Source organism: Serratia sp. root2, assembly GCF_031931805.1.
Lineage (GTDB): Bacteria > Pseudomonadota > Gammaproteobacteria > Enterobacterales > Enterobacteriaceae > Serratia > Serratia inhibens.
In genome coordinates, this window is the sequence record NZ_JAUJXB010000001.1 from 1140501 (window position 1) to 1371186 (window position 230686).

General features: G+C 55.3%; 155 protein-coding genes and 1 pseudogene (2 of these 156 only partly in view). 67 read left to right on the plus strand and 89 right to left on the minus strand.

Features of this window, described 5'->3' with window-relative positions; translation table 11 throughout:
- Together QZQ97_RS05335 and QZQ97_RS05340 are read left to right on the plus strand one after the other, a co-directional pair.
- A protein-coding gene (locus QZQ97_RS05335) for a family 2A encapsulin nanocompartment shell protein (protein WP_311992570.1) crosses the window boundary here: on the plus strand, positions 1-399 show its 3' end. It extends 534 nt beyond the left edge of the window; only the last 399 of its 933 coding nucleotides appear in the window; the start codon falls outside the window, past its left edge; its stop codon occupies positions 397-399.
- Positions 374-2203, plus strand: a complete 1830-nt coding sequence (locus QZQ97_RS05340) for a family 2A encapsulin nanocompartment cargo protein cysteine desulfurase (protein WP_311992571.1) — start codon at positions 374-376, stop codon at positions 2201-2203. Before QZQ97_RS05335 ends, QZQ97_RS05340 begins: the two co-directional genes overlap by 26 nt.
- Positions 2204-2629: 426 nt before the next feature.
- Here QZQ97_RS05340 and QZQ97_RS05345 read toward each other — a convergent pair whose 3' ends face one another.
- From QZQ97_RS05345 to QZQ97_RS05375, 7 genes are read right to left on the minus strand one after another with little or no spacing between them, the layout of a single operon-like run.
- The gene (locus QZQ97_RS05345; protein WP_311992572.1) at positions 2630-3580 is read right to left on the minus strand and encodes a sulfonate ABC transporter substrate-binding protein; all 951 of its coding nucleotides are present in this window, start codon (positions 3578-3580) and stop codon (positions 2630-2632) included.
- A gap of 23 nt (positions 3581-3603) precedes the next feature.
- On the minus strand, positions 3604-4257 hold the full coding sequence (locus QZQ97_RS05350) for a methionine ABC transporter permease (protein WP_013812980.1): 654 nt from the start codon (positions 4255-4257) through the stop codon (positions 3604-3606).
- Entirely contained in the window at positions 4241-5332 is a 1092-nt protein-coding gene (locus tag QZQ97_RS05355; protein ID WP_311992573.1) for a methionine ABC transporter ATP-binding protein, read from the minus strand. Before QZQ97_RS05355 ends, QZQ97_RS05350 begins: the two co-directional genes overlap by 17 nt.
- A gap of 3 nt (positions 5333-5335) precedes the next feature.
- Positions 5336-6148, minus strand: a complete 813-nt coding sequence (locus QZQ97_RS05360) for a MetQ/NlpA family ABC transporter substrate-binding protein (protein ID WP_311992574.1) — start codon at positions 6146-6148, stop codon at positions 5336-5338.
- A 32-nt stretch (positions 6149-6180) separates the two neighbouring features.
- Entirely contained in the window at positions 6181-7551 is a 1371-nt protein-coding gene (locus QZQ97_RS05365; protein ID WP_311992575.1) for an LLM class flavin-dependent oxidoreductase, read from the minus strand.
- Entirely contained in the window at positions 7551-8756 is a 1206-nt protein-coding gene (locus QZQ97_RS05370; protein ID WP_311992576.1) for an SfnB family sulfur acquisition oxidoreductase, read from the minus strand. The genes QZQ97_RS05365 and QZQ97_RS05370 overlap by 1 nt, the downstream gene beginning before the upstream one ends.
- An 11-nt stretch (positions 8757-8767) precedes the next feature.
- Positions 8768-10006, minus strand: coding sequence for an SfnB family sulfur acquisition oxidoreductase (locus QZQ97_RS05375; RefSeq protein ID WP_311992577.1), 1239 nt, complete (start codon positions 10004-10006; stop codon positions 8768-8770).
- A 600-nt stretch (positions 10007-10606) separates the two neighbouring features.
- On the opposite strand from QZQ97_RS05375, the gene QZQ97_RS05380 reads away from it, so the two are divergent.
- Positions 10607-11476, plus strand: a complete 870-nt coding sequence (locus QZQ97_RS05380; RefSeq protein WP_311992578.1) for a LysR family transcriptional regulator — start codon at positions 10607-10609, stop codon at positions 11474-11476.
- Between the two features lie 8 nt (positions 11477-11484).
- Here the strand turns inward: QZQ97_RS05380 and QZQ97_RS05385 are convergent, their stop codons facing one another.
- On the minus strand, positions 11485-12390 hold the full coding sequence (locus QZQ97_RS05385; RefSeq protein ID WP_311992579.1) for a DMT family transporter: 906 nt from the start codon (positions 12388-12390) through the stop codon (positions 11485-11487).
- 129 nt (positions 12391-12519) lie between these two features.
- Between QZQ97_RS05385 and QZQ97_RS05390 the strand changes: the two genes are divergently transcribed.
- Entirely contained in the window at positions 12520-13089 is a 570-nt protein-coding gene (locus tag QZQ97_RS05390; protein WP_311992580.1) for a helix-turn-helix domain-containing protein, read from the plus strand.
- 32 nt (positions 13090-13121) lie between these two features.
- Here QZQ97_RS05390 and QZQ97_RS05395 read toward each other — a convergent pair whose 3' ends face one another.
- A complete protein-coding gene (locus tag QZQ97_RS05395) occupies positions 13122-14516 on the minus strand; it encodes an aminotransferase-like domain-containing protein (protein ID WP_311992581.1) in 1395 nt (464 codons plus the stop codon).
- Positions 14517-14813: 297 nt separating this feature from the next.
- Here QZQ97_RS05395 and QZQ97_RS05400 point away from each other — a divergent pair, with 297 nt between their 5' ends.
- Positions 14814-16013 carry a benzoate/H(+) symporter BenE family transporter gene (locus QZQ97_RS05400; protein WP_311992582.1) on the plus strand — a complete coding sequence of 400 codons (1200 nt, stop codon included), beginning with the start codon at positions 14814-14816 and terminating at the stop codon, positions 16011-16013.
- Positions 16014-16102: 89 nt separating this feature from the next.
- Here QZQ97_RS05400 and QZQ97_RS05405 read toward each other — a convergent pair whose 3' ends face one another.
- A complete protein-coding gene (locus QZQ97_RS05405; RefSeq protein ID WP_311992583.1) occupies positions 16103-16963 on the minus strand; it encodes a LysR substrate-binding domain-containing protein in 861 nt (286 codons plus the stop codon).
- Positions 16964-17110: 147 nt separating this feature from the next.
- Between QZQ97_RS05405 and QZQ97_RS05410 the strand changes: the two genes are divergently transcribed.
- Entirely contained in the window at positions 17111-18247 is a 1137-nt protein-coding gene (locus QZQ97_RS05410; protein WP_311992584.1) for an agmatine deiminase family protein, read from the plus strand.
- Positions 18248-18306: 59 nt separating this feature from the next.
- On the opposite strand, the gene QZQ97_RS05415 is transcribed toward QZQ97_RS05410, so the two are convergent.
- Positions 18307-19356, minus strand: a complete 1050-nt coding sequence (locus tag QZQ97_RS05415) for a type II asparaginase (RefSeq protein WP_311992585.1) — start codon at positions 19354-19356, stop codon at positions 18307-18309.
- 154 nt (positions 19357-19510) lie between these two features.
- On the minus strand, positions 19511-20179 hold the full coding sequence (locus tag QZQ97_RS05420) for a TetR/AcrR family transcriptional regulator (RefSeq protein WP_311992586.1): 669 nt from the start codon (positions 20177-20179) through the stop codon (positions 19511-19513).
- Between the two features lie 82 nt (positions 20180-20261).
- On the opposite strand from QZQ97_RS05420, the gene QZQ97_RS05425 reads away from it, so the two are divergent.
- The 5 genes from QZQ97_RS05425 (at position 20262) to QZQ97_RS05445 (ending at position 28242) form a co-directional block, all read left to right on the plus strand.
- Positions 20262-21776 (plus strand): MDR family MFS transporter, encoded by a 1515-nt coding sequence (locus QZQ97_RS05425; RefSeq protein WP_311992587.1) that lies wholly within the window; start codon positions 20262-20264, stop codon positions 21774-21776.
- A gap of 125 nt (positions 21777-21901) precedes the next feature.
- Positions 21902-23056 (plus strand): efflux RND transporter periplasmic adaptor subunit, encoded by a 1155-nt coding sequence (locus QZQ97_RS05430; protein ID WP_311992588.1) that lies wholly within the window; start codon positions 21902-21904, stop codon positions 23054-23056.
- Positions 23057-23058: 2 nt separating this feature from the next.
- A complete protein-coding gene (locus tag QZQ97_RS05435) occupies positions 23059-26229 on the plus strand; it encodes an efflux RND transporter permease subunit (protein WP_311992589.1) in 3171 nt (1056 codons plus the stop codon).
- A 1-nt stretch (position 26230) separates the two neighbouring features.
- Complete coding sequence (locus QZQ97_RS05440) at positions 26231-27685, plus strand: efflux transporter outer membrane subunit (RefSeq protein WP_311992590.1); 1455 nt, start codon at positions 26231-26233, stop codon at positions 27683-27685.
- Positions 27686-27864: 179 nt separating this feature from the next.
- Complete coding sequence (locus QZQ97_RS05445) at positions 27865-28242, plus strand: DUF1493 family protein (RefSeq protein ID WP_311992591.1); 378 nt, start codon at positions 27865-27867, stop codon at positions 28240-28242.
- 211 nt (positions 28243-28453) lie between these two features.
- Here the strand turns inward: QZQ97_RS05445 and QZQ97_RS05450 are convergent, their stop codons facing one another.
- Positions 28454-29023 carry a DJ-1/PfpI family protein gene (locus QZQ97_RS05450; RefSeq protein ID WP_004944657.1) on the minus strand — a complete coding sequence of 190 codons (570 nt, stop codon included), beginning with the start codon at positions 29021-29023 and terminating at the stop codon, positions 28454-28456.
- 368 nt (positions 29024-29391) lie between these two features.
- On the opposite strand from QZQ97_RS05450, the gene QZQ97_RS05455 reads away from it, so the two are divergent.
- The gene (locus tag QZQ97_RS05455) at positions 29392-30174 is read left to right on the plus strand and encodes an SDR family NAD(P)-dependent oxidoreductase (protein WP_311992592.1); all 783 of its coding nucleotides are present in this window, start codon (positions 29392-29394) and stop codon (positions 30172-30174) included.
- A gap of 157 nt (positions 30175-30331) precedes the next feature.
- Positions 30332-31360 carry an NADP-dependent oxidoreductase gene (locus tag QZQ97_RS05460; protein ID WP_311992593.1) on the plus strand — a complete coding sequence of 343 codons (1029 nt, stop codon included), beginning with the start codon at positions 30332-30334 and terminating at the stop codon, positions 31358-31360.
- 135 nt (positions 31361-31495) lie between these two features.
- On the opposite strand, the gene QZQ97_RS05465 is transcribed toward QZQ97_RS05460, so the two are convergent.
- Positions 31496-32770 (minus strand): Glu/Leu/Phe/Val family dehydrogenase, encoded by a 1275-nt coding sequence (locus tag QZQ97_RS05465; protein WP_311992594.1) that lies wholly within the window; start codon positions 32768-32770, stop codon positions 31496-31498.
- A gap of 694 nt (positions 32771-33464) precedes the next feature.
- Here QZQ97_RS05465 and QZQ97_RS05470 point away from each other — a divergent pair.
- Positions 33465-34097, plus strand: a complete 633-nt coding sequence (locus QZQ97_RS05470) for a helix-turn-helix transcriptional regulator (RefSeq protein ID WP_311992595.1) — start codon at positions 33465-33467, stop codon at positions 34095-34097.
- A gap of 52 nt (positions 34098-34149) precedes the next feature.
- Here QZQ97_RS05470 and QZQ97_RS05475 read toward each other — a convergent pair whose 3' ends face one another.
- The 4 genes from QZQ97_RS05475 to QZQ97_RS05490 all read right to left on the minus strand — a co-directional run bounded on the left by QZQ97_RS05475 (position 34150) and on the right by QZQ97_RS05490 (position 38482).
- A complete protein-coding gene (locus tag QZQ97_RS05475; RefSeq protein ID WP_311992596.1) occupies positions 34150-35646 on the minus strand; it encodes a serralysin family metalloprotease in 1497 nt (498 codons plus the stop codon).
- Between the two features lie 269 nt (positions 35647-35915).
- Positions 35916-36155: a hypothetical protein gene (locus QZQ97_RS05480; protein ID WP_311992597.1), complete on the minus strand. Its 240-nt coding sequence runs from the start codon at positions 36153-36155 to the stop codon at positions 35916-35918.
- Between the two features lie 47 nt (positions 36156-36202).
- A complete protein-coding gene (locus tag QZQ97_RS05485; RefSeq protein WP_311992598.1) occupies positions 36203-37150 on the minus strand; it encodes a LysR family transcriptional regulator in 948 nt (315 codons plus the stop codon).
- Positions 37151-37591: 441 nt separating this feature from the next.
- On the minus strand, positions 37592-38482 hold the full coding sequence (locus QZQ97_RS05490; protein WP_311992599.1) for a LysR family transcriptional regulator: 891 nt from the start codon (positions 38480-38482) through the stop codon (positions 37592-37594).
- Between the two features lie 305 nt (positions 38483-38787).
- Here QZQ97_RS05490 and QZQ97_RS05495 point away from each other — a divergent pair, with 305 nt between their 5' ends.
- From QZQ97_RS05495 to QZQ97_RS05510, 4 genes are all read left to right on the plus strand, one after another.
- Positions 38788-39816, plus strand: coding sequence for an alpha/beta hydrolase (locus tag QZQ97_RS05495; protein WP_311992600.1), 1029 nt, complete (start codon positions 38788-38790; stop codon positions 39814-39816).
- A gap of 108 nt (positions 39817-39924) precedes the next feature.
- The gene (locus QZQ97_RS05500) at positions 39925-40398 is read left to right on the plus strand and encodes a cyclophilin-like fold protein (RefSeq protein WP_311992601.1); all 474 of its coding nucleotides are present in this window, start codon (positions 39925-39927) and stop codon (positions 40396-40398) included.
- A 92-nt stretch (positions 40399-40490) separates the two neighbouring features.
- On the plus strand, positions 40491-41681 hold the full coding sequence (locus QZQ97_RS05505; protein WP_311992602.1) for an MFS transporter: 1191 nt from the start codon (positions 40491-40493) through the stop codon (positions 41679-41681).
- A gap of 68 nt (positions 41682-41749) precedes the next feature.
- Complete coding sequence (locus QZQ97_RS05510; RefSeq protein ID WP_311992603.1) at positions 41750-42703, plus strand: bifunctional helix-turn-helix transcriptional regulator/GNAT family N-acetyltransferase; 954 nt, start codon at positions 41750-41752, stop codon at positions 42701-42703.
- Here QZQ97_RS05510 and QZQ97_RS05515 read toward each other — a convergent pair.
- Positions 42684-43052 carry a winged helix-turn-helix transcriptional regulator gene (locus QZQ97_RS05515; RefSeq protein ID WP_311992604.1) on the minus strand — a complete coding sequence of 123 codons (369 nt, stop codon included), beginning with the start codon at positions 43050-43052 and terminating at the stop codon, positions 42684-42686. The genes QZQ97_RS05510 and QZQ97_RS05515 overlap by 20 nt on opposite strands.
- Positions 43053-43157: 105 nt before the next feature.
- Here QZQ97_RS05515 and QZQ97_RS05520 point away from each other — a divergent pair, with 105 nt between their 5' ends.
- On the plus strand, positions 43158-43712 hold the full coding sequence (locus QZQ97_RS05520) for an NAD(P)H-dependent oxidoreductase (RefSeq protein WP_311992605.1): 555 nt from the start codon (positions 43158-43160) through the stop codon (positions 43710-43712).
- Positions 43713-43755: 43 nt separating this feature from the next.
- On the opposite strand, the gene QZQ97_RS05525 is transcribed toward QZQ97_RS05520, so the two are convergent.
- The gene (locus QZQ97_RS05525) at positions 43756-44541 is read right to left on the minus strand and encodes an NAD(P)H-dependent oxidoreductase (protein WP_311992606.1); all 786 of its coding nucleotides are present in this window, start codon (positions 44539-44541) and stop codon (positions 43756-43758) included.
- Positions 44542-44625: 84 nt separating this feature from the next.
- Here QZQ97_RS05525 and QZQ97_RS05530 point away from each other — a divergent pair, with 84 nt between their 5' ends.
- Positions 44626-45522 (plus strand): LysR family transcriptional regulator, encoded by an 897-nt coding sequence (locus QZQ97_RS05530; RefSeq protein ID WP_311992607.1) that lies wholly within the window; start codon positions 44626-44628, stop codon positions 45520-45522.
- A gap of 134 nt (positions 45523-45656) precedes the next feature.
- On the opposite strand, the gene QZQ97_RS05535 is transcribed toward QZQ97_RS05530, so the two are convergent.
- From QZQ97_RS05535 to QZQ97_RS05545, 3 genes are all read right to left on the minus strand, one after another.
- The gene (locus QZQ97_RS05535; protein ID WP_311992608.1) at positions 45657-46598 is read right to left on the minus strand and encodes a sugar phosphate isomerase/epimerase family protein; all 942 of its coding nucleotides are present in this window, start codon (positions 46596-46598) and stop codon (positions 45657-45659) included.
- A gap of 10 nt (positions 46599-46608) precedes the next feature.
- Positions 46609-47787 carry a Gfo/Idh/MocA family protein gene (locus QZQ97_RS05540; protein ID WP_311992609.1) on the minus strand — a complete coding sequence of 393 codons (1179 nt, stop codon included), beginning with the start codon at positions 47785-47787 and terminating at the stop codon, positions 46609-46611.
- Positions 47788-47869: 82 nt separating this feature from the next.
- Complete coding sequence (locus tag QZQ97_RS05545) at positions 47870-48793, minus strand: substrate-binding domain-containing protein (protein WP_311992610.1); 924 nt, start codon at positions 48791-48793, stop codon at positions 47870-47872.
- A gap of 345 nt (positions 48794-49138) precedes the next feature.
- Here QZQ97_RS05545 and QZQ97_RS05550 point away from each other — a divergent pair, with 345 nt between their 5' ends.
- The 3 genes from QZQ97_RS05550 (at position 49139) to QZQ97_RS05560 (ending at position 52028) form a co-directional block, all read left to right on the plus strand.
- Positions 49139-50152 carry a LacI family DNA-binding transcriptional regulator gene (locus QZQ97_RS05550; RefSeq protein ID WP_311993873.1) on the plus strand — a complete coding sequence of 338 codons (1014 nt, stop codon included), beginning with the start codon at positions 49139-49141 and terminating at the stop codon, positions 50150-50152.
- Between the two features lie 120 nt (positions 50153-50272).
- A complete protein-coding gene (locus tag QZQ97_RS05555) occupies positions 50273-51226 on the plus strand; it encodes a 2-hydroxyacid dehydrogenase (RefSeq protein ID WP_311992611.1) in 954 nt (317 codons plus the stop codon).
- 94 nt (positions 51227-51320) lie between these two features.
- A complete protein-coding gene (locus QZQ97_RS05560; protein WP_311993874.1) occupies positions 51321-52028 on the plus strand; it encodes a GNAT family N-acetyltransferase in 708 nt (235 codons plus the stop codon).
- Between the two features lie 170 nt (positions 52029-52198).
- On the opposite strand, the gene QZQ97_RS05565 is transcribed toward QZQ97_RS05560, so the two are convergent.
- On the minus strand, positions 52199-52330 hold the full coding sequence (locus tag QZQ97_RS05565; RefSeq protein WP_311992612.1) for a hypothetical protein: 132 nt from the start codon (positions 52328-52330) through the stop codon (positions 52199-52201).
- A gap of 556 nt (positions 52331-52886) precedes the next feature.
- On the opposite strand from QZQ97_RS05565, the gene QZQ97_RS05570 reads away from it, so the two are divergent.
- From QZQ97_RS05570 to QZQ97_RS05580, 3 genes are all read left to right on the plus strand, one after another.
- Positions 52887-53483, plus strand: coding sequence for a hypothetical protein (locus QZQ97_RS05570; RefSeq protein WP_311992613.1), 597 nt, complete (start codon positions 52887-52889; stop codon positions 53481-53483).
- Between the two features lie 67 nt (positions 53484-53550).
- Positions 53551-53949 (plus strand): hypothetical protein, encoded by a 399-nt coding sequence (locus tag QZQ97_RS05575; protein ID WP_311992614.1) that lies wholly within the window; start codon positions 53551-53553, stop codon positions 53947-53949.
- 142 nt (positions 53950-54091) lie between these two features.
- Positions 54092-54700, plus strand: a complete 609-nt coding sequence (locus QZQ97_RS05580; RefSeq protein ID WP_311992615.1) for a class I SAM-dependent DNA methyltransferase — start codon at positions 54092-54094, stop codon at positions 54698-54700.
- Positions 54701-55212: 512 nt separating this feature from the next.
- Here the strand turns inward: QZQ97_RS05580 and fabD (QZQ97_RS05585) are convergent.
- The 14 genes from fabD (QZQ97_RS05585) to QZQ97_RS05650 form a co-directional block, all read right to left on the minus strand.
- Positions 55213-56352, minus strand: a complete 1140-nt coding sequence (gene fabD, locus QZQ97_RS05585) for an ACP S-malonyltransferase (protein ID WP_311992616.1) — start codon at positions 56350-56352, stop codon at positions 55213-55215.
- 44 nt (positions 56353-56396) lie between these two features.
- Positions 56397-58271, minus strand: a complete 1875-nt coding sequence (gene fabD / locus QZQ97_RS05590; protein WP_311992617.1) for an ACP S-malonyltransferase — start codon at positions 58269-58271, stop codon at positions 56397-56399.
- 18 nt (positions 58272-58289) lie between these two features.
- Positions 58290-59738 carry a PfaD family polyunsaturated fatty acid/polyketide biosynthesis protein gene (locus QZQ97_RS05595; protein ID WP_311992618.1) on the minus strand — a complete coding sequence of 483 codons (1449 nt, stop codon included), beginning with the start codon at positions 59736-59738 and terminating at the stop codon, positions 58290-58292.
- A gap of 40 nt (positions 59739-59778) precedes the next feature.
- Positions 59779-60609, minus strand: a complete 831-nt coding sequence (locus QZQ97_RS05600; RefSeq protein WP_311992619.1) for a hypothetical protein — start codon at positions 60607-60609, stop codon at positions 59779-59781.
- Between the two features lie 69 nt (positions 60610-60678).
- Positions 60679-76782 carry an SDR family NAD(P)-dependent oxidoreductase gene (locus tag QZQ97_RS05605; RefSeq protein ID WP_311992620.1) on the minus strand — a complete coding sequence of 5368 codons (16104 nt, stop codon included), beginning with the start codon at positions 76780-76782 and terminating at the stop codon, positions 60679-60681.
- On the minus strand, positions 76775-83560 hold the full coding sequence (locus QZQ97_RS05610; RefSeq protein WP_311992621.1) for a type I polyketide synthase: 6786 nt from the start codon (positions 83558-83560) through the stop codon (positions 76775-76777). The genes QZQ97_RS05605 and QZQ97_RS05610 overlap by 8 nt, the downstream gene beginning before the upstream one ends.
- A 123-nt stretch (positions 83561-83683) precedes the next feature.
- Entirely contained in the window at positions 83684-84043 is a 360-nt protein-coding gene (locus QZQ97_RS05615) for a hypothetical protein (protein ID WP_062790739.1), read from the minus strand.
- A complete protein-coding gene (locus QZQ97_RS05620; protein WP_004944602.1) occupies positions 84040-85209 on the minus strand; it encodes a cupin-like domain-containing protein in 1170 nt (389 codons plus the stop codon). Before QZQ97_RS05620 ends, QZQ97_RS05615 begins: the two co-directional genes overlap by 4 nt.
- 24 nt (positions 85210-85233) lie before the next feature.
- Positions 85234-85503 carry an acyl carrier protein gene (locus QZQ97_RS05625; protein WP_041416949.1) on the minus strand — a complete coding sequence of 90 codons (270 nt, stop codon included), beginning with the start codon at positions 85501-85503 and terminating at the stop codon, positions 85234-85236.
- Between the two features lie 44 nt (positions 85504-85547).
- Positions 85548-105377: an SDR family NAD(P)-dependent oxidoreductase gene (locus tag QZQ97_RS05630; protein WP_311992622.1), complete on the minus strand. Its 19830-nt coding sequence runs from the start codon at positions 105375-105377 to the stop codon at positions 85548-85550.
- Positions 105370-106503 carry a MupA/Atu3671 family FMN-dependent luciferase-like monooxygenase gene (locus QZQ97_RS05635; RefSeq protein WP_311992623.1) on the minus strand — a complete coding sequence of 378 codons (1134 nt, stop codon included), beginning with the start codon at positions 106501-106503 and terminating at the stop codon, positions 105370-105372. The genes QZQ97_RS05630 and QZQ97_RS05635 overlap by 8 nt, the downstream gene beginning before the upstream one ends.
- Positions 106500-113714 carry a beta-ketoacyl synthase N-terminal-like domain-containing protein gene (locus QZQ97_RS05640; RefSeq protein WP_311992624.1) on the minus strand — a complete coding sequence of 2405 codons (7215 nt, stop codon included), beginning with the start codon at positions 113712-113714 and terminating at the stop codon, positions 106500-106502. The genes QZQ97_RS05635 and QZQ97_RS05640 overlap by 4 nt, the downstream gene beginning before the upstream one ends.
- A 5-nt stretch (positions 113715-113719) precedes the next feature.
- On the minus strand, positions 113720-115024 hold the full coding sequence (locus tag QZQ97_RS05645; protein WP_311992625.1) for a flavin-containing monooxygenase: 1305 nt from the start codon (positions 115022-115024) through the stop codon (positions 113720-113722).
- A gap of 74 nt (positions 115025-115098) precedes the next feature.
- Positions 115099-126087, minus strand: a complete 10989-nt coding sequence (locus QZQ97_RS05650; protein ID WP_311992626.1) for an FkbM family methyltransferase — start codon at positions 126085-126087, stop codon at positions 115099-115101.
- Between the two features lie 976 nt (positions 126088-127063).
- Between QZQ97_RS05650 and QZQ97_RS05655 the strand changes: the two genes are divergently transcribed.
- The 5 genes from QZQ97_RS05655 to QZQ97_RS05675 all read left to right on the plus strand — a co-directional run bounded on the left by QZQ97_RS05655 (position 127064) and on the right by QZQ97_RS05675 (position 131472).
- Positions 127064-127315, plus strand: coding sequence for an acyl carrier protein (locus QZQ97_RS05655; protein WP_062870850.1), 252 nt, complete (start codon positions 127064-127066; stop codon positions 127313-127315).
- Positions 127316-127384: 69 nt separating this feature from the next.
- Positions 127385-128638 carry a beta-ketoacyl synthase N-terminal-like domain-containing protein gene (locus QZQ97_RS05660; protein WP_073999804.1) on the plus strand — a complete coding sequence of 418 codons (1254 nt, stop codon included), beginning with the start codon at positions 127385-127387 and terminating at the stop codon, positions 128636-128638.
- The gene (locus tag QZQ97_RS05665; protein ID WP_311992627.1) at positions 128580-129941 is read left to right on the plus strand and encodes a hydroxymethylglutaryl-CoA synthase family protein; all 1362 of its coding nucleotides are present in this window, start codon (positions 128580-128582) and stop codon (positions 129939-129941) included. Before QZQ97_RS05660 ends, QZQ97_RS05665 begins: the two co-directional genes overlap by 59 nt.
- A gap of 2 nt (positions 129942-129943) precedes the next feature.
- The gene (locus QZQ97_RS05670) at positions 129944-130720 is read left to right on the plus strand and encodes an enoyl-CoA hydratase/isomerase (protein ID WP_235601822.1); all 777 of its coding nucleotides are present in this window, start codon (positions 129944-129946) and stop codon (positions 130718-130720) included.
- Between the two features lie 2 nt (positions 130721-130722).
- On the plus strand, positions 130723-131472 hold the full coding sequence (locus QZQ97_RS05675) for a polyketide synthase (RefSeq protein WP_062870846.1): 750 nt from the start codon (positions 130723-130725) through the stop codon (positions 131470-131472).
- A 36-nt stretch (positions 131473-131508) separates the two neighbouring features.
- On the opposite strand, the gene QZQ97_RS05680 is transcribed toward QZQ97_RS05675, so the two are convergent.
- From QZQ97_RS05680 to QZQ97_RS05690, 3 genes are all read right to left on the minus strand, one after another.
- Entirely contained in the window at positions 131509-132114 is a 606-nt protein-coding gene (locus QZQ97_RS05680; protein ID WP_311992628.1) for a LysE family translocator, read from the minus strand.
- 439 nt (positions 132115-132553) lie between these two features.
- A complete protein-coding gene (locus tag QZQ97_RS05685) occupies positions 132554-133411 on the minus strand; it encodes an alpha/beta fold hydrolase (RefSeq protein ID WP_311992629.1) in 858 nt (285 codons plus the stop codon).
- A 631-nt stretch (positions 133412-134042) separates the two neighbouring features.
- On the minus strand, positions 134043-134894 hold the full coding sequence (locus QZQ97_RS05690; RefSeq protein ID WP_311992630.1) for an SDR family oxidoreductase: 852 nt from the start codon (positions 134892-134894) through the stop codon (positions 134043-134045).
- Between the two features lie 126 nt (positions 134895-135020).
- On the opposite strand from QZQ97_RS05690, the gene QZQ97_RS05695 reads away from it, so the two are divergent.
- On the plus strand, positions 135021-135416 hold the full coding sequence (locus tag QZQ97_RS05695) for a winged helix-turn-helix transcriptional regulator (protein ID WP_311992631.1): 396 nt from the start codon (positions 135021-135023) through the stop codon (positions 135414-135416).
- A gap of 118 nt (positions 135417-135534) precedes the next feature.
- Here QZQ97_RS05695 and QZQ97_RS05700 read toward each other — a convergent pair whose 3' ends face one another.
- Positions 135535-135831, minus strand: a complete 297-nt coding sequence (locus QZQ97_RS05700) for a YciI family protein (RefSeq protein ID WP_311992632.1) — start codon at positions 135829-135831, stop codon at positions 135535-135537.
- 59 nt (positions 135832-135890) lie between these two features.
- Positions 135891-136694: an SDR family NAD(P)-dependent oxidoreductase gene (locus tag QZQ97_RS05705; protein ID WP_311992633.1), complete on the minus strand. Its 804-nt coding sequence runs from the start codon at positions 136692-136694 to the stop codon at positions 135891-135893.
- 226 nt (positions 136695-136920) lie between these two features.
- On the opposite strand from QZQ97_RS05705, the gene QZQ97_RS05710 reads away from it, so the two are divergent.
- Entirely contained in the window at positions 136921-137358 is a 438-nt protein-coding gene (locus tag QZQ97_RS05710) for a winged helix-turn-helix transcriptional regulator (protein WP_311992634.1), read from the plus strand.
- Between the two features lie 59 nt (positions 137359-137417).
- Positions 137418-138473, plus strand: coding sequence for an NAD(P)/FAD-dependent oxidoreductase (locus tag QZQ97_RS05715; RefSeq protein ID WP_311992635.1), 1056 nt, complete (start codon positions 137418-137420; stop codon positions 138471-138473).
- A gap of 53 nt (positions 138474-138526) precedes the next feature.
- On the opposite strand, the gene QZQ97_RS05720 is transcribed toward QZQ97_RS05715, so the two are convergent.
- The 5 genes from QZQ97_RS05720 to QZQ97_RS05740 form a co-directional block, all read right to left on the minus strand.
- Positions 138527-139909, minus strand: a complete 1383-nt coding sequence (locus QZQ97_RS05720; protein ID WP_311992636.1) for a carbohydrate porin — start codon at positions 139907-139909, stop codon at positions 138527-138529.
- Between the two features lie 219 nt (positions 139910-140128).
- Positions 140129-140434 carry a PTS lactose/cellobiose transporter subunit IIA gene (locus tag QZQ97_RS05725; protein ID WP_311993875.1) on the minus strand — a complete coding sequence of 102 codons (306 nt, stop codon included), beginning with the start codon at positions 140432-140434 and terminating at the stop codon, positions 140129-140131.
- On the minus strand, positions 140427-141830 hold the full coding sequence (locus QZQ97_RS05730) for a glycoside hydrolase family 1 protein (RefSeq protein WP_311992637.1): 1404 nt from the start codon (positions 141828-141830) through the stop codon (positions 140427-140429). Before QZQ97_RS05730 ends, QZQ97_RS05725 begins: the two co-directional genes overlap by 8 nt.
- 20 nt (positions 141831-141850) lie before the next feature.
- The gene (locus tag QZQ97_RS05735; protein WP_311992638.1) at positions 141851-143179 is read right to left on the minus strand and encodes a PTS sugar transporter subunit IIC; all 1329 of its coding nucleotides are present in this window, start codon (positions 143177-143179) and stop codon (positions 141851-141853) included.
- 12 nt (positions 143180-143191) lie between these two features.
- Entirely contained in the window at positions 143192-143506 is a 315-nt protein-coding gene (locus QZQ97_RS05740) for a PTS sugar transporter subunit IIB (RefSeq protein WP_311992639.1), read from the minus strand.
- A 297-nt stretch (positions 143507-143803) separates the two neighbouring features.
- Here QZQ97_RS05740 and QZQ97_RS05745 point away from each other — a divergent pair, with 297 nt between their 5' ends.
- The gene (locus QZQ97_RS05745) at positions 143804-144757 is read left to right on the plus strand and encodes a LacI family DNA-binding transcriptional regulator (protein ID WP_311992640.1); all 954 of its coding nucleotides are present in this window, start codon (positions 143804-143806) and stop codon (positions 144755-144757) included.
- 75 nt (positions 144758-144832) lie between these two features.
- Here QZQ97_RS05745 and QZQ97_RS05750 read toward each other — a convergent pair whose 3' ends face one another.
- Both QZQ97_RS05750 and bamA read right to left on the minus strand, forming a co-directional pair.
- On the minus strand, positions 144833-146038 hold the full coding sequence (locus QZQ97_RS05750) for an aldose 1-epimerase family protein (RefSeq protein ID WP_311992641.1): 1206 nt from the start codon (positions 146036-146038) through the stop codon (positions 144833-144835).
- 324 nt (positions 146039-146362) lie between these two features.
- A complete protein-coding gene (gene bamA, locus QZQ97_RS05755) occupies positions 146363-148807 on the minus strand; it encodes an outer membrane protein assembly factor BamA (RefSeq protein ID WP_311992642.1) in 2445 nt (814 codons plus the stop codon).
- 370 nt (positions 148808-149177) lie between these two features.
- Between bamA and QZQ97_RS05760 the strand changes: the two genes are divergently transcribed.
- The gene (locus QZQ97_RS05760; protein ID WP_311992643.1) at positions 149178-149930 is read left to right on the plus strand and encodes a MipA/OmpV family protein; all 753 of its coding nucleotides are present in this window, start codon (positions 149178-149180) and stop codon (positions 149928-149930) included.
- Between the two features lie 54 nt (positions 149931-149984).
- On the opposite strand, the gene QZQ97_RS05765 is transcribed toward QZQ97_RS05760, so the two are convergent.
- Entirely contained in the window at positions 149985-150383 is a 399-nt protein-coding gene (locus tag QZQ97_RS05765; RefSeq protein WP_311992644.1) for a nuclear transport factor 2 family protein, read from the minus strand.
- Positions 150384-150402: 19 nt separating this feature from the next.
- The gene (locus QZQ97_RS05770) at positions 150403-150843 is read right to left on the minus strand and encodes a MerR family DNA-binding transcriptional regulator (protein ID WP_311992645.1); all 441 of its coding nucleotides are present in this window, start codon (positions 150841-150843) and stop codon (positions 150403-150405) included.
- A 71-nt stretch (positions 150844-150914) separates the two neighbouring features.
- Here QZQ97_RS05770 and QZQ97_RS05775 point away from each other — a divergent pair, with 71 nt between their 5' ends.
- A complete protein-coding gene (locus tag QZQ97_RS05775; protein WP_311992646.1) occupies positions 150915-152138 on the plus strand; it encodes an NADH:flavin oxidoreductase/NADH oxidase family protein in 1224 nt (407 codons plus the stop codon).
- Positions 152139-152252: 114 nt separating this feature from the next.
- Here the strand turns inward: QZQ97_RS05775 and QZQ97_RS05780 are convergent, their stop codons facing one another.
- The 5 genes from QZQ97_RS05780 to QZQ97_RS05800 form a co-directional block, all read right to left on the minus strand.
- A complete protein-coding gene (locus QZQ97_RS05780; RefSeq protein WP_311992647.1) occupies positions 152253-157352 on the minus strand; it encodes an RHS repeat domain-containing protein in 5100 nt (1699 codons plus the stop codon).
- Between the two features lie 117 nt (positions 157353-157469).
- Positions 157470-157922 (minus strand): hypothetical protein, encoded by a 453-nt coding sequence (locus QZQ97_RS05785; RefSeq protein WP_311992648.1) that lies wholly within the window; start codon positions 157920-157922, stop codon positions 157470-157472.
- A gap of 44 nt (positions 157923-157966) precedes the next feature.
- On the minus strand, positions 157967-158371 hold the full coding sequence (locus tag QZQ97_RS05790) for a fucose-binding lectin II (protein WP_311992649.1): 405 nt from the start codon (positions 158369-158371) through the stop codon (positions 157967-157969).
- A gap of 12 nt (positions 158372-158383) precedes the next feature.
- On the minus strand, positions 158384-158785 hold the full coding sequence (locus QZQ97_RS05795; protein WP_311992650.1) for a hypothetical protein: 402 nt from the start codon (positions 158783-158785) through the stop codon (positions 158384-158386).
- Positions 158782-160347 carry a hypothetical protein gene (locus tag QZQ97_RS05800; protein WP_311992651.1) on the minus strand — a complete coding sequence of 522 codons (1566 nt, stop codon included), beginning with the start codon at positions 160345-160347 and terminating at the stop codon, positions 158782-158784. The genes QZQ97_RS05795 and QZQ97_RS05800 overlap by 4 nt, the downstream gene beginning before the upstream one ends.
- 661 nt (positions 160348-161008) lie before the next feature.
- Here QZQ97_RS05800 and QZQ97_RS05805 point away from each other — a divergent pair.
- The 4 genes and pseudogenes from QZQ97_RS05805 to QZQ97_RS24540 form a co-directional block, all read left to right on the plus strand.
- Complete coding sequence (locus QZQ97_RS05805; RefSeq protein WP_311992652.1) at positions 161009-162394, plus strand: diaminobutyrate--2-oxoglutarate transaminase; 1386 nt, start codon at positions 161009-161011, stop codon at positions 162392-162394.
- A 19-nt stretch (positions 162395-162413) separates the two neighbouring features.
- A complete protein-coding gene (locus tag QZQ97_RS05810) occupies positions 162414-163886 on the plus strand; it encodes a pyridoxal phosphate-dependent decarboxylase family protein (RefSeq protein WP_311992653.1) in 1473 nt (490 codons plus the stop codon).
- Positions 163887-164135: 249 nt separating this feature from the next.
- Positions 164136-165068 carry a LysR family transcriptional regulator gene (locus QZQ97_RS05815; protein WP_311992654.1) on the plus strand — a complete coding sequence of 311 codons (933 nt, stop codon included), beginning with the start codon at positions 164136-164138 and terminating at the stop codon, positions 165066-165068.
- A gap of 339 nt (positions 165069-165407) precedes the next feature.
- Positions 165408-165488: pseudogene (locus tag QZQ97_RS24540) on the plus strand (arylsulfatase regulator); the annotation flags it as partial.
- Positions 165489-165603: 115 nt separating this feature from the next.
- Here QZQ97_RS24540 and QZQ97_RS05820 read toward each other — a convergent pair.
- Positions 165604-166269 carry a hypothetical protein gene (locus QZQ97_RS05820; protein ID WP_311992655.1) on the minus strand — a complete coding sequence of 222 codons (666 nt, stop codon included), beginning with the start codon at positions 166267-166269 and terminating at the stop codon, positions 165604-165606.
- Positions 166270-167044: 775 nt separating this feature from the next.
- Here QZQ97_RS05820 and QZQ97_RS05825 point away from each other — a divergent pair.
- The 8 genes from QZQ97_RS05825 (at position 167045) to QZQ97_RS05860 (ending at position 176396) form a co-directional block, all read left to right on the plus strand.
- Positions 167045-168094, plus strand: a complete 1050-nt coding sequence (locus QZQ97_RS05825; RefSeq protein WP_311992656.1) for a dipeptidase — start codon at positions 167045-167047, stop codon at positions 168092-168094.
- 121 nt (positions 168095-168215) lie between these two features.
- Complete coding sequence (pqqA, locus tag QZQ97_RS05830) at positions 168216-168293, plus strand: pyrroloquinoline quinone precursor peptide PqqA (RefSeq protein WP_004937827.1); 78 nt, start codon at positions 168216-168218, stop codon at positions 168291-168293.
- Between the two features lie 61 nt (positions 168294-168354).
- Entirely contained in the window at positions 168355-169266 is a 912-nt protein-coding gene (gene pqqB / locus QZQ97_RS05835; protein WP_311992657.1) for a pyrroloquinoline quinone biosynthesis protein PqqB, read from the plus strand.
- A 9-nt stretch (positions 169267-169275) separates the two neighbouring features.
- The gene (pqqC, locus tag QZQ97_RS05840; RefSeq protein WP_311992658.1) at positions 169276-170031 is read left to right on the plus strand and encodes a pyrroloquinoline-quinone synthase PqqC; all 756 of its coding nucleotides are present in this window, start codon (positions 169276-169278) and stop codon (positions 170029-170031) included.
- Positions 170031-170309 (plus strand): pyrroloquinoline quinone biosynthesis peptide chaperone PqqD, encoded by a 279-nt coding sequence (pqqD, locus tag QZQ97_RS05845; RefSeq protein WP_311992659.1) that lies wholly within the window; start codon positions 170031-170033, stop codon positions 170307-170309. Before pqqC ends, pqqD begins: the two co-directional genes overlap by 1 nt.
- A complete protein-coding gene (gene pqqE / locus QZQ97_RS05850) occupies positions 170302-171441 on the plus strand; it encodes a pyrroloquinoline quinone biosynthesis protein PqqE (RefSeq protein WP_442995086.1) in 1140 nt (379 codons plus the stop codon). Before pqqD ends, pqqE begins: the two co-directional genes overlap by 8 nt.
- A 3-nt stretch (positions 171442-171444) precedes the next feature.
- Complete coding sequence (gene pqqF / locus QZQ97_RS05855; protein ID WP_311992660.1) at positions 171445-173775, plus strand: pyrroloquinoline quinone biosynthesis protein PqqF; 2331 nt, start codon at positions 171445-171447, stop codon at positions 173773-173775.
- A 185-nt stretch (positions 173776-173960) separates the two neighbouring features.
- Complete coding sequence (locus QZQ97_RS05860) at positions 173961-176396, plus strand: glucose/quinate/shikimate family membrane-bound PQQ-dependent dehydrogenase (RefSeq protein ID WP_311992661.1); 2436 nt, start codon at positions 173961-173963, stop codon at positions 176394-176396.
- Between the two features lie 76 nt (positions 176397-176472).
- Here the strand turns inward: QZQ97_RS05860 and QZQ97_RS05865 are convergent, their stop codons facing one another.
- Genes QZQ97_RS05865 through QZQ97_RS05875 form a run of 3 tightly spaced genes read right to left on the minus strand, consistent with a single transcriptional unit; the run spans position 176473 to position 180106 of the window.
- The gene (locus QZQ97_RS05865) at positions 176473-177390 is read right to left on the minus strand and encodes a LysR family transcriptional regulator (RefSeq protein WP_311992662.1); all 918 of its coding nucleotides are present in this window, start codon (positions 177388-177390) and stop codon (positions 176473-176475) included.
- Positions 177391-177414: 24 nt separating this feature from the next.
- A complete protein-coding gene (locus QZQ97_RS05870) occupies positions 177415-178971 on the minus strand; it encodes an MFS transporter (protein WP_311992663.1) in 1557 nt (518 codons plus the stop codon).
- Positions 178964-180106 carry an HlyD family efflux transporter periplasmic adaptor subunit gene (locus tag QZQ97_RS05875; protein ID WP_311992664.1) on the minus strand — a complete coding sequence of 381 codons (1143 nt, stop codon included), beginning with the start codon at positions 180104-180106 and terminating at the stop codon, positions 178964-178966. Before QZQ97_RS05875 ends, QZQ97_RS05870 begins: the two co-directional genes overlap by 8 nt.
- Before the next feature lie 434 nt (positions 180107-180540).
- Here QZQ97_RS05875 and QZQ97_RS05880 point away from each other — a divergent pair, with 434 nt between their 5' ends.
- Both QZQ97_RS05880 and QZQ97_RS05885 read left to right on the plus strand, forming a co-directional pair.
- Positions 180541-182640: a putative bifunctional diguanylate cyclase/phosphodiesterase gene (locus QZQ97_RS05880; RefSeq protein WP_311992665.1), complete on the plus strand. Its 2100-nt coding sequence runs from the start codon at positions 180541-180543 to the stop codon at positions 182638-182640.
- 152 nt (positions 182641-182792) lie between these two features.
- Positions 182793-183716: an ABC transporter substrate-binding protein gene (locus QZQ97_RS05885; RefSeq protein ID WP_311992666.1), complete on the plus strand. Its 924-nt coding sequence runs from the start codon at positions 182793-182795 to the stop codon at positions 183714-183716.
- Positions 183717-183801: 85 nt separating this feature from the next.
- Here QZQ97_RS05885 and QZQ97_RS05890 read toward each other — a convergent pair whose 3' ends face one another.
- Complete coding sequence (locus QZQ97_RS05890) at positions 183802-185610, minus strand: sigma-54-dependent Fis family transcriptional regulator (protein ID WP_311992668.1); 1809 nt, start codon at positions 185608-185610, stop codon at positions 183802-183804.
- 276 nt (positions 185611-185886) lie between these two features.
- Here QZQ97_RS05890 and exaC point away from each other — a divergent pair, with 276 nt between their 5' ends.
- Together exaC and adhP are read left to right on the plus strand one after the other, a co-directional pair.
- On the plus strand, positions 185887-187407 hold the full coding sequence (gene exaC, locus QZQ97_RS05895) for an acetaldehyde dehydrogenase ExaC (protein WP_311992669.1): 1521 nt from the start codon (positions 185887-185889) through the stop codon (positions 187405-187407).
- A gap of 46 nt (positions 187408-187453) precedes the next feature.
- Positions 187454-188479 (plus strand): alcohol dehydrogenase AdhP, encoded by a 1026-nt coding sequence (adhP, locus tag QZQ97_RS05900; RefSeq protein WP_311992670.1) that lies wholly within the window; start codon positions 187454-187456, stop codon positions 188477-188479.
- A 9-nt stretch (positions 188480-188488) separates the two neighbouring features.
- Here adhP and QZQ97_RS05905 read toward each other — a convergent pair whose 3' ends face one another.
- The 6 genes from QZQ97_RS05905 to QZQ97_RS05930 all read right to left on the minus strand — a co-directional run bounded on the left by QZQ97_RS05905 (position 188489) and on the right by QZQ97_RS05930 (position 194310).
- Entirely contained in the window at positions 188489-189517 is a 1029-nt protein-coding gene (locus tag QZQ97_RS05905; protein WP_311992671.1) for a zinc-binding metallopeptidase family protein, read from the minus strand.
- Positions 189518-189613: 96 nt separating this feature from the next.
- Positions 189614-189820 carry a hypothetical protein gene (locus QZQ97_RS05910; RefSeq protein WP_311992672.1) on the minus strand — a complete coding sequence of 69 codons (207 nt, stop codon included), beginning with the start codon at positions 189818-189820 and terminating at the stop codon, positions 189614-189616.
- A gap of 41 nt (positions 189821-189861) precedes the next feature.
- Positions 189862-189960, minus strand: coding sequence for a YoaK family small membrane protein (locus QZQ97_RS05915; RefSeq protein WP_311992673.1), 99 nt, complete (start codon positions 189958-189960; stop codon positions 189862-189864).
- 356 nt (positions 189961-190316) lie between these two features.
- On the minus strand, positions 190317-192071 hold the full coding sequence (locus tag QZQ97_RS05920; protein WP_311992674.1) for an ATP-binding cassette domain-containing protein: 1755 nt from the start codon (positions 192069-192071) through the stop codon (positions 190317-190319).
- A 236-nt stretch (positions 192072-192307) separates the two neighbouring features.
- The gene (locus tag QZQ97_RS05925; RefSeq protein WP_311992675.1) at positions 192308-193087 is read right to left on the minus strand and encodes a Fic family protein; all 780 of its coding nucleotides are present in this window, start codon (positions 193085-193087) and stop codon (positions 192308-192310) included.
- 119 nt (positions 193088-193206) lie between these two features.
- Positions 193207-194310 carry a succinylglutamate desuccinylase/aspartoacylase family protein gene (locus QZQ97_RS05930; protein ID WP_311992676.1) on the minus strand — a complete coding sequence of 368 codons (1104 nt, stop codon included), beginning with the start codon at positions 194308-194310 and terminating at the stop codon, positions 193207-193209.
- A gap of 14 nt (positions 194311-194324) precedes the next feature.
- Here QZQ97_RS05930 and QZQ97_RS05935 point away from each other — a divergent pair, with 14 nt between their 5' ends.
- The gene (locus QZQ97_RS05935) at positions 194325-194780 is read left to right on the plus strand and encodes an Lrp/AsnC family transcriptional regulator (RefSeq protein ID WP_311992677.1); all 456 of its coding nucleotides are present in this window, start codon (positions 194325-194327) and stop codon (positions 194778-194780) included.
- Between the two features lie 6 nt (positions 194781-194786).
- Here QZQ97_RS05935 and QZQ97_RS05940 read toward each other — a convergent pair whose 3' ends face one another.
- The 5 genes from QZQ97_RS05940 to QZQ97_RS05960 form a co-directional block, all read right to left on the minus strand.
- Positions 194787-195509, minus strand: coding sequence for an ABC transporter permease (locus tag QZQ97_RS05940; RefSeq protein WP_311992678.1), 723 nt, complete (start codon positions 195507-195509; stop codon positions 194787-194789).
- Complete coding sequence (locus tag QZQ97_RS05945; RefSeq protein WP_004944436.1) at positions 195509-196201, minus strand: ABC transporter permease; 693 nt, start codon at positions 196199-196201, stop codon at positions 195509-195511. The genes QZQ97_RS05940 and QZQ97_RS05945 overlap by 1 nt, the downstream gene beginning before the upstream one ends.
- Before the next feature lie 55 nt (positions 196202-196256).
- A complete protein-coding gene (locus tag QZQ97_RS05950) occupies positions 196257-197030 on the minus strand; it encodes an ABC transporter substrate-binding protein (RefSeq protein ID WP_004944430.1) in 774 nt (257 codons plus the stop codon).
- Between the two features lie 27 nt (positions 197031-197057).
- Complete coding sequence (locus QZQ97_RS05955; RefSeq protein WP_311992679.1) at positions 197058-197819, minus strand: dimethylarginine dimethylaminohydrolase family protein; 762 nt, start codon at positions 197817-197819, stop codon at positions 197058-197060.
- A gap of 160 nt (positions 197820-197979) precedes the next feature.
- The gene (locus QZQ97_RS05960) at positions 197980-198918 is read right to left on the minus strand and encodes a LysR family transcriptional regulator (protein ID WP_311992680.1); all 939 of its coding nucleotides are present in this window, start codon (positions 198916-198918) and stop codon (positions 197980-197982) included.
- A 96-nt stretch (positions 198919-199014) separates the two neighbouring features.
- Here QZQ97_RS05960 and QZQ97_RS05965 point away from each other — a divergent pair, with 96 nt between their 5' ends.
- Complete coding sequence (locus QZQ97_RS05965) at positions 199015-200229, plus strand: MFS transporter (RefSeq protein ID WP_311992681.1); 1215 nt, start codon at positions 199015-199017, stop codon at positions 200227-200229.
- A gap of 34 nt (positions 200230-200263) precedes the next feature.
- Here QZQ97_RS05965 and QZQ97_RS05970 read toward each other — a convergent pair whose 3' ends face one another.
- The 3 genes from QZQ97_RS05970 to QZQ97_RS05980 all read right to left on the minus strand — a co-directional run bounded on the left by QZQ97_RS05970 (position 200264) and on the right by QZQ97_RS05980 (position 203076).
- The gene (locus QZQ97_RS05970; protein WP_311992682.1) at positions 200264-201187 is read right to left on the minus strand and encodes a substrate-binding domain-containing protein; all 924 of its coding nucleotides are present in this window, start codon (positions 201185-201187) and stop codon (positions 200264-200266) included.
- Between the two features lie 93 nt (positions 201188-201280).
- A complete protein-coding gene (locus tag QZQ97_RS05975) occupies positions 201281-202060 on the minus strand; it encodes a TIM barrel protein (RefSeq protein WP_311992683.1) in 780 nt (259 codons plus the stop codon).
- Positions 202060-203076, minus strand: coding sequence for a Gfo/Idh/MocA family oxidoreductase (locus tag QZQ97_RS05980; protein ID WP_311992684.1), 1017 nt, complete (start codon positions 203074-203076; stop codon positions 202060-202062). The genes QZQ97_RS05975 and QZQ97_RS05980 overlap by 1 nt, the downstream gene beginning before the upstream one ends.
- 195 nt (positions 203077-203271) lie before the next feature.
- On the opposite strand from QZQ97_RS05980, the gene QZQ97_RS05985 reads away from it, so the two are divergent.
- Positions 203272-205242: a sigma-54-dependent Fis family transcriptional regulator gene (locus tag QZQ97_RS05985; protein WP_311992685.1), complete on the plus strand. Its 1971-nt coding sequence runs from the start codon at positions 203272-203274 to the stop codon at positions 205240-205242.
- 54 nt (positions 205243-205296) lie between these two features.
- Complete coding sequence (locus QZQ97_RS05990; protein ID WP_062870812.1) at positions 205297-205590, plus strand: SelT/SelW/SelH family protein; 294 nt, start codon at positions 205297-205299, stop codon at positions 205588-205590.
- On the opposite strand, the gene QZQ97_RS05995 is transcribed toward QZQ97_RS05990, so the two are convergent.
- The 3 genes from QZQ97_RS05995 to QZQ97_RS06005 all read right to left on the minus strand — a co-directional run bounded on the left by QZQ97_RS05995 (position 205587) and on the right by QZQ97_RS06005 (position 210651).
- Positions 205587-206405, minus strand: coding sequence for a heme/hemin ABC transporter substrate-binding protein (locus QZQ97_RS05995; RefSeq protein WP_311992686.1), 819 nt, complete (start codon positions 206403-206405; stop codon positions 205587-205589). The genes QZQ97_RS05990 and QZQ97_RS05995 overlap by 4 nt on opposite strands.
- Positions 206406-206511: 106 nt before the next feature.
- Positions 206512-208869, minus strand: a complete 2358-nt coding sequence (locus QZQ97_RS06000) for a TonB-dependent receptor domain-containing protein (RefSeq protein ID WP_311992687.1) — start codon at positions 208867-208869, stop codon at positions 206512-206514.
- 321 nt (positions 208870-209190) lie between these two features.
- The gene (locus QZQ97_RS06005) at positions 209191-210651 is read right to left on the minus strand and encodes a serralysin family metalloprotease (RefSeq protein WP_311992688.1); all 1461 of its coding nucleotides are present in this window, start codon (positions 210649-210651) and stop codon (positions 209191-209193) included.
- 311 nt (positions 210652-210962) lie between these two features.
- Between QZQ97_RS06005 and QZQ97_RS06010 the strand changes: the two genes are divergently transcribed.
- The 4 genes from QZQ97_RS06010 to QZQ97_RS06025 all read left to right on the plus strand — a co-directional run bounded on the left by QZQ97_RS06010 (position 210963) and on the right by QZQ97_RS06025 (position 213264).
- A complete protein-coding gene (locus QZQ97_RS06010) occupies positions 210963-211457 on the plus strand; it encodes a TIGR00645 family protein (RefSeq protein ID WP_311993877.1) in 495 nt (164 codons plus the stop codon).
- 259 nt (positions 211458-211716) lie between these two features.
- Positions 211717-212172, plus strand: coding sequence for a 3-hydroxyacyl-ACP dehydratase FabZ (gene fabZ / locus QZQ97_RS06015; protein WP_311992689.1), 456 nt, complete (start codon positions 211717-211719; stop codon positions 212170-212172).
- A 37-nt stretch (positions 212173-212209) separates the two neighbouring features.
- Positions 212210-212998, plus strand: coding sequence for a spermidine synthase (locus QZQ97_RS06020; RefSeq protein WP_311992690.1), 789 nt, complete (start codon positions 212210-212212; stop codon positions 212996-212998).
- Between the two features lie 71 nt (positions 212999-213069).
- Positions 213070-213264, plus strand: a complete 195-nt coding sequence (locus QZQ97_RS06025) for a ribbon-helix-helix protein, CopG family (protein ID WP_006318355.1) — start codon at positions 213070-213072, stop codon at positions 213262-213264.
- Positions 213265-213316: 52 nt separating this feature from the next.
- Here the strand turns inward: QZQ97_RS06025 and QZQ97_RS06030 are convergent, their stop codons facing one another.
- Positions 213317-214531 carry an MFS transporter gene (locus tag QZQ97_RS06030; protein ID WP_311992691.1) on the minus strand — a complete coding sequence of 405 codons (1215 nt, stop codon included), beginning with the start codon at positions 214529-214531 and terminating at the stop codon, positions 213317-213319.
- Between the two features lie 197 nt (positions 214532-214728).
- Here QZQ97_RS06030 and QZQ97_RS06035 point away from each other — a divergent pair, with 197 nt between their 5' ends.
- Complete coding sequence (locus QZQ97_RS06035; RefSeq protein ID WP_311992692.1) at positions 214729-215343, plus strand: TetR/AcrR family transcriptional regulator; 615 nt, start codon at positions 214729-214731, stop codon at positions 215341-215343.
- A 32-nt stretch (positions 215344-215375) separates the two neighbouring features.
- Here QZQ97_RS06035 and QZQ97_RS06040 read toward each other — a convergent pair whose 3' ends face one another.
- On the minus strand, positions 215376-216449 hold the full coding sequence (locus QZQ97_RS06040) for a LacI family DNA-binding transcriptional regulator (RefSeq protein WP_311992693.1): 1074 nt from the start codon (positions 216447-216449) through the stop codon (positions 215376-215378).
- A 267-nt stretch (positions 216450-216716) separates the two neighbouring features.
- Here QZQ97_RS06040 and QZQ97_RS06045 point away from each other — a divergent pair, with 267 nt between their 5' ends.
- Complete coding sequence (locus QZQ97_RS06045) at positions 216717-217982, plus strand: maltoporin (RefSeq protein WP_311992694.1); 1266 nt, start codon at positions 216717-216719, stop codon at positions 217980-217982.
- Between the two features lie 145 nt (positions 217983-218127).
- On the opposite strand, the gene QZQ97_RS06050 is transcribed toward QZQ97_RS06045, so the two are convergent.
- The 6 genes from QZQ97_RS06050 to QZQ97_RS06075 all read right to left on the minus strand — a co-directional run bounded on the left by QZQ97_RS06050 (position 218128) and on the right by QZQ97_RS06075 (position 225284).
- Positions 218128-218448: a PTS transporter subunit EIIB gene (locus QZQ97_RS06050; protein WP_311992695.1), complete on the minus strand. Its 321-nt coding sequence runs from the start codon at positions 218446-218448 to the stop codon at positions 218128-218130.
- A 69-nt stretch (positions 218449-218517) separates the two neighbouring features.
- Positions 218518-220578 carry a beta-galactosidase gene (locus QZQ97_RS06055; RefSeq protein WP_311993878.1) on the minus strand — a complete coding sequence of 687 codons (2061 nt, stop codon included), beginning with the start codon at positions 220576-220578 and terminating at the stop codon, positions 218518-218520.
- Positions 220579-220629: 51 nt separating this feature from the next.
- On the minus strand, positions 220630-221835 hold the full coding sequence (locus tag QZQ97_RS06060) for a glycoside hydrolase family 53 protein (RefSeq protein WP_311992696.1): 1206 nt from the start codon (positions 221833-221835) through the stop codon (positions 220630-220632).
- Positions 221836-221839: 4 nt separating this feature from the next.
- Entirely contained in the window at positions 221840-222691 is an 852-nt protein-coding gene (locus tag QZQ97_RS06065) for a sugar ABC transporter permease (protein WP_311993879.1), read from the minus strand.
- 4 nt (positions 222692-222695) lie between these two features.
- Complete coding sequence (locus QZQ97_RS06070; protein ID WP_442995104.1) at positions 222696-224003, minus strand: carbohydrate ABC transporter permease; 1308 nt, start codon at positions 224001-224003, stop codon at positions 222696-222698.
- A 45-nt stretch (positions 224004-224048) separates the two neighbouring features.
- Positions 224049-225284, minus strand: coding sequence for an extracellular solute-binding protein (locus tag QZQ97_RS06075; RefSeq protein WP_311992697.1), 1236 nt, complete (start codon positions 225282-225284; stop codon positions 224049-224051).
- 365 nt (positions 225285-225649) lie between these two features.
- On the opposite strand from QZQ97_RS06075, the gene QZQ97_RS06080 reads away from it, so the two are divergent.
- On the plus strand, positions 225650-226756 hold the full coding sequence (locus QZQ97_RS06080) for an ABC transporter ATP-binding protein (protein ID WP_311992698.1): 1107 nt from the start codon (positions 225650-225652) through the stop codon (positions 226754-226756).
- Between the two features lie 198 nt (positions 226757-226954).
- On the opposite strand, the gene QZQ97_RS06085 is transcribed toward QZQ97_RS06080, so the two are convergent.
- Together QZQ97_RS06085 and QZQ97_RS06090 are read right to left on the minus strand one after the other, a co-directional pair.
- Entirely contained in the window at positions 226955-227308 is a 354-nt protein-coding gene (locus QZQ97_RS06085; RefSeq protein ID WP_311993881.1) for an MmcQ/YjbR family DNA-binding protein, read from the minus strand.
- An 82-nt stretch (positions 227309-227390) separates the two neighbouring features.
- The gene (locus tag QZQ97_RS06090; RefSeq protein WP_311992699.1) at positions 227391-228266 is read right to left on the minus strand and encodes a LysR family transcriptional regulator; all 876 of its coding nucleotides are present in this window, start codon (positions 228264-228266) and stop codon (positions 227391-227393) included.
- A gap of 102 nt (positions 228267-228368) precedes the next feature.
- Between QZQ97_RS06090 and QZQ97_RS06095 the strand changes: the two genes are divergently transcribed.
- The 3 genes from QZQ97_RS06095 to QZQ97_RS06105 all read left to right on the plus strand — a co-directional run.
- The gene (locus tag QZQ97_RS06095; protein WP_311992700.1) at positions 228369-229304 is read left to right on the plus strand and encodes an NADP-dependent oxidoreductase; all 936 of its coding nucleotides are present in this window, start codon (positions 228369-228371) and stop codon (positions 229302-229304) included.
- Between the two features lie 27 nt (positions 229305-229331).
- Positions 229332-230201, plus strand: coding sequence for an NmrA/HSCARG family protein (locus QZQ97_RS06100; RefSeq protein WP_311992701.1), 870 nt, complete (start codon positions 229332-229334; stop codon positions 230199-230201).
- A gap of 357 nt (positions 230202-230558) precedes the next feature.
- A protein-coding gene (locus QZQ97_RS06105; RefSeq protein ID WP_311993882.1) for a hypothetical protein crosses the window boundary here: on the plus strand, positions 230559-230686 show its 5' portion. Its footprint extends 469 nt past the window's final position; only the first 128 of its 597 coding nucleotides appear in the window; its start codon is at positions 230559-230561; its stop codon lies beyond the right edge, outside the window.

Below are 230686 nucleotides of genomic sequence, written 5' to 3' on the forward strand. Positions count from 1 at the left end.
GCCCATCCGTTAGCCATCGCCGCCTTTGGCCGCGAGTGCACCCGCCGTGGCGTGCCGCCGCCAACCGTCAGTCTGTTCGGTTCGCAGTTTCTCACCTGGCGTGGCTTGCCGCTGATCCCATCGGATAAGCTGCCCATCGACGAAGAAGGCAAAACCAAGATTATCCTGCTGCGTACCGGGGAAAAACGTCAGGGCGTCATTGGCCTTTACCAGCCGGGCGTCGCCGGTGAGCAAAGCCCAGGGCTGTCGGTGCGCTTTATGGGGATTAACCGCAATGCGATAGCCTCCTACCTGATCTCCCTTTACTGCTCATTGGCGGTTCTGACTGAAGATGCCGTTGCCGTTTTAGACGATGTTGATGTGAGCAAATATCATGACTATCCAGACAGTTACAAGTAGTTCATTGCCTCACGAGGCGCAGCCGCCAGCCGGTTTGCCGGACGTTAACGCGCTGGCTAACCTGGCTAATCAGATCTTCAGTGCCTTGCCTGGGCGTGAGGCCGGTGCCGGGCTGCAACCGGCCGCAGGCAGCGAACGCGCCACGACGGTGTTGTCACAGACCTCTACGCCGGTTCTAGAGCCGGCACTGGCTACTGATGGCCTGGAGGCGCAAACGTTGTCCGGTTGGCAGCAGGGCGCAGAGCGGCAGGCCTTTCTGGCTCCGCCAACGCTGCCTCAGCCGCGGGATCCGGCGGCGACGGCGGGGTTCTATTTTCTGAGCGAAAATCAGGCCCGTGAAAAAGGCTTGCCGCCGGATACCGGGCTGGACGGCCTGGCGAACCAGGCGCTGACCGGTCAGGATCATCTTAGCGACCAACCTTTTGCAGGAGCGGTCAACGGCGGGTTGGAGTCGGTTATCGGATCGCTGTTTCCTGCCGTTACGGCACCGGTTAGCGGCGTAGCGCAAGATGCGACCAGCGGGCAGTATTATTTCCTGGAGCACGGGCAGCCTCGGCGAGAAACGGCGCCGCAGCAACGGCCGCGCAGCAGTTTTGATGTGCATGCCGTACGCCGCGACTTTCCCATTCTTTCGGAACGGGTTAACGGCAAACCTCTGGTGTGGTTGGATAACGCCGCCACCACCCATAAACCGCAGGTGGTTATCGATCGGCTGGCGTATTTCTACGCCCATGAAAACTCGAATATCCACCGTGCGGCGCATGAGCTGGCCGCTAGGGCAACGGATGCCTATGAAGGGGCCAGAAACAGCGTCGCCCGTTTTCTGGGAGCCAAATCATCGGCGGAAATTATCTTTACCCGAGGCGCAACGGAAGCCATTAACCTGATTGCCAATACCTTTGGCCGCCAACACATCGGCGAGGGCGATGAAATCGTGGTTTCGCAGTTGGAACACCACGCCAACATCGTGCCCTGGCAGCAGCTTGCCGCCAGCGTGGGGGCCAAAATTCGGGTGATCCCGGTTGATGACAGCGGACAGATTCTGCTGGATGAATACCGCAAACTCTTGTCGCCGCGTACCCGTTTGGTGTCGATCACCCAGGTATCCAATGCGCTGGGCACGGTGACGCCGGTCGAGCAGGTGATTGCGCTGGCTCATCAGGCCGGCGCGCGGGTGTTGGTGGATGGCGCACAGGCGGTATCGCACCTGAAGGTTAACGTGCAGGCGCTGGATGCGGATTTTTACGTGTTCTCCGGCCACAAGGTGTTTGGCCCAACCGGCATCGGCGCGGTGTACGGCAAGGCGGAGCTGCTGGAAACCCTGCCGCCGTGGCAGGGTGGCGGCAATATGATTGCCGATGTCACCTTTGAGAAAACGCTGTACCAGCCGGCACCGGCCAGGTTTGAAGCCGGCACCGGCAACATTGCCGACGCGGTGGGATTGGGGGCGGCGTTGGACTACGTCGAACGCCTGGGGCTCGATAACATCAACCGTTACGAGCATGAATTGCTGGAGTATGCCACCGGGCAGTTGATCCGTATTCCCGGCCTGCGCCTGATTGGCACCGCAGCCAACAAGGCCAGCGTGCTGTCGTTTGTGCTGAGCGGCTACCGTACCGAAGAAGTGGGCAACGCGCTTAACCGTGGAGGCATTGCGGTGCGTTCCGGCCATCACTGTGCCCAACCGATCCTGCGGCGCTTTGGCGTCGAAGCGACGGTACGGCCATCGCTGGCGTTTTACAATACCTACGAGGAAGTGGATCTTTTGGCGGCCACCTTGCGCAAACTGGTAAAAGGGCGCTGAATAGCTGCGTTTAATACCGCGACACCCCAAGCTTGATACGGATGGGGAGCATGCAGGTTAGCCGACCGTTGAGCGCATAGACGCGCGATACGAGCCTCCATGGACGGATTCACGGCGTGTCGGCGCTCTGCATGCTCTTCACCTGCAGCACTATTAGGCCAAGACGCGATAACCCACCCGGCGCAGAGCACTCTGCGCCGGGTTTTTTATGCCCTCAGAGGGCCAATACCACAAAAAGAAAAGCCGCACATAAGTGCGGCCAAAAATAAGTTCGCGACGAACGAAACAAGGACAAAAACTCCGGTAGACAGGCCCTGAAAGAAAATGCTTCCAGAGACATATCCTGATAATAATGAAAATATCGCCGCAGGTTAAATGCCGAATATCGCTTTGCTTAGCTGAATTAATACAAAGGTATTCAGCAGGTTACTTATCTTCAGACCAGCGTGCGGCGCTGACGTCCACCTTGACCGGCAGCAGGCCAATCGCGGTGAACTTGTCGGCTAATTGCTGCTGTTCGGCAAATACCGCCGGCGTCATGCGTTGACTGCCGAACGGCATGCGGGCGAGGGCTCTGGCCCAAATTGGCTGCGCCAACCCGGTGCTTTGCGACAGGATCTTCGCCGCTTCGTCCTGATGGGCATTGGCCCAGGCACTCAGTTCACTTAGCTGGTCGATCACCAATTTGGCGCTGTCCGGGTAGGTTTCGGCAAAGTGGCGGCTGGCGAGATAGAAGGTATAGTGCGGCACCAGACCTTCGGCATCCTTCAGCAGGCGGGCGTTGGCGTGGGTTTCCACCTCGGCGTAGTAAGGGTCCCAAATCACCCAGGCGTCTACGCTGCCGCGTTGGAAGGCGGCGCGGGCGTCACTCGGCGGCAAATACACCGGCGTCACGTCTTTGTAGCTCAGCCCGGCCTGTTCAAGCGCGCTGATCAACAGATAGTTGACGTCGGAGCCTTTGTTCAGCGCAACGCGTTTGCCTTTGAGGTCGGCAACGGTTTTGATCGGCGAATCCTGCGGCACCACGATGGCTTCGGTTTTCGGGCTGGCCGGCGAATGCCCCAGATAAATCAAATCGGCTTTGGCAGCCTGAGCAAAGGCCGGTGGCGCATCGCCGGTCGCCGCAAGATCAATGCTGCCGACGTTCAGCCCTTCGAGCATTTGCGGCCCGGCGGGAAACTCAATCCAGTGCACGTTGATGCCCTGGGGCGTCAGGGTTTTCTCCAGCGTACCGCGATATTTCAGCAGGGCGAAGATATTGGCTTTCTGGTAACCAATGGTGATTTGCTGCGGTTTTTCCTGCGCCGCAACGGTCGGCAGGGCGAATGTCCCCAACAGCAGCGAAGCGGCGATCAGCGAGGCTTTCAGTTTTTTCATTACGCATATCCAGTCAGTAAGGGTTAATGACGGTGGTTTAATCGGCGCGAAAGCCGATCGCCAAAAAATTGCAGCAGGGTCACCAGCGCCACCAACACCACGATGACGGTGAGCATCACCTGGGTGTCAAAACGCTGGTACCCATAACGGTAAGCCAGGTCACCCAGGCCGCCCGCGCCTATGGCACCTGCCATCGCAGAGGCGTTAATCATGGTCACCAGGGTGATGGTAAAGCCGCTGACAATGCCGGGCATGGCTTCCGGCAGCAGCACATGGCGAATGATATGCCCACGGCGGCAACCCATTGCCTGCGCCGCTTCAACCAGGCCGTGATCCACCTCTCTCAGACTGACTTCGGCGATACGCGCGAAAAACGGCATGGCGGCGATGGTCAGTGGCACCACCGCGGCCCATACGCCATAAGAGGTGCCGACAATCATGCGGGTGAAGGGGATCAGCGCCACCATCAGGATCAGAAAGGGGATCGAGCGGAACAGGTTCACCAACCAGCCGAGCACCCGCTGAACGCCAACCTGTTCATACAATCCGCCGCGTTCGCTGACCACCAACAAGATCGCCAGCGGTAATCCCAGCACCAGCGCCAACAGGGAAGAAACGCCCACCATCAGCAACGTATCGAGAAATCCGGCCCACAGCCGTTCAAGCAACAGTGACATAGCCCAGGACCTCCACGCTGTCGGCCAGCGCCTGCGGAATGGTTCGATTATTCGGTGACGGCGTCACGGTTAACAACAGATAACCGATGGCGTGCCCCTGAATATGCTCAATGGCGCTTTCCACCAGCGTCACGCTGCCCTGAAAAGCCGCCAGTATGTGGTTTAACTCCAGCGATGCACCTTGGCCGCGGTAGCGTAGCCGGATCAATTGCGGTGCATCCGGCGTGGGGGGCGTGGCGGCGATCCGCCCAACCCATTCCTCCGGCAAGCGATCGTGTGCAGGGGTCAGCAGGATGCGGGTCGTTTCCTGCTGCGGGTTGCCGTACACCTGCCACACCGGGCCGCATTCGATAATCTCCCCCCGCTCCAGCACCGCCACGCGGTGGCAGATATCATGGATCACCTCCATTTCATGGGTAATCAGCACGATGGTGATGTTGAACTCACGGTTGATGCGCTGTAACAGCGCCAGAATGGCGCGGGTGGTTTCCGGATCGAGCGCGGAGGTGGCTTCATCGCACAACAGCAATTCGGGGTTATGCACCAGCGCCCTGGCGATGCCGACCCGCTGTTTTTGCCCGCCGGAAAGCTGCGCCGGATAGGCGTCCGGGTAGTCGCTCAGCCCGACCAGCTCCAGCAATGCGTCCACTCTGCTGCGCCGCTCGGCGACGGGCACGCCCGCCACCCGCAACGGCAACTCGATATTCTGCCGGACGGTTTTGGCCGACAGCAGGTTGAAGTGCTGGAAAATCATGCCGGTGCGCCGTCGGTAGGCCACCAGTTGATCTTCATTCAATTGGCCAATATCGACGCCATCGACCTCCACGCTGCCGCCACTGGGGCGTTCCAGCCGGTTGATGGTGCGGATCAGGGACGACTTGCCGGCGCCGCTGCGGCCGATAATGCCGAATATCTCCCCACGGCGAATGTCCAGGGAGATCGCCTTCAGCGCCTCGGTCAGTTGGCCGGGGTAACGCTTGCTGAGCCGGGTAAAGCGCAGGTGGGTGTCATCATGGCGGCGCACCACCTCGTCGGCGACGAGGGCGCCAGGGTTAGGCAAAGTCAGGCTGGACATACACTACTGACTCCAGCCCGGCTGATACAGCTTGCCGTAGAAACTGTCGAGTTTGGCGCGCACGACCGGCGAATGCTGGTAAACGTCGACAAACTTGCGCAGGCGCGGGTCGTCCTGATGGCCATCGCGGACCACGAACTGGATCACGTACTCCGGGTTTTCCAGACCGTCGAACAGCAGGGCGCTGTTGGGATCGACGGTGCCGGACAGCCGCAGGTAGTGCGGATAGCCCTGCGCCAGGTCAACTTCCTCCAGCGTGCGAGCCAGTTGCACCGCTTCCACTTCGATAATTTTGATGTGTTTGGGGTTACTGACGATGTCTGCCTGGGTTGCCTGCAGGCCGGACCCCGGTTTGAGCTTAATCAGCCCGGCCTTTTGCAACAGCAACAGGCCGCGGCCACCGTTAATCACGTCGTTGGCGATCGCCACTTTGGCGCCCTCCGGCAGATCGGCGATGCTTTGGTATTTTTTGGAGTACAGCCCGACGTTATTGATGATCGCCGGAGCATAGGCCACCAGGTGGAAATTGCCTTCTTTATTGGCGTTGTGCAGGAACGGCAGGTGCTGGAACAGGTTGACGTCGATATCGCCGTTTTCCAGGCTGACGTTCGGCGCGGTCCAGTCGCTGAATTCGATGATGTCGACCTTCAGCCCCTGTTTGCGAGCCTCTGCCGCCGCCACCTCGAGCGGCGGGGCGAAGGCGGCGGTGGTGCCGACTTTCAGCGCACCGCTGTAATCATTGGCCGCAGCCGCCGTGCCTGAGAGTGCCAGCAGCGCCGAAAACAGCAGTGTTTTTGTCCGAGAGGGCATTGTCATAGGGGTGCTCCTTCAAAAGAAAAAGTAAGGGTTCAAACGGGTAAAGCCGCGCCCGGACGCCAGCCGGCCGCCGGATGGCTGTGCGGCAAGCGGTCCTGCTGCCGAAACAGCTTTTGCCGCAGGCTGCCGGCGCGGTAGGCGGTTTTGTAGCGGCCACGCGCTTGCAACTCCGGCACCACCAGATCGATAAAATCGCGGTAGCTGCCGGGGTTAACGATGCGCGTCAGGTTAAACCCGTCGATATCGGCCTGATCCACCCATTGCAGCAATGCATCCGCCACCTGTTGCGGATCGCCCACCACCAACGGATAACGCCCGCCCATGGCGTGCTGCTCCAGCAGTCGGCGGCGGGTCCAGCCGCGGTAGGTTTGGGTTACCGACTCAATGGCCTGCGTCGGCCCGGCCTGGATTGGGTCGTCCAGACCAAAGCGTGAAAGATCGATGCCGGTCGAGCTGGAAAAATGCGCCAGACCGGCTTCGGGGCTGGCGTAACGCAGATATTCACGGTACTTGTCCTGCGCCTCGGCGGCGGTTGGCGCAACGATAACGCCGACCCCCATAAACACTTTCAAATCCTGTCGCTGACGGCCGGCCGCTACCGCTGCGGTACGCAGTTTGTCCACCTGCGCTTTCATTACTTCCGGGGTAGCGTGATTAACGAAGGTGCACTCCGCGTGACGGGCGGCAAACTGAATACCGCGTGCCGAGCTGCCGGCCTGGAACAGCAGCGGGGTGCGCTGCGGCGAAGGCGAAGACAGGTGATAACCCTCAACCTGATAAAATTCGCCGCGATGGATAACCTTGTGGATCTTCTGCGCATCGGCGTAAATCCGTCGTTGGCGGTCGGCCAACACGGCGTCGTCTTCCCAACTCCCTTCCCATAACTGATAGGCGACGTCGAGAAACTCATCGGCCTGATCGTAACGGCGATCGTGACCGATCTGTTCGTTCAACCCCATCGCACGCGCGGCGCTGTCCAGATAGCCGGTGACGATATTCCAGCCGATGCGGCCCTGGGTCAGATGGTCCAGCGTCGACAAGCGACGGGCAAAGGGATAGGGCGCTTCGTAACTCAGGTTGGCGGTGATGCCGAAGCCCAGATGTTGGGTCACCCCGGCCATCGCCGACACCAGCAGCAACGGATCGTTAACCGGCAGCTGTATCGACTCGCGGGCGGTCAGGGCGATGTTTTGCTGATAGACATCGTAAACGCCGAGGATATCGGCGATAAACAACCCGTCGAACAGCCCACGCTCCAGCAACTGCGCCAGCTCGGTCCAGTAGCTGAGCTGGTTGAACTCGGTGGAGCGATCCTGCGGATGGGTCCACATGCCGTGATGAATATGGCCGACGCAGTTCATGTTGAAGGCGTTCAGCAGGACCTCTTTGGCGGTGGTGCTCATTACAGAGTCCCCCGGCGCGGCGGCAGCACCCCGTTGAGCACGTAATTGCCGATCGCCGGGTATTTCCAGCGCACCGGGTCGTGCAAGGTGTGGGTTCGGGCGTTGCGCCAGTGGCGATCGAGGTTATATTCCTGCAGCGTGGCACGGCTTCCGGCCAGCTCAAACAACAGATTGCCGGCGGCCAACGCGACCTCGGTGGTCCAGGCACGCGCCGTGGCGACCTCAATCGAGGCTTGCGCGACCGAGGGGGCATCGCTGTGACGCTGAGCGGCATCGATGGCTTCACCGGCCACCGCCAGCAGGGCGTCACCGGCCTGAATGCGGGCGGAAATTTTGCCGATGCGGTCCAGCGTCAGCGGGTCCTCGCTGGCGTGTTCGACGCCGGCATCAATCCACGGGCGCGAACGGCTGCGAACAAATTGCAGCATGTCCTGCCACGCGGCTTTGGCGATGCCCTGATCGATGGCGGCGTGCATGATCTGCGCCAGCGGGCCAACCGGCGTCGGCCGTTCAAACGCCGTCTGGAAGGGCACGATATCCTCTTCATCGACCGGGCACTGTTCCAGCGTCACGCTGCCGCTGCCGGTGGTGCGCTGACCAAATCCGGACCAATCGTCGGTGATGCTCAGGCCAGGCGTATTGCGCGGCAAAAACACCAACTGTTCTTTACCGTCTTCACCCCGCGCGGCGGTCGGGATGCGCCCGGCGTACAACGCGCCGGTAGCGTAAAACTTTTGGCCGGAGAGCTGCCATTGGCCTTCATGCCTTGCCAGCGAGGTGCTGCGGTGGTGGGCGGCCTTGCTGGCAAACTCCGCCAGCGCATTGCCGAAATGCACACCGTCCAGCGCTTCCTGGTACAGCCGACGTTGCTGCTGCGGCGAACCGTTCACCCGCAGCACTTCCAGTGCGTAATAGTGGTTTTGCGGCACCTGGCCGATCGACGCATCGCCCTGGCTGAGAATGGCGATGACCTGCGCCAGCACGCGGTTCGACAACGCCGGGCCGCCAAATTCCTGCGGCACGGTAATCGCGCCGAGTCCAGAGGCGAACAGGTCCGCCAGTTCGGCGACCGGCAATCGCCGTTGGCTGTCACGCTCGGCGGCGGACGGGCTGAATTGCTCCGCCAGCCGGTGTGCGGTCTCCAGCGCCTGCTCGGGGCTGGTAATGCGTTGCGCCACGCGTTGAGGGGCTACCTGGGTGGTCATGTTCCGCTCCTTTAAATCCACGAATGGCGCGCCGGAAAGCGGCCGTTGAGGTAGTACTCGCCAATGGCGTGGTATTTCCAGCGCACCGGATCGTGCAACGTGTGGGTGCGTGCGTTGCGCCAGTGACGATCGAGGCCGTGCTCCGCCAGCGTGGCGCGGCTACCGGACCATTCGAACAGCTTTTCGCTGGCCGCCAACGCTACTTCCGTGGTCAGCACCTTGGCTTCGGCGACCGCGATCGAGGCCGCTGCGGCGCTCTCGGCGGTTACCGGCCAGCGGTCAACCTCATCCAATGTTCGCGCCGCACGGCGCAACAGGGCGTTCGCCGCGCTCAGCTCGATGCTGAGCCGGCCGACGTCGGCCAGAATGTAGGGATCGTCAGCGTTGCGTTCGACGCCGGCGTCGATCCAGGGGCGAGAACGCTCTCGAATAAACTGGGTGGCCTCGTCCAGCGCGCCCTGCGCAATGCCGGCATCGATGGCGGCCTGAATCAGTTGGGAAACGGCGCCCTGAATCGTCGGCTTTTCTGCCAGCGGCAGCAGCGGGATCACATTGGCCGGATCGACCAGGACCTCGCGCAGGCGCACCGTGCCGCTGGCGGTAGTGCGCTGCCCCATGCCGGACCAGTCGTCGACGATCTCCAGGCCTGTCGCCGGCTGGGGGATCAACGCCAGTACCGGCTGCTGCCGATCGTCGAGTGCCTTGGCGGCAACGATATGGGCGAACAGCGCGCCGGTGGAGTAAAATTTGTCGCCGGTGAAGCGCAGACCGTCTGCGGTGTGCCGCAAGCGGCTCTGCATATCCAACGTGTGCTTGCTGTTTTTCTCCGGGCCACCGTTGCCGATGCGCTGGCCGGCCAGCACCGCCGCGAAAATACGCCGCTTTTGTTCTTCGCTGCCGGCGTCACGGATTAACTGAATCAGGCCGAAATGGTTTTGCGGAATTTGCCCCAGCGCCGGATCGACGGCGGAAATCAGGCGAAATACCTCCGCCAGCGTGGTAAAGGACAGTTCCGGTCCGCCGTATTCACGCGGGATGGAAATGCCACCGAGGCCAGACTGGGTAAACAACGTCAGCTGTTGCAACGGATAGCGTCGTTGGCGGTCACGCAGTTGGGCTTCTGGCGCGGCGGCCACGGCGACTTGTCGTGCTGCATCCAGCGCCTGTTGGTCGTCAACAATCCTGTGGGTCCGTTCTTCTGCGGGAGGGAAATTGGCCGCATCCGGCGCAGGCAAAACAGAAACAACCATAACGATGTCCTCAATACGGGAGACGGCAGTAAATAGCGCGCTGCCGCGGGCGTAGCGCGATGAAATATAATTAAAATTTAAGTTGTTACAACGGGTGGGGTACGAAGTGATAATAATAATTTGCAGGTTGCGGTGTAAAGCAAAGGCTTATTATAAATAGTCCATTGCTTAGCGATTAATTAGCTTTGCGATAGGCGGGTGATGATTTCCCCGTTCCGATAACGAATATGAGCGGGTAAAAGGGCTCTACCCGCGTAACCCGTGACGCACAGCTCATTCCAGTAGCTGAAACGGATGCGCTGTTTCAGCCGGTTATTCCACACATAACGCGTCATCGTTAATTCCTCCTCCGTGTCTGATGAATAGAGGTAACAGCTATTTCAAAACGGGTCGAATACGTTATTTAGCTTAGCTTTTGAGGTTTCCGGGATAATACTTTCACCGCCGTCAGGATTTCTGCAAAAAAACGCCATAAAGGCTTTCGGTTACGCATAAGGGGCCGGCCGGATTACAAAGGCGGTCCGCAAGGATACACTCAGCGATGCCGGTTCCTCATGTGGGGGATCGGTATCGGGCATTTTGCAGAAGGGGTATTTCGTGGTGGGCAAGCTTAATTTGGACCAGCTTCAGACCTTTGCTTCGGTGGTCAGGCAAGGGAGTTTTTCCGCCGCGGGGGACGTGCTGGGGCTGACACAGCCCGCCGTCAGTTTGCAGATCCGGCAGTTGGAACAACGGCTGCAAGTTCGTCTGCTGGAGCGGGTAGCCAGGCGCGTGCGGCCGACGTCCGCCGGTGAGGCGCTCCTGGAACACATCAACCACATCAATACGGCGGTGGATAATGCGCTGAGCGACATGGCCAGCCACGCGCAGGAGATTGCCGGCACCGTGACCCTTGGCACCGGCGCCACGGCCTGCATCCATCTGCTGCCGACGCTGCTGCGTGAGTTGAAACAGACGTACCCCTTGTTGAACGTCGGGGTACGCACCGGCAACACCGATGACATGCTGAAAGCGGTGGAAGAAAACCGCATCGATATCGCACTGGTGACCTTTCCGGCCAATGGCCGCAGTTTGCAGCTGACGCCGCTGTTGCAGGACGAGTTTGCCGTCATTTTCCCTGCGGATTCCCCCGATTTGCCGGCTACGTATACCCCGCAAACCCTGAGTGCGCTTCCATGGGTGGCTTTTGAATCAGGCAGCAGCACCCGCCGCCTGATTGATGGCTGGTTTCTGAGCGCGGGGGTTAAACCCGAGCCGGTGATGGAACTGGGCAGCATCGAGGCGATCAAAGAAATGGTTGCCGCCGGGCTTGGGTACAGCATTGTGCCGCGCATGGCGCTGCCCGGTACAGGGGGCGAGTCTCTTACGCCCGCGCTTGAGCGCACTTTGGGCATTGCGCTGCGTCAGGATAAGCCGTTGAACAGGGCACTGCAAAAGGTGATCGCCAGCCTGCACGCAGTGAAAAAATAACCGGCCGGTTACTGCCCCTCCGCCGCGCGGGCGGTTTTGCCCGCGCGTATCATTCGCCAGCCAAAGTTCATGCCCGCGGCGGCAATCAGGATGCCGGCGGCGCCCAATAGCTGCATCAGGCTGAGGCGGTGCCCGAATACGGCCCAATCGACGATGATCGCCACCAGCGGATAGATGAATGACAACGCGCCAACCAGGGTGGTGGGGATTTTCTGGATTGCGCTATACAGCAGTGAGGACATCAACCCGGTATGCACCAGGCCGATAGTCGCCAGCAGCAACCAGGCATTGACCGTTGACGGCAGGTGGGCGAGGCCGGCGAACGGTGCCAGCACGACTACCCCGACGCTGAGCTGGATCAACACGATCAAATGCGGCGGTACGGTTTTTAGCCCTTTGACGATCGCCGCCGCCACCGCATACATAAACGCGGCGCCCAACGCCAACAGCACGCCGATAAAGTAATCCGACCCTGAACCGTTAGCGTCTGGGCGGCCGGTAATAATCAGCAGCATGCCGCCAAAGGCCAACAGCAGCCAACCCAGTTTATTCGCCGTCAGTTTTTCGCCAAAGAACAGCACGCCCAGCCCGACCAGCATAAAGGGCTGAACGTGGTAGGTAACCGTAGCTACGGCGATAGAGGCATAGGAATAAGCGCCGAACAGCAGCGTCCAATTGAGCACCAGCGCCATGCCGCCCAGCACCGCCATGGCGGCCTGACGGCGGGTCAGCATACCTTTCTTCAGCAGGCCGAGCAGGGCGCAGGCGATCAACATCGCCAGGGCGCCAAACGCGCAGCGCCAGAAAACCACCGTCGTCGCCGGTTGCCCCAGAGCGATCACCGGCCAGCCGACGGTGCCGGAGATCACCATCGCCAGGGTCATCTGTACTACGCCGCGGGTGTTTACCTTCATTTGCCTTCTCCCTGATTGAGTGCCGTGCTTGCCGCCATCGACGAACACCATTAAAATGAACGATTGAACATTATGATGAACAGCGCGCACCCGTTCGTCAAGTCGAACAAATGAATGTTATGGTGAACAATGAACGATAATACCTTCAACATCGGCACGCCCATCGGCCTGCTTTCGGCCGCCATTCGCCGTGAACGGGAGCGGTTGGGGCTGTCGGTTACCGAACTGGCGCGCCGCGCCGGCATCGCAAAATCGACGCTTTCGCAATTGGAAACCGGCAGCGGTAACCCGAGCCTGGAAACCTTGTGGTCGCTGGCGATGGCCCTTGACGTGCCGGTCAGCCGATTAATCTCTCAACCGCGTCAGCATGTGCAGGTGATCCGCGCCAACGAAGGGGTCACCACGGTTTCCGAACAGGCCAACTATGCCGCTACGTTGCTGGCAACCTGTCCACCGGGGGCACAGCGCGATATTTACCGTTTGCGCGTTCAGCCGGGCGAGGCGCGGATTTCACGCCCCCATATGCCGGGGACCATTGAGCACGTGATTATCAGCAGCGGCAGAGCGCGAATCGGGCCGACGGAGCAGGCGGTGGAATTGAGTGCGGGGGATTACATCAGTTACTCCGCCGATCGGGAGCACATTTTTGAAGCCCTGGAGGCGGATACCACGGCGGTGATGCTGATTGAACAAGGCTAACCCGGCGCGGTAAAGCGCACCGGGCCAGGGGATCAGTAATACAGGCGAGGTTCCGAAGATTCGATCATGCTGCGCAGCTTGGTCAGGGCAAATTTCAATTCGCTGCGGCTGGTTGGCGACATCAGCACGATGCGCACGGCACGCGTGTGGCCGCTGCGTTCGGCCATGAATTGCGTGCCGCTGGAGATATTCACCCCCTGGGCGCGCGCCAGATTGGCGAATTCATCGCTGGTCCAGGGCTCTGGCAGGTTGACCCAAATGTGGTAGCCATAGGGTTGCGAAGCGACCTCAAGCCCTTGAAAAACGTCTGCGGCGATGGCCTGGCGCGCCGCCGCTTCTTGCCTCTGGGTTTGCAGCATTTCAGCCCCAATGCCGGAGGTAATGATATTGCTGGCCAGCTGCGCGATAAGCGGGGAAGGCATCCAGATGCTGGTTCGCACCATCGATGTCAGTCGCGACAGGGTTTCCGCCGGCGCATGCAGATAACCGATGCGCAACGCCGGTGAGATGCTTTTCGACAGGCTGGTCAGGTATACCGAGCGTTCAGGGGCAAACGACGACAACGCCGCGACCGGCTCTGCGGTGAGAAAACCGTAAATATCGTCGTCGAGAATATAAAAGTCGAACTCGCGAGCAATCTGTGCGATTTCGGCCCGTCTGGCGTTCGACATCACCACCGTGGTGGGGTTTTGGCAGCTCGCCACGCAGATCAGCATCGCCGGTTTTTCCTGGCGGCACAGTGCTCTCAGCGAGTCGGGCGTGATGCCCTCGCTATCCATTTCGACCCCGCGCAGCCGCCGCCCATTGCCGTGTACCAGCGAGATAATGCCCGGATAACACAACGCTTCGCACAGGATAAGGTCCTGGTGCGCCGTCAGTGCGTTGATGGCGACCAGCAAACCGTGCTGAGCGCCGGCGGTCAACACCACTTGTTGCCAGTGCACGTCAGGCAAAAAGCGTCGCAGCCAACTGGCGCCGGCATCGCGATGCGCCGGATGCCCGCCTTCCGGCGAATAGTCGAGCGCCAACCCCAGTTCAGGGCTGGCGACCAGATGCTCGAGCGCCGTGCGGATCCCCTGTTCCTGAGCCCGCACCTCCGGTTTGATCACCGACAGATCGATATGATCCCGCCGGGCGGAAGATGAAGGGCTGAATGGCGGCAGGCGCGCGCTTTCCATGACCCTTTCAGGCGTGGCCAGCACAAAGGTCCCGCGGCCCACTTCTCCCTGAACCAGACCGCGCCGCGCTGCTTCTTCATAGGCACGATTAACGGTGCCCGGCGTAACGGCCAGCGTTTGCGCCAGCTCTTTCAGCGTCGGCAAACGTGAACCGGCAGGCAGCACGCCGTTGTTGATGTCATTTTGCAGCGCATCTGCAATCAGCAAATACACCGGGGCATTTTTCTCACTGAAGCGCGGTGTCCACATAGACCCTCTGTATGCTTTGAATGGCGTCCCCCACCGGCTTTCGGCTCCTGCAGTGTGGCAGCAGGGCGGGGATAAGACGATTACAGTATAAGCCAGCCATTAAATTGATGTAATAAGTATTAACACAGAAAGAATTACACGGATACAATCGACTTAAATTGATTCGATTCAATTGGTGTTATCGAGGGTCAAGTGTTTAATTGTGACGTGGCAACTTGTTGTTTTTAATTTAATTTACCGAGTAATTTTCTTTTTGGCTTATTACATCGATTTAATCGATGTGCATTGATAGGGGTAATGATGGACAGATTGCGACAGGATTTTTCTCTTTCGGCGGTAGTGGCGGGGGCCATCGCGGTGATAGTGTCTTACGCCGGCCCGTTGATCATCGTGTTTCAGGCCGCCAGTGCAGCGCACTTGCCCACGGAGGTGATCTCCTCCTGGATTTGGGCCATCTCCATCGGCAGCGGCATCACCGGGCTGATTTTAAGTTGGCGCCTGCGGGTACCGGTGATCACCGCCTGGTCAACCCCCGGCGCGGCGCTGTTGGTGGGGTTATTGCCTGGGGTGACGATCAACGAAGCGGTGGGGGCCTATATCCTTTCCTCGCTCATTATCGCCGTCATCGGTCTGTCCGGCGCCTTCGATAAACTGATCGGTAAATTACCGCGTTCGATCGCCGCCGCCATGCTGGCCGGCATTTTATTCCATTTCGGCGCCGAGTTGTTTGTGTCCATTCAACTGCAACCGACGCTGGTCATGACCATGTTCGTAACCTATCTGCTGTTTAAACGGCTGCTGCCACGCTATGCCATCGTCGCCGTGCTGTTTGCCGGCGGTACAGTGGCGGGAATGAGCGGAATGTTGCACAGCGGAGATATTGTCGTCAGCGTCGCACACCCGGTCCTGATTACCCCGGCCTGGAGCTGGCACGCCATCATTAATATCGCACTGCCGCTTACCCTGGTAACGCTGACCGGTCAGTACGTGCCCGGCATGGCGGTATTGCGCTCATCCGGCTACACCACACCGGCCCGGCCGATCGTCTCGATGACCGCGATTGCCTCGGTGTTACTGGCGCCCTTTGGTTCGCACGGAGTGAATCTGGCGGCCATCACCGCCGCGATTTGTACCAGCGAAGAGGCGCACCGGGAGAAAAGCAAACGCTACGTCGCCGGTGTGGCCTGCGGAATTTTCTACATTGTAATGGGGATTTTCGGCGCGACGTTGGCCTCGGTGTTCACCGCATTGCCCAAAGAACTGATCGTCTCCCTGGCCGGGCTGGCGCTGTTTGGCGCAATCAGCACCGGGTTGACCGGTGCAATGGCCGACGAAAAGCAACGGGAAGCGGCGTTAATCACCTTTTTGGTCACCGCATCCGGCATGAACTTTTTAGGCATGGCGTCGGTATTCTGGGGTTTGATCTTCGGGCTGGCTGCCCATTTCTCCCTGACTCTGCTGTCTGGCCGCCGGCCGCTGTTGGTCGGCGCCAAATAGGGCAGAATGAACGTCAACCTCCCATAATCAATGGCCGGCCTGTTCTCGCGACAAGGCCGGCCATTCCATTTCTCCCTCTCTTCCAGACGTTAGTCTTGCGGCAATACGCCGAGCAACCATTGACAAAAATGCCGGGTGAATGGGTTGTTCTCGCTGTCGCGATGGATGAGCCATGACCAGTTGGGGCCGCGCACGCTCTGATCCGTCAAGGGTTGCAGTATGCCTTCGGCAAGTGCCTGCTGCGCAAGCAATTGGCTGACAAGGGCTATGCCCAGTCCGCTGCGGGCCGCATCCAATAGCAACCCGGGATCCGAGAAGTTCAACCCATGACTTTGCTGGCCGACATTGACGCCGCCCTGCAGGGACCAGTGGCTCCAGTCCATTTCGCGTTCGCCATGCAGCGTGGCGCGCTGTTCTTTTTGCAGCTTCAACAGGTCAGGGTGGCAAACCGGGGAGAGGCGATCCTGATGTAACACTTTATGGCTGCATTCGATTTGTGCGCTGAGATCGTCGCGGATCGCCAGATCCACGGTTTCGGCCGCCATATCCGGTGGTTCAAAGGTGGTGAACAGCCAAAGGTCGATCTCCGGGTGCAGGCGATTGAAGCTTTTTAGGCGCGGTAACAGCCAGTGGCGGGCAAACGCCGGCGTGGTGTTAACCACCAGTTGGTTGGGCTTGCGGTACTGATCCAGGCGGCGGATGCCGACAGACAATTGTTGCAGCATGACCTGCGCGGTGCTGTAAAGATCATGGCCGGCATCGGTGAGGTTGACGCTGCGACCTGTTCGGAAAAATAGCGGCTGCTCCAGGAATGATTCCAGGCTACGAATTTGCTGGCTGATAGCAGATTGAGTGAGATGCAGTTCATCGGCAGCCTTGTGGAAACTGCCCAGCCGCGCAGCGGCTTCAAAACCGCGCAAAGCGTTCAGGGGGGGCCAGTGTTTTAACATGATTGATAAGCTTGTCTAATCAGGTGTCTGCTGAATATATCGTTTGTTCTCGGGGTTTTGAATCACTAATCTCTATTTTATCGGGAAATAACCCATTTTATTGAACACAATTACTTAACTTGTCTGACAATGTCGGGGAGATAAACAATGTCGACACGCCGTGAATTTATTAAGCAGACATCACTGATAGCCGGTATGAGCCTGGCGGCATCCCTTGGGCTGGCATTGCCCGGCCATGCGGCACAGGGCGTCGACGGCGAAAACTGGCGCATGCCGGATGAAGCTGAAAAACAGCAACGGGCGTTTATCGCTTTCGGTGCCCAGCAGGCGATTTGGGGCGATTTCACCACGGACGTACAAGATGCGTTGGGGCGGATCGCCCGTGCGATTGCCGATTTTCAGCCGTTGACGGTGTTTTGTCGTGCGAGCGAGCGTCGCCTGGCGGAGGAAAAATGTGGCAGCCACAACGTCACCTTCGTCCTCACCGCGCTGGATGATATCTGGATGCGCGATATTGGCGCTAATTTCGTCATTAACGGCGCAGGTGGGCTGGGCGCAGTGGATTTCAATTTCAACGGTTGGGGCAATAAGCAACGGCACGCCGATGATGCGCGTCTCGCGGCCTTCGAAGCCAATCATTACAGTGTCACGAATTTACGGCGTAGCAGGTTGACCGGAGAGGGGGGCGGTATAGAAGTTGATGGGCATGGCACCGGCATCATGACTGAAAGCAGCTGGTTCAACGGCAATCGCAACCCTGGCTGGAGCCGCGACCGCGTCGAGCAAGAGTTGAAAGCGATGCTTGGCCTGAGGAAAATCATCTGGCTACCGGGGATTAAAGGCAAGGATATCACCGATGCTCACGTCGATTTTTACGCTCGCTTCGTCAACCCGGGCGTGGTGCTGGCCAATCTGGATACCGATCCTGGCTCTTACGACAATAAGGTTACACAGACCCATTTGGCTATTCTCAAAAAGGCGACAGATGCCGACGGCCGAAAATTGCAGGTGCACACCCTCTCGCCGCCGTTGCAGCCACGCCGCAGCCGCTTCAGCAAAGGCAATCCTGATTTTGCCGCAGGGTATATCAATTACTTTGTCATTAACGGTGCGGTTATCGCACCCGAGTTTGGCGATGCACAAGCCGATGGCGAGGCGTTCAGGCTGTTATCGAGCCTCTATCCGGAACGTGAAATAGTGCAGCTGAATATCGACGCCATCGCAGCCGGTGGCGGCGGTATCCACTGCGTTACCAGCCAAATGCCTGAGCATGAAAGAAGCTGACGCGGGAGGATTCGAACGCCCTCAGAGCCCGCCGAGCGGCTCTGAGGGAACAGAACGGGTCAATAGGTATGGAAATAGTCCTGGATCACCTGCGGGTTATGGGTTTTGGTCAGCGCCAACATCAGCAGAATGCGTGATTTAGCCGGGTTGAGCGAGTCGGAAACCAGGCCGGGCTGACCGCTATCTTCCGGGACGATACCGCTGCCGGTGCGGCTGGCGCGAACGACCAGCACGCCGGCTTTTTCCGCTTTTTTGATCCCGGCCGAGCTGCGCACCGACACCGAACCGGCACCGGTGCCGGCATAAACAATCCCGTCTACCTTGTGCTCAATGGCTGCGTCATACATGTATTCGGGATCGTCCTGATAGCCGTAAATAATGTCGACTTTCGGCAGCGCGCTGACATTGCGCACGTCAAACACCGAACGGGTGGTATGAACTTTATCCACCCGGGTTTCAAAGTAAGGTTTGCCGCCGACAATCACCCCCAAATAGCCTTCCTCCGGCGCCTTGAACGTGTCCAGCGTGGTGGCGTTGGTTTTGGTGCTGAAGCGGGCGGAACCAATGCGATCGTTCAGCACCACCATGACGCCCCGGCCTGCTGCCTGTTTATCGGCGGCAACGGTCACCGCATCCAGCAGATTCATCGGGCCATCGGCGCTGATGGCGGTCGCCGGGCGCATGGCAGCGGTGAACACCACCGGCTTGTTGCTTTTTACCGTCAGGTTAAGGAAGTAGGGCGATTCGTCCAGCGTGTCGGTGCCGTGGGTGATCACCACGCCGGCGACGTCATCCCGTGCCAGCAGTTCGTTGACGCGTTTTGACAGCTTGAGCAGGATCTCGCTGGTCATGTTTTCACTGCCGATATTGGCAATCTGTTCGCCGTCGACCCGGGCGACTTTCTGCATTTCCGGCACTGCGGCGATCAAAGTCTCAACGCCCAACGCCCCGGCTTTGTAGCCGGTGGTTTGGGTATTGGAAGCTGCCGAGCCGGCAATGGTGCCGCCGGTGGCCAAAATAACGATGTGCGGTAACTCACCGGCTGCGGTCGCCGCGTTGGCGCAACCTAAGGTCAATAAAACAAATGCCACTCTAATTATTTGAAACATAGCGCTACCCCTGATTAAAAAGCCAAATTAGGCGGAGTAGCCAAAGCAAAAAGGGTGCCAGTTGAGCGACTGGCGCAAATAGCGGGACAGCGAGCAGGTCAACGTCGGTATTGCACCCGGTGCGGGAGCGGCCCGCACCAGAATGGATCTCTTTTCAGCGTTGCGGCCCCAGGCCGTGGGTGAGCAGCGTAATAGCATGGCGGGCAATATCTTCGGCGCGCAGCGGGTTGAGGGCGTTATCACGCTGCCATTTTGACGCGGTGGCCAGCGGCAGCAGCGTCATGCCAAACAGGGTGACAATCAGCAGGGATGGCTCCAGATCGGCATGCAGTTTGCCTTCCGCCTGCCAACGAACGATGGACTGCATCGCCGTTTTGCGTTGCTTGTCGCCGAAGCGCTCGTCCATCCGCTGCTTCAATACGCCGCTGTCGCTCATCACCTCGCGCAACCACAGCGGGGCGAACCACGGATGCGCAATGGAGATATCGATAAACCGCTGCGCCAACTCGGTGAATGCCGCTAGCGGATCGTCCTCGTTGGCGTCGAAAACGTCGCCGGCGGCAATTCTCACCGGCAGGAAACGCTCGTCAATCAGCACATCGAGCAGTTGTTCGCGGTTGTGAAAGTAGTAGTGCAACATCGCCGGGGTAACGCCGGCCTCGCGGGCAATGGCGTTCAACGAGGTATCGGCAATGCCCTGGCGGGCGAATAAATTCAACGCAGTATCGAGCAGATGTTCCCGTTTCTCTGCCCCGTTGGCAGCGCCGCTGGGCCGGCCAGGGCGGCGTGGAGAGGCGGTTTTTTTAACGTTTTGTGCTGTCATCGCGGCGAGATCCATTGACCGGAGAAAAGAATAACTCATATATTAATTACTCAGTTAATTAATTACAAGTGGACTCACTCGAATGGGCATTGATAACACGGCAGGCAACGAAGATAACGGCAGGGCGTCTGAACAGGCGCCCTCGATCCGTTTGCTGTTCTCCGCACTGCTGCTGGTGATGCTGCTGGCGGCGCTCGATCAGACCATCGTCTCGACCGCGTTGCCGACCATCGTCGGCGAGTTCGGCGGGTTGGAGAATTTGTCTTGGGTCGTGACGGCCTATCTGCTGGCTTCGACCATCGTGGTGCCGCTGTATGGCAAGTTCGGCGATCTGTTCGGCCGCAAGATCGTACTGCAAATCGCCATCGTGGTGTTTTTGCTCGGTTCGGTGTTGTGCGGGTTGGCGCAGAACATGACGCAATTGATCCTGATGCGAGCGTTGCAAGGGCTGGGTGGCGGCGGTTTATTGGTGGTGACCATGGCGGTGGTGGGCGACGTGATCCCGCCGGCCGATCGCGGGCGCTATCAGGGGTTGTTCGGCGGGGTGTTTGGCCTGGCAACGGTGATCGGGCCGCTGATCGGCGGGCTGTTGGTGCAGCATTTCTCCTGGCGCTGGATCTTCTACATCAACCTGCCGCTGGGGCTTTTCGCCCTGTCGGTGATCGGCGCGGTATTCCAGTCGCGGGTCAACCGGGTTAAACACGAAATCGACTATCTGGGGGCGGCTTATCTCGCCTCGGCGCTGACCTGCATCATCCTTTTTACCAGCCAGGGCGGTACTGTCATGGCCTGGTCGGACGGCCAGCTGTGGTGCATTCTGGCCTTCGGGTTGGTGTCGCTGGGCGGGTTTATCTACGAAGAGCGGCTGGCGAGCGAGCCGATCATTCCGCTGGGGCTGTTTCGTAATCGCACCTTTGTGTTGTGCAGCCTGATCGGTTTTATCATCGGCATGTCGCTGTTTGGGTCGGTGACCTTCCTGCCGTTGTATTTGCAGGTGGTGAAAGACTCGACGCCTTCGCAGGCCGGGATGCAGCTGTTGCCGCTGATGGGCGGCATCATGATCAGCTCGATCGTCAGCGGCAGGCTGATCAGCAAAAGGGGCAAATACCGCATATTCCCGATTATCGGCACCCTGTGCGCGTTGGCAGGCATGATCCTGCTCGGCACGCTGACAAATTCGACGCCGGTGCACCAGCTGTATCTCTATATCAGCCTGCTGGGGCTGGGATTGGGCATGGTGATGCAGGTGATGATTTTGGCGGCGCAAAACAGCGTAGAGCCGCAGCACATGGGGGTCGCTACCTCCAGCGCTACGTTGTTCCGCTCGATTGGCGGTTCGATCGGCGTGGCGGTGTTTGGCGCGATTTTTACCAACGTGCTGCACAGCCGCCTGGCGGTATTGTTGCCGGAGGATGCGCAATTGCCGCGTTCTCTGGGTGCGGCGGCGGTACACCATTTACCGGCGGCCTTGCAGCAAGACTATCTGCAGGCTTTCGGCGGGGCGATCCACTCGGTGTACCAGATTGCCGCCTGGGTGATGGTGCTGGCCTTTGTGCTGACCTGGCTGCTGAAAGACGTGCCGCTACGGCAAAAATAGGGTTTGCCGCGGCGTTTCTCATGCTTTGCGAAGGACTTTTACCGAATCCTTACGTAACCCTGTCAGACTAAAAATACCAGAGTCTATATATTGAGAATAAACGTTCTCAATAGGATAGATATTCGATGCAGAGGAAAAAGATTTTTCTTGTCAGCCTGGCGCTAATGTTGGCCGCCTGTGATGGCAAATCCGGTGGTGCGCCCATGGGAGCGGGCGGCACGCCGGAGGTTGGGGTGGTGACGTTGCACGGCCAACCGGTCACGCTGAGCAGCGATTTGAGCGGCAGGGTGAACGCCACCATGACGTCGGACGTTCGTCCACAGGTTGACGGCATTATCAAACAGCGTCTGTTTACCGAAGGGGCCGAGGTAAAAGCCGGCCAGGTACTGTATCAAATCGATCCCGCCACTTATCAGGCCAGTTATAACCAGGCTGCCGCACAGTTGAAAAGCGCGCAGGCGACGGTGAAATCCAGCCGCCTGAAAGCACAACGTTACGCGGCGCTGGTGAAAGAGAATGGCGTCTCCAAACAGGATGCGGACGATGCGATGGCGACCTATCTGGAGGCGGTCGCCTCCGTCGACCAGTATCAGGCAGCGCTGGAAACCACCAAAATTAATCTCGCTTATACCCAGGTGCGCGCGCCTATTTCCGGCCGCATCGGTATTTCCTCGGTGACGCCGGGCGCGCTGGTTACCGCCAGCCAGACCGATGCGCTGGCCACCATCCGCGCGCTGGATCCCATCTATGTCGATCTCACGCAGTCCAGCAGCCAACTGCTCAGGTTGCGCAAACTGCAGGCGTCCTTAAAACGTGACGATGTCACACCGGTCGCCATCAAACTTGAAGACGGCACGCCTTATAAGCATGACGGCAAACTGGAACTGACGGAAGTGTCGGTGGATGAGTCTACCGGCTCCGTTACGCTGCGCGCCGTATTCCCTAACCCGGAGCATGAATTGCTGCCGGGCATGTACGTTCACGCCAGGGTAGATAATGGCGTCGATCCCAAAGGCATTCTGGCGCCTCAGCAGGGCATCACCCGCAATGCCAAAGGTGAAGCCACTGCGCTGGTGGTCAATGCGCAAAACAAGGTTGAACAGCGCACGGTCACCACCGAACGGGTCATCGGCAGCAACTGGCTGGTCAGTAAAGGGCTGAGCGACGGCGATCGCCTGATCGTAGAAGGCACCAATAAGGTGGCCGCCGGGGTCGACGTTAAAGCCGTTGAAGTGCAAAAGCAGACGGCGACCGGCACGGCTAACGGTGGGGAGCAGTAATCATGGCGCAGTTCTTTATTCGGCGGCCGGTGTTTGCCTGGGTGATCGCGATCATCATCATGCTGTGTGGCCTGATGTCGATCAACTCGCTGCCCATTTCGCAATACCCGGACGTCTCCCCACCGCAGATCGCCATTTCGGCTACCTATCCGGGCGCTGATGCGGAAACCCTGGAAAACAGCGTGACGCAGGTCATTGAGCAACAGCTCACCGGCCTGGACGGCCTGCTGTATTTCTCGTCGACCAGCAGTTCCGACGGTTCGGTGAGCATCAGCGTGACCTTCGATCAAGGTACCGATCCGGACATCGCCCAGGTGCAGGTGCAGAACAAGGTGCAGCAGGCGGAAAGTCGCTTGCCGTCTGAGGTCACCTCGCAAGGGGTAACGGTCAAGAAATCGCAGAGCAGCTTTTTGCTGATCGTCGGTCTGTACGATGAGACCGACAAGGCGACGATGGCCGATATCTCCGACTATCTGGTCAGTAATCTGCAAGACCCGTTGTCGCGCATTAACGGCGTGGGCGACGTGCAGGTGTTTGGTTCGGAATACGCCATGCGTATCTGGCTGAACCCGACCAGGCTGGCGTCCTATTCGCTGATGCCGTCCGATGTGGAGACGGCGATTGAGGCGCAGAATACCCAGGTTTCTGCGGGTAAGGTCGGCGATCTTCCGGCCGGTGCCGACCAGCAACTGACCGCCACGGTCAAGGCGCAATCGCGGCTGCAAACGCCGGAACAATTTCGCAATATTATTCTGAAAAGCGACAGCAGCGGGGCTCTGGTGCGCCTGGGCGACGTAGCGCGGGTTGAACTGGGCAATGAGGATTACTCTTCCAGTGCTCGCCTGAACGGCCACCCGGCGGCGGGCATTGCGGTCAAGCTGGCCGCAGGGGCCAATGCGCTCAACACTGCCAAACTGGTCAAGGCCAAGGTGGCGGAATACCAGTCGTCCATGCCTGACGGCTACAAGGTCGCGTACCCGAAAGACAGTACCGACTTTATCAACATCTCGATTGAAGAAGTGGTGAAGACGCTGTTCGAAGCGGTGGTGCTGGTGGTGATCGTGATGTTCATCTTCCTGCAGAACCTGCGTACGACGCTGATCCCGACCATTACCGTGCCGGTGGTGCTGCTCGGCACCTTTGGCGTGCTGGCGGTGTTTGGTTATTCGATCAACACCCTGACGCTGTTTGGCATGGTGCTGGCCATCGGGCTATTGGTCGATGATGCCATCGTGGTGGTGGAGAACGTCGAGCGCGTGATGCGCGAAGAGAAACTGCCGCCGCGCGAAGCGACGGAAAAGTCGATGAAAGAGATCACCGGCGCATTGGTGGGTATTGCGATGGTACTGTCTGCGGTGTTCCTGCCGATGGCGTTCTTCGGCGGGTCCACCGGGGTTATCTATCGCCAATTCTCCGTCACTATCGTCTCTTCCATGGCGCTTTCGGTGCTTCTGGCGCTGACGTTGGCACCGGCGCTGTGCGCCACCTTGCTGAAACCCGCCCATGAGGAACTGACCGACAAAGGCCTGCTGGGCAAATTCAACCGGGGTTATAACCGGCTGCAGGCGAAGTATGCCGACAAAGTCGGCATGGTGATCCACCGCCCCATGCGCTATCTGCTGATGTACGGTCTGTTACTGATAGCGGCCGCCGTCATGTATATGCGTCTGCCTACCGGCTTCCTGCCCAACGAGGATCAGGGGATGGTGATGGTGCAGTATACGCTGCCGGCCGGCGCTACCGACGCCCGTACCTCGGTGGTCAGCGACGAGGTGAAGGATTACTTCCTGAACAATGAGAAAGCCAACGTCAATACCATCTTTACCATCAACGGTTTTGGCTTTAGCGGCAGCGGCCAGAACGCCGGCATGGCCTTCGTCAGCCTCAAGGACTGGAGCCTGCGCAGCGGCAGCGAGAACACCGCTGATGCGATTGCCAAACGCGCCATGGGGCACTTTGCCAGTATCCGCGATGCTCAGGTGTTTTCGATGAGCCCGCCGTCGATCGACGGGTTTGGCCAGTCCAACGGGTTCACCTTCGAGTTGCAGGCCAAAGGCGCAACGACCCGCGCGGAATTGCAGGCGATGCGTGATCAAATTGTTGCCGCCGCCGGTAAAAATTCTGGCCTGATCGCCGTGCGCGCCAACACCTTGCCGGACACCCCGCAGCTGCAGGTGGATATCGATAATGACAAGCTGCAAGCGTTGGGTCTGAGCGCCGGCGATGTCAGCAGCACCCTCACCAGTTCTTTCGGCAGCACCTATGTTAACGACTTTATCGACCGCAACCGGGTGAAGAAAGTCTATATGCAGGGGGATGTGGCGTTCCGTTCAAAACCGGAGGATCTGGATAAGTGGTTTGTGCGCGGCAGCTCAACCAGCACCGGTTCAGGCACGACCACGACCAGCATGACACCGTTCTCGGCCTTTGCCTCATCCCGCTGGATCTACGGGCCGGAAAACCTGTCGCGTTATAACGGGCTTTCGTCGTTCGAAATCACCGGCGAAGGCGCTCCGGGCACCAGTTCGGGCACCGCGATGGATGAAATGGAAAAACTGGCGGCGAAGTTCTCCGCGGGCAGCAGCTACTCTTGGAGCGGGCTTTCTTATCAGGAGCGCCTGACCAGCGGCCAGGCGGGATCCTTGTATGCCATCGCGCTCTTAGTGGTGTTCCTGTGCCTGGCGGCGTTGTACGAGAGCTGGTCGATCCCATTCGCGGTCATGATGGTGGTGCCGATGGGCGTGGTGGGTTCGCTGTTGGCAGTCACGCTGCGCGGTCTGGAAAACGACATCTACTTCCAGGTGGCGCTGTTGACCATTATTGGCCTGTCTGCGAAGAACGCCATTCTGATCGTGGAGTTTGCCGAAGAGAAGTACCAGCACGGAGAAACGCTGATCGCCTCGGCGGTCGAAGCATCCCGTATGCGCTTGCGACCCATCCTGATGACATCGCTGGCGTTTACCGCCGGGGTGTTGCCGCTGGCGATCTCCACCGGTGCCGGCGCCAACAGCCGAATAGCCATTGGCACCGGGATTATCGGCGGCACCCTTACCGCAACGCTATTGGCAATCTTCTTTGTTCCTTTGTTCTACGTTTTGGTACGCCGGGTATTTGCACGTAAACCGGTCGTCGCCAAACAGGTAGAAACTACCGCGCCACAGGCAGGAGAATAATGTGCTGCAACGTTTGATAACCCTGACATTCCCCCTGTTACTGGCAGGCTGTATTTCTCTGGATCCGGACTACCAGCGGCCACAGGCGCCGGTACCGGCAAACCTGCCGCAAGGTGCCGCCTATGCCACGCCGAGCGGTAAGCTTTCGCTGAGCTACCCGGATATCCCGTGGCGCGATTATGTGGTGGATGCGCTGCTGCGGCAGGTGGTGACGATGGGGCTGAGCAGCAGCCGTGACCTGCGCGAAGCGATCGCCAACATTGAATCGGCACGCGCGTTATACGGTGAACAGCGTTCCGAACTGTTCCCAACCATCAACGCAGGGGTGGATGGCACGCGCTCACGCTCCTTGACCGGCAACGGCAATGCGACCGCGATCAGCCAAAGTTACGAAGCCAGCGCCAGCACCAGTTCATTTGAGCTGGATCTGTTCGGTAAAAACCGCAGCCTGTCGCGCTCAAAATTCGAGACCTATCTGGCGGAGTCAGAGGCGGCAAAAAGTACGCGCCTGACGCTGATCGCCGATATCGTCACCGACTGGGTGAACGTGGCGGCGGAACGCAGCCTGTTGACGGCCGCCAAAGACACGATGGAAAGCGCCAGGCTGTCGCTGGAAGTGACGCGTAAAAACCAGCAAAACGGCATTTTGTCGATGGTGGATGTGGCTTCGGCGGACACGGTTTATCAGCAGGCGCGTTCAGACGTCGCCAGCTACACCACCAGCGTCGCACAGGCGAAAAACGCGCTGGATCTGGTGGTGGGGCAAAGCGTGCCCGAAAGCCTGTTGCCGAGCGGGATCGAGGGGCTGTCCGGTATCATGAAAGACATGCCGGCCAATGTGTCGTCGCAGGTGCTGCTGAACCGGCCGGACGTACTGGAAGCCGAGCATAATCTGAAGTCGGCCAACGCCAGCATCGGCTCCGCGCGCGCGGCGTTCTTCCCGTCGATCAGCCTGACCGCCAGCGGCGGCGTGGGCAGCGGGGAGCTGTCGTCGCTGTTCAGCAAGGGCGCCGGCGTCTGGTCCTTTGCGCCGAGCATCAGCCTGCCGATCTTCACCGGCGGCTATAACACCTCGCAGCTCAACTACACCAAGGCGCAAAAGGATCTGTACGTCGCCACCTATGAAAAAGCGGTGCAGACGGCGTTCCAGGAAACTGCCGATGCGCTGGCGCGCAAAGGCACCATTGGGGAGCAACTGGCGGCGCAAACCGGCTACGTGGCCGCCTCGCGGGAATATTATCGCCTGGCCGAACTGCGTTATCGCCACGGCGTGGATACCTACCTGAACATGCTGGACGCGCAGCGGACGCTGTACACCGCTCGCCAATCGTTGATCAGCGCGCAGCAAACCGAGTACCAGAACCTGATTACGCTGTATAAGGTACTGGGGGGCGGCATTACGGCGGAGAAGCAGGGGGATAGCGTGGTCGCCAATAGCGCGACCCTGACCCGTTAAATTTCTTCGCAGTCAATAAACCGATTACGCAGGGGGTGTTATCACCCTGCGTTTTTATATTTATCCGGCAAGAGAAATGTAAAGAAAGGGAAAATAACCCCGACCCGCAGAACTCGATACAATAAGAAAGGTCAGAGAAATATCGCATCTTTCCCGCAGCCAAATATATTGAGGTTGAAATGGACAGTGATATTCAGCAACAAGTAATTTCCGTTATCGACAGATATAACGCGCCCGGTTTTCTTAAAAAGGGCATTGCCGTCACTCTGAATACCGAGATAAACAAAGAGCTTAGCCTGACCTTGCCGATGTCGGAGACGCTGATGCACGGCTACTTCGATACCTTCGACATAGACAACAGCAGTTATAATCACGAGCTGTATTTTCGGCAGGAGTCAAAGTCGGGAATATTATTCTCCGGGTCGTCTCGCCGCATGAATAACTGGGATCTGGAGATGGAAAGGATCCGGCCGCTGTATGTTTACATGCTGGTACGATCCGCCCGGGCTAAACGCTGGCTTTATGATATCCATTTTCTGATTGAGCAATTAAAATGATGCGAAACCGATGCAAACAACATAACGCATTATTTTCTGTTGCCAGACGCTAAATTAACGCCGCCGGGAAATAGAACTTCTTATGAATACCCTATGGCTTTCACGTTGCAGCGCGCTGCGGTTTGGAGGGCGAGAGTATGGAGGCAGCATCAGAATGATGCCTTGTGTTGTTGGCCCGCATGTCCGATTGCGGGCCATTTTTATACCGGGATTATTGCTCCAATACCTCGGCAAATTTCGCCAGCCACTGCGGATGCGCCGGCCAGGCCGGGGCGGTCACCAGATTGCCGTCAACGTGAGCCTGATCGATACCAATATCCGCATAATGGCCCCCGGCTAACTGCACCTCAGGAGCGCAAGCCGGGTAGGCGCTGCAGGTTCTGCCTTTCAACACGTTGGCGGCTGCCAGCAGTTGCGGGCCGTGACAGACGGCGGCTATCGGTTTGCGTGCGGCGTCAAAAGCCTGCACCAACTTGATCACCTGTGGATTCAGGCGTAAATATTCGGGCGCTCTGCCGCCGGGGATCAACAGGGCGTCATAATCCTCCTCTCGTGCGGCGGCAAAATCGGCATTCAGGATAAAGCGGTGGCCGGGTTTTTCACTGTAGGTCTGCGCACCGTCAAAATCATGGATAGCCGTCATGATGTAGTCGCCTTTGACTTTATCGGGGCAGACGGCATCCACCTGGTGACCAATCATCTGCAATGCCTGAAACGGCACCATGGTTTCATAATCTTCGGCATAGTCGCCGACCAGCATCAGGATCTTTTTCTTGCTCATGGGGAGATTCTCCGGAGGGGGAAAGGATCCCTAACATATAGCTTATAGGGGCAGGGAGCGCGAACCCGTGTCAGGCTTTTTGATACCGCCGTGATTCAGGGGATAGCCCCCTTATTCGGTTCTCTCGGGCCTGTTTTTTCGACACTTTATTGAATTGAGTCCCCCCGCAAAAACAGGCCATCAGCACATATAGATGATGGTTATCATTAAATAAATTGACTTCTTAGATTATGATCATCATGATTGCTGACGGCGGCGCAGTGGGGTACTCCGATTATCCGCCACTCGAATAATGCCGTTGGCGACAGCATGCCAATACACGCCGTACAGCCGGTATCTCTTTAATTATCAATGTGGAAACTAAACTTATGACAACATCTACAGTCCTCATTACAGGCGCTTCTACCGGTATTGGCGCCGTTTACGCCGAGCGCTTCGCGCGCCGCGGCCACGACCTTGTGCTGGTCGCTCGCGACAAGGCAAAGCTTGATACCCTTGCCGATCGTTTGCAAAAAGAACACGGCATTACCGTCGATGTACTGCCTGCCGACCTGACCCAATCCAGCGATTTGACCAAGGTAGAAACACGCCTTCGCGAGGATACTCAGATAGGCATTCTTATCAATAACGCGGGCATCGCGCAGTCCGGCAATTTTATCGAGCAGACGCCAGACTCGATAGAGCAACTCATCGCACTCAACACGACCGCACTGACGCGCCTTTCCTGCGCGGTGGCACCACGGTTTGCGCAAGCGGGTGAAGGTTCGATCGTCAACATCAGCTCGGTAGTGGGGTTGGCACCGGAATTTGCCATGTCTGTCTATGGCGCAACCAAGGCTTTCGTCCTGTTCTTGTCTCAGGGCATGAATATTGAGCTGTCGCCGAAGGGGGTTTATGTTCAGGCCGTACTGCCTGCCGGAACCTATACGGAAATCTGGGAGCGTGCCGGCATCGACCTCAACACATTGCCCAAAATGATGGAGGTGGGGGAGCTGGTCGACGCCGCGCTGGTCGGCTTTGATCGCCGTGAACTCGTCACCATCCCGCCGCTGCACAACGCAGCACGCTGGGATGCGCTCGATACCGCGCGCCAGGCTCTGTTGTCTGACATAAAGCAAGATGAAGCCGCAGAACGGTATAAGGCCGTCTAGCAAAATAACCACTCTCTGCAGATCAATATCAAACGGCCTTGTCGGGTGTTCTGCAGAGAGTTAATCCGTTCCACTGCGGGTTCAAGGCGAAATAACGCCTCATGAAGGTGAAGTGAATGCATTTATCAGCAAACGTAACGCGGAGAATAAATAACAGATGAAAAATAAAACGATGAAAGCACTCACCTTCAAACGTTATGGCAAATCGCCTGAGATAGATTTCACCGAGGTGGCTTGCCCTGCGCTGAAAGCCGATGAAATCCTGGTTAAAGTCTATGCCGTCGGCCTGAACCCGGTCGACAACATGATCCCAACCGGAGCATTTAAAGCCGTACTCTCTTTCCAGCTTCCTGCCACCCTGGGTAGCGATTTGTCGGGGGGCGTCACCGAGGTTGGCAGTCGCGTGACGCGCTTCAAGCCCGGCGATGCCGTCTTCGCCAGCATTTTCGATCAGGGTACGGGGTCTCTCGCCGAATTTGCCGCAGTACCCGAAAGCGCGGCGGCAATGAAACCGGCAAATCTGGACTTCGTGCAGGCGGCGTCGCTGCCGATGGTCGCACTCACCTCCTGGCAGGCATTGAAAGAGCGCGCCAGACTTCAGCCGGGCCAAAAGGTGTTCATCCCCGCAGGCTCCGGCGGTATTGGCACCTTTGCGATACAGTTGGCAAAATATCTTGGTGCAACGGTGGGAACGACCACCAGTACGGGCAACGTGGAATGGGTGAGCAGCCTTGGTGCAGACGAGGTGGTTGACTACAAGCAGCAAGACTTCGAAAAAGTGTTAAGTGGCTACGATGTGGTTCTTGGCACCATCAGGGGCGATTCCCTTGAAAAATCCGTCAGTATCCTCAAGCCTGGCGGCAGTATCGTCTCTCTCATCGGCCCCCTGGATGTGGCGTTCGCCCAGGCCCGGCGGCTAAACGTCTTTTTGAGGCTGGTCTTCGGGTTAATGAGCCGCAAGATAATGCGACTGTCGAAAAAACGAGACGTTACCTACTCATTTCTCTTCGTTCGTCCTGAGGGGAATCAGCTCACCGAGATCGGCAAACTCCTGGAAAACGAGCGTATCAGGCCTGTGATCGACAAGGTATTTCTTTTTGAGGAAGCAAAGAATGCGCTTGCCTACCTCGCTCAGGGGCGGGCGAAAGGCAAAGTGGTCATCAAAATGAATGAATCTACCCAGTGAGCAACCCGGGAAAGGTAATGAGCAGGGAAATATCCGCGTTATTGCCGATGACCGGCACTTAAAAAGGCTTTGCGCTAAAGGGAAATATCCCGGCCCGCAAAGCAGGCCGGGCAGTACAGAACATTAACTCAGGTATTAACCTGGGTAAATGCCACGCTCTTTACGTGCGGTAAGGATACGCTCACAGGCGACGATATAAGCCGCTGTACGCAGGCTGCACGTTTTCTCTTCGGCCTTGTTCCAGACGTGAACCATAGCGTCGGTCATGATCTTGTCCATACGCTCGTTGATTTCGCTCTCGCTCCAGAAGTAGCTGGCCATATCCTGCACCCATTCGAAGTAACTGACGGTCACGCCGCCGGCGTTACAGATAACGTCAGGCACTACGGTAATGTTGCGTGAACGCAGCACGTCGTCCGCATCCGGATAGGTTGGGCCGTTAGCGCCTTCCAGTACCAGCTTGGCGCTCAGGATTTCTGCGCGCTGGCGGGTTATCTGGCCTTCCAGCGCCGCAGGGATCAGGATATCCATGTCAACCGACCAGAAGGCTTCGCTTTCAATCTCTTTGGCGCCAGGGAAGCCCGCGATCTGCTTGTTCTTGGTCTGCCATTCGGTCAGCGCGGCCAGGTCGATGCCTTCCGGGTTGAACAGGGTGGCCGAGTGGTCCTGAATCACCACTACGCGGGCACCGACGCCAACGAACAGACGAGCGGCTTCGCTGCCCACGTTACCAAAGCCCTGCACCGCGACTTTAGCGCCTTCAATTTCAACACCAAGACGCTTGGCCACTTCGCTGCCGGTGACGAACACGCCGCGGCCGGTGGCTTTTTCACGGCCCAGAGAACCGCCGAGGTGAATAGGCTTGCCGGTGACCACGCCAGTGATAGTGGTGCCGTGGTTCATGGAATAGGTATCCATCATCCAGGCCATGACTTTCGAGTTGGTGCCGACGTCCGGCGCAGGAATATCTTTCTGCGGCCCGATGATAAAACCGATTTCGCTGGTGTAGCGGCGGGTCAGTCGCTCCAGCTCGCCTTCAGACAGTTTGAAAGGATCGACGCGGATACCGCCTTTGGCACCGCCGTACGGCAGGTTGACCGCCGCACATTTGATGGTCATCCATGCTGACAACGCCATGACTTCATCGAGATCAACATCCGGATGGTAACGGATGCCGCCTTTGCCCGGGCCGCGCGACAGGTTGTGCTGAACGCGGAAACCTTCGAAGTGGCGGATAGAACCGTCGTCCATCTGCAATGGGATGTCGACAATCAGCGCACGCTTGGGATGACGGAGGGTATCAACCCAACGAGACAGGTCACCGAGGTAAGGTGCAACGCGGTCGATTTGTTGCAAGTAGGTGGCCCAGGCCGTTGTGCTGCTTTCTGAAGCGTAGGATAGCTTTTCCATAACCAACCTTTTTTTATCTAGGTATTTATTTTGTTTAACCGTGGATTACTAAGTGCATAACACTTTTGCGACGCTAAATTTACCATTAAACCTGCCGGTTGTTAGCCCCCCTTGATCGGGCTGCAGGCCGGTTCCCAATGGGTTTTGATGGGTAAAAATGAATAGTTAATTACTTTTGTCGGGAGGTTACGTGGGGTATTCATGCTTTATGCACAAAAAACGCATAAATTTTGCCTTTATCTATTTGTCAGAAGCTTGAATGTGATCAAAAAGTTTCATTTTATTTAAGCATCGTGTTGACAATGCCGTTTCCTGACGGCCGCGGGGAATTCCTGTTAAAACGGCCTGATATCGCGTTTTTATTAAACGAAATCGGCTTCAACTGGCTGATATATTGAAAATCTTATGCCATTAACAAATTGCATACGCAAAATGTGGGCAACAGCGCAGTTCGAAATGTCGTTTTATGATGAGCGGCAATATTCACTTTCCGTTAACAAAATGGCGGGTGGCAATTTTGCCGCTTCTGGCTCCAAATGTTCTATCAACGCAGCGGCGAATCGAGGAGCAAGCAGCTGCAGGACGGCCGCTCTCCCGCTCGGCATTCCACGGCAAGTAAGGTATGCTAAGCGGCTGTCCAGATGATGAAAATCGGCCAATATCATCATGCTTATCGCTACGGAGAAACAGCCCGGTGCTGAAACCCACGTCTCAACTTGAATTATTGCAGTCGGTCGCCGACGGTATCGCAGCCCTGTTTTTCCCTAACGTGGAAGTGGTGATACACGATCTGTCGACCAACAAAGTCGTCTACCTCGCCAATAACCTGTCGAAACGCAAACCGGGTGACGATGCCGGCCTGGACGATTTTGATATCAACAGCGGCGCGCCGGTCACCGGTCCTTACGAAAAGCTCAATTGGGATGGCAAAAAAATGCGCTCGGTGAGCATTCCCGCCCGCGATGAACAGGGTAATCCGAGCTATCTGCTGTGCGTTAACCTGAGCACCGGCATGTTTGAGGACGCCAGAAACGCGCTGGACATGTTCTTGTCGGTGACGCGTTTGCAACCGCAACCGCAGCAGCTGTTCAAGGATGACTGGCAAGAGAAGATCAATACCTTCCTGCATGAGTGGCTCCGCCTTCAGAGCACGTCGCTGGCTTCATTGAGCCGTGAGCAAAAAAAGCAATTGGTGATCGATCTCTACAATGAAGGCGCATTCAAGGCCAAAAGCGCCGCCGATTATATCGCCAACGTATTATCCCTTGGCCGCGCAACGGTCTACAAGTATCTGAAAGAGCTAAAAAAAGGCGAGGGTGCCCCCTGAGAAGCCCTCGCCGAAAAAGCGGGAGGATCCCCGCTTATGCCTCAGTAAAGGGTTAAACGATAAAATCCGTGTTGGCGTTAGCCTGGCCGACGATCTTGAGCAGGAAATCCGGTTGCCAGCCGGTGTTGTCTGCATCGTGACCGCGCAGATCCAATGCCAGAACGCTGTTGCCGCTATTGAGGGTTAAGGTCGCTTCGTGGGCCTCGCCAGTGAACGCCTTGACGAAGTTGATTTCACCGGCAAACGCGCTCAAATCAATTTTGTCGACGCCGGTGGTGAAGTCCTTGATCCAGTCTGGCGTTTTGACGGTGGAATTCGAGGCGGCGGCATAAGCGAAGGTGTCTTTGCCTGCTCCACCCCATAAGGTATCCGCACCTGCACCGCCAAAGATAAAGTCGTTGCCGGCGCCCCCTTTCAACTGGTTGTTCAGTGTATTACCGACCAGAATATCGTTACCACTGCCGCCGATGGCGTTCTCAATGCGGGTGCCCTGAGTAATGGACACATTGCCCTTCAGCCCGCCAACGTCAGAAAACGCGCCCTCGTTAAGGTTAATGCGTTGGTTGCCGGCAAAGCCGGAAAAATCGAAGGTGTCATTGCCACCGGTGTCCCAGGCACTGAAAATCAGTTTGCTGTTGCTGTCGGTGGCCGACAGATAACCGCGCCCGGTATTCGAATGGAAGCCATAAACGGTGCTCGTGTTAAACGCCGTGGTGTTGGCACCGTACAGGTATTGCATACCGGCAATATCATCCATCAACGGGGCTGACGCGTAATAGCCTTTGAAGTCGCCGATAGTGGGGTTGGACGCCGGGCTAACCTCGGAGAAATAGCTCATTATGGAAAACTGGTTGGTGTCTTCCGCGTAGGCTGCGTCATTTCGATAGGTGGGAGCGCCGCCGTTATAGCTTCCCGGGTGATCAAGCCCCAGCGCATGGCCAATTTCATGGGTAAAAACCTGTGCGCCGTAACCCCCGCCTGAGGCAGGATCGCGGTTTTCTGGCAGATCAAGAACCCATACCTGGCCTGACATGTCTTTGCCCCAATCGTCGAGGATAGGTTGGTTATTTTCTAACGTATGCGGATACAACGCATAGTTAGAGTCATCATCTTTAACCTGAGTAAAATTGCCGAATTTGATCTGCGCATTTTGGCTTTGAGAAGCGGGCAATTCCTTAAATTTCAGGTTGGCGACATCGGCCCAGGCTTGCAGTGATGCTTTGGCAAACGCCCTTTGCGTAGCGTCCAACCCGCTTAACCCGCCATCACCATAGCCATTTTGATCATGCTCACTCCAGGTCGGGAAGGCAAAAGTGACCGTTGCGCCTTTGCCTGTCGCCTCCTGGCCTGTGCCATTCCAGGTTAGCAATGGGCGAGCCAGGTTGATCCCTGCCGACTCGGCGCTCTGAGACGCTTTACCATTCAGGGTAAAACTACCGCGCTCCTGATAATGCCAGAAGAGATCGATACTTTTATAAACGGATGGATCATTGCCGTCAGCCAAAACGGACTTATCATATTGGCTATAGATGTAGTTTTTCCCACTCATTGATTGCTGCCCCTCATTTTACCTACTGTTACGGTTTGTTCGGCCACCTGTGCCTTCGCTAATGCCACGATGAACGAGGATATATCGCTGGTGGGGAAAAAGGGCGAAAGGATACGCCAAAATAAATCGATAATGCTATTACATGTGATTGAATCACTTTTATAATCCAGAAAATCTAGTCATGACTCTTTGTGCTGTACACTCTTCCGAGGGAAAAAGTAACTTTCCAAACAGGAAGTAATTGTTTTGAAGAAAATAAAAACAAATGGTTATTCAGATGGCGCCATTCCAACCATTTCAATCGCAACGCGGTACAGTTTCCTGGTGTAATCACAGGATTGCGCTTCTATTTCCTCCACTAAATAGGCCAATACGCCTGATTTGTTGACGGTTTTTTTTCCTGCGGCGATATGGGAAAAGCATTTATCCAATATTGCATAGACTTCTGCATTGATATCTTCCACGTTGCCGGTAAGGCCAAAAATTTTGATGTCTATACCTTGCTTCATTGCTGTTTCTCTCGATGTCGTTGCGTTAACAAAGTGCAGATCTATTTTTAATCATCAAGATGATTATCTGGGGGAAGGGCGGCCTGTAAGTGAGTTTTTATAAAATCTACGCAGCTACGGATGAGATGCGTTTTTTTCTCCTGGCTCTTGATGACCGCGATGATATCGGCAGATTGCCGGTAATGCGGTAAAACCCTGACCAATACCCCAGAGGCCAATTCCGGGGCTGCCCCCCAGAGCGGCAGCATGGCGATACCGTGATTTTTAATCGCCCAGGTTTTGACTACGTCGCTGTGACTGGCGGACAGCGTACCGCTCACTTTAACTTTTTTTTCTGTCCCGTCGTGGCTGTCCGCAAGCCTCCACAGTCCCATACTTTCCTCGCGAGGGCGGTACAGGATACAGTTATGATTGCTGAGATCGTCAAGCTCCGCAGGGGTGCCGTGGCGTTTGAGATAGAGCGGCGAGGCGCAAAGCACACGAAAGCTGGTGGCTATTTTGTAAGCTACAAGGTGTGGCTCTTTCACGCTGCCAATACGGATATCGATATCAATATCGTCTGCAATCAAATCGTTCTGTTGATTGGTCAGATCCAGCCATATGTTTAAGCCGGGGTTTTGCCGCTCCATTAAAGACAATACCGGTGCCAGATGGTTTTGGCCCAAATAAGTATTACAGCTGATCCTCACATTACCGCTGGCCACGTCCTGCAAGGCATTTATGCCAAAAATGGCATCTTCAACGTCGCCAAGAATATCTTTAACTTTACTAAAAAAGAATTCACCGCTTTTACTCAGCATCACCTGGCGGGTAGTACGAACAAAAAGCTTGGTATCCAGAGCTTTTTCAAGCGAATGGATACATTTAGTTACGTATCCAGGTGTAATACCCATTTCCTGAGCTGCCCGGTTGAAGCTAAGCCATTTGGCTACAAGGAAAAACAAGTTTAAATCCCATAACGATATTTGTTTGGGTAAGGTTTTAAGTACGGACATGCAGGCATTCTCATGTAAAATATACGGATATCCCCATCATAAATATCAGGCTGCGATCAATGGGTGATAGACTGCACTTAAATAAGTAAAGTAATCACAAAAATGAGCATTTCCGTGACTGTGCGCAGTTTACCTGAAAAACATCAGCTGTAAATTCCGACCTTTGTCGATGAGTAAATTTCACATTGAGCATTGCTTGCAGGAAACTCATATAACCACATACTATAAACTTATAATTAAATAAATATTCATTGTTTGAAGTTTAAGTCTTCTCCTATTTATTTTTGCCAAAAAAATAAAATAAGAAGGGCGTAGCCAGGAAATTATTTCCCTATGGGAATTTCTCTCTTTACCAAAAAACGATCTGGCTTTAGGGGAAACTTTCCCGGTATCTTCCCGCCAGTTCTGGCGGGGATAACGAAGGTCAACTTCTGCGAGTGGCTAAAGAGTCTTGCGGTAATTTTCCTTCAGGATGTCGACCAGTGCCATAAAGGCCGGCGAACCGTGGCGGCGATGAGGATAATAAAGATGATACCCCTGAAAATACGGGCACCATTCAGAGAGAATTTCTGTCAGTTGCCCGCTCTGGAGATAAGGGGCGACCAAGTAATCGGGTAGGTAAGCAATGCCGATACCCGCCAGCACGGCGTCCAACTGATGCAGGGTGCTGTTTGCCGTGAATTGCCCCTTAACTTTTACGCTGAACTGACGTTTGCCTTTTTCAAATTCCCAGGCATAAACGCCGCTGGTGATTGAATGGCGGATATTAATGCAGTTATGCCGGATAAGATCGTTAGGGCTTTGCGGGGCGGCATATTGCTGGAAATAAACGGGTGTAGCCACCACGCATAATCGCCAGTCCCGGCTGATCCTTACCGCCACCATGTCCTTGTCAATAGACTCGCCCAGGCGTATACCCGCATCAAAGCGCTCCTGGACGATATTGGTAAAGCCGTAATCGATACCGATTTCAATATTAATCTCAGGGTATTTCTTTAGAAAATCTGCCAGCACAGGTCGAATAAGGTACTGAACGGAATCATCGGCACCGGTGAGGCGAATCGTCCCGGTCGGTGTGTTCCTCATCGCCCCCAACTTTTCCAATTCATCGTTTATCTGCTCGAATAAGGGCCCCAGGTTACGCATAAGCATTTCGCCTTCTTCGGTGGGGGCCACGCTGCGGGTGGTTCGGGTCAGCAAGCGATACCCCAGTTTTGCCTCCAGCGTTTTAATCGTGTGGCTCAGGGCCGAAGGGGTAACGCCAATCTCCGCCGCCGCTTTGGTAAAGCTCTGCAATCTGGCAATGCACAGAAACGCCTTTAGATCATCCACTTTGCTTCTCCTCTGGGGCTGGGTTCAGGCGTTGATTGGGCGGGTGCCTGAGTGTGTATCATCTTACCCAAATGCAGGATGAGGGAAAACCATTGATGAATTTTTCTCACAAAAGCGTAAAGATTTTTGGCATTAATTGTTCTAATCATTGTTGCTATATTGACTGCGTCGACAGGCCCTTTACATAAGCTTGAAATGAGGCGTTTAAATAAATGACCTGCGTTCAGGTTTGAGTTTTTATTTCCCGATTTATTTAAACCAACACCGAAGAAATTAACTTCACTATTTCAATCGAGAGTAATCAGATGAAGAAAATAGCTTTATCACTGGCCCTGCTGGTCAGTTCATTCACCTCTATGGCAGCCGATATGTCTAACGGCGCAAATAATTTTTACCGGAGCGATAGAGTAACGACGCAAAAGGTCACCTTTAACAATCAATTCAAAATGAAGATTGCAGGGAACCTTTACATGCCCAAAAATCGGAAGCAGGGCGCCCACTATCCTGCCATAGTCATTGGCCACCCGATGGGGGCGGTGAAGGAACAGAGTTCGAACCTTTATGCGCAGAAACTCGCTGAACAAGGGTTTGTCACGCTGGCTATCGATCAGTCCTTTTGGGGGGAAAGTGACGGGCAACCCCGCAACGTCGTTGCGCCAGACCTTTACGCAGAGGCGTTCAGCGCAGCCGTTGACTATCTGAGAACCCAACCCGGGGTAGACAAAGAGCAGATTGGCGTGCTGGGCATTTGCGGTAGCGGCAGCTTCGTCATCAGCGCCGCGAAAATCGACTCACGCATTAAAGCCGTTGCGACGGTCAGTATGTATGATATGGGCGCGGCAGCGCGCAATGGGCTCAAGCATTCGCAAACGCTGGAGCAGAGAAAGCAGATGATCGCCGCGGCATCCGAACAACGTGATGTGGAGTTCGCGGGCGGAAAAACCGAATACGTCAGTGGTACCGTGCATGAATTGACAGCGGACACCCCAGCTATCCAGCGCGAGTTCTATGACTATTACCGGACGCCGCGTGGCGAATTCACCCCTAAAGGTTCGTCGCCGGCGCTGACTACTCACCCAACGCTGACCAGCGTCGTCAAGTTCCTGAACTTCTATCCGTTCAACGACATTGAGACGATCTCTCCTCGCCCGATGCTGTTCATCACGGGTTCTGAAGCTCATTCGCGTGAGTTCAGCGAAGAGGCCTATAAACTGGCCGGCCAGCCTAAAGAATTGGTCATCGTACCAGGTGCCGGCCATGTGGATCTCTACGACCGAACCGACCTGATCCCGTTCGCCAAGCTGGCTTCCTTCTTCCACGGCAATCTGAAGTAAGCGTTTCGTCTGCGCAATATATAAGGCCGCACACACCAATGCGGCCTTCAACCTGAGTTTATTTCACGGGTAACAGCGTGGAGAAGACGTCGACTAAAAGGACAGGCCATGGAAAAAATCTCTGTGCGGATTGCACTGCTCTTTATGCTGTCGACAGTCGGCACACTACAAGCGGCTCAGGTCAGCTCCGATAACCAAAAGGAGGCTGCGACCAGGCAGGTAAAAATGCATGATATTCGATTAGTCATAGGTTCCACCTCTCTGACGGCAACGCTTGAGGATAATCCGACGGCGCGGAGTTTCGTCAAGCTGCTGCCACTCACCTTAACGCTGAAAGACTACGGTGATGCGGAGAAAATCAGTGGCTCGCTGCCACATCGCCTTTCGCAAGACGCGGCCCCCGAGTCTGATGCCGGCGCCACCGGGGATATTGCTTATTATGCCCCGTGGGGAAACATTGCTTTTTACCGAGGTCCGGGACCTGAAGCCGCAGGGGTTATCAAAATTGGCAAAATCACTTCAGGCATCGAGGCCCTTAACCGACCGGGGATCATGCACGTAACAATCTCCCTTGGGAATTGAATCTGATGTGTATTTGACTGCGTTCATTCATCTTCATTGCCCATAATATGCCCCTGGCGTTTAACGGGGATATTTTCATTTCGGAGTAACCCATGACCACCTCAACCCGATCCTCGTCAAGAAGCTCTCTGGCGAGTGCTGTCGGTTCCATGGCGTTGTGCGTAGCACTACTGATCGCCTCAGAGTTTATGCCTGTCAGCCTGCTGACGCCTATCGCCGGCGATTTGCATGCCACACAGGGCATGGCCGGGCAGGCAATTTCCATCTCAGGTTTGTTCGCAGTGTTGGCCAGCTTGTTTATCGGCCCGATAGCAGGCCGCTTTGATCGCCGTTATGTATTGATGAGCATGACGGTGCTTATGCTGCTGTCACTGATTCTGATCGCTCTGGCACCCAGCTTTTCCTTGTTAATGGTCGCCCGCGCACTGCTGGGTTTGGCCGTGGGCGGTTTCTGGTCGTTGGCTACCGCCACGGTGATCCGCCTGGTTCCTGCGCACCGGGTGCCCAAAGCGCTTGGCACCATTTACATGGGTAACGCGGTTGCCACCGCCTTCGCGGCACCGATTGGCGCCTATTTGGGTGGGCTCGTCGGATGGCGTTGGGTGTTTGCGGGCCTGGTTCCTCTGGTTTTGATCAACCTCGTCTGGCAGGCGAAAAGCCTGCCGTCGATGCCGCCGCAGGCCACCATCCCGGTCACACGTCTGTTCGGTTTGCTCAAACGCCGCTATGTCGCCATAGGTATGCTTGCGGTCATGCTGACCTTTGCCGGAGCCTTTGCCGCATTCACCTATTTCCGCCCCTTTCTGGAAGGCGCGACCGGTGTCGACTCAAACAAACTCTCCTTGCTGTTGTTGGGCTTGGGGGGCGCAGGTTTTGTCGGCACGCATTTCGCCAGCGCCATGCTGCAGCGCAATCATCTGTATCGGCTGCTGGTTTGGTTGCCGGTCTGCCTGGCGGTGGTGACTCTCGGCATGGTCGGTGCGGGCCATGTATTGGCAGGCGTCGCGGTGATGATGGTCGGATGGGGCATGTTGAACGCGGCCATTCCGGTGTGCTGGTCGACCTGGCTTGCCAGAGAGATTAATGACGAACCGGAGAGCGGCGGTGGCCTGATGGTGGCGTCCATTCAGTTAGCCATCATGCTGGGCGGGGCGTTCGGCGGGCACTTGCTGGACTCCATTGGCGTGGACGCCCCCTTGATCGGCGGTGCAGTTTTACTGATGCTGGCGGCATGGGTGATAGGAGACGGACACCGCCTGCAACGGCCAGAGCAGGGGTCTTGATTGGTACTATTGAATTTATGGCTTCCTCTGATATAGTTGTAATATACAACCATATCAGAGAGCCTATTATGCCAATCGCCGAAAGCCGCCTGTATTTACACCCCATCAGGGATGCCTCACGCCACCTGGTGCGTGAGCTGGGTTTTATGGGCAACACCCTGGCGGGGACTGACTTGCCGCCTTCCGCCGTGCATGCGTTGATCGAAATAGGCGATCGGCAGGTTGATACCGCCGCGCAGCTGTGTGCGGTGCTCAATCTGGAAAAATCCAGCGTCAGTCGTATGCTGAACAAGTTAATCAAGGCGGGAGAACTGGCTACGCAACCCAGCGAGCGTGACGCGCGAGAGAAAATTCTGCGGCTGACGGAACAAGGGCGGCAAACCTTGGCGGGGATTAATCGTTTTGCCGAACGGCAGGTGCTGAATGCGCTGGACACTCTGCCGGCGACGGCCAGCGCCGGCATTGCCGCCGGTTTGCAAACCTATGCTGACGCATTGCGCGCTCACCGGGCCGGTGAGACAGCGCCGGTACCGGAGACAGAGATTGTCAGCGGCTACCGACCTGGTTTTGTCGCCAGAACGCTGGAAATGCATATGCAGTATTATTCGCGGGCGGTGGGATTCGGTGCCTTTTTTGAATCTAAAGTGGGTATGGCGCTGGCCGATCTCGCCGGGCGCCTGTCTCACCCGCTGAACGAAACCTGGTCCGCACTCAGCAGCGGCCGAATTGTCGGCTCTGTTTCCATCGACGGCGAATCACTGGGCGATAACCGCGCTCATCTGCGCGCCTTTATCATTGACGACAGCCTGCGCGGCAGCGGTGTGGGCCGGAAATTGCTGAACCGGGCGGTAGCTTTTTGCGATAAACGCGGGTTCCGTGAAACGCACCTGTGGACGTTCAAAGGGTTGGATGCGGCCCGGCATCTGTATGAAAGCGTCGGCTTTGTCCTTGCAGAAGAGCAGCCGGGCGAGCAGTGGGGCCAACCGATGACCGAACAATTATTTATTCGTCCGCAGGGCTGAGCGCTTCAGCGCGGTGAGTTTCCCCCCAGGCACACATCATATCTATGACCGGGATCAGCGTGCGGCCTCGCTCCGAGAGGCTGTATTCGACCTTGGGCGGGATCTGCGGGTATTCCTTTCTGACGACGATGCCGTCTCTTTCCAGCTCCTTTAACGTCGAACTTAGCGTTTTATAAGAGATGGTGCCGATGCAGCGCTGCAATTCATTGAAGCGTAATACCGGCTTATATTGCGCCAGCCAGTACATGATAATCATTTTGTATTTCCCGCTGATCACCGACAGCGTATAGCCATATCCGGTCTGTTCCAGGTCGATGCCCGTTGGGCTGCAGATATCTTCAACGTTCATTTGATACTTTCCTAAAGGTTAGTATATGTAGTCAGTGTGCGTATTTTACATTAAGAAAGCATAGCATATGATGCCCCGGTGAACTCATTGAAAGGGGAAGTCTGAATGAAAACGCTGGTGGTAGTCGCGCATCCCGATATCGAAAACTCGATGATAAATAAAACCTGGCTGAATGAACTGAGGAAATATCCCGATCTTTATACTATTCATGAGTTGTATAAAGTCTATCCAGACTGGCGATTCGATGTCGAAAAAGAGCAGCAACTGATTGAGCAACATGAAAAAATCGTGCTGCAGTTTCCGGTATTCTGGTTCAGTTCGCCGCCGCTCCTGAAGAAGTGGCTGGATGATGTGCTGACCTATGGCTGGGCCTATGGTTCGAGCAGTGGTTATAAGATGAAAGATCGCAAGATTGCGCTGGCCGTCACGGCGGGGATTAGCGAGAAGGGTTACTCGCAGGAGGGCAGATATAAGTACTCCCTGGATGAAATTTTGCGGCCTTTTGAAATCACGATTAACTATGTGCGGGCAAAATACGGTTCATTCCATGCGTTCTACGGCAAGGAAAATACCCCGGACGCCGAAGTTGAACCCTTAAATCATCATGATATTGAACGCAGCGCGTCAGAGTATCGAACCTTTATCGCCAATCTGAACTAGCCCTGCACCGCGCGCGCCGTATTAAATGACGCGCGCGGTAGAGTTATTGATTATCGCTGCTATGCACAGTGAACCCCGAACGACCTGGCGCGATATGCTCTTTCAGGGACAGCTCGGGGATATGGTATTCCCCGGCATTTTGCCGCCGGAACGGAATAGGCGGGGTATCCTGCAGGTTGTCCAAACGTTGCCCGAGTGCCTCGCAGGCTGCGGCAAACCGCACTGGGTCTATCTTGTCGGTTCGATAGAGCACGAACGGCGGCAGGACGTCAAAACCGGGATAATGCAAAATCCCATGCTGGATCGGGAATAAAATGTCATCCATAGGTCCGTTGATCCCGCGCGGGCCGTAATGCGTTTCCCAACCACCGGCGGTGACCATCAGCATGGCGCGTTTTCCGGCCAGCGTACCCTCACCATAGCGATCGCCCCAGTGGGTATCGGAATGTTCCCCCACGCCATAGGCAAAACCGTAGGCGTACACCCGTTCCACCCAGCCTTTGAGGATCGCCGGCATCGAGAACCACCACAGCGGGAATTGCAGGATCACCGTATCAGCCCACAGCAGCTTTTGCTGTTCGCGTTCAATGTCTTTGCTTTGCAGCCCATCGGCAAATGCACGTTGGGAATCGCGTGCAGGATCGAACCGCTCGCCCGTTTGTGTTGCCGTGCTGTCATCCGCGTCGAGCACGGCTTTCCACTGCATGGCGTAAAGGTCGGATACCTGAACGCTATGCCCGGCATCTTCCAGCCGCTTGATTGAAAAATCCCTCAGCGAACCGTTCAGTGACTGCGGTTCTGGGTGTGCGTAAACGAGAAGAACATTCATGGTAGACCTCCGTTGCAAGATAAAAGCAGGGTAGGTTTTTGTCAGGTATAGTAGAAATGAATTTCCAATATTCCAGGTATTACCATGACTAATCTCAGACGACTGGACCTCAATTTGCTGGTGACGCTGGATGCCTTGCTCGCCGAACATAATGTGACGCGAGCGGCGGAGCGCCTTAATTTCTCGCAGCCCTCGGTTAGCGTGCATCTCGCCAAGCTGAGGGATATTTTTGGCGACCCGCTGTTGCTGCCGGGGCCACGAGGCATGCGGCCTACCGCACGGGCCGAGGCGCTGCGCGAACCTTTGCGGCAAGCGCTTGAGGCGCTGGAGCAAGCCGTGGCGCCCGCCAGTCCTTTTGATCCCGCCAGTGCCGGCAATACCTGGCGGGTGGCCGCCTCCGACTATGGTGAGTCGACCATCGTCTTACCCGCCTTGATTGGCCTGCGTTCTTTGGCTCCGGGCACCCGCTTGGCGGTGTTCGAAGCCGTGCCCGCTCGCCTCGCCCGGCAGGCGGAGCAAGGGGAAATTGATCTTGCTTTTCATACTCATGAAGGGGCGCCAGAGAATCTGCGGCGGCGCACCCTGTTTAGCGAACGTTACGTCCTGGCAGGCCGCGCCGGTCATCCTCAACTGGCGGTAACCCCTACGCTGGAACAGTTCTGCCGGCTGGAGCACGTGGTAGTATCGCCGGACGGCGGGGGATTTTTCGGCAATACGGACAGCGTATTATCAGAGGCCGGCCTGCAGCGCCGGGTGGTGCTCTCGGTTCCCCATTTCCTGTTTATCATGTCTGTTCTGGCCAGCTCCGATCTGGTGGCTATGCTGCCTTGGCGGCTGGTGCGCAATAACCGGGCGCTACAGGTGGTTGAAGCACCCATCGAGGTCCCCGGATTCGAAATGGCCATGCTGTGGCATGAACGGTCGCACCGCGATCCGGCGCATCAATGGCTGCGTGAGCATATCGTCGCGGCAGTGAGCTAATGGATGCCAGCCAGCTTCTGGGATAATTCACTAAATCTAACTTTGAATATCAATAGCGCGTTGATATCAAAAAATAGCAGTGGCTACATAAAGCAAACAGATATGCCGCCACTGCTCTTTATCAAGCATGGTGTTTATTTGCTGATAGTTTGTTGCAGGGCAAGAATGGACGAGGTTACGCCCGCGTCCACCGACATGGTTAAATCTTCCATTTCAAGTGATACCCAGTCGTTGTAACCCATCATGCGCACGACGGAGAAGAACTCTTTCCACCATTGCAGATCCTGCCCACAACCGACGGCTACGTAGTTCCAGGCCCGGTTGGCAACATCTTCCACCGGCTTGGTTTCCAGTAACCCGTTAACACCAACCAGTCCACGTTCCAGCCTGACATCCTTACCATGCACGTGATGGATGGCAGGGCCGAGGGCACGCGCCGCCGCGATGGGATCCGCCCCCATCCAGATCAGGTGACTGGGGTCGAGGTTCAGACCCACCATCGGGCCGACGGCATCACGTAGCCGGAACAGCGTTTCTGGGTTCCAGACCAGCATTGAGCTGAAGTTCTCCAACGCAAATCGTTCGACACCGCTTTCCTTTGCCCGGCGTACAAGCCCTTGCCAATAGGGGATAGCCACCTCATTCCATTGGTAATCCAGGCAGTTTTTCAGCGTAGGTGGCCAACTGACGGTATAAGTGATCCAATTCGGGATCGTATCATGAGGACTCGCCGGCGGCAGACCGCTCATCATAACAATCTTTTTTACGCCCAGCAGACCGGCAAGTTCCAGCGCTTTATCGGTGTCGCTTTTATGACGCTGCCCCAGTTCGCCAGGGTCGAGGGGATTGCCGGAAACATTAAGTGCAGCAATCTCCATGCCGCGACTGGCCAATGCCTGGAGCAGATACTGGCGTTTGGTAGGGTTGGTCAACAGTTCGTCGGTCTGCATATGCGGGGCGGAAGACCATCCCCCGGTAGTCATCTCGACACCGTGCACACCCAGCTCCAGCAACCTGTCCAGCATTTGCTCAAAGGGCAGATGGCCAAGGCTGTCGGTACAGAATGAAAGTCTCATGGTTATTTCCTTATTCGTAGTTAACCCAGGTGGCGCCGTTATCGGCAGAACGAACACAGTTTTCAATCCAACGCACGCCTTCCAGCCCGGCGTTGATGTTCGGATAGATCAGCGAATCCAGCGTTTGCCGGTCGCCACGCTGGCTGGCGCTGATGGCGATAGCGAATTTGAGGTAGATGTTGGCCCAGGATTCTGCCAGACCCTCGGTATGAAGAGCGCCGAGTCTTTCATCAGCCAGCGCGCTTTCATCCAGATACGGCATGCCATGATGCAGCGTTTGGTTGGGTTGCCCCTGGACCTCGTATTTCAATTCGCCGGGGTTGTAATCGCTCCATTCCAGGCTGGCCCGCGACCCCACGATGCGAATGCTTTGGCTGTCCATTGAACCTGCATTGATAGACGATGCCCACATGCGGCCGACGGCTCCGTTTTCATAATGCATAAGCACCATGGCATTATCTTCAAGAGGGGCGCGGGAGGGGATGAAACTCTGCCGATCACATAACAGGGATTTGATTTTCATCTCGGGCAAAACCAGTTGCGAAATGTAAAAGGTGTGGGTGGAAATATCGCCCAGCACAAAAGATGGGCCGGCAATTTTGGGGTCAATACGCCATTTCTGCGCGTCGCTGAACTTGTCCGCACTTTCGTTCGAGCTGAAACCATGGGTGTACTGCAGCTCAACCATGCGCACGTCGCCAATGTCGCCTTTGGCGATCATTGCCCGCATCTGCATCAGCAAAGGGTGGCCGGAGAACCCGTAGGTAACCCCGACGATGAGTCCTTTTTCTTCCGCCAACGCTTTGATTTCTTTCGCTTCCACAGTGGTGAAGAACAATGGTTTTTCACAGATAACGTGGATGCCGGCATTCAGTGCCGCCCGGGCAATTTCATAATGGGTTCCATTGGGAGTTGCAATGGTCACTACCTCAATACCATCGATTCTTTTGGCTTCTTCTGTCAGCAGTTGCTGGTAGTTGTCATAACAGCGTTCGGAAGGCACACCCAGATTGATACCAAAATCACGCCCGCGTGCCGCGTCAATGTCGAAAGCGCAGGCAACAAGTTGATAGGCGGTGTTATCGCGTAGAGCGCCTGAACGATGCTTGTAACCGACCTGGCTGAGGCGGCCACCGCCGACCATGGCCCAACGCAAGGGGCGGGTAATACTTTTTTCACCGTTTAACATATTGATTCCTCAAATTATCATTACTGCACCCGGGTGCAGTTCGGGTTAAAAAACGGATGTTTGATGGTCTTTGGTACAGGAGTTATTTCTGACTAATCTGTGCGAATTTTTGGAAATTTTCTTTGGTGACGATCTCGTAAGGTACCCAGTTATACGCCTCTGTTTTTTCGTGATCCAACATAGCCCTTGTCACTTTCACAGCACCTGTCGCCTGGGCTTTGGCATCCTGGAAAATGGTGACGGCCATTTCACCATTCTTGATAAATTGCAGGCCGTCGGGCGTACCATCAATACCGGCAACCAGAACACCGGTCTTTTTGGCCTGCTTTAGCGCCATGATTGCGCCAATGGCCATTTCATCGTTATTGGCGGCAATAGCGTCAATAGGCAGGCCGTTTAATAACCAACCGGACACCACATCAACAGCCTCATTGCGCTGCCATTTTGCCGTTTGCTTTTCCACCACTTTCATTTCCTGGTATTTGGCGATAACAGCTTCCGCAGCCCGGGTTCTCTCGCGTGTTTCTTCGTTGGATAGGGCGCCCATAAGTATTGCCACATTGCCTCGGTAGTTCATTTTTTTCGCCAGCGCTTCCATCTGGAGGGTGCCGCTTAATGCAGCATCCGAACCCACGTAAGCCGTTGCGCCTTCCAGCTTCACTTCCGGTTTACGGTTTACAAATATCAAGGGAATATTGGCGCGTCTGGCGGCGACGATCATCGACTTAACGCCTTGTGTATCTACAGGGTTAAGAATGATGGCATCGACTCCTTGATTGATTAGGTCGTCGACTTGCTGCACCTGTAAAGCCACATCGCCTTTGGCATCAGAAAACTGTCCTTTCAGTTTCTGCGCTTCCAGCTCCTGGGCCATTTGAGTCCGTAATATCGAAATAAAATTTAAATCGAAATTAGCCAGAGCTACGCCGACCTGGTTGGTTTTTGCTTGAGCGGTACAAACCAACATCGAGCTCAATAACATCAACAGCAGTCTTGTTTTTTTCATCTTAGTATCCTGTAAGGGAAGGTTGTTGTTATGGCAAAGCACAGTGAATGGCGCAGTCGCGTTCTGTTTTTTACCCATTCCTGCACCCGGGTGCAATTAGGGGTAAAAAAAAGCTGCGAATATCTTAGAGCCATCCTGAACGGTGAGTTAAATTTCATACAGAGTCAAAATTTGGTCAATAGAGCAAAAGCGGAAAGGGCGCAGTTTGTCACAAAACCGTTACTTTTTGCACCCGATTGCAATTTCTATTTGCAATCGGGTGCAAAAATAAAAACAATCGAGAAAGCCATGCTCAAATGCAGGATGCACCTTTCAACCTTCGGATACAGGTATATGACAAAAACAGTGATAAAACGCCATAAAGCCACCGCCAGCGACGTTGCCCAAAAGGCGGGGGTATCGAAATGGACGGTATCGCGCGCTTTCATCCCCGGCGCTTCCATTTCGGAGCAGGCGCGTGAACGCGTATTGGCTGCGGCCTCAGAACTGGGCTATCGGCCCAATCTCCTGGCACGCAGTTTGTCTCAAAAAAAGACCCACATTATTGGGGTGGCAATTGATGAGTTGAAAAACCCGCATTCGATGATGATGCTCGATGTGGTGACGAAACAACTACAAGCCCGGGGGTATATGGCACTTTTGCTTAATATTACCGCTGGGGAGAACTACCGGGCGGCAATGTCCTTGGCCGACCAGTTGCAGGTAGATGGCATCTTGTTTCTGGGCACATCTCTGACGGAAGAATGGTCTGCGATCGCGAAAGACTTGCATCAGATCCCCTTGGTGCAAGTGTGCCGCAACACCGAAGGGAAACACATTGATATTGTTAACATTGACGGTTATCAGGCTGGTAGAGAGATCGCCAACCTGTTGATCGCTCAAGGGCATCAGCGATTTGGCTACATGAAAGGACCTGACACCCTAAGCAGCCATTTGCTGCGAATGGAAGGATATCGAGACACTCTGGTGGCTGCGGGTCTGCACCTGGATCAGGTATTAACCGCCGGACATTATGATCGGCAATGCAGCTTTCAGCTGATGACCGATTACATGCATTCAACCCCAATTAACGAGCAGGTCGATGCGCTATTTTGTGAAAACGATGTCCTCGCGTTGGGAGCTCTCGAAGCCTTAAGGCAAGGTCCGTTAACCGCAATCGCCGTAGTGGGTTTTGACGATATCGACGAGGCCAGCGCGCCAAGCTGGGCGTTGACCAGTTACAGCCAGCGGCTTGATCGTCTTATCGCGGAAGCGCTGAATCGCCTTATCGATGAACGCGTCACGCCAGAAGGTGAGTGGCGTCAGGGAGAATTGCGCATAAGGGCGTCACACCTGAAAAAAGGGCTTACGCCAAGCTAAGGGTGGCCATTCATCACAGCGAACCGAGGCGCAGATTCGTAATCAGCACTTTCCGACTTAAGGTCCGCGCACCGGCGCGGTATTCTGGCGATAGCCTTTCTTGCCGCCGGAACCTTTTCTATGAAACGCCATCTTCTGATACTGGTTGAACTTGCGCGCGAACATCATGCCCGGCTTGAACTGGCGGGTTTTACTGTCCATGCCGTCAGCTCGGTTGCGGAATGGATTGCGCAAAAACCAAGGGTCGATGTGCAGGCTGTGCTGACCAACGGTTCCATTGGGCTCAGTGCAGACGACATATCCGCGCTGCCGGCGCTTGAAATTATCTGTGCACTCGGTGCGGGCTACGAAAATATCGATCTCGCTACCGCGCAGGTGCGGGGTATTGTCGTGACGCATGGCCCCGGCACCAATGATGCTTCGGTTGCCGACCATGCGATAACGCTGCTGATGGCCATTGCCCGTGGGATCCCTCAGGCCGATGCAGCCGTTCGCCGGGGGGAATGGAAGCAAGCACGGCAACCGCGCCCGATGGTTTTCGGCAAAAAACTGGGGATCCTCGGCCTCGGAAACATCGGCATGCAGATTGCCCAGCGCGGGGCCAGGGGCTTTGAGATGCCCGTGGCTTACCACAACCGCCAGCCGCGTAACGATACGCCTTATGGCTATTGTACAAGCCCGGTTGCCCTGGCCGAATGGGCTGATTTTATGGTGATCGCAACCCCCGGCGGCAGGCAAACCAGCCACATTGTTAACGCGGAGGTGCTTGATGCTCTGGGTCCAAACGGCTTTCTGATCAACATTGCGCGTGGTAGCGTGGTGGATACACCGGCGCTTATCCGCGCCCTTCAACATCAACGTATCGCCGGTGCGGCTCTTGATGTGGTAGAGGGTGAACCCAATGTGCCGCCGGAACTTGCGCAGCTAACCAACGTTATTTTAACGCCGCATATCGCCGGGCGCTCTCCCGAAGCTATTGCTGCAACGGTCCAGTTGGTTATTGATAATCTGTGTGCACATTTCCTGGCCGAACCGCTGTTCACGCAGGTGATTTCAGGTGACAATGTCACTTAATGAGGGCCAGACGTGTTAATTTGCAGTATCTAAACGACCTATTTTGGCGAAATCTGCCGGCCCAAAATCGCTGAAAAAACAAAAGGTGAACGTGTTGAATACAAATATTTATGGTCAGCCAGTTGGCTTTTCCTTGCCTGAGTGGCAGCCGGTATCTCTCCCGGACCATAGCCCGCTTAACGGCCAATACTGTAATCTCTCGCCCCTTGAGATAAGCCACTGCGAGGGTCTATTCCATGCATTTTCTATGGCAGAGGATGACAGAGACTGGACCTGGCTTGCCGCCGAAAGGCCGGCCTGTCTAGAGGAAATGATGTCTTGGCTTAAGAATAAAATCGAAGACAGTAACCTTGTTTCATGGGTCGTGACGGACATAAAAAGTGCAGCCCCGGTTGGGGTTGTCTGCTTTAGCTGTATGGATACGGTTAACGGTGCGCTGGAAATAGGGCATGTTACTTGGTCACCGCTTATGCAAAGAACTGCCATGGGAACTGAGGCCATTTACTTGTTGCTGCATAACGCCTTTTCTCTGGGTTATCGCCGGGTTGTATGGCGTTGTGATTCACTGAATGAGGCTTCAAGGAAGGCAGCCGAGAGAATGGGGTTCATATTTGAAGGGAGATTTCGTCAAGCCATGACCCGTAAACAGCGTAACCGTGATACCGACTGGTTGTCTGTTATAGATACTGAATGGCCGGTCATTGAGAAGTCTCTAGTTGGCTGGCTTTCACCTGAAAATTTCACTGAAGACGGCGTACAGAAGCTGAGGCTTGAGACGTTTTTTCTAAGCAACAAGCCTTGAAGACGCGCCCTTAGACAGCACAATCCACATTCCGACTGGCTTTGAATGTTGGATTGAAAGTCATCGATAGTTATCTGGAGCTGTGCCATTTTGACTGACATGGTTTTAGTTAAAACCGGCAGGGTCTGGGACCTTACCGGTTGAAGAGGTTATTGCACAAAATAAAGGTTTTATTCACCTGTTTTATGATCATGTTCTTTTAAGCCAGGATGCTTAGGCTTATTTTCTGGCGTTACTCGTTGTCGTTTATCTTCTTTTCCGGTCGATTTAGCTATCGGTTTTGGCCCAGGTTTGATTCCCATAACATCTCCGTTACACATAAATGCCTAAAGAGGAGGGTGATAGCTTCGCTGAGACTATCAAAAAGGTAATGGGGGTAACCTAAAGCTAATTCAATTAGTATTTTGGCTGAACATTGAAGTTCGTCACATTATCGGAATATTGTTACAAATTAATGGGGCTAATCTACGTATGGGTTCTTATACCTACCCGAAGTTGAAATGTCACCCTTAGTTACTACGTTCAAATGTCGTGTTCTAAATCTAAAGTAAGCCTAAATGATCGGCACACAATGTTCTATGCTGTATAATCGCATATGCTGCTAAAGTGGCCTTGTTGGTTAACGGATTACAGCACCATTTGGGGTGAAAAATAATTAGGTGCCAGAGTATGGTGTTGGATGGAATAGAAGATCTGATGATCGTATCAGTTATTAGGAAAATATGGAAGCTATCTATATGTGAACAACCGTAGCCTCTGAGAGGCTACGGATTCATTTATAAGAGTTGGGTGAAGGGCATGAACTGAGCTCGTTACCTTAGCATGAGTTAAGAAAAATTTCCTTTTAAAGGTGAAGCAATGAAATGTGCATTAATTTATGACTTTGATGGGACATTAGCGGAAGGTGATTGTGCTCAACATGGGTTAATGCCTGCATTGGGCATTGATGATGTTGCCGATTTCTGGAGTTTAGTGAAGCAGCGAGCAAAGAATGATGACGGGGATGAAATACTGTCTTATTTAGGACTTCTTGCAGAGAAAGCAAATTCTATTAATTCAGATGAACTAAGCTCAAGCAATCTCATTAAGCATGGAGCAGCTATACCTTTATTTCCCGGAGTTGAAGATTGGTTCAAGAGAATCAATTCTTACGCTAAGCAGCATGGCTTGGAACTATACCATTATATAATTTCGAGCGGCTTGGATGCAATGATCAGAGGAACATCAATAGGTAATGAGTTTCGAAAAATCTATGCTTGCAAATATCATTACTCTGCAGATGGGAATAGAGCCACTTGGCCAGGGCAAGCAATAAATTACACTACAAAAACTCAATTTTTATTTAGAATAAACAAAGGGATTGATAATTCGTGGGACAACTCTGCTGTAAATAAATTCATTGAACCAGCATTACGCGAAATGCTTTGTATGATGAAGGCAGTCAACTGGATGTAACCGTTAAAGGTTTATTGCAGTTATTCAAACGGAAAAGCTAATCTTAACAAGAATAGATGGTGGATATATGAAAAAAACAATCATGTTGTTAGGGTTGGTTTTTTGCAACCAGCTCCAAGCAGCCCCGACTGCTGATTTTACGGCAAGTAAGATATGTAAGGCAGCTATAAGTACAATCATGGGTCGTGATCCAAAAATCATTAAAGTAAAAATGCTTAAATCCGGTGATTTTGAACTTAGTTATAAACGACCTACAGATGGTTCGCTATGGGGTTTCGGTTGCAAGTTGACAGGCGATAATCAAATAATGTGGCGTTCTGGAGCAGAGCCGAATAATCGGAATTACATAGGACGCTGGCGTACGGACCCGGCAGATGGTGAAATAACGTATTCGCTCACCGCTGATAAGTTAACTATTAATGATTCAATGGGTAGCAGCAAGAGTTTTTCTAAAACGGATCTTTAAGAAAAGCAGAATCTTAGCGTTCGCCAGTTCAAAAATTGGTTGTTGAGTATGATTTTACCGGTAAATATTGACGCATTCTGTAAGGCAGAGAATGCCAATCTTTCTCAGATTTCACGTAGCGCGATCAAAAAGAAGAGGGCAAATGACGCATTCTGCGGCCGCGAAGATCATCACCTTATACGAACAGCATGCTGAAACCTGGAAAAGGTTGCGGACAACCGATCTGTTTGAACGGCCATGGCTGGACAGATTCCTGAACCTGGTACCGGCAAATGCAAGGCTCCTGGATATCGGTTGTGGTAATGGAACGCCGATCGCTGAATATTTCATTCGACAAGGTTTTGCCGTGCTGGGAATTGATAGCTCAGGATCGATGATCGACTCATGCTTGAAGACATTTCCGCATCAGCAGTGGCGAGTGATAGATATGCGAGAATTGGCACTGGATGAAACCTTTGGTGGGCTGATTGCCTGGGACAGTTTTTTTCATCTTACTCGTAATGACCAACGTCAGATGTTCAAAGTCTTCCGCAAGCATGCTGGCAGCAAAGCAGCATTGATGTTTACCAGTGGCACAAGTGATGGCGAAGCGATTGGCACATTTGAAGGTGAGCCATTATATCATTCAAGCCTGGCGCCGGCAGAGTATCGGCAGTTGCTGCATGAAAATGGCTTTCGCGTTGTGAAGATGGTTTTCGAAGATCCTGAATGCGGTGGACGAACAGTATGGCTAGCGCAAAGCACGATCTGAAGCAGGATGTGGATAAGGTCATGATAAAGGCCAAAACCTCAGAATCTACGTATCCTTATCTAGGTGCGCATAATGTATATTATGTTAAATAGCATGCATGAGTTCATTGTTCATGATTGTCTTCCCCATCACGATAGATCAGACAAGTAGATTTTTGTTCATGTGCGTTATGTTCTCAGGGCTAACTCGTGTGCCTGGTCACAGTCGCCAGTGAATACTAATAGATGTGCCGACCTGTTTGTCCCTTCTCTATCCATGGCGACTCTACCTGCACACAGTTTTTCGAAAATGAAACGGTTTGATGAATAGCCACTCAGGATCGCTGGTATCGAACGTCCAACTTGCTTGGATTAAAACCCCTGCTTTTTTTGATCGCGCTACGTGAAATATGAAAGCATTCGGCTCTTTTGCTACCCACAGATTTGCTCAAAACGCACCAAAAAACGGCCTGTTTTGTGCGTGGCATGTTCATGGCGGCCGTTTCGCGTAAACGTTGCCGCCATGTCGTGTCGTCAAACCGGCTTTAGCTCATCGAGTTCAAAGTAACCGTTATAACCTTTCAGGTAGATTGCCGCACGATGTTGGAACAGCAACAAAGCCTCGGTTCGGGTTTCCGCTTCTGCGTTCAAAATAGTGGAATGCACCCTTTGCCCGATCGTGAACCGGCTATTCCATTGAGCAATTTTCTCGGCAGGCGCCAGCGTAGTAGCGCTGTGTTTAACCCTGTCAATCGCATCGGCGACTTCCTTGATGGCGTCATTTCCGTGACGTTGTAACCTAATTGCCTGCAACTCGTCTTCTGTCGTTTCTGCTTTGATTTTTTCGACCAGGCCACTGACCACTTCGCTGTGGCCCAGCTCGGTAAATTCAGGTGTACCCAGGCTCATCAGATATTGAATGCTTGCGGTCCAGCGCACCGGGCTGGCGATTTGTTGCGCCAGGCAGGTTAACAGCGTGTCATCTTCATAGGGCCGTGCCGTTGTATTGGCAATGACAGGGATCTTCAATGCTGAGAACTGAAAATTTTGCAGGTAACTTTCAAATTTATCCATTGAGTCCCGCATCAACCTGGAATGAAAAGCACCGCTGGTATTCAGAGGAACACACCGCATTCCGCTCTGCTCAAATTCAGTTAACGCTTTTGTGACATCGTCACGCCGACCGGAAATTACAATCTGCGAGGGAGTATTAAAGTTTGCTAAATCAATGGTATCCAGTTTTCTCTCAGTCAAGAATGCCCGCAGTTTCGCTTCACTTACCCCGAGCACCGCAGCCATGCCGCCGCCCGCCGCCTGCGCCATTAATTCGCCGCGTTTCTTCACCAGCTTCAAGCCGGTGGCGAAATCAAAGCACTCTGCGGCCAGCAACGCATTGAACTCCCCCAGGCTATGCCCTAAAACAAAATCCGGTTGGATACCGGTCTCTTGCCGTTTCTTGTAATAAGACAATGCATTAACTACATAAATGGCAGGCTGAGTGTATTGGGTCTTATTAAGCTCGCCATCAGGGTCATCAAGACAAAGGCGCTCGATAGAATAGCCTAATATATCGTCGGCAATACGGGTTAAATTAGGGAACTGACTGAACAGTTCTCGCCCCATTCCTGGCTGCTGGGAGCCCTGTCCCGGGAACATATAAACTCGAATTGGCATAGTCGTACACTCCTTCTCATTGAATCTTTTAGCCACCACCCCTGTTACGCCTTCACCTGCGATAACAGAGTTTCAAGCGATGTCATCCCGTCACTGAACGGGTTTAAGACATAACCGTGTCGACCGGTAAAATCCTGCGAATACTTTAAAAAGTTGGACAAGCTGCCAGTGGCGGAGGCATCAATAAAAAAGTGGTCGCTCATGGTGGAAAATACTGAATCGACCAGGGTGGAAAACTCGACCTTGTCTCGGATGACTTGCCATAAATAACCCTGGGCATCAGCTTGTTGCATCGCGCCGACGGGACGCCCCAGTACCGAGGAATAAACGGGCATCGTTGGCGCGAAACATGGCGTTTTATCCAGTAATTTTTGGTATGAGGGTTTGATCGCATCGATCGAAGCTGAATGGAATGCATACCTGACCGGCAGCGACAAGGACAAAATATCTTGTTCCGTCAGCTTCTGTATCGCACTGGCGACAGCGCTCTGTTCGCCCGAGATGAAGAAGTTTTTGCCGAAATTAACACCGGCCAGCGTGCAGCGAGAAAAGACATCTGCGGTGCGATGAAAAATGTCCGGCGAAGCAAACACGACGGCCAATCCTCCTGCCGGCACATGTTGCTCCAGCAAATTCGCCTGTTCAACGACCAGCCGAAGCGCATCGTCCAGCCGGAGCATCCCGGCGACCACGGCGGCGATGTATTCCCCCAAACTGTGGCCGGCCACTGCGGCGGGTTGGATGCCCCTGGCTATCAACATCTGAGTCAGGCTGTACCCAAAGCAAAACAGCGCCGGGTGGGTATAGCGGATATCGTCAAACTCAGCTGCGGCATCACGTTCGCTATAGAGTTGTTCCAGCAGGTTCACCCCGCTGAGCATATAAACCTTGTGGCAAAGGCGATCCATCGTCTGGCGAAAATGGCCGTCGGAATGATAAAAAGCCCGCCCCATCTGATAGTACTGGCTCCCCTGGCCCGCGAACATAAAAACGAACTTGGGCGGCGTAGCCGGCGGAGAACCCTTGGGGTACGCCTGCCGCGTTGTGGCTTCTTGAGGTTGTGCAATCGGCATTGGCGCTTCGGTAATGCGTTGGTGCAGTTTCGTTAACACATCGCCGGGGCCCACTTCGGCAAAGTCATCACAGCCTTGCGCCAGCAACCAGGAGATAGACTCATACCAGCGAACCGGGCTGGATATTTGCCGGGTCAGCAGCGTCTGATAATCCGTGCCGGGATAAGCCCGGGCCGTAACATTTGACAGAACGGGAATCGATAAAGGCTGGAAAGTAAACTGCGTCAGGTAATCGGCGAACTCCCTTTCGATATCCGACATCAACCGTGAATGGAACGCCGCGCTGACATTTAATTGAACAAAGCGTGCGCCAGCCTCGAGAAAACGAGGCTCTAACGCCAGCACTTCATCATAAGCGCCGGATATGATGCATTGCTGAAGGGAGTTGATATTGGCGATGTCAACGTGCTGAAAACCGCTTTCGGCCAGGATGCGTTCAATATCAGCGACATTGATTTCCAGCACGGCGGCCATAGCCCCCTTGGGGGCAAGGCTCATCAGTTGCCCGCGCTTTTGCACCAGCTTAAGTCCGGTAATAAAGTCAAAAGCGCCGGCGGCAAACAGCGCGTTATATTCTCCCAGGCTGTGCCCGGCCAGGATATCCGGCGGCGCGGCGCCGCGCGCTTTGCGCTCCAGGTAGCTGAGTGCATTTACGGTATAGAGCGCCGGTTGGGTGTACTGTGTCTGGTTTAAAACGCGCTGCGGATCCTTGATGCAAAGTTCGGCAATGTCATACCCGAGAGCCTGACTGGCTTGCGTCACCAGCTCAGGAAATTGTTCGAAGAGGCCATAACCCATCGTGCGATACTGCGATCCCTGACCGGGAAAGGTATAGACTGTTTTCATAAATTCTGCGCCATCCGCTTAAGAATATGAGTAAGAAGGTGAAACATCGCTTTTGAGCAAACTGATCTTTGCCGACAGCATCGAGGCGGCTTCCTGCATCAATATTTCCCCGATTTCATCCACGTGGCGGTTACGCCAGTCTTCATAAGCGGAGCCTTTTACCCATTGATTGAAGGCGCCCAACGCCGGCCCGCAATGCACCTGGTAGTCAACCTTGTTTTCCGGATCGCCGGCTAGCGCCAACCGCGAGCTGTAAGCAAAATACCAGCGGAAGACAGCCACCATTTTACGCCGCGGCTGCCCTTCTATCTTTTCCAGCATTTCTGGGCGGCGAGCTTGATAATATTGCTTCACGTCTTCCCAGACGGCGGATAGCGGCCGTTTAAAATACTTACCTTCAAGCTGATTTTTTATCGCCAGCGGCAGCTCATCCAACGAATTATATTGCTGATAAAGCTGGTAAAGCTTATTGGCGCGAGCGGGGAAAAACACGCCACGCCTAAGCACTTGCACTTTGGCGCCCTGCTCAAACATATCGCCGGCCGGTGCATAGTCGGTATCCTGAATATTGATGTGTTGCAGCATGTCTTTCACTTCGTCACTGGTCGCCGCCTCTACCGAGCACTGATTCACCGAACCGGTGATGATAAAATCAGCCCCCAGCATAAAGGCCGCCATCACGGCTTCCGGCGTGCCGATGCCACCGGCAGCCCCGACTCTGAGCGGTTTCTGATAGCCTTGCCGGGCCGAAATATCCCGGCAAAGCCGGGCAATGGCCGGAAAAAGAACATATGCATTGCCTTGATCGGTATGGCCGGCAGAATCTGACTCGACGCAAATATCCTGGGCCATGGGAACCCGCGGTGCCAGCTCCACCTCTTGCGGCGTCAGCAACCCTTGTGCGTAGAGCTGGGCAACGACATCAGGCGGCGCCGGATTGGCAAAAACCTCGGCGACTTCAGGGCGCGAAACTTTTGCCATCAGCATATGGGGAATGACCAGCTGTTGGTCTTTCCCCAGGTGAATACCGCGCAGCCGGTAAAGAACCAAGGCAGGCGTAATCGCAATATAAGCAGCGGCTTCAATAAAACGAATATCATGGGCCAGGAACAATTCAATCCGGCGCATTTCCTTTTCCGGAAACTCATAGTCAGCAAGCATGTTCATGCCGAATGACTCTCCGTTCAGATCAGACCGAATGCCTAAAATGGCCTCTTGCAACAGCGGCAGGCTTAGCCCACCCGAACCGAAGAAACTCATCATCCTGGCCCGGGCCATCGTCACGACCAGTTTGCGGGATGCAATTCCCTGATACATTGAGCCACTGGAATAGGCGTATTTAACGCCATAGTCCTGGCGGAACGCCGCACTTCCCAACCGCTCAGCCTGAGCCAGTTGCCGTCCTTCGCCTGCCTCAGAATGCGGCAGGTGTTGGCGGCGTTCCGCCAGAGTTTTCACATAGGTCATTATTGCCTCTCATTCACTTACTCAGGCAGTCAGGAAAGCCTTAACGGTAGGCATCCCCTTTCATGGCAAAGGATGGATAGTCTGGAAAGTCTCTTGTCGCCGGATATTTGGCAAACGTCATGACTTCCCGACCATTGGTTAAAACCGTTTTGTCGGCATTCAATTTAAACTCGTAACTCACGTAACTCTGGCCTTCCCCCCAGAGTTCATTGTGCGTGCGGGTATTAAAGGTTGTACGCAGGCCATCCGGGGAGATCACCGCCATTTCGTTCGACTCATAACTGATCACGATTTCTTTTAGCTGATGCGGGGAGCTGGTCGCCAGAATATTGTAGTTTCCGTAATACATCTGATTTTTTGGCGTGGCCTTTTCGCCGTTATGGCGCCCGCCCAGCGGAATACCGCCGTTATCGAGAACCGTAATGTAGAAGCCGCCGTCACGCACAATCCACCCGGCGGCAGGTAATTCCATCCCGGCGACGGAGTACAAGCGATACTCGCCATCCGGATTGCCGGTATAAGGTTTCAATTCAATGCGTTTTTGTGCGACCAGCGTTTTTACATCAATGCCGAATTCCTGGTTAAAATAAGCGATGGCGTCTTCTCTTTTTTGCGCCACCTGCTGCTCATTAAATCCCATGATATGCCTGTAGAAATAGTCACTGGTGCATAGGGTTCCCAGACACCCGGTCACCCCGGGGAAAGGTTCGCTCTTGGTGATATTAATGACGCCGGAGCCCATAAAGGTCAGCACCTGGCTAAATCCCATCGGTTTCGACAAAGGGGTATCTGCATACGTATTGAATGCCATCAATGGCAAAGAAAAAACCGCGACGGCGGCGAACTTTCTTTTAAATAGGTGCAATGACATCGAAATCCTCATCAGTTGTTTTATGGCTAACCGGGTTAGCCTTCCATTTCTCAACGCCCTTCGTTGGCGCTATACATCCAAAGCCGCCACCTCCTCCGGCGATAAACGATCGATCAGCATTTCCGGAACGGGAATGTCCTCCACTTTCAATTCCGGTTGTTCCACCATCAGCGTCAATAAAAAGCCTACGTGCTCAGCAAGTACCTGAATCAGATCCGGCGAGAAACATCTGCGGTCATAGACGAATGGCAGGCTCAGCACACCGTTTGTCTTCAACAATCCCATCAACAAGGGGGCTGCTGGCTCCCTTTCTTCCAGCGACATCGGTAGCAATTTTCGGGCAAAAGCCGTGACCTCAACGAAGCTGTCCCGATCATTGCTGTCGACCGCCAGGCTGCCCAACAGGGTGTGTTCGTGGGCATCGCTCTCTGCGAGTGCGAGTTGCTGATGCAGGGCAACAAAATCAAAGTGCTTATATTTTTGCACCTGCAGGATGGCGTCTTCATAGGTGCGCCACACTTGTTGCAGGTTGAAATGAGGCTGAAGCGTTAATACCAGGGGAACCGATGATGAGAAGTCACCGCATACCGGCTCAAATTCATAGCGGTCTCTGAGGTTGTACGCCATCTGGATCGGTATATTCACGCCGGTGATGCGATACGCCAGCACCGCCAAGGCACAGGTCGCTAGCTGCGTGAGCGTGGTCTTATGGCGGCGATTTGATGCCTGCAATCGGCCAAGCAGCTCATCCGAGACGGGCAGATGATAAACCCCCGCCTTTTCAACGTTTCCGGCTTTGTTTGACTGGTCTTGGCGTGCGATGCATTTGTCGCGCAGCGCAAAGGGCGCGCGTTTGTCGCGTAACTGGCTCAACCAATATGCCGTTGCGCTATCCCGATGTTCGCCAAACTGGTTCAAGGCGAAATGGGCATATTCAGCCGTGGGTTTGTCGCAAACAAACTCGGTGTTGCTGAGCAGCGCGGTATAGCGGAGATAGAGCTCTTGCAGCAGCATGAACAAGGTAAAACCATCGGCATGGAAGTGATGCATCACCAGATAAATCGCGCCCAGATCTGCGCCGTTATGGACAAGATACACATCAAACATCGGCATCCGATCCGCGTGGAACAGCGTCATGTTCACCGACTGCTGGAATCGCGCGAATGTCTGTTCAAACATTGCCCGATCGTTGATATGAGGCCAACAGATTTCCCGGCATTCCAGCGTTAACGCCTCATGCACGACCTGCGCCCACTGTTGTGCGACCAGTTCGGCGCCGGTTCTCAAAATCGCGTGGCGGCGCGCCATGTCGTTCAACGCCTGATTCAACAGCGCCAGATCGATGGGCATCTCCAGCCAAAAGCCCTGGCCGATATTAAATGTTGCGCGTTTTTTCACCTCGGTTTCATTCAGGACGAATGCCTGGATGTGGCTGGTCGGGTAGTAACGTACGCCCTCTTCCAGATACACCCCCAAAATATCCGCCTGATTCGCGTGTTCCAGCGCCTGTCGGGCGCATGGGGCATAGCGGTTAAACTCGACATGCAGATTGGCTGAGTCTTTCCAGACGCCAACGCCCTGCTGCAATAACCTGCCCAACTCGGCGCGCGCCAAGGTCAACTCATCGGCAGTCAAGGCAGCCGCCCGTCGTATCGCCAGCGAGGCCGATTGAATATAGGCTGGGTGCGATGTGCTTGCGGCGTCTTGCGGCACCGGTGCGGAGAGCGGATGAGCGGCAATTTCCCCGGCAATCGCCCTAAGCGTGCCGTGGGTCAGCAGCTCGGCATCGAACGCCGTGACAAACGCTGAGTTGATCCGGTTAAGCAAACGCAGCCCCAACAATGAATCGATGCCGTAGTGCGTTATCGGCTCATCCGGATCAATTTCTGGGCTGGCGAGGCCAGCCAGTTCCGCCAGGATGCCGAGCAATTTTTGCATGACCGGCTGGGCGGCGGCCGGCGCGGGCGTCTGCTTGGGCGCGAGAGCTGCCGATGACTTGCCGGCAGTCGCAGGTTCGGCGTCGCCGGCCCAACATAAACGCGCGTCAAACGGATAGGTTGGCAACGACAACGGGCATTTCTCCGCCGAAGAGAACGCCTGAGCGATATCGACCCCAGCGTGGAAATCCTTGGTCATGAAGTCTATGCCATCGACATAAAGCCGGGCTAACCTCAACCAATTCCCGCTATCGCTCGGATCCTGGATGGCTTGCCGAACGCACGCGACGGCGGATGAGGCCGCATCCTCCGCCAATCGTTGGCCGCCTGGAGCCACTTTGCCCCAATAACCTGGGTCCGCCGGGGTTAAAACCGCACCCGCTATCACCTGTACCAGAAAATGGCGTAACTCTTCGACGCCAGAAACCACGCAGGCGCAGCGGTGGGCGAAATGCGTTCGGCGCAACAACAAGTTGGCCGCCAGCTGTTGCAAATCCAATTCTGGCCTGGCCTGCACAAACTTTTGCAACTCACGACAACGTTGCTGCAGGGCCTTTTCGCTCTTTCCCGACAGTGCGATATACACAGGCCTGGCGCGCTCAAAGCCCGAGGCGGCCGGCGAAAGGCGTTTATCCGCCCCCTCACGCGCTTCCTCGTTTGCATCAGGCTCGGCGACAACAAGGTGAACATTGATCCCCGTCGCCCCGAATGAACTGATTGCGGCCCGACGCAATTGCCCTGCTTCCGCCTGCCAGGGAACCGTTGCCGAATTGATATAAAACGGGCCGTCTTCCAGCGCAGGCAACGTCTCCCGGTCTTCGGTATTCGGCGTGCCGGGAATTGCCCGGTGCTTGAGCGCCAGCAACACTTTGAACAGATGATTCATTCCAGAACTGTGAAACGCATGGCCAATGTTGTTCTCGATGCTGCCCAGTGCGCAGGATTGAGGCGCGCGCCCCTGGCCTCGAAACACCTGGCTCAGGGCGGCGATTTCCGCCGCATCTGCGGCGGGCATTCCCGTGGCATGGGCTTCTACCAGCGTAATGCTCTCCGGACGGATATCAAACCGTTGATAGGTATCGGACAACAGCGCCACCTGCGCCTTGGCGCTCGGGGCCATAATCCCGTGGGTTCGGCCATTGTGGTTGCTGCCCCAGCCTTCGATCACACCGTGGATGCGATCCCCCTCCGCTAATGCCAACGACAGGGGTTTCAAAATAATCACCCCCACCGATTCACCGGGCACCATGCCGCTGGCGCGCGTCGAAAATGCGCCACCGCGATCCGCCTGCGATAACAGCCCAAAGCGGGAAGCGCTGATCAACATATTCGGCGTGGAGTAAATCTGCGCCCCGCCGGCAATCGCCACGTCACATTGGCCCTGCGCTAAATGGTCGCAAGCCTGAGCGATAGACAGCAACGATGACGCACAACCGGCCTCTACGGAGAGACAAGGCCCCTGCAGGTCCAGGCTGTAAGAGACGCGCCCCGGGATCTGGGATAGCGTGATATTCGGCGCGAAGTGCTCGCCTGCGGCAAAGCGCAGCGTATAGTCGCCCCCGCTGCCGCAGAAAACGCCCCAACGCCGGCCGGAGAGCGCATCAGGCCGTATTCCCGCATCCTCAATCGCTTTCCAGCTTTCCTGTAAGAACAGCCGTTCGCAAGGGTCCAGCATCGACGCCTCTTGCGGAGACATGTTGAAAAACAGCGGGTCGAAGGATTTTATCTCCGCGAGAAAAGCGCCGTAGCCTTCATACTGTCCGGCAGACCAACCGCGATCATCCGGCGGCGGCGTAAACGCAGATTGGCCCTGCTCGAGCAGTTGCCAGAGTTCATCCGCATTTCGGGCGCCGGGGAACTGCCCAGACATTCCGATAATCGCAATGCGCTCTCGCCCCGGTTGGCGCGGCTTCGCCACAGGCTTTTCCCCAGCGGCCGTTGTTGTTTTTCTCGCCGAGGCGTTCTGATAAATCGTCCGGCAGCGGTCGGAAATCATGGCTACGCTTTCGCGTTCAGACAACAGATGAAAATGGTCTTTGGCCCGGGTGCGGAACACTTGAGCGCCAGGCAGATAGTCTAGCCATCGCTGACAATGGCTCTCGTCATGGGTGAGCGCTTCGCCCAGAACATGGCGATTGTTTTCAGCTAAAGCGGACGACGAATCGCCCTTGTCCGACCCTGCACCGTTGGACGATGGGCTCAGGGTCATGTAGTGCAAATCGATATCATGGGCATTCGGTAACGCTTTCACCCCGTAGGCCGCCATAGCTTCGCGGTTGTGCTTCAGGATCTGAGCCATATTCTCGATTTTTTCTTGCACCACCGACAACGGCTGCTCCACGCCTTTTTTGAGGCTCCCCTCAGCCAGCCATGCCGCCAGTTTATCGGCGTCAATGCCCATTAATTCCTGCTCCCTGTAGGCAAGGCTTTCAAACGCTACCTGCCCCGACGCCAAAATTTCTTTCAAACTATAGTGCAAAAAGAAATTCGCGCTCATCAACAAGGCGTCGCGATAATCAAATGGCGACGACTGGCGCTGAGGCTCGGGTTGCGGGAACGGCGGCTCCAACAGGATCAGGCTCGAAACCCGGTAGCCCGCCAGTTGCAGTTGCCGGGCCATTTCATAAGCGATAATCCCGCCCATGGAATAGCCAGCCAGTTCATAAGGCCCGGTGGCGTTGCCGGCTTGAAGAATTTCAATATAGTAATTCGCCATGCTTTCGATGCTTTTCAGCGGCGGGAACCGGGTCAGGAAACCGCGCGAATGAATGCCCCATATGGCGTAGTCATCGCCCAGATTTTCAGCCACCTTCAGGTATAAGCCGGTAGACCCCGTCAGCGGGTGGATCCAGAACCGAGAGCGGTCATGTTCCCGCTCATCCCCGGCGCGCAGTTGTCGGCTGAGAGGAATACACTCCGGGTACTGTTTCAACCAGGCCTTTCCCATTTGCCTGCCGTGGGCGGCGGTGCCTTGTTCAGCGCTCAGCGCCGGCGCGGCTTCGGTCTGGCCATTCGTGCTATCGGAAGCCACCGAGGCAAGGCTATCGGCCAGGCGGCCACTCGGCAAGGCGTGCAAATATGCTGACAGGGCATCAATGCTGGGATACTCAAAAATTGCATTAATCGTCACCCCGGCCGCTAATGACCGGTTAAGGGCTTCAATAAAGCCAACTGCATTGATTGAATTTAACCCTAGTTCGGTAAACGGCTGATGGTTGGCAACATCAGCCTCCTCAAAATACAGCGTCTTTATCAGTAAAGAACGAACCTGACGCGTGATGGCGTCAAGCGACGACGTTTTGCTTTCGCTCATCGTTGCATCGCTTGCAGCCTCGGCCGTTTGCGCATGCAGAACCCCAGGCCCGCGCTGCATTGTGGGCGAGAGAGTGGCCCAGTAGCGCTTGCCTTGGAAAGGATAGACCGGCCCCGCGCTGCGCTGCGGTGGCCTTGTCTCTCGGTATAACTCAAACCAATCGATTTCAGCACCGCGGCTCCAGGCGTCGGCTAATGCTTGCCATTGGCGTGCTGCGATCCAGGCCTGAATTTGCTCAGGCGCCGCCGCGTTTTCATCCCCCCACATCTGTGAATTTGTGACATTGTCACCACTTTGCGCACCAATGTGATAAACGCCCGGCGCAGTCTGGCCGGCAATAAACCGCGCTAACTGTTCGCGCAGCTCTGCACTATCCGCCGCGACAAAGGCGACACGTTGCGCCATGGCGTCTCGCCCGGTTTGCAGGCTATAGGCCAGCCGATCAAGCCGCGTTGCCGGCTGGCTCTGGAGAAATTGCGCGCAGGCCTGGACATAGGCTTGCAGCGCTTCGGCGGTTTTTGCCGAAATGGGCACGATCGTAGAATGCGTGGCGGCCCCTGCCGACAACGGCGTTTTTGACGCCTGACCGGAGTCGGGGTCGTCTGCAATATATTCTTCAATCACTGCATGAGCATTGGTTCCGCTGATCCCCGTCGCGCTGATGGCACCCAGTCTGGGCTGCGTGCCTCGGCGCAGCCAGGGCTGATTCTGTCGTTCGATGGTAAAGGGGGTTCGCTCCAGATTGATGTAGCGGTTGCATGTTTCAAAGCGGTGGGTCGCCGGCATCGTCTGATGCGTTATCGCTTTCAGCATGGCGATGAGACTGACGACGCCGGACGCAGCAAAAGTATGACCGATCAGCGGTTTAATCGAGCCTAGCACGCAGCTATGGGGATCGTCGCCGCTACCGGCGAAGGCATCGGCCAGCGCTTGAACCTCAATCGGATCCCCTAGCTGCGAACCGGTGCTATGGGAGATAACGTATTGAATCGCGCGGGGATCAATCCGATAGCGGTCATAGATATTTTTCAGCAATTCAGCCTGGCGCAGCGGATTCGGCGCCGTGATGCCATTGGTTTTCCCATCGTAATTCACGCCGCTGGCTTTAATGCAGCCATAGATCCGATCGCCATCGGCTTTGGCCTTTGACAAGGGTTTCAGCAACACCGCTGCAACCGCCTCTCCCGGCACCAGCCCGTTGGCGCGCTGATCAAATACGCTGGCGTTGCCGTCGGGCGACAGCATCCCGCTCCGATGCATGCTCTGATACACCCACGGTGTCATTAGCAGGTTGATCCCCCCGGCCAGCGCCATCTCGCAATCTCCCTGGCGCAACGCCAGGCAGGCCTGATGCACAGCGACCAAGCCCGATGCGCAAGCCGCGGTCAGGGCCAGGTTCGGTCCTTTAAGATCCAGCGCATATGAAATCCGCGCTGCCAGCGTGGCATTCTGATTGCCATTTATCGACCCTTGCTCGCCGACAAGCATGCCATAATCGCTTTCTTCCGCCCCGACATACACACCGCAAGACATGCCGCGGATGCGCGGCCCCATGTAACCTGCATCTTCAAACGTGCGCCAGGCTTCTTGCAGAAAAATTCGCTGCCTGGGGTCCATGTCCATCGCCTCTTTCGGCGCGATATCAAAGAAAGCGGCATCAAACCGCATGATATCCGTCATGAACGCGCCCCATTGCGGTCCGTTGTCGGTGACGGCGCCCCAGTCCCAACGCGGCTCAGACATCTCGCCGATACAACTTTTCCCCTGAATCAACGCATCCCAGAATTCGTCGATGCTGTCTGCCTGCGGAAAACGCCCGCTCATGCCGATGATGGCGATCGGTTCCTCAGTGATCCCGTTCTCTCCGTGCGGCGCTGTCGCAGAGCCCCCTTCAGGAGGCGGCACCTGGGCAGGCGTCGGCTGAACTAAGGGGCTGGCGGCAGCCCCAGTGTCCTCCGCTATGTGGGGCGACAGCATGGCTTGCAGCGCCAGCGCGTGTTCACGGCAAAAGTATTCCGTTAACCGTTTAACCGAGGAATGACCGAAGAGCACCGTTGGCGCAATGTCGAGATTAAAACGTTGACTCAATTCTCGCGAGAATGACGCCAGCGTGATCGAATCAAAACCGAAATCGGCAAAACCACTGTCCAACCCGATTCGATCAAGCGGAGTGCCGAGCAAGCGATTGATCAGCGTTTTCAGTATGTGGCTGACTTCAGCACGAATATCGGCCGTTTTTCCGGCAGGGAGAGACGGTTGTTGCAGATCGCGTGCGTTACCATCCGTGGCCGCGCCATCGTGCGACGGGCTGGCCGAATAAGGATGCGGGGCCGGCCTGTGTTTATCCAATCCCAACAACTGGGCTGCGCGAGTGGGCTTTCCGGCAATAACCAGATATTGCCCCTCGCCTTGCTGCAGCAACTGCTCGAAGACCTGCAGCCCTTCCGCACTGTTAAGCGCCCGCTGCCCGGTCGCGCTGAGATAGAAACCGGCGCTTTCTTTGTCGTGAGCGCCCATTTTCCCTTCTGCCCAGAAAGGCCAGTTGATAATCAAGGTTTTGCCGCGAAGATGGCCTTGTTTCACCTGCTCCATGCGGTGCTTGCCATAGCTCATCAGGAAACGGTTTCCCATCGCGTAATCGCAAGAACCGAAATCGCCCAGGAATGCGGCGCTGGAGGAGAAATAGCAGACAAAATCCAGCGGATCCTGCGTGAGCAATTCGTCTACTATTTGCGGCCCATCAACTTTCGGCTGCAAGACCGCTTCGAATGCCTGACGAGTTTTGGCAAAGACAGGTGTCCCGGCTTCAATACCGGCGGCGTGAATCACGCCAAGGATCGCCCCCATCGCTTGCCTGGCCTGTGCCAGATTAAAACGCATGGCGTCGGCATCACACACATCCGCCTGGATGTAATGCACCTGTCCCCCCAACCGCACTAAGTCGTCAACCACCGCGGTCCGTTCCGCATTCATGGCGGTGCGGCCCGTCAGAATCAACCGGGCGGAATAACGCTGTGCCAGGTATCGGGCGAAAATCAAGCCCAGGCCGCCGAACCCGCCGGTGATCAGGTAAGTGCCCCCTTGCTTTATCCCCGTTTCCTCCGGCCCCGTCAGAGACGCGGGGCCAGGTTGAACCTGCAGGACGTGCCGCTCTTCATTTTCATAGCAAACGCTTTCAAAATCTTGCGCCGCTATTTGCTGATACAGCCGCGAAAGAGAGGGCTCGGTGATGGCGTGTGCGGCCAATACCGCGCGTTCATCTGCCGCGTAGGCCCCCGAAACAACGCTGGCGGCAATGGCGCATTGCGTGGATGGCAATGCGGCCGTCAGGGAACGCTCGATGCCAATCCACGACTCCAGATAGGCCCGGTCAAGCGAATGGTGGCTGGCGCCGGCCAACAACAGACGTTGTGGCGCCATGCCGGTTTTCACCATCGAAGACAGAAGATGATGCAGCGCGGCATAATCCGGCAAATGGCCGCGCTCTTCCAACGGCCATAGATACAGGATCGCGCTGCGCTGAGGGTCGATCTGCGCCGATTTCAACTGGGTGAAGCAGCGGTGATAGTTCTCCGTCAGTTCCTGTTCCGCGCCCGCATGCGGCAATGAGAAAACGCGTTCTGCGCGGCGTTCCGGCTCGCGGGAAACAAACACCACTTCGGTTTGCGGCGCCAGAGTCTTCATGTGCAATTGCAGCAAACGCTGGCTTTCCGGCTGCGACAAGAAGCAGATCAGCGTGTTGAAGTCTCGGGGTGGCCGGGCGGTGGCCGGCGCAGGCATCTTATGCCACGACTCCGTAAACAGCATCAGCCTCTCGGGCTCTTCCGGGCTGACAGGCGCTGGAGCTGGAGCCGCCGTCTCGTCCGAAGAGGCCGCCGATACGGCGTGAGCGATCCGCCCCAGGTCGTCCGGGGCGGGAAGCCAATGCTTCTCTCGGGCAAACGGATAGCCTGGCAGGCTAATGCGGCAAGGTGTCGCCAGCGGGTATAACTGAGGCCAGTCCACCCTAAAGCCTTCAACCCAAAAACGGGCGATTTTGTGAACGGCGTTTTGCGCAATCCAGCGCTGCAGCAGAGCGGCGCTATCGTCCGCCGAGAGAAAACCGCCGCTCCGGGCGCTGTCTTTGCCGTTGCTACCGGCACTACCCCGCCAGCTCTGCTCAGGCAAACTGGCGTCGTTGGCAAATGCCGCCAGTTTCTGTTCCAGCTCCCTGAGATCCTGTACGACAAACACAACTCGCTCTTCCAATGACCGGCGCCCCACCTGCAGTGTAAAGGCCAGATCTTCAGGCGGCAGTCCGTCGAGATTCGGATGGTTCGCCAGGAATTGAGCCAGATTTCCCGCCATAACCCGCAGCCTGTCTTCATTTTTCGCTGACAAAGGCACGATCAGCGGCTGAGCACTTGCCGCTCTGTGGGAGACAGGCGGCAGAAATTCTTCGACGATCAGGTGTGCATTCGACCCGGTGGCGCCAAATGAACTGATCCCGGCGCGCCGGGGCACGGCAATCGCTTCACCGTTGTGTTCCACCCTTGGCTGCTCCCATGCCTTCGCCTCGCGTTGAATATAGAAAGGTGAATGCTCAAGTTCCAGATAAGGATTCACCTGTTCTGCATGCAACAGTGAGGGCACCAGAGTTTTATGATGCAGTTGAAGGATCACTTTACTGAGCCCACTGATGCCCGCTGCAGACTCCGCATGACCGATGTTGGATTTCACCGAGCCGATCGCGCAAAACTGCTTGTCGGGGGTATGTTGCCTAAAGGCTTTGACCAACCCCTGAATCTCGATCGGATCGCCCAGCGCCGTTCCGGTGCCATGCGCCTCGATATAGCTGATGGTGCGCGGATCGATGCCAGTCTTTTCGTAACAGCGCAGCATTAAGTCAGCTTGCGCCACCGGGCTGGGAACGGTAATACCGCTCACTTGCCCCACATGGTTGATGGCGCTGCCTTTGATCAACGCATAAATATTGTCCCGGTCCTTGAGCGCCTGAGAAAGCGGTTTAAGCAAGACCGCGCCAACGCCTTCCCCGGAGACGAAACCGTTCCCGCCGTCGCCGAAAGTCCGGCAGCGGCCATCGCTGGAGTACATGTCCGCCAGCCCATAGGTCATGTACTTGTAAGGATGCAAAGACAGATTAACGCCGCCGGCTATCGCGACCTTGCTTTCCCCCCGGTGCAAACTTTCCAGAGCCAAATGAAGCGCCGTCAGGGAAGAGGAACAAACCGTGTCGATGGCAAAAGAAGGCCCGTGGAAGCCGCAAAAATAAGAGACCCTGTTAGCGATGGGGGCATGATTCATCGACAGCGGCATGACCTGCCCGCGATTGACGATTTCCGCTGCGATCAGGGCGTAATCGTTATGCATTACCCCCACAAAGACGCCGACGTCGCGCCGTTTATTGGGCCCCTCTTCAGCCACCAGCGTCTCCGGCGTGTAACCTGCATCCTCGATCGCCGTCCAGCAGGTTTCCAGGAACAGCCTCTCTTGAGGATTGAGCCATTGCGCTTCTCGGGGGGATACGCGGAAGAACTGGGCGTCGAAACAGTCCACATCGTCGATAAATCCACCCCAGCGTGAAATCGGGCGGCCCGAAGGGGAAGCGACGCCTTCCAAGACCTCTTTCCGCCATCTCTCTGCGGGAATTTCCGTCACGGAATCTTTGCCGGCGTTGAGATTAGCCCAAAACTCCGCCATGTCCTGCGCTCCGGGGTATCGCCCCGCAATCCCGATCACCGCGATATCTTCATCGCCGCTCGTCGCGGGTTGCCGAATGTCGGCAGCTGAACGAGGCGCCTGCTGTTTCGCGTCGTTCGCTGCGGCATCCGTTTGGCTCTCGCTCGTTGAAATGCCGGCGTTTTGCGTCTGGGGAGAAACGTCCCCCTGTGCGGCGCTTATCTTATCCGCCGCGAGGAACGACATCGGATGCTGCTCAATCAAATACGCGGCAAGTTCACCGACGTTGGTATATTCAAACAGCACCGTCGGGTTCAATTTCACCTTGAGCGACTGTTCCAGTAACTTCACCATATGCAACAGCCCGGCGGAGTCCAAACCCAACTCGTAATAACCGATATCGGTTTCAATCTCTTCAGGGCTTTTCGTCAGCGTATCCGCCAGGATCTTTTTCACTCGCAGCTCAGCGCATTCCAATGCTGAATCATGCTTATCCGCGGCTATGGGTGCAGTGACAGACAGGGTTTCATTTTTCATAGGCTCAATAGGATCGGCGGACATGACGGCGGCAGCGGCCTGCGTCGTCACGGCGGCGTGAGGTTGTGATGCGTTGATCGCCGCAGCGTCGCGTACGCGTTTGCAGGTGAAATTTTTCAGCTCGCCAATCTTTTCTCCGTGGGGCGTAAAGAACTCCATGGTCAGGTACGAGAGCTGCGGAGTTTGTTTCAGCGAGTCACGGCCGATCCGGGTAATACACTGTGCCGATAATGGCGCCGTCGCCCGGAAAGATTCGTAATAAAGCGGCAAGAAGATATCCTGCTGCGCGTTCTGCTCCAGAAACAGGCTCCCGGAGCCGATGGCGCTCCCGTCGATCAACACCGGATGGAACAGATAGTCTTCGGCGCCGGGCAAGGGTTCTTCAGGCACGGCAATATCGATCAGATTTGCCATAGGCAGGTGATAAATGACACCGTCGCCAACCATAGGTCCGCTGTGGCGAATATCGGTTCCGCCAAAGGTCTCATAGGCTTCCCGTAGCCTCAACCACCCGGTGGCGCCCTGTTTCAACGGGGTTAAATCAAGCGTTTCATCAAACGGCGCCGCCTGAACCGAGTGCATTTCCGCACTCATATAGGTCTTCAGTTCTGACTGCCGATGATCATCAAACACTTCGCTGCCTTCAACGCGAAGCTGCCAGTACCCTTGCTCATGTTTTTGGCAACTGATGTACGCCTCCACCGCGTAATCGTCGGCAATGGTCAGGGGATGGTGGATCACCAAATTACGCATTTCCAACCGCCGATAATCCATGCCCTGACGATGGAAAAATTGGAACAGCAGATCGATGTACGCCAGACCGGGCATCAGCGATTGGCCGAATGCCTTGTGATGGCGTAAAACGGGATGATGGCGATTAAAAGGCTGGCTCCAGGGATGCCCGGCCCTGAATAATCCCACTTTCCCAATCGGATAATGGCCGTTTGCAATTGCGCTGCCCGCTTGCCGGTTTTTTTCGGTGAAACCGGAGTCCGACGCGCGGAAAACGGCTTTCGCAAAGCGATAGCCAGGCAAGTGAATTCTTTTGGGCGCCGACGAATAGAAGCTTTGCCAATTAACGGGGAGGCCCTGCAACCAGGCGCGGCCGATAGTCTCCAGTTCTGCATGGGAAAGCCGGTGCAAACCGCGATTTTGATAAGCCTCAGCGCTTAACGGCGGCTGCTTCCTGGCGGCATTCGCGGTAGGGCTTGTCGCGGTTTGTCGGCGGCAAAATGCCTGCAGCTGCCGCAGGCAGTCACGATGATCGCGCACGATCATCAAGAAGCGTTCTGGCATCGCTTCTCGCCCGATTTGCAACGTGTACGCCATGGATTGCATGAAGGCGCGGGCATTCTCTTCACTCTCGGGTCCTTGTCGGACCATCGTCTCCAGCCAGGCGCTCAGCACCTCTGCCTGCGCGTACAGCCGGTCCGGCGTTTTGGCCGACAGAGGAATAATCCAACCGGCGTTGACCGGTTCGGCCGCCGCTTGCGTCGCGACATACTCTTCGATGACCAAATGGGCGTTGGTTCCGCTGTGACCGAAAGAATTCAGGGCCGCCAACCGGGGTTTATCGCCGTGGCCGTGCCAGGCGGAGGCCGAGCTCTGAAGATAAAATGCGGAGTCCTGCAATTCGAATAACGGGTTGATTTGCCGATAATCTTTCAAACCCGGCAGTTGACGATGGCGCATCGATAGCACGATTTTTATCAGCCCAATCACGCCTGACGCGGCAGAAGTATGGCCAATATGCGATTTCACGCTGCCCAGGGCGCAGAAATGCTGCTTTGCGGTCAGCGCTTTAAACGCGCGCACCAGCGCATTAACTTCAATGGTATCGCCCAATTTGCCGCCGGTGGCGTGAGCTTCAAGGTAGCTGAGCTCTTCAGGGTTAATGCGATACTTATGATAGACCTGCTCCAGCAATTGTTGCTGCGCGGTTCCGCTCGGCGCCGTGATGCCGTTGCTGGCACCATCCTGATTGATCCCCGAGGCGCGGATGACCGCGTGGATGGGATCGCCGTCCGCAATGGCTTGATCCAGCCTTTTCAGCACGACCAGCCCAATCCCTTCCGACAGCAGCATGCCGTCAGCTTCCTGGTCAAAAATGGGGCATGCCGCCTTATGGGACAACAGCCCAATACCGGAAAGACTCGCCAGCGCGTCGGCATCCAGCGCCGTAAAGACGCCACCGGCCAGTGCCAGCTCCGTCTCCTGGCGACGCAGGCTTTCACACGCCAGGTGTATCGCCACGGCTGAAGATGAACAGCCGGTATTTACCACCAGTGCCGGGCCCTTCATATCCAGAAAATAAGAGACGCGTGACGCGATGATCGCCTCTGACGAGCCAACAAAAGAGCCGTGATGGTAATTGGCGGGCTCCGCGCCAATAAACACGCCCGCGTTGGCGCCGGACAGCGCTTTGGGGTTATAGCCGGCATCTTCCAGCGCCTTCCAGCTTTCTTGCAACACCAGGCGCTGATGAGGGCTCATCGAGAGGGCGTCCTGCTCGGAAATGCGGAAAAACCCGGCATCGAAACAGTCCCGGTCTTTAACGATACCGCCCCACTTGCAATACGTTTTCCCGTCTCGGACGGCCGCTTCTTTGTCCGTATCGGCAGAATATCTCGCGGGATCCAAATAATGGTGAGGCAAGGCTTCAATCCCGGCATTATCTGCCGCAAGATTGTCCCAGAAACCCTGGATATCTTCGGCGCCGGGGAACTGCCCCGCCATGCCGATCACCGCGATTGCATCCGTTTCGACATGCCGCTGCCCGGAGGCTTTCGCCTCTGGTGCGGCTCTCGGCGACGCAGACTCTCGGCGTCGGTCTGAAGGGGGTTGCGGTATGGCGAGGGGTTCAGCAATAACGCGCAGCTCGGGATAAGCCCGGCAGATATGCGCGCTTAAGGCTTCTATCGTCGCATAGTCATAGAGCACCGCCGGGTTTAGCGCGATCCCCAGTGATTGATTGATCTGATTGATAAAGTTAACGCTGAGAATCGAATCAATGCCAAAATCCGACAATGCCGTCTGCTCATCGATACGCTCAGGTTGCAGGTTGACCGTCTTTGCCAGCCCGTCAATCACGCTGTCCGTAATATATTTCAGCCTGTTTGCATCTTGCGCACTGAGTCCGGCGGCCGGCTCTTTCGTGTCCGTAGGCGCCGGAACCGCCTCGCCGCCCCCGTGGGCGCGGGAGGCGGCCAGCGAGGCGCGCACTGCCTCACTGGCGCTGCGGTGTATATGGCCGCTCAACGAGGCGACAGAACGGTAATCGTAAAGCGCGGCCGGGTTCAGGCGGACGCCAATTAATTCGTTAATTTTATTGGTGAAATTAACAGTCAGAATGGAGTCAATGCCGTATTCTGAGAAAGCGGTTTCGGCATCGATCTGCTCAGGAGAAAGGTTCACCGCTTGCGCCAGAGCAGACAGGATCGCCTCGCTGATGTGCGCCACCATGCGCTCTTCCGTTAGGTCGGCCTCGGGCGCCGTAGCCGGCGCGGCGGGACGAGGGCTCGCCTGTTGTTTTGCAGGCTGATTTCTTTTCTTCGACAGCGGCGCTTGCTGTCGAATGACGCCGTTGCTGAGGGCAACAATAATGGTTTGCCCTAACGCATGCGCTTTCTGCGCCGGAAACTCAACCGAATGAAACCCCTCTTCTTCCAGAATTTCTCGCCAGGTGTCAGGCGCTATCGCCGGGCTGCCTTCAATGCGCAACGCGGTGTCCTGATGCAACCACCAGCCTTTGAGTAGCCCGAACGTCAAATGCGTAAACACGGACTTATCGCTCAGTTCATTGATGATCACCATGCCGCCATTGCGCAAGGCGGCTTTGCAATGGCGCAGCGTGCTCCGGATATCCTTGGTGGCGTGGAGAACATTGGTCGCAATCGCCACATCGAAAGACGCGGGAGGGATCGGCTGCGTCGCCAGGGGTTGCTCAATATCCCACAATGCATAATCAAGAAACGGGCAAGTTGGCCCATAACAACGCCGGGCATGCATCAAAAAGGCTTGTGAGAGATCCGTATACAAATATTGTCGAATATTGCGTTGGTGCGTCATCAGCGCCGGTAAGACCATGGCCGTTGTGCCACCGGTGCCGGCACCGATCTCGACCAGATTCAATTGCGCTTCGCGATCCAGGCGCAACACGCCGCTCACATAGTCGCTGACGGTTTCCGTCAATACCCGATTAAACAAATCTGAAACCGGATTATCCTTATAAATCCCTTCGACCTTTTCCATCGACGCATTGGGGAATAGCACTTCTGTCGCTGGCAGCCCACCGGTCAGGATCTGTGGCAGATTACGCAAACAGGCATCAACCAGGTTCATTTGGGTCATGCGTGCAGGGTCATGACGATGGCCGTCGCGAAAATCATCCCACGCCCGCCATACCGCCTCCGCTTGTTCCGAACTCGGTCCGCGGCAAACCAGGACGCCGTCTCGCCAGGCGATCAATTCGGCTGCAAGCAACAGCCTGATCGACTCGCGCCACCAAAGCTGAAACTGAGGGTCAAGGCCCCAACGATCGGCGTGTTCAGTAAAATCATCCTGATGCGCTGAGGCTGAGAAAACGCCAAGCCGATCGAACTGTAGATACAGAAGTTGAGCCAGCCAGTCGTTAATGGCATGAGGATGATGGGACTGCAACAACACGTCGGTCTCTGTGTCCCATTGATTGTCAGCGATCTTAGGCATTGATCAGCCCCTGATTAAAGGTGTCGGGTGAAGGTTGTCGTTGATGGCTGACCAGCACGGACTCATGCGGATGCAGATTCATCAGTTGCTGTACCGGCGCAGAGGCATTCAGGCAGACGAACTGCCCCTGGTGCTTCTGCTGCAGCAGCGTGACAAAACGCTCAAAACAGGTGAAACCCTCTGCATCACTTAATGCGAAAATGCTTTGGCTGGCCGGCAAACCGGCCAGTGAGGCTTGCCAGAATCCCCAATTGATAATTCCCACCGGATATCCGGCCTGAGCCTGCAAAGTGCGCACCAGCGTGTCAGAGAACGTAATCCCGGCGGCATAGGCCGACAGCGTCGCGGCACCGGAAAACGAGAAGGCTTGACAGGAAGAGAAATAAACCAGGAAATCCAACGATTCCTGCTGGAGTGCCCGGTAGAAATTGAGGCTGCCTGACGCTTTGACCTGCAGTATTTGCCAGAAAGCCTGTTCCGTCGTCTGGCTAATGGCATTCTCGGCGTCAAAAACCAGGCCGGCGAATATCGCACCGTCGATACGGGGGTATTTCAGCTTGATTTGCGTCAGGGCCGTCTGCAAAGAGGCCAGGTCCGTCGCATCGGCCTGGAAATAATCAGGCCGCTCGCCCACGCTTGCCAATGCGTCCAACCGACTTTGCAACGCAGGGCTAGAATCAGGCTGGCGGCCCAACCAAATCACTTTCGCCTGATATTGTTGCAAGAGCTGTCGGGTGATGACGCCACCCACCGTCCCGCTGCCTCCCAGAATCAGATAGACGCCGCCATGTTTGATGGCGTTCTCGTCGCTGTAACTGCGCGGATCGAGACGGAAGAAGGTTTGTCGATAGCGCCGGCCGGAGAACAGGCGAATTTGTTCGCCTCGCTCACTGGGCGCTTCGTTGATGATCTGCTGCAGCAATTTTTCTCGCCGCGCGGGCGATTGCACGTCTCGCAGGGAAACATCCAAATTCCGGACCCTGAAACGGTGATCTCCCTGAGCGATGGAATAAGCCAGGCCGGTAATCCCGGCACCATGGTAACGAATCTCATCGGCTGACAACGCGTGGTTGTCTTGGGTGATCACGGTAAAATCTACCGCATCCTCTTTCGCCAACCGCTGTTGCAGCGATTTTGCCAAACGCAGCAGCTGCAACTCGTTACGCTGCAAACTGGCCGTGAGCGTTGCCGCATCTGCCCATGGTTGGCTATCCGCGCCGTCGGCAATGAAAAAGACATGCTGTATGCCGCCGACGTTATCCAGGCAATGGCCGAGCGCGTTTTCATCCCGGATGTCGCACGTCCAGCGATCGGGGCCGCTCTGCCGCGTTTCACGCGTCGCCGCGTCGCTCAGGGACAAACGCACCAGGCGCGGGGTTTGGCCGCTCAGTTTGGCGATCAGCGCAGTTTCCAGCGCCATCTCCCGCTCCCCCGCGACAATCAGCACCGTTCCCGTCATTGGCGAGGCCGTGATGCTCTCCAGCGGGGCGTCATCCGTTTCCCAGAGCGCGACATGGCTGAAATCATCGTCTGGCTGCGTCTGCGCCCGATCCGGGTTCTGCGCTGCGCTCGCGGTGAGATCGTCGGGCACGGCGTCTGGCGTTTGCGCGGCGCAGACGCTCAACGCCGCGTGGCGGACATCTTTGATCCAGTATTGATCGGTCGCGAATGGATAAGTCGGCAGGCTGATGCGTTTTGGCCGCTGCTGCGGGTATAACCGATACCAATCAACGGCCATCCCCTTCACCCATAACGCCAGGATTTTTGCGTGCTTACGCTTATGGAACCAAAGATCGAGGGTAGCCGTCATGTCTTCGTCAGTGACGAACATGGCCAACATATCTTTATTCTGTCGGACATTACCGCGATACAAGCCATCTATAGCCTCTTCCCCCGACAGGAACTGGCTTAGTTTCTCAGCCAGTTCGTCAAGGGATGAGACCAGGATCCCCAACCGTTGATCCATCGCATCCCGCCCGACCTGCAAGGTATAAGCGAGTTCATCCAACGGCGGCCGCGCCTTGTTTTCAGCCGTGATCCGGGAGAGCAGATTCTGCGCCGCCGCCATAAGGCGCTCGGCGTTCTTTGCCGAGAGGATCACCATGGCGAGTTCCGCAGGCTCTTTGCCCCGCTCGTCCGTTGCCGTTGTTCCGCCGGTGTATTCCTCCAGCACGATATGTGCATTGGCGCCGCCAAAGCCGAAAGAGCTGACGCCGGCCCGGCGAGGTTGCGCCTGCCCCTGCGCATCCTGAGGGGCAAGCCAAGGCTGATTCTCTCGCACGACATAAAAGGGCGAGTTATCCAGTTGGATATAAGGATTGAGTTGTTCAGAATGTAAACTCTTCACCAGCGTCTTGTGCTGCAGCTGCAATAACACTTTGATCACGCCAGCAATACCGGCCGCCATTTCCAAATGGCCGATATTGGTCTTTACCGAGCCCAAACCGCAGTGTTGAGGTCGGTCGTGCAGATCGGTTGCCGCCGGTGTCTTGCGATATAAGTCTTGAAACGCGCTTTTCAGCCCATCGATCTCTATCGGATCGCCCAGCGGTGTTCCTGTACCGTGAGCCTCTATGTACCCGATACTGCGCGGATCGATCCCGGCTTTGGTGTAAGCGCGCTTCAGCAAGGCCGTTTGCGCTTTCGGATTGGGCGCCGTTAATGAATTGGCCCGGCCGCCGTGATTTTCCGCGCTGGAACGAATCAAGCCATAGATATGATCGCCCGACGCTTCCGCCACGCTGAGTTTGCGCAGGAAAAGCATGCCGACGCCTTCTCCTCGCACATAACCGTTAGCCGCGCTGGAGAAGGTTTTGCAGCGGCCGTCCTGGCACAGCATGCCGGCCTTGCTGAAACTGATATACCCGTCTGGGGTTACCAGCGTATTCACACCGCCGACAATAGCCTGTTCACATTCGCCGGCGTTGATAGCCTGAACGGCGCGGTGAATGGCGATCAACGAAGAAGAGCACGCAGTTTCCACCGGCTCACTGGGGCCGTGAACATTCAGGAAGAAACTCATTCGGTTAGGTCCGACGGAGGGGACAATGCCGGTCAGCGAATATCCTTCGATGGGGAGCCTGGCTTCTGAGATGAGACTGCCGTACCCGCTCATGCCGGTTCCCACGAAAATGCCGGTGTCGGTACCGGAGATTTCGCCGGCGCTGTAGCCCGCATCTTCAATGACGTTCCATATGTAAGTCATCAATAAGCGTTGTTGAGGGTCCATCAGCTCGGCTTCTTTCGGCGAAATGCCAAAAAACAGAGGATCAAACTCATCGATACCATCAATGAATCCGCCCCACTTCACCTGGCACTTATTCACTTCACGCAAGGGATCGCCATACAGTGCCCGCCAGTCCCAACGTTGCTCAGGAATTTCGCTGATGCAATCTTTGCCGTTCACCAGGTTGTCCCAAAAGGCGTCCAGATCCTGCGCCATCGGGAAACGGCCCGTCATGCCGACAATGGCTATCGGCTCGTTTGCCGCCGAGGGATAGACTGCCCCTTGTCGAGGCAACGTCCGAGGGGCACGCGCTGTCTCGTCATGACGCTTAGGTTCGCGTGATTGCCCCCCGTTTTCTTGCTCAGTGCCTGCGGCGGGCTGCGCGAGCGGCTCATGTGCGGCAAGCAGCGTTGAGAATGCGGCCGTATGGGTTTGCGCCAGATAAGCCACAAATTCCCCCAGGGTGGAATATTCGAAGAATACCGTTGGCGTCAACGTCAGCGAGTATTGGCGATTCAACAGGTTGGTAAACTCCGTAAGCTGAATAGAATCCAGACCAAACTGAGACAGTTCGGCATGAGGATCGATTCGCCCCGCTTCCAGCTTCCGCAACCTGGCCAGTGACTGCTGCATCAAGGGGAGCAGCTTGTCTTGCAATCCTTTGTTCTCGGCGCTTTCCGCCGCGACGCGCATGTCAGAAGGTCGTGTCTCGGTTGCCGCCGCCGCGCGGCCTGCGGCCGGCGGCGCATTGTCCACCTCTCTGGAAGAAAAACCGCCGAGCCTGACCCAAACATGGCCGGCTTCGTCGCACAGGTCGTAATCCATTTTTTTGACTTTGTCGGTTTTAGCGGACCCGTTTTTAAACCGGGCCCAGACCCACAGGCGTTCGGGCAACGCGCTGGCTCCCTCTCGCGGGAACATGTCCAAATGTTCCAATGCAAACGGCAATGCGAATTCAGGGCGTTCAGTGTCGACCAGCAAACCGGCGGCCATTTGTAATGCCGAATCCATCAGGCTGGGGTGCAAAAAGAGCTGACTGTGGCTCTTGGCCACGCAGGCGGGCAATTCGATGCGGGCAATAGCCTGCGTAGCGCCCTCATCTATCGAGATCACGCCCTGATAGGCCGGGCCGTGAAGAATGCCCATTGCGCTGTAAGCGGCATAACATGCCTGGCTGTCCAGATGCCTGACGGCGCATTGGCGCTGCAGAGCGCGGACATCGATTGCCGGTGGCGCCGACTCCCCGCCAGGCACTATCCCGGCCTGTCCGCGGCAATGCGTGACTCTTTCACTCCCCGTGGCGGAAGCGCCGGTGCTGTATATCTCAAAGCCAAAGCGCGCATCGCCTTCGGGATGCAGTTCGACAGCAACGTGCAACCCCGGTGCCTCTACGCGCATTGGCCGTATCCAACTGATATTTTCCAGCCTGATCGCCGTCGGCTGACCCAAGGCATCGGCCAGCGCCGCCCGGGCCAACTCCAGGTAGGCAACCCCAGGCAGCACTTTCTGGCCTTTAACCAGATGATCGGCCAGAAAAAACTCATCGCCGGTATAGAAACTGCTGTAGCGCTGAGTATAAAAATCCGACGTATTTTGCTGCACTAACGGATGTATGTCCCGGGGCTCCCGACCGCCATACGGCTCTGACGGCGACACCGCCGTGCTCCAGTAATGTTCAAGGTTAAAAGGGTAACGCGGTAGCGACAGCTTGTTAAACGTCGGTGCGCCAAGGGTCTGATGCAGGGGGACGTCGACGCCCTGAACCCACAGATCGATAAGAAAGCGTTTGTCATTTTCCCAATCCAGCGTCGTCAACAAGTCCGACAGCCGGTGATGGCGGTTAAATATGTCGAGCGCCTTATTCTCATCGCGCGCCCCGCTTTTCAGGTAGTAAGCTTTCTGCCCTTGGGCGGCGATAAACTGGGTCAGCTTCTCTTGCAAATTTTCGGTGTCGGTATAACGAAACACCACCCGGTGCTCAAACTTATTGCGCGCGGTCAGATAGAAATATTCCAGCGCGCCCGGCGGGACGTCGGGGGACTGCTGCAAAAAGGCCAGGAGAGATTCCGCATAGTGAATCCACTGCCATTCATGCAGCGCCGACAGCGCCAGAAAGTACCCCTTTTCCTGCGAATGCGCTTCATCACCGGCGTTCTCGTGGCGGTCGTCGTAACCGGAGAACGCCTCCAGCAGCAAATGGGCGTTAACTCCCCCCGCGCCAAAGTTGTTAATCGCGGCCCGGCGTGCGATCTCCCGGCCATTGGCATCCACCAACGGCGGCCACTCTTCCGTCGCCTCATTGAGGTAAAAACGTGAACCTTCGAGCTTGATTTTTTCACTGCAGCCGGTGAAATCCTTGATCCCCGGTTTTTTCCGCGTTTTAAACGCGTGCAGCACACGGATCAGCGACACCAGGCCGGAAGCCGAATTGGCATGTCCCATATTCGGTTTAAGCGTGCTGATTTTGCAGGGCGTGCCCGTAGAGGGCGCCAGGCGCGTGGCTAATTGCGCATCCGCACGCTTGAATCCTTTGATTTCTTCGGCATCGGCCAGCAGCGATGAGGCGCCATGAGCCTCAATATAGCCCACGGTATCTGCATCGATACCGGCTTGACGATAGGCGCTGACAATGACCTTCGCCTGTGATTCGGCCGACGGCATCGTGAGGCTGCCGTAGCCTCCGGTATGGTTGACGGCGGAGCCTAAAATAACCCCGTGGATGTTATCTCGATCGTCAATAGCCTGGGATAACCGCTTGAGCAACACGGTAACCGTCGCCTCGGCGGGCAGAAAACCTTTGGCATCGGCCTGAAAAGGGGAACAGCTCGCCTCGCCCCCGAGAATGCCCAGCGATTCCTGTCCCAAATACGATCCGGCCAGCGCATCGCCGAATAACAGGTTAGCGGCGCCGACCAGCGCATAATCCGTCTCTCCGCGCAACAGCGCTTCTTTGGCCTGATGCAAAGCCACGCTGGCGCCGGAACAGGCCGTATCGATATACAAGCTTTTGCCGTTGAAACGAAAAGCGTGCGAGAGGTAATTCGGTAAAGACCAGGACATCATGCCCAATATGGAATAACTCGTAAGCTCAGCCCTGGCGAGAAACGGCGTATAAGCGGCGCCTTCCGAGGCGATATAGACATCGACGTTGGCTTCACGCAGCTGTTGTGGCAAATAACAGGCGTCCTCCAGGGTATGCCACACCGACATCAAGAGTAAACGCGTCCTGGGATCCATGTACTCGGCCTCCATCGGGCCGATATTGAATATGTCAGGATCAAAGCCGGATATATTGTGCAAAAACGCGCCATATCTGTTGCGCATTTCCGGCCCGGGAAAGTGATTGTCAGGCACAGGTGAAAACAGCGACGCTTGCTTATCCAACTTGAAGCAAAATTCTTCGATAGAATCGGCGCCTGGGAAGAACCCGCCTATACCGATAATCGCGACAGCGTCTTTTTTCTCATCCAGGCTCAGACTTTCCGCTATTTCCTTATCATGTATATTATTTAATATTGAGGCGTTTTCACTGTCGTTATTTTGCTTCGTCACTTGCTTCTCCAATCACTTTCCCTGGCGCGGTTAACAGCGCTGCCGCACGCCCCCCATGAGTCTAGTACAACAGGGAAAAATCATAAGAAGGCGTGCATCAATTTTATTCAGGCGAATCGGTTACTAACGGACGGACATTTTTAACTTGTCTCGTTTAAATATCTTGACGGCGCCCGTTTGGCTGTCACGAACGGCGACCAAACTGCCAAAGTTAAATGCTTTCAAGACAAAACGGTCGATCAGTTCCGCTTCGGAAAGCTCTTTACCCAGTCGATACTCTTTTTTATTGAGATCCTGCCAGGATTCATCGGCGCGATACTTAAACCACAGGGGCTTAAGCCGGTGGTACTGCACGTTCTCACCGTCCAGAAATTCCTGCAGCGTCTCCGTCGAAGCCCGATCATCATTAAGGATGTAATAGGCTTTGTCTGCCGGACAAACAATCATGTTGAACTCGCCGGAATTTATCAGGTACTCGCTCATTGTTTATCCCCATTGGTCAGAACATCGCTGGTCGAAGTATAGGCAGAGAAATAGTTCTCATCGCCGATGGTTTTGGATTTTTTCCCCAAGTTATTAAAGATATCGAACTTGAATTTGATGAAGGATGGATCGGAGTTCAGAATGTTGTCGTACACCGGCATCAGCGTCGGAACATCTTTGCCTTTGGTCATGGTATCCAGATTCACTTCCGTCATTCGCATATTGGCCATGATCTGCAACGGTGTGGTGTTGATAACCGCATGCGGCCAGTATTTCGTGAAGAAGATGACATCGCCGGGTTCCAGATCGACATAAAATTTGGGCGCGTACGCATAAAGTGGACTATGGATTTTATGGAAGTTCATATCCAGGCGAGCATCCATTTTGGCTGACATGCCATTGGCGCCGTCAAAGAAGGGACGCAAGATATACCCTAGCCGTGGATCGACGAAATACCACCGTTTTACCCCACTGATCATCAGTGCACAGGAAATATCATTTCCCTGATGCCAGTTGGTTCCCCAGGTGCGAAGATTGCCGACAAATAACTGACTGAAACTATTTGCAGAATGACCATAAAACAGATCAAGTATTTTTTCAGCCCCCACTTCATCGATTAAATCCGGATAGTCGTTAAATATTTCCGCAGAGTTGTTGATGTAATAGCTGACCTTTGAATCCTTGTCCAATTGAGACCGCAGTATTTTTTCCAACTTGAGTTTTTTTAGACTGGTTTCTTTTTCATCATAACCCACCGCGATAATCTCAGTGTCTTTGTAGTGCTCAATCAGGTACTCATGGGTCCATTGTTGAACGGCTTTCGTGTCGTTGAGAAAACCCTTGGCAATAATCGGCGGATTGCTTGCGTCATTGATCATGTGCTGGAATGTATGCCGATCCATATTTGAGAAATCGTAGGACTTCATTTTTATGAACGTATCGGCACAATCCATGTTGGCCAGATCCGGACATTTCGCCTGGAGGTCGGCCAATTTCTTCTCAAACAGGTCGCGTTCGAAGGTGGCCATAAACTCAGGCGCGTTCAACAGCAACCGCATATGCATCATAAAGTGGAAATTCGCCTGTTCCTCCTGATCGAGAAAGAAGTGTGGCATCAGGTCGAAGGCTTTGCGTTGCGTTTCACTTTGAATGTCATACTTTTCCATAAAAGTTTCCTCTGAGACTCATGTTCATAAAAAGGTCATTTCAAGACGATTGAAGTGATGTTTTTTCAGATACTCACTCAACCCTTGCAACGAATTGACTTCCAGGAATACAACCGGCGTCAGTTTGATAGAGAAAAATTTATTCAGATCGACGCAATATTGGTTGACCTCCATTGACTCAAACCCATATTCATCAATATCACTTTCCCACTCGATAATGTCCGGGCTGCACTTCAATACTTTCGCAGCCTGCGTAACAAGGTAGCCCGACAAGGCTTCGTCTAATTCATTCATTGCACACCCCTATTTGAATAAAAAAAAACGGTACAATTGCACCCTTACTCCACGACAGAACGCTGTTCCGCGTTTGTCGGTCCTGCATGATGACCGTCAGCGACGTCGCTATCGTGGAATCCCTCATGCCAGCAGAACAGCTTCCGCAGTGGGTTGGCAGGCAAATGAAGCTTGCGCAGTCCGTCTCGCCACCCTTCGTCCTGCCGCAATTTGGCCCACTCCACGGCATCCCCCGCCAGCCATTTCAACAAGGCTTGCCGCACGCCGTCGCTCAAGGAAGACAACGCTTTCTCTCGCATTGGCGGCGCTTCACGGCTGTCGTAAATGCCATCCTGATGGCCCGTATGCGACAGCCAGCGCTGCAACTTCTCTTGCAATTGCGCAATGCTGGCGGCGCTGACCGCCAGTCTCACGTCTCGATGCTCTCTGCCCTGTTGCAGGGTATATTCGAGCCGTTCCAAATAGAGCGACTCGCGCGCCTGCTGCTTTTCTGGCGTGGGATCCTGTGCTGCGTCGCGTGCAGAGAGGTTTGCCAATGCACGCGGCAGAAAGTCCACGTAATCGCTCACCAGCAGCTTCAATCCGGCCTCATCCGCCTCAGAAAACAGGAAAATGAGCGGCCGCTCGGCCGGGAACCATTCGGCGTGGTGTTCCGTTTCATAGTCTTCAAGCAGCAAATGGGCGTTCACGCCGCCAATGCTCATGGAATGGATGGCGCCGCGCCGTGGGTGAGGCCCCCGCTTCTGCCAGGGACGATCTTCATCGAGCAGTTCAAAACCATCAGTCAGAGTGATCCCTTCGTTCAACGCGCCGAGCCCCGCAATTTTCGCCAGTTGGCGGTGATGCATGGACAGCACCATTTTCACCAGGACAGGGAACGTCGATGCCGTTTCGGCGTGCCCGGTCAACGGTTTGAGTGAACCAATGGCGATAGGCGCCGCCTGGCTGGCCTGCAAGTGGGGGCCATAGACCGACTGGATGGCGACCAGCTCCGCCGCGTCACCCAACTGGGAACCGTTGGCCTCGGGCTCGATATAGGAGATGGTCGCCGGATCGAGCCCGGTCTCCGCGAAGGCGGCGACGATGGCCGCTTTTTGCCCCTCAATATTGGGGCTGTACCATTTCAATGGGGCTTTGCCGCCGTGGCTGACGCCGACGCCTTTGACATTGACGTAAATGGCATCGCCCTGCGCCAAGGCATCGTCCTCCGCTTTCAGGATAATGGCGCCGACCACTTCGCTTTTCACATAACCGTCAGAATCACTGGCGAAACTTTTCGTTACCGGATGAGAGCTGTACAGCGCTTGATCGTCGGTGCGGTTCTGCGCGAAGGGCGAAAGACCCAGCTCCGCGGTGGCGACAATCGCCTGCTGGCAACGCCCCTCTCTGATGGCGCTCATGGCGTGCCTGATCGCAACCAAAAAGCTGGCGCATCCGGTTTCCACGATCTCGCTGAGGCCTGACAGGTTCAGAATGTTTGAAATACGGTTGGCGTAAGCGGAGATCTGCTCCGCCTGGAAACGCCACTGAGCCGCCTGCTGCGGATCCACTTTGGCCTGAATATCCTGATAGCCTGAATGCCCGCGGGTCGCGACAAAAAGCCCGGTCCGTTTCTCACGGAACTGGCTCAGGGTATAGCCGGCGTCCGTGATGGATTGCCAAATGACTTCAAGCAATTTTCGGATCTGGGGATCCAGTTTTTGTGCGTCCTTATGAGAAACCTTGAACAGTTTGCGATCGAAATACTCGACCCCCTCCAGATAGGCACCGATTCTGCTGCTGCCGACCTCTTCTTCATCCAGGGCCATCAGGCGTCTGCGCTTGTCACTCAACGTGGAATGCGCCGCTCGGCCAGCGCGCAGGTTATCCCAAAATGCAGCGATATCCTCTGCCTGCGGGAAGATCCCCGCCATGCCGATGATGCTGATATTTTGCGGCCGCGCCTCTCCCGTGCGCATTTGGCTTTCTTCCGGCTCAGGCTCCGCTTCTGCCAACGGCCCTGGGTTACTCAGCATGGCCAGCCGTTCGCTGAAATGGGTGCGCAGATACAGCTGAATTTCACCGACGGTGTGATATTCCATAAACAGCGAGCGGGAGACTTGCGGGAACGTTTCGCGGATGTCATTTAACAGCGCGATGGACACAACCGAATCCATTCCCAATTCCTCCAGAGCGGTATCCGGGCCGATCGCCGCTTCGGCCACTTTGAGCTGCCGGCCGATCAGCGCAGTCAGGTAAACCTCAAGATCAAAGCGCGCCTCAGCCTTCTGCGGCGCCCCGTCCGCCAGGGACGGCGACGGTATGCCGCCTGTTTTTTCCGGCTGGCGGTGAACGTCATGCGCCAAGACGGGGGGGACGGCGTGTTCCTGTCCTTGAGCGGCGGGAAGCCAGAAAGCCTGGCGGTCAAAGGGATAGGTCGGCAGGCTCAGGCGAAGCGGCTGCTGCCCTTGATATAAGCCCGACCAATCAAACTCCAACCCTTGACACCAAAGGCTCAACAGCCTGGCGTATTTACCGCGCACCACCCATTTCGCGATGGCTTCGCGCAGTTCCTCATCGGCCGAGAATTGCGCCACCAGAGCATTGTGGCTGCTGCGCTGGCCACGGTAGACCTCGCCGGGTTCCTCGTTACCCTGCAAAAAGCCGTCCAGCTTTGCCCTCAGCTCATCGAGGGACTGAACGATCCAGCCCAGCCGCGCCGTCATGGCGTCCCGCCCGACTTGCAGCGTATAGGCCAGATTCATTAGCGTCAGCTCAGGGTTTTCCCGTTGCTGATCCAGATATCGCCTGAGGTTCTGGGCTACGTCACGCAAGCGAACATCATCCCTGGCTGACAGCGGGATCACATAGCGCGATTGCGGCGCCGGCAGTACCGACTGATTGCCGCGATATTCCTCTATCACGATATGCGCGTTGGCGCCGCCGAAACCGAAAGAACTGACGCCGGCCCGGCGCGGCAACGCGTCACCCTGCGCGTTTAGCAATGCGCGCCAGGGGCGATTCTCCTGCACGACATAGAATGGCGTGTTCGTGAAGTCGATATAGGGATTCAGTTCTTCACAGTGCAGGCTCTTCACCAACGTCTGGTGTTTCAGCTGTAGCAACACTTTGATGACGCCAGCAATACCTGCCGCCATCTCCAAATGCCCGATGTTGGTTTTCACCGACCCGACGCCGCACTCCGCCTCAGGATATTTCTCACCCGGATAGAGAGCCTGCATATCGTGAAACGCGGCTTTCAGGCTATTGATCTCAATCGGATCACCGAGTTTCGTGCCCGTCCCGTGTGCCTCAATGTAGCCGACCGTCCTGGGGTCGATGCCGGCATCGCGGTAGGCGCTGGCCAACAGGGCCGCCTGCGCTTTTGGATTCGGCGCGGTCAAGGAACTGGCGCGCCCGCCGTGATTTTGCGCGCTGCCGCGGATGACGCCATAAATATGATCGCCGTCCGCTTCGGCCGCCGATAAACGCTTCAGCAGCAGCATGCCCGCGCCCTCGCCGCGCACATAGCCATCAGCCTGGCTGGAGAATGTTTTACAACGGCCGTCGGCGGCGAGCATGCCCGCTTTGCAGAAGCTGACGAACGTATCCGGTGTGACCAAGGTATTAATGCCGCCTACGATGACCATATCGCAGCCTTCATGACGCAGGGCTGAAACACCGCGATGAATGGCGATGAGCGAAGAGGAACACGCCGTTTCAATCGGCTCGCTCGGCCCATGTACATTGAGGAAATAGCTCATACGATTTGGGCCGACCGAAGGCACAATCCCCGTTGCGGTGAAACCTTCCGCCGGAAGTTTCGCATCGACGATCAGACCCGCATAACCGGTGTTTCCCGTACCGACATAAATGCCCAGCCTACTGCCGGCCAAGGAAGCGGCCGAGTAGCCTGCCTCTTCAATCACTTTCCAGGCATGGGTCATCAACAGCCGTTGTTGCGGATCCATCAGTTCGGCCTCTCGGGGAGAGATACCGAAAAAGAGCGGATCGAATTCCGCCATATCCTGAATGAATCCTCCCCAGCGAATACTGTCGCGATTTTCAGCGTTGTGCACAGCTTGTAGGGAATCCCGCCAATTCCAACGGTCTGGCGGCACCTCGCTGATGCAATCTTTCCCTTGCAATAGATTTTCCCAGTAGGCGTCCAAATCCGGCGCCATAGGGAAACTGCCGCTCATCCCCACAATGGCGATCGCTTCCTGCGCATCGCTCCGGTCGTGAACGGCGGGTGAGGCGGACGGTTTCGGCTGGGGCGTGCGCTCGGCTGAGACATCATGCGCCTCATCGCTTTGCGGGGCTTGCGCCATCACTTGCGCTGCAAACAGCCGGCTAAAGCGCGCCCGATAGCGTTCGGCCAGATAATGCGTCAATCCCGCAACGGTTGGGTACTCAAAAAACACGGTCGGCAGCAGTTCCAGCGCATATTGCCGGTTCAGCTTATTGGCAAAACTGGTCGTCAGTATGGAGTCGAAGCCCAGCTCGCTTAGCTCAATATCGTTATCGATGTCAGCGGCATCCACGTGCAACAGCGCTGAAATTTCCTGCATCAGAAGCGACTGAACCGCTTCATGCAACGCCGATATATCCACCGTTTGGGCGGACGCTTCTTCGGCTATCCGAGGCGCCGACGCAGCCCGTTCAGCCAGGTGTTGCTCCCCGGTCTCCGGCTGGGAGAACGCGGTAAACCTTGCGGCGAATGCGTTCTGATAGGTTGCCGTTAGATAACCGCTCAGCGCCGCAATCGTTGGATACTCGAAGAACAGGGTTGGCAGCAGGTCGAGCTGATAGCGCTGATTCAGCGTGTTGGCGAACCCGGTTGTCAGAATGGAATCGAAGCCCAGTTCCGTCAATTCGAGATCCAGATCGATCTCGGTCACCGCCACGTCAAGCAATGCGGAGACTTCGCGGATCAACAGCTGTTGCACCGCCTCTTCCAGCCCCGTTTTGTCAATCTGCGCCGCCGCATTCTGCCCGCTGCCTGCCGCCGGCTCAACGCGATGCTGTTCATTACCCTTGGCCAATGTCAGGCGCAACTTTTCAATGTCGCCGGCGATCACCAGCACTTGGTTTTCTTCCCGCTCAAGCGCCTGATAGAAAGCCTGCAGGCCGGCAGCCGCAGACATCGCGATCATGCCCGTGTTCTGGTACATCAGGGCTTCAGATGCGTCATCAACCGCCATGCCGCCTTCTTTCCACAGCGGCCAGTTGATCGTCAGACTTCTGCCCATCCGCACCTTAGCCTCCACCTGACGCTGGCGGTAATGAGCGTAAGCATCCATGAAACTGTTCGCCGTAACATAATCAGCCTGCCCTGGATTGCCCAAGGCGGCCGCGGTTGAGGAAAAGAGAATAAAGAAATCCAGCGGATATCGCGCCAGGGCCAGATCCAGGTTCACCGTCCCTTGCACTTTAGGTGCGAGTACGGCCAGAAAATCCTCCGGCGACTTTTTCAGGATGTAGCTATCGCGCAACACGCCGGCGCAATGCAGCACGCCGTTGATGGCGCCGTGCTTCGCCACAACGCTGGCGGTCAGCGCATCAACCGCTGGGCGATCGCAGACGTCAAGCCGGCAGTAGTCAACCTGAGCGCCCAGCGTGGTCAACTGGCTGACGGCGGCTTGGATCCGATCGTTCATCGGCGTTCGTCCGGTGAGGATCAGCCTGGCACCGCGGGTTTGACGGGCAATCTCTGTGGCAAAAATAAGCCCCAGCCCGCCCGCACCGCCGGTGATCAGATAAACGCCCCGCTCTTTCCACGGCATACGGACCGCCTCTGACGCTGCGGGCACGGCGGAGGTTCCGGTGAGTGAGCGCACTTCCCGCCAGGATAAAACCTGGCGCCCCTCCCGCCCGTAGCGTATATGAATATCTTCCGGCACGAGGCTGCTTTCCCGCAGCCTGTCGTTAATCTCGTCGACGCGCGCCGTCGCCTCCAGCTCAATCAGCTGGCCAATAAACCGGCCATTCTCTAAACGCGCCGTTTTTAACACCCCGCAGAGCGCGGCAGCAAACGGCGCGGGCAGCGCCCCGGCAACCGCCACTTGCAACAGCATCGGCTGCTTGGGCCGCCCATCCAACAGGGATTTTACTCGGCCAAACAGGGCCAGCGCCTGCTGCTGAAAGTCCAGGGCGATATGTTCCGCACGGTCCATCGCCGGGAAAATCAGGTCATCCGTCAGGCCCATGGCTTTCGCGACGGAAGGTTCGCCGCAGAAGAGTGTTTGACGGTGGGAGTACGCATGCGGGGCAACGATATCGCCCCGGACCTGTTTACGCGACCATGTCGGCACCAGCAGCAGCGTGCCGTTGCCGGGCGGCGTGGCGGGTTCAGGCGCACGGGCGCTGAATCCCTGCAAATGAACGCAGAGCCGCCCGGCATCGTCGTATAGCTCAACGGTCAGTTTTTGCACTTTCGCCCGCAGCGCAGGCTCTGCGCCATGCTCATACGCAATGCGGGCCCACATTCTGGACGTGCAGCGGTGCAGGATCTCCAGTGACTCCAGTTCAAACGGCAAACCCAGCCGATGATCCTGGGACAATCCCAACGTTGCCTGTAATGCAGAATCCATCAGGCTGGGATGCAGGACATACTCGCCCAGCGTCTCTTTGAGGATTTCAGGCAGCGCCAGCTGCGCAAGCACGCGCCCTTTGGCGACATGCAGCCGTTCAATGCCCTGATGTCCGGCGCCGTACTCGATCCCCAACTGATGGAAAGCCCGGTAACAGTCGGCTTTCTCCAGCGTACCTTCCTGGTGCTCAGCCATCGCAACCGACAGATCGAGCCGGGTTTCGCTAGTCGCAAACGAGTCCGCAACGATCGCTTTTCCCTGGCAATGCGTCTGGGTTTGGCCATCCGCCATCTGAGAACAAATTTCGAACCGAATCACCGTCGGCGATTGCGGCAACAATTTTACCGTCACAGGGGAAAGACCGTTTTCGCCGGCGGCGATGTAAGGGCGAATCCAGACGATCTGAGTCAACTGCAGACGCCGCTCACGCCCCACCGTTTGTTCAACGGCGGCGCGCGCCATTTCCAAATAGGCGACGCCAGGCAAAAGCCGTTTCCCCATCACCACATGGTCTGACAGGAAGAATTCGCCGCCGTCAAACCAGGAGGTAAAGCTGAGCGCGGTCAGATCGGAGGTATTGCGGTGTACCAGCGGGTGCAAACGATAAGGCTGGGATGGGATGACTGGCGGCGTCGCCTCTCCTTTCTCGCCGGCCGTGGCGGCTTTCTCTTTCAACCAGAAACGATCCCGTGCGAACGGGTAAGTCGGCAAGCCGATCTTGCGGGGGGGCATTACCGCGGAGTACAGCGTTTTCCAGTCAACGACGGCGCCCTGTACCCAGGCCGCCAGCAGCTTGCCGTACTCGCCTTGTCGGCACCAGGCCTGAAGGTCTTCATCAGCCGCAGCCAATAAGGCGCTATTGCCCGCTTTCGCATTGCCGCGATAGATCCCCGGCGCCGGTTTGGGGTCGGCAAGGTAGCGGGACAATGTGTCTTGCAAGGCCGGCACGGAGTCGGCGACGAAGGCCAGGCGTTCATCCATGCCTTCGCGCCCCACTTGCAGGGTATACGCGATATCCGCCAGGCTCGGTTGCTGCTCGGTAAACGCCGCAGAATCCAGGTAGGTGGCCAAACCTAGTACGACAGCCTCCAGGCGAGCGGCTTTTTTTGCCGATAAGACAATCGCCACCGGCCTCGTTGAGGAGGCAATATCGCAGCCGGCCGGTTCCGCAACGTACTCTTCGAGAACGATGTGCGCATTCGCTCCGCCGATGCCAAAACTGCTGACGCCGGCTATTCTCGGCAGCGGCCGACCACCGGCGTCTTGCATCGCCGGCCATGGCTGCGTTTCTCGCACCAGGTAGAACGGGCTATCGGCAAGATCCAAATACGGATTCGCCGTCTGCAAATGAACGTTGCCGGGCATTTTCTGGTGACGGAACATCAATAACACTTTCAGGACGCCAGAAATGCCGGCGGCGGCTTCCAGGTGGCCGATATTGGTTTTTACCGATCCGAGCCCACAACCCGCTTCGCTCGGCATGGATTGCCCCCGCTCTTGATACAAGGCGGCGAACGCTTTTTTCAACCCATTGATCTCAATCGGATCGCCCAGCCGGGTTCCCGTGCCATGGGTCTCGATATAACCCACCCTCGCCGGATCGATGCCGCTGCGGCGATAGGCCTGGGTCAGCAGCGCCTGCTGCGCAACCGGGTTCGGCGCGGTGGGCGACGTTGCTTTACCGCCGTGATTCTCGGCGCTGCCGCGGATCAGGCCGTGAATGCGATCGCCATCGGCAATCGCCTGGCGGAGGGGTTTGAGCAGAATGGCGCCGACGCCTTCGCCGCGGCCGTAGCCGTCTGCGCTAATATCAAAGGTTTTGCAACGGCCGTCTTCGCTAAGGATCCCCGCTTCTCCAGCGGTGATGGTGATCCCCGGATTGACGATAATGTTGGCGCCGCCGACCAGCGCCATATCGCAGCTGCCGGCGCGCATCGCTTCTATCGCCCGGTTAATGGCTACCAGTGAACTGGAACAGGCGGTATCAATGGGTTCGCTCGGGCCATGGAGGTTCAGTATGTAAGACACACGGTTAGCCAGCGCGAAGTGAGAAAGCCAAGGGGGATCGCCGATGCCGAACTTATCGTGGGAATACTTCAGCCAGGCGTCTTTGTATTCGGAGGTCGATACCCCGACAAACACCCCGGTGTTGCTGCCCGATAAAGCACTGGCGCGATAGCCTGCATCCTCAATCGTCGCCCAGACCGTTTCCAGGAAAATCCTGAACTGCGGGTCCAATGACTGGGCTTCCCGTGGAGAAATGCCAAAAAACAGCGGGTCGAAGCAATCGACATCCTGCATGAACCCGCCGCAATTCACTTGGGTTTTTCCGGGCGTTTCATGCGGATTTCCATAATATTCCCGCCAGTTCCAACGATCGGCCGGAACCGTGCTGATCAAATCCTGATTCGCTTCCAGCTTTTGCCAGAATTCATCCAGATTGCGCGACTGGGGGAAGCGGCCGCTCATGCCGATAACCGCTATCGCTTCCTGCTCTTGCGGCCCGTCCGTCGCCGCTGAAGCGGCGAGCGGGGCTTTTTGCTGTGGCGCTGACGCATAGGCCGCCGCCCGCCAGCCAAAGGTTTTTTCACCGTCATCCCGCATTGCCAGGCTGGTGGCGGTGATGATTGGAGCCGGCTTTTTGGCGGGCGCCATTTCCACAGCGCCCGCTATTTGCGCGACGGCGTCGGGATAAGTGTCGGCCAGATGGTGACCCATCGCCCTCAGGGTCGAATGTTCAAAGAACACCGTCGGCATCAGCGTCAAGCCATAGGCCTTATTGAGACGACCGGCAAACTCGGTGAAATCGATAGAATTAAAGCCATATTTGGACAGTTCCATATCCAGCTCAACCTTGTTCTCATCGAGCTTTTGCAACTGAGCCACCATGCTGACCAGCATGGCGTGAACGCGTGCAACCCGAACCGGGCCGTTTTCGCCTGCCCGCTGACGGGGCGACTCCTCGCGGCTTGATGAACCTGCGGGTAGCGGACCGCGTGTCTCCGAGAGCCGGCGTCCGATCTGCCCGGCTTCGCCATACATAACCGCCAGCTGTGACTCCGGGCCGTGCAGCCCCAGAAGCAACGCCTCTATCCCCACGGCGGCGGGCATCGGCACCAAACCCGACTGGCGCCTGAGCTGTTCAGCCGCCTGTTCGGAAATCCCCATACCGCCATCGCGCCAAAGCGGCCAGTTCAACGACAGGGTTTTCCCGCGCCGCAAACCATCGGCAACCTGCTGGTTACGCTGGAAGGCGAAGCCGTCCATAAAGCCATTGGCGCAGGCATAGTCAGCCTGGCCGATATTGCCAAACGCACTGCTTAACGAGGAGAACAGCACCATGAAGTCCAGATCGCAATCCCGGGTTGCCTCATCCAAAGCCAGTGTACCCGCGACTTTCGGCCCTAATACCTCAAGCACTTCAGGTTCAGTTTTATTGACAATAAATGCGTCACGCGTGACGCCCGCACTGTGGATGACGCCATTCAATTGGCCCTCATCCTGCAGAATTTGCCCCACCAGGCGACGAACTTGCTCAGGATCGGTCACATCCCCCTGGTAATAAGTCACCTGGGCGCCCTGCTGTCGCAGCGCCGCAAGGCGTTGCTCATTGAGGCCCTGTAAAGCGGAACGGCCACTCAGGACGAAACGAGCCTGATAGCGCCCCCCCAGTTCACGGACCAACTGATAGCCAATACCGCCCAGCCCGCCGGTGATCCAGATAACGGAGCCGGCAGCCATCGGGGGTACATCGGCGGCGTCATTCAGCGCGGTTTGGTGCCATTCCCGCACGCTTCTGCCGCCCGCCGCGTCGTAACAAATCTCGACGGCGCCCTCTAACGCCTGCATTTCGGCACGCAACCGGGTCGGCAGTTGCATGGCCGCGTCAGCGGTATTCGGGTAGCGGATCACTTTTCCATTAAGACCCGGCTGTTCCTGGCGGGCCGTTTTGAGCAGCCCTGCCGCCGCGGACAGCCACGACTCGTTAACCGGTTCCGCCGCCAGTATGAACAGCGCCTGCCGCTGGGCCTGTTCCGTGCAGGCAAGCGAGCTTTCTTTAATTTGGGCAAACAGCTGCTGCAAACAAAGCGTCAATTGCGCCGGTGTCTGATCTGCATCAGACGACAGGCGTATGACCCGGCAAGCGGGCCAGGCGGTTTGCAACGCGGTTTGCCCAGCATCATTCCCCTGCGCCAGGATAAAACATGGCGGCGCGTCTGGAGCGCGTTCAGCGTGCGGGAGAACGGCAATCTGCTGACGGACCCACTGAGGCCGGGCGAAGACCAGCGACGCCGCCGGCGCTGCGATCATTTTCAGCCCCTTCATTTCGACCAGGATATGGCCGTGGCGATCGGTAAACCAGATATCACAACTGACGATCTGCTGCTGCGAGCCGCTCTCTGAAGGGTGTTGGCGAATATAGGCCAACACGCTCCCCGGCAATGACCGGTGGACCCGCAGTTCATCCAGGCTAAACGGCATCAGCAGGCGATCGCTTTGCCGCTCGCCGCCGGTGGCCAACATGATCGCAGCCAAAACGGCCCCGTTCATCAGGGTTGGATGCAGCGCCACCGTCTCGCCGTCAACATCGTCCGGCGTTTCCAGCGCGATCAACGCTTCTTGATGCCCTTGGTCATAGCGGGTGATGCCGAGCAACCTGGGTCCGATCGCCGCCGCGAAAAACTCGGCGCAGGCACTCTGTTCTCTGCGCTGCCGACAGCGCTGCGCGATCTCCTCAAGCGGCAGCGGCTGAAGCGCCTGTTCGCCGGCTGAGGCGGTCATCACTCGAGCCTGCGCGTGTATCGCGCCCTGCGAACTGATCGTGCAACGATAACCCTGTTGATCCCGGCTCAGGTGCAGATCAATATCGGCTCCGCGCGCTCCCACCGCCACGGGTTGCCGCCAGACCACCTGTTTGAGCCCAATGACGGCCGGGGGATCTTCTGGCTGGAGATGCGCCGCCGCCAATTCGCTCATCCACGCCAGCGACAGCATGCCCGGCAACAACCCGCCGTGATCTTGCAAGAAGTATTCAGTCCCGCTTAACGTTTTACGCTGTGAGCTAACCGCCATCTCGTCCGCAGGCTCCGTTTCCGGCATGGCGTCTTGTTCAGACGGCTGGGATACCGACAACATGCGGGTCGAGAAGCCGCGCAAGCTCACGCAGATATGTCCTCGTTCATCGCAGAGGTCGACGTCCATTTTTTGCACTTGCGGATCCGCCGCGTTATCGGTTGTGACCAACCGCAGCCAGACCCAGAGCCGAGTGTCGATGTTGCCAAAGACCTCCAACTGCTCCAGCGCAAACGGCACATAGGCGGCGTCGGGGCGCGGCTCAGAGCCGTGCAGCCCCAGGCTGGTTTGCAATGCGGCGTCGATCAAACTCGGGTGCAAACCGAGCCCCTGCAGGGTTGCCGCATTCGGCAGCGCAATTTTGGCCAACACCTGCCGATCTCCCGTCAGCAACTGCTCAATGCATTGGAATGATTCGCCATACTCGAGCCCCATGCTGCGGAACCTTTGGTAGCACTGCGCCGGCAGATAGTCGGGGCCCGTCATCTGGCTTTTCAGCTGCTCCACATCCAAAGAGCGGCGCGCCGGGATGGCGTCATTCATATGCGACACAATCACGCCCTGGCTGTGGATACTGCGCTGCTGTCCTTCGTTTTCCGAATACACACGATAGTCAACAAGCCCTTCGTTCTGCTCACAAAGCCCGACGTAAAGGGTCATGGTCTGTTGTGCGGCGATCGCCGGCTGAAGCCAAAGAACCTGTTTCATGCTGAAGCGCAGCGGCTGAGGCGTTGCAACCGACGGTGAGGTCGCGCAGGCATAAGCCGCACGCGCCATTTCCAGATAGCAGACGCCCGGCAAAACTTTCTGCCCGTAAACCCGGTGATCCTTGAGGAAGAACTCTTCACCGCTGAACTCAGCGCGAAAACGCAGCTCCCCCAGCGTTGAAGCATTCTCCTGCAGCATCGGATGCAGCGCGTCCCGTGCGGCGGCGCTTCGCGCCGGCAATGACGCGCCGCCCTCCGCCCAACAGCGCTCACGGGCGAACGGGTAAGCCGGCAAGACAACGCAGCGGGACACGTCCGGCAACAGTTCGTCTCCTCTCAGCACGTATCCCTGGCAGTAATAATCCGCCAGCGCGCACAAATTCTCCTGATATTCCTGCCCTGCACTGCGTTGCGATTGGCGCAGCAACGCATCGACGTGTTTTTGAATGGCCGGCTGCCCGATGAAGCCCAGAGGGATACCGTTACCGCGGAACAGATTGGGACGCTGCCCATGTTCGGCCTGTTGCAGGCTAACGATGGCGCCCTCGCGATCTTCGACCACAATAGCCAGGCGGTAGCGGAAATGGCTACGGCCGCGGAGCAACGTATAGCTGATTGCCGCCAGACTCTGACTCTCGGTTTCCGATCTTTGCAAATGCGACAACAGATCGCCGGCCTTGAGATAGAGCGCCTCCTCGGTCTTGGCGGACAAGCAGAGCAGATAATGGCTGCGTTGCTGCTCTGGCGCCGCAGGCGCCTGCGCATACTCCTCAATGAGAAGATGCGCATTGGTACCGCTCATGCCGAAGGCGCTCACCGCCCCCATTCTTCGTTTATCTGCCACCCTCGGCCAGGCACGGGCTGTTTTATTGACGTAGAAAGGACTCTCCGCCCAGGTGATGTAGTCATTTTCCTGTTGGCAGTTGAGGCTTGCGGGAATGATTTGCCGCTGCAAAGCCTCAATCAGGCTCACTGCGCTCAGAAGGCCCGAGGCGGCGAAAGTATGACCGAAATTCGTTTTGGTCGATGTCAGGGCGCAAAAAGCCTGTTTATCGGTGTGCGCTTTGAACGCTTCATTGAGCGCATTGATCTCAACCGGGTCGCCAAGGCGGGTGCCCGTGCCGTGCGTGACGATATACTCAATTTGTGCCGGGCTAATGCCGGCGCGTTGATACACGGATGTGAGCAAATCGGCCTGCGCCACGCCGTTCGGCGCGGTGATCCCGTTAGTCTTGCCATCATAATTGATGCCGCTGGCGCGGATCAGACCATGGATTCGGTCGCCATCGGCCTCTGCCTGCGATAACCGTTTCAACACCAGCACCACGACGGCTTCCCCCGGCACCATGCCGTTGGCGCGCTGATCGAAGGTGTAGCAGGTGCCGTCCTCCGACAGCATGCCTGAGCGCGCCATGATGTCGAAACCTTCCGTCGAGAGTTGCAGGCTGACGCCGGCGGCCAATGCGGTGTCACACTCCCGGTTGCGCAGGCTGGCGCATGCCAGATGGGCTGCGACCAAGCCGGATGAACAGGCCGTATTGATCGCCAGCACCGGGCCATGCAGATCGAGGAAATAGGCCAGGCGCGAAGCCAGAATGCCGTTATGATTGGCGGTGATTTCAACCTGCTCGCTCGCGGTGAAACGGCCGTAGGTTCCCTCTTCGACACCGACAAACGTACCGATGCTGTGCTCTCGCAGCGAGTGTTCTCCATAACCGGCATGCTCCAGCGCTTTCCAGGTCTCCTGCAACAGCAGGCGCTGGCCCGGATCCATGTTCTGCGCTTCCCGTGGCGAAATTTCAAAAAACAGCGGGTCAAACTCCGCAACGCCAGGCATGACGCCGCACCACAGCTGGCGCGCCGACGCGCTGCGTTGCTCTCGGCAAGATTCGTCACGGCCGCGCAGATACGCCTCGCTCACCTGGCTGACGGACGTTTTGCCCTCCGCCAGATAGCGCCACATTTCCTCAACGTCGCGGGCGCCGGGGAACCGGCCGCTCATGCCGATCACCGCGATCGGCTCTTCCTGCGCAGATGGCGCCGACGCCGGGGTATGCATGCCCGGGTTGCGGGCTGATGGAGGAAGTATATGGGCGCTCGGGTCTGCCGACTCGCGCTCACCTGGCGAACTGCCGTAACAGGTGTGCATTAACGCCCCGTGAGTCGCCATAAAGTACTGGCTGAGTCGTGAGAGCGTCGCATGTCCGAAAAACAGGGCTGGCGACACAGCGATTTTCCAGCGCCGGCTGAGAGCGGCGGCAAACTCCGCCAGGCTGATTGAATCAAAACCGAAATCCGCCAGATTCACGTCATGCTGCAAACGATGCCGCTCAATGCTTAAAATATCGCTCACCGTCTGCTGCAATTCCCAAAGCACGCACTGTTCAACCGTCAGACCTTTCATTTCAGGGTGAGAAACACTGGTGGCTGCCGGTCGATTTTGCACGCCCTGTTGACGCGGTCCCCCTGCCAGCAGGCGTTGCAGCGCATCGGACCGGCCGGCCATGACCAGCGCCGCGCCCTCTTCGCCGGCGAGCAACTGTTCGAATACCCTCAACCCTTCTTCACTGCGCAATGCGCGCTGGCCACTGGTTTTCAGGTAAAAGGATGTCGCCTGCTCCCGTTCGGCCGAACCCTGCGTCATGCCGCCGTCTGCCCACACCGGCCAGCCGATAGCGACCGTCTTGCGGGCGGACCGCGCGCCATGGTGGCGGCTGTTGGCGTAAGCCATTTGGAAACGGTTCGCCACGGCATAATCACCGGCGCCAAAATCGCCGAAAATAGCGGCGCTGGACGAGAAGCAAACGATAAAGTCCAGCGCGTGTTCTGCGCCGAACACGCTTTGCCAGGCGGTATCAATCGCCTGAACGCCCTGAACTTTCGGCGCCAGCACCTGATGAACCCCGGCGAGATCTTTCTCCGCCAGCGTTTGCTGCGTTTGCGCCCCCGCGGCATGCAGGATGCCATCGATCCTGATCCCCTGACGCCGACAGTCTGCAAACAGAGACTCCATCTGCGACAACACGCTCACATCGGCCTGGAGGTAGGTAATCTGACCGCCATGTTGTTCGATGGCGCGCAACTCCGCCTGTTTACCCGGCTCAAGCGGAGAACGACCAATCAAGATCACCTTCGCCATAAAGCTTTCGCACAGATAGCGCGCAAATATCCTCCCCAACCCACCTAGCCCTCCGGTAATCAGGTAACATCCGCCCACTTTCAAACAACTTTCCGCTTTCGCGTTTTCATCGTTGTTTACGTCATGAGCGCCGCTTGCCATCTGGACCGGCTCGTACGCCAGCACATGGCGTTTGCCCTGGAGATACAGCGCGTTTTGGCCCGGTTCGCTTTGCAATTCAGCCCAGACGGCGGGAAGCGATGCGGCTACCCCCTGCCAGCGCTCAGCGCCCGGAGACGTATCGAATCCGGCAAACGAAATGCTCGTTTCCGGCAGAACAAGTCGCAAAGAGACGCCGAAAGCGACCAACGCATCGGCGTAACAACGCTCCAGAGCGTCGGTAAAGGCGCTGACGATCAAAATACGGCCGACCTCGAGCCCGCTGGATAACACCCCCTGGAACAGAGGCACCAATTGGTCCATCGCGGTCTCAGGTTCGACGACGCACAACAGCGCGTTTGCCGACTCAGGTTCACCTGCCGTTTGCGCGGTCATCTTCAGTTGTGCAAAGAAACGGCTGCAGGCGTCGGCGTCTGTCTGCACCGCGTGCAGGAACAGCGCCGGTGAGTCCTCACCGGCAATCTGCATAATGCCGGCCCCCAGCGTCGTTTGAACGGCGGCTGGAAGGACGCAAATCACGCGCCGGTTGTCATGCCCGGCGCCGGGATTCACGGCATCCGGCAGCGGCTGCTCCCGCCATCTTTCGCGAACGATCCAAACGGCGTCACTCTGCTCTGCCTCCGCCGCACGACGCGGCGCGAGAGCGTTTGACTCATCCGTCGAGGCGAACCAATAACGTTCCTCCGCGAAGGGATACGTCGGCAGGTGCATCCTGCGCGGCGCGGCATCGCGATATAACGCCGCCCAATCTACCGTCTCACCGCGCAGCCAGGCGGCCAGTTGCAGGCGCGCCAGAGGCGGCGTCTGGCCGGGGTGAAGCCCGTGAGTCACCCCCTCGTCACGCAGCAATGCCTGCGCGGCGGCGGAACGGGCCGTTCCCGATACGTCGGCATAATACAAATCGAGTGAAGCGTTTATCTCCTCTCCGCTGGCAAGATACCGCCCCAACGCTTCCTGCAGGCTATGCCAGCCGTCGCTAAACAACGCCAGACGATGCGGCATCGGCGTTCGCCCGACTTGCAGGGTATAAGCGAGATCGCCCATGCAGTGCGGTTCATCCGCGGCGAGCAGATTGGCCGCCATCTGTTTCAACTGGGCTTCACTTTTAGCGGATAACACCATCAGATACGGCTCATGCCGGCCTGATTGCTCCCCCTGGCGCTTCACCGGCGTCTCTGCGTTCTGCAGTACCAGGTGGGCATTGGTGCCCGTGTGGCCGAAAGAACTGACCGCCGCGAAACGCCGCTCCCGGTCCCAGCGTTTGAGTTCGGTATTCACATAGAAAGGGCTGTCGGCAAAATCAATATCCGCATTGGGCTGGGTATAGTTCAGCGACGGCGGGATTTCTCGCTGTTTCAACGCCAACGCCGCCGTGATGACGTTCACGATCCCGGACGCGGCCTGCGTATGGCCAATATTGGTTTTCGGCGAGGTTAACGCGCAATACTGCTTCTTCTGCACCCCTTCGCGCTGGAAGGCATCGATCAGCGCATTGCACTCAACGGGATCCCCTAACAGGGTGCCGGTGCCATGGCTGACAACATAGTCGATCCGATCGGGAGAAACGCCGCTTTGCCGATAAACCTGTGCGTAAAGCTCACTCTGGCGAACGCCGCTGGGCGCCGTCAGGCCATTGGTTTTGCCGTCATAGTTAATTGCGCTGCCTTTGATAATGGCGTAAACATCATCGCCATCTCGCAATGCGTCCTCATGGCGTTTTAACACCACCGTCGCGCACCCTTCGCCGACCACCATGCCGTTGGCGCGGTGATCAAACGCATAGCAGGCGCCGTCTGGCGAGAGCATATCCCCCATCCGCGACAAACCGTGCAACAGACGCTCCGGCTGGCAGATCAGATTGCACCCGCCGGCCAGCGCCAATTCACTTTCTCCGTTCAAAATACTCTGGCAGGCATAATGCAGGGCAACCAACGAAGAGGAACAGGCGGTGCCGATAGCCAACAGAGGGCCTTTGGTATCAAGGAAGTAACCGATACGCGCCGGCGCCGTTCCCGTATGCACAGAGGTAATCGCAGAGTGTTCGGTCAATGGGTAATCTGATTCTTCCATGCCGACAAAAATGCCGTGCTGTTGCCCGCACCATGCCTGCGGGTCATAACCGGCATCTTCAATCGCTCGCCATGCGGACTGCAACAGCAAGCGATGATGGGGATCCATATGGTGGGCTTCCCGGGGCGAAATCTTAAAAAACAGCGGGTCAAAGCGATCGATATGCGCCATGAAACCGCCCCGGGAGGTTTTCATTTGCAGGTCTTCGCGTTGCCGCCGCCATTGCGGCACCGGCCCAATACTGCTGCGGCCTTCTCGCAGCACTTGCCAGAATTCTGCCGCATTATCTGCCCCGGCGACCTTGATATCGATGCCGATAATGGCGATGTCGCCATTGCCGCTCTGCACCGAACGCGGCGCGACGGCGGTTTGGCGCGGCGCTTTCGCCGCCGCGCCGCTCTGCATGCGTTCGGCAACCACGCGCGCTAACGCCGCCGGCGTGGTGTAACTGAACAAATCCGAACGCCGCACTTTAACCGGGTACGCCGCCATCAGTCGGCTGACGAAGGCGGCAACAGAGACGGAGTCGAGGCCAAGATCGGTAAATGCCTGCCGACAGGCTTCGTCGTCCACGCCATTCATGCCCAGCAGGCGCGCGATTGTCGCTCGCACGTCGGCTTCAGCCTCGGTCAGGCTGCGGGCGTCAGGGGCGCGTTCGGTTTGGGTGGGCAGCGCACTGGGCTGGAACCAGCAATATTCCCGAGCGAAGGCATAATGGGGCGACGCCGCCGGAAACTCGGCGCCCGCAGGGTGAGCGCCGCGATATTCTTCGATCAGGATATGGGCATTATTGCCGCCGGAGCCGTAGCTATGAATCGCTGCGATCCTGGGATGTTCACCTGCCGGCCAGGCTTGCGTTTCTTTCGCAAAAACACAGGGGGTGTCTTGCGTATCGCAATAGTCATTCGGCTGTTCAAATCCCGGTATTTTATGAATTTTATCGGTTTGCAGACTGCGGATGACTTTGAACAAGGCGCCCAGTGACGAGGCGGAATGCATGTGCCCCAGCAGGGGTTTCAAGCTACTGACCCGGCAATAACCCGGCTCGAACGCCAGCCCCTGTTCATTGCAAAGCTGGCTCAGCGCCCGGTTGATCGCCGTCCATTCGGCAATGTCCGCTACCGGCAGCCCCATGCCCTGGGCCTCAATGTAAGACACGCTGCGTGGGTCGATAGCGGCTTCACGGTAGCAGTCTTTGATCAGTTCACAATGCGCATCCGTATTCGGCGACGCCATCGACACGCCGCCCTGCCCATTGAAGTTAACCCGGGTATGCTTGACGACGGCATAGACCCGCCGCCCGGCCTTCTCAACGTCCGCCAGGCGTTCCAAAAGCAAGGTGCCGACCCCTTCCGATCGGATGAATCCATCCCCATTTTCGCCGAAAGAGAACACCTGCCCACGGTGAGTGAGCTGGCTGGCGTCATTCAATCGGTTGGTCACGTCCGGAACCAGCATGATATTGGCTGCGCCGACAATGGCCCGGTCAATGATGCCGGCTCTGAGCGCCAAAGTGGCTCGGTGAAGCGCGACGGCGAACCCGGCGCAGGTCGCATTGATTAACTCACTGGGCCCGGCCAAGTCAAACTGGTAAGAAATCCGGTTGGCTATCATGCTGTCGGCCTGCGTCAGGCCGAACTCGGGCCGATAACCGTGGCGCGCCATCAGCGCGGCATACTCATTGGATTCGCAGCCGATAAAAACGCCGGTCTGCGTTTTGCTCAGGGAGGCGGGAACAAGGCCGGCGTCTTCCAGCGTGTGATAGGTTGACATCAGCAGCAGACGTTGCCGCGGGTCCATCTCTTCGGCTTCGATCGGTAAGATGCCGAACTTTGCCGCATCAAAAGAGGCGATATCGGGAATAAACCCGCCTGCCAGCACCGACCACGGCGTTTCTCCCTCGGTCTCGCCTTGCCGATACCATGCTTCGCGTTGCGCCGGCAATGAAGTGATCAACGTATCGTCGGCATCGAGATGCCGCCATAACTCGGCAATGCTCATACACTGCGGGAAATATCCTGCCAGGCCGGTAATCGCCAAAGGCTCGATATTTCCGTTTGCAGCTAACAGCGTTGATGCCGAATCCGAAGAAGCAGTTTTATGATTATTAATCCACTGCGCAATGAAAGATAATTGTGCTGCTTGCTTACTCATAAAAAGACTTCTCCCGCTTGAGATTAAGGCCAACTAATTGCTGCAAATAACCAAGGGCGTTTTTGACGGCGTCGTAATCCATGCCGAAGTCCTGAAGAAATGCAATTTCATTGACGCCGCACGCCACCGCCAAATCAATTTGTTTCTGGCATTCATCAAGCGGGCCGAATATGCCTCCGGTTTTGAAAAAACGCGCATAGGCGTAATCGAGAATGTGATCAATTTGGCTGTTATCGAAATGCTTATCTCTGGCTTTCATCTGGGGAATAATGCTGCTGCGGATATAAGCCTTGAACGGTTCGCAGACCACCCGCTGTACCCATTCCATGTCCGGATGAACGAAGGTGTGCATCATCAGCGTCACCCGGCCGCTCAGAGGATCCAACCCCGCTTCGGCGCGGGCAGCCCGGTAGCTGCTCACATACTTGCCGAACTCGTGCAGGTCTATCCCATGCAGCATGCCGAAGATGTTATATCCTTGCAGCCCCGCATAGCGAAAACCCGATTCCGAGATGCTGAAGTACCAAATGGCGACCTCTTTTTGAATCGGGCGCGGATACACGACCGTTGGGAATAGCTCCCCGCCGGGGCCGGGAAAATCTACGGTTTCACCGCGCCAGAGCTGTTGTATAACCGGGATCCGCTGGTCGCGTATTTTTGCCCGATCGTCATACGTCTCGGGTGACAGGATAAAGTCCGCTTTGTTCCAGCCGCTGCCAATACCCAGTTCAACCCGACCGTCTGAGAGAATATCCACCATCGCCCAGTTTTCGACGATCTCGACCGGATGGTGCAGCGTATTGGTCACGGCGGCTGAACGCAGGCGCACGTTTTTAGTCAGCGGCGCAAAATAAGCCGCAGCTATAGCGTTATTGGCGTAAATAGAACCAAATTCATAGAAGTGACGCTCAGGGAAGCAAACCGATTCAAACCCGGCCTGATCGGCAAACTCAACAAGCTCGCGGGCAAAACGATATTTATCCCGATCAGAGACATCTTTGCGGACATCAGAAAAAAACAGATAGCTAAAAGAAACGTCTGTCCCAGGCTTGCCGTTCTGCGCTTCGGTCTCTGAGGTGTGGTAACCGGAGAAAAAGTTTTCCAGCTTTTGATTCAGCGTATTCATAACCTGTTCCCTCTTGCGCCAACCTGTTCACGCAACTTTTTCATCAATAAGTTGGGGGTCGGATGATCGATCAGCCAATTCGGCTGCACGGGAAATTTCATCTGTTTTTCCAATGTGGTGCTCAGCTGCATGGCGATAATCGAGTCCATCCCGTAGTCTTGCAGGGGTTTATCCCAGTCAAGATCGTCGCCCAGCTTCATGACTTTCTCGATCCCGAAGGCCAGCACGTTACGCAGTTCGCCGTCGCCTTCTCGCGGTGTCGCCTCGCCGGCGTCTTTGGCCGCTTCGATAGACGCCGTGTTGGCGGCAGGCTCATGCAGCGCCTTCGCAATCGCGGCCCCAACCTCTTGTTGCAACTCAGCCGGCAGATCCTGCAAGCACAAGGAAGAGAGATAATCCGCAAACGCCGCTGGCGTTAATTCCCCTTGCCGATAGCGATCGATGTTTTGTCGCACCGCTTCCGCCGTCGCGCGCGCCTGGCCGGCGTTTACTGCCGTCGTCTGTGGTTCGTCAAAACCCAACAGCACTCTCGCCTTGTTGCGATCGGTCACGGCCACCAAGGCCGTGGCGCCCTCTGCCAGCCCGGCTTGTATCTGCCGTACCGCCGCCGAGGCGTTAATGCTGCCCATGCCCTGCCGCGCCAGATGCGCCAAACGCGCAGGCAACCGCTCGGCATCAACGGCGCCGTCAGTTTCCCATTGCCCCCAGCAAAGAGAAGCCGTGAGCCCATGCCGTTGTTTCTGGGCGACCCGTTGTTGTCGGTAGCGAGCAAACGCGTTCTGAAACGCGGCGGAATAGGCGTAATCCGGAGAGCCTTGAATGCCGAACGCGGCAACGGAGGAAAACATCAGGAAAAATGCCAACGGTTCATTGGCCGTTGCCGCGTCGATGTTCAGGGTGCCTGCGACTTTCGCCGCCAGCGTCTGCCGAAACGCATCCCAAGACTTATTCACAATAGAACCGTCGCTCACCTGTCGGGCCAGCTGCACCACCCCGTGGAGGGTGATGCCTGCAGATCTCAGCTGCTGCATCGCCTGGCCGATCTGGCCGATGTCCAGAATATCGACAGCATGATAAATAACCCGGGCACCAGAGGCCCGGATGCGCGCCAGAATTGGCGCTACCTGGCTTTCAGGGCGGCGAGAGAAAATCACCAACTCTGCCTGATAGTGCTGCCCTAAAACCCGGCAAAGCTGCTCCCCCGTTCCACCCAGGGCACCGACCATTAAATAGGTCGCGCCCGTGCGAAAACACGCATCCGCCGTTTCAGGCCGCTCGGATTCACTGACGTACAACGCGTACTGTCGGCCGCCGGAGAAACGCACTGTCGATGCGCTGATCGCCTGCGTCTGTCTGCTCGCTTCAGGTGCCGACATGCCGTCGCACAGCCAGGTTTGCATCAATTGAAGCGCCGTCTCCCGGTGAGCGGTCTGCGGAGAAAAGATGACGTTCCGGTAGCTATGCCCCACGGTTTCCAGGATCGCAGAGCGCAGCAATCCGCAGAGCGCTTCATATTGCACGGCCGCGGCTGTCAGGCCGCGCTCATAGTCCGCCCGGTGACAGCAATAAAATTGCACCGGGTTTAGCCGGGCAACCGCCTGGATGGCCTGCACGCAAAGATAGGCAAGCCGCAGCCCAGACTCTGCCTCGGCGTCCGGGCTATCGGGCAGGAACAGAAAAATCGCCAACGGCTTATCGGGATGAGGGATCGCCGCGGAGAGCGCCTCTTGCAGCGCGGCGCTCTCCGCCTCCGCCGTTAAGGCATCCTTCGGCAAGGCGATATGCCGCACATCCCAAAGCGGCTGAGCGTTATCGGTGATCTGCTGAATATGCCGACAAACCTGCTCGACGCTCCGATAGTCTGCGGCGGTCTGATCAAGCACCAGAATTTGCCTGTCGCGGTTCGCCTCGATGCGTTCAACCCATGGCGTGTCTTCATGAACATTCACGTCAACCCAGGACTCTGTCGCCCGTAGCCATGGCGTTTCTTCGTCAGCCGGCCCTGTCCCGGCGGCGTTTGACGAAAGTGCCGGCGAGACCACGATGTCTGTCTCTTCGAACCAGCACGGCTGTCGGTAAAACGGATACGTCGGCAAGCTGATTCTTTGGGGGAAACGGCGCTCAGCACCTTCAGCGGCCTGCGGATAGAGTAAATCCCAGGGCAGCGCCGCCCCTGCGGCCCAGGTCGCCGCCAGCGCGTGCAGATCCACCGGCTTGGCGCATTGATGGTGCTCAAGCGCCGGCGGGTTGCCGTTCACCGTTCCTCTGAAGAACGGCGGTGCCGCGATATCCCCGGCGATAAACCGGCCCAGTTTCTCTTGCAGCTCGCCGACCGAGGCGGCGACAAACGCAAGCCGTTCCGTCATGGCCTGGCGCCCGCGCAGCAAGGTATAAGCCAGCCGGCTTAAATCGACGGAGCGGCCGGCCGTTTGCTCCTCCTGGAGCCAGGCCTGCAGATTTTCCGCCATCAACGGCAAACGGTCGGCTCGCATTGCCGATAACGCGATCATTTGCGGCTTATCCTCCGCCACGTCAGCCGCCGGCGGCAGATACTCTTCAATCACCATATGCGCATTGGTGCCGCTGTAGCCGAAAGCGCTCACCGCCGCTCTTCGCGGCTGGTTTTCATCATGTCGCCAGGGCTGGAGTTGAGTATTGACGTAGAAAGGCGAATCTTCGAAGTTAACGTGTTGGTTCGGCTTGATAAAATGCAGCGATGGCGCGAGTTGCCGGTGTTTCATTGACAGCAGCGTTTTGTGCACGCTTGCCATGCCGGAGGCCGCTGAAGCGTGGCCGATATTGCTTTTCACCGAGCCGAGGCCACAGAAACGCTTGCGCGATGTCTGCTCTCTGAAGACGGAGGTCAGCGCTTCAAACTCAATGGGATCGCCGAGTTTCGTCCCTGTGCCATGCGTCTCCACATAGCTGATCGAATCCGGGTTAATTTGAGACTTGCGGTAGACCTCCCTCTCCAGCTCGATCTGGCTGTTGACGCTGGGTGCCGTAATGCCGTTGGTTTTGCCGTCTTGGTTGATGCCCGAGCCAATGATGACGCCATAAATATGGTCGCCGTCCGCCTCAGCCTGAGACAGTCGTTTCAGCACCAGGCATCCGGCGCCTTCGCCGGGCACAAATCCATCCGCCGCATCATCAAACGCTTTGCACTGGCCCTCAGGGGACAACATGCCCGCAGAACACATGCCCATATAGGTTTCCGGCATCAGATAGAGGCTGACGCCGCCGACCAGTGCCAGGTCTATTTCCTCGTTTTGTAATGCCGTGACGGCCAAATGGGTCGCGACCAGCGAAGACGAACACGCGGTATCGACAGGGATGGCCGGCCCTTTCAGGTTAAGGAAATACGGAATTCGCGCCGCGCCGATGGCGAAGCTGTTGCCGGTGCCGGACAGCGGCCGCGGGGAGTTCAACATCAGATGAGCATATTCATAGCTCATTATCCCCATATAAACGCCACAGTTCTGGTGACTCAATTCCTCGGGGCTGTAGCCGGCATCTTCAAACGCCTTGTATCCTTCCTGCAGGAAAAGACGGTGCTGGGGATCCATGCCTTCCGCTTCGGCGGGAGAGATCGAGAAAAAGAGCGGGTCAAAACAGTCGATATCCGTTAATGCCCCTAGCCATTTGCAATACACCTTTCCTTCCGCGCGACGATCGGCATCGAAGTATTGATCGACGTCCCAACGCGCTTTGGGGACTTCACGCACAGCATTGCGCCCGTTCGCCAGGTTATCCCAGTATTGCGCCAAATTGTCCGCATCGGGATAGCGGCCAGCCATGCCGATGATGGCGATTTTCTCTTGCCGACGATGAGAGATGGCGGCCTCTTCTGAGCGTGCGGGCGCGACGGAAGCGGCCGGTTTCAGAACCTCGGGACATGCGTCCTCAGGCGCTGAAACGGCCGCGTTCGGTTTTGGGCGCGGCGTTGCTCTATCGGATTGAGACGCAATATATTCCGCCAGAGCCTGAATGTTGGGGTAGTCGTACAAACGCGTGGCGGAAAGATCGGTGCCCAGCGTCTTGTTTATCTCATTGATCCATTCGGCGCCGATAATCGAGTCCAGACCTAACGCGGAGAAGGCGCGATCGTTCTGAATGTCTTCCACCGTAATGTAAAGTGCATCAGCCAGGCTGGCTTTCAGCAATGGCGCGATCGCCGCAGCCGGCTCGCGTTGCTGATCTGCGGAGTGCGCCGATGCCGCGGTGCCGCTTGGGGCGATAGTCTGCCGGCCGTCATACCAAGGCTTATCCCCGCCATGACGCGGTTCCGGCACGCCACTGAGCGCGATAAACTGCGCCAGTTGCCGAACGCTCGAATAGTCGTATAACCGGGTAGCGGATAAGTCGCTGCCAAGCTGTCGGTTGATTTCATGCACCCATTCGGCGCCGACAATCGAGTCCAGGCCCATTTCAGCGAAGGAGCGATCCGGGTGAATATCCGCCTCGGCGCAACAGAGCGCCCGAGCCAAACTGGCTCGTAATGCTTCGGTGACGCTCTCCAGCGGCCTCTCGCCGCTGCGCGGGTTCACCGTGGCAGCCCCGTTGTCGTCATGGTCCTGGTGCAGTTCACCCCGCTCGTCGCGCCGCCACGCCTGCGCCGAAGCCGCGTCGTCGCCAGCGGCAACCGGTGGATTGGCGTCCTTCTTCGATTTCAGCGGCTGCAGTCGGATCTTTTCTGAATGGCTGGCCCTTTTCATCGGTTCTTTTGCCGGCTGGATGGCCGCGACGGTTACCGTCGGCTGCGGCTGCGTGTCCTTTATCCAGTAACGGCGGCGATCGAAGGGATAGGTTGGCAGCGCCAGACGCGGATAATGCCGGCCCGCGTATAGCTGCCGCCAGTCAACCGCACCGGTCGCCACCCAGGCCCGGGCGACTTCATTAAGCTGCCGGTTCTGCCACCACCGCGCGATATCCTGCGCATCGGCATGGGAAGCGCATTCCGCGCCCTCGTTGTTGACAAAAATGGCCTCTTCACTGGCGTCGGCCGGTGTTTTTTGCGCCAGAATGGTCAGCTGGCGCAAAAGCGACGCCGCATCTTCGGCCACGAATGCGGCTCGCACCGGCATCGCATCCCGCGCCGTTTGTAATGTGTAGGCGAACCGTTTGAAGTGTGTCGCGACATAAGCCGAATTTTGAGTGACATACTGCATCAAATGCTGCGCATAGACCTGCAGCCTTTCGCTGTTCTTGGCTGACAACACGATGATTTCCGGCTCCAGGGCCAAGGACGACAGCTCGTCAGGTTCCTGACGGTATTCCTCAATCACCAGATGCGCGTTCGCGCCGCCGGCGCCGAAAGAGCTCACCCCGGCCCGCAATGGTTGCGTCACATCACCGATCGTCGGCCGTTGCCATGTTTGGCCCTCCTGAAGGACATAGAACGGGCTTTCTTCCAGCTCCAGCAAAGGATTCAGATTCTGGCAGTGCAGCGATTTGGGCAAATATTCATCCTGCATCGCCAACAACACCTTGATGACGCCGGCAACGCCGGCGGCGGTTTCCGTATGGCCGATATTGGATTTCACCGAACCTAATGCGCAGTGCTTCGCCGCCGCGGAATGCAGCCCGTGTTCCTGATAGAGATTTTTAAAGGCCGTTTTCAGGCCATTGACCTCAATAGGATCGCCCAGCGGCGTGCCGGTCCCATGACACTCAATATAAGTAATGCTGCGCGGGTCAACCCCGGATTTACTGTGGGCATCGCGAATCAGCTGAGCCTGGGCATTCGGGTTGGGAGCCATCAGCGAGGTGGCGGCGCCGCCGTGGTTCTCCGCCGAGCCGATAATGACCCCGAGAATACGATCTTTATCCGCCTGCGCGGCTGCCAGCCTTTTCAGCATGACGACGCCAACCCCTTCCCCGCGGGCGTAGCCGTTGGCCTGATCAGAGAACGTCTTGCAGCGGCCGTCCTCGCAAATCATTTCGGCCTTGCTGTACAGAATGTGCATTTTCGGGCTCAGGATCAGGTTAGCGCCGCCGGCTATCGCCATATCACAATCACCGTGCTGAATGCTCATCACTGCGCGGTGGATCGCCACTAAAGAACTTGAACAGGCGGTGTCGATAATTTCGCTGGGGCCATGCACATCCAGCAAATAAGAGAGGCGGTTCGGGCAAAACATATGGGGGATCGCCGTGAGCTCAACAATATCGCGGGATTGGGCATTCAGGACGGTTTCGGCATAGTCTTGCAAATTGATGCCGGCAAATACCCCGACTTTTTTTCCGGCTAATGACGAAGGGGCATAGCCGGATGATTCGATGAGCTGCCAGGTCGATTCTATAAACAACCGATGCTGAGGATCCATGGTCTGAGCTTCACGCGGTGAGATGCCAAAAAAACCCGGATCGAACTTATCCACGTCCTGAATAAAGCCGGCGTATTTAACATTGGTCAACTCACCGTCTTTCGGGTTGCCGTAGATGGCTTTCCAATCCCAGCGTTCTTTGGGAATTTCACTGATGCAATCCCGGCCCTGGTAAAGGTGGCGCTGCAGTGCCTCCACCGAGGAAGACTGCGCAAACATTCCGCTCATGCCGATGATGGCGATCGGCTCGTAACGCCCGCTTGCCGGTGCGCCAATGGGCCGGGCCCGATCGCCCGGCGCAGCGCGCCGTTCCCGTTGTCGCTTGAGTTGATGACTTTTTGCCAACAGCGCCTGAAGGTGCCGGGCTGATTTTTCACCGGCGGCGATGTCTGCCGATGCTGCCGGCCCGCTCCGTTGGCCCTGCGCCAATTCGGCTGACCGGCTGTCATCGCTGTGGGCGGGCGAACGCTGGTAGCGCGTCGCGACATGCTGGCCGAAACGCGTAATGATGATATCGGTCAGTTCCTCAATGTTTCTGGCCTCAAAGAAAATGGCGGCGGAAAGTGACACGCCCAATGCACCGGCGATACGCCCCATGATTTCCGTAATGACAATAGAATCAACGCCGTAGGTCGATATCTTTTCCTCGCTGTCGATTTTTTCCGACGGCAGTTTGAGGATCATGGAAAAAATGCCCAGCACCTCTTGCCGCAATGCCTGGCGGCAGCCATCGCCGAGAGCAGCGGCAAGCGGCCATTCAACGGCGGCGCGAGCAAAATTGGCGTCGGTAGGCATAGGTTTCCTGGCGGATTGCATCAACTCAGCTTCCAGCGCATTCCGGGCTGACTCGTGTAAGTCATGGGTGTTGTTATCTTTGCCTGTCATCGCCTCTACCTTCTGTTGAGTACTTCACGGTACTGCGCCAGTAACTTAAGGAACTTCCAGAGATCGACTTCCCACTGATGCCGGAAAGATCCGATGTAATAGTTCTGCCCCAGATCGGGGTTCTGCTCTTTTTTCATTCGGGTAAAATCGTGCAACCCTTGAGACTGAGCGAAATAAGCCTTGAGGTAATCCACTACGAACAAGCCGTGAGAGCGGGCGGAAACCCCCAAGCCCGTAGCGGAGTTGATATAACCGACAAACAGCAGGTTATTAAAGTTTTTGGGGACAATGTGTAAGAAACAGTCTGGAATGCCGTTCTTCATATCCAGATATTTGCTGTCCAGGAATGGGAAGCGGCGGTGATATCCTGTCGCATAAATAAGGGTATCGACCTCAACCTGCGAACCGTCTTCGAATATCACGGTATGACCGCGAAACTCGCTCACGTCGCCCTTGGGCTGGATATCGCCGTGGCCAATAAAATAGAGCAGCTGAGAGTTCATGATCGGATGGGAGGCATCCAACGGATAATCCGGCTTCTTTAAACCGAAATCCGTACCGTCGTAACCGGCAAGCTTAAAAACCTGTTGTATATAAGCCAGCGTTTCTTCGCGAGTGTTAAATTTATTCCCCAACCCCTCCATCCATCTTGGAGTTGGCATGCCGTTGATAAACTTGGGCTGATAGTAGTAACCGCGCCGCGTGCTGTGGTAGACCGCCTGGCAATGATGAACCGCGTCGACTGCGATGTCGCAGCCGGAGTTGCCGGCGCCAATGATCAAGACCCGCTTGCCCTTGATACGTTCCGGCGTCCGGTAATCGATCGAATGCATGATATCGCCGGCGAAATGGCCACGATAAGCCGATTCAGGATAACGGGCCTCTCGTTGCATGCCGTTGCTGACCAGAACAAAAGAATAAAACTTTCTTTCCCCCGTCGATAACTCAACCTGCCAACCCTTATCCTGCGGTTCAATACGGGTGACGGCGACATTGAAATGGGCTTTCTCATAGACCCCAAAGGTGCGCGCGTAATGGCAGACATACTGATGCATCAGTTTATGGTTGGGATAATGAGGATAATCCTCCGGCATGGGGAAATCCGGATATTGGGTATTGACCTTCGGGGAGATCAGATGCAATGACGGATAGGTGCGGCCACAGCGGCTGTCAGCATTCCATACGCCGCCAAAGTCCGATTCGGCTTCATACAGGTCATAATCAATGCCGCCCTGGTTCAACTCTTTACCGAGGCTGACCCCATAAGGGCCGCCGCCGATAATGCATACTCGTTTTCCTTGTACATCCATCAATGACATCACCTCTTTCAACGGGCTGGCAAAACCGTACGGATTATTCGGTCAGTAATCAGTGTGCTGCGCGATCAGGGTTCGGACGATTCAAGGGTGAGCAAGGCCTCTTCCCTCACCATTTTCAAGTTGCTGAGCCGCAGGCAAAGCGCGCCCGATTCGTCGTACACGCACAGGTCATATCCGGGGAGATCGCCGGTGATCACCAAAGACGCATGTTCCGCAGGCGCGGGGGAAATGCAGACCGTCGCGCGATCTGGAACCGGCTTATAAGTCATGATCGAATCCAGCGAGAAGGGGTACCACTGTCCATGCGCCGGCGTTTGGGGATGACAATAACGATTTAGCGCCGAGAGCAACTGCCAGCAGGCGGTCAGCAGCGCCGGCCGGAACCGTGTTGCCTGCGGCTGATGCGACCGTTGCGCAAAGGCGCTGAGCCGCACCAGCAGCTGTGTGCCGTCAAAACAGATTTTTTCGGCCACCGCGTGGTTGTGTAACCCGCTTTCATCGATTGTCCGTTTGATTTGCAGCGCCGCCTGCTGGTAATGAGGCACTTCCAGTCGTGCTTCCAGCGCCCTCAGATCCTGCACACGGCTGCCGACGCCGGCGGATGCGTTCAGGGCGACCTGACCAAAATGATGAGTCACGGATTGATGCTCTTTCTCGGTCACGCACTGGAAATAGAGACCGTCATCCTCGTGGGAGAAATAGATTTGAATATGGCCATCTACCGCGTCCTGTACGCTGGCCAGTTGTCCCCACAGCAGATAATTCAGTTCAGCCGCATGTCCTCGGGCGGATGACTCGCAGGCGCTCAGCACCTGTTCCAGCAACCATAATCCGGGGAGGCGGTCTTGCGCAGACATTGCGCCTGCCGCCAGCAGGTTCTCATAAGCCGTGAAATCCATCGGCGCATCATGCATTTGCGCAAGCGTACCGGAAACGGGCGCCGCGTCTGCCGGCACGCCCTGAGTCCCCTCGGCAGGCGCAGTGGGCAGATCGACCCAGTAGCGTTCACGGGCAAAAGGATACGTCGGCAGAGACACTTTTCGAGGGCTGAGTGCTGGCGTCCCCGTTAAATAGAGAATATCCCAATCGATATTGACGCCTTTGACCCATATCTCGAGGAGTTTGGCGAACTTGCCCTTGGCGGCCCAAGCTTGTACCAGGCCATGCATATCGTCATCTACGTTAAAAAGCGACAACACATCGCTCTGTGATTTGCTCTTGCCACGGAAGAGCGGATCGCGGGTTTGCTGCTCGCCGTCGAGCGCGGCTGCCAGCCGGCTTTGCAACTCATCAAGCGTGTGCGCGACAAATCCTAACCGCTCACTCATCGCTTCACGTCCGGTTTGCAGGGTATAAGCCAGTGAGTGCAGGTAGGCATTCTCTTCTCCCGCCTGGCCTTCTTGCGCCCGCATCCGGTCAGCCTGTTCGCGTACATGAGCCAACAAATTGACGACGCTTTGCCTGAGCTGCGCGTCGTTTTTCGCCGACAAGACTATCAGCGCAGGTTCGCGCGTGGCGGGTTGCCCGGTAAAGATGGCGGGCGCCTCCTCGCTTGAGAACTGTTCAATCACCAGGTGGGCATTGGTGCCGCTAAAGCCGAACGAACTTACGGCCGCCTGCCGGCGGTGCCCCGCTGCCACGCTCCAATCCCGAAGCTCCCGGTTGACGTAAAAGGGTGAGCCGTCCAACGCAATGTGTTCATTGAGCGCCTGATGCTGCAACATGGGCGGTATCTGGCGATTCTTCATCGCCAGCAACACCTTAAGCACCGAGGCGACCCCGGCGGCTCTCAGGGTATGACCGATATTGCTTTTCACCGAGCCCAATGCGCAGTAATTCGCTTGGCGGGTAAATTGAGCGAAGCTCTGCTTTAAACCTGCAACTTCGACGGGATCGCCCAGCTTGGTGCCCGTCCCGTGAGCTTCTACGTATTGAATGCGCTCAGGATCGATCCCAAAGCGGGTGTATACCTTCTGCTCCAGGCGCGACTGCGCGTTGCCGTTCGGGGCCGTGATTCCGTTGCTTTTGCCATCCTGATTGACACCCCACCCTCTGATCACGCCATGAATGACGTCCCGATCTTCAATCGCCTCTTCCAGACGTTTCAGCAGCACCACCCCCACGCCTTCTCCAGGAACAAAGCCATTGGCACGCTGATCAAAGGTAAAGCAGCGCCCATCTTCCGACAGCATTCCGGCTTTGCTGGTCATGATGTGCATGCTTGGGCCAGCCAATACGCACACCCCGCCGGCCAACGCCAGATCGCAATTGCCCAGCACCAAACTGTCACAGGCCGAGGCCATCGCCACCAAAGAGGATGAGCAGGCGGTATCGATAGCCAGACTTGGCCCTTGCAAATTCAGGTGGTAGGCGATTCTCGCGGCGAGAATCGACGCGGCATTTCCCATAAAGGTTTGCGCATTGAGTTCCATGCCAAAGCGCGCTTCGTAGTCACCCTCGCCGCATCCGACGAAAACGCCGCATCGGCTGCCGGACAAATCGGCAGGGTTGTACCCCGAGTCTTCTATGCAACCCCAACAGGCTTCAAGAAATACCCGCTGCTGCGGATCCATCAGCTCGGCTTCGCGAGGAGAAATATTGAAGAACAGCGGATCAAACTTGTCGGCATCGTCCAGCACCCCCATCCATTTGGAGTAGGTTTTTCCGGGTGCTTGCGGGTTAGCGTCAAAGAACGCCGCTACCGGCCAGCGTTCGGCAGGCACTTCTGAAATGCAGTCGGCGCCGGTGCGCAAATTCTCCCAGAACTGCTGCAAATTCTTCGCTTTCGGGAACTGGCCGGACATACCGACGATAGCAATCGCCTGACCTGCGGCAGACGCCGATTCTGGCATTGCCGGCGAGTCTGCACGCTGGGTGCCCCGCTCTTCCGGCCTGGCGGCCGGCAGCGGCGCCTCATGCCATTGCACCGTAGGTTCGGTCGGCGCCTGACTGAGCGGCGCTGGCGCCACGGCGTAGCGTTGCACCAGCGCGGCGAACTCTTGCAGCGTAGGATAGCTGTATATTTCCGCTGCATTCAGCGCCAGACCGAAGTGCTGGTTAATCTTTCTGATCCAGGTGACGCCGGTTATCGAATCCAGGCCCAAATCAACAAAAGCGATGTCGGGATCGATCGCCTGCGCTTTAATTTGCAACTCTTGAGACAGCGTTTGGCTTAAAAACGCCAGCACGTTGGCCAACGGGGTTTCCACATGGCCGGCGCTGTCTGCGGCCAGGCTGTCGGCGGACAGCGCCGGCACGACGTCTTTGGCCTTATTCGCTTTAACGGCATGAGGGTCAGCCACGGCAGCACTGAGGCCCGCGTTATCGATCACCAACGCGGTGAAGAGTTTCAGATTGGGGTAACTGTAGATGTCGGCGGCGTTGAGCGAGAGCCCGTATTCCGCATTGACTTTTCTCACCCAGGTGACGCCGGTAATCGAATCCAGCCCAAGGTCGACAAAAGGCTGCTCGCTTTCAACGTGCTCGGCTTTGATTTGCAATTCTTCGGTCAGCATCCGCCGCAGGAGAACATAAACTTTATCAAACAGCGCCTGAGGCGTGTCTTGTGCAGGCTGCCCGGTGCCGACGGAATGCGGTTCATTCACCGTCAACGCGTGAGCGCCTTGCTGTGGAGCGATCGATTCCCCGTGGTTAAAATGCCGTTGGATACGCGATAACACCTCTGGATTGCCGACAAAAGTCCGGTCATGCATCCGAAGCTCCTGTGCGTAGTTCACTTCGACGCGATCTCGCAAAGGCTGCGAGCGTTGCGTTTTCCAGGCAACCAGCTCAGCGCGCGATTTCTGGGCGACCGCACTGGCGGCAGCCAGCGCAAAGGGCAACACCCGGGCGCGTTCAAGCACCGGATTTTTGAGCCCGCGTTGCAGGAGCTCATACCCTTTATACTCGCAGGCGGTAAACAGCGCTTCCCTGGCGAGATCCAGGCCCAGCCGGCTGGGAAGAATCAGCGTCGCCCCAGCCCCTGGGGTAAATCCGTAACGCATATACGGACTGTAATAGACGCTTTCCAGACTGAAGATCGCCTCATCGCAAAACATACCTACGGCCCATCCCGGACCGATGCCATGCCCTTGCATCGCAGCGATGACCGGAATTTCACATTCCAACGGCAAGGCGAAGATTTTTTCGTCGGTGAACTTCGCTTCGCCTTTCTGGATCGCCTGCAACGTTTCCAGCGTGCCGCCGCTGGCAAAATAATGGTCATATCCGGTTAGCACCACCACTTTATAAACGTGATGTTGGCGGATATGCGCAAAGATCTCTTCAAAACCGGCTACGAAGGCTTTCGAGAATTTATTACGGCTTTCACGCTCACATAATCGGACCAACAGTACGCCATTGTCATACGCCTCCGCCTCGATAACTGCGGAGCTGAGCACCACTTTGCGCGGCTGGCCAGACGGTGCCGGCAATTGGCCGTTTTCGAACGCCTGCACCCCATTTTCCGGCAGTAACGGACCAGCAACTGCGGCGTCCGGCGTAAACGCGATCGGGCTGTCTGCCGGCACGGCAGAGAGTTGGACCAGCGTGGCCGCCAAATGCTGCTTCAATTGAACCAGCGCTTCTCTGGGCGCTTTCGCCAGCTCCCGCGCCAGTTTCAGGCTTTCCCCAATAACCTCTGCCGACGGGAAAACCGGCATCAGCAGCCCCAGCGTTTTCAACTGTCGGCCTTCCTGCTGCCGCGCGTCGGTCAGCAAGGCCTGAGCGGCAGCGGGCGTGAAACGCTCGCTCAGCAGGTGATACAACGGCTGCGATACCCGTTGATCGCCGCTGGCGTAGTGATAGCGGGCCGTTGCGCTCAAGACGGCAAAATCGCACAGGCAGGCGAGCAACCAGGCATACCCTTTGCAATCCCCAGGCACAGCGGCGATCACAGGAAACGGCATCGTCAGCACGGTACGGTACAAGGCATGCTGCAAAAACAGTTCATGGTCATGCTCAATATCGGCAAGAAATCCCTGCTCATCCCCGCAGAGCAACAGAACGCTGATGTCCGTGCGGCGTTTTAACGCCGTCAACATGTGAGAAAGATGGTTGGCCGAAACCCCGTCGGTGCCATGAAGGCGCAGCGAGAATACGCCCTGGCCTTCATCCGTTAGCGGGATGGAGGCTATATCTGCCTGCAAATCCGCCGACTGGAAGGTTTGCAAGGCGGCCAGCACTCGCTTGCCCGGCGCACTTTCAGCCAAGGGAACGGCCATGATTGCCGGCGAGACATCGGCCGCAGATATCGCCCCGGCATGCGGCATGGCGCGGGCCGGGCTTTCGGGCAACCAGTAACGTTCTTGTTCGAAAGGATAATGCGGCAGATTGGCCACGCGTTGGCGCGCCGTCGGATACCAGGCAGACCAGTCAATTTGCCGCCCCTCCAGCCACTGCCCGGCCAGCCCTCTCAGGTCGTGTTGCTGCATGGCGCGGTCGATCTCCGCCTGCTGCCCCGCGCTGTTGCCTTTATTCCGCTCGCCTTGTGTCACGGCGGCGGTGAGATAAGTTTGCGCAAATGCATGCCGGCTGAGGTAGTCCTCCAGCCCCGATAGCATCTCCGCCTCACTTTTTCCGGCAACCGCCAGACGATGGCCCAAGGATTCTCGTCCAAGCTGCAACGTATAAGCGATATCCTTTAGCTGGCCGAGAGTCTGCGGTGAGTGTTGCTGAAGATACGCTTTCAGTCGTTGAGCCAGGAGGTGCAATTGCGCTTCACTTCTTGCGGAAAGCAACAACAAGGCGGGTTCGTGATCCCGCGCATTAAGCTGTTTTGTTGGCGCCCCTTCGTCACTCGCAGGCTTAAACTCTTCAAGCACCATATGCACATTGGTCCCGCTAAAACCGAATGAGCTCACTGCGGCTATCCGTTTGCCCTCAGCGTTCGGCTGCCAATCCTGAACCTGGGTATTGACGACAAACGGCGTTTCTTCAAAGGGGATCAGCGGGTTCGGTTGGTCATAGTTGGCGCTGGGAGGCAACTGGCGATGTTTGAAAGACAGCAACAGCTTGATCAGCGCGCTGACTCCAGACGCATGAACACAGTGACCGATGTTGCTTTTGACCGAACCAATGGCGCAAAAACCGATGCGTTGGGTTTGTCTGCGGAAGGCATCTGTCAGGGCGGTTATCTCTATCGGGTCGCCCAGTTTGGTTCCGGTGCCGTGGGCCTCGATATAGGTCAGTTCATCGGCGTTGAGATTCAGTTCATCGTAAACCTGGCAAATCAACTCGGTCTGCGAACGGCTGCTCGGCGCGGTGATCCCGTTGGTTTTGCCATCCTGGTTCATGGCGGATCCTTTGATCACGCTATAAATAGGGTCTTTATCGTTAATGGCATCCTGCAGGCGCTTCAGGACAACAACGCCGACCGCCTCTCCCGGAACAAAACCGTCGGCCCGATGATCGAAAGGTTTGCAGCGCCCATCAGCCGACAGCATGCCGGCCTTCGCGCATAAAATATGGAAGTTGGCGGTAGTATGAATTGACACGCCGCCGGCGATCGCCATTTCGACCGCGCCGCTTCTCAAGCTTTCGCAGGCCAAATGCACCGCGGCCAGAGACGACGAAGACGCGGTATCGATCGCCATCGCCGGACCTTTCATATCCATAAAGTAAGCGATGCGCGCCGCCAGAATCGACGAGTCGTTCCCCATGAATGAAGAGGCGTCTAACGGAACACCATGGTGCCGCAGATTAGCTTGGTAATCGCCGGCATCCGCGCCGGCATAAACGCCCCACTTCTTGTTTTTGATGTCCCGGTTGGCATATCCCGCATCTTCCAGCGCGTGCCAGCTTTCCTGCAGGAACAGGCGTTGCTGAGGATCCATCTGTTTGGCTTCTTTACCGGAAATACCAAAGAAAGACGCGTCAAACTTATCAATGTCCTCGATAAAACCGCCCCTGCGGCCGTAGGTTTTATTCGGTTTGGAACGATCCTCATCGTAATAGGCCGCAATATCCCAGCGTTCTGCCGGCACGTCAGAAATGCAGTTGCCGCTTGCCAGCAGCATCGACCAGAACTCGTCAGTGTTCGCAATGCCGGGGAAGCGCGCAGACATGCCAATGACGGCGATATCCCCGCCGTATTGGGCCTGTTCGCCGGCCTCATTCGCGGTTTTTCGGTTTTGATTCACCGGAGCCCTGGCGCGACGGCCAGCATCATCGGCAGGCACCGCGTCTGGCTGTTGCGCCGGTTGCATGCGCGCCACAATGGCAGAGCGATAATTTGCCAGCAGATAACGGCGCAAATCACTGACGCAGCCGTAGTCGAAGAGCACGGTGCTGGGTAGCCTGATCGAGAAAGCGGCGTTCAATTTGACCGCCAGGTTAATGGCGGCGAAGGAGTCGACGCCATACTCGGAAAAGGCTTTGGTCTCGTCGATATCCACCCTTGCCTTCAGGCATTCATGCAGGCTCTGCTCAATGGCCGCATCGATGAAATGCAAAACGGCATCGTTGTCGATGTCGTCTGGCTGATATGCTGTCATCGGTGGGCATGCCCGGTTGGTTTGCGGCAGCGAGAGCCGACCGTGCTGCTCGGCAACCCGCTGCATTTGCCGCGTATCCTGTGATTGCCCGTGCGGCAGAGAGGCGGTCTTCTGCGCAGAAGGCGCATTGTCACTCGCTGAATCCATAGCCTGAGGCGAAGGGGTAAATGCCAGTTCGGCCAAGACGGCGGCTGGTGCGGCATACGCCCAAATACCGGACGACTCCCGCACCATTACCGGGAGGCCGCGCAGGAAGTTTTCCGCCGGCTGGTTTTTATCATTGGCTGTAAAGTGGATCCCCACAGTGTGCTTCTTCCGTTCCAGAGCGATTCGCCCCAGCGCATTCAACACCTGATATTCAACACCGCGTCCCAGCACGCGGCAACTGAGCAATAGACCATCGACGGACAAGGCGTGTTCGTGTTCGGAACACAGGCACAGGCCGCAGATGCCGTAATCGCCAAAGCGGTCGGAAACGCGGATGCTCCAACACCCCTGCTCAGGATGCTGAATGCGGGAAAGGATATCTCCGGCGGAGTATGGCGCTTTGACAAGGTTGAACTGGTTGGTGCGGTGCGTTAGCTGAGACAGCCTTTCCGCCTGATCCGGCGTGGCCGGCTGGAGGGTGACGTCAAGGCCAAGCCCCTGAATGAACGCCTCCATGCTGAATGCACTTTGGCGGAACGCTTCACGCCGGACTTGCTCCTGATAAAGATGGGTGCGTTTTGCATCCTCATCTGTCGTGCTGCGCACGTGATCAAAGGCCCAGACATGCGCCAGGAACCCGGGAATGGCGTCGTTACTCTCCGGCAATTGCAAACTGAGCACCTGCGGGCAACGCGCAGAGACCTCGGCGCATTCAATCGGACTGTCATCAAGAAAAACAAAGCTGTCCAAGCTCAGATTCAGCGTTTTTGCCAGATGTTGCAAATTGTCAGATTTGGCGTTCCAGTTGATTTGCACATCAACAAAATCATCCCATTGCAACACCATGTCGTCACGGCTGTCAAAGACCTGCTTTACATCCTCCTGGTTATTCTTGCTCACCAGGCATAGCAACATTCCCCGCTCTTTTTGGCGCAACATAAACTGCTGCAAGGCGCGGAAATTCGCATCGATAGTGATGCCCGCAGCGCCCTGTTCGCCGACTACGCCAGACCACAGCGTGTTATCGCAATCCAGGGCGATCACTTTATAAGGCGGACGCCGGCCGGCATGGGCATGGCGCACGAGAACGGCGGCGATCACATCGAAAAATGCAGGCGTATAGGGAATATGTCCCATTTCATCACGCACGTCATCGTGATAGTCGGTAATACCATAAGCCTGCAGCTGATGATTCAGGTCAATACAGCGAATCTCCGCCTTATCGCCCTGTATGCGATGCATCATCTGAGCGACTTGCGTTAACAAGGTAGCGGAAAACCGCTCACGCATGGCGGGGGAAGGCGGGCAAAGCACGAAGAGCGTCGGGCCTTGACGACGGTGCGGCTGTTCTCCGACCAGGGTAAGCAGATCGTTAAAGTTATCGCGGACGCCTTGTTCAACGGGGGACAAACGCGGCGCATTGTCAGCCTGAACCGCCGGACGTCTGGCATAAAAGTTGGCGAGCCCGGAAGACTTAAGCATGTCCTCTTCCACTACCGCCAGCTCATAACCTTTATCACGCAGCAGTCGGGCGATTTTTTCTGCCGTAACCCCTTCTTTATCATGAACTTCAACTACGATCTGGCGAATATTCGGCCAGACATCATCGGCAATGCTGCTTAAAATGTCCCATTCACATTTTTCCGCATCTACCTTCAACAGATCGATAGTCTTTATATGATGCTCTTGCATGATGCTGGTCAACGAACGCATCTGCACTTGATAAGTTTGTTTTTGCAGTCGTTCGCCGATCATTGCATCCAAATGTTCGCGAATGACCTCACCGTCCATGGCGCCAAGATGCTTGGCCACCTCATTTTCCATGGATTTTTTCAGCGCTTCGCCATCTTCCGCGTCATCGGTATGAAACCCGGACCACACTGAAGAGTTGGGATAAAAAACAAATTCGGCCTCGCCATCTTTGTCGGCAATGCCCACTTGCAACGCTTTGGCTTCAGGCGCATAGAGTGCGAGATTGTTGCGAAGAACGGCGTGGGAAATCGGTGACGGTTCGCAAGAAAAAATACGTAAATCAGGACATTGAGTTATAGCAAACAGGGAAAACATGCCGATGTTGCCGCCAATATCGACGACCACATCCCCTGGCGCAAAGGAAATACCGTGTTTCACGTATGTTTTCTCTACGAAAATTTCTTCGTACAGATAGCGAGTTTCATAGGGTTTCAGATGCGCGATCTCCATACCGTTAGGCAGGACGAAGCGCTCACAATTCGTCAAATGATGATTGATTTGCTCCGGTGAAACCTGAGGAACGCCATTTTTCCTTGGCGCTGGCGCCGCATCATTGGCGATCAGATCTTCTAATCGACACAGAATCGCATTTACGCCTGCGGCGTTTGTCGCCAGCACACTCTGCGGACTGAGCAGCTCCTGGTAAACCTGATTGTACGGTGCAAACGTGATGCGATCATGCCAGTTCAGTTGGGAGAACCAGGTCTGCAGAGGCTCAACGATCGGTTCTGCCGTAAAGGTGGCGGCGATTGCCCATGTTTGCCCCGCCTCCGTTGGCGCGGCGGCAAGCGCGCTCTGTTCACCCTGCCCGGCTTTATGGTATGCCCGTATATGCAAGCCTTTCATCTCCACCAGTACATCCCCCGATTCACTGACTATCAGCACGTCGAAAACCCCCTTCTCAGGCGAGTGTGAAGACGCCTGTCTTGGGACAGAAAAAACATCGCACTTTGGCATTAATGGCTTGTGGATCAAGATATTGTCTAACGAGAAAGGGACATGAATTTGCTCAGGACGGTCACCCCATAGGGTTTTTCTGGCACCAAGTAAAACCGTTTGTATTGCGGCGTCGAGGATGTAGGGAGAAGGAATGCCTGTCAGACTGCCTTCATCCGCACAGATCTGGCCCCAAAAAAGCGTTCGGTTGCAGTGCAGCGCATGCAAACACTGAAAATTGCCCCGGTAATCAATGCCGGCAGACAGAAACTGGCGGTAAATGTCATCACGAGTCAGCCTATGGGTGAAGGTTTGCGCTGTGATATCGGGCAGAGGAAATACGGAGCCAACCGGCCTTTCGTTTGCTTCGGCAGCGTTAAAATCGAATGACACTACGCCCGTCGCATGGCGCTTTGTCGCCTTACCCGGCACCTTTGACGTAACCCAGTAAGTTTTATCATCATCTTCATCGCCAAAAACAATGTTCACCTCGCAGGTCGCCTTATCCAGAGTCATCGGCGAGAACCAGACTGCATTTTTTAACTGCATAGGATAAATGCCATCAGCATTATTAGCGTCGTTATTATTCAATAATGATGACGCAACAAAATGAATATATCCCATCGCCGGAAGAATAGGTTCGTTCAGTACCACATGCCCAGAAACAATAAGACTGCTGTCACTTAACGTGTACGCCGACATCACGACCCCTTCACCAATATGCATGAATAGTTTGGTTAACCTTGGAAGGCTTCTTCACTTAAAGTTCGATTTCAATATATTTAGATCCCAACAACTATAACCAAAACTTAAAATGACACATGGAGCTGTCGCGCAAAAACTATTTCAAAATATTTCAATTGGTTTAAATATTAACATTTAATTAGATTTTCTTAATGAAAACAGGGGTGTTAATGTTAAGTCACACTAAACGTTTTCAGCATGCAAGCCCAACTGGCGAGCGCCCTCCGCCTCGTGTAATGTTGATAAAATGAACAGTTTCATTGAGTCGGCAGTGATAACCACCATCTTGTCCTTACGCCGCGGGTTGCGACTCTGACAGCGTAAAGACGCTTGCCGAGAACGCATTACTGCATGGTCAAGGAAGATACCTGCGGAACGGCTGAGTAACGCAACGCCGCATAAGCAACACCGGGTTAAAAATCACATCAAATTGATTTTAAATGAATAATATCATACCCCTCTCGTTGCTCGTTTACCCTGTCGGGTATCGACTGCCAAAGTGAGTGTGCAGCGAGAAACACGATAGCGGGCACCAGCAGCATAGTTCGGCCACCTTGCATTGCGATGAGCCTATTCCCTCCCGTGGGCAGCTATCCTCAAGGCCGATCGAGCTGCGAAAGCATCCGGATTGGATACAAAAATGCGCCAAAAACAGGCGCTAACTGCAGGTGACAAAACTGTAAAAAAATTGATAAATACTAATTGACACTCCTTTATTTTCCCTGATATAAGATTGCCAACAAAGCAAAAAGTTAAGCATTCTTCATGATTATTCTTGATTGAACTTGGTTATTCCTGGTTAATTCCTGAGGATCAATAATAAAGAAAAGCCGGTTTTTCGATCGAGCTTCATTATCAGGGGATAATTAACCCTGATGTTCCTCTTTGGCGTTGAAATTAAGAAATTCATTCTCATTCATGTTAATTCATACTCACCCATGCAAGTAAGGAGCAGTGTATGAGCCCAAAGAGTAAAGAAGACATATTCAACATCATCGTAAAAAACCTATTGGAAACCCTGCCACACCTGGATGCCGGTGCTATTACTCAAGAAGACAGCATGCGAGATTTAGGCGCCAACTCAATTGACCGTGCGGATATTCTCCTCTCAAGCATGGAAGCCATTGATGTCATATTCCCTCTCCACGAAGCCGCTTCTCTAAAAAACATCGGTGAGTTAGTCAGCTTCCTGCACACCAAAGCGCAGTAACCATTTCATTTGCATATGCTGCTCTGTTGTATAAGTGCGCATTCAGTAAAGTAAGACCAGGGGCGTATGATGAACCATGTCGTTGTGACCGGCTTAGGCGTCTCTGCTGCCAATGGAATTGGAATACCCGCCTTTACTCAAGCTCTGAAGTCAGGCATCAGCGGCATTAAGTGTCATATCAACGAATTTCCTGCAATCAAGGCCAGCCTGGCGGACTACAGTTACAAAACTTCACTGGCATCTTTACCCCTCTCGCAGGAAACGCTGAATCATGCGTTGCGCCTGGGTGCCAAAGCGCCGCTAAGTGCCCGTTTATCGCTCGCAACCGCGCTCGAAGCCTGGCATGACGCTTTTGCCGACGGGTGTCCCTATCCTCCCGAACAACGAGGGGTCATCATTGCCGGGCATAACATCGAACAAAAGTATCAATATCAAATCCGTCAGTCTTATGTTGATCGCCCAGAGTTTGTTCCCGCCAGCCATGCGTTGTGCTTTATGGATACCAACCAACTGGCGCTGATCAGCGAGCTTTTAACCCTTCGCGGAGAAGGCTACACCGTGGGCGGGGCCTCTGCCAGCGGCAACACCGGCCTTCTCCACGCCTACCGGCAAATCGCTTCAGGGGTTACGCAGGCTTGTCTGGTCGTCGGCGCTATGGCGGATTTGTCACCGCCGGAAATACAGGCTTTCAAAAACAGCGGCGCCTTGCTGACTGAAGGCGACGCATGCGATGCCGCGCGGCTTTGCCGCCCTTTTGATCATAATCGGCGAGGTTTTGTCTATGGCCAAGGCTGCGCCTGCCTGTTGCTCGAAAATGAGCAAAGCGCCAATGAGCGCAATGCGCCGATTTGGGGGCGCGTGCTTGGCGGCAGCCTCTGCCTGGATGCCAACCGCGGCAGCAACCCAAACAGCGAAGGTGAGTCGCGCGCGATGCGCCAGGCGCTGCTGGCGGCGAATCGCTCTTATGACTCGGTCAACTACATCAATACTCACGGCACCAGTTCATTGCAGGGAGATGAAACTGAAATTGCCGCCATCAAGCACGCTTTTGGCCCCTACCATCGGGAGATTTGGCTTAACTCCACCAAAAGCCTCACGGGACATTGCCTGTATGCCGCCGCCGCAGTGGAAGCGGCCGCCACGTTGATACAAATGAAAGAGCGCTTCCTGCATCCGAATTTGAATCTGGAAAACCCCATCGACAATGACTGCCGTTTTGTCGGGCAACAGGCTCAAAACCAGCCGATCGCCATCGCGTTGAACAATGCTTTCGGTTTCGGCGGCATTAATACCTGTGTTGTATTGGAACATGTCAGCCAATAACGGCGTAAACCTCCCCTGTAACCTCGCGAAAAGAGGCATTATGATTTCCGTTGGAATTGAAGCGATAAACGCCTTTTGCGGCACAAGCCATATCAATGTCAGGGATCTGGCGCAACATCGTCAGCTGGATATATCACGCTTCGACAATCTGCTGATGAAGCAAAAAACGGTCAGTTTACCCTGTGAAGATCCCGTCAGCTTTGCCGTCAATGCCGCCAAACCCATTCTGGATGCTCTGAGTGATGCAGAAAAAAACAGCATTGAGTTGTTGATTACCTGTACGGAATCAGGCATCGACTTCGGCAAATCCCTCAGCACCTACGTGCACCACTACCTGGGATTAAAGCGAAATTGTCGCTTGTTTGAACTGAAAACGGCCTGCTACTCCGGCGTCGCCGGTTTGCAAATGGCGGTGAATACGATCCTTTCTCAGACATCGCCAGGCAGCAAGGCGCTTGTTATCGCCACCGATATGACGCGTTTCATCCTGGAGGAGGGAAATGCCGCAACGACCCGCCAGGATTGGTCTTTTGCCGAGCCGAGCGGTGGTTCGGGCGCCGTGGCCATGCTGGTCAGCGACAGTCCGCACGTTTTTCAAATCGATGTCGGGGCGAATGGGTATTACGGCTATGAAGTGATGGATACCTGCAGACCTATTCCCGACATGGAAACCGGGGATTCGGACCTGTCATTATTGGCCTACCTGGAATGTTGTGAAAAAGCCTATCAGGAGTACGAGAAACGTACCGCCGACATTGATTATGTGAACACCTTTGGCTATTTGGCCTTCCATACGCCGTTCGGCGGAATGGTCAAAGGCGCTCATCGCAACATGATGCGCAAACTGGTTCGCGCTGCCCCGCAGGATATTGAAGCCGACTTCGCCCGTCGGGTCATTCCCGGGCTAAATTATTGCCAGCGCGTCGGCAATATTATGGGCGCGACGTTAGCGCTTTCACTGCTCAGTACGTTGGCGAATGCCGATATTCAATCAGCACAGCGCATCGGCTGTTTTTCGTACGGTTCTGGCTGCTGCTCCGAGTTTTTCAGCGGCGTAGTCACACCTGAAAGTGCCCGGCGCGTCAGGCAAATGGGCATCGGCGCTCACCTGGACAACCGCCGGGAACTGACCATGGATGAATATGACGCTTTGCTTTACAGCAACCAGCGCGTCAGCTTCGGCACCAAAAACGTCGAGCTGGATCTGAGCCTGTTCCCGCAAATTCATGCAGGATCGAGAGCCTCTCAGCGCCTGGTTCTGAGACGCATCAACCAGTTTCATCGTGAATATGAATGGGTTTGACCATGTCGTCATATCAAACGCTACGATTGCGGCAGGAAGGCTCGGTCTTATATCTGCAAATATACCGGCCTGAAGCCAGCAATACGATCAATGAAGCATTTGCCATCGAGTGTCGGGCGGCCATCAGCGAGTTTCGCGATAAAATCAACATTTTGGTTGTTGAGGGCTTACCTGAGGTCTTTTGTTTCGGCGCAGATTTGCAGGCTATCGAACAAGGAAATATAGCCGGAAACGGTAGCGGTGGCCGGCCTCAGGATCCGGAAATCCTTTATTCTGTCTGGCAAGATATGATGAGCGGGCCTTACATCAGCCTTGCCCATGTCAAGGGTAAGGCCAACGCAGGAGGATTAGGTTTCGTTGCTGCCAGCGATATCGTCATTGCCGACAATCGGGCTCTGTTCAGCCTGTCTGAAATGTTATTCGGCTTGTTGCCGGCCTGCGTACTCCCTTTCCTGATACACAAGATAGGCAGACAAAAAGCGCATTATATGACGCTAATGACCAAGCCAGTGTCGGCGGAACAGGCTCACTGCTGGGGATTGGTTGACGATTATGGCGATAACAGCGACCTGCTCCTTAAAAAGCATATTCAACGGCTTAGCTGTTTATCAAAATCAGCCATCGTGCGTTACAAATCCTACATGGCGGAACTTGATACGCGGGTTGGCGATCAAAAATCAGCGGCTTTGGCGATGAATGTGGAGATTTTTTCAGATGAGGACAACATCAGAAAAATAAACCGTTACATACAAACGGGCAAATACCCTTGGGAGGCCTAGAAATGTCGACGAATGTCATTGATTTTCAGGAGATAGAACCGGGAATCGCCCAGATACGCATGCAAGATCGCGCCTATAAGAACACCTTTTCACGCGCTTTGGTCAATGAACTGATCCTGGCGTTCAAACAGGTTGAAACGACGGAGCGCTATAAAACCGTCATTCTTACAGGCTACGATAACTACTTCGCCACAGGGGGAACTCAGGAAGATCTGTTTGCCTTGCAGGCAGGAAAGGGAAAGTTCACGGACACTAACATCTACAGCCTGCCCCTTGAATGCCCTATCCCGGTCATTTCCGCCATGCAGGGGCATGCCGTGGGAGGCGGCCTGGTGATGGGGCTCTTTGCCGATTTTGTGATTATGAGCAAGGAAAGCATTTATACCGCCAATTTTATGAAGTACGGCTTTACTCCCGGCATGGGAGGAACCCTTATCGTACCGGAGAAACTGGGTCTGGCTTTAGGGGGCGAGATGTTGATGTTGGGGAATAATTATCGCGGCGAAACGTTGAAACAAAGAGGCGTGTCGTTCCCGGTTTATCCCAGGGAGGACGTCGCAGCGGCGGCTTTGTCCATCGCCAGGGATCTGGTAAAAAAACCCCGTTTGTCTCTCATCACGTTAAAGGATCATCTGACCCGAAATCTGCGTGCCCAGTTGCCGAACTATACCGCGCAAGAAGTCCTCATGCATGAGAAAACCTTTTTCCAGCCAGAAGTTCGGCAAAACATCGCCAGGCTATTTGGCAATTAACGCATGCGGCCCCTGCTCAACCCGGTTGAGCAACCGCTAAAGCATCATTGAAACCGATTTGTAAAACATCGACGCGGCAAAAAATGAGATAACCAGCGAGGCGCTGCGATAAAAAAGTACGGGTTTTAACTTGTAATTTGAGTGTTCACTGAAATTAATGAGGGTGCCTGAATAAGTCCATATGAGGGAAACAGGTAATAGTGCCAATAACAAGCAGAGCATGGCATGAAAGTAACTGTCTTGATAAAGAAAAGCCGATGGAGGAATGATAGAGTCCGCAAATAAAAAAGCCTTTGGATTTAGCAACGTTGTAATCAATACCGTGCCGAAAGTCACATTGCCGCGAACCTGATGAAGCGAAAAGCGCCACACCTTTATCGCCAAATAAGCCGCGTAAAATGCAGACATCAACTTAATGATGCTTAACACCGGATTTTCGTGTTGTGCCAAATAGGTAAAAAAGACTCCCCAGGCTGTAACCGCCATAAAGTACCCTATCCATTCCGATAAAATCAGCTTCAGGCTTTTCACGAAACCCTGCGTGTAACCTGCGCAGAACAGCAATGTATTGGTCGGACCAGGAACACTCAACAGCAATGCAATGTATAATGTCACTCTTACATATTCATTTTCGCTAAACATGCTTGAAACACCTCGATTAAAATTAACAGAGATTATTTTTGATCGCGACACTCAGCCTGATTAAACATAAGGATTTCAATTCACACCCGGATAGCGACTCATTTCGCTGCCAATGATTTCAATGATTAATACATGAAGGGTATTATCAGAAAGAGTAAACAGTATCCATTATAAATTAAAATAAAACAACAAATGAGGTAAAATAAAAATGAAATCAAAACCGAAGAACGGCACGCGGCAATTGCCTGTGGCGCCATTATTTCCACCTCAGTTTCTTAATGCCGATAGCATCCTGCGGCGGCCATGTGTGGCAAAACGCGCTGCGGGTAGCCGTGAGGGTTAAGCGAAACCCTTGCAAGCTTTAAATGCGCACACGTAAATCATAATTACATGTATTTAAACTAAAATTTTATCGGCCAGTGTGTCGATAAAGACACGATCACACCAGTTTTTTTATGCCGGGGATCATCTGCATGAAATCATAGAGCGCCATATTGAACCCGCTATTATTTTCAATGACCAATCCGTGGCCAGACTTTGCCACGTTGTAATATTTCGAGAGTTTAAAGTCGCGAAGATAATCTTGCGCCTGATGTTCGCTGACAAACGAGGAGAAACACCCTCTGATTATCGAAATGGGAATCGAACAAGCCTTGGCCGGCGATATCTCATTAGTGCTGTGATTTTCACTATGACTTAAAATGCGTGGATCCGCATGAAAAAAATAGCTGCCATTTATTTTTACCAATAGCTCCCCTGCCAACCACTTAATATCTTTTCCCGGCATTAATGGCCTGGTATTGCTGATGAAACCGGCATACTCATCAATCGACCATGACCTTATCACCGATTTTTCGAAATTTCTCGCCACGTAGTTTGATGGCGTACCGCCACTCATTTTCGGGCAGAAATCAACCATCACCATTCCACACACACCGGATACTTTTCTTTTCAGCAGCTCATTGGCAATTCTCCCCCCCATAGAGTGCCCAATTAAAATAAGCGATTTTATATTCAACTCATTTATAACGAACTCAACGTCATCCGCATAATTGGCAGTATTATAATTGCCATCTTCACGCCAGTCTGATCGCCCATGCCCGCTCAGATCGATGGCAATAACATCGCAATTATACTTACTCGCGATTTCCTGGGCGGTTTTTGACCAAATAAAAGAAGCCTCAGCAAATCCATGAATCATCAGTAAAGTAGTGACGCTATGGCTCTTCGTGTAATGATAATAAAAAATCCGTCTCATGGAGGAGTGACGCAAAAAACCTCGACTGGAATCAAACATTAATGCCACTCCTGATGGTAAGTGGTGTTCAAAGAAAAGAAAGAATAGCGGAAAATTACTCAGAAGCTACTGCCCTACCCGATAACTCAATGGACTCGGTCCAAACGCCCTTCTTTTTTGATCGCGCTACGTGAAATCTGATAAAAGTTGGCATCATTGGTCTTACAGAACGTGTCAAAATACACCGAAAAAAATCATGCTCAGTCCGCCTTTTTGAACGGTCAAAACACATTACGGTATCAGTTTAACAAACTGCATAGCCGCTTCTATCAAATGCAGCCGCAATTTATCATTTCCGAATGCCTGAGGACCAGCCCTGACCCAACCCTGAATCCTGCGGCCACGGGAAATCATAGGAACTATATCAGGTTCACTCAGCGCCCATTGCTCGTGATCTTTACCGAGACGGATAAGCCTACCATCCTCACGGGCACCGAAGATGAGCCGGCCCTCGAGTAATCATGCCTACCCACCAAACATGGCCTTCTCACTCAGTTAAACCAGGAACATTCCTCAGGTCTTCTGCTCGAGCCCCGGGTCACGTGCCATACATATTAACCGCTTTGTCTTTCAGGCTATTGAGTTTCTTTGCCCGAAACCGTGCAGTTTCGGGTAAAGAAATCATAGACGGTCAACTCGCCTTCAGAGCCTGTTCAACGCTGGTTGCCAGCGGAGTCGTCGGGCGGCCGATAAGCCTGGATAACTCACCACCCGCGTCGAATAACGCGCCCTGCGAAGCGCACACATCCCAAGATGCGATCGCATCGGCGAGATCTGCCGGCAGGCCAAAGCTATGCAATGCCGCCGCATAATCAGCTTCAGGAAGATTATGGTATGCGATGTCCTTGCCCGTCTGGCGGGATACCTCGTTTGCCAGATCCTTCAGTGTCCATGCTGTGTCGCCGGCCAATTCGTAGGTCACATTCACGTGGCCGGAACCGCTCAGAATCGCCACTGCCGCTTCTGCGAAATCTTCACGGCTGGCCGATGAAATCCGGCCTTCACCTGCGCTTCCCATAAAGGCACCATTGGCCAGTGCTGCGCCAACGGTGCCGGTGTTGTTTTCGGTATACCAACCGTTGCGCATGATCGTGTAGGAAAGGCCGGAGGCCTTAATCGCGGTCTCTGTTGCCATATGTTCGCCGGCCAGGTTCAGAGGCGAGACGTCCGCGTGGAGCAGGCTTGTGTAGACAATGTGCTTCACGCCCGCCTTCTTCGCGGCGGCGATCACATTGGCGTGCTGGACGGTACGTTGACCGACTTCACTCGAAGAGATCAACAAAAGGCTGTCGATGCCGGCCAGTGCTGCATCGAGCGTGTCCGGTTGCGCATAGTCGGCAGCGCGCGCGCTAACCCCAAGCGATTGCGCTTTTTCCGGGGTGCGTACCAAGGCAACAATGTCGCTGGCCGCCACTTTCTGTTTAAGCTTATCAATAACGATACGGCCTAACTGGCCTGTGGCACCGGTGATGGCAATAGTCATGGCAAAATTCCTTGAAATTTGATTGTGCAGGTTAGTCACGACACGACTATAGATCACATGCTAACTTATAGTAAGTACGTACAAAAAGGTAAGTAAGGCATTATTTCACCTGTCCAAAGAGGCGTTATGACAAACTCCCTGGTTGAACCTTTATCCGAAAAAATGTTGCGTGGCGATGTCATGGTCGCGGCCTGTCCTTCACGCGAAATCTTGAGCCATCTTACCAGTCGCTGGGGCGTACTTATTCTGATCGCGTTAATGCCCGGAACACTGAGGTTCAGTGAAATTCGCCGCAGGATCGGGGGAGTAAGCGAGCGAATGCTGGCTCAAACTCTGCAGCTATTAGAGAGAGATGGCATGATAAATCGCTATGACTACAACATCGTCCCGCTACGCGTGGAATACACGCTCACGCCACTTGGAAAAGAAGCTGCGGCCAAAGTTCGGGATTTAGCGGACTGGATCGAGAACAATTTGGCGGCACTAACACTGGCGCACAATAGCCCCGATGCAGTTGCCTGATAGGGTTTGCCGGTCATTTTCAGCAGCCGGCCCAGGTCTCGAAGAGCAATCTTTACCCTTCGAGGTCTGGTCACGGGATAACTCCCTCTCACGGGCGATAACGTTTCGCCGGCTGAGGTTAACCGCGGGCTTTCAAATGCAACATGGAGTAATGTTCGTAGTGGCCGACACCATTCTTCACAATGGGGTCTTCCGCTGTAATGGCCGCGATATCCTGTTCATCGGCAATTTGGTAGAGCGAGACGCCATAGCCACCCTTTTCATCAATCACCGGGCCATGAGCCACGATCAGGCCTTGGGCAAGCAGCTCGTTCAGAAAGTCACCGTGCTGCTGCATCCATTTTTGTTCGTCGGCAGACATCGTAGTCAGGAAATTAGCTCGCGGCGGTATAAATTTGCACAAGTAATATTTCATGGTCAGTCCCTCATTGAAGTCATTTAAATTTCATTTAAACCTCGCAGACATTATTTCTGTTATGCAGACTTCACGCTTTTCAGAATTTCACCTTCAAAGATTTTTGGCATGTGGTGTTGAAGGAACAGGATTATTCCGCTCATTTTCCCCACAGGATTGCTGAATTTGGGTTTCTTCGCCGTTATCAGGCCGGAAATGGTTTTGATCACCGCATCAGGCGCTTCGGCTTCATCAATGCCCTTCTGCGTTGCGGCCATGGCCTGCTTGCGATAGGTGTTGTAGTCGGCAATGTCACGGCCTTGCGCGGAAACGGCATTGTGTGCCAGGTTGGTTTTAAACCACATCGGCTCGACCATGCTGACGTTGATATTGAATTGATCCAGCTCGAAGCGCAGCGATTTGAAATAACCCTGAACGGCGTGTTTGGACGCCGTGTAATAAGACAGATTCGGCGGGCCGATCAGGCCAACAATAGAACTGACCGTAATGATTTGCCCCTGCTTTTGCGCCCTGAAATAAGGCAGCAAGGCATTGGTCAGCTTAACCGTACCCCAGAAGTTGGTTTCAAATTGTTGTCTGCCCAGTTCAATCGGCGTTTCTTCGGCAAGGCCGGTCACCATATAACCGGCATTATTGATCAGCACATCCAACTGTTTGGTGAACTGGAATAATTCGTAAACAAACGAGGTAATTGAGCTGTCGTCGTCAATATTCAATTTCAACAACCTGAACGGCACTTTAGCCGCGTATTTTTCCGGTTCACGGCTGGTGCCGATAACGGTAAACCCCTGCTGGTGAAGGCTGTTGGCGAGCATCAGTCCAAAACCCGATGATGCACCTGTAATTAAGACGGTCTTTTTCATAATGAGCTTTTCCAAAAGGAGGTGTGGTTTCACATTCCGCAGTGCAATTATCAGTGATGGATAAATGTGCCGCAGGCACATATCGGCACCGCCAGGTCGAGTGATTACCCTGCCTAAGTTAGTATCGTTTTAGTAGCCAGTCAATACTATAATGATAGTAACAAAAAGGTCGGAGAGGACGAGCCTGCATGATAGTATCGTTTCAGTAGTTAGTGAGGTAAAAGCTATGAGCACAAATTCCTATTCTGAAAATATCTGCCCCATCGCCCGCAGCGTCGCTTTTCTTGGCGATGCCTGGACGATGCTGATCCTGCGTGATGCCAATTCCGGGATGACGCGCTTTGACCAGTTCCGCAAAAGCCTGGGGATTGCCCCTACCATGCTGACTAAACGGCTGGCGATGTTGACCGAAGAGAATCTGCTTGAGAAGCGGCAGTATTCGGAGCGCCCATTACGTGAGGAGTATATTTTGACAGAGGCCGGCCGCGACTTTCTGCCGGTGCTTATCATGATTGGCGCCTGGGGTAAAAAGCACCGTGGCGAAGGTAAGTTGCTCCGTCTGCTGGATGCCGAGACGGGAAATGACATCAACGCGATAGCGATTGATACCGTCACCGGGGCGGAAATTGGCACACGCGCAATCCAGATGGCGATCCCGGAATGATAGCCTGCGAGGCTGGCAAAATTCTTTATTGAACGGACAGTGACCACGAGGGATTCGGTATGTGTGCCACAGAAAAACACATGATTGTTGTGGGTGCGGGAATTATGGGGGCATCGATAGCCTATCACCTGGCCAGCCGCGGGATAAAAGTGATCGTTATCGATAAAGGCCAGCCAGCGTCTGGGGCCACCGGCAGCTCTTTTGGCTGGATCCACAGTACGGTGAGTGACGATGCGCCAGATGCCCTTCTTCGCCGCGCTTCGGTGGCGGACTGGCATCGGCTGGAAAAAGAGATCCCGGAACTCTGGGTGAACTGGACGGGAGCGCTCAGTTACGACGATTTCTCACTGGAGAACCAGGCCGACGACAACTTGCTTCGGCAACCGGGCATATCCCGGCTTGAACCCGCGCTGAATAACCCTCCGCCACGGGCCTATTATGCGCAGCAAGATGGAGCCGTTGATCCTATAGACGCCACCCGTGTCCTGCTGGACAAAGCCTGTCGTCTCGGGGCCACGCTGAAAAGCCAGACGGAGGTCATCGGGTTTACCCGAGAGGGAAACAAAATTACCGGTATCGAGACTCCGGAGGGGGTGTTGCAGGCGGATTGCCTCATCCTGGCGTGCGGAACGGGCATTTCCCCCCTGCTCGCTGCCATTGGTACCCCGCTGCCGATCATGGCCTCGCCGGCCATTTTATTGCGGTACGGCGCGACAGGTCACGTAGTTAATACCCTGATTTCAGGCCACGATATAGAAGTTCGCCATACCCGCAACGGGGATATTTTAGCCGCCGAAGATTATCCGGCAACAGGCGGAATCGATGACATCGCCTCCGACACATTGGCGGCGATGAAAATCGCCTTAAAAGGCACAGAGTCGGTGCAGTTGCTTAGCCAATCTGTGGGCCAGCGGCCTGTGCCGGCAGATGGACACCCGGTCATCGGATTTACTGGTGATGCAACAGGCGTTTACGTGGCGGTTATGCATCCGGCAGTGACCTGCGCAGCCACTCTGGGGAGGATGATAAGTGAAGAGTTGGTCACCGGTAAGACGCTGGACATGCTTGAAAACTATCGACCGGCCCGCTTCTCCTCTGGCCAAGGTTGCACTTAACCGGTTCATAGGGTACGGGGTGGCCACCTCTGCAGCCACCCTGAAGTCTGTCATCAGAACCAGGCTTCCCACATTGCGCCGACGTTGAACGAATCCAGCTGGGTATCGTCGTCGGTGCCGTTCACGCGGGCGGTATGTTTGTTATCCACTTCACCGCCGGTAACGTAAAAGCGCAGCATAGGACGGAACTCCGGCCCCATCGCAATCGAAATATTCTGCGACAGCGTGAGTTTCCAGCCGTGGTTATCGCCGCCCTGATCGTAGTCTACCCGTTGGTAGCCGGCCTCCAGCCAGGTTGAATGCACGTCGTTCCACCAATACATCGGCCGCACAATCGCACCGTAGTTGCGGCGATTGTCGGTGCCGTCGGCGTCGTTGGAATAATCATGGAAAGCGAGCAGGTATTCCACCTGCGCCTGCTGGGTAAACTTGTAGTTCCCCTCGAAGCTGGCGTAAACCGCCGTCAACTCGTCCGTTTTGTTGTAGACGCTGTTATCCGCATTGTTGGAGTAACGGGCGATGACTTTATTTACCCCTTTGTCGCCGGTATGGCTCAACACCACGCCGCCCTGCCAGGCTTTCAGGCGTTCATCGCTTTCCACCGCTTTCGAATCGAAGCCATAGTTGGCATACAGTTCCAAATCCAGCGGCCCGACCTTCATGCCGTGAATTTTCGAGGTCAGCGCGTAGTTGCCTTTATCGCCGGTACCTGAGCCGCCGGTACAGGTGATACGTGATGGGTTGGCTTCGTCTTCCGCCACTCTCGGATCACAGGATTCAACGGCAGCGACGGCGGCGACGTCAAACTGTACGCCGCCGATATCAAAGTTCTTCACCCCCGCGCCCTGACCATCGTGATTCATCCAGAAATAGTCGTTGATACCCTGTTGCGGGCGCTGATGAAAATCGCGTCCGGCCCACAGATAGGCATTCGGGTTAGAGGCCAGAATATTGGTGACGCCGGCGTAGGCTTTCTTGAGGTTTACCTCATCGCCCCAATGGTCGATCATCACATTGATATCCCAGATTGCGCCGTTGTCGCCTTTGAACGCCTTAGAGAGCTGGAATTCGCCGCCATTGCCTTCGTTGCCCAAACGGCCCAGCGCGGACGCGCCGTTGTAGGAACCGTCAACGCCGACGAATTTCTGATCGCCGCCCTGGAACTGAGCGCCATAACGGGCATAGCCAGAAAATTTGACGCCAAACGGGATGGCCATATCCGGCGACTGGGCGGCGCTTTGCGGCTCGGTAATCACGTCGGCCTTTTTGTTTACGGCAGCATCTATTTTCGCCTGCCGTTGCGCCAGCGCTTTATCGACCGCTTTTGCCACAATGGCATCGATTTGTTCTTGGGTAAATTCTTGAGCGAGTACGGATCCAGAGCAAAGCGCGGCCATTACCGCCAGCGCCATTGGCAATTTATTATATATTTTCATGGTTATCTCAATTGTACACACGTGATCTTATAAGCCGCCTGAAGGCAGCTTTAATGATATTGTGTGGGCTGGTTTATATTTATATAACAGCCATCCTGTTCTGGTTTAAAAAACAACCGTGCCATCACCAAAACAAGCTGATTCTTTATTATTTGCATGGGTACAGAGCAGTTAAATGATCTTCGTAATTATCTCTCCACTGATGAAATCAAAAATATATTATTGACGTTGGTAAAGATGAATGATCTCTTCCGATAATTCACGCGCCAGTAAAGACGTCATTAAATGATCCTGCGCGTGTACCATAATCAAGGTCATTGGCTGCCGGGCTTCACCGGCATCCTGTTCGATCAGTTTGGTTTGCATCTGATGCGCCTGGCGCGAAAAGCCATCGGCCTGCTGCAGCAGCGCTTTGGCTTCGCCGATGTTGCCTTCCCGCGCGGCGCGTAATGCCTCAAAGCACAGGCTGCGCGACTGGCCGGCGTTGACGATAATCTCCATGACCGCCTCTTCCAATTCAATCATCATTTGTCTCCCGTTCGTTAAACCCATTGTCTGCGGCGGTGGCGGCAAACCACTCTCCGCTTTTCTTGACGGTGCGTTGCTGGCTGGCTAAATCCAATTGCACCAGACCGTAACGATTTTTATATCCGTTGCACCATGACCAGTTATCAATAAACGTCCACATGTGATAACCGAGGCAATTACTGCCTTCGTTAATGCCTTTATGCAGCCATTTAAGGTGTTCGGAAACAAATTCAATACGATAATTATCGTTAATTTGGCCATTTTCAACAAAACGTTGTTCGTTTTCCACACCCATACCGTTTTCGGAAATAAAGCAGCGCGGATTGTCATAGTTAACGCGCAAGTTTGTCAGAATGTCATAAATACCCGGTTCGTAAATTTCCCAGCCACGGTAAGGATTCATTTTTCTGCCGGGCATTTCGTAGTTTTCGAATAACCATTCAGGCATAAAGGGCGCAAGCGGGTTTACGGCGCTGTCGCGGCATTTCACGCGGCGCGGCTGGTAATAGTTAACGCCGAGCAGGTCAATCTTTCCTTCGGCGATCAGCGCCCGATCGCCTGGCTGACAGGCCGGAAGCTGATCCCAGGTTTTCAGCAAAGCCACCAGATCGGTCGGATACTCGCCGCGCAGCACCGGATCGAGGAAACTGCGGTTAAACAGAAGGTCGGCATGATGCGCGGCACTCACATCCGCCGGGTTCTGCGAACGCGGGTAGGACGGCGTCAGGTTCAGCACGATACCGATCTCCCCGGCGTAAAGTCCGGCGCGAAACGCCCTTACCGCCGACGCATGCGCCAGCACCGTGTGGTATGCCACCGTCGCCGCCCGCTTAAAGTCGACCACGTTGGGGTAGTGGAAATCATACAGGTAGCCGCCTTCGACCGGCACAATCGGCTCGTTGAAGGTGAACCAATGCATCACCCGGTCGCCAAAAAGTTCAAAACAAAGCTGCGCATAACGACTAAAGGCCGCGACCACGTCACGGTTTTCCCAGCCGCCCTTCTCCTGCATCGCCATCGGCATATCGAAGTGGAACAGCGTAATAAACGGCTTGATACCCTGCGCCAGCAGTTCATCAATCACGTTGTTATAAAACGCCACCGCCTGCGGATTCACCTCGCCCGTTCCGTCCGGGATCAGCCGCGACCAACTCAAAGAGGTACGAAAGCTGTTATGGTTGAGCTGTTTCAGCAGCGCGATATCCTGGCGCCAGTTCCGATAAAAGGTCGACGTCTCCTGCGGCCCCACCTGCTGATGAAAGCGCCAGGGTTGATTGGCATACCAGGTGTCCCAGATTGTCGGGCCTTTACCGCCTTGCCGGCTGTCCCCTTCGGTTTGCAGCGCGGAGCTGGCGCTGCCCCACCAGAAGTCTTCGGGAAATACGTATTTCATGCTTCGGTTCTCCACAAATATCAGTTGTTGCCGACGGTTCCGGCCAGCGGTGCCCCGTTCTGCGCTTTTTGTTCTTCGGTTTTCATTAAAGAGCGCTCGTAGGCACGCAGGAACGGCAAGTACATCAGGGCGGACATCACCATACAGATGACGCACATCACAACCGGGCTGAACGCCCAGTTCGCCGCCCAAGAGGCACCGATAGGTGCCGGTGTGGTCCACGGCGTGAGCGATACGACCTGCGCCAGCCATCCCAAACGCGTCGCGGTATAGGCCAGTACGGCGTTGACCATAGGAACGCAGACGAACGGGATGAACAACATCGGGTTCATGATGATCGGCGCACCAAACAGGATCGGTTCATTGATGTTAAAGAAGCTCGGCACCACGCCCATCTTGCCGATGGTGCGCAGGTGGGCAACGCGGCTGCGCAATAGCAGGAAAGCCAGCGGTAACGTCGAACCGACGCCGCCAATCAGCAGGTAATGATCCCAGAAACCCTGCAAATAAACGTGCGGCAATGCCGTTCCGGCCGCCAGAGCCGCCTGGTTCACCGACAAGTTCGCCATCCAGAACGGGTTCATGATGCCGGTGACGATCAGTGCACCGTGGATACCGGCGAACCAGAAAATCTGGCACAGCAACACCGACAACAAAATGGCCGGCAGCGAATCCGAGGCGGACACCAGCGGTTCCAGCAGATGCATAATCGCCTGCGGCAGGATCATGCCGGTTTGCGCTTCGATAAACAGATTCAGCGGATGCAGCGTACCAATCACCACCAGCACCGGGATCAGGATCTCGAATGAACGCGCCACGCCGGTGGGCACCTCTTTCGGCAGGCGGATGGTGACGTTGTTCTGCTTGAGCCAGGCATAAACGCGGGTTGAGTAAATGGCGGTGATCAGAGCGGTGAAAATCCCTTGCCCGGAGAGGTACTGAGTGGATATTTTGCCGTCGGCATAAGGGGCCGCCACCAGCAAAAAGGCCATAAATGCCAGCAAGCCGGACATCACCGGGTCGAGATTAAACTGCCGCCCAAGGCTGGCGCCAATCCCCACGGAGATAAAGAAGGTCATCACCCCCATGCTCAGATTGAACGGCAACATCAGTTGTGCGCGATAAGTCTGCGAAAAATCCAGCCAACCACGTGCAAAGCTGTTCGTGGTGTCGGCGGAGAACGGCGGAAAGATAAAGACCAGCATGAACGAGCCAATAATCATAAACGGCAACGCGGCGGTAAAACCATCGCGGATGGCAATGACATATTTTTGCTGCCCCAGGCGGCCGGCCAGCGGAGTGATGGATTGCTCGATGACGGCAACCATTGACTGATATAACGAACTCATAGGAACACCTTTTTAGTGCGCCGCTTCGATCAGCGACAGAGCATAGTCCAGTACCTTCTCACCGCGCTGCATGCCGTAGTCCATCGGTTCAATGGGCTGAACGGGTATGCCTTGGACGGCAGCCTTTTCTGACAGTGTTTTAAGCATATATTTTACCTGCGGCCCCAGCAGCACCACCTGATAGCGTGGAAACTGCGTATCGAACTCGGCTACGCCATAGGCGTCGATCTCGACCGGCAATCCCCTTTCATCCGCCGCCTCCACCATTTTCCTGACCAGCAGGCTGGTGGACATCCCGGCGGAACAACACAGCATAATTTTGTACATCGACAACCATCCTCAACAGGTAAATAACGTGAATTCGGCAATGATTGGATATCATACGGAAACCGTTTTCCATCGAACGAGAGTGGAAGTGTGATACTCATCATGATCTAGTCAGTACAAGGGTTTTTTATTGGATTTGCATCACATATTTTTGCCTCCCCCTTGAGGGTTTTGACATGGTATGGAAAATCGGTTTCCATGAAAAAAAGAAAAGGGTTATACTGCTGGCGGCGATAATGTGAGCCATTACCGGATGGTTTTTTACAGGCCGCAGCTTGGGTCTGTCAGGAGAGAAAGATGTCAACAATCAACGACGTATCACGTTTAGCTGGGGTGTCAAAAGCCACAGTCTCGCGGGTGTTGAGTGGATCGCGCGGCGTTAAGGAAGCCAGCCGTCTCGCGGTATTGCAGGCAGCAGAAGAGCTAAATTACCGGCCCAATGTGATCGCGCAATCATTGCTTAGCCAATCGACGGGTTGCATCGGGGTTATCTGCGCGCAGGAGAACATTAACCAGACCACAGGTTATCTTTATGCGCTGGAAAAACAGCTCAGCCAGCATCAAAAGCATCTGCTGCTGCGTTTCGCCAACACCAAAGCGGGCGTAATGAACGCGCTGGACGAACTCACCTGCGGGTTGTGCGACGACGTGCTGATTATCGGCGCCCGTTTCCCGCTCAACATCCCGAATGACAACGTGATCCTGGTCGATTGCGTTGAGGCCGACACGCCCAACAGCATCCAGTTCGACCACGCTTTCGCCACCGAAAGTGCCTGCAATTACCTGATTAGCCAAGGCCGACGCCAAATAGCGTTGATCCATCCGGATGCCGGCGGCTCTGCCGATCAGCTGCTGCTCGGTTACAAGCTTGCACTGGAAAACAACTTTTTGCCGTTCAATCGCAACCTGGTGTTTATGGATTCGACCACCTCTTCCGTCGCGGTACAGGTGCTGCTCAATAACGCCACCACGCTCAATTTCAACGCGCTTCTGGTGGCGGACGAGCAAGAGGCACAGCGGGTGATTACCCAACTACAGGCGTTCAATAAATCCGTACCGGACGACATAATGGTCTTTAGCCTGGCCGGTTCGCTGCATTTACCTGGCATTCCGGCGATCCCCTCCATCGAATATTCAATGGACGCCATGGCGGCGCGCATCGTCAGTTGGTTGACGGAGAAAACCCGGGATATGCTCGGTGCCTGCGTGCTGCGCGGGGATTTGATTATCCCGGATTCACGCAAGCGTTAAACGATTGCCGGCGCCGCCGGAAAACAAAACGGGCCAACAAGGTTGGCCCGCGATCGGTACGGTTCCCCCTGACGACTACTCTACCGCGATAGGCGTCTCAACCAGTTTGGGCTGATTGCTCCCCTGCAGCGTCTTGATCTTGTCCTGATACACTTTCACCTGTTCAGCATCTTTCAGCAAGGTATAGGTCAGCTCGAAGTCGGCACTTTGGCCAGGTTGCAGCTGTTTGATACGTCCTTGTTCCCGTTCAATTTTCACCGGATAGGCATAGTTGGTCCCCGGCTCAATCCCGGTGACGTAACCCTGGCGTTCGGTATCCGTATTCTTCCACAATGTCAGCAGCGGCAACTGGTGGGTATCAAAACCTATCGCCACACCGCGATCCCCGCGCCGGTTGTGCAGCATGGCGAGCGTTTTGCCCTGCGCATCCGCATAAGGCAGGATGTTGAACACCATTTCGTCAAAGCCTTTGGTCGGGCCCTGATAGGTTGCCCAGTCTTTCAGGCCGGCTTTGGCGTAGTCGTTAAAGGGTGAAATTTCCTTGATCGGTGCGCTGAATACCGCACCTTCTTCCAGCAAGGGTTTGCCAAAGTTGCTGTGGTAAATGATTTCGTAATCCCGTGGGTAATCGGCGCGGTTGGTCACGCGGTCATGGATTGAAAACGATTGCGAGCCAGGGATATAGCGCAGTTCAGTCCAGGTTTCCAGGTTGCTTTTTTTGAAGGTATTTTCTTTCAGCAACCCGCGAATACGGACTTCATACGGCGCTTTTTCGGCGATATCGATCACCACTTTCGATGCCGGCGTGTTGCCGGCGCGGCCATGCAATGTGTAAAGCGTACCCTGATCGACGCCAGGGTGCCCGGTCCATTCAAAGCCGCAACGCACCATCATTTCATTAAACCCGTCCAGCCACCCCAACCCATTGCGGCTCTCCAGATTGATATAAGCCGGGTTGACCACCTCGGTTACCGGTGAGTCCCAGCCCAGCCGGACGTCGGACCCCTTCACATTCAGAATATTCATGCCGCGTGTCGGGCTCAGAGCAATCGTCAGGCCGGCGCTGCTTAAGGTGATCACCTTGGAGCCTTCCTGTTTTCCGCCGTGCAGCACCTGTTGCTGTAAGCTGAAGCCTGCCCCCGTGATGTTCAGCTTTTGGCTGTCGGTCTGCCAATTGCCCTGTTCAATGCCTTTTTCCGTGTCGGTCAATACAATGGTCTGCGCGTTTACTGCGCATGAAATCAAAGAGATAACCGCCGAAATTGTAATTAACTTTTTCATGGTGCTGTCCTTAACGTTAGCTGAAAGGTTTTAGCTAAAACAATGAAAAAATAGATCTCGGCGGCCAATTAAAAAGAGAGATAAGTCACTTTTCCGCTAACAACGGGATAACAATGAAAAATAATGGAGTGCATATCACCTTATCAGTGTAATAAACGATGTGTAATCACAAAATTAATCGATATCAATCACTGTAAAGATAACCTCTTGCTGTAAGGTGTCAGCAAAAAAATCCAGCACCGGTAAAATTAAATTTATTGTTTATTATCAATTGATTATTGAAAAATAAAGCCCACAAATAGATTTGCAGGCTTGGCGTTGGGATTACCAGGTTTTACCGATGTTGAACTGGAATTGCTCTGCCTTGTCCCCTTCGTACTTTTTGATCGGGAACGCATAAGAGAAGGACAAGGGCCCCAGCGGCGACTGCCATTGCAGTGCAATACCGGCCGAAACGCGGATATTGCCCGGATCGCCGTAGTCCGGGATCCCGGCTGCGAGCGTTTGCGAGGTATTCTGCCAATGGGTATCCCAGACCGTGCCGGCATCGACAAACACTGAGGTGCGCAACGAATTGGCATAGCGGTCATTAATGAACGGCGTCGGAAATATCAACTCGGTACTGGCAATGGCCATGGCGTTACCGCCCACGGCATCATCGGATTTGTCGACCGGGCAGTCGCTGTAAGCACTCTCCGAGCCGCTGCAATGATAGTAAGCCGCTTTAGGACCAATACTGTTGGAAGAAAAGCCCCTTACGCTACTGGAACCACCAGCATTAAAGTTATCGTAGAACGGCACTTCATGGCCGCCGAAACCATCGGCATAGCCTGCTTTGGTGCGCCCCATCACTATCCATTTATTATCGCTACTCAGCGGCAGATACTGATTGGCGCTGAACGTCACCTTGTAGTAACTGTTGGTCGACCCCGGCACGGTAATCTTGGCGTTCAGGCTGGCGCTGGTCCCGTCAGTCGGGAAGAAACCGCGGTCAAGCGTGTTGTAATTCCATCCCACGCTCGTAAAGAAATCATTGGCCGTGAAACGGGCATCGTTATCGTTGTCTTGCGTGGTGATGCCGGGGTTTACATTGACCGAGTTGAGGTAGCGCCACATGGCCACCTGCGGCGCCATACCGCTCAGGCGGGTATTGGCATAGTCGAGGCCAAGGCCAAGCGAACTGTTTTCGCCGACCGGAAAGCCAAGATTGCCGCCGATGCCCAGGCTTTTCATGGTGTATTCAGAGAGATCGTCATCTTCCGCATCGTAGTCGTTATAAGAGATCTTCCCGCCTAAACTTACGCCGTCCACCGTGAAATAAGGGTCAGTCATCGACAATTCGATATAGGTCTGGGAGTCGCTTTTGGTGCCATTAAAACCGACGGTATTCCCACTGCCCAGCCAGTTGTCCTGGCTGACGCCCACTTGAAAACTGGCCCCGCTATCGGTGCCGTAACCAAGCCCAAAGTTAAAGGTCCCCGTATTGCGCTCTTTAACCTTATAGACAACATCGACCTGATCCGGTGATCCCGGCACTCGCTGGGTTTCCGTCTCCACCGTTTCAAAGAAACCGGTACGATTCAGGCGTTGCTTGCCCTGTTCTACCCGATCGTTGCCTAACCATGCCCCCTCCATTTGCCGCATCTCGCGCCGCAGAACGGCATCTTTCGACGTGCCGTTACCTTCAAAACGGATCCTGCGCACCGAATAACGTTTGCCGGCATCGACATTGACGTGCAGTTTTACCCGCTTGTCCTTCTGATTGATTTCAGGTTCTATCCCTACCAGCGGGAAAGCGTAGCCGTAACGCCCCAGCAGCTGCTTGATGTCATTTTCCATACGCGTGATTTTTGCGCCGTTGTACAACTCGCCCGGCTGGATGTTCGTCAAGGCTTCAATCTGCGGCAAGTACCCCGCCATATTGCCATTCAACACCGCCCCAGACAGCGAGTACTGGCTGCCTTCGGTAAGGTTGATGGTGATATAAATGCCCTTTTTGTCCGGGGTCAGGCTCACCTGAGTTGAATCGATTTTGAAGTTTGCATAACCGCGGTCGAGGTAAAAACTGCGCAAGGTTTCAAGGTCGCCGGCCAGTTTCTGTTTCTGGTACTTGCGATCGCTCGCCAGGTTCCACCAGGGCACGTCATCGCGCAGTTGCAGGTTGGCGAGCAGTTCGTCCGTGCGGAAAGCCTGATTGCCGATCACGTTAATCTGCTGAATTTTGGCTGATACCCCTTCGGTGAACACCAATTTCAGATCGATACGATTACGCGGCAATGGCGTGATTACCGCTTTTACGCGGGCGCTGTATTTGCCCACGCTATAGTAAAAATCCTCCATGCCTTTCTCGATCGAAGACAGCGTGGTGCGATCTAGAGCCTCGCCCACGCGCACCCCCGAAGACTCGAGGTTCTGTTTCAGCATGTCGTCTTTCACCGTTTTGTTGCCGGAGAAAGAGATACCGGCAATCGTCGGCCGCTCCATGACTTTAATAATCAGGACATGACCGTCACGCAGAACCTGCACATCGTCGAAGTTCCCGGTGGTGAACAACGCGCGGATAGTATTGCTGATATCTTCGTCAGACAGCGTGTCACCAACGCGTACCGGCATACTCAGCAAAGCGGCGCCTGGCGCAACGCGCTGGAGCCCTTCAAAGTGGATATCTTTCACCAGGAATCCGTCTGTGGCATAGGCCGACAGGCTGTTAAGGAATAGCATCGCAACAATTGATTTCTTCATCTTGATTGGCATGTCTCGCGTGTTCATAAATACTGCGTCGGCTTTATAAATGCGGAAAAATCTTTACCACGGCCATGCGGAACATCCTTTTTTATCGGCATAGTATTCTCGGCACTGTCATTTAAAGAGATATCCCACTGACTGCCAGTCTTATAAATAATTCAAAGCACCCCCTCGGCCTTTCGCATTATTTTCACAAACCTGACACTCTTAAACTCTTTCGCCAATCGCTTGTGGAATGACAACCGAAAAATGGCCGCAGAGGTAAGGGATGAGCCTTTGTAAGCAAACAATTAAGCGTGCGTAAAAAAAATGGAAATGTGAGTTTTTTGTGCCGTTGTTGCTATAAATTCCCTGGGTACCACACTCCGTGGATATTGATATTCAGGTAGACCTTATGAGCCTTTATCCCGTAATGACATGCCGCGTGCTTTTGATTCTTCCTCTTTTCTATGCGTCAGGCGCATTCGCCGGTGAGTGGTCGCTCGGCGCTGCCGCGGGGAGCGGCATCAGTCCCTATCGTGATACGGACAATACCCTGACCGCACTGCCGCTCATTGGGTATGAGGGTGAAGACTTTTATCTGCACGGGTTAAAAGGAGGCTATCACCTGTGGAAAGACGAACAGAATCAACTGGATGTGATGGGTTATTATTCGCCGTTGCATTTCAAACCCGGCGACAGTGACGACAAGCAAATGAAGCGTCTGAACAAGCGTCGTTCAACCGCAATGGCCGGCGTTGAGTACACCCATCGCGCCGCCTGGGGGGCCATTCGCACGGCACTTTCCGCTGACGTGTTGAACAATAGCAACGGCCTGGTGGGCGATCTGGCCTATCTGTACCCCATCCATCTGAATGACTGGGAAATCACCCCGATAGCCGGTGTAAGATGGGACAGCAAAAACCAAAATAAATATTACTATGGCATCAACGCCGGCGAATCGCGCCGAAGCGGGCTGGCCAGTTATACTCCGGATGACAGTTTGACCCCTTACCTGGAATTGGCCGTGCGCTATCATATTAATAAAAGCTGGGATACCTTTGTCTCTGCGCGCTACGAATCGCTGCCAAATACCGTTAAAGACAGCCCAATGGTGGATAAGTCAAATACCGGCTCGCTCTCCTTTGGCGTTAATTACTCATTCTGATGCGGATATTGTTTGCTTTAATTTTATTAGAGTGCGTGAAGATTTAATGAACAATTACTCCGTTGCCGGCGTGCCCTGATGAAAACGCAGTTGCCATCGCTCGCCGGTCTGATGTTCTGATAACACCCAGACAGATGACCGCAACGTGCGCCTCGTGACATTGCCTGCGGCATCACGCTGAAAGCTTTTGTACGTCAACAACGCCACGCCGTCCGTAATCATGGTCAGCTTGAAATCTTCGGCATGAATCACTGCCCGACCGGTTTCTTGCTCAAGCGCCGCAACGGTTTGCCGCTTATCATAATGCCGCCCCGAGCGGCCTATCTCTTCAAAATCGTCATGCAGCAATTCACTGACAAGCTTGCGGCTGTTGCGCGTCGCCGGCTGATGCAGTTGCATCTCCAGCGATGGGATCATGGCTGAAACAGTCAAAACACGCTCCTTTTTGCTCATACCTGTGGGCACTTTTGGTTCATTTACTCGACGCTTTAGTGACATCGTCACTTTTTTGCCGATGACCCGCTGTCTTCTTTGCCACCAAATCCGAGGTTTTCTGGCACATGCCTTCGATACCCACAGTGGCCAGCTTGCGCTTCGCCTCCAACAACGATTCTCGTTGGGCGCTCAGGGTCGCGATCACCCGGTCGATCTCGGCAAGCCGTGCGTCGAGGTTCTGCGTCAGGCTGTCCTCATAGGCTACGCCCTCCAGCGCCAGCAGATTACTCATGGCCTCCAGCGTAAAACCCAGGCTTTGCCCAAGCTGAATCAAATGCAGCCGCTCCAGCGAAGCTTGTCCATACAGGCGATAACCATTGGCGCCGCGCACCGCTTTGGGCAGCAATCCCTGTTGCTCATAGTAGCGTATCGCCGATGCCGTTATACCCGAACGCTCCGCCAGTTCACCTATCTTCATTTCGCTTGACCTTAAAGTTAACTTTAATCTTAGTCTACATGATATCGCTCCCCGATTAAGGAATCACCATCATGTTTAGTCCGCTTATTCTGCCCAACGGTAGCCGCCTCCCCAACCGCTTGGCAAAAGCCGCGATGGAGGAAAATATGGCCGACGCAGGCCAACTGCCCGGCCTCGCACTGCATCGTTTATACCGTAGCTGGGCGCAAGGTGGCGTCGGTTTAATCATTACCGGTAACGTCATGATCGACGGCCGGGCAATGACAGGTCCAGGTGGCGTGGCGCTTGAGGCGGATACTCCGCTGGAACCCTTTAAAGCCTGGGCAAAAGCTGCGCGTCACAACGGCACGCAAGTCTGGATGCAGATTAATCATCCCGGCCGCCAGGTCATGGCCGCTATGGGCGGCACCGCCTGGGCCCCCTCCGCTATCCCGCTGGAAATGGGGAAACACAGCAAGCTGTTCGCTCAGCCAACCGCCATGAGCCCGACGCAGATCGAGGAAGTCATCACCCGCTTTGCCGCCACCGCATACGCCGCCGAACAAGCTGGATTCACCGGGGTGCAAATTCATGCTGCGCACGGTTATTTGATCTCTCAGTTCCTGTCGCCGCTGGCCAATCAGCGTACCGATCAATGGGGTGGCAGCCTCGCTAATCGCGCACGTTTGCTGTTAGAGGTGGTACAGGCGGTACGTGAGCGAGTATCGCCAGATTTTTGCGTAGCGATCAAGTTGAACTCCGCCGATTTCCAGCGCGGCGGCTTTTCCGAAGACGATGCGAAGCAGGTGATCTTGTTGCTTAACGGTTTGCCGGTCGACTTGGTCGAATTGTCCGGCGGCAGCTACGAAAGCCCGGCGATGCAGGGCAAAACGGCGGATGGCCGTACGTTGGCGCGTGAAGCCTATTTCCTGACGTTCGCCCGCGAGCTCGCAGCGGTCGCCGACATGCCGATAATGACAACGGGTGGTATCGCTCGCAAGGCTGTCGCTCAGCAAGTGCTGGACAGCGGTATTGCGGTGGCAGGCATGGCAACGGCCCTGGCGGAGGTACCCGACCTGCCGCTGCAGTGGCAGGTCGGCAAGGAACCGCACGCGTTGCCCAAGCCGGTGGAATGGAAAAACAAAACGATGGCGGCGCTCGCTCGCATGGCGCTGATCACACGACGCCTGCAAGCACTGGGCAATGGCCATTCGCGCAGCGTACGTTACTCGCCGCTGGTCTCGTTAATCGCTAGCCAACTGCGTACAAAGCGCATAACCCGGCGCTATCGCGAATGGCTCCAACAGCGGGCCTAAGGGTGCGAATGGAATGAGGGGCCAATGCCGGCTTGCGCTGACACAGCCGGCATTGTCTTCGGTCAGGGGTTACCCCACGAACGGGAATCACTGCAGTTGCAGCAATGTGCCGTTCTACACCTTCGGCTGAAAAGTGACGGGCGTTAATGTGCCATTGACCACCTCAGCAATGCTGACGTCGACGGTATAGGCCTCTACCGGCCGGTTGAGCGTATTTGCGATGGTTTGCGCCATGTTTTCCATGCCTATCCATTTTCCTGCGGAACAAGAAATCAGCCTGATGGTGCCCCCGCCGCCGCCGATATTATTCTGTATCGCCTGAGCCGTGGTCTTGGCGGAGGCATACCGATACCGGGTTTGCACATCCTCAGGGAAAGAGAATCGCGGATGGCCATGCACAATCACCGTATCCTGCCCCCCGGTCATCGCCCCCAGATTGCTACCTTGCCATTGATGGGCCTCCCGGGGATTGAACTCCAGAATGGTATTGGGCGTGGTCGTGTCCGTAACGATGCTGAACTCCGTGGCACTCATCTCGACGGGCGTGGTACGGATGCCGCCGATTTTCCCGAAGCCGAAATGCGCGCCCGATGCCATCACGCCGGCTCCCATGCCGACAGCGGTGCTGATGCCGATGTTTTCCCACACTTCAGCACTGAAGAATGCCTGATGCTCGAAGCCGGCAGTGACGCCGGCGGAGGCCACCGAGCCTGAGAAACCGCCGGACGCTGAAGCCGACAGAACACCGACAGCCGTGACTCTCCCGGCCGACCAGCCCGCATTCATCGCCGTGCTCATCGCTCCACGACCGACCGCACCGCCGACGCCGGCGCCGACTACGCCAGAGACCGCTCCCGCCAACAGACTGACGCCCCAGTCTTTGGCGCTCAACCCAGGTTCGCCGCTCGCATGAAGTCCCCATTCCGTGATGCCATTACTGACCGCCGTGCCGGCCACGCCCGCCACCGCGCCGACCGCGATGGCGGCACCCATGCCCGTACCCAGTGCCAACGCTCCCGCGCCACCCGTGAGAAGCCCCACGGCGATACCCGCGATAGCCGCACCGATCACCCACCCTATGCTCAAATCCCCACTGGGATCGCTGCCCATGATGGGATTGCCGTTCGCATAGTTGTAGCGGTTGATAAGGTCGGTGGTATCCCTGCTCATGAAGCGCTTGATGCCGGGATGGTAGTAACGCGCCCTCAGGTAGATCAGGGAAGACTCGGGATCGGTATATTCGGCGGTATATCTGAATGGATTTACGCTGATATCGGCATCAAGATGACTGACTCCCTCTTCTCGCCCATAGGGATCGTAAGCGTAGCTGGCATCCATCCCGCAGGTAGCATTGACGACGCCGACGACGTCCCTGAAGGAGGCGATGAAATATTCGGGAACGGTGAGCCCTGCGCTGTCGACCAGCCGAACGTATCTTTTGCTTCCCTGCGCCAGGTAGTGGCTGGTTTTATCTCCCTGTATCTCATTGACGATATTGGGGGATGAGGAATAGTCGTAATAAAACTGTATCGCCGCGCCACCATTGACCTTTTTGCTGGCCCGCAGCCCATCGGGATAGTAATCGTATTCTGCGAGCAGATTGCCGCCGACATCGCTATATCCAATCAACCTGTTTTGCGCGTTGTAGCGATATGTGCCGCCCGCCCCATCGTCGGTCAAATTGCCATTGACGTCGTAGGCGAAGCTTTTTGCGCCGGACGAGGTGTCGATGCGTAATAACTTGTTGTCCTGATCGTAGGTATAGATTGTCGACTGGCTTATAGCCCCGGCCCTGAGATCTTCCTGGATGACGTTGCAGGCCGCGTCATACCGGTACGCCGTGACGACGACGTCGCCGCCCAGGATTTGTTTCCGCTCTTCCGTGAGCTGGTTGAGGCTATTGAAACTGTAGTTCGCCAGATAATTCAAATTGGCATCTTGTGCAAACGCACCCGAGCTGGATTGCAGCTTGACCAGATTACGGGTGATCGGATCGTAGGAATATTGCGTCTCCAGTAAAACGGGGCTGGTCGCCCCCTCGGAGGTATCGGTGATGACCGCCTGCGCAAGGGAACCGAAACCATCGTAGGCGAAACTGCTCAAGATGCCGTTACTGACCCGGATCGCCTTGAGCTTGCCGCTGTTGGCGGCGCTCTCCTCTTTGCTGTAATAGTCGGTCTGAACGCTGTAGTCCTCTCCGACGATCTGTTGTCGAGTTACCCGGCCGTAATTGTCGTACGTATATTGCGTAACCTTCCCGATGGCATCGGTGAATTTGCTGAGCAGCCCCGTGCCGAGATCATATTCATAAAGGATCCTTTTCCCGTCGGGATAGGTCACCGATTCAATCGCACCGCCCAAACTGTAGCCATACGCGATACTCCCTTTGCTCATCCCCTGGCGGAACTCTTCTATTTTGCGCACCTTATGCGTCAAGGGGTCATAGGTATATTGCTTCTCGCACTGCACCCCCTGGTCAGTCCATGCAACCGATACCAACTGGTTATTGGGGTTGTAGCCGCATGCGAACACCGTGCCCGCATAATCCGTGTAACGGGCTACCAGGCCGATCTCGTTATAGACATACGTATACTGCTGGCCGAGTGCATTGGTGTCGGTGAGCAACTGATTCAAGTTATCGTAAAAACGGGTATCGCCGCCGGCGGTGGCCTCTTTCGTCTCCGGCGCGCTGACATGGACGCCGGTGAATACCGCATTGGTAAATAAATCCCTGGAAATATCCTGGCGTTGCACGATGTCGTCACTGCCTGTCGAGCTGTAGGAGCTGACCTGATTGTTGACATCGTATTGGAAGGCGGCCGCCAGCCATTCCTTCCCTGCCGATGGCTCCCCCGTCAGTGACTTGACGATGTTCGAATAGCTGTTGGAGAGGCTCGTCGCCGACACGCTCTCGGAAGAAAACAGGCTGGAGTAAGTGACTTGGTTGAGCGCATTGTCATGCTTGCTCAACGTGCTCACCTTGACGCCGTTAAAAAACTCCGTCTTGGTTTGAGCCGCGGTGTCATATTCGTAGCGATTGACATTGCCGAGCGCATCCGTCGCCGTAACCAACTGGTTTCTGCTGTCATAGGCGTACAGGATCCGCGAGTCGGCGCCCAGAATGCCTTCGGTCCAGATCAATTGGCCGTTGTCGTTATACCCATTGGCGGTAAGCGTGCGTTCCGCCTTGTCATTGCCGCCGTTGTCGGCGGTTTTGACCCTGTCCGTGAACCCATTGTTATAGACATAAGTCTCGAATCCGTTGGCATATCGGGTCGTGGCCTGGTTGGCGGGATCGTCGAAAATGCATTCTGTCACCACGCCCATGGGATCAGTCGAAGTCAGTTGGCGGCCGATATTGTCATACGTATAGCGGAAACCATAATTCACGGCATTAGCCTGGCTGATCATCCATCCCGTCACCGTATCGATTTCAGTCGTATTCTGTCTGCCTTGCGCATTGGTGATGGTGACCGTCAACACGGGAACGGCAAGGGCATAATGGGTCGAGCTCTCCGTGCTCTCCAGCGCATGGCTTTCGCCATCGGCCCATTCCAGCTTCTCGTAAATAACCTTGCCCGATGCGTTGTAGCGATAACTAATCTTCTTGTTCGGGCTAAATACGTCTTTTCCATCAGCGGATACGACAAAGCCGTCTGTGCTCGTTGCGGTATTCTTCTTGTCATCGGTCAGGCTATTGACGATTCTTCTGACGAGGGTCCCATCCGTATAGTCATAAGTGTCCTGCCGGACGAGCTGCCCATAGCCGGCATAATCGTAAAGGGTTTGCACTTTATTGAGCAGTTTGGGCGTCTCGCCCGCCACCGTGCTGCCATAGGAGCGAACTTCCGTCGGCGCTCCGTAGTCGTCGAAGTCCGATTCTATCTCGCTGATTAACGTTTCCCCCGTATCGTTGTAGATCTCGGTCACGACCTTGATGGGGGTCTGATAATTCGGTATCCGCTTTAGTTCGTAGTACGGCGGAAAATATTTCCCGTCGGTTTCGCTGATGAACGTATTGGTGACCTGCCGGATAATCCGAGGCTGCGCATCCTTGGTGAAGGTCTTCGTCACAAGCTCGAGGTGGAGCCGATTGTACTGATGCTCCACAACGAGCACGCCATCGTCGACCTGGCTCACATAACGGTAATCGTCGTCATTGCTTTGCAGCAGGCTATCTTGATATTTCCCCATGATGTACGTCGGATAACCCGTGTAATCGTGGGCATCGCCGTTGGGGTCATAGGAGTAGGAAACCGACCTTGTCTGGATTTGTCCGGCAGTATCGACATAGCTCTGCCTTGTCGCGGCGATACAATCGATGCGATAAAACTGTGACCGGTTCGCATCGACGTAATAACGCAGCGTGGTGTATTCATAGACGACCGAGACGCTGTTCGGGTAAGTGATCTGAGAAATCAAATCGTTCCTGACCAGCCCGCCCCGATTGGCGATGGTGAACCTTTGCCCCAGCGGATTGACATAACCCACCAGATAGCTTTGGCTATCCACCAGATAGGCAAAGGAGATAGCGTTTTTCCCTCCCTGGGGATAAGCAATCTCAATACCCTCGCCGCTATAAGTAAAGGTGATCGCTTGCCCGGCGAACCCGACGATGCGGGACAACTTGCTGTTATAGACATCGCCCGCTTGCGTGTAATAAAAAATGGCATGGTTGTCCCAGCGGTCCGCGATGCCAATCAATCTGCCGTGAGCGTCGAAATACTGCGTTTCGCCGCTGATAAATTGCAATGTATTGCTGTACTTCAACTGATTATCGTAAGGGAATGTTCCCGAATCGTTGGTGAAGACGAGATCCTTCAGGTTGTAGTAGCGCAAACCCGATTCATACAAATCGTCGATGTAGTAAGCGGACGAACCATTAATGAATACCTGGCTCGCCGCGATATAACTGAATGAATAGCTCCAGCCCAAAGGGAGCCCAAGAAGCGTGATTCCCGAGGCGATCGATTGCGGGCTGTAAACGATGGATGGCGTGATGTTGCTGCCCAAGGCACCAAAGAAAGTCGGCGGCGAAAGGGTAACCTGCAGCGTCCCTGTGCGCGGATCGACCTCATAGCCAAGGGAACTGTAAGTCGGCGCATTGGAATATCCGGGTTCGCTTGACGACGCAGCGAGCAAGTTCGCTTTCACTTTCAGGTTGGCCGCCTGATTTTCGAGCACCTTGACATCAAGATTATTTTTGTTTCCCATGGCACGCCCTATCTATTTGTATTTTATGCGCACGGCCGCCCCTCCTCCCGATATGCCGGTAGCAAGGTCGCCAATGAGTATCCGCTGCCGCCGTCAACTGCCAGGTCAGTAATAAGTTCAGTAATAAGTATTGAACAAAATCATGTCGATCATGGAGCCGGAGGCAAAGCCCGCGAAGGATACGGTCAATCCGGTGCCAAAAGATAAATCGCCATCCCCGGTGACTTTCCCCGCTTCGTAGGTCACGCCATCGCATACCAGTTTGATATAACCGACGACATCATCATTCGTGCACAAGCGCAAAATAGTAAATTTCCCATCTTGCGGGATCCTGAAACTGGCCGACGTACCACCGCCGCCACCGCCATATTTGTTATTGCCAATTTGTATGGAATCGATTTTGCTGCCGCTCTTGATCACCACCTGTTGGCCGCCGGTATCCTGGACTGCGCTGAAAGACCCGCCATTACCGCCGTAAGACATTTGATTTTTACCCGCTAGTGCCTTCATAACTGCCCCCATCGATTCGTTGTCGGATTTGTTATTGGTGCGAGGATCTTTTCGATCCAAGCGGCTTTATCCCGCTTGGATCGCCCCGCCTTTTGGTCGGGGTGTTAACCCACGGACTGGAACCATTGCAGTTGCAGCAATGAATCGTTGTAATCATTATCGGTGTAGTCTTCGCTGGCAAAGATGTATTTGCCAAAGTAAACCGTAGCGCCGCTGGTAATCACATCCTGCGACCAGATCACCTGCGAATAACGTTGTCCGTCATTGGTGCCGATCCAAATAGTGTAATTCCCGGTGGCATCCGCAGCCTGGAAGAACCCCTCGCCTATCTGCGTGGGGGTGCCGCCGCTGGAGCTGGCCCCCTGGGTGGTGAAGACCACGTTTGAACTGCTGTCTTTCAGCTGAATAAATTGGTTTGCCGAGCTTTGAACCAAGGCAGACCAAAAAACTATTTTCCCGGAGGGAATATTGATGGCAATGCCATTGCCATTTACGGGTCCAATTGCCATGTCTTCTGCTCCTCAACCAATACTGTTAAACCAGGTCAGTGTCAGGCAGGTATCATTGAAATCCTGATCCGCGCCGTCTTCACTAATGAAATTGAAACAACTGGAATAAATCTGGCTGCCGATATTTAACGCGATTTCATCCCACATGACCTGAGACCAGGACTGGCCATCGTTATAGCCAATGAAAACGGTATAAACCCCGCTGCCGGCGGTAACAAACGAGCCTTGACCAATTTGGGTCGGCGAATGCCCGCCTGTCGATGCACCTTTACTCTCAATAACCACCTGATTCGTCGAGTCGCGAACCAGAACATATTGTGAGTAAGATGCCTGGACATTGGCGGTCCAAAATAACGTTTTTCCTACGGGTAAGGTGATGGCGATGCCATTACCGGAAACGGGTCCAATGCTCATAAACCTCTCCTGCTTTCAACGGTGCCTGAGTTGATGATGGAACTGCCGTGAGATGGGGCTAACAAACGGGTGCTATTATTGCTTTTACAAACAAAATCAGGCTGCTGCTGTTTTAAGGCATTACAAATGCCATTAGCCATAGCAACCTGGCTTTGCGGGGTGAAGTTATTAGGAAAAGCCTTTGCCGTCATAAATATCGGCGATAGCTGTTGGTAATAACTGTTATTGGTAATGATCGACTGTTGCCAGAATTGCTGAGTGGCCACCAACAATGTCCGCCACGGCGTACCAGCAGGCAGATCTTTGGACTGCACGATATAATTTTTCATCGCCGTGCCGGTCATTAACGTGGTGAACGCTTGCGCATTGAGCGCACATTGGCTGCCCGGCTTGCATGTCGCGGCGCTGGTAACGAAAGCATCTTCAAATAACAGCGGTTGCGGATGTTCTCCCCAAGGGGTTGGCACGACATACAGCGATTTTTGCGTTGACGAATAGAGATTCACGAAGAAAGACTGTTCGGAAAATCCCATGTCGGTGCTGGCCTGCCCGGAGGCGAAAACTTGCTCGGTGCCGCCATTCGGGGCGTTATGATAGGTGTTATTGGTGCACTTATTTATACCGTTAAAAGTACAGGTATCAGACAGTGAAACCAATTGATTAACGACGTCGTTGTCAGGCGGCATTTGCATTGCCTGCTGCAGCGCACCATAACCGTAGGTCTGCACATAAGCGTTGATATAGTCGGCAGGAATGGTCCAACTCCCATTAAAGCTGCCCACCAATTTGGTGACTGACGACGTTTGGGTCTTCAAATAATTCAGCATTTGCGACAGGCTTTGCTGCTGCTGAATCGCCTGATCGAATGCGTAGATAAAGTTCATGCAGAGCCAACTGGGGATCGCCCATAACTTACCTTGGTAAGTGGCCCCCGCCAGCGCCACGGCCCAGGGCACTTCGCCGGTAATCTCGGCGGGATTGATTAACTGATTATCCGCCAGAAAACCCAGATAAAGGACATCAAGCTCCATCACGTCAAACCCATCATTACCCAGCAGGACCGGCAACTCGGTAAAACTGTAAATATTCACCTGCGGATTCAGCACTGCATTGAGTAACACTTGCGGATGCTGCGACTGATAAGTTTGCACAATATAGGCAACCAAACTTTCAAAGTTATCCGTGGGTAGCGTAGGAAGAAAAGGATAAAGCGAAACGTTCAATACTTGCGTTTGCTGCCCATTCAACACCAGGGTTTGATTTGGGCCGCTGGGTGTAATGGTCATCGAGCGGGTCTGCAAGTTATTGCAATTGGCCCAATTGATAACAGGATCTTTCGGCCTGCTGGTGTTCTGCCCCACAAAGAACGACTGTCCCGGCTGCACCTTAATGAACCAATCGAAACTGCTGCCTGAAGAGACCGTCCAGCCGTCAACCGTGCAGGTAATGGGCGATAAAGAGGTGTTTTTCAATATTAGCTGGCCGGCAATAACTGTGGTGCCGCTAAAAAAAGACAGCGTTAATGCAAAGGCGTAGAATAACGCCCGATAAATAGAGTTCATAGAAGCCTCACATAAATACAATAAAAACAGCGCCCTCCTATTTTCGAGGAAAAATAAAAGGCGTAATTATCCCGTGGCGGCACATGACAGAAAAATCAAAGTCACTTTGAATGCTAATTTTTTTACATTTAACTCTGTTAGCGTGATCTTTATATTTATTGAAATGACTTTGAATGTGAAGAGTCGATAAAGTTCTGGGGTTTTTAATCTTCTGAATATAGCACCCCGCTTAATTCCCTGCAAAGATACTCAAATAAAAATTATATATTCATCGGAATACATACTCACCATGATAATAAAATACGCCCGCAATTATTCGATATTTATTGATTTAAGCGGCGCTCCTGCTCAAGGCCGCTACTGGCGCCCTCTGGCGGACGAATCGCCCCCGGCGGTCAGTCTATCGCCATACAAAAAACGTGTCTAAATGTTGTCAGCAAACGTTTTAGCCGTGGGTACAGCCTCAGGGGGGTGGCATGAATGGTCACAAAAACAGCAACATATTGATTGAGACATAAAAACATCAATAAAATCAAGGGGAAATAAGCTATTGAGTCCCAGGCTAAAAAGCCATATATTGGACGCGATTTTTTACCGGGTTTACTTTTAAATTCAATTAATTCAACCAGGGCGTTTTGACACTCCCGGTTGTAGGAGAGATATGATGACGGATAAAGTCCGTATTGACACTTTAGTTGCGAATTCATTAAATGGAAACAATGAAACCTATTTGGCGAGACAGGCCGAATTTGAATCGAATGTCAGAAGTTATCCACGCAAATTGCCACTGGCCATCGCCAAAGCAGAAGGCGTGTGGATCACAGACGTTGAGAATAATCAGTATCTTGACTGCCTGGCTGGCGCCGGAACCCTGGCGCTTGGGCATAACCACCCTGACATGCTGAAAAGCATCCAAGATGTCATTACCAGCGGCTTGCCGTTACATACCCTCGATCTGACCACGCCTTTGAAAGATCGTTTCTCCGAATACCTGCTCTCCTTGTTACCCGGCCAGGGCAAAGAGTATTGCCTGCAGTTCACCGGCCCATCCGGCGCAGACGCCGTTGAAGCCGCACTTAAGCTGGCCAAAAAACACACTGGCCGCTCCGGCGTGATCAGTTTCTCCGGCGGTTATCATGGCATGACCCATGGCGCGCTGGCGGTAACGGGTAACCTGTCACCGAAAGAAGCCATCAACGGCATGATGCCGGAAGTTCAGTTCATGCCCTACCCGCACCTGTACCGCTGCCCGCTGGGCATTGGCGGCGAGGCCGGCGTCAAGGCATTGACCTACTATTTCGACAACCTGATCAATGACGTCGAAAGCGGCGTACGCAAACCTGCGGCCGTCATTCTGGAAGCCGTTCAGGGTGAAGGCGGCGTTAACCCGGCCCCGGCCGAGTGGTTGCAGCGCATTCGCAAAGTCACTCAGGAACACGGCATTTTGCTGATTATCGATGAAGTTCAGGCCGGCTTTGCGCGTACGGGCAAATTCTTCGCCTTTGAGCACGCGGGCATTGAGCCGGACATCATCGTGATGTCCAAAGCCGTAGGCGGTGGTTTGCCGTTGGCCGTATTGGCCATCAAGAAGCAGTTTGACGCCTGGGAGCCTGGCCACCATACCGGCACCTTCCGCGGCAACCAATTGGCGATGGCGACCGGCCTGACCACCCTGCAGCACCTCAAAGACAACCAGATTGCCGAAAAAGTGGCCGCTCAGGGCGAATGGCTGAAAGCCAAACTGGCCGAGCTGCAAAAACGTTATCCGGTGATAGGTCACGTGCGTGGCCTGGGCTTGATGATTGGCATCGAGATCGTCAAACCAGACGAAGCGCAAGATCATATGGGTTGCTACCCTGCTGATGGCCAATTATCCGCATTGCTGCAGAAAAAATGCTTTGAAGCCGGGCTGATTCTGGAACGCGGTGGCCGTAATGGTTGCGTACTGCGCCTGCTGCCTTCCTTGCTGATCACCAACGATGAGTTGGGTATTTTCCTGGATAAATTTGAACAAGCCCTGTTAGCGGCCGGCGTCAAACCCGTCTGATGTGGAGTGAATGACCGCGATGTCCAAGTTAAACCCGATTCTGGCGGCCTCGGCGCAAAGCACCGAGGCATACCGGCAAGCGATTTCACAGAGTAGCCAGGCCGTTGTGCAATGGCTGCAACAACCCGAGATGTATCAGGGGAAAACCGTTGCCGAACTGCGTGAACGCATTACGCTCGATTTCAATCCACAGGGCCTGGGCAACCAGGCCGCGATTGAACGCGCGATTGAGTACTTTTTAAAAGACAGCCTGTCGGTTCACCACCCGCAGTGCGTGGCGCATTTGCATTGCCCAAGCCTGGTGGTCAGCCAGGCCGCTGAGGTCTTGATTAACGCTACCAACCAAAGCATGGACTCCTGGGATCAAAGCCCATCAGCCACCATCATCGAGATGAAGTTGATCGAATGGTTGCGCACCCAGGTGGGTTATCAGCCTGGCGATGCCGGGGTGTTCACCAGCGGCGGTACCCAGAGCAACCTGATGGGCCTGATGTTGGCGCGCGACGCCTTCTTTGCGCGCCAGGGGCACTCTATCCAGCAGGACGGCCTGGTAGGCAACCTGAGAAAGATTAAAGTCTTATGTTCTGAAAACGCCCATTTCTCGGTGCAAAAGAACATGGCTTTGCTGGGCTTGGGTTACCAATCCGTCACGCTGGTGAAAACCGATCGGTTCGCGCGCATGGATCTGAACGATTTAGCCGAAAAAGTGGCGCAGTCCGAAGCCAACGGCGAACAGATCCTGGCGATTGTAGCGACCGCCGGTACCACGGATGCCGGGGCTATTGATCCCCTGCGCGCTATCGCGCAGTTGGCGGCGAAACACCAGATCTGGGTGCATGTCGATGCAGCCTGGGGCGGTGCATTGTTGCTGTCGGAGAAATACCGCGATTATCTGGATGGCATTGAATTGGTGGACTCCATTACGTTGGACTTCCACAAGCAATTCTTCCAGACCATCAGTTGCGGTGCCTTCTTGCTGAAAGAAGCCCGTCACTATGAGCTGATGCGCTATCAGGCCGCCTACCTGAACTCCGAGTTCGACGAAGCGCAGGGCGTGCCGAACCTGGTGTCCAAATCGCTGCAAACCACCCGCCGTTTTGATGCGTTAAAACTGTGGATGGGCCTGGAAGCCCTGGGGCAAAAGCAGTACGCGGAGATCATCGATCACGGCGTTACGCTGGCGCAGCAGGTTGCGCACTACATCGGCGATCAACCGTCGCTGGAACTGGTTATGCAGCCGCAGTTGGCCAGCGTTCTGTTCCGCTACCTCCCGCCGCAGTTGGCGGCGAGCGGTGATGCGGCGATAGCCTTGCTCAACCAACGGATTGGCGATGCCTTGCTGGAATCAGGTCGCGCCAACGTGGGCGTTACCGAGTTTGATGGCGTTACCTGCCTGAAAATGACGTTATTGAACCCGACCGTCAGCCTGGAAGACATTAAAGTGTTGCTGGCGCTGGTGGAAACCACTGCGAAACAGTTGCCGACCGCTTAAACCCGGTTTACCGTTAATTGAAGTTAAAAGCCGATAGCATTCTGTTATCGGCTTTTTTATTGCAGATTTACGCGTACTCCCCCCATTTACCAAGGCACAACCCGGCCCAGGCAATCGAGGTAATGCAGCCCCGAGCGCCCGGCATACTCACATGAGATATCTTGTCATGCAGTAAATATAAAGCGGAAGACGCAGCGTTTGCAGTTATAAACCCTATACCACTTTCTTTGGCCAACGAGACTAAACAGCATGATGGAACCCGATCTCAACCTACTCATTGCCCTCGACGTGTTACTGGCCGAAGGCAGCGTGGTCGGTGCAGCGCGGCGTCTTGGGTTAAGCGCCTCGGCCATGAGCCGCACGCTCAGCCGCTTGCGCACCGCGACAGGCGATCCTTTACTGGTGCGCGCCGGCCGCAATATGGTGCTGACACCTTATGCCGAAGGGATACGCGAGCGTGCGCAAAATACCGTCTTTGAGGCACGCGCCGTGCTCCGTCCTTCTGCAGCGGAGCTGGATCCGGCCACGCTGGAACGAACCTTTATCCTGCGTACCAACGACGGCTTTGTGGAGGCTTTTGGCCCTGCGCTTATCGCGGCGACGGCAACGGCGGCCCCTTTAGTGCGTCTGCGTTTTGCGCCAAAACCCGAGAAAAGCTCAAAGCCTTTGCGAGAAGGCCTGGTTGATCTCGAGATCGGCGTGTTGGGTGACATGGGGCCTGAAATACGCCTGCAGGCGCTATTCAGGGACAGGTTCGTGGGGGTGGCAAGAACGGGTCATCCGCTGGCGTTACAGCCTGACGTTACCCTGGAGCGCTATGTTGCCTGCGGGCATGTTGTCGCCTCACGCAGCGGGCGGACAAGCGGGCCGGTCGACCAGGCGCTGGCAGAACTGGGGCTGGAACGGAACATCGCCGCTGTGGTGCCGAGTTTTCCCACCGCACTGGCGGTGGCCCAGGCGTCAGATCTGGTGGCGCTGGTGCCCGCATCTTTTCTTATCAATCAACCCATCGTTAATGGGAACGGGGTTGTCGCCGCACTTTTCGCTTTTGAACTGCCGGTAAAAACTCAGGGGATTACCGTCTCGCAAATGTGGCACCCGCGTTCCGAAACGGATCCGGCCCATCGCTGGCTTCGACAATTGGTGTTGAGCGTCTGCCGCCGACAGGCGCCGGAGTCATGAAAAAGCAAACAGATGCCATGACGCGTCACTTATGCCGGAGTAAAACGCCGGATAAGAGTAATAAAAGCTTATACGGTTTAAGGCAAAGAAAATCCAAATGAAGGTTGGTCAGAATAATTACGCAGCGCAACCATTATCATGAAAGGTGTTTATTGAATTGATTCATTTGGTTTTAATAGTGCCCACTATGCAGTACAGTAAAACGATGACGCCCAATCAATCGAAGCACTGCATAGTGGAACGGGAATATTAACGTAATGAATTTGAATTTCTAACCTTATGTAACTAAAAAAACCTAAAAACCCAACCACTTCCGAATATCTGCCTGCGATATCGAGGTATTTCCGCTTTGCGATTTGGATGGAACGTTTGGCGCAGGGTATGGCGGATGGGGTCATTGAGGCTCCCAACGATCACTAAAAAGACCAGGACGGAAATTTCGGCGGTTTCGGCGTAGAACCCCGTTATATCCAAACTCACCGCTATTTGGATGAGACCAACCTGAAGCTGGTCTCGGAAATTGATATGAAGATTATTATTTTATAGAACAGGTCAAATCTTCATTTAGGGTGAAAATTCTCTCCTTATCAATCTCCTCAGTTTTATCACCGCACGGAATGTATTTTGTTGTGAAAGGATTATAAAAGCCAACTTGAATCATTGAATGATCTTTAACCGATGTTGCCTTCCAGTAATCGGTACTTACTGAGTACAACCTTTTTTCATGGGGGTTTAGATATCCCAAGACAGAATCTGATGCAAAATTATTGGCCTTATCCACTGAAAAAGCTGGATAAACTTTTTTCTTTGAATTATTTTCTAAAGTATAGATATGTGGTGCATCAGGTTTGTAGTTACCTTCAGTTTCAATGCAGTTCCCAGTGATTCTCCAGCCATGGTGTGATGTAACAATCATTGAATAGTTACATCCTTGACTATTTCCATGGAGGGATGAAGGTACTGACTTTTCAGTAATGCTGGTACCATTTTCATCTTTGACGGAGATTGAAATACTCTCCTGTGGAGATACAGGATTTCGTGAATCATAGAATCTTGTGTCTTTGCCCTCTTTGACAACAGTCTGTCCATATTTTAGCTGATAGTGCAAACCCTCTGGATTTTCTAAATTAAAACTGTCAGCCATAGCTAAACTTGAAAAAGAACCCAGAATAGCGACCGGTAGAAAAATGTTTAATTTCATTTTGCCCCCATAAAAATCAAATTTAACCTAAATAATTACTTAACTAATTGATAATAATCTCAACAAAAATGTCATTTAAACATTAGTTACTATTGCAGATATCTGCAACCTCCCTTAAAAGAAAAACTATTTTCATTGAAATTAAAACAAATAATTTTATAAAAACCAGATAGTTATACTGACTTTAAGATCGCAGAAAAAAAGATCGCAGGATGTATAGGCTGGAGGCATGAGCATATATTACACATCCATATGGCAGGCGCATTTTACTGCATTATGGGAATGGGAAGCTTCAGCATCGTTTAATACCGCAATACACCAAGCTTGAGACAAGTGGGGAGCATGCAGGTTAGCCGCATTGACGCGCGATACGAGCCCTCATGAATGGATTCACGGGATGTCGGCGCTCTGCATGCTCCTCACCTATAGCACTAGGCGCAGCTATTTAGAATAGTAAACATGAAGGAATATGTCGGGAATCATTAACGGAAAGATCCACGCTTGCCGGAAAAAATAACGGCAGAACAATGCCGCAACTGCCGATAAATAATCAATCGGTTACAACGCAGATTAAATAGCCTTGCAAAATCGCGTTAACCGCTGCAAATATCCTCTTCCTTGGCACGATTACCGTACCGTTCAGAGATACACTGCGAGAAGCACGGTCCGCCGCTACACTGTGCCAGACGACGCTACCCTGTCGCTTCCCGGCGCGATAATATGGCTCGCATAATCCTGTCGCCGCCTCATGCCGGTCATTTTTACAGTGGAACTCATGACACTCTTATCCCCCTTGCCTGTTTTTGACGGCCATAACGATTTGCTGCTCAAGCTTTGGCTGGAGCACCCTGACGATCCCGTTGCCGCCTTTTACTCCAGGGTGGAAAACGGTCATCTGGACTTTGCACGCATGAAATGCGGCGGTTTTTTCGGCGGGTTATTTGCGGTATTCATCCCCCCGGCGAGTTATATCGCGCAGATGCGTAACCAGACCGAAGAGCAAGCCCTCGCCAGCTATGATCCGTTGGCGATCACCGAAGCGCAGATCGCTATCATGTATCAGTTGGAGCAGGCGTCCGAGGGCCGGTTACGGATATGCCGCACGGTCAGCGAGATAGAATATTGCCAACGCCATCAACTCATTGCCGCCGTGCTGCATATCGAAGGAGCCGGCGCATTGGATGCAGAACTGACGCGCCTCGATCGGTTTTATGATTGGGGTGTACGCAGCATAGGGCCCTTCTGGAATCTGCCCAATGCGTTCGGCGAAGGCGTCAGCGGGCCATTTCCCGCCTCCCCGGACAGTGGTGCGGGTTTAACGCAGGCTGGCAAAGCGCTCATCCGGGCCTGCAATCAACGCCGTATCATGATCGACGTTTCGCACATGAATGAAAAAACATTTTGGGACACGGCGGCGCTCAGCGACGCCCCTCTGGTCGCCACTCACTCAAATGCCCATACGTTATGCCCGCAACCGCGCAATCTGACCGATGCGCAATTAGAAACCATCGCACAACGCAATGGTTTCGTTGGGGTTAATTTTGGTACCGCGTTTCTTCGCGCCGATGGCAAACGTGACAGTGCAACGACACCTTTGACAGAAATTGTTAAACACATTGAGTTTTTGATCGCTAAACTTGGTGAAGATCACGTCGGATTCGGTTCTGACTTCGATGGCGTGAACATTCCGCAACAGCTTGGCGACGTGAGCGGTTTACCGCGCCTGATGCAAGCATTGTCACAGGCTGGTTTTGATGACCGGTTATTGGAAAAACTGGCCTGGCGTAATTGGCTCAGAACCTTGGCCGCTTCTTGGCGCGAATAAAAACTTACTTTTATAAGGTTGCGAATTTCATCACATTTCATCAACATCGGGGCCGCGCCGGGTGAGATCGATTTTGTTACCTGGCTTGTCCCATCTTGATTCACACAACAGGAGTATCGTTATGACTACTTGGACCAAACCAGAATTTGTTGATCTGCGTCTGGGGCTGGAAGTAACACTGTACATTTCCAACCGTTAATCGCCCCATCTGCCCGTTCCCCCGGAGCGGGCAGTTCTTTTCCCCTTTTTCTGGTCATTACATGCAGATTAAAGTGCTCGGCTCTGCAGCAGGCGGCGGTTTTCCACAATGGAACTGCAACTGCAAAAATTGTCAGGGGGTACGCAACAAGACGCTCAACGCCTCGCCCCGGACACAATCCTCGATTGCCATCAGCGACGATGGTAAAAACTGGGTGCTGTGCAACGCCTCTCCCGATATTGGCCAACAACTGCTTGCTTCGCCTGAATTGAACAACCCCAATGTGCTTCGCGGCACCGGTATCGGCGCCATTATCCTGACCGACAGCCAAATCGATCACAGTGCAGGCTTACTCAGTTTGCGTGAAGGTTGCCCACACCACGTTTGGTGCACCCGCGAAGTTCACGACGATCTCAACACCGGTTTCCCGGTATTTACCATGTTGACTCATTGGAATGGCGGCTTGATTCATCACCCTGTCGTTCCACTGGAATCGTTCCAGACGGCGGTTTGCCCAAGTATCCGCTTTACCGCAATACCGCTCTTGAGCAATGCGCCGCCTTATTCCCGCTATCGCAACCGCCCGTTGCCAGGCCACAACGTCGCCCTGTTTATTGAAGATACGCTGAGCGGCTCCAACCTGCTCTACGCCCCCGGCCTTGGCGAGCCGGACGACGCGCTCCTCCCCTGGCTACAGCGCGCAGATTGCCTGCTGATCGACGGTACGCTGTGGCGTGACAATGAGTTGGCTAGCCTCGGCGTCGGCCATAATACCGGCAAAGACATGGGCCATCTGGCGCTGGCGGAAGAACAGGGTCTGGCGGCATTGCTCGGCAGCCTGCCGGCCAAACGCAAGATCCTGATCCACATTAACAACACCAATCCCATTCTTGACGAAGATTCCGCAGAGCGCCAAAGCCTGACCGACGCCGGCATTGAAGTGAGTTGGGATGGGATGAACATCGAATTGTAGGTGAGTACCATGACACAGCAACAGCCACTTTCGGCACCGGCGTTCGAAGCGGCGCTGCGCGCCAAAGGCGCCTATTATCATATCCATCACCCGTATCATATCGCGATGCACAACGGTGAAGCGACGCGGGAACAGATCCAGGGCTGGGTGGCTAACCGCTTTTATTATCAGACCAGCATCCCGATCAAGGATGCGGCGATCATGGCCAACTGCCCGCACCCGCAAACGCGGCGCAAATGGGTGCAGCGCATTCTCGATCACGACGGATACGGCGGTAGCGAAGGCGGAATTGAAGCCTGGCTGCGTCTCGGCGAGGCGGTGGGTCTCGAGCGCGACATCCTGCTGTCTGAGGAGTTGGTGTTGCCGGGTGTGCGCTTCGCGGTGGATGCCTACGTCAACTTCGCTCGCCGCGCATGCTGGCAAGAAGCGGCATGCAGTTCGCTGACCGAACTGTTTGCGCCGCAAATCCACCAGTCGCGTCTTGATAGTTGGCCGCAGCATTACCCGTGGATTGACGCGGAAGGTTACGATTACTTCCGCAGCCGTCTTGGACAAGCCAACCGCGACGTTGAGCACGGGTTGACGCTGGCGCTGGATTATTGCGATACCGTGGAGAAACAACAGCGCATGCTCGAGATCCTGCAGTTCAAACTGGATATCCTCTGGAGCATGTTGGATGCCATGAGCATGGCTTATACCCTTGACAGGCGCCCTTACCACTGCGTGACCGACGCGCGGGTGTGGCACAACCGGAGGCTGGTGTAATGACGCTGAACCGAGAACAAACCCCGTTATTCCGGCGCGGTTATCGCCTGCAATGGGAAGAAGTGCAAAATAGCCATGTCATCCTCTATCCGGAGGGCATGGCCAAGCTGAATGAAAGCGCTGCACTTATTTTGCAACTGGTCGATGGCAAGTCGACGCTGCATGACATCATCGGCCAACTGAATGCCCGCTTCCCGGGGGCGCCGGGGTTGGCGGACGATGTGGTCGAGTTTTTCCAACGTGCCTACGCGCAAAAATGGGTGATTTTCCGTGACTGATATAACCGCCGCCTCTGCGGTGAATCCCCCGCTCTGGCTATTGGCGGAGCTGACCTACCGTTGCCCGTTGCAATGCCCCTACTGTTCTAACCCGCTCGATTTTGCCGCTCAGGAGAAAGAGCTGACCACCGAACAGTGGATAGACGTATTCCGTCAGGCCCGAGCAATGGGCAGCGTACAACTGGGCTTTTCCGGCGGTGAACCGCTGGTACGCAAGGATTTGCCCGAGCTGATCGCCGCCGCGCGCGATCTGGGGTTTTACACCAACCTGATCACCTCCGGCATCGGCCTGACCGAGAAAAAACTGCAAACCTTCGCGGACGCCGGGTTGGACCATATCCAGATCAGTTTTCAAGCCAGCGATGAAACGCTAAACGCCGCGCTGGCGGGATCCGCCAAGGCATTCCAGCAAAAACTGGCGATGGCGAAAGCGGTCAAAGCACTCGGCTACCCGATGGTGCTCAACTTCGTGCTGCATCGCCACAATATCGATCAAATCGACCGCATCATTGAGCTGGCCATTCAACTGGAAGCCGACGATGTCGAACTGGCGACCTGTCAGTTCTATGGCTGGGCGCAATTAAATCGCGAAGGCCTGCTGCCGACTCGCGAACAAATCGCGCGTGCGGAAGAGGTCGTGAAGCGCTACCGCGAAAAAATGAGCGACAGCGGCAATCTGGCGAACTTGTTATTCGTCACGCCCGATTATTACGAAGAACGGCCCAAAGGTTGTATGGGCGGCTGGGGCGCAATCTTTCTGAGCGTGACGCCGGAAGGCATGGCATTGCCCTGCCACAGCGCACGTCAGTTACCGGTGAAGTTCCCTTCGGTGCTGGAACATGACTTGCACCACATCTGGTATCACTCCTTTGGTTTTAATCGCTATCGCGGTTATGACTGGATGCCGGAGCCATGCCGCTCCTGCTCCGAAAAGGAGAAAGATTACGGCGGTTGTCGTTGCCAGGCGTTCATGCTGACCGGCGACGCCCAAAATGCCGACCCGGTGTGCTCTAAATCGCCGCACCATGGCACCATACTGGCCGCACGCGAGGCCGCCAACCACACGCAAATCGGTATTGAACAACTGCGTTTTCGCAACGCCGCCAATTCGCGGTTGATCTTCAAAGGGTAAAACATGCAACGTCACGCCTCGTCAGTGCGACTCGGCAACGGATTGCAAATCAATATGATAAGCGATCCCGCAGCGACCCGCTCCGCCGCGCTGATGCAGGTCGATGCGGGCAGCTATCACGAACCTCTCACCTGGCCGGGGCTGGCGCATCTGCTGGAACATATGCTGTTTCGCGGCAGCGAACGATTCCCGGCGCTAGAGGGTTTGATGAACTGGACACCCTCTCAGGGAGGGCGTCTTAACGCCACCACTCAGGCGACGCGTACCTGCTTCTTTTTTGAGGTCGGCCCCGAACAATTTGATACCGGCGTGGACCGTCTGATCGATATGCTGATCGCCCCGCTGCTGGCAACGGAAGCGCTGGATCAAGAAGCCGATATCATTGACGCCGAATATCAGTTACTGCGCACAGAGGGAGAAACACTCTGTGAAGCGGCACAGCAGCAAGCATTTGACGGCATCGCGGCGATGCATCGTTTCCATATCGGCAGCCGCGCCGGCTTTGGCGAGGATATGGCGGTACTGCGCTCTGCGCTGCAACAGTTCCATCAACGGCATTACAACGCCGCTAACATGACGCTGTGGCTGCAAGGGCCGCAGTCGCCGGAACAATTACGCACCATGGCCGAAGAATATGGCGCACGCATTGCAAAAGCGGATAACCATCCACCACCTGCCGTCTCACAGGCTGTTCCGATAGGCGACCGCACGCTCGATTTGCCGGGCGCACCGCAGTTACGCTTGACCTTTGCCCTCAATCAACCGCCTGCAACACAGCGCCATTGGTTGCGGCTGCTGGAGTGCCTGCTGCTGGACGAAGCGCCTGGCAGCCTGATGGCCTGGCTGCGCGCTGAGGAATACTGCGACGCTGCCCGGTTAATTCACGCAACATGCGGCGAGGCGTGTTCACTGCTCACTCTGGCGTTCACCGTCATCCGGGGCACCGCCGCAGAGGCGGCCGCCATTGAAGCTGCCCTGTTTGGTTGGTTGGAGCAATTGACCGGCCTGACCGAACGCCAGCGCGAACACTATAGCTGCCTGGCTAATCGGGCATTTGACCGTCTTGCCCCCCTCGAACAATTACGGGCGAACGCCTTTGGCCTGCCGCCGGTGCAAGCGACCGACCCGTGGGCAAAACAGATCGCCATGCTTTCGTCTGCCTCAATGAGCCGTTTATCTGTACGACCTGGTGCTGGCGGCGAAGTCACCGAGTATCGGGGATTACCTTTAAAACTGACCGTCTTCCATCCGGAAAGCGCGTCGCCTGCCACCGCGCGCTTCACTTTCTTCCCTGTCGCTGCCGTATCTCCACATAACGCCCCCCCGCCCGTCGGCCAGGTACCGTTAAAACATCTGCCTCACGATGAGGGCTCTCCCGTGTTGCTGTTGCGGCCCGCGCCGGATGTGCTTTTTGAGCCACAACGAGGTTATCTCCTGCAATCGGCATTGCGTACCCTGGCGGCAGAGTTGGCGCATCAGGATGGGCATCTGAGCGTCGAACGTCACCAGGGAGTATGGTTGTTGCAACTGGCCGGAGAGGAGGCGTTGATCTATCGCGCCGTCAATGCCATCAACCACCGGCTGGCGGCGATGTCACCCGCGATGCAGCGTGACGCAACGAGAACCTTTCAGCGAGCGCAGGCGCGGGAACAAGGCGACATCGCCATCCGTCGCTTATTGGCGCAGTTGCCGGCCGCCTTGTCGGTAGGATTAACGCCGGACCGGGTGAGTTGGCAAGCCACGCTGGTCGGCGGGAATGAGGTTTTACGACAAGGGTTGGCGCATTTGCTCAGTGATTTTCCTGAGCCGATAGTCACCGCCGGGGAATACCGCATTCGTACGCCCGCAGAGCGCGTCGCGCTCTCGGAAAGCGGCGATGAAAATACCCGGTTATTGTTTTACCCGCTGCCGGAAACATCGGCCAGCGCGCGTTGGGCTCTACAATTGCTGGCGCAGATTTATGCCCCGCGTTATTTCCAGCGTCTGCGCGTCGAGCGAAATATTGGTTATGTCGTGCATTGTGCTTATTACCGTTGCGTCGACGTCGAAGGTATTTTCTTCGCGTTACAGTCGCCCAAATATACCATCGCGCAACTGGATCATTATACCGCAGCATTTTTGCAGCAAATGAAGCTGGAATTGGCGCAGTTAAGCGACGGCGAACTGGCCGCGGCAAGAAATATCCTTCTGCGCAGGCACTCCCGCGGCAGCGATCCCGGATTTCAATATGCACGCGAAAATGTCTTGGAAAACAATCCACTGCCAGAATATCTTGAGCAAATTAACCGGGATATATTGTCTTTCTGGCACCGACGCATCTTCGCGTCGTTCTAAAAGTGAGTAATATCCGGCTTTAAAAGCAACATATCCTTAACAGCCTAACGAATCAAATGGTACAATCCTCCGTATTCACTGTTTAATTTTTTGCTCCGCGCCTTGCCTCAATGCAAGGCGCGGAGCAACGATTACACTTTGGTAAACGAGCAGTAAGAAACATTATTTTCGGAGACTGACTGAACATGTCTGATTCAAATGCCCGGCCGGGTATAAAACTTAAATTATGGTGTTGTTTATTCGGGGTAATTCTTGCCGTTACGGGCTTGTTTTTCGCCATTGCCGGCGGAAAGTTAGTCTCGCTCGGCGGCAGCGCTTACTTCCTGATTGCCGGTATCGTCACCCTGCTTTCCGCAGTTCAATTCTTCCGTCGCAAATCCTCGGCAGTCACGCTGTTCCTGCTGGTTTTCATCGGCACGCTGATTTGGTCAGTGGCCGACGCCGGTTTTGATTTCTGGCCCTTGATTTCACGGCTGATGGTGCCAACCGGCCTGATGATTCTGGCCTTCCTTAGCTGGCCTGCGCTGCGTAAACCGGAAGGGAAAGCGCCGCTGGCGAAGCTGTCTTACCTGCTCTCCGCCGTGCTGGCTGTGGGTATGGTCGGCGCTTTCGTGCAGATGTTCCAGCCGCACCCCACCGTCGCTTTCAGCGGCCAGCAGTTGCCGTTGATCCCGGTAGATAAAACCAAACAGCAAAAAGACTGGGACAACTACGGCAATACCCCCGGCGGCAGCCGTTTCGTGGCGCTGGACCAGATCACTCGCGACAACGTGAAAGATCTGAAAGTCGCCTGGACCTTCCATACCGGCGATACGCCGATCAGCCCTGGCGGCAACGGCGCAGAAGACCAGCAGACGCCGCTGCAAATCGGCAACCGCATCTTCTTGTGTACGCCGCACAACAACGTCATCGCCGTTGAAGCCGACAGCGGGAAAGAGATCTGGAAGCGTGAAATCAACGCGCAATCGCAGGTCTGGAACCGCTGCCGCGGCCTGGCCTACTTCGACGCCACCAAAACCCTGCCACCGCCGACGGTCCCAGGTTCAACGCCTGCGGCACCGGTTCAGCTTGCGGCCGGCGACAGCTGTCAGCGCCGTATTCTGATGAACACCATCGATGCGCGTCTGGTAGCGATCAACGCCGATAACGGCGAATTCTGTCAGCACTTTGGTAACAACGGCATCGTCGATCTGAAAGCCGGCCTGGGCGATGCCTCGGATCCGAAATACCAGCTGACCTCCGCACCTACGCTGGCGGGTACCACCGTCGTCGTGGGCGGCCGCGTGGCTGATAACGTGCAAACCGACATGCCTGGCGGCGTGTTGCGTGGCTTTAACGTGATCACCGGTGAAATGCGCTGGGCGTTCGACCCGGGCAATCAAGACCCGAACGCCGCGTTGAAACCGGGCCAGACCTTTGTGCGCAGCACACCGAACTCCTGGGCACCGATGTCCTACGATCCGGCGATGAACACCGTGTTCATGCCAATGGGCAGCTCTTCTGTGGATCTCTGGGGCGCTAACCGCAACGCGTTGGACCACAAATACGGCGCGTCCATTCTGGCGCTCGACGCGACAACCGGGAAAGAAAAATGGGTTTATCAGACCGTACATAACGATCTGTGGGATTTCGATGTCCCGATGCAACCTAGCCTGATCGATTTCCCGATGAAGGACGGTACCAGCCGCCCTGCACTGGTATTCGGCGGCAAAACCGGGCAGATCTTCGTGCTGGATCGCCACACCGGCAAGCCACTGACCGAAGTGAAAGAGCTGCCGGTGAAAACCCGCAACATTCCGGGCGAGCAGTATTCGGCGACGCAGCCCTTCTCTGTCGGCATGCCGCAGATTGGCGCTGAAAAGTTAACCGAATCCGACATGTGGGGCGCAACGCCGTTCGATCAGTTGATGTGCCGCATCAGCTTTAAATCGATGCGTTATGACGGTCTGTTCACCGCGCCGGACACCGATCTCTCACTCAGCTTCCCGGGTTCGCTGGGTGGCATGAACTGGGGTGGATTGTCTACCGATCCGAACAACCACTACATCTTCGCCAACGATATGCGTTTGGGCCTGTGGGTGCAGATGATCCCGCAAAAAGCCGACGCCAATGCGCCAGCCAGCAACGGCGGCGAATCGGTTAACGCCGGTATGGGCGCCGTGCCGTTAAAAGGCACCCCTTACGGCGTCAACAAGAACCGCTTTATGTCACCGCTGGGCATTCCGTGCCAGAAACCGCCATTCGGCACCCTGTCCGCTATCGATCTGAAAACCCAGAAAGTGGTGTGGCAAGTACCGGCCGGTACGGTGCAGGACACAGGGCCATTCGGCATTAAAATGCGTGCCCCAATGCCGGTAGGCATGCCAACGCTGGGCGGCACGCTGGCAACCCAGGGCGGGCTGGTGTTTATCGCCGGTACCCAGGATTACTACCTGCGGGCATTTGATTCATCCACCGGTAAAGAAGTGTGGAAAGCGCGTCTGCCGGTCGGCAGCGGCGGTACCCCGATGAGCTACGTCTCACCGACCACCGGTAAGCAGTACATTCTTATCTCTGCCGGCGGCGCACGCCAGTCACCGGACCGTGGCGACTACGTGATCGCTTACGCGCTTGATAAGTAACGCTCAAGGTTAGCAATAACGCCAAGCCCCTTTCGCAACGACAGGGGCTTTTTTTACGTCTTTTACAGCTCAAAAGTTACAGTGAAATGCGCAATGATTCAGGCAAATGCACGATCAGGTAATCCAAAAACGCCCGGACCGCGGGATTCATGTTCTTCCTGCTGGGAAATACGGCGTGAATAATACGTTCATGGGTGGCCCAGGGTTTCAATATTTGAATCACCTTCCCTTCAGCAATGGCCGGATAAGCGATGATGTCGGGAATAAGCCCAATACCAACGCCATTCACCGCCGCTTCCAATTGCACCCTGGGATTTAGGCAAAACAACATCGGGTCATGGGTAATGGTGATCCCTTCTTCGGTGATATTATTGATGAGTTCCCATTTTTGCTCGCCTTCCAAACGATCAAGCACAGAGCTTAACGTATGCATTTTCGTTAATTGCGTTGGCGATCCCGGCATGCCGTGTCGCTTCAGGAATCCGGGGCTGGCGACAAGTATCAGGCGACTGGTTGCCAGCGGACGCGCAATCAATCCCGGTTCCTCGTCAATACACCTGCTGGCCCGCAGCACCAAATCCATACTTTCTTCAATGACCTGAACGTGCCTGTCCGTAGCGTCTATCGTTACGCGGACCTGAGGATAGCGGGTCATAAACCCCGGTAAAATCGGCGCCAAGTGATATTGCGCCAATACGGTGAGGGAACTTACCCGTACCAACCCGGAGGGCTCCGCCGTTAACTCAGATACCGAGTCATAAGCCGCCACGCCCTCTTTAACCATATCTGCGGCGCGCTGGTGCAATATGCGCCCTGCCGCCGTCAGGGCAAAACGGCGGGAATTTCTTTGAATCAGACGTACATTAAGCCGTTCCTCAAGCTGGGTCACGCGGCGGCTCAATAAAGACTTCGTTAATCCGGACTGACGTTCGGCGGCGGTATACCCCTTGTGTTCGGCCACCAGATAAAAATAATAGATGTCATTAAAATCCATTGTAATGTCCTGTTTTGAGGCCGGTCATTTCATCAATTGCTGCACGGCCATTATGATAGCGCCCAAAGCGCCAACCAGAGCAACCAACAGGAAATAATCTTGACCCGCCAATAGCGTAGCCTGTTGCTTCACCATTTGAGCCACCCAGGCAAAGGCCATATTGTCCGCCACCGGCGTAGCCACCTGCCGGGCATACAGCGTGCTGACTTGCGCAAGGGTATCCACGTAACGGGGATTATTGGCAGTGATCTCGGTATTCAGCACCGCATAGTGCACTGTAGCGCGCCACTGCATACCGATGGTCGCGGCAGAAATCCCCAGTGCCATGCAGAGTTGAGCGGCCATGTTTTTAACCTGCTGAGCATGAGAGAAAACCGTTTCATTCTGCTGGACCTCTCGAAAAGTGTGCATGGCAGTAGTGGCCATCACCAGCATGATGAAGATGCCATTGCACAACAGCGCCGGCAGGATATCCGACATGATATTGGCCGTCGGCGTTAATCGGGACATTATCCAGCCATAGGCCGCTAACGCGAGAAACCCGCTAACGAAAAACTTCTTGGATGCAGGCCGTCTAGTCATGATGAAGCCCATCATCAACCAGGCGACCAATGCGGATGACAGCCCCAACGCATGCCAATTCCCCACCGTGCTCCAACTGAACCCTAAAGCTTGCTGGAGAATTTGCGGAATGATGTAGTTATTGGCCCCTAGCACCAGGTAACAAAGTGAAAACAGTAATAACCCGACAATATAGCGCCGATTGGAAAACAGCGTTCTCACCATCAGCAACGGCTCGCCATGGAAACGCACCATACTGTTAAAAAAGTAAATCAAGGCGCATAAACCCGTCAGAGCGATAATCGACAGAATCAGCAAATCACTGAAAAAATTGTAGTTTGAGCGCTGCAATGCCCACAGCATGGCGAATGCCCCTCCCGCCAGCCACATCAGCAAGAAAGGATGAGACTGGCTTTTTGTCAGTTCCGGCGGCGTCTGCCAGGGTAAACAAAACGACGCGGTCACAAAGACCACCAGCGCCACGGCTATCAACATCAGGAAAAGTGCGGACCAGGTATCTTCACTCACGGCCAGCGCGGCAAGAAAGGGAGACAGTGCGGTCCCCAACGCCAGGCCGGAGGCAAACACCTTGATGCCAGTGAAGCGCAGTGGGCTGGGCGGCAACAGATTAACCAACACCCGCGCCCCCGTCATGAACGAAGCTCCCCCCACCGCCATCACCACCCTGCCAAACAGGAACGGATAATAAGCATTGCTTTGCGCGCAAATCCAGGCACCCAGACTGAAAATAGCCAGTGAACCCCAAATATATCTCCGCCACCCCATTCGTTCGACCAACCAGCACTGCATGGAGATCATTACGATCGCCACGCAGGCATAGGCTGCGGTAATAAAGCTGTATTCTTCTGGCGAACTGCCGGTTTCGCCCATAATGGGAGCGGCCGCAAAAGCGATCATCCCGACCTGCAAGAAATCTAGCGTGGTTAGCAGAAATATGGTCACGAGCAACAGCGTTTGATGAGCGGGACGGGTAATGTGCCAGGATGATGTATTAGCCATTTTGCTTTAGGATCTCCTGAATAATTGCCGCTGCCTGCTCATCTTCCCGATCATAAACCGACGTTTCCCAACTCTGGCGATGAGAGGGCAGCGTTGATAGCGCGGTACCGGCAGTACTGGTATCGACAGAGACCGTCATCGACAAACCAGGCCGTAAAGGATGCTGAGCCAACTCGTCAGGATCCAAAGCGATCCGAACAGGGACTCGCTGCACCACTTTTATCCAGTTCCCCGTGGCGTTTTGTGCCGGCAACAACGAGAAGGCGCTACCGGTTCCTGGTTCAATCCCCACGACCTGGCCGTGGTAACGTCTCTCGTGGCCATAGAGGTCCGAGGTCAGCGTAACCTTATGCCCGGCGCGCAGGCTGCCCAACTGCGTTTCTTTGAAGTTGGCCGTGACCCAGACAGCGTCAAGAGGAACCACCGTCATCAACGACGCCCCGGCGGTAACATGCTGCCCTACCTGCACTCTGCGCTGGGCAATAAAGCCGGCTACGGGAGCGATAACTTGCGTACGATGATAGTCGAGCCAAGCCGCACGCAGGGTTGACTCTGCTTCAAGCACATCGGGATGCGTTTGCAAAGTCGTGTTTTCCGTCAGCGTTTGCGCCGCCTGATACTGACGGACGGTCACATTAAGGGTCGCCTGCGCGTTGCTCAGAGCATCGCGTGAATGCGCCAGTTCTTCTGTGGAAATAGCAATACTCTGTCGCAACCCTTCACGTCGGTTGAAATCAGCCCTTGCTTTATCCAGTGCTGTCTGGTCCACGGCGATCGCCGCTTTCAATTCCGCCAGCACCGCATATTGGTTGCGTACCTGCCGTACCGCAGCAGCCAACTGCGATTTTGCCTTCTCCAGCGCTAAACGGGCATCAATCGGGTTGATGGTGACCAGGCCTTCTCCTCGCTGAACATAATCGGTGTTGTCTGCGGCTATTTGCGTAACCGTTCCCGATACCTGAGCCGTTACCTGCACCAGATTACCCTCAACATAAGCATCTTCGGTCATCAACGAATCGTGGTTTCGGATTGTCCAAGCGGCATAAACGGCAGCGCCGGCCAACAGCACTGCCGACAGCAGCAATAGCCGCTGTGTTTTATTTGGAACGGGTTTGGTTTTGTGCTCTTCATTCATCGCGTCATGCTTCCTGGAGGGGATGTCAGGGAGCCTATCGTCGTCTCGAATAAGGAACAATACTGAAACATGTGACGCTTGGTCCTAAAAATAGGACAACAAAGGCGAGTGATCTGTGCTTCATTGCCAATGCGACGCTGTACTGGATCGGTACACTCATCGTAAAAAAGGGAAATTTCAGCGAATCCGTTTCGCTGCCGCCTGACCTCTGCCATGGTTAATGGGCATTGAATTAAGTGACATAATGATGATTAAAAAACGGCCCTCATTTTACAAGAATAATCCTACTGTTTTACCCGGCATTATATCTCATTCTTCCAATCGGATTTTTATCGCGCCAAGCCCGGTTATTGGCATATTCCCGCAGGCACGAATATTATTAAAACAGTTCCTTTTGGAGCGAATCTCAGGCGGTTTTCATAAAGGAACAAGACATGAACGTTTTACCTGATCACGGTGATGACAATCATCCTGTTGATATAGCTAATGTAATCTTTGACGGTTTACCGAATCTCATTGGCGTGGGTAAAAGCCTGGGCGGACACTTTAATAAAGGGTGGCGCGAATATACCGGTGGAACCTCGTTTGATAATGAGGATGACGGCTGGTTGAAAGCCCTGCATCCGGCTGACTATGCGCCGGTGCACAGCCTTTGGCAGCAGGCAATGGCTACCGCCACCTCGTTCGTGAATGAAAGCCGCCTGCGCCATTGCAGCGGTGAGTTTCGCTGGTTTTTGCTGTCGTTCAACGCCGCCAAAGATCCCCAGCCGGGAGTACCGCGCTGGTCCCTTACCTGCGTGGATATCCACGAACAAGTACTGGAAAAACACATCATCGCCGCGACTTTGGCTGCACAGCAAAACATGCTCGATGCCAGCGTCGACTGCATCAAGATCATCAATAATGACGGTTCGTTGTTGCACATGAACAAAGCCGGCTGCATTGCCCTTGGCCTGGATGAAAACCAAAAACAGTTTGGCATGTCGTGGCTGGGGCTGCTGCCGGTAGAAATACGCAAGCGCGGCAGAAAGGCGCTGCGTAAAGTGTTGAATGGCCGCAATGCCAGGTTTGCCGGCCTTAGCGGCGCGCCGAATGGCAAGATGCAACACTGGGATAATATCCTCAGCCCGGTCACCGATAAAAATGGCCGGATACAAAATATATTGTGCGTTTCCCGCGATGTGACCTCGCAAAGAATAGCGGAAAAGCGTTTGCTGATCGCCAGTGAATATGACGAACTGACCGGCTTGCCTAACCGACGGTTATTCAAGAAAAAGTTAAAACAGGAAATGAAACGCGCCCTGAGCAACAATAAATTGCTCGGGCTGATTCTGTTGGATCTCGACCACTTTAAACTGGTTAACGACACCCTTGGGCATGCCGCAGGCGATCATCTGTTGCGCGTGTTGTCCAAAAGACTCACGGCTCACCTGAACCCCTACTCTTTTGTTTCCCGGCTCGGCGGCGATGAGTTTGCGGTGGTCATCAGCGACATAGAAGATGAACAGGATATCTTCAAAATCGCCAATAATTTTCTGCTGCAACTCGAATCGCCGATCACCCACGGCGGCAAGGCGCTGCATTGCGGCATGAGCATCGGTTGCGCCGTTTATCCTCAGGATGCCCACGACCCGTCGGAACTGATGAAGTGCGCCGATACCGCGCTGTATGAGCTTAAGGACGGCGGCCGCGGCGGCGTTTACATGTTCAATCAGCAAATGATGGAGAAAGCAAAGGCACGCGCTTCACAGCTGAACCATGCGCGGCAGATTGTGCGCGATAACCGCATCCGCCCCAGCTATCAACCGAAGGTCAATTTGGCCAACGGCGCGATCGTGGGTTTCGAGGCGCTATTGCGCTGGTATTGTCCGGTGAAGGGCATGCAGTTGCCGGATACCGTCAGTGAAGCCTTCAGCGACTATGAATTGGCGACAAAAATCAGCGAAGCCATGCAGATGAAAGTCTTTGCCGACATCTCACGCTGGATCGACGCCGGCGTAGACGTCTTGCCGGTATCGTTGAATGCGTCCCCTATCGAGTTTTTACGCGACAACTATGCCGAAACCTTCCTGCAACGGTTGCTGATGTTCCGCATTCCGCACCACCTTATCGAGCTGGAGGTCACCGAACATGCGTTCAACAAACACGGTTCGAAGTATGTTTTGCGGGCCTTGCAAATGCTCAAGGAAATGGGCATCAGGATTGCGCTCGATGACTTTGGCACCGGGCATTCGGCCTTTACGCATATCATGGATTACCCGCTGGACTGCATTAAACTGGATTGCGATTTTATCCGCCGCATGAACGACGAGCCGGCCATATTGGGCATCGTCGAAAGCATGGGGATTCTGGGGCAGAAATTGTCCATCGATATCATCGCCGAAGGGATTGAAACCGAGCAGCAACGCCAGACGCTGTGCAACGCCGGTTTTTATTTTGGACAGGGCTTTTTATTCAGCAAGGCCGTTGAGGCGCCCAACGTGCTCAACATGCTGCGGGCAAATGTGCGCGATAACGAAGAAATCGACGACTAGAATTGCGGCGAGGAGTCCTTTCTCTGGCTAACCATTCAGGTACAACCTGATTTTTCTAAAATTAGTTAGTTAATTTTGTTCGTTCACAGATTTAGCGGCTTCGAGGATAGTGAGCAGACCGCCTCAACAACATAATAATGCAGGTAATAATCATGATGTATAGCGCTAAATTAACCGCAGCGGCGGCACTTCTGAGCATGTCCTTCATCGCCAATGCCGCACCGGGAATTGATCTGATCGCCAATGAAACCCCGATAAACACGGTTAAAAGCCCAGAGGCCGTAGCCAAGATCCCGGCGGGATTTAAATTCGTGGAACCGGGTACGCTAACCGTCGCCGTGTCGATATTGGGTAGCGGTCCACCGTTCGGGCTGTACGCACGCGACAATAAAACGGTGATTGGCAGCGAGTCGGATATTGCCCGGCTGGTCGCCGATGGGCTTGGGCTAAAACTCAAACTGGTGCCGACATCCTGGGAAGACTGGCCGCTGGGGGTGACCTCAGGGAAATACGACGCGGCAATTTATAACATCACCGTCACCCAAGAGCGTAAAACCAAATTCGACTTTGCCACCTATCGCCAGGATACGCTGGGCTTCTACGTGAAGGCCGACAGTAAAATCACCTCGATAAAATCCGCACCGGATATCGCCGGCAAGAAGATCATCGTCGACTCCGGCACCAATCAGGAAGCGGTGTTGCTGGCGTGGGATAAAGAGAATCAGGCCAAAGGGCTGCCCGCTCTCCAGCCGATCTACGTCACCGACAAAGCGGCCTCAACGCTGGCGATCCAATCCGGCCGGGCCGACGCGACTTTCGGGCCGAACGTATCCGGCGCTTATCAGGCTAAATTAAACGGCAAAACCAAGCTGGTCGGCATAGTGCCGGGTGGCTGGCCGCGCAGCGCCAACATCGCCGTGACGCTGAAAAAGGGTAACGGCCTGGTTGATGCCGTGCAGGCTTCGCTCAACAGCGCCATCGCCAACGGCAGCTACCTGAAAGTGTTGGACCGCTGGGCGGAAAGCGACGAGAAAATCGAACATTCTGAAATCAATCCGCTGGGGTTGGGCGACTGATCTTCCTGCTTTCAAGGCGCCGGTTCTCAGCACCGGCGCCTGTCTTCTGCACCTTGGCGTTTTCGCCAGCCGGCTACCCCATCACTCATCCATCTGCACCAAGGCGTTCTTTCTCCATTTTGCGATAAAGCGTGCTGCGCGATACGCCCAGCGACTTGGCCGCACGGCTGATGTTGCCGTTGGCATTTCTGATGGCGGCAAACACCTCCGGCTCGGTTTGCGAAACGGCGTTGGTCTCCGCGCAAAGCGGCGGCAACGCGTTGAACTGTTCCGGCAGATCCTCAAGGGCAATCAGGTTGTCGTCATCCGCCAACGCCAGCAGCACCTTCAGCGTACTCAAAAGCTGCCGCACATTGCCGGGCCACGAATAGCGGGCCAACGCGGCCAGTGCGTCCGGCGCCAGCCTGATGCCGCGCTTATCGGCACCCAGCTCATGCCAAAGGCTGAGGATAAAGCGATCAACATGCGCCCGCTGCCGCAACGGTGAAATGCACAGGCTGAACTCCTGAATGCGGTACAGCAGATCCTCGCGGAATTCCCCCGCCGCCACCAGGGTGTTCAGATTGCGGTTGGTGGCGCAGATCAGCGTAAAATCCACCGAACAGGCGTGGCGGCTGCCCAGTGGCGTGACGGTTTTTTCCTGCAGTACGCGCAGCAACCGCGTTTGCAGACTCAGCGGCATATCGCCAATCTCGTCCAGGAACAGCACCCCGCCGTCGGCCTCCCTGATCTTGCCGGCGTAGCCTTTGGGATTGGCGCCGGTAAAGGCACCGGGCGCGTAACCAAACAGCTCGGACTCGATCAGGTTTTCAGGCAACGCCGCGCAGTTGATCGCCACGAAGTTGCCCTCCCGCCATTTGCTTTCCTGGAACAGCCGCCGGCTGAAGTGCTCCTTGCCGCAGCCGGTTTCCCCGGTAATGCACAGCGCAAGGCCGGCGTTCACGATCCGCAACGCTTTCTGTTTGTCTGCGCCGTCCCGATCAAAAGGCTGAACAAAGGGCCTGACGACATGCGAATGCCGCTCAGGCATCTCCAGCAGCGAGTAATAACGGCGACGGTTCGCCGCCCGTGTCTGACATGGCGCGTTCAGCGTCTGTCGCGACAGCTCCGGGAACAGCGTGGCGAAATCCAGCGCCCCAAAGGACGCCGGTGAAAGGTTAAATTCTTGCATCGCCAGCCGGTTGGCGGCAGTAAGAACGTCATCGCGGAACACCAGGATCAGTTCGTGCGCAGTACCGAGGGTATGCGCATCGCTGTGCAGGCTGAGCGTCCAGTGGTGAGCCGTGACGGTGCTCTTCACCCATTGATGTTCAATGTGCCGAACCGCCTGCAGAATCAGTGACCGGGCATCACCGTACGGGCGTTGCACCGGCGTTGAGATATCCAGCACCCCGCCGATTTGCCCGTCGGGCCGAAAAATCGGTGCGGCGGAGCAATAAAGCCCCGAATTCTGACTAAGAAAATGCTCGTCGCCATTCACCTCGCACAACTCTCCCAGCGCCAGCGCGGTGCCGATCGCGTTGGTGCCCCGCTCTTGCTCCCCCCACTGATTGCCTGGTGCCAGCGCTATGCGCGACGCTTTGCGCAAGAAATGGGTATTGCCGCAGGTCTCCAACACCAGCCCGCTGGCGTCAGACACCACAATGATGGAAGGTTGCCGATTGATTTGGCCCTCCAGACGCGCGATTAGCGGCTGGGCCAACTGTGCCACCCAGCCGTTTTGCCCGCGCACTTCATTCAGCACGGTCGGCCGAACAAAAGGAACGTGGTCGTCGGCCCGGCTCAGCCCGTAGTGCTGGCTGCGCTGCCAGGACTCTGACAGTGGGCTGGGGAGAGGCCTGCTTTCATGGTCGGAGGCGAACCCCGTTACGGCTGTCCGGTCTTTATGCAACATACCTTTCTCCCGCGCAAAAGTGTTGCATTTTTGTATCATGAATGTGTCCCATGCGTTGCGACATGGGACACAAAAAATAATAGAAATGAATGATAAATCACCATTTTTATTGCCGATAGCGGATATTTTCACTCATTAACACATTGATAATAAATGGTTTTATAAATAAACATCTGGAAAATGGAACAATGTGGCATAGGCAATGCTTATGTTTAGGTACGGTGCCACAGCCTGGCATCCCTCCTACAGCCCGTGTTCCTTTGAGAGGTGTTTAACATGAAATATGTCCATCCCGGTTTGCCTGGCTCGCTGGTTTCTTTCAAACAACGCTACGGCAACTACATTGGCGGCAAATTTGTCGAACCCGTTTCCGGTAACTACTTTACCGACACCACCCCGGTAACCGGGAAAACTGTCGCCGAGTTCCCGCGCTCCGACGCGCAGGACATTGAGCGGGCGCTGGATGCGGCACACGCCGCCGCAGAGGCCTGGGGAAACACCAGCGCACAAAACCGCGCCAACGTGATGCTGGCCATCGCGGATCGCATGGAATCGCAGCTGGAAATGCTGGCGCTGACCGAAAGCTGGGACAACGGTAAGCCGATCCGCGAAACGCTGAATGCGGACATCCCGCTGGCGATCGATCATTTCCGCTACTTCGCCGGTTGCCTGCGCGCGCAGGAAGGCACGGCTACAGAGATTGACCAGTACACCCTGGCCTACCATATTTACGAGCCGCTGGGCGTAGTTGGGCAGATTATCCCGTGGAACTTCCCGCTGCTGATGGCGGCCTGGAAACTGGCCCCGGCGCTGACCGCCGGTAACTGCGTGGTGCTCAAACCCGCAGAACAGACGCCGCTCAGCATTTGCGTGCTGCTGGAGTTGATTGGCGATCTGCTGCCGCCAGGCGTGCTCAATGTGGTTCACGGCTTTGGCAAAGAGGCCGGAGAGGCGTTGGCGACCAGCAAGCGCATCGACAAAATCGCCTTTACCGGTTCAACCCCGGTGGGCAGGCATATCCTGGCCTGTGCGGCGGAGAATATCATTCCCAGCACCGTGGAGCTGGGCGGGAAATCGCCCAATATCTTCTTTGAAGACATCATGCAGGCCGAACCGGAGTTTATCGACAAGGCGGTTGAGGGGCTGATCCTCGGTTTCTTCAATCAGGGTGAGGTCTGTACCTGCCCTTCACGCGCGCTGATCCAGGAGTCAATCTACCCGCAATTTATGGAGAAAGTGCTGGCGCGCATCACCACTATTCGCCAGGGCGACCCGTTTGACACCGACACCATGATCGGCGCGCAGGCGTCCCAACAGCAGTTCGACAAGATCCTCTCTTACATCGAAATCGCCAAAAACGAAGGCGGGAAAATTATCGCCGGCGGCCAGCGAACCAGCCAGGAACAGACGCTGCAACAAGGTTTTTATCTCCAGCCGACGCTCATCACCGGTAATAACAGCATGCGTTTCTTCCGTGAAGAGATCTTTGGGCCCGTCATCGGTATCACCACCTTCAAAGACGAAGCCGAAGCGCTGGCACTGGCCAACGACACCGAGTTCGGGCTGGGCGCAGGTCTGTGGACCCGTGACAGCAACCGCGCCTATCGCATGGGTCGGGCCATCAAGGCCGGACGCGTCTGGACCAACTGTTATCACCTCTACCCGGCGCATGCGGCCTTCGGCGGTTATAAAAACTCCGGCGTCGGCCGCGAAACGCACAAGGTCGCACTGTCGCATTACCAGCAGGTGAAAAACCTGTTGGTGAGTTATGACGCCAAACCGCAGGGCCTGTTTTAACTGAATGTTGCCCGTTCCAACCCTACAACTTCTCGAGGTCTGAAAAATGAAAACGATGAAAGCTGCTGTGGTGACTGCGTTTGGACAACCCTTGGTGATTAAAGAGGTTCCGATTCCGGAAGTCGCGCCCGGCAAAATCGTGGTCAAGATAGCCGCCACCGGCGTGTGCCATACCGATCTGCACGCCGCCGACGGCGACTGGCCGATCAAACCCAATCCGCCTTTTATTCCCGGGCATGAGGGCGTCGGCCATGTGGTGGCGGTGGGAGCAGGCGTTACCCACGTAAAAGAAGGCGACCGCGTAGGCGTGCCCTGGCTTTATTCCGCCTGTGGGCATTGCGAACACTGTCTCGGCGGCTGGGAAACGCTGTGCCATTCCCAGCAAAATTCGGGCTATTCGGTCAACGGCAGCTTTGCCGAATACTGCCTGGCCGATGCCAATTACGTGGGTATTCTGCCCGACAACGTCGATTTTCTGTCTATCTCACCGATCCTCTGCGCCGGCGTCACCGTCTATAAAGGCCTGAAAATGACCAATACCAAGGCCGGCGACTGGGTCGTCATCTCCGGTATCGGCGGCCTCGGGCATCTGGCGATCCAATACGCCACCGCCATGGGGTTGAACGTGGCGGCTGTCGATATTGACGATGACAAGCTGGCCTTCGCCAAAAGCCTGGGCGCTTCGGTAGTGGCCAATGCGAGAAACGTCGATCCTGGCCGCTTTTTCCATCAGGAATTCGGCGGTGCGCACGGCGTGCTGGTGACGGCAGTGTCGCCCAAGGCGTTTGAACAGGCGACTACCGTGATGCGACGCGGCGGCACCATGGTATTGAACGGCTTGCCGCCGGGCAGCTTTGACCTTTCAATATTCAATATGGTGCTGGACGGCACTACCGTGAGGGGGTCGATTGTCGGTACGCGCAAGGATCTGCAAGAGGCGCTGGATTTTGCCGGCCGTGAGAAAGTCGCGGCAACCATCTCGGTAGAGCCGCTGGAGCAAATCAACGACATCTTCGGCCGCATGCGTGAGGGCAAAATCACCGGCCGCGTGGTGGTCGACATGTCGCTTTAAGTCAAGGTGTCAGGGCACGGGTAACCCAGTGCCCTTTTTATTCGCGTCGGCAATGGTCTGGTGAATGAATCGCATTTTCTCCAGCACCGGTGTCGGCAACACAAAGGGGTAAAGATCGGCATGCCCCATCGAACGATTGAGCTGGTTCAACGCCCAGGAGACCGGTAACCAGAGCGCGATCAGGCGATCAAAATCGGGCGTCTCCCCCGAATGGCTGAAAGCGGCGTCTGGCGCGGTGAAACCGTAAGCTGCCGCCGTGTCCAGCGTGTCGCGAATATGCAGATAATGAGCAAAGGTTTCCGCCCAATCCTCTGCAGCGTGCATGGTGGCATAGGCGGAAACGTAACATTCATGCCAGCCCTCGGGAGCACCCTGCTGGTAGTGCCGATCCAGCGCTTGCTGGTAATCCGCATCCGGGTCGCCAAACAGATCGATAAACGCCTGCCGCCGTTCGGGCTCAATGATCAATAGGTTGTAATAGTAATGCCCCACCTCATGGCGAAAGTGACCCAGTAACGTGCGGTAAGGTTCACCCATAGAGATACGACGCTGCTCGCGGTGAACGTCATCTCCCTCCTCCAAATCCAGCGTAATTACGCCGTTCGCATGGCCGGTGAGCACCTGGCGCCGCTCGCTGGAAAGCAATTCGAAGATCAGCCCGTTTTGCGGGTCGTCATTTTTACTGACGATCGGCAGGCCCAGTTCGGTCAACTCCAGTATCAGGCGGCGCTTGGCCGTTTCGGCTTCGGCAAACAGCGGGAGCGCTTCCGCATCATCATCCGCCGGCCGGGTTTGGGTCAGGCGACACGACGTACACAGATCCCCTTCTTGCTCCACCAGCCAGTTGCACTGCGCAATATGCATATTGGCGCACAAATGTCCCTGTTCCGGCTCGTCGTCGCCCACAGGGTCGGGCGCCGCGATAACCATCAATCTCCGGCCAGGCAAATCGAAACCCAAAGAGCTTGAACAGGACAAACACAGCGAATTTTCAAACGACAGCTGCTGCCCGCAGTTCGGGCAAGAAAAGTTACGCATGGTCAGGTTTCCTTAGCGGCAGAGGACGTATGGGCGCTGGCGCCAGAGACAAGTCAAGGGTAGCCAGACGGCCTTGGGTTCGTCAAACGATCCGGTTCAGACCTTGGTCTTGGTTTTGGTGATTTTTGTCGCTTTGGCGGGGTTACCGGCAACGAATTCCAGGGTTGGCGAGTAGTAAAAAGGCAACCAGGCATTGTAACTGCTTTCCCACTCCCACTTTACGGGGCAAGGCCACAGAATATCTTCATATAAAATGTAATAGACCCATCGCCCATGCGGACGGCGCGGTTTAGCTGTGCTCATAGACACTGACTTCTCTGGCCCGAACGGTTACATGATGGCGCTCAACCGCCCGAATTGGCATAGCCGCCGACAACAAACAGGGTCAACAGAACCAAGGCCGCAACAATAATCGCAATAGGGAAAAAATAGCCGATCTTCATTTTTAATTCTCTTTGTCAGCAGGCGTTACGGAGCAACAAGCAAATTTAACATGGACGGTGGTCGGCTAGCCATCTTTCCCGCTATTCAGGTATCCATTGATGGGCTAATCAGTGCAGCCTGTTGAAACTTATTGGACCTCTCTGGGGTAGACAACATGAATATTGGCCATCATTGGTGCAGGTGGGATTGGGGTAGCTATCGCTCGTCGTTTCGGGTTTGGATGAGATAGCGATTTTGGCGGCTTACTTTGCTTGACCCGGACGCCGGGTTCGTTACCGGCAGCGATCTGCTGATAGACGGCGGCGGCGCACCAACTGGCTGGTATTACCCACCGATGCGGCGGTGAGTGTTACTATCACCCCGCCTCTCTCATAGCCTCTTGACGCAGGATCGATTGGATATACGTATTTGTGCGTTTTAACGCAACAAAATCCCCTCTATCTACGATACGACCTTTTTCGATGACTATAATTTCATCAGAAAAATCGAAAGTAGAGCTCCGGTGGCTGATGTTACATATCACTGCATGGGGATAACTGCGTTTAATATTTGCTATCACCCCCCTCTCATTGATGACATCAAGTGCCGAGGTGATTTCATCAAGAATAATAATTCTGGGGTTCCTTAAAAATAAGCGCGCCAGAGATAGCCGCTGACGCTGACCGCCTGAAAGCGTCATGCCATTGTCACCAATATTGATATCCAGCAAATTCGTACTGTTATCACTCGCCAGATCGTCGAGCCTGGCCAGATTCAACGCCTGGGTTAATTGCTCATCCGTGGCTTCAGGACAGGCGATTTTGAGATTGAATCGCAGTGTATCCATAAAAACATAATCATTTTGCGATATATGAAAAATCACATCCGACCGTTCCCCCGCAGAAAGATGATTAATGTCTCTATCATTGATGAGAATATCTCCTCGATTGGTTTCAATCTGGCCTGCCATGAGTTTTGCAATGGTACTTTTTCCTGAGCCACTGCTGCCAGTCAGAGTAACAAAACACCCTTTGGTAATTTCCAAATTGAGATTGTTAATAATATATTCATCTGCATTTTCATACGAAAAAAACACATTTACCATCTTTAACGAATCGACAGTCCCAGCCCAAGGTTGGCCCACACGATCTCCCTTGGTCATACCAAAAAACGATTGTATAAAACCATGCAGGGATATCGTCGATTTTTGTAGTGCAGTGTACATTGAACCAATATTTTCCATAGGGGATGACAGCAATAATATATAGGATGAAATCATAATAAAATGGCTTATATTTATGTTACCAATCGCAGTCTGATACAGAGAGTAGATAAATGATGATCCAAAAAAAACAATATTACAAGCAGACTCAATCAACAGGAATCGCATATCTTCCTTTAAAAGTCGCTCATGCTTGGTTTCGATATTGTTTAGCAATTTCTCGTAGCGACCAAACAGATAATCATATGAATTACATACTTTAGCCGCCCCCATGTTTTTTACACTGTCGGTGATTAGGCTGTATTTTTTTACTGAGGTTGTATAGAAATCATTGTATAGATCTACAATTCCAGGATTAAAAGTTCTTTTGATAATAAAGTAAATCGAGAAGTAAATTATAAAAAGAGCAGCAACAATATAGTCCCCGGAGGAAATTATGATGATAATACTGAATATCAACTGCAGCAAGGGAGGTATAAAGTTATGTGAAATATTTCTAAGTACGACAGTCAACTCATCTATAGCCTGATTCAGACGCTGTGTGACATCACCTGTATTTTCATTGTTCTTTATAGCATTGTCGTCATAAAATAAATTTTTGAAATAATCATTCGTCATGCTTATTACAAGGTTATTTTTCAAGGAAGTTAGTAATATGAAATTTAACGCTGAAGACAGTTTTCTCAAACTCATAACAACAATGTAGCTTAGTGCAAGCAAGTAAATGACAACTGGAAAATCAAGCTGTTTACTGTCAATTACGCCAACCAATCTCGCCATAATAACTGGTTGCATGGAAATCAAGATGGTAGAGAAGAATGAAATCGCTATAATGACGAAAAACTTGATCTTGACGGGTAGTTCGGAAGTCTGTTTAAAGTACCTGAGTATAAACCAAAACTTGTTCATCTAGGTTCCTTTCGTCATGGCAATGAAACATAACGGGGGCCCCCGTTATGTTTTTAAAAGTTTAGAATCTGTTAAATCTTCTGTAACCCAACACCGGATCGATTTTATCGACCTGCGTATCTGTCATAGTTGTTGTTTTTATCAATAAAAGATCTTTTTCAGTTAACATACAGTCTCCTTTTATCAAATTAAATAATATATGTAGCATGCAATTGTACAATCACACACTAAATATATTATTCGCTTGATCTCATATGAATGAGGTCAATGCATTTACAGTAAAATATGATGATGGGTTCCCAGTCTAGAAATAAGAATGCTTCACGTAAACTTAAAACGTATCCACTTCTGGCTATATGGCATAGCTCTGTTATCGGGATGTAGTTTTTTGCGTCCCTCTCCAAAATCACATTAAACAACATTCTAGATACGCGCCCATTACCATCACTCAATGGATGAATGTGCATCAAAAAAACCGATGCGACAATTGCGCAAAAAAGTTTATTTTCTTTGCTTTTATTTAATATAAACGTTCTTAGCAATCCTAACTCTAACGATAAAAAATCAATATCCAAGAATTCTGTATAGCTGCCGTCTGCTTCAGGTACAGTCCTGACATTGACGTTTCGAATGGTATTATTTTCATTTAATGAGCGGCCAGCATATTCAATGAATCCATTGAAGCTGTCGTCATCTTTTACGATATCGAGTAATTTTACCTCAAGAGAGCTAAAAACCGTAAAGTCGTTATGACTGTCATCGTTCTCGTTGGCGAACATGTCATTATCAACATATGGACTCAAACGATGTTGTAACACATAAAAATCATTGTTTTTTATTATTTTCTTAACACCACACACAAACCTATCGTAATTATGACCTGCCGCAATCCCATCCTGCAAAGTTGATTCGGCTTTGATTAGAGCCCACCATGTTTCTTCTTTTATCTTTTCATACTGAGGGTAGCTCAGTCGTAGCAACTTGATCACATTCCCTTGTAATAAGTAGCTTTTCATAAAATACTCCATTAGTGTCACATTCCTGATTAGTTTAAGCATCCTAATCTATTCATTTGACACCCACATTTCATATTTATTACTTTTTCTAACGGTACTACTCTACTAATGGCCCCTTCTCACGACGCCAGGCCACCGCCGCCTTTATAGGGTGTTTTACCGGCAATCTTCATGATCTCCGCCCCCAGGGTGACGAAGGGTGCGCGGCGGCTGGCGTAGATTAGCCCGCCCGCCTGGGCACGTACCGCTTTTACCGTATCGGTGATCGGGTCAATGATTTCCGCTACGGCTTCATCCGCCTCCACCCACTCCCCCGGCTGGCGCAACGGCAGCAAAATGCCGCTGGCTGGCGCGGTAACAATCTCCCCGCCGGCAAACGGCAACATGGCAACCTCCAACTGAGGCATTGCCGGCGGCTCGCCCGCAATTGCGCCACGGTGCTGCAAATACCGATAGAGGCGTTCGGCATCGTTGCCTGCCAATTGGTGCCCGATATCCTGTTGCCCGCGCAGTTCCAGCGTGACCGCCATGCAGCCGGGTTGCAGGTTTAACGCGGGATGCCGCTGCGCCAGCCGATGCCACGGCAGCCCACAGGCTTCGTCAAACGAGCCGCCCCCGCTGTCTTGCGAAAGCAGCACCGCGCCAATCCCCATACAGCGCGCCAGATCTTCCGCCTGCTCGCGCCAGGCCGGATCGGCATACATATGCAATATCGCGCGGTCATCGCAATGCAGGTCCAGCACCACATCGGCGTCGCAGGCCAGTAACAGCAATTGCCGGCGCAGGGCTTCCACCTCGCTGCGGTCCGGCATAGCATGCAAGGCTTCGCGCATCGCAGCGCGTACCTGCGGCACGGCAGGCTCCGACGAGGCAAAGGCCTCCTGGTGCAACAACAGAGCCAGATCGGGAAAGTCGCGGTTGAAATTGCGGCCACTGACCAGATCAAACCGCCCGACGCCGCCGTTGAGCAGCACCTGCGCCAGCCCCAGCGGGTTGGCGATCGGGACAATGATTATTTCACTTTGCAGTTCACCGCGCCGTTCCGCCTGGCTGAGTAATCTTTTAAGATAATGCAGCACCAGCATGCCGGGCACCTCGTCGGCATGCAGACCGGCCTGCAGGTAAATCTTTTCGCCCTGGCCGGGCTGACCGAAATGAAAACTGGTGAATTGGCGCTGCCCACCCAGGGCATGTTCAGGTAACTTATGATGTTTACTTTTCATTGGACGCCCTATCTGTGGAAAAAAAAGCCCGGCTTGATCGAATCGACAAAAAAATCCTTGAAATACTGTGCCGGGATGGCCGCATTTCCTATCAAAAGCTCTCCGAGCAGGTCAATTTGACCGCTCGCCCCTGTCTGGAACGGGTGCGCGGGCTGGAGCGCGACGGCATTATCCGCGGCTACAGCGCCATTATCGAACTGCCGGAGCCGGAACCTGCCTTTGTGATACAGGCGCAAATCGCGCTGGCCGATCACGGCCATTCCCAGCCGGCGTTCGAGCAGGAGATGCGCAATACCCCGGAGGTGCTGGATTGCTGGCTGGTCAGCGGCAGTTTCGATTTTCTGGTGCGCATCGGCTGCCGCAGCATGGAAAGTTACCGGCTACTGGCCGACGCCTGGCTGACCAGCAAAAAATTCCGGGTGGATAAAATCGTTACGCTGACCGAGTTGCAATCCATCAAACGATCTTGAGTCGCCTCAGTCTCGGCGAATAAAGGCCAGCCAGCGCCGTTCTGCCCGCGAAAACAGGAAAATCAGCAGAAAGGTGCAAAGCAGATAGAGCGCCGCCGCCATCAGGAAGGGAATAAACGGCGAATAGGTGGCGGCGTAAAAAGCGCGTGCCACCCCGGTAATGTCCAGCAGCGTCACCGTGCTGGCCAATGAAGTGGCGTGCAGCAGAAAGACCATCTCGTTATTCAGCGCCGGAATACCCCGCCGTAACGTCGCCGGCAACACCAGCCGGCGAATTATCTGCCACTGGCTCATGCCAAACGCCTCACCGGCAACCCACTCCTGCTTTGGAAAGGTGCCCATCATGCCGGCCAACAGCTCCGCGACGTAGGCGCTGGTATTGAGCACCAACGCCAGCGTGGCGCAAAAGGTGGCGTCACGAAACAGCAGCCAGAAAGGCTGATCGTTCTGCCAGCCCAACTGCACCACGTCGAACTGCGACAGGCCGTAGTAAATCAGCATCAATTGCAGATACAGCGGCGTACTGCGGAAAAAATAGGTCACGCAACGGATCAACCAGGACAGCGGGCGCGGGCCATACACCTGGCCGACTGCCATCAGTACCGCCAGCAGCAGCCCCGGCACCACCGACAGCAAAAACAGTTTGGCCGTCAGCGCCAGCCCCGTCACATCCGAGCCGTCGCTCCACAAGAAAGTGGGCGCCACTTCCAACATATCTTGCAGAGTCATCAGCGTGCTCCTGCAGCGGTCGAGGAAGCCAGAGCGTAGCGGCGCGCCAGCAGGCTAAAGCCCCAACTGGAGATCGCGGTAATCACCATATAGATCAGCGCCACCAGGAAATAGAACAGGAAAGGTTTTTGCGTCGCTCGCCCCGCCTGCTCCGCCAGCCACACCATGTCTTCCAGCCCCAGGATCGACACCAGCGCCGAGGCTTTCATCAAGCCGAGCCAGTTATTGTTGATCCCGGGAATGGCGAAACTCAGCATTTGCGGCAGCAGAACGCGGCGAAACACCTGCCCTGGGCGCATGCCATAAGCCATTGCGGCTTCCAGTTGCCCGCGCTCAACGGTGAGAAAAGCGCCGCGAAAGGTTTCCGTGTAGTAAGCGCCAAACACGAAACCAATCGCCAGCACGCCGGAGATAAAGGTGTTGAAGCGCAGCGGCCCCAACCCCAGCAGGCCAAGAAAGCCGTTGACCAGCATTTCGCCGCCAAAGAACAGCAACAGCATAATCACCAGTTCGGGAATGCCGCGCACCAGCGTGGTGTACCCCGTCGATAACCAGCGCAGCCAGCGCGGGCCGAACAGCTTGATCAGCGCATTGATCAGGCCGAGCGCCAGCGCCACCGCCAGCGAAACCAGCATCACGCATAACGACAGCGCCGCGCCGTGTGCCAGCAACGGCAAATACTCAATGACCATTCCCGGCCTCCCATTCTTGACTTGATGCCGGGCCAGCCGGCGTCAGCGCGCCGGTTTAGCCGCCGTAAATGTCGAAGCTGAAATATTTTTTCTGGATGGCGTCATAGGTGCCGTCGGCACGGATGGCCTTAATGGCACCGTTGAGCGCGTCACGCAGCGCCGGGTTGTCTTTGCCCACCGCGATGCCCACGTCGGAGGATATGCTGCTGTCCGTAATCGCCGGGCCGGCGAAGGCAAACTTCTGCCCGCGCGGGGTATCGATAAAGCTGCTGGCCGCCTGGGTATTGTCCTGCAACGACGCATTAATCCGCCCGGACATCAAATCCAGATAGACATTGTCCTGGTTGGCGTAAGAAACGATCTTCACGCCCTGTCCGGCCCAATGTTTCTTCGCATAGGTTTCATGAATGGAACCGGTCTGCACGCCGACCGTTTTGCCTTTCAGGCTGGCGGCATCCGGCAGCAACGGGCTGCCCTTGCGCGCCACCAACTGCGCCGAGCTGCGGTAGTAGCGATCGGTGAAATCCACTTCTTTCTTGCGCTCGTCGGTGATGGTCAGCGAAGCGATAATGGCATCGAACTTACGCGCATTGAGCGCCGCGATCATGCTTTCAAAAGGCTGTTTGACGAAAACGCATTTGGCATGCAGCTGCGTACACAGCGCATTGGCGATATCGATGTCAAACCCGGTGATCTCGCCGCTGGGCGAAAGCACGTCAAAAGGCGGATAACCGCCGTCGACGCCAAAGCTGATGGTATCGAAAGACTGGGCCGCCGCCGGGCCACCCAGGGCCAGGCTGGTCAGTAGAACCGCTAATGTTTTTTTCATGGCTGAGATCCCCGGTGAAAGAAAGCGCTAGAAACGAAGTGACAGGCAGGTCAGGCCGCCGTCCATTTTTTTAAATTCGCTGGTGTCGAGCTGAACGATAGGCATGCCCAACTTTTCGATTTGGGCCAGCGTGTGCGGGTAACCCTGTGGGGTGATCAAGGTATCGTTGATCCACAGCGTGTTGCCGGCGTAGGACTCCGCTTCGGGGATAACGATAGCGTTAAAACCGCTAAAGGCAGGATGACGCTGGTAGTCTTCCGTCAGCAACAGGGTGTTGCGGCCAACATAGTTGACGATGGATTTCAGGTGCAGTCCGGCGCTGACTTCAATGGCGGTCACCCGGTAGCCATAGGGTTCGACCGCAGCGGCAAATTCGCCAATGCCGGCTTCATCGGTGCGCGCCGTCAGGCCAATAAAAAACTGACGATCGACCAGCAGAACGTCGCCGCCGTCAAGGTGGCCGCGCCGGCTCATCCGTACCACCGGGCGCTCGCCTTCAAACAGCGGCGCAATGGTGTCAACCTCGCCCTGGCGGCTCGGCGCACCCGGATGGGTGATCACGGCCAACTCCGGCATCACCACCGCCGTGTCTTCCACAAAGTGGGCGTCCGGAAAGGCCGGAGCTGCCGGTAACACCGTCACTTTCAGCCCCAGGCGCAGCAAGGTATCCACATAGGCCAAAAACTGGCGGCCGGTGGCGGCGATATCCGGCGCACCCAATTGAGCGGTGGTCTGGCCGCTGCCGCAGCTATCGGCAGGCAGTCTGGCAATGGCTTGTGTAAAGTGCATGGGCGATTCTCTCGAGTGAAATGGACGGTAGGTGTTCTTCGATTATCAAACAGATACCGTCGCCAATCAGGTTGAATCCGCCTGTCGGCACTCTACATTTACGCTGTTTATCGCTCCGCTGACGACCTATTCCGCTGTACGCCGTGCAAAACCGCCGCCCTCACGGCAATGGCGCCTGCGCGCCAGTGATGCGTGGCATCACCTCTTTCATCAGTTCAAGGAATTTGCGCAACCGCGCCGGATAATAACTGGCATAAGGGTAAAGCAGATAAATCGGCAAGGGCGCGGCGTGCCAGTCCGGCATCAACGGGGTAAGCAGCCCCTGCTCCAGATCCTGTTTGACCACCCATGATGACAACATGGCTACCCCCACGCCGTTCAGCGCCGCCTTGCGCACGGCATAAAGGCTGTCGGTACTCAGCCTGGGGACGATGTCAAAACGGTAATCTTCGCCGCTGGCGGTATGCGTCAACGTCACTTCATTGCGATAAAAACTGTTTAGCGCCAGCCAGGGCAACTGCGCCAAATCACCGATCTGCGCCAGCGGCGTATGGCGCGCCAGCAGTTCAGGCGCGGCCACCACAATGCGCGGTACCTGCGCCAGCAACACCGCGACCACCGAAGGATCGGTCACCGCGCCGACGTGGATCGCGCAGTCCACGCCTTCAGGAATGAAATCGGGCGAATGATCGTTGAGCGTCCACTCCACGCTGGTCTGACGATAGCGCTGCAGGTAATCCCCCAACGGCCCAATCAACTGATCCTGGCCAAAGGCATGCGGCGCGCGCACCCGCAATACGCCCACAGGTTCATCGCGCACGCCGCGCAGTTCATCCTCCATGATTTGCCAGTGTTCAATCAGCTTGCGCGCATGCTGATAACAACGTTCGCCGTCGTCCGTCAGCTTCATGGCGTGAGTCGTGCGCTGGATTAATTTAACGCCGAGCAGTTGCTCCAGCACCTGGAGACGCCGGCTAATGGTGGGCTGCGAGGTGTTCATTTGCGCCGCCGCAGCCGAGAGACTGCCGCTGTCGACAATGCGCACCAGAGTTTGCAGCATGGCTATACGGTCGCCATTGGGAAATGGATTCTTATTCATACGTATTACGTATAACAGTTTTACCTGTACAGGGGCTACAGTTTCCGCCGAAAACTGGCAAGAATAGCCCCACTTTACTCGTTCTGGATAACCATCATGAGCCTGATTTCATCAGCCACCCCCGCGCCAGACAATGCGCTTTCCGCCAAAATCGTTTTCCTGCTGGCCGCCGGTGCCGGTCTGAGCGTGGCGTCCATTTACTACAGCCAGCCGATGCTGAGCATTATGGGCGACACGTTCCACGCCGGGGTCAGCGATACCGGCATGGTGCCCACGCTAACCCAGGTGGGCTATGCGCTGGGCATCCTGCTGCTGGCCCCGCTGGGCGACCGTCACGATCGCCACCAGATCATCCGGATCAAGGGCGTGCTGCTGGCGCTCACCCTGCTGCTGTGCGGTTTTTCTTCTTCATTTCCGCTGTTGTTGCTCAGCAGCCTGGCGATCGGTTTGGCCGCTACGGTGGCGCAGGACATTATCCCGGCGGCCGCAACGCTTGCTTCAGACGCCAATCGGGGCAAAACGGTGGGCACGGTAATGACCGGGCTGCTGGCCGGTATCTTACTCTCGCGCGTGTTCAGCGGCGTGGTGGCGGAATATTTCGGCTGGCGCAGCGTTTATATGCTGGCGGCATTGGGGGTGCTGGTCATCACCCTCACCATCGGCGCGGTACTGCCGCGTTTCAAACCCAATACCACGCTGAGTTACCCGGCGCTGCTGCGCTCATTGGGGAAACTGTGGGCCGACTACCCGGAACTGCGGCGCGCGGCGTTGGCTCAGGGCTTGCTGTCAGTCGCGTTCAGCGCTTTCTGGTCGACGCTGGCGGTGATGCTGGCGGAAAAATATCAGCTTGGCAGCGCAGTAGCCGGCGCTTTTGGGCTGGCTGGAGCCGCCGGTGCGCTGGCAGCCCCCCTGGCAGGCATGCTGGCCGATCGTCACGGGCCGGACTATGTCACTAAAATCGGTGCCGCCATGGTGGTGTGTTCATTCGCCCTGATGTTTCTGCTGCCCTGGCTTGCGCTGCCCGCACAACTGGCGCTCATCGCGCTGAGCGCGGTAGGTTTTGATCTCGGTATCCAGGCGACGCTGGTGGCGCACCAGACCATTATTTACGCCATCAACCCGGCTGCCCGCAGCCGCCTGAATGCCATCCTGTTTACCCTGGTGTTTATCGGCATGGCGAGCGGGGCCGCTCTCGGCAGCAAAGTCCTTGAAAGCGCCGGTTGGTCGGGCGTCGTATTGCTGGCCACGCTGGCAGCGGCGGGCGGCCTGGCACTGCGAATGCTGGCCAAGCGCGCACCGTCGCCTGAATAATGAAGCCGTCCGACAATAACCGCAGGTTCTGCGGTTATTGTTGATTGGCCGCCACAAACTCCGCCAGATTCTGCTGAGTGATGGTTTTATAAGGCACCCAGTTGTAAGCCTCGGTCTTTTGCTTTTCCAGCAGCGCCCTGGTGACCTGCACCGCCCCGGTGGCCTGCCCTTTGGCGTCCTGGAAAATGGTCAATACCATGCCGCCGTTTTTAATAAACTGCAGGCCGTCCGGCGTACCGTCAATGCCCGCCACCAGGATGCTTTTGTTTTTAGCCTGGTTCAGCGCCATGATGGCGCCAATCGCCATTTCATCGTTATTGGCGGCGATAGCGTCGATCGGGCGACCATTCAGCAACCACCCGGACACCACATCCACCGCTTCATTGCGCTGCCATTTGGCGGTCTGCTTTTCCAGAACCTTCATGTCTTTATATTTGGCGATCACCTCTTCCACCGCGCGGGTGCGTTCACGCGCCTCTTCGTTGGACAGCGCCCCCATCAGGATCGCCACATTACCGCGATAATTCATCCGTTTCGCCAGCGCCTCCATTTGCAACTTGCCCCCCTCCGCCGAGTCCGATCCCACATATGCCATGGCATGACCCAGCTTAACTTCCGGTTTGCGGTTGACGAAAATCAGCGGGATGTGGGCACGCTCGGCGGCATCCATCATCGGCTTCACGCCCTGGGTATCCACCGGGTTGAGGATAATGGCATCCACCCCCAGGTTGATAAAATCGTCCACCTGCTGCACTTGCAGCGCCACGTCGCCTTTGGCATCAACGAACTGGCCCTCCATGTTCAACCGCTTAAGCTCGCTCACCATCTGCGAGCGCAAAATGGACACAAAGTTGAGATCGAAATTGGCCAGCGCAACGCCGACCTTATAAGTTTTCGCCTGGACGTTAAAGGCCATAAACAAACTGAGCAATATCAACGATAAGCTTCTTGTTTTCATGATGTCATCCTGTAGGTTGAGATAAATTTATTATTAAAATCAATGCATCACTCTTCGTCCCGGGCAACAGACCACAGCCCGGGTTTACTGCGGTTATAAAGTGAAATGGTCGCGGAACTGTTGCAGCGCCGCGGTGCTGTCATCGGATGCCCATCCTTCCAATGCCACTACGCCCCGGTAGCCGATCTCGTCCAACGCGCGGGCGATGGCCCGGTAGTTGATTTCCCCGGTCCCCGGCTGTTGCCGCCCCGGTACGTCGGCCACCTGGATTTCGCCTATCGCCGGCCCGCAGCGGCGAATAAGCTCGATGAGATTGCCTTCGCCGATTTGCGCATGATAAAGATCGAGGTTCATCTTCAGCCCAGGGCTGTTGACCGCCTCAACCAATGCCAACGTGTCGCAGGCTTTGGCAAAGGGCGTGCCCGGATGGTCCCGCGGCAGATTGAGGTTTTCCAACGTGAACACCTTGCCGGCGCGTTCCCCCCGTTGCGCCAGCTTGCTCAAGGTATCGGCCGCCTTCAGCCACATGGCACCGGTCACCACCTCCACCGGTTTCACCGGTAACCCTTTGGGATCCAGGCCGGTGCCGTGCAGATTCAGGCTGGGACAGTTCAACCGTTGGGCGATGGCGAGCGACTGTTCCGCCGTTTGCAACAGCTGGGCGATATCCTCGTCGTCGGTCAGGTTGCCGGCGAGATAACCGGTCATCGAAGTAAAACGCGCGCCAGTGCCAATCAGCGCATCAAGATCTTTATTTTCCCAGTTCCAGATCTCGACGCCGAAGCCGAGCGCATGAATACGCGCTACGCGTTCAACAAACGGCAGATCGAGAAACACCATCTCGGCGCACACTGACAGCTGATATCCGGCCATTATTGTCTCCCCAGCGTGATCGGTTTGCCCTGCTTCACCGACTCGATACACGCCAATGCAATCTCCAGCGCATTGCGGGCATCCTGTCCGGTCGCGCGCGGCGTTTCCCTCTGCTGGACACAGCGGGCGAATTCAGTCAGCTCCGCCACATAAGCGTCATGCAGCAGGTCGGTATCCTGACGCGAGGTTTCGATGGCGATGCCGCCGGCGTGATACCGCACGCAGTTATTCAGGTTGATATTGCCCGCCTGCAGCATCCCTTTGCTGCCAAACACCTCGCCGCGCACATCGTAGCCGTAGACCGCCTGGAAGTTGGCTTCTGCGGTGGCGATGGCACCGTTATCAAAACGAATGGTCACCACGGCGCTATCCAGTAACCCCTTATCCTTGAAGTCCGGGCGCACCAGCGCATCCGCCAGCGCATACACCTCAACCGGCCTGGTACTCGGGTTGAAGTGCAACAGCGTGTCAAAATCGTGGATCAGCGTTTCCAAAAAAATGGTCCAGGCGGGGATCGGCGCCGGATCACGCAACTGCGGATCGCGCGTTACCGATCGGGAAAGCTGGGTAACGCCATTCTCCCCCTCCTTCACGGCGGCAATGGCGGCGGCAAAACCGCTGACAAAGCGGCGATTAAACCCCACTTGCAGCACGATACCCGCCTGTTTTGCCGCGGCGATGGCCCGATCTGCCTCTTCCAGCGTGATGGCCATCGGTTTTTCGCAGAACACATGCTTACCGGCCCGGGCGGCGGCAATCACCCATTCCGCGTGGGTACGCGCCGGAGAGGCTATGACCACCGCATCAATTTCGCCGTCATCCAACATGCTCTGCAAATCGCTAAAGGCGCTGACGCCCAGCCTGTCCGCCAACCGCTGCGCGGCGCCCGGAAACGGATCGGCCACGGCAGCCAAAACGGCACCCGGCACGCGCCGCGCCAATGACTCCGCATGGAAAGTGCCCATTCGGCCGGCACCAATCAGACCAACGCGCAAGTTTTGGGGTGAATGACTCATAGTGATTCCTTATGTGGGTTAACGCCCTTGTCGGGCAACGGAGTTCACTGTGGGTATTGCAAAGGGGATGCCAGCGCGAAAAGCAGGGAATCTGTGAGGCGCTGCACAGATAGTCACAGCGGAGTGACAACTAAATTGACATGTCAATTTCACATGTCAATAAAATGAACATTACATTCCAAACTGGAGAGCCGCATGCACACTGCCGCCGGACTGATGCCGATCAAAGACGAGAGCGACCCGATATTCAGCCTCCCGGAAGGCCCGGAGGCCAGTGAATGGGACAGCCTGTTTTGGCAAGGCTGGCAAGCGTTTAACGAGGGAGGCCAACCCGGCTGGATCCGCAAGTCGATCCTGCAATCCTGGCAGCGTTCGCGTGAAAACGGCATTGACCCCGAGGCGTTCGTGTATCACTCGCCGCCGGCAGATAAGTTGCTGGTGATTCTGGCGAAAAACAGCGAGCTGATTAAGGTGGCGCACAGCATCATGGAAAACCTGCTGGCCTACAACCCTGACGGCCACATCAACCTGACCGACGCCAACGGCGTCACCCTTCACTACTGCGGCGCGGATTTGACGCCGGTCGGCAGCATCCTGCGCGAGGACGTTCAGGGCACCAACTGCACCGCGCGCTGCCTGCGGGAACAGCGCCTGGTGTATGTGTTGAGCGGTGAAAACTGGAAAATGGCTCTGCGTCAGCGCCATCGCCAATGTGCCGCGGCGCCGGTGCGTAACGCTGAGGGTGTGATGATCGGCGTGCTGACGCTCACCGCCACGCCGGATAACTTCAACGCCCACACCCTGGGCACCGTACAGGCGGCTGCGGAGGCCGTCGGCCAACAACTGCAGTTGCGTCGGCTGCTGGCGGAACAACAGTCCATTCTGGAAACGCTGAATGAAGGCGTTATCGTCTGCGATCGCTACGGCAGGCCGAAAACCGTCAATCGCTACGCACGCCAGATTTTTGACGGGCTGGAGCCTGGCGACCTGCCTATCGATCAGTTGCTGCGCCCGCAGTCCGGCTCGTTGCTGACCATGCCGTTTTGCAACGATCGGGAAATGGTCTTTATGCCCGAAGGCAAACCGGCCCTCTCCTGCGTGATTTCACTGATGCCCGCGCCGGATGACGGCCGGGTGCTCTCCCTGCGGGAGAATCAGCGTATTCGCGCTATCACCCGCCGCGTGATGGGCGTCAGCGCCAGCTATACCTTTGACATGATATACGGCCATTCCAGCCGCATACGGGAAACCATCACCAAGGCGCGCACCAGCAGCCGCAGCGACAGCACCGTTCTGCTTACCGGCGAGAGCGGAACCGGCAAAGAGCTGTTTGCCCAGGCAATCCACAACGGCAGCGCACGCAGCAATGAACCCTTCGTTGCCGTTAACTGCGGCGCCTTGCCGCGCGATCTGGTGCAGAGCGAGCTTTTCGGTTACGTGGATGGCGCCTTTACCGGCTCGCGGCGTGGCGGTTCCGCCGGCAAATTTGAGCTGGCGGATGGCGGCACTCTGCTGCTCGATGAAATCGGCGAAATGCCGCTGGATGCGCAAACCAGCCTGCTGCGCGTGCTGCAGGAGAGTGAAGTTTTGCGGATCGGTGCCACGCACCCGGTGAAGGTCAACGTACGCATCGTGGCGGCGACCAATTGCGATCTGGCGCTGGCAGTGGAAAAAGGCGCTTTCCGGCGCGATCTGTATTATCGCCTGAACGTCATCGCCCTCTCTGTTCCGCCGCTCAGAGAACGACGGGAAGATATCGTCGGTCTGGTTAACGGCTTTGTGCACAAACTCTGTACGCGCATGAAAAAGATCCCGCCGCAGGTATCACCGCAGGCGATGGCCTGCCTTAGCGCCTGGCACTGGCCGGGCAACGTGCGCGAACTGGAAAACCTGGTGGAACGAATGGTGAACCTGTGCGAAGGGTTGCAGATCGACGTGGGCGATCTGCCGGAGGAAATCACTCGTGGTCGCAGTGAACCTGAAGCCGCACCCTCCGCCAGGCTGGAAGATAACGAACGTACCCATATCATGCAGGTGATTGAATCCAGTGGCGGCAATCTGCGGCAGGCCGCGCGCCTGCTCGGGCTATCGCGCACCACGCTGTACAATAAAATCAATAAATGGCGGATCGATTTGACCCTGTTGCGCCCAGACCGGCCTGCTTGACAGGACTGCGGCGGCATTCGATGATGAGGAAATCTTACCGCCCAGGCCCGTTCAATGAAAACGTCCCCCGCTGTCACCATTCACTATTGTTCGCAATGCAACTGGCTGCTGCGCGCCGCGTGGATGGCGCAAGAATTGCTCCACACCTTCGGCACCGATTTGGCCGCCGTGACGCTGGTTCCCGGCACCGGCGGCATTTATGAGATCACCGTGGATGGCTTTGTCATCTGGGATCGCAAAACCGAAGGCGGCTTCCCCGACGCGGCAGCGCTCAAACAGCGTTTGCGCGATCGATGCTTCCCTGAGCGGCCATTAGGCCACGTGGATAACAAAGGCGTTAAAAGTTAAGGCGCGACGGCCACGGCCGCCTGACGCAATTGCCCTATGGCCGCCGGCATATCCAGGCCAAAACTCAGCAAGGCGTTGTCATCAATCACCAGCAATTGCCGATGCTTGCCTGCGGGGGTAAACGCCAACCCCGGCAGTGTCCAGATATTCGCTTCTCCGCCCATCCGTTGCAGGCTGGCCTTGCCTATCACCAGCAACTGCGGCGCGGTGGCTACCAGCCCTTCCTGAGTCAGCGACTGATAACGCGCCACGCCAGCCAGGGCATTTTCCAACCCTACGCTGCGAATGGCGCCATCTGCGGCGGTGCCGCTACCGGCGCCCATTGCCGTTATGCCAGTATGCGCCATGATAAACAGCACCCTGACCGGCAATCGATGAGTCGGTACGGCGGCCATCTGACGATCCAGCTTGGCCTGCAGGGCTTTCCCCTCTTTTTCACGCCCCAAGGTGGCGGCAATGACGGCGATCTTTTCGTCGATCGCGCTTAATTCGGGTTTACCCGTCACCGTCACGACTTTCACCCCAACCTGTTCGACCTGCCGCAACGCCAAAGAGGGTTGCGCCAGTTCGCTGGCGATCACCAACGAGGGCTTCATCGCCAGGATCCCCTCTGCGTTGAGCTGGCGCATATAGCCGACATTCGGCAATGCCGTGGCTTGCGGCGGTTGTTGACTGGTACTGTCGCGCGCGACCAGCGTTTGCCCGGCGCCCAGAGCATAAATAATTTCCGTGACGTCTCCGCCGATCGCGATCACACGTTCGCCGGCAAATACCGAAAACGGCAGCGCCAGTAATCCGATAACCCATGATTTCATCCGAAGTCTCCTTTAAGCGCGGATGGTTAGCCTCATGAAAGCGCAACAGCCGCCTTTCATTGACGAAAGGCGGCATAAGCACTAACGGTGGATCATAATGCGGTAGTTAGAAATCCACGTTGACGCCAAGCTGGAAGGTTCTTCCCGGCATGACGGCCAACGCATTGTCGTAGGCATCTTGACGGGTTGAGTCCGTGAGTTCACGGCTGCTCAGGTAATCGCGGTATTTCCTGTCGGTGATGTTATACACGCCGCCGCTCAGTTTCACATTGCGGGCAACCTGCCAATAAGCGGACATATCCACCAGGCCGTAACCCGGCACGCGCAGATATTCCGTGGTGGCGTCGGTGAGCGTACTGCCGCTGGCGTTGTTGTAGCTTTCACGGTTGGTCGCCGTCGCCTGCTTGCCTTTGACGAAGGTTGCCGTCACCGCCGCGCCGTAGCGTTTCGCCGGATCATCCCACGCCACGCCCACGATGGCTTTCATTGGCGCTACGCTGTCGATATCGACATATTTATCGCCGGAATAGCTGGACTTGGATTTGCCCTGGTTATATCCCAGCGCAAAATTCGCGCTCAGCCCGTTCACCTGCTCGAACCAGGTGCCAAAATTCAGCCTGGTGCTGATCTCTGCGCCGTAGATATAGGCTTTATCACGGTTTTCCGCTTGATAAATGGTGTAGATATTGGAAGGCACATTAGCGAACTTGTCCGGGCTGCTGGCCCGTTGATAACGGGTATACGCAATGAAGTTTTTATAGGTGTTGTAGAACAGCGACGTGCGCATTGTCACCCCGTCCACGACGTCTCCCTTCATGCCCCATTCCAGATTGTTGCTGGTCTCGGTGTTCAGATCGGCGTTGCCGATCAACGCATACTGCGCCGTGCCCGCATAGCTGGAGCCGAGATTCCATGAGCCGTAAAGCTGGCTGGCGTTCGGGAACTGTGCGCCACGCTTGTACTGCAGATAGGTCATCAGCGCCGGCGTAATAGCGTACTCGACGCTGAGAGACGGCAATATCTGGGTGTCGGTGTTGCTTTTACCGTATAACGTTTCCAGCTCGGACTCCGTCAGCACCGTGCTGCCGGTGGTCAGGCTGGTCAGGTTCTGCGGCTTGGTGCTTTGGTGAGCCACGCGCACGCCCGGCACCACGGCAAAACCGTGCCCGTCGAGATCAAATTGGATCTTGTCCTGCACAAAACCGCCCAACGCGTAGCTGCGGCTGTTTGATTCCGGTTGCATGATGGCCGTGGACACGCTGGGGGCCGGCTCTTCACGGAATGGCCGCTCGGTATCGGTTAACCTCGCGTTTAGCCCTCCGCTCAACGCATGACGCCCCAGCGTTTTGGTTATCAGCGTTTCAAAGCCGTAGGTATTGACGTTGTAGTCGGAGTAAACCCGCTCCATGCTGCCGGTACTGGTGGGCATGTAAGTGTTGTCATGCGCCTGGGTCTGTTGGTAATAGGCTTTTGATGTCAGGGTATCGACGAAATCATTGTACGGTGTCCATTCATCTTTCACGCTCACCCCCCAGCGGCGCGTATTGCTCTGCTGTTGGGCGGTACCCAGGATGGCGCTGCCGGCCGAGTTCCAACTGTCGTAATGGGTATGGTTGACTTTATCGTAGTAATCCACCGTACCGGTGAGTTTATGTTCGTCATTTGGCTGCCAGATACCGGACGCCATCAGCGCATTGGAATGCCAGTTGGCCGGGTAAGCCTGGTAAGTGCCACTGTTGTTGCGCGTTTCCTGGCCGTCACGGCGGCTATAAACAAACACCCCGCGAAGTTGGTCATCGCCCGCAGCTGCGGTAATGCCGTTGTGCCAACTGCGGTTGGACGAGTCGTAATCGCTCTGGTAACCGAAGTAAGTTTGCTTGGACGGCGACAGGTACTGATCCGCCGACTTCGGCGAAAACGAAACAGCGCCGCCGATAGACGTATTGCTACGTTCAATCGAGGTCGCTCCCGATTCGATATCCACCTGGCCGTACATGTAAGGGTCAATATAATCCCTGCCGATGCCAAAGGTGTTAAGGCCGGCTCGGCTGACATAGCTGCGCCCGGTGGCGTCTGGCTGCGGAATGCCGTCGACGTCCAGGCCGACGCGATTGCTCTCCAGGCCGCGAATGTTATACCCGGTATAGCCGCTGCGATCGAAACCGCTTTTGCCCGAGGACGATCCTCCACTGACGCCAGTGGCGCTAATCAGCGGTTCATAACGCATTATCGAACCGAAATCATTCCCCCCTTTTTTCTGCATGTCTTGCGCGCTAATCGTGGTTATTGTCCCGGCCTTTTTCTCAATCACGGGCGCGACAACCGTTATTTCCTCTTCATTTTGCGTGGTCTTTTCTAATGGAGTTTTATTTACTTCAGCATTAGCGTTAAGGGAACTGCCGATCAACGTCCCCCACAGGATGGAATGCCCGATAATTCCCTGGTAATTAAAAGTTTTGCACATGTATTAGCCCTGCAATAATTATTGGTATTTGCTCGCAGTTGCTTCGCCCCCGGCAATTAATCGGGATTAAGGGTATTAACGAAAATTAACAGTTTTATAAGAAGGGTCTTTCTGCGTAGACTTAATAAAATACATGTTAATGATAATGCTTATCATAAGCAATATCATTAAAACCCTATTATATGCATTGATGAAATATTTCCTGACCGCTTACGAAATCCTTACAAAGCGGTTCAGGCAATCAGTGTGCGAAAGGATTGTCATGAAGGGGGGCGAATAAAGCCATAAGAGAACGGTGGGCATCACCCACCGCATGCATGCTTAAACGATAAAGTCCGTGGCGGCATTCGCCTGTCCGACGATTTGCACCAGGAAGTCCGGCCCGGCATTGCCGTTGATATTCAGGGCTAACTCACTCAAATGCGTTTGCGCGTCGTAAGACAACAATGCCTCTCCCGCCTGGCCGCTGAGGTTCTCGACAAAATGAATAAAGTCGTTGCCTTTATCGCCGTGGTTAAAGAAGGACAGATCAATTTTGTCGATGCCGGTTTCAAAGTCCAGGATCTTGTCAGGGGATTTGAATGGCGAATCACTTACCGCGGCGAAAACGAAAATATCCTTTCCGCTGCCGCCTGAGAGTTGATCTTGCCCACCGCCGCCGTAGATAACGTCGTTACCGGCACCGCCCTTGATAATATTGGCAGCGTTATTGCCGACAATCACATCATTGCCTGAACCGCCAATGGCATTTTCAATGGTTGCGCCCAGGGCGATGGAAACGTTGGCCTTCAATCCACCGACGTCGGAGTAGGAGCCTTCCGTCAGGTTAATGCGTTGGTTCTGTGTATATCCCGAGAAATCAAGCGTGTCGTTGCCACCCGCATCCCAGACGGAGAAAATCAGTTTCTGGCTGCTGTCTTGAGCGCTGTAAAAATCCCGGCCGGTATTGGAATTGAACCCATACACCGTATCCCCGGTGCGCGTGGTGGTATTGGCACCATAGAGATACTGAATGGCGGCGATATCGTCAACCAGCGGCGCTGCGGCAAAATGGCCACCGTTATCGCCGCCGGTCACAGCTTCATCCCAATAACTCATCACGCTAAACTGACGGGTATCTTCGGCATAGGTCCCTTTCTCATAACTGGGATTCTGGCCGGCATTGTAAACACCCGGGTGATCCAGCCCCAGCGTATGCCCAATTTCGTGAGTGATGCTCAAACGGCCGTAGTTACCCAGTTCGGGGTGCAAGTTGGCGTAAACACCATCTCGGGGATCCGCGTAATCGTAATTGATGTTGAACCAGCTTTGACCGTCGGTATTATGCCCACGGTAGTCGTTACCGGCACCGGTGTAAGGCTTAATCGCATAAGCCTGAGTATTACCCTCATAATTGCCAAAGGTAATGTTGGACTTTTGCTCTGGGCCGACCTCAACAAAAGTCAGGTTTGCGACATCCGCCCAGGATTGCAAAGAAAGCTTGGCTTGCGCCTGCTGTTCGGCAGTAAAGGCGCTAAGACCGGTATCTGGAGAACCGAAACGGGCATTTAAATTACTCTGATTATAATCCCAATCAGGAAAGGAATAAGTGACGGTAGCGCCTTTGCCGGTGACATGAACGCCATTCCAGGTTTGTTCACTGCGCGCTATTTGCTTGCCGGCCTCTTCCACACCGAAAGAAGGCTTATTATTGAGGGTTAAACCATTACCTCTATTATGGTAATTCAGTAAATCATTAACACTGTCCCAACCGCTTGTTTTTCCATTCAGGGAATTTTCCATATCCATCTCCAGTAGGTTAATTCATTTCCGTTATATATAATTCGCTTACGATATAAAAGATTGCTCCCCTCCTATATTTCAGCATTTAAATCGTAGTACGATTTCCCGATAGCTCAATATATATTGATAAAATAAATTATGGCGGAGTAAACAACTACAAAATCGCCGGATATTGAATTGGAATTAACTCCCTGTCCCGAGCGCCTATAATCTGGATGAAATTTGCCCTTCACCTCGCCCTGCTCGCTTGCCTTTTGCCAGGCCTCTTGCGCTATACTATGGGCCACTTTTTGTAACGAACTCAGATGACTATGGAACGCTTTCTAGAAAATGCCATGTACGCCTCTCGTTGGCTGCTTGCACCGGTTTACTTTGGCCTGTCGCTGGCCTTGCTGGCGCTGTCGATAAAATTCTTCCAGGAGATACTCCATGTTCTGCCGAACATTTTCTCCATGGCCGAAGCAGATCTGGTGCTGACGCTGTTGTCGTTGATCGACATGGCGCTGGTGGGCGGTCTGCTGGTGATGGTGATGTTCTCCGGTTATGAGAACTTTGTTTCGCAACTGGATATCAGCGACGACAAAGAAAAACTGAGCTGGCTGGGCCAAATGGACGCCACCTCACTGAAGAACAAGGTGGCAGCCTCGATTGTCGCCATTTCGTCCATTCACCTGTTGCGGGTGTTTATGGATGCCAAGAACGTGCCGGACAATAAGCTGATGTGGTATGTGATCATCCACCTCACCTTTGTGCTTTCCGCCTTTGTGATGGGTTATCTCGATAAGCTGACGCGTTACAAAAAATGATCCCCTCGTTAGTCGCCCATAGCCTGGGCGGCTAACCGCATCCCCTCCCTGCTAAAAAACCTGTTAATCAACACATTGACTTGTATTTTCGATTTTATTCTTTAGTGACACCGTCACCAGTCATCCCTAATGTGCTGGCATGCTCATTTTCATTTAGTGCATCTAATGATAATGACATTATAATGTCATTACATTCCCGCCGGGCGCATAAGCCACCGCTGGCCGAGCTTCGTTCCGCTGACAGGATCCAAAATCAATCATGCCGCTGAATGGTAATCCACTACAGTACCAGGATGTTCAATCTATCCTGCCGCACCGGTTCCCCTGTCTGCTGGTCGACCGCATTCTGCCCGCCGGCACGTCGATTACTGATGGGCGTTTAAGCGCCATCAAAAACATTACCGCCAATGAGCCGACTTTTTGGACCGGCCATCACCAGACTACCGTTTTCCCCGGTATCTTGATGGTGGAAGCGCTGGCGCAAAGCACCGGTCTGCTGGCCCACTACTTTCTCGGCCCGCTGTCGCAAGGCGAGCATTATTACTTTGCGGCCATTCAACGCGCCCGTTTCTACCGCTCGGCCCAGCCCGGCGACCAGTTGCGCATGGACGTCGCCTTTGTCCGGCAACGGTCCGGCATTGCCCGTTTTTCCGGGCTGGCCACGGTCAATGGTCGCCGCATTTGCACTGCCGAATTTATGTGCGCCCGTAAATAAGCCCCCCGTTTTCTCAAGGAGCCAAAGCGAAGCTACCATGTCTATTGTTGATAAGTTGCTAAATAGTATTGATTTTTCTCCCCGTGGGCAGGTGATCGCTCGGGAGGAAGACCACTGCGGCGAAATTATTGTTTCTGACCACAAAGACTATCGCACCCTCCGTTTCGACGGCATTTGCGAGCAGAGTAAAATGTGCATCAGTGCGCCGCAGGTGCCGGTTCACAACTACATCAAAACCATGCTGATGGCGGTGGCCTGGCAGCCCCCTTCGGCGGCGTTGATCCTCGGTCTGGGCGGCGGCAGCCTGGTGCGGGCATTGCATGCCTATGATCCCGGCATGCTGCTGGAAGTGGTGGAACTGCGCCCGGCGGTGGTGTCTGTAGCCCGCCGTTATTTCACCCTGCCCGCTGACGAAACGGTCATCTTGCACACCGCCGATGCCGCCGATTTTTTGCAGGCTCCCGCCACGCGGCATTATGATCTGATATTTTCCGATCTCTACAGCGCCTTCGCGATGGACCCGCAGCAGGGTACGCGGACTTTTCTGGAACAATGCGCCGGTCGCCTTTCGCCTCACGGCTGGCTGGTGCTGAACTATCACGAAGTCCCCGATGAAGGCACGCTGCTGTATCACAGTTTGCACTGCGCGTTTAAAACCGTTCTTTACTGCGTGGCACCCAGCGGCAATGTCATTATTTACGCTACGCCGGGCCATCTTGAGACGCCGCTCAGCCTGCTGCGCCGCCTTTCCGCCGCCGTCGGCCCGACCTTTGGCTGTGATTTGGGTTTTCTGTCGCGCAAAATCGAACGGCTGCATTTTAGCTAAGGCGGTGAATTAAATAGCCGATTAGCCAGTATGTTATTATCATTTGATTATCATCCTCTGGAGGAATCCTCATGGAAAAGAAAACGGCGCGACTGACGATACTCATCGATCCGGATAAGAAAAAAGCCCTTGAAGAGCTGTGTCTGCAACAGGACGTCACCCCTTCTCAGGTGATCCGGCAACTGATACGGGACTATCTGCACAAGCATCAGGTGGAATACCCCAGCCAACCGACCCGTTCCAATCCCCGGGTGGATAACACCTGACCCGAGTTGAAGCCGGATGGCGCACGGAATGCGCCATCTGAAACCTCCGGATTCAGCCCTGACGTTTCCCCGCAGAAAACCCGTGCCGTTTAGCCACGGCCGCGACAGCCAGTGCGGCCAACAACAGCGCCAGCGCGGCCCAAGGGAAAGACGCCGGGCCATACCGATCAAGCAAAATCCCGCCGAAAATGCCGCCGCCCGCAATGGCGCTGTTCCAGGTGACTACGTTCATGGCCAGCGCCGTATCCGCACCTTCACCGGCGGCATCCGCCAGTGCGGTCTGCAATAGCGTCGCCGCACCGCCGAAACTCAGCCCCCATAACACCATGCCAACATAGATCCCCCCCGCATTCTGGAGTGCCACGCCCAACAGCACACTGGTGGCGGCAAAGAGCGCGAGGCTGGTCAGCACCGCAGTTCTCAGGTGGCGATCAACCACCCGACCGGTTATCCAGATCCCCGCCAGCGACGCCAACCCGAAAATAAGCAACACCGCATCAACCCGGTCGCCAAGCCCGGCCGGCGTAACAAAGGGCGCAACGTAGGTATAGAGAATGTTATGAGCGAACATCCACAACAGCACCACACCCAACACCGATCTGACGCCAGGGATCATCAACACCTTGTACAGCGGCATCCGTTTTTCCCCCGTCAGCCCCGGATAATCCGGCACCTTTGCCAGCACCCAAACGATTAACGCCAACGACAGCAGCGACATAACGCCAAAGGCGGCCCGCCAACCGACCACCGACCCCAGCCAGGTCCCGAGCGGCACACCCAACGACAGCGCTACCGGTGCGCCTACCATTGCCACCGCCATCGCCTTGCCCTGAAGATGAGATGCCACCATCCGGCGCGCATAACCGGCAAGCAGGCTCCAGGCCAACCCTGCCGCCGCGCCGGCAAAAAAGCGCGCGGTCAGCGTCACCGCAAAGCTGCCCGACATGGCAGTGATCGAGTTAAAGAGAAAAAACCCCGCAATAGTCAGCAGCAAAACGTTACGTCGCCGCCAACGCTGAGTGGCGAGCGTCAACGGAATGGCAGCCAGTACCGAACCCAGCGCGTAGGCGGTGATCATCTGTCCGGCAAGCGAAGACGACACCTGCAGGCCGGGTGCGATCTGGGCCAGCAAACCGGCGGGGAGCGTTTCGGTAGCAATGCAAATAAATCCCGTCATGGCTAATGCCAGCAGCGCGGCAATAGGCAAACGCTGTGCCTCCTCGTGGATCGCCCTGGCATCTCGGCAATAGGTAGTTGTTTGGCTCATGGTTTATCCATTTATATATCGATCGGTATAAATATAGGCGACAGCGAAATGCACTCTTTTGCCAGGGTGCATTTCGGTCAGTACGTCACTAGAACTGACTTATGTATCGAGTGGTATAATTATGCTAAGGGGCTATCATCTGAGTGTCAACAAGATTTATACTGGTCGGTATATAACTTACAAACGTGGAGTCAGTCATGGCGCAAATGGGTCGCCCTCGCCGGTTCGACCGCGACGAGGCCGTTCAGCAGGCATTGCATCTGTTTTGGCAGTACGGGTATGAGGCCACGTCTCTGGCTCAGCTTAAAGCGCAGATTGGCGGCGGCATTACCGCACCCAGTTTTTATGCCGCCTTTGGTTCGAAAGAGGCGCTGTTCAGAGAAGCGGTTGCCTGCTATCTCAACAGCTATGGGCGGGTCAATGATGCGCTCTGGGATGACTCTCTGCCCCCCAGAGAGGCGATTGAAACCTCCCTGCGCCGCTCGGTGAAGATGCAGTGTGAAGATCAACATCCCAAGGGATGCATGGTTGCGTTGGGCGTAATGTCGGGCGCTGCGGAGGAGCATTCTGCGGTCCTGAAACCGCTTGCCGATTCGCGCCGGCGTACGCTGAACGGTTTTATTCACTGCATCAAAAGAGGCATTGCCGGCGGCGAACTGGCCAAGGATACCGACGCTGCCGCCATCGCCACGTTGTTTGACAGCTTCCTGCTGGGCGTTTCGACGTTGGCGCGCGACGGCGTCAGTCATGCGGTGATCGATAGTTCGGTAACGTCATTGCTGGCGGTTTGGGACGCAAATACCAGAGCCTGATAATACCGATGCAGAACAACGCCTGGCCGCGATCACTGCTCCAGGCGTTGCGCCAGCAGGCGCAGCTGTTCGGCAATCTGCTTCAAGTCCTTGTCATTATGCTCGCGCGGCCCGGTGGAATTACGGATCACCAGCTTTGCCGACAGAATCGATGACGCACGCGACGGCTCGCCCTCGCTGGTGTTGAGCACCTTCCTGACCGCTTCCTTGCCCTGTAAATCCAGATCCAGCGAGACGGTGGTCAGCGCCGGGTAGAAGAAGGCGCTTTCATAAGCATCGTCATAGCCAATGACCGACTTTTGCCCCGGTATCGGCAGTTGGTTCTGATGGAAGGCGCTTAGCAGCCCGAGCGCCATTTGATCATTCCCCACCAGTACCGCCGAGAAATGCGGGGTCTCACGCAGCATCTGCAATGCACCGGCGTAACCACTTTGCGCGTCCCAGTTGCCGTGCAGCACCGTGACCGGCGTCAGGCCATAATCCTGCAGCGCCTCCTGCCAGTTCTTTAGCCGCAAATTGGCCGAAATGGAGTATTGCGGCCCAGCCAGCAAGGCAAAGTCGCGGTGCCCCAGTTCGTATAGATACTTGACGCTGGCGCGGGTGCCGTCCGCCGGGTTGAAAGACACGTTAAACACGGAACTGTAAGGGTCAACGTCGAGGAACAGGCAGGTAATGTCATCGTTGTCCGCAGCGATTTTTTCCGCCACCGTTGTCTCCAGCGGTACGTTGATGATGACTTTTTCTACCCGCTGCGATTTGAGATCGTTGATCGAGTCCTGTATGCCATGATTGACGTTCTCATCAATCATTGAAATCAGCACCTGATAACCTTCCGCATTGGCGTAACGTTTTACCGCCGCCGCCACCTGCGAAGGGGCATGCAGAGCCAGGGAAATCGTGACCAACCCCACCGTTCGGCTCTGTTTGCCCACCAACTGCTGCGCCAGGCGATTGGGCACGTACCTGAGCAATTCAATGGATTGCTCGACCTTGCGACGCGTGGCCTCAGAGACATTGGCTGACTTGTTCAATACCCGTGAAACCGTCTGGTAAGACACGCCGGCATGACGGGCAACATCCTCTAACGTGGTGCTTTTAGACTTCATAATCCGTTCCCTGTGATTGCTCTGGACTGATTGTAACAGGCGCCCCCCTCACCGCATAGTTACCCCGATCACATCCATAAAATTTCCAAAAAAGTTATTCGTTCACATGCCTAACCTTAGTGATCTCCCTCACTAACCGTTACAAATGCTGCTGTTTTATTTGCACTAAATCACAATAAATCAACAATGCGATTGTTTGTTGTCATGATTAGCCATTCTATTGCTGCGTGGATGTGAACGTAATACAAAAAACATAATGAGGCATACATGAAAACAAGACTACGCACATTGTCTGTCGCTTTGGCGATGGCGCTTTCCTCACCGGTCGCCTTTGCCGTCGAGACCCCAGGGATCGATTTCCATGGCTACCTGCGTTCCGGGGTCGGCGTATCTCAGGATGGTGGATTGGAAGAATGGCAGAAAAACAAAATTGGCCGCCTGGGCAACGAATCCGATACCTACGGTGAAATCGAACTGGGCAGCGAAGTCTACAAAAAGAACGACGTCAGCTTCTATCTCGACACTATGGTCAGCATGGTATCGGACGGCTCAAACGACAGTGAAACCACGCTGGGGGATGACGCCGAATTCGGGTTGCGTCAGCTTAACCTGCAAATCAAGGGGCTGATCCCGGGCGACCCGAACGCGGTGATTTGGGGCGGCAAGCGCTACTATCAGCGCCATGACCTGCATATCATCGATACCAAATACTGGAACATATCCGGCGCCGGTGCCGGCGTGGAAAACCTCTCCTTCGGGCCGGGCGCCATCTCCGTAGCCTGGATCCGCGGTGACGGCAACGATGTGGATTACCGCGTCGACAACGATAACGACCTCAACATCAACTATATCGACCTGCGCTATGCCGGCTGGAAGCCGTGGACCGGTGCCTGGACCGAGTTCGGTATCGACTATGCGATGCCGAACCCGACCAACAAGCAAAAAGAGTACGGCGGCCTGTACGACGCCGAAAACGGCGTGATGCTGACCGGCGAGATCAGCCAGGATATGCTGGGCGGCTATAACAAAATGGTGCTGCAGTACGCCACCAAAGGTCTGGCGCAGAACATGGTGTCCCAGGGCGGCGGTTGGTATGACGTCTGGAACAACACCCGCGATGCCACCGGTTATAGGGTGATCAATACCGGGCTGATCCCGATTACCGATAAGTTCTCCCTCAACCACGTGTTGACCTGGGGTTCAGCCAACGACCTCAGCGATGCGATCGACAAAAGCAACCTGATCTCTCTGGTAGGCCGGGCGCAGTACCAGTTCACGCAGTACGTGCGCGGCATTGGCGAAGCCGGCGCTTTCTACCAGAAAGACGACCACAAAGACGGCAGCCACTACAAGCAAGGCGGCGAGAAGTACACGCTGGCGCTGGGGTTGGCGGATGGGCCGGAATTCATGTCCCGCCCAGAATTGCGCGTATATGCTTCTTATCTCAATGATTCAGAGCAAGGTAATTCATTCAAGGACGGCACCGCCAGCAATACCTGGAACTTTGGCGTGCAGGTTGAAGCCTGGTGGTAACAGGCATGCCTCGGGGTAAATAACGGCTCTTGATTTATTGGCAGTACCTTAATTTTCTCTCATCATTATCTCCTGTGTCTTTGACGATGCTCTCCGGTTGCTGTCGTCCATTGGTAACCACCCAAGGGTGGTTACCAATTATTTTTTATTCCTGATGATTAACCGAGAAACGCTCAGCCAGTAATTTACGCAAATTATCAGACTGCTTGCCGAATATCGCGTGAACCTCCTGACCAATGATAATCACCCCCAAAGCACCCGACTGCTGCAAGCCTTCCGTATCGACTTTGGCTAAATCCGCCACCGTCACGCGCAAGCGGGTAATACAGGCATCGACATGCCGAATATTTTCTCGGCCGCCCAGATGCCGCATCAGCGTTTCTAAAAAAGACATCTCGACGCTATTATCTTCCACCGGCGATTTCGGGTGCGAGAAATAATGCGTAAAGGCTTTCAAACTGACCATGGTTATTTCCTCATAAGATACAGGCGTAAAAAAACGCCCGTTCGACTGAACGGGCGCAAGGGGAAGAAATTATACCAACTTGCGGGTCAATATGCGGCAGCCCCAGGGCGCCAGAGCCATTTCGCCATGCAAGGTATCCGCATCCGACATATCGACATACACCGCCGGCAGCTCCACGGCTTTTGCCTTGTCGCTGTAGTTTTGCACGATAATAAACTCGGACTCCCCGTCGGTGCGCCGCTGTGCGGTCACGCCCGGCGGCAATAGTGTGTCCAGCGCGCGCGGCAACGCCAGCTCCTGCGCTATCGCCATAAAGAAATCGCGCTGGAAAGAGGCATCGTTGCGCGATGCGACGTACCACGCCTTGCCGTCGCCAAAGCGGTTGACCGTCAACGCCGGGCGGCCGGCATAGAAATCACCGCCGTAGACCGCCTGTGCGGTGGCGCCTTCCAGATTGATCAGTTCGCACAGGTGGCGCGCCTGATAGCTGCCCTGCAAACCCAGCTCGTTGCCCGGCACACCGCGAATGCTGTTGTTCTCTTCGTCCGTCAGGCTGTCGATCTCCTCTGCCCAGATGCCCAGTAACGGCCGCAGTGGCCCCGGGAAACCGCCCAGATGGCACAAATCGCTTTCATTGACGATGCCGCTCCAGTAGCTGGCGACAAACTGGCCGCCCTGCCGGACAAAGGCTTCCGCCCGCGCGGCAAAGCCTTCGCGCACCATATACAGCATCGGCGCAATCACCAGCTTATAGCCTGAAAGATCGCAATCGGCGTTGATGATATCCACCGCGATCCCCTGCTCCCAGAACGGCCGATAATGCTCCACCACCGTCTGTTCATAATACAGCCCGGCGTTGCGCGGCCCCTGCGCATCGTCCATCGCCCAGCGGCTTTCCCAATCGAAGATAATCGCCACCCGCGCCTCGACCCGGCTACCGGCGACCGGTGCCATGGCGGCCAGCAACCGGCCCAGTTCGCTCACCTCCTTGCCGACGCGGGTATCCAGCCGCCCTGAGTGGTCAATCACCGCGCCGTGGAATTTCTCCACCGAGCCGCGGCTTTTGCGCCACTGGAAATACTGCACCGAATCCGCACCGTGCGCGACCGCCTGCAGTGAGGAGAGAATATGCATGCCCGGCTTCTTCAGCTTGCTGATCGGCTGCCAGTTGGTGACGCTCGGCGTCGATTCCATCAAGACAAACGGCTTGCCCTGTTTCAGGCTGCGCATCAGGTCATGGAACATCGCGGTATAGCAGGCCAGACCGGTTTCGTCCTGCCGGTTATGCCACATCGGGTAACTGTCCCAGGAGATGAAATCGATGACTTTCGACATCTGCCAGTAATCGTAATCGTAGAAATATTCCATAAAGTTGGTGGTGGCCGGCAAGTCTGGATTGGCCGCCTTCAGCGGCGCAATTTCCTGCGCACAGAAATCGGTGGCCTGAGTGCTGCAAAAACGCCGCCAGTCCAGGTTCAGGCCGTGAATAGACACCTCACCCTGCGGCGCAGGCGATTCAATCTGCGACCAGTCGCTGTAGGTGTGGCTCCAGAAATCGCTCCACCAGGCCTCGTTCAACTGATCCAGCGTCTGATAACGCTGCTGCAACCAATCGCGGAAATCGCTCTGGCAACGGCTGCAATGACACTCGCCGCTGTACTCATTGGAAATATGCCAGCCGATCACCGCCGGATGGTGCGCATAGCGCTGCGCCAACTCCCGGTTGATCTCATTCACCTTGCGGCGATACACCGGGGATGACAGGCAATGGTTGTGTCGGCCGCCGTGCAACGCCGGTACCCGATTGCGCCCCACGCGCAGCACCTCCGGGTATTTCTGCGACAACCACGCCGGGCGCGCGCCGCTTGGCGTAGCCAAAAATACGTGAATACCCTGCTCATATAACTTATTCAACACCTCGTCCAACCAGGCGAATTGATATTTCCCTTCTTCAGGTTCAAGCTTCGACCAGCTGAATATTCCCACCGACATAATATTGCAGTTAGCCTGCTTCATCAGCTCTACATCTTGCTCCACCATGCCCGGATAATGAGTCCATTGCTCCGGGTTGTAGTCTGCTCCATGCAATAGGCCAGGCACCTTTGCACTCAAAGGAGGAAATTTATTCATCATGATTCCTTAGAAAATAATTACTGAAATTCTTTATTACGGACGGCGCAATTAATTAAATGACTTTAATGAAGGCAACACTTTACCCCGGCAATCAAACAGCGCCTGATTTTCTCGCGCGTTACCATCCTTGCCGGATTCACCGATATATTTCATCCCGGCCGGCGTAGCCCAACCGGCGCCCGGCACGGCGATCCAGGTTGGTTCCCAATAAAACACGCCTTTGCCACGGTTATCCGGCACGTTAATAATGCTCTGCATCAGATCGCGAATAAAATCGGCCTGCCCCTGAACAGTGCCAGGATATCCCCCATCCTGCGCTTCTTTGGCGGAGAAGCTGTTGTCGGTATCGTCGCAATTTTCCAGCCCATAACCGTAAGCGGCCTCAACCACAATCACGTCTTTGTTATACCGCTTGCTGATGTCGTCCATATTGGTTTGCAGCTTCGAGATAGGGCCGTCCCAATAGGTGTACATCGACAAACCTATGACATCGAACGGCACATTGCGCCGGGTTATCTCGTCAAACCACCAACGGAAGGTGTCATTCTTGGTGCCCTCGGCCAAATGCAGCATGATTTTCACCTGTGAAGGCGAATCGAGGTTTTCCCGCAGCCCGGCGATCGCTGCGTTCAGCAACCCGGCCAGGCGATCAAACTCCCCGCCGCCCTGGCCCCAGCTTTTTCCTTCCGGCCATAATATGCCGCCATTAATCTCGTTGCCGATCTGCACCATATCCGGTAACACGCCCTGCTGCTTGAAGCTGGCGATGGTGTCGCGGGTATAGTCATGGATCGTCGTTTTCAGTTGGTCATAACTCATTTTGTCCCAGGCTTTAGGCTTGAACTGCTTGCCGGGATCGGTCCAAAAGTCGCTGTAATGGAAATCCAGCAGCAGCTTCATGCCTTGCGCCTTGACGCGCTTGGCCAGCGCCAGCGTGGTGGCGAGATTATTGTTGCCGGCGCCATAAGGTTGGCCGGCGCCGTCCTGCGGATCGACCCACAGGCGCAGGCGCACATAGTTCACGCCGTTATGTTTGAGAATGACCAACGGATCCTGTTGAACATTGTTCTGGTCGTAGAACTTGCCGCCGTGCTGCTCCACATCCGCCAGGGTAGAAATATCCACGCCCTTGATAAAGCCGGCCGGAACATTGTTCAGCGGTTTAATGATGATGGTGTCCGCCGCAAACGCCGTGGCGGACAGCAGCCCGGCCGCCAGACACAGGCTTAATAAAGCCGGTTTGAATGTTTTCATCGCATTATCCTTTTGTGCTGCCAGAGGTCAGGCCGGAAACAAAGTACTTTTGCAGGGCCAGGTATAAGATGGCGACCGGCAGCGCGATTAACACCGCTCCCGCCGCGTAGGTGGTGTAGCTGGCGCCCATCTTTTGCGACACCAGGTTATACAGGCCGATAGGCAGCGTATATTGGTCCGGAGTACGCAAAATGGTGCTGGAGAGAATGAAATCCCCCAATGGGCCGGTAAACGAGAACAGCGCTACCACGGCGATAATAGGCTTGGAGAGCGGCATGATGATCTCGATGAAAATCCGGAAGTTGCCGGCGCCGTCCATCCGGGCGGACTCGTCCAAATCCTTCGGAATCGCATCCAGATAGCCCTTCATCAGATAGGTGTTCATCGGGATCATCCCCGCCACGTAGATCAACACCAGCGCCATATGGTTGTTGATCAGCCCCAGCAGCTGCGACAGCACAAAAATGGCAATCAGCGCGGAGAACTGCGGGATCATCTGCAACAGCAGGAACAACATCAGGCCGTTCTGCCGCCCCTTGAAGCGAAAGCGTGAAAACGAATAGGCGGTAAAACTGACGCTAATCAACGTCAGCACCATGGTCAGGAAGCTGATTTTCATCGAGTTCCAATACCAGGTCAGGTAATTGACCTTGCCGTTGAACAAGTCGGCATAGTGCTGAAACGACAGATTTTCCGGGATGATGGAGCTACTCAGCAGGCTGTTGCCGGCATTGAGCGACGCGCCGACGGTCCACACCAGCGGGTAGATGATGATGACGGACACCAGAATAATCACCAGCCAGGACAGCGATAAACGCACCCACTTCTCTTTCTTGATGCTCTTTGACATTGCTATCCCCTTAGGCCGCGTCATCGTTCTTGAACGAATGGGTGGCGCGGAACTGCCACAGCGCGATGCCTACCACGAAAATCGACAACAGAATGGTGATGGTGGCGGCGATGGCGTATTGCGAAGACGACATCGTCAGCTTGTAGATCCAGGACACCAGAATATCCGTGCCCCCTGCGTTGGAGCCGGCCACCGCCGGGCCGCCGTTATTGAACAGGTAGATGATATTGAAATTGTTAAAATTGAAGGTGTATTGCGTGATGATGATCGGCGCAATCGAGTAAAGCACCAGCGGTAACGTGATGGTGCGCAGCTTGGTCCAGGTGCTCGCTCCGTCCATGGTCGCGGCTTCGTACAGGTCATCCGGGATCGCCTGCAGCACGCCGGTGGTCATGGCGAACACAAACGGGAAGCCCAGCCAGGTCTGCATCAGGATCAGCGCTGTTTTGGTCCAGAACGGATCGGTCATCCAGGCTTTCGGCGCGATGCCGAAAAACGCCAGAATGGCATTGTTGATCACCCCGAACGAGTCGTTGAACATGCCGGCGAACACCAAAATGGTGACAAAACCCGGCACCGCCCAAGGCAAAATGAAAATGGTGCGGATCAGCGGTTTGAAGCGTAAATCCTTCTGATTGACCAGGATCGCCAACATCACCCCTACCGTACATTGCAGTGTGGTGGCCAACAGCGTCCAGACCACGGTCCATTGCAGCACGTCAAAGAAGGTGGAGCGCCAGATCGACAGGGTGAAGATATTGATAAAGTTCTTGAACCCGACCCAATCAACCAGCTTGGCCGGCGGCGTGTGATACAGGTTGTAGTTGGTAAAGGCGATAGAGAAGCCAAATAGAATGGGGAAGATCACCACGAACACCAACAGGATAAACCCCGGCGTGATCATCAGATAAGGAAAGCCTTCGCTCAGCAGCATCTGGTATTGCTTGCGCACGCTGTTCAGCGCCATACCGGCATCGCGCTTTCTGCCGTTCACCCAGGCGTCACGTATCGACAGGCCGTAAATCGCCAGGCCAAAGCCAATCACCAGTACGCTGAGGATCCCCTCCGCCAACAGGAAAATGGAGTTATCGCGTGGCACTTCACTGCCGAGCGTATACAGCCCCCACAGCCCTTCGGTGAGGAACTGCCAGGTCACCCCGACAAAGCTGCTGAGCAGCACCAGAAAGATCAGCCCTTTCGCCCATTGGCGATGATAGAACTGACCAAACCCGGGGATCAGCGCCAATATCAGCGCCCCCACGGAATGGCTGTATCGGCCGCGGTCGGCGGACAACTTTTCACTTGGAGTGACAATCACACACTGCTCCTTCTTGAAAACGGGAGGAGACCTCCCGTTGCTCGGTTACTGGTTGCTGGCCTGCATCGCTTCGATTTGCATTTTGATTTGTTTGACCGCATCGTCCAGCGCCGCTTTTGGCGGCTGTTTGCCGGTCATGCTCAGTTCCAGCGCCGCGTTGGCCGGCCCCCAGACTTCCTGCATTTCCGGAATGCCCGGCATGGCGGTCGCGTGACTGGCCTGAATGGCTACCGCACTGGCCCTTTCGTCGTTCTTGATGAGCGGATCGTCAATCATCGCCACCAGCGGAGGGATCTCTTTGGTCACCTGATAGCGCGTTTTCACGTAGGCCGGCTGATTGATAAACTCGATGAACTTCTGCGCCAACGCCTTATCCTTGCTCCAGGTGGAGACCACATAGCCTTTCACGCCCAGGAAAGAGTTCATCGGTTTGCCGTTCGGCAAGGTGGGCAGCGGCGCTACACCATAGTTGATGCCCGCGTCGGCATAAGGCTGGAAGGCCCACGGGCCGTTGATCACCGCTGCGGCTTTCTTCTCGGTAAACAGGGAATCGATGGCGTTCAACCCGCCATCACCGATGATGCCCGCCGGGAACAGGCCATCGGCGTAGAATTTTTTCAGGTAGGTCACGGCTTCAACGGCGCCGGGGGTGTTCAGGCCGATATCCAGCGGATTCAGCCCGCCTTTGCCGTCGTTGCCGAAAATATAACCGCCCATGCCGGCGATCGCGCCGCGGCTGTAATAAATCTGGTCAAACTTGGCCAGCAGGCCGTATTTACCCGCCGCACGCTGCTGTTTGGAGAAGTCGTAGTAGGCATCCAGATTAGCCGGCGGCTGCGGCAGCAGATCCTTGTTGTAAATCAGCACCAGCGTTTCTACCGCCTTCGGCACGCCATACAGCGTTTGATTCATGGTGAACGCGCCGATGGACGGCTTGGTGAACGTGTCGGCTGTGGCCTGATCCAGCTTTATCGGCGATAACAAACCTTGCACCACCGCCGCACCCACCTGATCGTTAGGGATCACCAGCACATCGGGGCCGATACCGGCCGGGCCGTCCAACCGCAGCTTTTCAATCTGCTGCGCGAACGGCATTTCCAACACGTTAACCTTTACGTTGTTCTGTTTTTCGAAATCGGCGATGGCATCCTTGATGCCGTCGGACTTCTTGATGTCTTCCCAGACGGTAAGCTGTTGGCCTGCAGCCCCGAGGGCGAAACCGGAATATTGACTGGCCGCCAATGTGGCCAGTACCAGAGCAGTGATTGTTTTGGTTTTCATTACCCACCTCATGTGAAGGTATTACATTTTTGTTTTATCACTTTGGGATTAGATGCTTCAGGCCTGTCACAATGTTCGGTATTACAACACTTAATGCCATAATCCCGTCATTGCCTCGGCTTGTTATACGCTACGCTGAGAACCGCGCCAACTCTATACAATTATCATCATTGTGTGATCGTTATTGCAGAAATGAAAACCGGTGATATGGCTTGAAATCCAGCGCAGTTATAGTCTTTTCAAGACTTTCTGGCCGTTATGACGATGAGAAAATAATTGTTATACGTATTACATAACCACAAAGATAACGGCCAGAAGACGCCCTGACAGGGTTTGCCGATTGATAACTTCCGAGGATCCACAAGATGTCCAGCATAAGACTGAGGAATGTCACCAAGCGTTTTGGTAAAACGGTGACGTTGCACAATATCAACCTTGAGATTAAGGGCGGTGAATTCGCCGTGTTCGTGGGGCCGTCTGGTTGCGGTAAATCTACGCTGTTGCGCATGATTGCCGGCCTGGAGGAGATCAGCGACGGAGATATTCTGATTGGCGAAGAACGGGTTAACGATGTGGCCCCCGCTCACCGGGGCGTCGCCATGGTGTTTCAGTCCTACGCGCTCTACCCGCACATGACCGTCGCCGAAAACATGGGTTATGGGTTAAAGGTGAACGGAACGCCAAAAGAAGAGATCCGCCATCAAATCGAGATGGTGGCAAAAACCCTGCAGCTTACTCACCTGCTCGACAGAAAACCCAAACAGCTTTCCGGTGGCCAGCGCCAACGTACCGCCATCGGGCGTGCCATCGTACGTAATCCCAAAGTCTTCATGTTCGATGAACCGCTTTCCAACCTGGATGCCGAGCTGCGGGTCGATATGCGCCTGCATATCGCCAAGCTGCACCAGGAGCTGAAAACCACCATGGTGTATGTCACCCACGATCAAGTTGAAGCGATGACGCTGGCCGACAAGATTGTGGTCATGAATTACGGCAAGGTGGAACAGATGGGCGCGCCGATGGCGCTGTATTACAACCCTATCAACAAGTTCGTCGCCGGATTTATCGGCTCGCCGAAGATGAACTTTTTACCGGCCACCGTGGTGAGCTGGACGCCGGAGCTCCTGACCGTCTCCATAGGCCCGGACAAAACCCTGGCTCTCACCCTCTCCACCCTGCAAGTCGCTCCCGGCGAGCCGGTTACGCTCGGCATCCGCCCCGAGCACCTGACAACCCACTCCGATTCACCGTTACGCCTTGATTTCCACTGCGAAGTGGTCGAACGGCTAGGTAACAACACCTATCTGTTCGGCCAATGCCACGGCCATGACGGCTTCAAAATGCTGCTGCCCGGCGATGCGCATTTCCGGCCCTATCAAAAATTGCAACCGGGATTCCAGGCCGGGCAATGCCTGGTCTTTGATGCCGACGGCGCACGCATCAGCGCCGATATCGTCATTCCGCAAGCCTGAACCTGCTCCATCCGGCAAGAAGCCATCGACAATGCGCGGTGATCGCGAGAGAGACCCGCGATCACCGCGCGACAATCCCGGTTACACCGCGCCGGTGGCCATGCCATCGAGCCCATCTGATGCCCTGTCGCGACGCTGTCGTTCAGCAATCGCTGATGTCTGCAATCTCACGCGATTCTTGTTTTTTGAATGATATTGTCAGGAGGTCAGCTCATGGCTGTCAGCAAGCAGTTCATGTATTTCCTTTGGCGTTAGCGGCCCGGAAAGAAGCACGCTGACCCAGTGCTCTTTGTTCATATGGTAAGCGGGCAAAATGCCGTCTTTTTTACGCAATGAGCCGATGTACTCCGGCCTGACTTTCACTTCGAGGACATCCAACACAGCATCCGTCTGCAGGCCCAGCTTTGTACCGGGTACATTCATCACGAGAGCGAACCATTTGGCTCCGTCATGATGGCGAAGTACGGCATAACCCGGCAGCTTGCTCCAGAGATATTCCGGCTCGGATTTAAAATGCTCCCGGGCGTAACTGAATAATGTCTCTCTCTTCATCATAATTTCCTTATTTATCCAGATGACCAAAGCGTTCGATACCTGTATTTACTGTCCACGCTATTTCATCAGTATCGTAACGTCACCCCGTCAGAACCAGCGACATGTCCGGGTATCTGGCGCACAGGAAATCGACGAATGCACGAACCTTTGGCGCAGCAAGCCGCCTGGAGGTATGCAATACCCAAAGTGTCCGCTCTGCGCCCGACACGGTGCCCCATTGAACCAAATCGCCACGGGCAAGCTGGTTCCATGCGATGGACTGCGGAATGAGGGCAGCACCACCGCCGGCAATAGCCGCATCCCGGACCATCAGTAACGAAGAGAAGCGCAGCTTTGGGATCGGCTCCAGGACCAGTTGTCCTCCATCGAGACTCCAGTGGGTAAACTGGAAATTCGACGTTACGATACTGGGAACGGGTCTAATTGCACCGGGCGCCGGCTTGAGTATTCCAGGCGCGGCTACGACAACCAGCCTGTCTTTGGCGAAACACCGCCCGACTAAATTGCTGTCCGGACTCGGGTTGATGCGAATGGCGACGTCAAATTGTTCCTCGACGAGATCCACCATGCGATCTTCCGCCACGATTTCAATCTCAATTTCCGGGTAGGCCGCACAAAACTCGGCGCCAATGCGCCCCATCGCAAGCTGGGAGAACAGGACCGGAGCGGCTACACGCAAACGTCCGCGAGGCGTCGAAACACCGTCACCGACCGCCGTCATGGCCTCGGTCACCTCACTCAGCAGACCTTCGGTTCGGGACATCAGCATCTCGCCGGCGTCGGTGAGCTTTAAGCCGCGAGCGCTACGCTCGATCAGCCTCACCCCCAGTTGCTCCTCAAGATCGGCGATCCGTCGCGATAACGTGGCTTTGGAAATGCCGCTCGCACGGCTTGCCTTCCCCAGCCCCTCATTCGTTGCGACGAGTATAAAATCAGACAGCGCGTTCAGGTTCATGGTGTTCCATTTTTGAAACAAGGTGTCTATTTTTTATGCTCTTTGTTTTTTAATTGCAACGGAATACTGTTTCGCTATCAAAACTTGATACGAGGAACTGCAATGAACAACATACAACGCGCGGTACTGATCCGTAACTACGGCGGGGCCGATGCCGCGGAAGTGGCAGAGGTCGAAAAGCCGACACCGGGGCAAGGCCAGGTTCGGGTTCGGGTTCAAGCCGCTGGCGTGAACGGTATTGACTGGAAAGTTCGCGAAGGCCAGGTGCGAAATGCCTTTCCGCTTCCCTTCCCCCTCATCCTGGGTGCCGAGATGGCAGGAATTGTCGACGCTGTCGGGCCCGATGCCTCTCGCTTTCGCGTCGGCGACCGCGTCATGGCCGCAATGGCAGAACTGGGTGCGTACGCCGAGTTCCTGGCAATCAATGAAGCAAGCCTCTCCCCGATACCCGAGGGTCTGGACGACGTTCATGCTGCCGCCATCCCCGTAGCCGCCGTCTCAGCCTGGAACAGCTTGCATCACGCAGGCCCGCTCTATCAGGGCCAGCGGATCCTTATTCATGGCGCGGCCGGTGGACTGGGCGCCTATGCCGTGCAATACGCCAGACGGGCCGGCGCCGAGGTCTTCGCGACTGCGGGTACGGCCGATCTGGACTTTGTGCGCAGCCTCGGCGCCGATTGTGTCATCGACTACCACTCTCAACGTTTCGAGGACGTCGCCCGGGACATAAACCTGGTGCTCGATTACGTCGGGGGTGAAGTGCTGGACCGCTCCTGGCAGGTACTGGCTCAGGACGGCGTTGTGATAGGTACGTCGTCGCCGGACATTCTGACCCGCACGCCGGAAAACCGCCGGGGGCTCTGGTTTATGAATAAGCCCGATCCCGAATTGCTGGAAAAACTGGCCAAAGAAGTCGCCGGCGGCACCCTTCAGTCCAGAATTGGCGACGTCGTGGGCTTCGCAGATATTCCCGGAGCGATCGAACGCAATCGTACTGTTTCACGGACCGGCAAAGTCGTTGCGGACTTTTCTCGTTAACTCTATACCCATGCAGGAGTTTCAAACATGAGCATTCTCGTTACTGGTGCCACGGGCACTATTGGTTCACTCATCACTCAGGGCCTGGCTGACGCAGGTGCCGAGGTCAAAGCGCTTGTCCGCCAGGCGGGTAAGCGCAGGTTCCCGGCCGGCGTCACTGAAGTCGTTGCAGATCTCACCGAGGTCGCCTCGATGCGCGCCGCGCTGTCTTCGGTACGTACGCTGTTTCTGATTAATGCGGTTACGCCCGACGAGGTTACGCAAGCCCTGATCGCGCTGAACCTCGCTCGCGAGGCGGGCATCGAGCGCATCGTTTATCTGTCGGTGATTCATGCCGACAAGTTTACTGACGTCCCGCACTTTACCGGCAAGCACACGGTTGAACGCATGATCGAAAGCCACGACATGCCTGCAACCATTTTGCGTCCGGCTTACTTCATGCAAAACGACCGCATGGTTCAACAGACGATTGAGAACTACTCGGTATATCCGATGCCAATCGGCTCGGCAGGCGTCTCAATGATTGATGCGCGCGATATCGCGGATGTCGCCGTGGCTGAGCTGCTGCGGCGCGACAGAGCATCGTCTGCGCAGGCGCGTGTAACGCTGGAGTTGATTGGGCCGCAACCGCTGACCGGTGCGTCCGTGGCGAAAATATGGAGCTCTGCCCTGGGTCGGGAGATCCTATACGGGGGGGATGACCTCGCGGCTTTCGAAGGCCAACTCACTTCATACAGTCCCACCTGGCTGGCTTATGACATGCGCCTGATGATGGCAGGTATCCAGGCGTTCGGCATGCAAGCCGCTGAAGGAACCGTAGAACATCTCCAGACCCTTATCGGGCACCCGCTGCGTACTTATGCAGACTTCGTTCGCGAGTCTGTTGCCGGGGTTTAACAACCAGACAAAGGGGCGGATTTACTGCCGGGCAGTGCACCGCCCCTTCATCGAACCTGCCTCGTGCGGCTTTTCACCTTCGGGGGAACACTGCGGTGAGAACCCAAACGCCCTCCTGTCGCACACCCCGACCAGAACGTTCAGACTGGGTCAATGGTTACTTATCGTAACGGGACGGGTCGACGTCAGCGATGCTATTCAAAGGGCAGCCAGAAGCGTTTATAAAACCTGTGGCGATTCAGCAGCAAAAAATTGATAAAACCTTACCCTTGTTTCACAATGGCCGCCGTGCGTATTTATGTTTTAAGCCATGGAATGCGTTGTGGCAATCGATGCAGTTAAGGGAGTAATAACATGATGGTACTGGGATTTGTCACGAAGAATGCTCTCGCTGGCTGGCAAAATGTCCCTCTATATCTGCCGCAGTTTCAGTTCTATGAGCGGCATCGCACCGTCATAAATACGGCTTGCCCCGAAAAAATATT

What these genes read in the sequence shown, in the direction of transcription:
- QZQ97_RS05340 (WP_311992571.1), top strand. Translation starts at nt 374, where the DNA reads ATGACTATCCAGACAGTTACAAGTAGTTCATTGCCTCACGAGGCGCAG.
- QZQ97_RS05345 (WP_311992572.1), bottom strand. Translation starts at nt 3,580, where the DNA reads ATGAAAAAACTGAAAGCCTCGCTGATCGCCGCTTCGCTGCTGTTGGGG.
- QZQ97_RS05350 (WP_013812980.1), bottom strand. Translation starts at nt 4,257, where the DNA reads ATGTCACTGTTGCTTGAACGGCTGTGGGCCGGATTTCTCGATACGTTG.
- QZQ97_RS05355 (WP_311992573.1), bottom strand. Translation starts at nt 5,332, where the DNA reads ATGTCCAGCCTGACTTTGCCTAACCCTGGCGCCCTCGTCGCCGACGAG.
- QZQ97_RS05360 (WP_311992574.1), bottom strand. Translation starts at nt 6,148, where the DNA reads ATGACAATGCCCTCTCGGACAAAAACACTGCTGTTTTCGGCGCTGCTG.
- QZQ97_RS05365 (WP_311992575.1), bottom strand. Translation starts at nt 7,551, where the DNA reads ATGAGCACCACCGCCAAAGAGGTCCTGCTGAACGCCTTCAACATGAAC.
- QZQ97_RS05370 (WP_311992576.1), bottom strand. Translation starts at nt 8,756, where the DNA reads ATGACCACCCAGGTAGCCCCTCAACGCGTGGCGCAACGCATTACCAGC.
- QZQ97_RS05375 (WP_311992577.1), bottom strand. Translation starts at nt 10,006, where the DNA reads ATGGTTGTTTCTGTTTTGCCTGCGCCGGATGCGGCCAATTTCCCTCCC.
- QZQ97_RS05385 (WP_311992579.1), bottom strand. Translation starts at nt 12,390, where the DNA reads ATGAAGGTAAACACCCGCGGCGTAGTACAGATGACCCTGGCGATGGTG.
- QZQ97_RS05390 (WP_311992580.1), top strand. Translation starts at nt 12,520, where the DNA reads ATGAACGATAATACCTTCAACATCGGCACGCCCATCGGCCTGCTTTCG.
- QZQ97_RS05395 (WP_311992581.1), bottom strand. Translation starts at nt 14,516, where the DNA reads ATGTGGACACCGCGCTTCAGTGAGAAAAATGCCCCGGTGTATTTGCTG.
- QZQ97_RS05400 (WP_311992582.1), top strand. Translation starts at nt 14,814, where the DNA reads ATGATGGACAGATTGCGACAGGATTTTTCTCTTTCGGCGGTAGTGGCG.
- QZQ97_RS05405 (WP_311992583.1), bottom strand. Translation starts at nt 16,963, where the DNA reads ATGTTAAAACACTGGCCCCCCCTGAACGCTTTGCGCGGTTTTGAAGCC.
- QZQ97_RS05410 (WP_311992584.1), top strand. Translation starts at nt 17,111, where the DNA reads ATGTCGACACGCCGTGAATTTATTAAGCAGACATCACTGATAGCCGGT.
- QZQ97_RS05415 (WP_311992585.1), bottom strand. Translation starts at nt 19,356, where the DNA reads ATGTTTCAAATAATTAGAGTGGCATTTGTTTTATTGACCTTAGGTTGC.
- QZQ97_RS05420 (WP_311992586.1), bottom strand. Translation starts at nt 20,179, where the DNA reads ATGACAGCACAAAACGTTAAAAAAACCGCCTCTCCACGCCGCCCTGGC.
- QZQ97_RS05425 (WP_311992587.1), top strand. Translation starts at nt 20,262, where the DNA reads ATGGGCATTGATAACACGGCAGGCAACGAAGATAACGGCAGGGCGTCT.
- QZQ97_RS05430 (WP_311992588.1), top strand. Translation starts at nt 21,902, where the DNA reads ATGCAGAGGAAAAAGATTTTTCTTGTCAGCCTGGCGCTAATGTTGGCC.
- QZQ97_RS05435 (WP_311992589.1), top strand. Translation starts at nt 23,059, where the DNA reads ATGGCGCAGTTCTTTATTCGGCGGCCGGTGTTTGCCTGGGTGATCGCG.
- QZQ97_RS05445 (WP_311992591.1), top strand. Translation starts at nt 27,865, where the DNA reads ATGGACAGTGATATTCAGCAACAAGTAATTTCCGTTATCGACAGATAT.
- QZQ97_RS05450 (WP_004944657.1), bottom strand. Translation starts at nt 29,023, where the DNA reads ATGAGCAAGAAAAAGATCCTGATGCTGGTCGGCGACTATGCCGAAGAT.
- QZQ97_RS05455 (WP_311992592.1), top strand. Translation starts at nt 29,392, where the DNA reads ATGACAACATCTACAGTCCTCATTACAGGCGCTTCTACCGGTATTGGC.
- QZQ97_RS05460 (WP_311992593.1), top strand. Translation starts at nt 30,332, where the DNA reads ATGAAAAATAAAACGATGAAAGCACTCACCTTCAAACGTTATGGCAAA.
- QZQ97_RS05465 (WP_311992594.1), bottom strand. Translation starts at nt 32,770, where the DNA reads ATGGAAAAGCTATCCTACGCTTCAGAAAGCAGCACAACGGCCTGGGCC.
- QZQ97_RS05475 (WP_311992596.1), bottom strand. Translation starts at nt 35,646, where the DNA reads ATGAGTGGGAAAAACTACATCTATAGCCAATATGATAAGTCCGTTTTG.
- QZQ97_RS05480 (WP_311992597.1), bottom strand. Translation starts at nt 36,155, where the DNA reads ATGAAGCAAGGTATAGACATCAAAATTTTTGGCCTTACCGGCAACGTG.
- QZQ97_RS05485 (WP_311992598.1), bottom strand. Translation starts at nt 37,150, where the DNA reads ATGTCCGTACTTAAAACCTTACCCAAACAAATATCGTTATGGGATTTA.
- QZQ97_RS05495 (WP_311992600.1), top strand. Translation starts at nt 38,788, where the DNA reads ATGAAGAAAATAGCTTTATCACTGGCCCTGCTGGTCAGTTCATTCACC.
- QZQ97_RS05500 (WP_311992601.1), top strand. Translation starts at nt 39,925, where the DNA reads ATGGAAAAAATCTCTGTGCGGATTGCACTGCTCTTTATGCTGTCGACA.
- QZQ97_RS05505 (WP_311992602.1), top strand. Translation starts at nt 40,491, where the DNA reads ATGACCACCTCAACCCGATCCTCGTCAAGAAGCTCTCTGGCGAGTGCT.
- QZQ97_RS05510 (WP_311992603.1), top strand. Translation starts at nt 41,750, where the DNA reads ATGCCAATCGCCGAAAGCCGCCTGTATTTACACCCCATCAGGGATGCC.
- QZQ97_RS05515 (WP_311992604.1), bottom strand. Translation starts at nt 43,052, where the DNA reads ATGAACGTTGAAGATATCTGCAGCCCAACGGGCATCGACCTGGAACAG.
- QZQ97_RS05520 (WP_311992605.1), top strand. Translation starts at nt 43,158, where the DNA reads ATGAAAACGCTGGTGGTAGTCGCGCATCCCGATATCGAAAACTCGATG.
- QZQ97_RS05525 (WP_311992606.1), bottom strand. Translation starts at nt 44,541, where the DNA reads ATGAATGTTCTTCTCGTTTACGCACACCCAGAACCGCAGTCACTGAAC.
- QZQ97_RS05530 (WP_311992607.1), top strand. Translation starts at nt 44,626, where the DNA reads ATGACTAATCTCAGACGACTGGACCTCAATTTGCTGGTGACGCTGGAT.
- QZQ97_RS05535 (WP_311992608.1), bottom strand. Translation starts at nt 46,598, where the DNA reads ATGAGACTTTCATTCTGTACCGACAGCCTTGGCCATCTGCCCTTTGAG.
- QZQ97_RS05540 (WP_311992609.1), bottom strand. Translation starts at nt 47,787, where the DNA reads ATGTTAAACGGTGAAAAAAGTATTACCCGCCCCTTGCGTTGGGCCATG.
- QZQ97_RS05545 (WP_311992610.1), bottom strand. Translation starts at nt 48,793, where the DNA reads ATGAAAAAAACAAGACTGCTGTTGATGTTATTGAGCTCGATGTTGGTT.
- QZQ97_RS05555 (WP_311992611.1), top strand. Translation starts at nt 50,273, where the DNA reads ATGAAACGCCATCTTCTGATACTGGTTGAACTTGCGCGCGAACATCAT.
- QZQ97_RS05565 (WP_311992612.1), bottom strand. Translation starts at nt 52,330, where the DNA reads ATGGGAATCAAACCTGGGCCAAAACCGATAGCTAAATCGACCGGAAAA.
- QZQ97_RS05570 (WP_311992613.1), top strand. Translation starts at nt 52,887, where the DNA reads ATGAAATGTGCATTAATTTATGACTTTGATGGGACATTAGCGGAAGGT.
- QZQ97_RS05575 (WP_311992614.1), top strand. Translation starts at nt 53,551, where the DNA reads ATGAAAAAAACAATCATGTTGTTAGGGTTGGTTTTTTGCAACCAGCTC.
- QZQ97_RS05580 (WP_311992615.1), top strand. Translation starts at nt 54,092, where the DNA reads ATGACGCATTCTGCGGCCGCGAAGATCATCACCTTATACGAACAGCAT.
- fabD (WP_311992616.1), bottom strand. Translation starts at nt 56,352, where the DNA reads ATGCCAATTCGAGTTTATATGTTCCCGGGACAGGGCTCCCAGCAGCCA.
- fabD (WP_311992617.1), bottom strand. Translation starts at nt 58,271, where the DNA reads ATGAAAACAGTCTATACCTTTCCCGGTCAGGGATCGCAGTATCGCACG.
- QZQ97_RS05595 (WP_311992618.1), bottom strand. Translation starts at nt 59,738, where the DNA reads ATGACCTATGTGAAAACTCTGGCGGAACGCCGCCAACACCTGCCGCAT.
- QZQ97_RS05600 (WP_311992619.1), bottom strand. Translation starts at nt 60,609, where the DNA reads ATGTCATTGCACCTATTTAAAAGAAAGTTCGCCGCCGTCGCGGTTTTT.
- QZQ97_RS05605 (WP_311992620.1), bottom strand. Translation starts at nt 76,782, where the DNA reads ATGCCTAAGATCGCTGACAATCAATGGGACACAGAGACCGACGTGTTG.
- QZQ97_RS05615 (WP_062790739.1), bottom strand. Translation starts at nt 84,043, where the DNA reads ATGAGCGAGTACCTGATAAATTCCGGCGAGTTCAACATGATTGTTTGT.
- QZQ97_RS05620 (WP_004944602.1), bottom strand. Translation starts at nt 85,209, where the DNA reads ATGGAAAAGTATGACATTCAAAGTGAAACGCAACGCAAAGCCTTCGAC.
- QZQ97_RS05625 (WP_041416949.1), bottom strand. Translation starts at nt 85,503, where the DNA reads ATGAATGAATTAGACGAAGCCTTGTCGGGCTACCTTGTTACGCAGGCT.
- QZQ97_RS05630 (WP_311992622.1), bottom strand. Translation starts at nt 105,377, where the DNA reads ATGAGTAAGCAAGCAGCACAATTATCTTTCATTGCGCAGTGGATTAAT.
- QZQ97_RS05635 (WP_311992623.1), bottom strand. Translation starts at nt 106,503, where the DNA reads ATGAATACGCTGAATCAAAAGCTGGAAAACTTTTTCTCCGGTTACCAC.
- QZQ97_RS05640 (WP_311992624.1), bottom strand. Translation starts at nt 113,714, where the DNA reads ATGACAGGCAAAGATAACAACACCCATGACTTACACGAGTCAGCCCGG.
- QZQ97_RS05645 (WP_311992625.1), bottom strand. Translation starts at nt 115,024, where the DNA reads ATGGATGTACAAGGAAAACGAGTATGCATTATCGGCGGCGGCCCTTAT.
- QZQ97_RS05650 (WP_311992626.1), bottom strand. Translation starts at nt 126,087, where the DNA reads ATGCATATTGGTGAAGGGGTCGTGATGTCGGCGTACACGTTAAGTGAC.
- QZQ97_RS05655 (WP_062870850.1), top strand. Translation starts at nt 127,064, where the DNA reads ATGAGCCCAAAGAGTAAAGAAGACATATTCAACATCATCGTAAAAAAC.
- QZQ97_RS05660 (WP_073999804.1), top strand. Translation starts at nt 127,385, where the DNA reads ATGAACCATGTCGTTGTGACCGGCTTAGGCGTCTCTGCTGCCAATGGA.
- QZQ97_RS05665 (WP_311992627.1), top strand. Translation starts at nt 128,580, where the DNA reads ATGCTTTCGGTTTCGGCGGCATTAATACCTGTGTTGTATTGGAACATG.
- QZQ97_RS05670 (WP_235601822.1), top strand. Translation starts at nt 129,944, where the DNA reads ATGTCGTCATATCAAACGCTACGATTGCGGCAGGAAGGCTCGGTCTTA.
- QZQ97_RS05675 (WP_062870846.1), top strand. Translation starts at nt 130,723, where the DNA reads ATGTCGACGAATGTCATTGATTTTCAGGAGATAGAACCGGGAATCGCC.
- QZQ97_RS05680 (WP_311992628.1), bottom strand. Translation starts at nt 132,114, where the DNA reads ATGTTTAGCGAAAATGAATATGTAAGAGTGACATTATACATTGCATTG.
- QZQ97_RS05685 (WP_311992629.1), bottom strand. Translation starts at nt 133,411, where the DNA reads ATGTTTGATTCCAGTCGAGGTTTTTTGCGTCACTCCTCCATGAGACGG.
- QZQ97_RS05690 (WP_311992630.1), bottom strand. Translation starts at nt 134,894, where the DNA reads ATGACTATTGCCATCACCGGTGCCACAGGCCAGTTAGGCCGTATCGTT.
- QZQ97_RS05695 (WP_311992631.1), top strand. Translation starts at nt 135,021, where the DNA reads ATGACAAACTCCCTGGTTGAACCTTTATCCGAAAAAATGTTGCGTGGC.
- QZQ97_RS05700 (WP_311992632.1), bottom strand. Translation starts at nt 135,831, where the DNA reads ATGAAATATTACTTGTGCAAATTTATACCGCCGCGAGCTAATTTCCTG.
- QZQ97_RS05705 (WP_311992633.1), bottom strand. Translation starts at nt 136,694, where the DNA reads ATGAAAAAGACCGTCTTAATTACAGGTGCATCATCGGGTTTTGGACTG.
- QZQ97_RS05710 (WP_311992634.1), top strand. Translation starts at nt 136,921, where the DNA reads ATGAGCACAAATTCCTATTCTGAAAATATCTGCCCCATCGCCCGCAGC.
- QZQ97_RS05715 (WP_311992635.1), top strand. Translation starts at nt 137,418, where the DNA reads ATGTGTGCCACAGAAAAACACATGATTGTTGTGGGTGCGGGAATTATG.
- QZQ97_RS05720 (WP_311992636.1), bottom strand. Translation starts at nt 139,909, where the DNA reads ATGAAAATATATAATAAATTGCCAATGGCGCTGGCGGTAATGGCCGCG.
- QZQ97_RS05725 (WP_311993875.1), bottom strand. Translation starts at nt 140,434, where the DNA reads ATGATTGAATTGGAAGAGGCGGTCATGGAGATTATCGTCAACGCCGGC.
- QZQ97_RS05730 (WP_311992637.1), bottom strand. Translation starts at nt 141,830, where the DNA reads ATGAAATACGTATTTCCCGAAGACTTCTGGTGGGGCAGCGCCAGCTCC.
- QZQ97_RS05735 (WP_311992638.1), bottom strand. Translation starts at nt 143,179, where the DNA reads ATGAGTTCGTTATATCAGTCAATGGTTGCCGTCATCGAGCAATCCATC.
- QZQ97_RS05740 (WP_311992639.1), bottom strand. Translation starts at nt 143,506, where the DNA reads ATGTACAAAATTATGCTGTGTTGTTCCGCCGGGATGTCCACCAGCCTG.
- QZQ97_RS05745 (WP_311992640.1), top strand. Translation starts at nt 143,804, where the DNA reads ATGTCAACAATCAACGACGTATCACGTTTAGCTGGGGTGTCAAAAGCC.
- QZQ97_RS05750 (WP_311992641.1), bottom strand. Translation starts at nt 146,038, where the DNA reads ATGAAAAAGTTAATTACAATTTCGGCGGTTATCTCTTTGATTTCATGC.
- bamA (WP_311992642.1), bottom strand. Translation starts at nt 148,807, where the DNA reads ATGAACACGCGAGACATGCCAATCAAGATGAAGAAATCAATTGTTGCG.
- QZQ97_RS05760 (WP_311992643.1), top strand. Translation starts at nt 149,178, where the DNA reads ATGAGCCTTTATCCCGTAATGACATGCCGCGTGCTTTTGATTCTTCCT.
- QZQ97_RS05765 (WP_311992644.1), bottom strand. Translation starts at nt 150,383, where the DNA reads ATGAGCAAAAAGGAGCGTGTTTTGACTGTTTCAGCCATGATCCCATCG.
- QZQ97_RS05770 (WP_311992645.1), bottom strand. Translation starts at nt 150,843, where the DNA reads ATGAAGATAGGTGAACTGGCGGAGCGTTCGGGTATAACGGCATCGGCG.
- QZQ97_RS05775 (WP_311992646.1), top strand. Translation starts at nt 150,915, where the DNA reads ATGTTTAGTCCGCTTATTCTGCCCAACGGTAGCCGCCTCCCCAACCGC.
- QZQ97_RS05780 (WP_311992647.1), bottom strand. Translation starts at nt 157,352, where the DNA reads ATGGGAAACAAAAATAATCTTGATGTCAAGGTGCTCGAAAATCAGGCG.
- QZQ97_RS05790 (WP_311992649.1), bottom strand. Translation starts at nt 158,371, where the DNA reads ATGGCAATTGGACCCGTAAATGGCAATGGCATTGCCATCAATATTCCC.
- QZQ97_RS05795 (WP_311992650.1), bottom strand. Translation starts at nt 158,785, where the DNA reads ATGAGCATTGGACCCGTTTCCGGTAATGGCATCGCCATCACCTTACCC.
- QZQ97_RS05800 (WP_311992651.1), bottom strand. Translation starts at nt 160,347, where the DNA reads ATGAACTCTATTTATCGGGCGTTATTCTACGCCTTTGCATTAACGCTG.
- QZQ97_RS05805 (WP_311992652.1), top strand. Translation starts at nt 161,009, where the DNA reads ATGATGACGGATAAAGTCCGTATTGACACTTTAGTTGCGAATTCATTA.
- QZQ97_RS05810 (WP_311992653.1), top strand. Translation starts at nt 162,414, where the DNA reads ATGTCCAAGTTAAACCCGATTCTGGCGGCCTCGGCGCAAAGCACCGAG.
- QZQ97_RS05815 (WP_311992654.1), top strand. Translation starts at nt 164,136, where the DNA reads ATGATGGAACCCGATCTCAACCTACTCATTGCCCTCGACGTGTTACTG.
- QZQ97_RS05820 (WP_311992655.1), bottom strand. Translation starts at nt 166,269, where the DNA reads ATGAAATTAAACATTTTTCTACCGGTCGCTATTCTGGGTTCTTTTTCA.
- QZQ97_RS05825 (WP_311992656.1), top strand. Translation starts at nt 167,045, where the DNA reads ATGACACTCTTATCCCCCTTGCCTGTTTTTGACGGCCATAACGATTTG.
- pqqA (WP_004937827.1), top strand. Translation starts at nt 168,216, where the DNA reads ATGACTACTTGGACCAAACCAGAATTTGTTGATCTGCGTCTGGGGCTG.
- pqqB (WP_311992657.1), top strand. Translation starts at nt 168,355, where the DNA reads ATGCAGATTAAAGTGCTCGGCTCTGCAGCAGGCGGCGGTTTTCCACAA.
- pqqC (WP_311992658.1), top strand. Translation starts at nt 169,276, where the DNA reads ATGACACAGCAACAGCCACTTTCGGCACCGGCGTTCGAAGCGGCGCTG.
- pqqD (WP_311992659.1), top strand. Translation starts at nt 170,031, where the DNA reads ATGACGCTGAACCGAGAACAAACCCCGTTATTCCGGCGCGGTTATCGC.
- pqqF (WP_311992660.1), top strand. Translation starts at nt 171,445, where the DNA reads ATGCAACGTCACGCCTCGTCAGTGCGACTCGGCAACGGATTGCAAATC.
- QZQ97_RS05860 (WP_311992661.1), top strand. Translation starts at nt 173,961, where the DNA reads ATGTCTGATTCAAATGCCCGGCCGGGTATAAAACTTAAATTATGGTGT.
- QZQ97_RS05865 (WP_311992662.1), bottom strand. Translation starts at nt 177,390, where the DNA reads ATGGATTTTAATGACATCTATTATTTTTATCTGGTGGCCGAACACAAG.
- QZQ97_RS05870 (WP_311992663.1), bottom strand. Translation starts at nt 178,971, where the DNA reads ATGGCTAATACATCATCCTGGCACATTACCCGTCCCGCTCATCAAACG.
- QZQ97_RS05875 (WP_311992664.1), bottom strand. Translation starts at nt 180,106, where the DNA reads ATGAATGAAGAGCACAAAACCAAACCCGTTCCAAATAAAACACAGCGG.
- QZQ97_RS05880 (WP_311992665.1), top strand. Translation starts at nt 180,541, where the DNA reads ATGAACGTTTTACCTGATCACGGTGATGACAATCATCCTGTTGATATA.
- QZQ97_RS05885 (WP_311992666.1), top strand. Translation starts at nt 182,793, where the DNA reads ATGATGTATAGCGCTAAATTAACCGCAGCGGCGGCACTTCTGAGCATG.
- QZQ97_RS05890 (WP_311992668.1), bottom strand. Translation starts at nt 185,610, where the DNA reads ATGTTGCATAAAGACCGGACAGCCGTAACGGGGTTCGCCTCCGACCAT.
- exaC (WP_311992669.1), top strand. Translation starts at nt 185,887, where the DNA reads ATGAAATATGTCCATCCCGGTTTGCCTGGCTCGCTGGTTTCTTTCAAA.
- adhP (WP_311992670.1), top strand. Translation starts at nt 187,454, where the DNA reads ATGAAAACGATGAAAGCTGCTGTGGTGACTGCGTTTGGACAACCCTTG.
- QZQ97_RS05905 (WP_311992671.1), bottom strand. Translation starts at nt 189,517, where the DNA reads ATGCGTAACTTTTCTTGCCCGAACTGCGGGCAGCAGCTGTCGTTTGAA.
- QZQ97_RS05910 (WP_311992672.1), bottom strand. Translation starts at nt 189,820, where the DNA reads ATGAGCACAGCTAAACCGCGCCGTCCGCATGGGCGATGGGTCTATTAC.
- QZQ97_RS05915 (WP_311992673.1), bottom strand. Translation starts at nt 189,960, where the DNA reads ATGAAGATCGGCTATTTTTTCCCTATTGCGATTATTGTTGCGGCCTTG.
- QZQ97_RS05920 (WP_311992674.1), bottom strand. Translation starts at nt 192,071, where the DNA reads ATGAACAAGTTTTGGTTTATACTCAGGTACTTTAAACAGACTTCCGAA.
- QZQ97_RS05925 (WP_311992675.1), bottom strand. Translation starts at nt 193,087, where the DNA reads ATGAAAAGCTACTTATTACAAGGGAATGTGATCAAGTTGCTACGACTG.
- QZQ97_RS05930 (WP_311992676.1), bottom strand. Translation starts at nt 194,310, where the DNA reads ATGAAAAGTAAACATCATAAGTTACCTGAACATGCCCTGGGTGGGCAG.
- QZQ97_RS05940 (WP_311992678.1), bottom strand. Translation starts at nt 195,509, where the DNA reads ATGACTCTGCAAGATATGTTGGAAGTGGCGCCCACTTTCTTGTGGAGC.
- QZQ97_RS05945 (WP_004944436.1), bottom strand. Translation starts at nt 196,201, where the DNA reads ATGGTCATTGAGTATTTGCCGTTGCTGGCACACGGCGCGGCGCTGTCG.
- QZQ97_RS05950 (WP_004944430.1), bottom strand. Translation starts at nt 197,030, where the DNA reads ATGAAAAAAACATTAGCGGTTCTACTGACCAGCCTGGCCCTGGGTGGC.
- QZQ97_RS05955 (WP_311992679.1), bottom strand. Translation starts at nt 197,819, where the DNA reads ATGCACTTTACACAAGCCATTGCCAGACTGCCTGCCGATAGCTGCGGC.
- QZQ97_RS05960 (WP_311992680.1), bottom strand. Translation starts at nt 198,918, where the DNA reads ATGAATAAGAATCCATTTCCCAATGGCGACCGTATAGCCATGCTGCAA.
- QZQ97_RS05965 (WP_311992681.1), top strand. Translation starts at nt 199,015, where the DNA reads ATGAGCCTGATTTCATCAGCCACCCCCGCGCCAGACAATGCGCTTTCC.
- QZQ97_RS05970 (WP_311992682.1), bottom strand. Translation starts at nt 201,187, where the DNA reads ATGAAAACAAGAAGCTTATCGTTGATATTGCTCAGTTTGTTTATGGCC.
- QZQ97_RS05975 (WP_311992683.1), bottom strand. Translation starts at nt 202,060, where the DNA reads ATGGCCGGATATCAGCTGTCAGTGTGCGCCGAGATGGTGTTTCTCGAT.
- QZQ97_RS05980 (WP_311992684.1), bottom strand. Translation starts at nt 203,076, where the DNA reads ATGAGTCATTCACCCCAAAACTTGCGCGTTGGTCTGATTGGTGCCGGC.
- QZQ97_RS05985 (WP_311992685.1), top strand. Translation starts at nt 203,272, where the DNA reads ATGCACACTGCCGCCGGACTGATGCCGATCAAAGACGAGAGCGACCCG.
- QZQ97_RS05990 (WP_062870812.1), top strand. Translation starts at nt 205,297, where the DNA reads ATGAAAACGTCCCCCGCTGTCACCATTCACTATTGTTCGCAATGCAAC.
- QZQ97_RS05995 (WP_311992686.1), bottom strand. Translation starts at nt 206,405, where the DNA reads ATGAAATCATGGGTTATCGGATTACTGGCGCTGCCGTTTTCGGTATTT.
- QZQ97_RS06000 (WP_311992687.1), bottom strand. Translation starts at nt 208,869, where the DNA reads ATGTGCAAAACTTTTAATTACCAGGGAATTATCGGGCATTCCATCCTG.
- QZQ97_RS06005 (WP_311992688.1), bottom strand. Translation starts at nt 210,651, where the DNA reads ATGGAAAATTCCCTGAATGGAAAAACAAGCGGTTGGGACAGTGTTAAT.
- QZQ97_RS06010 (WP_311993877.1), top strand. Translation starts at nt 210,963, where the DNA reads ATGGAACGCTTTCTAGAAAATGCCATGTACGCCTCTCGTTGGCTGCTT.
- fabZ (WP_311992689.1), top strand. Translation starts at nt 211,717, where the DNA reads ATGCCGCTGAATGGTAATCCACTACAGTACCAGGATGTTCAATCTATC.
- QZQ97_RS06020 (WP_311992690.1), top strand. Translation starts at nt 212,210, where the DNA reads ATGTCTATTGTTGATAAGTTGCTAAATAGTATTGATTTTTCTCCCCGT.
- QZQ97_RS06025 (WP_006318355.1), top strand. Translation starts at nt 213,070, where the DNA reads ATGGAAAAGAAAACGGCGCGACTGACGATACTCATCGATCCGGATAAG.
- QZQ97_RS06030 (WP_311992691.1), bottom strand. Translation starts at nt 214,531, where the DNA reads ATGAGCCAAACAACTACCTATTGCCGAGATGCCAGGGCGATCCACGAG.
- QZQ97_RS06035 (WP_311992692.1), top strand. Translation starts at nt 214,729, where the DNA reads ATGGCGCAAATGGGTCGCCCTCGCCGGTTCGACCGCGACGAGGCCGTT.
- QZQ97_RS06040 (WP_311992693.1), bottom strand. Translation starts at nt 216,449, where the DNA reads ATGAAGTCTAAAAGCACCACGTTAGAGGATGTTGCCCGTCATGCCGGC.
- QZQ97_RS06045 (WP_311992694.1), top strand. Translation starts at nt 216,717, where the DNA reads ATGAAAACAAGACTACGCACATTGTCTGTCGCTTTGGCGATGGCGCTT.
- QZQ97_RS06050 (WP_311992695.1), bottom strand. Translation starts at nt 218,448, where the DNA reads ATGGTCAGTTTGAAAGCCTTTACGCATTATTTCTCGCACCCGAAATCG.
- QZQ97_RS06055 (WP_311993878.1), bottom strand. Translation starts at nt 220,578, where the DNA reads ATGAATAAATTTCCTCCTTTGAGTGCAAAGGTGCCTGGCCTATTGCAT.
- QZQ97_RS06060 (WP_311992696.1), bottom strand. Translation starts at nt 221,835, where the DNA reads ATGAAAACATTCAAACCGGCTTTATTAAGCCTGTGTCTGGCGGCCGGG.
- QZQ97_RS06075 (WP_311992697.1), bottom strand. Translation starts at nt 225,284, where the DNA reads ATGAAAACCAAAACAATCACTGCTCTGGTACTGGCCACATTGGCGGCC.
- QZQ97_RS06080 (WP_311992698.1), top strand. Translation starts at nt 225,650, where the DNA reads ATGTCCAGCATAAGACTGAGGAATGTCACCAAGCGTTTTGGTAAAACG.
- QZQ97_RS06085 (WP_311993881.1), bottom strand. Translation starts at nt 227,308, where the DNA reads ATGAAGAGAGAGACATTATTCAGTTACGCCCGGGAGCATTTTAAATCC.
- QZQ97_RS06090 (WP_311992699.1), bottom strand. Translation starts at nt 228,266, where the DNA reads ATGAACCTGAACGCGCTGTCTGATTTTATACTCGTCGCAACGAATGAG.
- QZQ97_RS06095 (WP_311992700.1), top strand. Translation starts at nt 228,369, where the DNA reads ATGAACAACATACAACGCGCGGTACTGATCCGTAACTACGGCGGGGCC.
- QZQ97_RS06100 (WP_311992701.1), top strand. Translation starts at nt 229,332, where the DNA reads ATGAGCATTCTCGTTACTGGTGCCACGGGCACTATTGGTTCACTCATC.